We start from the raw sequence: 230686 nt of genomic DNA, 5'->3' as shown, positions 1-230686 counted from the left end.
AAGATGCCGCCGAGAATCAATTAGTAAATGTTATTACAAATCCGGAAAGTGGTAATGTTCATTTTCCGGCAGCAATTCATCGTGGTTTACTTAATATAGCAGTTTCTACTGGGGGAGCGAGCCCTAAGCTCGCAAAAAAAATTCGAGATGAGATTGCAAATAAATATGATGAGACATATGAATCGTATTTAGATTTTTTATATGAAGTAAGGGTGAAGTTAAAAGATTTACAGTTAGAAAAGAGAGAGCGAAATATATTGCTCCAAGAAGTGTTGAAATCAGTATATGTGCAAAACGAGGGGAAAAGAGAAAGTTTTTTACGAGAATTAGAGGAAAAGGTTTTAAAATAATAAAAGATAAAGTGAGCTTTACAAATATAAAAATATAATTTATAATCACAAGTAACTTCAATAGATAAAATCGATGAGCAAGAAGAGTACGTATATTTGATGCGTTCAGAGAGCTGGGGTTAGGTGGGAGCCCGGTACGATAAAATATACAGAATGGGCTTGCGAGAGGTATGTTGAACATTGTAGTAGGCAACCCGGGTTCCGCCGTTAAAAGGATAGAGTATCGGAATTATTCCTGTACTTGAACAAGTGGGATTTATCAATCCAATTGAGGTGGTACCACGGTATTTATATTACATATATCGTCCTCTACATGCATATTTGCGTGTAGGGGACTTTTTTATTTTCTAAAGGAGGTGTGCGAGTATGAAATGAAAGTGTATAATTAACAAAAGTTTAAATATTCAGAAAAGGAGAATTTATGATGAAAGAAACACAGCAATGGACGTCGAAAATAGGCTTTGTACTCGCAGCAGCCGGAGCCGCAGTAGGTCTTGGTGCGATATGGAAATTTCCATATGTTGCAGGTAATGGCGGGGGAGGCGCATTCTTCCTTGTATTTTTACTATTAACTTTATTTATAGGTATGCCTCTTTTAATAGCGGAGTTTGTTATTGGACGTAGCACGCAAAAAGAGGCCGTTACAGCTTATAAAGTACTAGTGCCAAATAGCAAAGTATATCCTTGGATTGGTCGTATGGGAGTTGTTACTTGTTTTAGTGTACTATCTTTTTATAGTGTTGTAGGTGGATGGATTTTACTTTATTTATATTATAGTGTGACAGGAAGTTTCTGGAATAGAGCAGTTGATTATGGACAATTGTTCGGTGAAACGATTTCAAATCCGTTAAGTGCGATTGGAGCACAATTTATCTTTATGCTTTGTACAATTTTTGTCGTAAGTAAAGGTGTAGAGAAAGGTATAGAAAAGGCAAGTAAGTACATGATGCCGCTATTATTTATTTTATTTATTGCGATTATTGTTCGTGCGTTAACACTCGATGGTGCTTTTGCTGGAGTAGAGTTCTTCTTAAAGCCAGATTTTTCAAAGCTTACAGCAGATACGATTTTATACGCGATGGGACAATCTTTCTTCTCACTAACAGTAGGTGCCTCAGTAATGGTCACGTATAGTTCGTATTTAAAGAAAGAGGAACATTTAGCGAAATCAGCAACATCTATTGTAAGTTTAACTGTTTTTGTTACAGTACTTGCAGGATTAGCAATTTTCCCAGCGATTTTCGCATTAGGAGTAAAACCAACTGAAGGACCAGGATTACTGTTTATCGTCCTTCCAGCAGTATTTGCAAAAATACCATTTGGTCAATTTTTCTTTATTATGTTTTTAATTTTATTCTTCTTTGCGACTTTAACATCAGCAATTTCAATGCTTGAAATTGTAGTAGCATCTGTTGCGAAAGGTAATGAGAAGAAGCGTCCGTCAGCATCATTATTAATCGGTATTCTTATTTTTACAGTCGGTATTCCATCAGCTTTATCATTTGGGATTATGAGTGACGTGAAAATATTCGGGAAAACATTCTTTGATTTAGTTGACTTTTCGGTAAGTAACGTATTGCTGCCGTTAGGAGTACTAGCTATTTCATTATTTGTACCAAATAAAATGAGTAAAGAGTTATTGATGAAAGAATTAGAAGTGACGGAAACGAAGGGGAAAACGTTATTTAACATTTGGTTCTTCTTACTTCGTTATGTTATTCCGGTAACTGTAATAATTGTATTTTTAAATGCGATAGGTGTATTTAAAATGTTTGAATAAAAAAAGGCGGGGATCTCCCGTCTTTTTTTATGTGGATGTTGATGAGTGTAATAAACGATTATATGCTTTATAGGCTGTAGTGACTGCAAGGAATGAACCGATTAAAAATAATACTGAGCCGCCAAATGTAAATATCCGGCCAATATACGTCTCTCTAGCTTCTTCTATTTTTTGTTGTAATTGCGTATTCATATTGATCACCCCGTAAACTATAGGCATTTAGTTATAGTCTATGTAGAATGCCTATATTGTGTGAAGTGTAAATAAAAAACCTCGGTAGGTACCGAGGTTTTTTATAATCCGATATAAGGAGATGGGTCAACTGCGTTTGTCTTGCCGACATTCCATTCTCCAAGATGAAGTTCAAAGTGTAAATGTTGTCCGTATGATTGGCCCGTATTCCCCATAAATCCAAGCTGATCGCCTTGTTTTACAGTTTGTCCATTCGATACAGAACGGCTATTCATATGAGCATATACTGTCGTATATGTTTTTCCGTTTATACGGTGAGATAAATACACTACGTTTCCGTAACTAGATGATAATTCTGAGCGAATAACAACGCCATCTGCAGCAGCGATAATTGGAACCGTTCCCGAAGCGGCGATGTCAATTCCTTTATGATTATCTAAAGAACGTACACCAAATCCGGAAGTTTTTGATCCAGCTGCTGGTTTGATAAAGCCACCGATATTTGTATCATGTGGTGTTGGGGCCGCTTGAGTTGCTTGAGCAGATTTAGTAGCTTGTTGTTTGCGAGCCTCTTCTGCCTGGCGAGCTTCTTCCGCTTTACGAGCTTCTTCGGCACGTTTTTCTTCTTCAATTGCTTTTTGAACAGCTTGACGTTGATTTTCTAAAATGCCTTTGGATTCTTCTAATCCTTCAATCTCTGAATCTACTTTTGCTACTTTCGTATGTAGATCGTTAATAAGAGTTTGCTGCTGCTGTTGGTTATTTTGTAATTCTTGCTGTTTTTGTTCTAGTTTTTGTTCAGATTCTTTCAGTTGTTGTTCTTTTTTCTCAACAGCCTCTTTTTCTGACGTTACAGCATTTTGATCAGATGTTTGTTTTTTTACAATATCTGTATCGTTGTTTAATATTAAACTTACGGAGTACATATTATCAACAAGATCAGCAATGTTTGTAGAGTTTGTTAATACTTCTGTAATGATATTGGTACGCGGTTTTTCTTGCATAGATTGTAACCGTTGTTTAATAACTTCCTGACGTGTATCTATGTTTGTTTGTAATTGTTCTATATGTTTCTTTTTGTCAGTAATTACTTGTTGTGTTTTGCTAATTTCTTTTTTTGTATCATTTAATTCAGTCTCGTTTTTATTAATAGAAGTAGTTAATTCATCAATTTTCTTCTGTAATTCTTGAATTTCTTTTTCTATTTGTTCTTTCTCGACTGATTTATTTTGTAAGTCACTTTGTTTGCCTTCTAATTCAGATTGAATGTTAGATAATTTATCTTGATTCGTTTCAGCGTATGCAGGTGAAAGTAACGGGGAAGCAAAAATCGTTCCTGCTGCTAAAACACTAAACGCTGCAAATTTCTTTTTCATTGTTGTCTGACTCCTTTCCCTATGAATGTTATATATCATAAGAAGAGGGGTGTCTATCGTTGTAATCATAATGTAAAGAAAATTTTATAAAATTGCTAAGTTTTGTCGGAATTTATCATTTTTCAACTGTAATTGTCATAGTACATACATTTTATTCATATGTGTAACAAAGGTATATTTTGGAATTAATCTGTAAAATGAAGAAGGAAAGTAATCGTTTTTATGAGGTGAAATATTACTTGGAAAGCTAATAAAACACTAGTGAGGAATCGTTCTCATGTTAGGTTTTCTGACATGGGTCTGCTTTTTGTCAAGAAAATTATTTGTGTTCGGGCAAAGTTATTTTGTTGTCAGATTTAAATTTTTGATTTATGATTTTTAACAGGGACAAAATGTAGTGAATTGTCGAATAATATGTAATACTCTTAATTTCTTAGTTTTATAGAGATAGAATGAGAGATAGAGTGACACATCGAAGAGGGGGTTACAACAAATATGAAAAGAATAGGACTTGCATGGCAAATATTAATAGGGCTTGCGCTTGGTATTGCGGTTGGGGCGATTTTCTTTGATAATCCAGCTGTTGTGAAGTACTTACAACCAATTGGTGATATTTTCATCCGATTAATTAAAATGATCGTTGTACCGATTGTTGTAGCAAGTATTGTTGTTGGGGTTGCTGGTGTTGGCGATGTTAAAAAACTAGGTCGACTAGGCGGAAAAACAATTCTTTACTTTGAAATTATTACAACAATTGCAATTATTGTTGGTCTATTAATAGCGAATATTTTCCAACCAGGAAAAGGCGTAAATATGGAGCAGTTAACAAAGACAGATATTTCGAAATATACACATACGACAGAACAAGTACAAAGTCATTCATTTGCAGATACATTTGTAAATATTGTTCCAACGAACATTATGAAGTCGTTAGCTGACGGAGATATGCTTGCTATTATCTTCTTCTCTGTATTATTTGGTTTAGGTGTAGCAGCAATTGGTGAAAGAGGAAGACCAGTTCTTCAATTTTTCCAAGGTGTAGCTGACGCAATGTTTTACGTAACAAACCAAGTTATGAAATTTGCACCATTTGGTGTGTTTGCACTAATTGGTGTTACAGTTTCTACATTTGGTCTTGCTTCATTAATTCCATTAGGGAAATTACTAATTGTCGTATATGGAGCAATGATCTTCTTCGTCGTAGTTGTCTTAGGACTTACAGCGAAAATATTTGGAATCAACATTTTCCAATTCTTTAAGATTTTAAAAGACGAGCTGATCTTAGCGTATTCTACAGCAAGCTCAGAAACAGTTTTACCAAAAATCATGGAGAAAATGGAGAAATTCGGTTGTCCGAAAGCAATTACATCTTTCGTTATTCCGACAGGTTATTCATTTAACTTAGATGGATCAACTTTATATCAAGCAATTGCGGCTCTTTTCTTAGCACAAATGTACGGTATTGATTTATCTATTACACAACAAATTACATTATTGCTTGTATTAATGGTTACATCAAAAGGTATCGCAGGTGTACCGGGCGTATCATTCGTTGTATTATTAGCGACACTTGGTACAGTAGGTATTCCACCTGAAGGCTTAGCGTTCATTGCTGGTATTGACCGTATTTTAGATATGGCTCGTACAGCAGTTAACGTTGTAGGAAACTCTTTAGCAGCTGTAGTTATGTCTAAGTGGGAAGGTCAATATGACGCTGAAAAAGGACAAGCTTATTTAAAAGAGATTTCTGAAAAGGGTCAAGCGGCTTAATTATAATATGAACAAGCTCTCACATAATATGTGGGAGCTTTTCTGTATATAGAAGAGGAGCAGACATAATGAAACGTAAATATGGTGACGGTTCTTCGTGGAAGAGGCTAATAGAAAAGAGTTATACGGTTAAGCAAGTGGAAGAGGGAATGCTCGGAATACTGGATATAAAAAAGGTGAGAGAGCCTAGTTGTAAAGAATATGATGGTGAAGAACTTTGTATTGCAGCGGATCAGTATACGTGGATTCAATATTTCATAGACGGGAAAAACTTTGCGATTACCGCTATGTTAGATGATCAGAAAAAATTAGTGCAATATTATATCGATGTGGCGAAAGAATATAAAATAGACGATCGTGGTTTACCGTATTTTGATGATTTATATTTAGATGTAGTATTATTACCTAGCGGTAAGGTGTATGTATTAGATGAAGAGGAGCTAGAGGATGCTTATAAAAGTGGTGATGTCACGAAGGAAGAGTATGAGTTAGCTTGGTACACTACGAAATGGATATTAGCAACAATAAAAAATAATGAATTTTATTGGATTTCAATGTTGAAAGAAGAAATAGAAAAGTTAAAATGATTGTTGTATTCGAATTTTTGTATAATTACCAAAAAAATCTATACAAAAAATAATTGACTTTTGTTTTGTAAGCGAGTAAAGTTAGGAAAGAAATTATTATTAAAAAATAAATATGAAACCTTCTTATAAAGAGAGGCGGAGGGACTGGCCCTACGATGCCTCGGCAGCGGACTCGATTTCAGAGTGCTGTGCCAAATCCAGCAAGCGTGTGCTTGAAAGATGAGAAGAGTGTTTCTTATAGATGTATAAGACCTCTTCTCATCGGAAGAGGTCTTTTGTTATTCATTAGAAAAAGGTTGAAACTAGGGAGAGATGATACTTTGAAAGAAACGAGAGGAAATGGTTTAGCTTTATTACCACTTGGGATATTTTTGGCGCTATTTATTGGTTCTGGAATTATTACAGGTGATTTCTATAAATTGCCGATACTTGTAGCGATCTCAATTGCTGTAGGAGTCGCTTTAATGATGAATCGTAAAGAAAGTTTTAATGTGAAAGTAGAGCGGTTCGCTAAAGGTGCAGGAAATCCGGATATTATGATTATGGTATTAATTTTTGTGCTTGCAGGTGCATTTTCTGAAACTGCTAAAGGAATGGGCGGAGTAGACTCAACTGTTAATTTAGCATTAACTATTTTACCGCCAGGATTTATCGTAGCTGGAATCTTTGTTATTGGGGCATTTATTTCATTAGCGATGGGAACTTCAATGGGAACAATTGCAGCATTAGCGCCGATTGCTGTAGGTATTAGTGGTCAAACTGATATCTCAATTGCGCTTGCAATGGCTACTGTTGTTGGCGGAGCGATGTTTGGTGATAATTTATCATTTATTTCAGATACAACAATCGCAGCTGTTCGTTCACAAGGAACAGAAATGAAAGATAAGTTTAAAACGAACTTTTTAATTGTGTTACCAGCGGCTATTATTACAATTGTGCTATTAGTAATAGTTACTTCAGGAAGTGACACGCAAATTAAAGCACATAGCTTTGATTGGATAAAGATTTTACCGTACGCAGGAGTACTGATTACAGCGCTACTTGGCTGGAATGTACTTATTGTATTAACTGGTGGAACTGTACTATCTGGTGTTATCGGTCTTATAGATGGAAGTTACACGTTAGAAAGTTTCTTTAAAAGTGTAACGACTGGAATGGGCGGTATGATGGAGTTAGTATTACTTGCTATATTAATTGGCGGTATGGTTGAATTAATCCAATATAATGGTGGTATTCAATATTTAATGAATGTATTAACACGTAATATTCGTTCGAAAAAAGGAGCGGAATTTGGTATTGCTGGTTTAGTGAGTATGACGAATATGTGTACAGCGAATAATACGATTTCAATTATTTTTACAGGCCCGCTTGCAAAAAATATTGCAGATCAATATGAAATAGACCCTCGTAAATCAGCGAGTGTATTAGATCTTTTCTCATGTTGTGTGCAAGGATTAATTCCGTACGGTGCCCAAATGTTAACGGCAGCAGGATTTGCAGCGTTATCTCCAGTTGAATTGTTACCGTATGCATTTTATCCAATTTTAGTTGGAGTATGTGGGATTGTTTCTATTTTAATTGGGTTTCCAAGGTTTTCGAAAGTAGCTAAGAAAAAAGAGTATCATAAAACTGCTTAATTTAATATGAATGTTAGTAATTAAAAAACGTGCAGAGAATAGACTCTGCACGTTTTTTGCGTAAAGGGCTGAATATGACTCGGTCTTAAGTCTGAGTAGAAAACGGTTCTTAAGCTCGTTATGGAAAGATGAAAAAATAGTTAAGATAAGAGTATCAAATCGAAGGGAGGCAAGCACAAGATGAAACAATTTCTAGCGTTTATCGCAGCCGGTATTTTGGCTTTAATTGCTCTTGGTAGTCTTGCTGGTATTGTAGGATTCGCAATCGGAGCAGGAGTTGTATATTGGAGCTATAAATCATGTGTGCGAGCTAAATCATTTTTTGGAAAGTTAGCTTGGGGTATTGTTGGTTTAATCGGTTTATCCATTGCACTTTCTCATTCGCCAGCATTAATCGGTATCGCTGCTTTAGTGGTTTTATACTACGGATACCGTGAGTGGAAAAAAGAAAAAGATGTAGTTGTTGAATCTGCTCCAGAAAGTTCTAAATCATATAGCAACTTTGAAGATGAGTGGAACAAATTAATGAAAAACTAAAACAATAAATCAAATTATAATTAAAGTAGAAGAGAGGAAGATTTATAATGAAACAATCTTTATTCGGACGTGTACGCGATGCAATTTTAGCTGATTTTCATAACGTGTTAGATGAGAAGGAAAGAAAAAATCCAATTGCGATGTTAAACCAATATTTACGTGATAGTGAGCGTGAAATAACAAAAATTGAGAAGTTAATTGAGCGTCATAAAACATTAAAATCTAACTTTGCTCGTGAGCTTGAGCAAGCACGTTATTTCGTTAATAAAAGATCAAAGCAAGCTATCATTGCTCAAGAAGCAGGTGAATTACAATTGCACGAACGTGCGTTAGAAGAGGTAGCTTATTATGAAGGGCAAGTAACTCGATTAGAAGAAATGTATGCAGGTGTTGTAGAGCAAATTGATGAGTTAGAGCGTCGTCTTTCTGAAATGAAAAATAAATTAAAAGAAATGCACGCAAAGCGTATGGAACTAATGGCACGTGAAAATATGGCACATGCAAATCGTCGTATGAATACTGCGATGCATAAAATGGATGAAAATAATCCATTCTTACGATTTGAAGAGATTGAAGATCATATTCGTGACTTAGAAACTCGTATGAATGAAGAGCATGAGCGTGACACATTTGATATGAAAATTGCAAAACTTGAGCGTGAAATGAAAGAAAAGAATGATGTATCGTTAACGAAAGAGTTAACAAAATAATAGTAGTATATTATAAAACAGGCTTATGATATAGTGATAGGAGAAAAGGTGTTGGAAAGCAATGCCTTTTCTTCTATGTATATGTGACAAGAAGGGGGGAGCTGAAATGAAGAAACATTTTTCAAAGACACAATTAATGGGGATGCTCCTCATCATATTTGGGTTCGGTCTTTTTCTTGATATGATACTTGGACATTTTGAACCAGGTGGTCTCATTTTTGCATTTATTATGCTTATGTTTGGAAGGCATTATCGTAAAAAGAATCGTTATGTACGGGGAAATGTATTTTTATTTGTTGGTGGTATCGTATTTTTATTCTTCTTATTTTCATCAGCAGCATTTGTTCTTGTCGTATTTGCTTGTTTAGCTTTAATTGGTTATCAATTGATTCAACAAGGGCATCAGCAAAAAGCAATGAAGGTTGAAATTAAAGAAAAAGGGATGATAGACGAAGAGAAGCAAATATATCGTACAGAACCATATTTGAAAAATATGTTTGTAGGCAATGTGCGAATGATGGATCATATTTATGAACTTGAGGATATTAATGTTCAATATGGTGCTTGTGATGTGGAAATAGATTTAACAACTGCTATGATTCCAGAAGGGGAAACGGTAATTGTTATTCGAGGTGTCGTTGGTAATATTCGTTTATATGTGCCATATGATATTGAACTTTCTTTAAATCATTCTGTTATTGTCGGGCGTGTGCTCTTGCCAGGTCATGAAGAGACAGGGTTTAACCGCAATGTTACATTTAGAACAGAGCAGTATAAAGAGGCTCCTCGACGTATTAAAATTATTTCTTCGCTTGTCGTAGGCGACACGGAAGTGAGGAAAGTATAATGAAGAAACAAAAAAATATTTCGTGGATGTATATTCGTTATTCTATGTTGTCCTCTGTTAGTATCGCACTCATTTGTACAATTGTATATGTATGGAAAAGCGAGCAACAAGTGTATGATTTATTATGGAAGGAATCCATCGCTTCTGTTCCAATTGGCTTGTTTATTATGACTACAAGTTTACTTATCGGGGGAATTGTAGGATATGCAATCGGTTACTATATAGAGCAGCGTATACAAGGATTAAATACGTTTCTATTTGAAGTAGAGCGAGGGAATTTTCCGAGCGATGTTTCGTTTACTGCAGATGATGAATTTCATGAAGTGGAACGAAAAGTAATCGTTCTGGCTCGTCGATTAGAGGAGCAAGCTGGACTCTTTCAAAAAGTAACGAATGAACGAGCTCATTGGAATGAAGAGATGAGACAAGAAGCGATTTCTCAAGAAAGGCATCGTTTAGCAAGGGAGTTGCATGATTCAGTAAGTCAGCAGCTTTTCGCAATGTCGATGATGATGTCAGCGATTAATGAACAAATAACTGAATTTCCAGATGTGACAAAAAAACAATTGCAACTTGTTGAAAATATGGTTGTAAATGCTCAATCAGAAATGAGAGCATTGCTCCTTCATTTACGTCCTGTACAATTGGAAGGTAAGAAACTGACAGAAGGTATAGAGGAATTATTAACGGAATTATCGCGAAAACAACATATGAAAATTGAATGGCTTATTGAGCCAATAGAATTAAAAAAAGGTGTAGAAGATCATTTATTCCGTATTGTGCAAGAAGCGCTATCAAACACGTTGCGACACGCGAAGGCAAAGAAAACAGAAGTGCGCCTTCGAAAAATTGATCAATATGCGATTTTAAAAATCATTGATGACGGCGTTGGGTTTGAAGTAGGGGTTAATAAGGCTGGTTCATATGGCCTAAGATCGATGCAAGAGCGTGTTCATGAAATTGGTGGGACACTCAAGGTACTTAGTTTCCCGGCCAAAGGTACACAAATAGAAGTAAAAGTACCGATTATGATTGAGAGAGGAGGAGAAGTATGATAAAAGTATTGCTTGTCGATGATCATGAAATGGTTCGTATGGGTGTATCGGCATATTTATCTACACAGCCAGATATTGAAGTAGTAGGGGAAGCTGAGAATGGAAGAAAAGGATCAGAATTAGCATTGCAATTAAGGCCGGATATTATTTTAATGGACCTTGTTATGGATGAGATGGACGGTGTCGAAGCAACACGTGCTATTATTCAAGAATGGCCAGAAGCAAAAATTGTAGTTGTAACAAGCTTTTTAGATGACGAAAAATTGTATCCTGTTATTGAGGCTGGGGCGACCAGTTACTTATTAAAAACATCAAGAGCAAGTGATATTGCTGATGCTGTACGAGCTACTTATGATGGAGAAACAGTATTAGAGCCGAAAGTTACCGGGAAAATGATGTCCCGTATGCGTCAAAAGAAAGAGCAACCTTTGCATGATGATTTAACGGAAAGAGAGTTTGAGGTTTTGTTATTAATCGCAGAGGGAAAAAGTAATCAAGAGATTGCGGACGAGTTATTTATTGCACTGAAAACGGTAAAGACACATGTGAGTAATATATTAAATAAATTGAATGTAAGTGACCGTACTCAGGCGGTTATTTATGCATTTAGGCATCAATTAACGAAGTGATAAAGTGAAACTTTAATCAGTGGGGAGGTTGTTCCTCCCCCACTGATTATCAGCCCTCACCAATCGGGCTTTTACGGGCAGTTAATGCGGGATAAAGTGAAACTTTAATTGGCGGGGAATTCCTCGCTGATTATTGGCTCGATACAATATAGATTTGGCGTTAAAACTATTGAATGTTTTTATTGACGATAAATAATGTAAGCGTTATCATTGAGGTGTTAACAGTACATATAAAGGGGAGAATGTATATGTTAGTTCAAACTATATTCGGAATGGATAAGTCTAAAAAATTAGGGGATTATGTGAACGCATTACAAGCGCTTTGTGAACAATATAATGTTGAAACAGATAAAATTGCGATTATTGAGGCTACAGAGGAATACTATTTATTTTTAGTAAAGCAAGAAGAGCACTATGATGTTGTCAAGGTAGAAACAGTTGATACGAATATTGAATATTATACGAAGGCTTATAAAATAAGCAGTTTTAATCATACTGCGTATCAAATGTAAAAAAACTCCCTTTTGGGAGTTTTTTTAGGAGGCTTTTACTTCGTGAGATTCGGTTACTAATGGAACTTTTTTCGTACCGCTTAACTTAGCCATTGCAAGACCAATAAGAGCTCCTGCTAATGCTGGTATTAGCCAGCCGATTCCTTCATTATATAAAGGGATAAATTCAAAATATGGTGTGATAAATGAAACTGAAATACCACCTTGTTTTAATCCATCAAATACGCTCACTACAGCTGCTCCAATTAAAGCACCTACATAAACAGAGCGATATCCACCGAAGTATTTATGAAGTAATGATAGTAGTACGAGTACAATCGCAATTGGATACACAACAAGTAGAATTGGAACAGAGATTGCGATAATTTTCGTTAAACCTAAGTTGGCAACTAGTAATCCTAATGCGCAAATGATACTCGCGAACGTTTTGTATGAAAATGTAGTCAATAATGTTGAAAAATATTGGCTGCACGCAGATACGAGTCCAACGCATGTCGTTAAACAAGCGAGTGTAACGATAAGAGATAATAGGAGCAAACCGTATGGACCGAATAATTGTTGTACGATAACAGTAAGTAGCTGTCCGCCATTTTTTGCATATCCGAGCGAGACGCTAGTTGCCCCAAGCCAGCCGAGTGCACCGTATACAAGTACGAGCCCTGTAGCGGCAATAAGCCCTGCTTTTGCTGTGGCGATGGCAATGGACTTACGATCATTCACACCTTTAGAGCGAATTGCATTTACAACGATAATTCCGAATGCAAGTGCTGAAATAGTGTCCATTGTTAAGTAGCCTTCCATAAAGCCTTTGAAGATTGGAGAAGTTTGATACTCTTGCATTGCTGGTCCTGATTGCCCAAGTGGTGTAAATACACTTTTAACAAACAATAAGAAAATAGAGAGTAATAAAATAGGTGTTAATACATTTCCAATACGATCAACAAGTTTAGATGGATTCAAACTCAGCCAAAATACGATAGTAAAGAAGATGATTGTATATACAAATAGCACTAGGCTGCTAGAGCGGATTGTTTCTGGTAAGAAAGAACTAACACCCATTTCATAAGCGACATTTGCAACACGTGGGATGCCCATAGATGGACCGATAGCAATGTATACAATTACTGTAAAGAAAATTCCGAATAATGGATGAACATGACTTGCAAGTTGCTGCATTCCATTTCCAGATAGAGAAATTGCGATAACAGTTAGTAGTGGTAAGCCAACTCCTGTTAGTAAAAATCCAATCATTGCTGGCCAAAAGTTTTCACCTGCATTTTGGCCAAGCATGGGAGGGAAAATTAAATTACCTGCCCCAAAAAATAAAGAAAATAGCATAAGACCCGTGAAAAAAATATGTTTTTTTGATACAGTGTTCATTGTTTTTCCTCCTTTTTTAAATTCATTTGTAAGAACACAAAAAACTCGTCCCTAAAGAAAGGGACGAGTTATATTTACCCGCGATACCACCCTAATTTACACATGTAGAAATAAATCTATATGTATACGGCTTTGCAACGTACAACATGATACGTGTTCCTTGTAACGGGGGACGGCCGGTAAGAACTTACTGTAACATTCGGTTCTACTTCTCGGAGATGATTTTCGGTTACGCGCTGAACGTTGGCTTTCAGCAAATCGCCAACTCTCTGGGGAACAGTTCTATAACGTACTCGTTCTCGTCAATGAATTTTTATTCAAGTATTCTGACAGTATTGTTGCATGTTTTTTTTAGAAAGTCAATATGTTTTTTGAAAGATATATTTATATACGGAAATATCGAAAGTGATATTCGTTGTTGTAAAGGAAATGATGAATTGTAAAATGGGAGTGAAAATTTGCGGAGAATTGTAAATTTTATAGAGAAAATTGATATTTATAGGAGTGAAGAAGGGATTGTTTGAATTTATAGAGAATAATACAACAATCCACTTGCTGGAAAGAACAAACCAAAAGAGGTGACTGAAATGCTTGCGATGGGAGTATTATTTGGCATTATTGCTATAATTGGTTTTATGTGGTTATATTATTCGCGTTCGTTTAAACAAGCAGAAGTTTTACTCTTTCAAAAAGGTAGTTTGTTGACAAATCAGTCTAGATATTTAGTATGTCCGAAGTGTGGAAGTGCACAGGCCAGAAGTGGAGGATATCAAGAGTGTTGCAAAATTAGATTATGAAAGAAAGGAAGCCTCACATTATTTTGTGAGGCTTCCTTCCTTACAACTTCATGGCGCTCCAAATTGTCCATCGATCTCTTTCAATAATAGGAGAGACGTTTTGTAATGCGGTCTGTATATGTTGTAGAAGTTGAGAAAGTTCATCATCTGTTAACTCATATAGAATGGATCGACCTGTTCGAGGAGATAAATCTTGCAATAATGTTTCTACAGAATCATGTATTTTTCGTATTTCCCATTGTGTTTGTGTGGGAAGTACATGAAGAGAATGTTTTTGTAATTCTGTCTGTATAGTGTTGGTTTTTGGACGTCTTTTTGACTCTATTTCAATAAGTTTTGGAAATAGAGAGAAAAAATATCCGCGAATGTGTTCGGGACTTCCTGGAATTGTACAATCTTCAATTGTTCGATCTTGTAAAATAAGTACACCGTTTTTATTTAATATACGAGAAGCTTCACGTAAAAATGTAGGAATGTCTTGTAAATGATGAATAACTGCACGCGAAATAACTATGTCGAATGTTTCATTAGGGTATGGGATATTATGTGCATCACCGTGGATGAATGAAATGTTTGAAAAGTTGTTACAATTTTCTTTTGCAGCTTGTAATATTTCTTTTGAAAAATCAAGTCCCACAACATTATTGGCTCCCATAAGAGCGAGTTCTTTCGTATAAATCCCACCACCACAGCCGATATCAATTATTTGCTTGTTTTGTATTTCTGTAATGTTTTTTACCATTTCAGCCCAAGAAATATGAGCGTTTCTTGTTGCATATGTGTACTTATTATTTTCATCATGAAAATTAATGGACATGATAAAGACCTCCTTTCAATGATTAGTATAGCGTATTTAATAGGATGTCACGTTTTTGTTTTATGTATGAAGATTATAAGGATTTCTTATCGTAAGAGGAGGATTAATTTGAAAGGGAAATATGTATTGGTGTTGTTGTTTGTTATGTTACTAGCAGCTTGTGGTCAAGTTGAACCGAAAAAAGAAACAAAAAAAGTAGAAGAGACGGTGAATGAAGTGAAAGAAACAATAGGGATAACCGTTATACAAAAAAAACATAAAGAGAAAAAGTTGCAGGAATCAGAAGCGAAGTTAGTAATAGACATTTTGAATAAAGCTGAGAAACAAGAAATAACAGGAAGCTTCGGTGAACCTGAATATGAAATACAAATTAGTAGAGATGGGAAAAAAGAAACTTATTATGCATGGTTAAGGGGAGAAGATAGACGAGGATGGGTGCAATATAAGAAAGCTATGTATATGTTGAATGAAAAAGATACGGAAAAGCTTTTGGATATATTTCCAAATGTCTCAGAACAAAAAGAAGATGAGATGCAGGTAAGCCCTTTAACGGAAGTAACAAAAAAAGATTTGCAGATTACCGCGTTTCATATTAAAACAGGCGATCAAAACGTGAATTATACGGTACGGTATACGATTTCACAATCACTATACAATAAGTTAGTGAAGGAGCAAGAATATTATTTGCAACTCAATTTTCCAGAAAAAGTTCAAAAATTAATTGGAGCAAAAGAGAGTGAAATGATTTTAGGTGAAAAAGTAAAGGAAGGGTATAAGCAATATGAATTACATGCTACTGTTCCGATAAAAAGCGCTTCAGAATCACAATTAAAATCATTAGAAACATATTACGAAAGTTATGATTTGAAAATATTAAACAGTAAAAAAGAAAAAATAGGTGTGTTTCAAAATATAATTCAGATTGTTAAAGATTATGGTGAAAAAATGAATTTTCAAAGATAAAGTGAGACTTTAATTAGCCCTTACGGATTGGAATGAATATAAACTCGTCAAATCTATATGACCTTTCCTAGGAAATGATAATAGAGAGGGGAAAGCACCCCTCTCTATTACTTTGCTTTTGCAGATGGCTCATTCATTGATTTTCGTGTAATAAGAAAAGAAATCATAAGAGCGGAAAGGATGACAAGGGCAATAAATACGTGATTGGGCAACAAATCTAATAATAATACGTAACTAACGGTATAAAAAATAAGAGTTGAAGCTAAAAACGATAGAGCACCTATTATAAGAGATTGTAAATTCATTTTTTTACACCTCCTTTTATTTATATTTTTGGCTGAAAATGGATTATATAAACATTATTTCTAACAATAGAAAAAAATATGTCATAATAGAGAAAAGAACAAGCTTTAATGAATGAATATGATTCATTAATGAGAGATAAAGGAGAGGAATATGAAAAATAATAAAAAAGGATTATGGGGAATTATTGTTGCGATAGGTCTATTTTTACTGTCTAAGTTAAAGTGGGTATTTGCAATTTTTAAATTAGCAAAGTTTTCAACGGTATTTAGTATGTTTCTATCGCTTGGCGCATACGCAGTTCTATATGGTTGGAAATTTGGAGTGGCGCTCATTTATTTGTTGTTTGTTCATGAAATGGGCCATTTATGGGCTGCGAAAAGAAAGGGGATCCCAACATCGCCAGCAATCTTTATTCCATTTATGGGGGCCCTTATTGGAATGAAAGAGATGCCGAAAAATGCGAAAGATGAAGCTTACATTGCCTATATGGGTCCGCTTTTCGGACTTCTGTCATTTTTACCCGCGATACCGCTTTATATAATGACGAAAGAGCCATTTTGGGCGCTTGTTATTTTGCTTGGAAGTATGATTAATTTCTTTAATTTAATTCCCGTTTCGCCGCTAGATGGTGGGCGAATTATTTCAGTTGTCAGTACTAAAATTTGGGGAGCAGGCCTTATTTTATTACTTGGCTATTCAATTTACTTTAAAAGTATTTTGGGAGGATTTATTGTTATTATCGGTTGTATGGAGTTATATAGAGTAATAAAGAGAGATGAGCCGATTAAGGAATTAGGGCATAAAATTGATGGGATGAAAGAATATGTTACTAGGCTTGAAGAGGAATTAAAAGAAACGGGTGCTGTACATCGGACTATATACGTGATGCATCATGAGATGAATGCATTAAGACAAAGAGAACGGGAAAAAGAGTTACAAATAGGTGAACTTCAAAAAATGGAAGTGTTAGAGTATCTTTTACCGAAGTTCGAACCGTTAGATTATGTTCCATATGAAGATGAAAAAGATGAGTATACAATTCACATAAGGGAAGCATTTGAAGCGTCAGAAAGAAAATTAAATGAATGGAAAACAGAAAAGGAACAACAAGAAAACTATTATAAAGTGGATGCGAAAACGAAATGGACAGTATTTGCTTGTTATATTGGATTAATGGCTATACTCGGTTACACAGCTTATGAAGGATATATTGTTTTACAAGAACATTTGTCAACGAGAAATGTATAGAAAAATATTGTCGAAATGATAGGAAGAATTTATACAGGAATTATATTTCTACGAGAGAAAGTTACAAGTATAGTCATACATTGTAATATTTTTAGTAGAGAAGGAGTTCTGTATATGAAGAAATTGTTAAGTGTATTCGGGATTATTATCGTGATGATCATTGCAAGCTATAGTCTTATGAAAGTGCTGTTACATTATGCGAATAAGCCTGCTGAGGTAAATACAATAGCTCAAATAGAAGATGTGCAAGAAGAGACAAAAGTGCTAAATTTTATTCGAATGACACATGAAAGCTATAATAATTTCTTAAATTACGGTAAAGCAGAGAATTATACAGACGGGGATTGGAATCAATTTAAGCAATGGTTTCAACAACAAGAATCATCGTTAAAAAATATACATACAGAAATAAAGAATGAAAAAATAAAACGTGATGTAAATAGAAGCTATGAAATTGTAAAAAAAGGTGTGGAACTTCAAAATATTGAGTATGTAGTGTATGCCCACCGTGTATATCATGACTTGGATATTATCGTAAATAAATATAGAGGTGAAACGAATATCTGGGGATATACGGAGTTTGGCGATGGGAAAGATATAAAAGTAATTGAACAAGCTATACAAACAAAATAATAAGCTAGCTAGAATTCTAGTTAGCTTATTTTCTTTTGTAAATACAATGTTCATATATTATTCACAAAAACACCGTGTTAATAGTGATTAAAATCACAATCTGCATTATAAGATTCAGTTAAACTAAAAACAGTTAAGGAAATAGAGGAGTGGGATACAATGTTAAGTGCAAAAACAATTGAAATCGTAAAGTCAACAGTACCATTATTACAAGAAAAAGGCGTTGAAATTACAACGAGATTTTATGAAATTTTATTTTCGGAACATCCGGAGTTATTGAATATTTTCAACCATACAAATCAGAAAAAGGGAAGACAACAACAAGCGTTAGCGAATGCTGTTTATGCAGCTGCAACGTACATTGATAATTTAGAAGCTATTATTCCAGTTGTAAAACAAATTGGTCATAAGCATAGAAGTTTAGGTATTAAAGCAGAGCATTACCCGATTGTAGGTACATGTTTACTACGTGCCATTAAAGAGATCGCAGGTGCACCTGATGAAGTTTTAAATGCATGGGGAGAAGCATATGGTGTCATTGCTGATGCATTCATTAGCATTGAAGCAGAGATGTATGAAGAAGCTGCACATAAAGAAGGTGGATGGAAAGACTTCCGCAACTTTGTGATTGTTAAAAAAGTGAAGGAAAGCGATGTTATTACGTCATTTTATTTGAAACCTGAAGATGGAGGGAAAGTTTCTTCATTCATCCCAGGTCAATATGTAACGATTCAAATCAATATTGAAGGTGAGACATATACACATAATCGTCAATATAGTTTATCCGATGCTCCTGGGAAAGAATATTATCGTATTAGTGTAAAAAAAGAAAAAGGTGTAGATACACCAGACGGTAAAGTGTCTAATTACTTACATGAACATGTAAAAGAAGGAGATGTTTTACCAGTAAGTGCACCAGCGGGAGATTTCGTGTTAAATATGGATTCAACATTACCAGTTGTACTAATTAGTGGTGGAGTAGGGATTACACCGATGATGAGTATGTTAAATACGTTAATTGAACAAGATTCAAAACGTAATGTATATTTTGTTCATGCAGCAATAAATAGTAATACACATGCAATGAAAGAACACGTTAAGACAGTAGAAAATGAATATGAACAAGTTAAAGCATATACTTGTTATTCTGCACCGACTGAAAAAGATTTAGAAATGAAGAACTTTGATAAAGAAGGTTTCATTGAAAGTGAATGGTTAAAAACTATTATTCCGACAACTGAAGCAGAGTTTTATTTCTGTGGTCCAGTAGCATTTATGAAGCATATAAATGCTGCACTAACTGATTTAAGTGTGAAACAAGAGCATATTCATTATGAATTTTTCGGCCCAGCAACAAGCTTACAATAAGCAAAAAAACGAGGTATTTATTTTACCTCGTTTTTTATTTGTTCTCGTAATAAACGGTTTACTGTTTCACGACGTATACCTATCAGTTGACCAATTTCGGTTTGTGTTAATATTTCATATATAGGAATGTCACCTAAATATAGGGCGAACCATTCTTGTAAACGATGAAGACGTTCTTTCGGAGAGACGGTTGTCAATTGATCAATTCGTTGTTGCATCATTCTTAATTTAGATTGCAATTGCATAGCGATGTTAGCATACGATTCGGGATTTGCTTGAAGTCTCTCGTACCATTCACTATTAGTGATCGGTTCCACTTCTGTTTTTATTAAAGCGATAGCTGTACCGTGATATTCTTTAGGTGAAATTAAAGAATGATGAGGTATCGTTTCACCTGGAACGATAATGTTGAATAAAAATGGTGTTCCGTCTTCTTCTAGCCGAACTACTTTTAATAAGCCTGTTTTTATAAAGTATAAAGGACCGTCCTCGCCTTGACGGAATAGTACATCTCCTTTGTGTAGAATCAATGTTAGCCCCCCATTAATATGTTTCTATTTCTTCTATTTTAGCGTATATGTATATAGACAATATGCTATTTCAACAGCAATTTCATTGACGAAATGTATGCTATTACAGTAGTATACTATTTAGTGTGTAATAGTACTAGCAATGAATACGCTGTAGGGGGTTTAGTATATTGTTAGATGCGATGAGAATGACGGATATGAGAATTCCGGCGAATGCTATCATTCATGTAGAAGAGATGAAAGGTGGAGTCGTTTTATCCGTTGAAGTAGACGGCCAAATTATTTATACGATGGCTTATGATGAAGAAACAGATAGCTATGCTGAATTATATGATCGAAACGATAAGAGGGCGTGCCAAGTACATGAAGACTTCATGGGGTGGTCACTTCTTCATTAAAAAAGATGTCAATATGACATCTTTTTTTATTAAATCGATAGAATATACAAAGAAATGAAATATAAGGATAAAATTTGTAATAATTGATTTTGCATTGTTAGCACTCTGTAACTGCAAGTGAACTATTTTTTCGCTATCATAAAGATAACAGTCGCAGTTATAGGAGTGGTCAACTTGAAGAAAGTACATATTTCAAATTATATGTTATTATGTGTTTGTTTAATTTTATTTGTTCTCCTCGGAGGATTTTTATATTCATGTGTATAAGAAAAACGCATTCTAAAAAGAATACGTTATAAAAGGGAAATAATGATTAATCTAGTTCCAAGAATAATCAACGTAATACGTAATAAATTAATTACGGCGTTACCACTTAGTTTTGTATTAATGTAAGCCCCGATTTTTCCGCCAATCCATGCACCCGGAATCAGGATTAATGCATAAATCCAGCTGACATTTCCAAGTGAGATGTGAGTTGCAGAACTTACAATTGCTGATAGAAATACGATGAACATTGAAGTTGCTACTGCAATATGTGCTGGGAATGCAAAAAGAAGCATCATTGCTGGAACAAGTAAGGCACCGCCACCAATTCCAAATAATCCAGATATAAACCCAACTATAAAGGCGATAAAGATAGCAAGAAACGGTGGGAATTGGTAGTGTACAGTATTTCCATCATTATCTGTAAAAGAACGCTTAATTACAGACGTATTTGAGAGGGAAAGAGGTTTTAATTTGTCTCGAAGCATAAGTAGAATTGAGACGAATATAAGGAAAATCCCAAAGTATAAAGAAAATGTGTCTTGGTTTAAAAATTTATTTGCCCATGATCCGATAATACCACCAGGGCCGCTTCCGATAAATAAAATAAGTCCACTTTTATAATCTACTCGCTTATGCTTCATGTAAGTAAGGGTGGAAGATAGTCCTGTGAAAACGACTGTTACCATAGAAGTCCCTACTGCAAGTTGTGGTGATAAACTGTGTAATCCAATTAATAACGGAACAATAATAATTCCGCCTCCAAGCCCAACTAGGCTGCCGACTGTTCCGGCGATTAGTCCGATGAAAAGTAACATGATGTATTCCAAAATTGCCAACTCCTCTAAATAACTTATCCACCAATTATTATACACGCTTTTTAATGAGAAATAGGCTTGTTCACAAAAAAGTCGTCTTCCTAGAAAAATAAGGAAGACGACTTTTGATTAGAAAACAAAATGTAATAGGTAGTAAAACAGAGCAGCTAAAGAAGCTGAAATAGGAAGTGTAATAACCCATGTAATTAACATGCGTTTTGCAGTTCCCCATTTTACCCCTTTCACACGGTGAGAAGCACCAACCCCTAAAATAGAAGAAGAGATAACGTGCGTCGTACTAACCGGTAAGTGAATGAATGTTGCACCGAAAATAACAAGTGATGATGATAAATCGGCAGCTACACCATTTACAGGACGAATTTTCATAATTTGTCCACCGACAGTTTTAATAATTTTCCATCCGCCGACAGAAGTACCAAGCCCCATTGCGATAGCACAAGATAATTGTACCCAGAACGGGATATCGCTAGAAGTATGATAGTTATTAGCCATAAGAGCCATCGTAATGATTCCCATTGCTTTTTGTGCATCATTCGTACCGTGTGTGTAGGCTTGTAATGCTGCAGTGAAAATCTGGAATATACGGAAGTTCTTATTCGTTTTCGTTAAGTTAAAGTTTTTAAATACTACTTTAAAAATACTGTATACGGTATAACCAATAACGAAAGCGATAATCGGTGAAATGATTAAAGCTTCAATAATTTTAATAAATCCTTTAAGATTTAGCGAGCTAATCCCAGCGGCCGCAATTGCTGCACCTGCGATTGAGCCGATAATTGCATGCGAAGAACTACTTGGAATACCGTAGTACCAAGTAATTAAGTTCCAAGCTATCGCCGCAAGCAAAGCAGCTAAAATTACAAGAGAACCATTTTGTAAGGCGAATGGATCAACGATATCTTTTGTAATCGTTTTTGCTACACCTGTAAATGTCATTGCGCCCAAAAAGTTCATAATAGCCGCCATAATAATGGCATGTCTAGGCTTTAGAGCTTTCGTTGAAACAGCCGTTGCAATAGCGTTTGCTGTATCGTGAAATCCATTGATAAAGTCAAAAGCTAAAGCGCAAATGACTACTAAAACGGTCAGTATCAAGAGTGTATCCATGATCAAACTCCTTACGCGTTCTTCATAATAATTGTTTCTAATACGTTTGCAACGCTTTGACAGCTATCAGCTACTTCTTCAAGCTCTTCGTAAATCTCTTTAAATTGAATAATCTTAATCGGATCTTTTTCACGAGAGAATAAGTTCTTAATCGCATGACGGCGAATATCATCACACTGTGATTCATAATCCTTAATCTTAATCGCATTTGTACGAATGTCGACTAATTTTTTGTTAGACATTAATTCAACAGAGTTTGCAATCTCAATCGCACATTGATTAATTGCTTCTACGAATTTAATCATGTATTCATCTGCTTCTGTAATAGAATACATTTCGAACAGACCAGCACTGTGATCTAATCCGTCTAATACATCATCCATACTCATTGCAAGTTGTAGGATGTCCTCACGTTCAATCGGAGTGATAAACGCTTTGTTTAACTCCATAATGATTTCGTGAATAAATGAGTCACCTTTTGACTCATACTCTTTCATGCGCATAGAAAACTCTTTTAAATCGCTAGCATTTTTAATTTTATACTCCACGAAAAACTGCGCGCCTTCTTTTAAATTTTCGGAAACATTCATTAACATTTCAGAAAATTTATCTTTTTTTGATTTAAAGACCATTATTGTTACCCCCACAAAAGTAATATATGTAAAATATATTGGCTAATCAATTCTAACAAAAAACTGTCGTTTTTTAAAACATTTTATCGAAAAGTTTACAAAAACTTAACATAACTCTCGTTGTTCTATTAATAATATTAATATCCAATAGTGAATATCTTACTTGTAGAATGTCCTTTTCTTGCAAAAAGTATGAATGTAAAAGAAAAGCTTTACACTATAGGAATGACTACGTTATTATAATAAATTTAAAAGGCGGTATATTCTTCCTTTTAAAAAGAAGAGTGTAAATAAATGAAGGAAGTGAACGAATGAAATTGAAGAACACTCATTTTAAAAAAATGCTTGAGTGGTTCAATAAGAGGAAGAAACTTCGTAATTCATTAATTGTATTGGGAAGTGTATTCGTTACTCTATTTATTGCTGTAAATATAATAATTTCCATTCAAGACATATCTGAACTAAAACAAGCTGTTCCACAACCGACTTTAATTTATGATGCAAATAATGAGGTCGCAACTAAATTAGCTTCTTCGAAAACAGAAGGCGTTAAAAGAAAAGATATTCCTGATATTATGGTTCAGGCAATTGTTGCAGTAGAAGATAAGGAATTTTTTAACCATCATGGTATTTATTATAGTGGAATTATAAGTGCGGTTTTTAAAAATATTACAGCAGGAGAAGTTGTAGCTGGGGGAAGTACAATTACACAGCAGCTTGCGAAGAATGTATTTCTGACACAAGATCGTACATTTTCTCGTAAAATAAAGGAATACTTTTTAACAAAAAAAATAGAACGTACTTATACAAAAGATGAAATTATTGAAATGTATATGAATCAAATTTATTTTGGGGAAGGTGCTTGGGGTATAAAAAGGGCAGCAAAATCTTATTTTGATAAAGATGTAAAAGATTTAACAATTTCAGAAGCTGCAACGATTGCAGGCTTGATTAAAGCACCATCTGCATATTCACCTTATAAAAACTTTAACAAGTCAATTGAAAGACGTAATGTCGTATTAAGCTTAATGAAAGAGCAAGGGTATATTTCTGACGAACAGTATAATAAAGAAAAAGAGAGTGGTCTTGTATTAAAACGTGGTGTGGATGATAAATACAAGGGAAAATATTCTCAATATGTAGACTATATTGTTAGAGAAGCGATGGACAAATACGAATTGACACAAAATGAAATTTTAGCAGGTGGTTATCGTATTTATACTGAGCTTGATCCGAAAAAACAACAAGCTGTAGAAGATGTTGTGAATAATGATAGCTATTTCAAAGATAGTGGCTCAGATCAACTTATGCAAACAGGTGTAGTCCTTATAAATCCCAAAACAGGCGGTGTTCCAGCTTTAGTTGGGGGTAGAGGACCATATCAGTTTTTACAATTTAATCATGCTACGCAATTAAAAAGACAGCCAGGTTCAACATTAAAGCCTCTAGCTGTATATGTACCCGCTTTAGAACAAGGGTATGAAGTATACGATATATTAAAGGATGAACCATTTCATATTAAAGAATATGAACCGAAAAATAGTGATCAGGCTTTTCATGGTAATGTGACAATGTATGAAGCGGTAGCAAAGTCGTATAATGTTTCCGCTGTGTGGCTATTAGAACAAATAGGATTAGATAAAGGATTGAAATCTTTAGAGCGATTTGGTATTCCATTAGTACCAGAAGACCGTACGTATCCAATTGCTTTAGGTGGGATGCATGTAGGGACATCACCATTTGTAATGGCTCAAGCATATAGTACATTTGCTAATGATGGGGTTCAAGTAGAGGCTCATGCGATTAGAGAAGTTCAAAATGCTGAAGGGGAAATAATAGGGAAATGGTATAAGAAAGAGACACGAGTGACGAGTGAGAAAATTGCTCAAAAGATGACGTATTTATTAAAAGGTGTTGTAGAAAAGGGAACAGGTGGAAAAGCGAAAGTTACTAATGTTGATACAGCAGGAAAGACAGGGACTACTCAACTTGTAAATGGCCCGAGCGTAGGGGCAAAGGACTCGTGGTTTGTAGGATACACACCAGATTTAGTAGGTGCGATTTGGGTAGGATATGACAAAACAGATAGCGAGCATTATGTTCCAGGTGGTAGTCAAATTACAACGACGATGTTCCGGGATATCATGAAAAAAGCAAATGCAAACCCAGCCCAAAAAGCGTTCCAATTATCGTTAATATCTGAGGCGGACTATAAAAAACAATTGCAAACAATTGAAGAAGAAAAGCGAAGAAAAGAAGAAGAAAAGAAAAGGCAAGAAGAAGAACAACAAAGGAAAAAAGAACAGCAAGAGTGGTTTAATAAAGTGAAAGAGTGGATTCCATCATTATGGTAAAAAAAGAGGCGAATTTCGTTATTCGCCTCTTTTTCATGTGAAAAATAAAGTGTGCTCATAATTTGTGAGGTAAATGCTACTATTCATTAAGAGTAATGTTCGTACTGCCAAAGGAGTGGGAATCGTATGTGATGATTATTGTTCCTTTACTAATCGGTTCGTATGGTAATTCTTCTTCATAACTACCATTATTTTCATTATGGATAGACAGCGTGATTTCATCAATTCCTTTATTTGTATATTGATCTTTAATCGTTTCAGCAATTTGAAGTAGAGTTTCGTAACTAGGAGCTTCCGTAATAAGCATTCCTTTTATAACTTTTTTTTCATTATTTGTGGAATTGGAATAAAGGATGTTGTTTTGTTTCGTATACAAAATTTTGTATGGAACAGTTTTTCTATCTGCTTTTGAAATAGTGGAATATTTTAGAGTTAAAAAAAATCCTACACATAAAATAATGCATACCATAAGAGCAATCCAAATGCGTATCGGTGACATAACTCTCATTTTTCATCCCTCTTTCATATCTTTGACTTCATTATTTATCATACAAAATGAGGATTAAGATAGAGTAAATTTGAGGTAAAGAAACGTAAAGAAGGAGCACTTATCCTCCCAAACAAGTGCTCCTTTTTATTAAAAGAGAGATTTAATAGACAATCAAAATCACATCTATTACTTATAAATGTGCTTAGTCCTCCCAAAATATTTTCGGAAATTGTGGTTAGTAAATTCGGAAGACAGATAGTGTCGCAGTTGTATCGCCCGCAGGTCCTTGAGCGCCTTGAGGTCCTTGAGCGCCTTGAGGCCCTTGAGCACCAGTAGTCCCCGTAGTTCCTCCGCCTAGGCAACCAAATCCATATTGAACTAGAATAGCTTGACCAAGAGCTTGAAGAAGTCTAACAAATTCTGTAAGTTCTGACTTAGGGATGTTAATATGGTTACATGCTCTTACTTCGCAACAATTATTACCATAAAATACTTTTCCTTTATTTTTATTGTTCATCTTTTCATTCTTTTCTTTCATAGAATCATCAGTCATTACTATATATTAAAATGAAATTTATACTAAATTCGTGATGGACAAACTACCATTTCTAAAAAAAATAAGAAATTGGCCCACCTACGAAAGAAATAAGTAAGATATAGAGAAAGGTTTATATAATGTAAAGAAGAAAAGTGCAACATAAAAAACTACATGCTAATTGTTGGGAGTGTTTAACAATTGGCATGTAGTTCGTGGATTAGTCCTTTATTTACATTGATTTAATTTTTCAATGGTTGTTTTAGGTAAGATTGGAATTGAAATAGTGAAAGTTGTACCATCTTCATTACTAGTCATTTTTAATGTGCCGTTATGATTTTGGATGATTTTTTTTGTTACTGACAAGCCTAGTCCTGTTCCCGAATCCTTCGTTGAGAAGAATGGATCAAAGATATATTCTTGAATAGCTGGAGGAATACCAATTCCATTATCTGTGAAAGTAATCCGAATGAAGTTATTAAGGCGATAACTAGTAATTTGAATAGAAAGAGGTTTGTCGCCTTGAGCATCGACGGCATTTTGAAATAGATTTAAAAACACTTGAACAAGTTCATGTCGATCAATATTGACTAAAATATCATCTAATTCATTAGAGAAGTTATAATCAATTGAAATATTATGCAAGGAAACTTCACTAGCTAGTAACTGTTGAATATAGTCACGTAAAAATGTATTGATGGGAAACGGTTCTCTTGTAAATTCCCGTGTTTTTGAAATGGCTAAAAATTTTGTAATAATATTATTTGCACGATCTAATTCAGGGATAAGCAAGTTTTTAAATAACTCTTTATTTGATGGAGAAATGCTTTCTTGTAAAAATTGTAAGTATCCTCGTACTGTTGTAAGAGGATTTCGTACTTCGTGTGCAATTCCAGCTGCGATTCGCCCTGCTAACGAAAACTTCTCTGCATCACGTTCTGTATTTAAATAATGAAAGACACTAATAACTCTAAAAATCTCCCCGTTATAATCGCGAATAATTCGGTTATTTATAATGCCATAGTTTTTGTCTAAAACTTCTTCATTATATATTTCTGTTCCCGTTTTTAATGTTTCAATTGCTTTAATTTTTTCTTCCGGCAAGTTTAGTAATTGTTGAATCGGTTTTCCGATAATATCATTTCGTATTATACCGAAATCATCTGCAGCAACTTGATTACATAAAGTAATATTCCCGTTACTATCGATAAAGGTTACATGATGTGAAAAGGCATCAAAAATATGTACAAAGTGTTTTTCAAGTTGTTCAAATAAAAATAATGAATCACAAGTAAGTTGAAAATGAGCCTCTTTATTCTCTTTTGGTATTTCTTGAATGGAATGAGTCGTTCTAGTTTTCTTTATTCGTAAACCAATATGTGGATTTTTGTATGTGAAATGATGTGGTAATTGATTCACAAGTTCTTCATAAAAACGTACTTTATTTTCTAGTTCTTCAATTCGTTTTTCATGAGATACAGTAGCATCGTTTGGAAGCATAAATAAATAACCCCTCATTTTAAAAATTCTTCCATATAGTATATCATATTTTTATAAGGATACTCTTAAAGAAAAGGCTACATGATGCAAAGTGTTTGGAAAGTGAATTGAAGATGAAGTTAAAAGGGAGGGGTATATGTGCTGTTTATTGGAGTGACAGGATGGGGAGATCATGATTCTTTATACATAAATCCCTATGAAAATAGAAATAAATTACGAACATATAGCGAGTATTTTCCTATTGTGGAAGTGGATAGTTCATTTTACGCGATGCAACCTGCACGAAATTATATAAAATGGGCAATGGAAACGCCGAAAGATTTTTCTTTTGTCGTAAAAGCGTATCAAGGAATGACAGGACATATGAAAGGTGAAATTCCTTTTTCTACGTTCGATGAGATGTTTGATGTGTATAAACAGTCTATTCTTCCTTTAATAGAAGCTGATAAATTAAAAACAATTTTATTTCAATATCCACCATGGTTTGATTGCAAAAAGAAAAATGTAGATTTTCTTCGATATACGAAAGAAAAAATGGAAGGTTTACCATGTGCAATAGAATTTCGAAATCAAACATGGTTTTATCCAGAAATGAGAGATAAGACGTTACAGTTTCTAGAACAGGAGAAATGGATTCATACAATTTGTGATGAACCACAGGCTGGGATAGGTTCTGTGCCACTCGTGTTAGAGGTTACGAATTCAGACATGGCATTAATACGTTTTCACGGTCGAAATGTTCATGGTTGGCTTGATAAAGGGGAAAATTGGAGAGCGGTTCGCTGTTTATATCGCTACAACAATAAAGAACTGGAAGAATGGGTTGAACGACTAGAGCAATTAAAAAAGAAAACAAAGGATATATACGTACTGTTTAACAACAATTCAGGTGGGGATGCAGCAGATAATGCGAAACAGCTTATGAAAATGATGAACATTACATATGGTGAGCCGAAGCCGGAGCAATTAAATTTTTTTGAATGATAATAAACAAGAAAGGCACTGTACAAACAGGGGGAATGTACAGTGCCTTTCTATATGAAAAAGAGGGGTAACAATGTTACTGAGCGTTTGGTTGATTCATCAATTGTTGGCTTCATAATAAATGATAATGGTTATCATTATCATTGTCAATGGTTTTTCTAAAAATATATAAAAAACTTTATATATTTTAAATAGAGATAAAAAAAGAACAGCGATTAATGCTGTTCTTTTCCATTGACGAATTGTTGTAAATCAAAAGGAGTTATCGCTTGGATAAATTCTTTTGAGATAAGTGTTTGAACGAGAGTGCTCTCAGAGATAGAAGCACCTGTCTTCTTTTCATAAGCTTGTTTTAATAAATCAAGTTTTTCAGCCGTTTCTTTTGGTAATTCAATTGTAAGTGTGTTCATAATTTCTCCCCCTTATTATTAGAGTACCACTACAGTATAGGAGAGACAAGAAAAGAGAATATGAAATATAAAAAAGGTTACCAAATTTTAAAATGGTAACCTTTTTTATGTATAAGAGTTATTAAGCAATACCGATATACTTTAAAGTTTTTGATGGAGTACTGTGATCAAAGAAGTGTTGTAAAAACGCAATATCAACACCTGATTTGTATGCACAATAACCCCAAGTTTTTCGAAGTGTATGTGAGCTAATCCCTTCTAATCCAACTTCTTTTGCAGCTTTGTTTAAAATGTACCATGCATGTTGTCTCGTAATAGATTTTGTTCCTTTTTGAGATTTTAACAATGGTTCATTACGTTTCCAAGTTTTACGTTCTTTCATGTAGTCTTCGATTGCGTGCTGTAAGTCTTCATTTACAGCAAACCATTTATGTTTCTTCACTTTTTCATTGTAAAATAAAATGGAATGGCGAACATTTTCATTTTCATCGATTACATCACTAACTTTTAATTGTAAGATTTCACTTACTTTTAAGCCAGAATTTACAGCTAATACGAATAATAAGCCATCGCGTTTCGAAGATTGTAAAAGTATATTTTTGATAGTTTCTAATTGTTTTTCATTTTGAATAGGTTGTCCTGCTTGTTTCATTTCACGCACTCTCCTCTTTTATATGTGTAAAGGAAAGGATTAACTTGTTTCTTACTATAAAGGGAGAGTGTGAATTTCATGTGAACTCCTAGTGAAATTAAGACAAATTATTTGACTTCTTTTACTTTTTGTAAATTGAAATAGAATACAACACTGTTAGTCGTATTATACACACCATACTCGGCATGATGGAGGTCTAAAATGTTTTTTACAATAGATAATCCGAGACCGGTACCTCCGGTGTGACGGCTACGTGATGCATCTAGACGATAGAAGCGATCCCAAATTTTTTCAAGGCTTTCTTCAGGGATAGGGTTTCCTGTATTCTCGATTTCGACTTTTACGGTATCTTCTGCTTCTATAATGGAGACTTGTATTTTTTCTCCCTCTGGCGTATAACGGATTGCATTACTTAGTAAGTTCACAACTACTTGTTCAATGCGACTGCGATTTGCTTTAACAAGTATAGAAGGGTCTGCATCGATGTTCACTTGTAAATGTTTTTCTTCCATGCTAAATAATAATTTTGTGTAGACTTGTTGCGTTAATTCACCGATTGAGAACGTCGTCATATCTAGTTTGTAAGTACCAGATTCCAACTTTGCTAATTCTAACATTTCAACAATCAGCCTGTTCATATTTTCTGTTTCTTCTAAAATAACATCAGTATAATACGAAGTATCCTTACTAACACCATCTTTAATTCCTTCTGCAAAACTTCTAATTACACTTAGCGGTGTTTTTAATTCGTGTGATACGCCAGAAATGAATTCTTTTCTTGTTTTTTCTAATTGACGTTCACGTTCAATATCTTGTTGTAACTTTGTATTAGCAACATTTAATCGATCGATTCGATCTTTTAAATTTACAGATAATGTATTGATACTGCCAGAAAGCCCGCCAATTTCATCGTCAGCTGTAACAGGTAATTTCTCGCTGAAATCAAAATTAGCCATTTTTTTTGTAACACGATTTATTTTAATTAATGGCTTTACAATAATTTTTGAGTAGTAGAAGGATAACAAAATAATTACGAGAAACACGATGATTAAGGCATAGACATAATAATCTTTTAAAACGAGCATCGCTTCATTAACAGGCTGCAAAGATGCTATCGCAAAAGCATATTCTGTAATCCTTCCATTTTCTATAATCGGTTTTACAAAGATACTATTTTTTATATTTTCTCCGCCATCTAATATGAAAGTACTTAATTGGTTCGAGTTAGAAGTGCCCTCTCTAATCATATCAGCAAAATATTGAACGGCTTGTAATGTTTCAATATCATTTGCAAGGCGAACCTCAGCTTTGGATGGGAGCTGTAACTTAGTTATAACACCTGTAAAGACGATTCGAGTTGTAGATTTGTATCGGCTCGCAAGTCTATTCTTGGAAGGATTTCCATTAATTGATTGAAAATCCGAATAGAAATGTTCGTTTTGCCATTGATTATAATTCGTTCCTAATTTTTGTGGTGTGATTATATTATTCTCTTGCACGACTCCATCAACATTGATTATTACATCTTTTTTTAAACCTAAATTTTCGAATTTATTATATTCTTCTGGTGTTAAAAGATTATTGAGTGGAATGGAATACTGTTTATTATTGTTGGGATTAAATACATCGATATAGTAATTGTTATCACTTTTAATAATACCGTTAGAATCTAAAAACTGCATATCGGCATTTGTTTTATCATGAAATTCTTGTTTTAGTTTTCTAACCTTCTCATAACTTTTATCACTTTTATCATAATTATCTACGAATTTTTCAAAAGCAGTTTGGACTGTTTTTACTTTCTTATTAATATAAAATTTCTCTAAAAATAGAGATTGTCCTAGGAAAAAAAGTAGGAATATGATTGTAAATAAAGTGGATGTTAATAAAAATAGTTTAAAGACGATACTTCTGTTTTTCACTGCGTCACCTCTTATGAGAAATACTGTAAATGATTTCTTTATCCCGCTTTAACGGGCAATAAGACTCCCACTTCAAAATTCGGCGAATACAAGGGAGTTAAGTGGGAGATCAATTGCCCGTTAAATCCGATTGGTTCAACTAATAATCAGTGGGGGATGGAAAAAACCCCCACTGATTAAAGTTTCACTTTATTATAACAAACGTTACAAGAAAGTAGAGGGGAGAAATCTGTCTCTTTATAAAGTAGTTATTTATAAAAAGTCACATAAAAAGAACTCGCCAGACGTATGACAAGTTCTTTAGTGTACTATTGTTGAATTGCTGCATCTAAAGCGATTTCAATCATTTCGTTAAATGTAGTTTGACGCTCTTCAGATGTTGTTTCTTCGCCAGTGAAGATGTGATCGCTAACTGTTAATACTGATAATGCATTTACACCGTATTTCGCTGCTAATGTGTAAAGAGCAGTTGTTTCCATTTCTACTGCTAATACACCGTAATCTCCAAGTTTTTTAACCATGTCCATGCTTTCACGATAAAACACATCTGCTGTTAAAACGTTACCGACACGAACGTGTAATCCTTTTTCAGTTCCAGCATCATAAGCTTTCTTTAAAAGGTCAAAGTTTGCAGCTGGTGCAAAATCAAATCCTGGGAATGTTAAACGGTTCATATTAGAATCAGTACAAGCCGTCATTGCGATAATAACATCACGAACTTTTACATCTTTTTGAATTGCACCGCAAGTTCCAACGCGAATTAAATTTTTAACTCCGTAGCTTTGGATTAATTCGTTTACATAAATAGAAATAGAAGGAACACCCATACCTGTACCTTGAACAGATACACGTTTTCCTTTATAAGTTCCAGTGAAACCTAACATACCACGCACATTATTATAGCAAGTAACGTCCTCTAGAAATGTTTCAGCGATATATTTTGCACGTAATGGATCACCAGGTAATAGAATAGATTCAGCGATTTCACCTTGTTTTGCTTCGATATGTACACTCATAAAAAAGTCCTCCTTATAATGTATTGATAGAAATCAATATCATTTGCATTATACACTACGAATCCTTTCAATTAAAATCTTTTTATTATTTGTAATATGTGCAAAATAGGAGGATTTCATAAATCATAATCTAGAATATATATCTTAAGAAGTTTTGTATGAATAGAGACAATAAAAATGGTAGGTGATGTTTTGAAAAATCTTGTCATCGGGCTTATTGCGTTAGTACTTATTGTGGCAGGAGGATTTTACATAAAAAAATATCAAGAAAACGAAGAGACTGTAGGAGATGTTCAGGAAGTAAAGTGGGATGTTTCGAATGGAAAGGGAAATGAGAAAGTAGATATTGTATTTCAGTTGTTAAACAACAAGAATAATGAAATTCGTGGTGTAAATGATCAAATGCGGGCAGTGATTGTAGATGGACAGTTAAAAAACATACAACAAATTAAACCCACATTTGCAGGGAACGGGTCATATAAGTTATCTTCCAAAATAGCGAAAGACGAAGAATATACAATATTTTTATACGAAGACAAAAATAAGTCCGTAGAGTCATTCGCTAGGAAGAATTTTGGTAGAACGAAAGAGGAGAACAATAAGAAAAAAGTGAAATTTCCAATCGACAGTGTACTTACAAAAAAAATAGGAGAGTATGAAGTTTCTCTTTTATTTGGTGCATTACATCCGAATGAACCAGTTACGTTAACATTTCAGTTTCAAGCGAAAAAGGGTGAAAAATTGAAATTACATTCAGAGAGAGGAGAAGTAGAGTCACTCTATATAGTGGATGAAACGAAGGAGAATTTTTTATACGCTATGCCTGTAGATACGGATGAACAATTACAATACCGAATTACATTTCCTGCCGAGGGCACGTATAAAATGTGGGGGAATTTCTATATAAATGGTAAGAAGTATGAAAAAGAATTTATTGTACAAGTTCAAAAAAGAAAAAACAGCTAAGAATTTAGCTGTTTTTTCTTTTTCCTATTAATTTTGTTACAGAGAGCATTGTAATTGGTAAAGAATGATTCTTCCTAAATGCTAAATATTTACCGCTCCATGCTGGTTTATATTTTTCTTTAAAATGTCGTAATCCGCTGAAACTATACGTATAACGAACGTTATTAAAGATTGCAGCAGCCACTCGTTCAGACCAGAAAGACTGTGTGGATAAACCAACATTTGAAAGTGGTGCCATACCGATATTAAAGGAGTGGTATTCATTTTCTTTTGCCCACTGGAATAAGTGGATGAAAATTGCGTCCATAATGCCGCTAGGCGCATCTGGATAATATCGCATTAAATCGACAGATAATGATCCGTTTTGATATACAGGCATGAATGTTGTGAATGCAATAATTTTTCCATCCGCATCAGATAATGTTGCGATAGGAGCGCGACTAATATATTCACGATCGAAGTATCCGAGTGAAAAACCTTTCTCTTTTTTTCCACCAAGCCATGCATCTGAAACTTTTCTTAACTCTTCATATAATTCGTCGGAGAAAGGTGGCTCATGAATAGAGAATGTATAGCCTTCTCTTTCAAAACGGTTGAAAGTAGCTCGCATGCCAGCGCGTTTCTTTCCTGTTATTGTAAAGGTATTTAAATCAACAACAGCTTCTTCACCAAGCTTAAAGAAGTTATAACCAAAATCGTGGTATAAACTCATCCATTTACTTTCAATTTGATAGAATACACAAATGTATCCAAATCGATCAGCCTCAGCTAAAAACTCTTGCAATACAGTACGATAGGAGGAAGGGTCCCCAATTGGATCACCTAGTACAATAAGTCGTTTTCCAGTTATTGAGAAGAGAATGAGTGCTTTTCCATCACTACTGAAAAAGAACTGTTTATCTCCTAAAAAACCTAAATGACTAAGTACATTTCCACCATGTTCATCTAAGAAGTTTTGTAATCGTTTATCATTAGCTGGTTGCCCGGGAAATTCATTTCGATAACGATTTGCAATGAGTGAACCAATTAGTAAAAAAGTAGGAACAAAAAAGGCAGCTGCTAATGCACTTCGTTTCACTTGTGTAATATTACGAACGACAAAATCAGGTTTGAAAGCTTCTTTTGCACCTGCAAATAAAATACCTAAGTTTTTATATAAATATAACGTTACAAGTAGGAATATAAAAACTTTTACGATATCGGAAAGTGAGACTTCCATTTTCTCACGTACAAACCTTTTACGAAGCATATACAATACAGCGAGTACGATTAATAAAATAAAAGTTTCTTCAACATCAATTCCTTTTAGTGTGTTAAAAATAGCCGCTCCAATTAAAGAAACAATCGTCATATAATAAGAACGTTTTGTTCCGTAATATATCCCCCGCGAAAGAATGAGGAGGAGAATACCGAATGTTAGCGATAAGCTAAAAGAAAATTGAATAAGATGTTTTGGAGCTAGAATATGTAAGGCGTGTGCCCGATTTATACTTGTCGGTAGAATGGTTGATAAAATAACCATTAAGCCAGCAAATACTGTTAAAGCAGCAGATGCCCAAGAACCTAACTTTCCTAGAAAGTCACGCTGCAAAGTCCATATAACACCAGTTGTCTCTAATGCAGGCGCAATAAAAGGTTTATCTTCAAACTTTTTAATGGCTACTCCTGTCATTTCAAAAGCTGCAAAAATGAGACCAAGGCAGAAGGGCAAGATGTAATAGACGAGACGATATAATAACATAGCAGGGAGTAAAACACCTGTATCGATGCCGTATTGCCCAAGCCCAGTTAAGAAGACAAGATCAAATGATCCAAGGCCACCAGGAACAAGACTAACGACACCAGCTAAAGCAGCAATAACATATACGCCTAAAAACTTTTGGAATTCGATTTCAATGCCAAATAATAGTAATATGACGTACATAACAATACCAGCAGATACCCATTCGACTAATGAAACTAATGAGTATAAAACAGTTGGTTTTTTCTCCTCTTCTTCTTGTTCCTCTGTTTGCGTCGCTTTTCTATTTTTTAATTTAGAAAATCCGATATATATAGGGACGAAAAGAGCGAAGAAGATAAGAACAGGCCATAGCCATGGTTTTTCATGCAAAATAAATCTCGTGTCTAATATTCCGATGAGACCAAGAAATGAAAGAATGGCTAATCCATTAATAAAGGCAGTTGTCATCCAAGCGATACTTTTAATAAGTTTTCCATTTTCTTTTATATATGGACGATAAAGCATTGTGCGTACGCCGGCTCCAACAAGACCACCAAACCCGATAAATCCATTTAAAGTATTAGCAATCCACGAGATACGGAAAATCTTTTGGACAGGGATATCAGCTTTTAAGTAACGAAGCATAACATAGTCATAAAAGAACATTGTTGATACAGCGAATGCACCAAGTGTAATTGCTAAAAAGACTCCTCCAGTTGGAATGTTTTTAATTGTATCAATCGCTTCTAAAAAAGAAATGCCCGCTAATTCTTTTTTTGCTTGAAAGAATACAATTGTTAATACAACAAATGGGAAGACAATTTTCCCGATTTGTAAGAAACGTTTCCATGAAAACGACATAAATACAACTCTCCTTGTATAAGAAAACTGAGACAATAATATTATTATGACAAACTTCAAGAAAAATAAAAAGGTAAATTCCTGTATAGGCGAGCTATTTTTTATATAGGTATATTTAAAAGAATATTTTGTTTATCAGAAAATTAAGTTAGAATAAGATGAAAGAGGGGGAGGGGAGTATATGATTATAAAAGGTTACGTAGGATATGAGTTAGAAAAAGCGAAACCTAATACATCAGAAGATTTTTTTAACAGATCTGAAGTGACATATATATTAAATGGTAAAGAGAAAACTTTTTCGGTTTTATACGTTCGATATTTTGAAGAAGTTTTACAAGAAATTACTCCTTTTGAAGGAAATCCAGTGTATAAAGTAGAAGAACAAAACATATATTTGCGTGATATTGTAGCGATATGTTGTTTAGTGAAAGATAAGGAGCTTCGTGCGCAAAAACGTTTGTATTTAAATAATATGGAAGAATTTCAACAATATTTTGATGAGGGAACGGTGTCGAAAGTACAAGAAATATTGGCTGAATTACATAAAAATAAAAGAGTAGAAATAGCGTGAAATGGCAAAGGAGAGAGAAAAATGTCTAATTTGATGGTTGAAAATCAAACAGAACAAGTTTCTATATTTTTAGAAGATGCTATTAATTTGATAACTAATTATGTAAATTATCATACGTTACCTTCTTTATTAGAGGAAACACCAGCAGGGAATGAGCAATATTATAAAGGGGTATTAGCATCAATGAGACGACTTCTCGTTTTTTGCGAAGAAGGACAGGATGCATGTTTTGTTTTGTTGAATAGCCAGCCATTTCGAAAAACAGCAGCTGAAAAAATTTTATATAAGATTTACCATCAAGTAATTGCAGAGTTTTTTTCACCGAAGAGTGATCATTGGTATGAAAATAGTCGGTCTGCATATACAGGGAAAAATTCTATCGTTTTTCAACAAACACCACCTGCATCTTTGGAGCAAGTGATGAAGAGTTTAGAAGGTAAATTTCAATTGATGCGTGAAGAACTAGAATATTATGAGACGGATTATCAGACAAAGATGTTACACAAATATTGATTGAGGAAAAGAAGCTAAGGTTACTTAGCTTCTTTTCCTTTTGTACAGTTATATAAGGGATTTTCATTGAATATAGTTAAGTGGATAGCATTAGGGAGGTGCAACATGAATCAGCAAGGTGTATTTACAGATTACTTTCATGAAGTAGAAAATTGGTGTGAAAGTGTTCTTCACGTATTAGATAGCCGCGCAATGGAAGTGTATGATGTCCATATGCTTGCTTATAAAATTCAGACGTTATTAGAGCGTATGAAAGAGCATGAGTATGAAACAGATGCAGAGTTTATGTATGAAATAAGCGATGATGTAGAACATATTCAGCATCACTTGCAGGAAGTATTTATGCAAGAAGAAGAGGAATATGAATTATATGAAAGAGGGGATAGTGAACGAGCTGTCCCAATTGGAGGACATACACTCCCGCCATTACCTTATCCGTATAATGCATTAGAACCGTATATTTCTAAAGAAATTATGATGTTACATCATGATAAACATCATCGGAGTTACGTGGAAGGGTTAAATAAAGCAGAGAAGATGATGGAAGAAGCGAGAAAAACAAATAAATTTGATTTAATTAAGCATTGGGAAAGGGAAGCGGCTTTTCATGGGTCAGGTCATTACTTACACACGATATTTTGGAATAACATGAAAAAAGACGGTGGTGGAAGTCCAAGAGGAGCTTTTTCACAACAAATTGAACAAGATTTTGGGAGCTTTTTACGTTTCCAAAAACATTTTACAGAAGCGGCCTCTAAAGTAGAAGGTTCAGGCTGGGCAATTCTCGTTTGGGTACCCCGGTCTGGAAGGTTAGAAATTTTGCAAAGTACACTTCATCAATTATTTACACAATGGGATACGATACCGCTCCTTGTACTAGATGTCTGGGAACATGCGTATTATTTACAATACCAAAATCGAAAAGATGAATATATTAAAAACTGGTGGAATGTTGTAAATTGGCCTGATGTAGAAAAAAGGTTTGAAACTGCGAAACAAATTGAATGGACACCATATTAGACGCAAATTCTCTGCGTCTTTTTTAATGGAAGTAGAAGGAAGATTTCGTTCATATTTTAAAAGGCCAAGCATACACTTGTACAAAAAGTGCCAAAAGGACGTGGGGGGAAATATGAGACGAATTTGTGTAATCATTACGCTTCTTATGATGTATGCAAGCGTTATGCCGATTCCTACATATGCAAAGATGAACAGCAATGTCAGTGCTCGAAATGCTGTATTAATGGAGCAACAGTCTGGTCGTGTATTATACGGAAAAGCAGAACATGAGCCTCAAAAAATTGCTAGTATAACAAAAATTATGACCGCCTTATTAGCTGCTGAATCAGGGAAGATGAAAGAAATGGTATCAGTTAGTAATGAAGCGGTGAGGGTGGAAGGATCGGCAATCTATTTAAAGCCTGGACAAAAAGTGAAGTTAGAAGATTTAGTATACGGACTCATGCTTAGATCTGGTAATGACGCAGCGCAAGTAATTGCTGAAAGTGTGGGTGGGAGTATAGATGGATTCGTATATTTAATGAATCAAAAAGCGAAAGAAATTGGAATGAAAGATACGCACTTCTCAAACCCTCATGGCTTAGATGGAGATGGATCACATTATTCGTCGGCTTACGATATGGCATTATTAACGAAATATGCAATGGGAAACGAGACATTTAAGAAAATCTTTGGAACCAAAACATATAAATCAGATTCTTGGGATTACCCGTGGAAAAATAAACATAAGCTGGTAACGTCTTATTATGAATTTGCAACAGGAGGAAAAACAGGCTTTACGAAGAAAGCTGGGCGAACGCTTGTGACAACGGCATCAAAAGATGGACTAGATTTAATTGTCGTAACTTTGAGTGCCTCTAGTGATTGGGATGATCATATGAATTTGTTTGATAAAGGTTTTGAACGTTTCAAACAAACGAAAGTTTTAGGACAAGGAGCAATTGCTGAAATAAATGAAAAGAAGTATGCCAACCATGTTTATACGAAAAATAGTTTTTCGGTACCGTTAACTGAAGAAGAAAAAAAGAACGTAGTATTAAAAGTTGAACTCCATAAAAGTATAAAACTTACGGATGGAGTAAAGGTTGGGAAGACAGACATTTATGTTGGTAATGAGAAAGTTGGAGAACGGAATTTATTTTATAGTAAACGGAAGTTAGTAGCTACAACGGGACTTTACTGGAATAATGTGAAAGAAATTTTTTCTTACATGATAGGTGTTGGGAACGATGGTTAATCTCGTATGGGTAGCGATGGCTGTCATTGGGATTGTATACGCCATGATAAATGGAACGATGGAAGAAGTGAATAAAGCTGTATTTGACGGAGCAAAAGATGCGGTAACGATTTGTATAGGACTTATTAGTGTTTTAGTATTTTGGCTCGGTTTAATGAAAATTGCAGAGGAAGCCGGATTGTTAAAAAAATTAGTTACACTTTTTATGCCGATAGTAAAAAGGTTGTTTCCAGAAATACCAAAGGATCATCCGTCTATGGGATTTATTCTATCAAATATGATGGCAAACTTTTTTGGTCTAGGTAATGCAGCAACCCCTCTTGGTATTAAAGCGATGGAACAACTGAAAGAGTTAAATGGAGGAAAGGATTCGGCGAGCCGTTCTATGGTGACGTTTCTAGCATTAAATACATCAGCCATTACATTAATTCCTACGACAGTCATTTCCATTCGAATGACGTATGAATCAGCGAATCCTACTGAAATTGTTGGGGTAACATTTATTGCACAAGTACTTTCTATGATTGGAGCAATTTGGATTGACCGCTATTTTTACCGAAGAAGGAGTAGAAAGGGGCGGAAAAAATGAGTATTGTAAATACAATTTCCTTATGGGTAATTCCTTGTGTAATTGGTTTTATCCTTTTATATGGCACAATAAAGAAAGTACCGACGTATGAATCGTTCGTTGAGGGAGGAAAAGAAGGGATTCAAATTGCAATTTCCATCTTACCGTTTATGGTTGGAATGCTTGTGTCTATTTCTATATTCCGGTCTTCAGGTGCGTTAGACGCAATGATATCGGTAATGAAGCCAATGTTAGATTTGATCCATGTTCCAGCAGAAATTGTTCCACTAGCACTTATACGCCCTATTTCAGGCTCTGCTGGTTTAAGTATTACGACCGATTTAATTGCCACATATGGGCCAGATTCGTTTATTGGGAGATTGGCTTCTACGATGCAAGGGAGTACAGATACGACTTTCTATATTTTAACTGTATATTTTGGAGCGGTTGGGATCAGAAAAATGGGGGATGCACTAAAAGTAGGACTTTTTGCAGATTTAATCGGGATTATATGCTCAATTGTGTTCGTTTCTTTATTGTTTCAGTAATACTATTCATTTTTTACGCTATTTCGCTTATAATACGTATACGACCACTATTAAGGTGTAGCTTAATAGTGGTTTTTTTATGTGGTATTTTTGACAAAATGATGAACTTTTATTGTGAGAAATATGAAAAATATGGACAATAATAAAGGGTAAAAACATGATTTGACCTTTATATGTTTATTATCATCGCTATGTTGTTTAAGTAAGATGAAGCGAATAGCCGTAAAGCGTATGCGGTTGCCAAGTCTTTCTAATGTAAGGTAAGATAAATTCGAGGTGAAAAAAAGAAATGGAACGATTACAAAAAGTGATTGCGCAAGCAGGTATTGCATCGAGAAGAAAGGCTGAGGAATTAATTCAGCAAGGAAAAGTGAAAGTTAATGGAAAAATAGTGAAGGAGTTAGGGACAAAAGTAACTCCTCAAGATAAAGTAGAAGTAAATAACATCCCTCTTGAAAAAGAAGAACCTGTTTATTTTTTACTATATAAACCAACTGGCGTAATTTCAAGTGTATCAGACGATAAAGGAAGAAGTGTTGTAACGGACTTTTTCCCGGAAATTACACAACGTTTATTCCCAATCGGACGCTTAGATTATGATACGTCTGGCGTATTATTAATGACAAACGATGGGGACTTCGCAAACGTATTAATGCATCCTAGATATAAAGTTGAAAAAACATATGTTGCAAAAATAAAAGGGCCATTAACAGGTGAGAAAATTCGCATGTTAGAACGCGGTGTTACGTTAGAAGACGGTAAAACAGCACCAGCACGTGTGAAAATTATTTCTTGGGACAAGCGTAAAGAAATGGCTATTGTACAATTAACAATTCATGAAGGACGTAATCGTCAAGTACGTCGTATGTTTGAAGCGTTAGACTGTAAAGTAGTGAAATTAAAACGTGAACGTTATGCTTTCTTAGAAGTAGGAAGCCTGCGACCTGGTGATGCGAGAGAATTGACACCACATGAGGTGAAACAATTACGCGCGCTTGCTTCTACAAAGCCAAGATAAGCTATAGAGTTAAAAATTCACCAGTGGAGTGCTCTGCTGGTGATTTATTCAATACAACATTTACAGAAGATAATACATAACATTTATCGAGGAGAGGAGAAGTAATATGAAGAAAAATCGCTTATTATTTCGCGTTATTATTCTACTCATTTTATGTGGTGCTGTAGGATTTACCCTTTATCAAGGATTCTTTGCTAATAAAGAGAAAATGCAAATCGGAAAAGAAGCACCTAACTTTGTTGTGACGGATTTAGAAGGGAAGAAAATTGAACTAAAAGATTTAAAGGGAAAAGGTGTATTTTTAAACTTTTGGGGCACGTGGTGTAAACCTTGTGAAAAAGAAATGCCTTATATGAATGAATTATATCCAAAGTATAAAGAAAAAGGTGTTGAAATCATAGCGTTAGATGCAGATGAAACGGATATTGCAGTAAAGAACTTTGTGAACCAGTATGGTTTGAAATTCCCAGTTGCCATTGATAAAGGACAAAAGATTATAGGAACATATGGAGTAGGTCCATTACCGACAAGCTTTTTGATTGATAAAGATGGAAAAGTAGTGGAGCAAATTATAGGTGAACAAACGAAAGAACAGTTAGAAGGGTATTTAAAGAAAATTACTCCGTAATAAAGAAAGCCTTTACATAAGGGGTGCGTGTCTATAGTGCCTCTGGTTTAAAAATTCTGAGTATTGCGGTAACTTGAGGTTAGAATATACAATAGTACATATAGATACAGGGGCGGTGAGAGTGTTGAAAGAAATTAAATGTGAATGTGGACATGTTAATCCGATAGGAACCGTTTTTTGTGAAGCTTGCGGGAAACCATTTGAAAGCAATGAAAATACAAAACTATTGGATATGCGCTATGAGGGGAGTGCACGGAGATCTCTCACGCAGACAAAAACGATAATCGATAAAATTTGGAGCTTTTTCTCTTCTGTAAAAGTGGGTGTATGGCTAATCGTAATAACTTTAGCTGCATCAGCGATAGGAACTATTTTTCCGCAAGAAATGTACATAACTCCAGGGATTGCACCAGCTGAATATTATAAACAAGAATACGGATTTTTAGGACAATTATACTATCAATTAGGGTTTAATAATTTATACGGTTCATGGTGGTATATGATTTTGATTGCTTCTATCGGTATTTCACTTGTGATATGTAGTTTAGACCGTGTTATTCCACTTTATAAAGCTTTAAAAAAGCAAGGCGTAAAAAGACATCCTAGCTTTTTAAAGAGACAGAGATTATATGGGACTGGTACACCGCAAGAAGGTGACCTGGAAAGAGTGCAAAAGAATTTAAAGAAAAGAAACTATAACGTGAAAGTGGAAGACGGAAACGTTTTAGCAGAAAAGGGACGCTTCTCGCGTTGGGGTCCATATGTAAATCATATCGGTCTTATTATCTTTTTATTCGGTGCGATGCTTCGTTTTTTACCGAGTATGTACGTAGACGAAGCACTTTGGTTACGTGACGGTGAAACGAAAGAGATACCAGGGACGGATGGACAATACTACTTAAAAAACGAGAAATTTATAAAAGAAGTTTATGATAAAAGTAAGGACAAGGAAGTTTTTGATGAAGCGATTGATCGTGTAGGCGATAAAATGATTGCGAAAAACTTCCAAACGAATGCCGTATTATATAAAGCAGTAGGAGAAAATATAGCAGGACAAAAACCGAAATTAGAAAAAGTAAAAGAAGCGGAAATTCGAGTGAATGAACCACTGAAATTTGATCAATTTGCAGTGTATCAAGTGGATTATAAAGAAAGTGAATTTAAAAGTATGTCCTTTAACTTACAAAATAAAGAAAATAATCAAAAGTGGGGACCGATTAAAGTAGATTTAACGAATCCTAAGGAAAAATATGATTTAGGAACTGGTTATTCTCTAGAACTATTAAGCTATTTTCCTGATTTTTATTTTGATGAGAATGGAAAACCAAATACGAAAACGAAATTACCAAACAATCCTGCATTTGTATTTAAAATGTTTACACCTGAAACACCAGATGGTGAAGTGAGTTTTGTTGGTATTCAGCAAAATATAGAACCAGATGGAAACAACAAATATAAAATGTCGTTTGCAGGTGTTGAAATGCAAAATGCAACAGCACTTACTGTAAGAAAAGATTTAACGCTTTGGATTCTCGGCATTGGAGGATTTATATTTATGGTTGGTGTCATTCAAGGTATGTATTGGAATCATCGCCGTATTTGGATACAACGTGTTAATGATGAATGGTGGATTGCAGGGCATACAAATAAAAATTGGTTCGGTTTAAAGAAAGATATTGAAAGAGTAATAGAAGGTACAGCAATTCCACAGCCAAATGATAAAGTAATTGATAAAAAAATTAGTTAAGGTGGGGAAACGATATGGTGCAAATAAGTAGTAACTTTCTCTTTACCGCATTTATTTTATATTTAATTGCGACTCTATTTTTTGGGGGAGCCATTAAAGAAAAGGGTCATAAATGGGCAAATGTAGGAATAACGATTACAATTTTAGGGTTTATAGCACAAACAGTATATTTTGTTACAAGGTGGATTGCATCAGGGCATGCGCCAGTTAGTAACTTTTTTGAATTCGGTACATTTTTCGGCATGATGCTTGTAGGAGCATTTATTGTCATGTATTTTATGTACCGTGTAAGCATAATCGGACTATTTGCATTACCAGTTGCGCTTTTATTAATTGCCTATGCAAGTATGTTTCCGAGGGAAATATCTCCGCTTATTCCATCTTTAAAAAGTAATTGGTTACATATTCACGTGACGACTGCAGCAGCAGGACAAGCCATTTTAGCGATTAGTTTTATTACAGGCGTTATGTATTTATTGAAAAATGTAGATCAATCGACGAGAAGTAAACGTACATTTTGGCTAGAGACGGTAGTATTTACACTTGTTTGTACAGTTGGATTTATTGGAGTAACAACGGTATTTTCTAGTATGAAATATGAAGCGAAGTTTCAATGGATTGATAAAAATGAACAACAACTGGAAATGAAGTACAATCTTCCGGCTTTAGTTGGACCGCATGAAGGGAAGTTACTGACAGAAAATAAATTAGAACCGGCAGTTGAAGTTCCAGCAATTGTAAATGCAAAAAAATTAAATACTGTTATTTGGTCAGTGTTAGTTGGAACATTACTGTATATTGTATTAAGACTCGTTTTACGGAAGCGAGTATCGGCGGCACTTCAGCCGTTAGTAAAGAATACGAATAGTGATCTACTAGATGAAATCGGATATCGATCTATTGCAATTGGATTCCCAGTTTTCACATTAGGTGCATTAATTTTTGCGATGATTTGGGCTCAAATAGCGTGGACGCGCTTTTGGGGCTGGGATCCGAAAGAGGTTTGGGCACTTATAACGTGGCTCTTTTATGCTGCAGTACTACATTTACGATTATCTAAAGGGTGGCATGGGGAGAAATCAGCTTGGCTTGCAGTAATTGGTTTTGCAATCATTATGTTTAACTTTATTGTAGTAAACTTAATTATTGCCGGTTTACATTCATATGCATAGAGAAATAAAATAGGAGAGTGCATGTCACTTTCCTATTTTATTTTTGTCAACTTTTCTTCTTTTTTGAGAAAAACATGACAAAGTAGCGGTTGATTTTGTAAAATGATGTCGAGGACATTATATACAGTTCAAAAAAAATACATAGTTTTGGAAAAAAATTGAACAAAATTTATTATTCTTGTGAAGCATAATATGGGAAGTGAAACATTTAGAAGATTGCTTAAATAAACGAGAATAGCGCAACATAATAGTTAAAGAAGGGTAGGTGTGAACCGCTGAGGTGAGAGTACGCAGCGGGTAGAGATGGAAAATGAATCAAGAATTTTAATTGTAGATGATGAGGATCGTATTCGTCGTTTATTGAAAATGTACTTAGAAAGAGAACAATATACGATTGAAGAAGCAGATAATGGTGATACAGCTTTAGAAATGGCGTTGCAAAATGATTACGATTTAATCTTATTAGATCTTATGATGCCTGGTAAAGATGGCATTGAAGTATGTAAAGGGGTTCGTGAGAAGAAAGCGACACCAATTATTATGCTGACAGCAAAAGGTGAAGAAGTAAATAGAGTACAAGGATTTGAAGTTGGAACAGATGATTATATTGTAAAGCCGTTTAGTCCACGTGAGGTCGTGCTACGTGTGAAAGCGGTATTACGTCGTGCTGTACCAACAACATTCTTTACACAAGATACAACGACAAAAGATGTTACTGTATTCCCTCACTTAACAATTGATAACGATGCACACCGTGTTACTGCAGATGGCAATGAAGTAAACTTAACGCCGAAAGAATATGAGTTACTATTATTTTTAGCGAAAGCTCCTGATAAAGTATTCGATCGTGAGCAGCTGTTAAAAGAAGTATGGCAATATGAATTCTTCGGAGATTTACGTACAGTTGATACACATGTAAAGCGTTTACGTGAGAAGTTAAGCAAAAAATCACCAGATGCAGCGAAAATGATTGTTACTGTTTGGGGTGTAGGTTACAAATTTGAGGTTGTGAACGACTGATGCTTTGGAGAAGTGTAGTAGGGAAGTTATGGATGACCATATTACTTCTCGTTTCGTTTGTTCTTGGATTTGTTGCGATTTTACTTTCACAATTTTTTAGAACGTATTATGTTGATATGAGTGAAAATAGACTTCAAAAAGTCGCAACAAGTGTTACGGAATTAATTGAAGAAGGTGCCGATGTAAAAACGATTGAGAACATCGCGTACAAATTCTCTGATCCACTTTCAAGGATTATTATTGTAGAAGATGGCAAGGAAATCTCTTCTTCACCGAAACAAGAAGGGTTAGTCACCCTTACAATGGATAATTTAAAAGAAGATAAAGAATTAGCCGCTGTTTTTACGGACAAAAAAGAAATTAAGAACAACATTAGAAAAGCTTCTGATAGTAGAAAGAATAAAAGCACTGAAAATGATATTGTGATCGTTGGGAAACCAGTGCAATCAAAAAATCAAAGCGCAGTGTTCGTATATGAATCTTTACAAGTGCCAATAAAAGATATGGAGAGAACGACTGATTTCATTTTCTTAGCCGCTGGGATTGCGATTATATTAACAACTTTCTTTGCGTTCTTCTTATCTACTCGGATTACAGCACCGCTTCGTAAAATGCGTGAGGTTGCTTTTGAAGTGTCACGTGGGAAATTTGATGCAAAGGCTCCTATGGTATCTCAGGACGAAATTGGTGAGCTGGCAACGGCCTTAAATCAAATGGGTAAACAGTTGAAGTTTAATATGAATGCTTTGCAGCAAGAAAAAGAACAGTTAGCTAGTATTTTGAGTAGTATGGCAGATGGAGTTATTACGTTAAATCAAGAAGGTGAAGTCGTAGTTATTAATCCACCGGCTGAACATTTCTTACAAGTTTGGCAAGAAGAAAAAGAGATAGAGTTAAGTAAAAAATTACCTTCTGAACTTGTGGAACTATTCCATCTCGTTGTAGAAAGCGAGCAACAACAAGTTGTTGAAATTAATTTACAAAAAGGGAACTATGTAGTTCTTATGACACCACTTTACAATCAAACGAAAATTCGTGGGGCTGTAGCGGTACTGCGAGATATGACGGAAGAACGTCGTCTTGAGAAAATGCGTCAAGACTTTATTGCGAATGTATCACATGAACTTCGTACACCGATGGTCATGCTGCAAGGGTATAGTGAAGCGATTTTAGATGATATTGTGCAAACGAAAGAGGAAATAGATGAGTTTGTTCAAATCATTTATGATGAATCCGTTCGTTTAGGTAAACTTGTAAATGAATTGTTAGATTTAGCTCGTATGGAAAGCGGTCACGTAGAGTTACATATTGGTGAAGTGGACATACATCCGTTTGTGGAAAAAATTGGTCGTAAATTCCAAGGGATTGCAAAGGATAAAGAAGTTGAACTAACAGTTGATTTCCGGAATCAGATTGAAGAATATGCGTTTGATGCAGATCGGATGGAACAAGTGTTGACGAACTTGATTGATAACGCAATTCGTCATACGAATGCGGGTGGACATGTAACGCTTGTAATTGATACGAAAAATAATGGCCTCATTTTTGAAGTACAAGATTCGGGTGTAGGCATTCCAGAAGAGGATATTCCATTTTTATTTGATCGTTTCTATAAAGCTGATAAAGCAAGAACACGTGGGAAAAAGGGTGGAACAGGACTCGGGCTTGCAATTGCGAAAAATATTGTTCAAGGCCATGACGGTAAAATTTCTGTATCAAGTGTTGTTGGAGAAGGAACTACATTCTCTGTATATTTACCGAATCGTATAATTTAGATATGCTTTTTTAAAGTTGATAATGAATAAAGTTCTGCTGTTTTTTATTTTTTTGTAAACTCAATTAAATAAAGAATGGTAGAACTTTTTTCTATCTTGGTCGAATTAAAAATAATAAGAGAGGTGCTGTGAAGAAATGAAATTATATACAAAAACAGGAGATAAAGGAACGACAAGTGTAATAGGTGGCAGGGTTGATAAAGATGATATCCGTGTGGAAGCGTATGGAACAATAGACGAGGCAAATTCTCATATTGGATATGCAATGACTAAGGTTCAAGGCAAGGCTTTTAGAGATATTTACAATGAGCTCGAAAATATTCAACATGAACTATTTGATTGCGGAGGAGACTTGGCAATAGTGGAACAAAAAATTCCTTATAAAGTGACAATTGAGATGGTTGAAAGTTTAGAAAGAAAGATTGATTTATATATAGAAGAAGCCCCGCCATTAGAACGCTTTATTTTGCCAGGTGGTAGCGAGGCGGCGGCTACTATTCATATTGCACGTACTGTTGTAAGGAGAGCAGAACGCTCTATAGTATCATTGCAAAAAGAAGTGAAAATAAATGAAGTTGTCTTAAAGTATGTAAATAGATTATCTGATTATTTGTTTGCGATAGCTCGAGTAATAAATGCCCGATTACAAGTGAAAGATGTGGAGTATAACCGTAGTGCATTAGTTTTTCGTGATAAGAAAGAGAAGGAAGTGGAGTAATTCACTTTCTTTTTTTGTATACTTTTTTCTGTAATATACCAAAATAGAGAAGGTATGGTGGTAATTAGAAAACGGAGGATGTATATGAAAGTTTTAAAATGCGGCGTCATGTTATTGAGTATACTGTTTGTATCTCAATTACATGTTTATGCAGAGGAAAATCGATGGACATGGCCTGTTGAAGGTCAGATAAGTGATTATTTTGGGACAAGGCATGGAAAACACTATGGTATTGATGTAGCTGCGCCGATTGGAACGCCTGTGGCAGCTATTCAAGATGGTAGGGTAACGAAGTCTTATTATTCAAGTAGTTATGGAAATGTTGTATTTATTAAACACGGAGAATATGAGGCTGTATATGCACATTTAAATAAGAGATATGTGGGGCAGGGAGATTATATTTCCAAAGGAGAAAAAATTGGAGAAGTAGGGAACACGGGAGAATCGCGAGGTGCACACTTACATCTAGAACTTCATCAAGGAAGATGGACGATGGCGAAAAAGAATGCGATGAACCCATTGCTTGTTTTAAATGAACAAAGAAATGAAGTTGTTTCTTCATCATTATATGTCGTACAAAAAGGGGATACTTTAGTTAGTATTGCACGGAAATTTAGTATGACACTTAAGGAAATTAAAGAAAAAAATGGATTGCAGCAAGAGCTAATTTATCCTAATCAACAATTATATGTTAAGTGAAGGAAACATCTCAAAAATTAAACTTTGAACAAATTTATGTTCTTCTTAAATAAGGTTCAATGTAAATGAAATTATATGGGCGCTTTTGCTAGAACTATTGAGTGAATTAGAGCATCTATATCTAAAAGAAAACCGTCCCAAAATTTATTTTGGGACGGCTTCTTTTACCAAAAAATAAAGACACATATAAATCCAGAAATAGCTAAATAGCTATATAAGTAAAAAACTTTTGTTCTTGTTTTCTCTTTTGTTCGAAACAGTACGATAGTCGGTTCAATTAAACCGATTGTCAAACAAAGTAGGCCAAGAAGCATACAACCAATCGAGATAGAATACAGGGCGATTTGTGGTGCTTGAAATGGAATCATCCATTTTAATAAAAATGCAATAAGTGCAGTGTAACAAATACTACCGATGTATTTATTCAGTGGTGTATTAGAACGAAAACCAGGAAGTTTTTTTAAGAAAGAGCGGGAAACAACTTCTGTTTGTAAAGATGTATGCTCTTCAATAATTTTTTGAGCTTCTTTTCCTTTTTGAAAAAGAGATAAGATCCAATTTCGCTCACCCTGAAAAATAAATTGAGAAGTTGTCAAATAGTGATCAATCTTCACTTTATTCCAACTCTTCCACGGATGACGCTCACACAATTTTAATTTACTTTCTGTTTTTTTATCATACTGATAAATACTGATGCCATCTTCATCGAAAGTAGCATAGTATGTCTCGTTTGAGAATGTGCCTAAATCAATTGGGCAGTAGAAAAGTAATTCTTTTTTTAAGTAAAAGTATTCTTTTCTTAAGTTTTTTTTCATTGCTTCTCGAATAGAATGTCTCTTGTCTTTTTTCATGACATTTCCTCCATAACTCAGAAAATGTTCTTATCTTAACAATTCAATATCTTATCACTTTTAATTATATATGACTAGGTAATTCAAAAGAGAAATGCCGAATAATAAAAAATATGGATTGTATTGTAAAATATCTCGCAATTTATTTTTTTGTTACGAAAAATAAATAACTAATTTTAAATAAGTTACAATTTTTTAGTTCACAATGTTATGAGGTTGTTGTATAATGAAGGGGAAAATAGAATATCGGTCTATCTTCGGGGCAGGGTGAAAATCCCGACCGGCGGTGATGAACTATTTATGATTTTGTTCTAAGCCCGCGAGCCGTTAAGGCAGGATTTGGTGTGATTCCAAAGCCGACAGTATAGTCTGGATGGGAGAAGATGGAGGTTCAAGCGTTCAAAAAAGATATGGATTTGAACGTCTGTTTGATGTGCCTTAAATTCTCCCTTTGTGTAAAACACAAAGGGTTTTTTCGTTCTATGAAAAAATAGGCATAGCAGAACCTTTCCACTTTCCATGAGATGATCGATGGAAAAGGAGAGAGAAAGATGAAACAAAAAAACAGTGTAGTGCAGATGGTGAGTGTAGCGATGCTAAGTAGTATTGCATATTTACTAATGATGTTAGATTTTCCGTTCCCAGGGCTTCCGCCATTTTTGAAAATTGATTTTAGTGATGTACCAGCTCTAATTGCAGCAATTATCTTTGGACCAGTAGCAGGAGTGATTGTAGAGGCGATAAAGAACATTTTACATTACGGGATTCAAGGAAGTTTAACGGGAGTACCAGTTGGAGAGATTGCAAACTTTATTGCAGGATGCTTATTTATTGGACCAGCAGCTTTCTTATTTAGAAAGTATCGTACTGTGAAGAGTTTAACTACAGGATTAATGCTAGGGACAATTACAATGGCACTTATTATGAGTGTATTAAACTACATCATCATATTCCCGGCTTACACTTGGTTTTTAAATTCACCGGCTATGTCTAGCGAAGCTATAAGAACAACGGTTGTAACGGCAATCTTACCATTTAATTTAATTAAAGGGATTGTTGTAACAATTGTATTTGTAGCATTATTCTCACGCCTGAAAGTATGGGTGTTTGCAAAAATGAAAAATGCATAATATATATTAAAACCATTAGTAGTGTGAAACTACTAATGGTTTTTTATTAAGGAAAATAAAATTTAGATACAAAAAATGCCCCTCATCAATATGAGGGGCATTTTTTGAAGTTAATAAAAGACTATTCGAATTTTAAAGCGTCTCCGTCGAATGATTCGTCAGCAACTTTAATTGAGTCAGTTGGACAGCCTTCGAATGCATCCATCATATCTTCAATTAATACATCTGGAATTTCAACGATACCTTGGTTATCATCTAATGTTACAAATGCAATACCTTCATCATCATAGTCATAAATGTCTGGTGCAGCAGCGCCACAAGCACCACATGCAATACAAGTATCTTTATCAACGATTGTATATTTTGCCATCTTTTTTCCCTCCTGATAATATGTATGTGAAAAGCTCGCCATAAAAATTATAACCTTATTGTAAAACGGTTTGTAAAACTTTTCAACATAAAATTATAATGATAATGCTTATCAATTAGAGTGTCAACTTATTTTTGAATTATGTCATAAGATTTTCAAAATACGTAAATATGATTTCGTTTGATACAATAGAATATATACAAGTATATAGTTCTCATATGATAAGTTTAATGAGCGAAAGTAGATAGTGTAATTGTACTGAAAAGAATGAAGTTAAGATTGGAAGGTGGAAGCGGTCATGCAAATACAATATACTTTGTTGCATTGTTTAAAACAATTGAATGGTGAAAGAACCGTTTCTTCTATTTATTATTTACTAAAGGGCAAACGTTCTTCGCAAACTTTACAAGATGGAAATATGTTCCGAATTTCTTTTTTGTTCGGAATATACAAATCATTGAATAGAAATGACTATGATGGTGAAGTTGCAAAGTTGTTGCAAGCGAATTTTATTCAAGAAATACATGAAAATACATATGTGTTAACACCTACGGGTAAAATGCAGTTACATAAATGGGAGGAAGTTTATGCTTTTCCGGCGCATTTGCATGGTTTACATTATGGTGAATTAGGTGAAACATTTTGGAAAAGATTATCATTAATTATTCAAACTATATCAAATTTACAACAGAATAATACGAAGTTTATCCCAATTCAGCAAGATACAGAAATAATGATGTGGGTGAAACGTTTTCTAACAGGAATACCATATAAGAGAAGTGAGTTGGCGAGAAAACTATGGACGGAAGTATATAATCTTTTAGAAAAGAGCAATACGATAGAAGCGACGATTGTAACATATCGACTAACGGGTTATGAACGTATTGGTTGTACATTGCAACAATTAGCAGAAATTACGAAACAAGATATATTCAGGGTGTATTTTTTATTTTGGGGTACAATGCATTTCTTTATACAAGAAGTTCGTGATAAAGAAAATGAATTTCCACTATTAGCTGAAATTATATCTTATCCAAATGAAAGAGCTGAATTATTTAGTTTATCGACGAAAAAAACATATAATTTTTGGAGACAAGGACGTTCTTTAGAAGAAATAGCGACGATTCGGAATTTAAAGGTTGCAACGATAGAAGATCATTTTGTTGAAATTGCTTTGCGAGAAAAAGATTTTTCTATTGAAATGTTTATGGAAAAAGAAAAGATAGACAAAGTAATAAAAGTAATTGAAGCATTGCAAACGCGGAAGTTACGTGTTTTGAAACAAGCGGTTGGAGAAGATATCTCTTATTTTGAAGTTCGTCTTGTATTAGCGCGGATGGAGGGTGTAAATGAAACTTGAAGAATATTTATATAAGTGGTTTGGATATTCTGAATTTCGTCCAGGTCAAAAAGGAGTTATTACAGATTTATTAGAAGGAAAAGATGTGATAGCAATGCTTCCGACTGGAAGAGGGAAATCTATGTGCTATCAGTTTCCGGGGCTTATGCGAGAAGGAACAGTGCTTGTTGTATCACCGTTATTATCTTTAATGGAAGATCAAGTAACACAATTAAAGTATGTTGTGAAAAACCGAGTAATAGCATTTAATAGTTTTCGGACATTAAATGAAAAAAGAGAAGCGATGAAAAAATTATCTTCATATAAATTTATTTTTGTTTCACCAGAGATGTTACAGTCGGAGTTATTAATTAGGGAATTGAAGAAAATTCATATTTCATTATTTGTTGTTGATGAGGCTCATTGTATTTCTCAATGGGGTTATGATTTTAGACCGGACTATAAAAAACTAAATGTAGTTATTGAAAATATTGGTTCTCCTACAGTATTAGCATTGACAGCCACAGCGACAAAAGGGGTACTGCAGGATATCGCAAATAGTTTAAATTTAAAGGGTGCCGCGGAACATGTATACTCTATTGACCGTCCTAATATTGCAATGGATGTGCAATTTGTAGAGACGATAGAAGAAAAGAAAGAGGCGCTTTTAGAGCAGGTGATGTATTTACAAGGGCCGGGGATTGTATATTGCTCAAGTAGAGCGTGGACAGAAAGGTTAACGGAATACTTGAGAGGGAAAGGTGTTACTGGTGTAGCTTTTTATCATGGTGGTATGGAACATGAAGAGCGTATGTTAATTCAACAGCAGTTTATGAACGATCAATTGCAACTTGTAATATGCACAAGTGCATTTGGTATGGGGGTAAATAAGGCGAATACGCGATATATTATTCATTTTCATTATCCAACTAATATAGCTTCTTACTTACAAGAAATCGGAAGAGCTGGAAGAGATGGCGAACCGAGTATAGCTATTTTATTATGTAGTCCGTTGGATCATGATTTACCAATTTCGATCATTGAGGATGAATTGCCAAGTAAGTCACAAATACAATTTTTATTTTCTTTACTACAAGAAAGAATGTTTCAAACGAAAGAATTACCAATAGAAGATGTAGAAGAAATTTGTTATAATGCAGCAAGATTTAATGAGCAATATTGGCGTTTCGTTCGTTATCATCTCGAACAGGTTGGAATTATACAACAACGAAGATTATTATTAGAAGGTTTGTCAGATGAAATCATGAACCGATTAATAGCTGAAGTAGAAATAAGGTTGCGTAATAAATATAGTGAGCTAGAAAATATGAAGTCATGGATACAAGTTAAAGGATGTAGACGTGAATATGTGCTGCAACAGTTCGGTTATAGGAAAGAGCAAGAGTTAATTAATTGCTGCGATTATTGCGGTATTATAAAAGAAGATTATAAAAAAAGACGAGCGCAACAATCGGATTTCGACTATAATTGGGAAACAGAGTTACAAAAGCTTTTCGGCCTAGAAAAGATGGAGGAATGATGAACATTCAAAGGCATAATGTTGAAGATATGAGTCCGCAGGAAATAAGGCTGAATCTATATATAACACAGTTAATTATTATCGGTATTGGCTGTTTACTGGCATATATATTATTTCAAGATGTAAAAGAAGTCTTTAATTTATGGAAATGGGAACCAGTATCTATACTTATTATAGGTGGTTTGTTAGCGATTGGTATTGTGTTATTAGATTATGTTGCAATGCGAGTGTTTCCGGAGTCTTGGTTTGATGATGGTGGTATTAACGATAAGATGTTTCGAGGAATGTCCGTTCTACACTTACTCGTTATTACGTTCTTAATTGGTTTTGCAGAAGAATTTTTATTTAGAGGTGTAGTACAGACTCATTTTGGAATTGTAATTGCGAGCTTCGTATTTGCAGTGTTACATATTCGTTATATAACAAAGCCATTTTTGTTTTGTTTCGTCTGTTTCATTAGTTTTGTCTTTGGTTATGTATTTGAATGGACAGGAAATTTGTTTATAACAATCTTTGCACACTTTCTTGTTGATTTTATAATGGGACTCCAATTAAGAAAATAAATGGAAGGTGGTGGTGAACAACATGAGGAAACGAATTCCTGATTTTGAAGAGGAATTAGAAGTTGAGCGAGTGGAAGAAAAAGAAAGTTTACCGCCGCGTAGTGAAATTCATAGAAATAAAGAAAAAAAACAAAAGTTTAAAATAAATCACATTTTCGTCCGGGTTTTAACATTTCTATTCATTCTGCTGCCGATTAGTATTTTGTGGTACACGGATAAATATATTCAGGTGAAGGGTGATAGTAATAATGCCGGAAAAAGTGCGTTTGAAGTAATCTTCTTTGATTCAGCTAAATCTGAGTCGCAGAAACATTCTGAAAAAGTAATAACGCATACTGTGAAAGAGGGAGAAACTTTAGAAAGTATAGCGAAGCAATATTTTTCAGATGGAAATGGAATTGAAGTAATTAAAAAGTATAATAACTTGCAAGAAGATGAAGTGAGTGCAGGTCAAGAATTAAAAATTCCGATAAAAGATAAGTCCACAAAGCAAGAAAGCTAGTGAGTTAAGCGATCACCGTTTGTTATAAAAGCCTAGGATTATCTTTATGAGGAGGGGAGTCAAAAATATGATATGGATTATATTATTCAGTACTCTCATAGGCATGGGGATTTTATTGCTTCTTGTGATGTATAAAGAAGCGATGCGTAATACGGTGTTGGAACATACTTTAGTATTTAAAGAATTTCCGAAAAGTTTTCAAAAAGTAAATGTGTTTTTTATTTCTGATATTCATAGAAGAGTCATTTCGAATTTGTTAATTGAACAAGTAAAAGGAAAAGTAGATCTCGTAATTATCGGAGGAGATTTAGCAGAGAAAGGTGTCTCTTTATCAAAAATCTCTGCGAATATTCAAAAGTTAAGAGAGATAGCTCCTGTATATTTTGTGTGGGGAAACAATGATTATGAGATAGAATATCATGAATTAGATGCGTTATTATTAGAAAATAACGTAAAAGTTTTAGATAATACAAGAGTGGTATTTGAGTCTGAATTAGGCGAGAAAATTTGTTTGCTCGGTATAGATGATGTTGGATTGCACCGTGATCGTCTAGATTTGGCATTGGCGGATTGTAAAGAAGATGGTTTTCGTATCCTAGTTAGTCATAACCCTGATATAATAAAAAAAATGTCTGGAAATGAACAGATTTCACTTGTGTTAAGTGGCCATACGCATGGAGGGCAAATCCGATTATTCCCATCTAAAAAATATTTAAAAGGTGGCGTATATAACCATTTAAATACGATTCTCTTTGTTAGTAATGGGTATGGAACAACATTGATACCACTTCGTTTCCGAGCACCTGCTCAAACACACATCATTACATTGTGCGGAGGGAAATGATGCCAACTCTTAATGGGAAATACAATATAAAAGCCGTTTCGAATATAATTGGAGTTCAGCCGAGTACGCTTCGTGCATGGGAAAGACGATATCAAATTATTGCCCCAAAGCGGAATCAAGCTGGGCATCGTTTATATACAGAAGAGCATATTCAAATTTTAAAATGGTTAATGGAAAAAGTTTCTTCCGGTATGATGATTGGACAAGCAGTTCGATTATTAGAAGAGAATCGTTTGCAGAGTACAGTTCAAAAAGAGATACATTTCGATAAAGAAGTTGTTTTAGTGGACGATTTGCTACAAGCTTTGTTAAAATTTGATGAAATTACAATTGCTGCATTATTAAACGAAGCTTTTAGTATATATTCAACAGAGAAGGTTGTTGCCAGTATTGTTCTTCGAGTGACAGACAAATTATTAACGTCAAAAAATAATAATGAGATTTCAATGGTGCAATTTCAATATGCACTATCATTTTTACAAACGCGTCTAGGGATGGTGTATCACAATGCCTCAATGTTTTCCTCTTTACACAAAGTTATTGTGTTAGAAAAGGATGCATTGAAAGGATTTATTTTTTCAACTTATTTACGCTTAAAAGGATATGAGGCGATATATATTAGGACAAGCTTAGCTGAAGATGGTATGTTATCAGCGGTAGAGGAAATACAGCCGAAATATGTATTTGTATCTTTTGCTGACGAACAAGAAATGAAAAAGACGATGAACTTTATAAATTTATTACAAGAAAAAAGGGAATCTCTTTTAGTTGGATTTATCGGAAAGCTAGGCGTTCTAAACCAGTTGGACATTGAAACAATCCTAATTGGTGATACGAAAGAAGAATGGGATGGATGGTTAAAAATGTCGGAATAGTTGTTCGAAAAGAACCATCTATTTTCTATTTCATATAATAAAAATTAGATGCATTGGTTACGTAGGGAGGGTATGAGATGAGGCTGGAACGATTAAATTACAATAAGATAAAAATTTTTCTAACATTTGATGATTTATCTGAACGAGGATTAACGAAAGAAGATTTATGGAGAAATGCACCGAAAGTACAGCAATTATTTCGTGATATGATGCAAGAAGCAAATAAGGAATTAGGGTTTGAAGCAGATGGTCCGATTGCAGTTGAAGTGTTTTCTCTACAAGCACAAGGGATGGTTGTAATTGTAACGAAAGAAAATCAAGAAATGGATACAGATGATGAGTTCCGTGACGAGTTTATTGAAATGCAAGTGACTCTAGATGAAAGTGAGCATATATTATATGAGTTTGCTACGCTAGATGACGTAATTAACCTGTCGAATCGCTTATATAACCTTGGTGTAACTGGCGGAAAGCTATATACGTGGGATGAGCGCTTCTATCTTTGGGTGGAAGAAGAGGAACAAATTCAATTGTTAAAGGCGGATTTTATAGCTATTTTAGCGGAATACGGTAATCCGTCTACAGCAACCATTTATCGCATCATGGAGTACGGTAAAGAATTAATGGATGTTAACGCGATAGAGCAAATACACAATTACTTTGTGAAAAAACAAAACCTCAGCTAATACAACATAGCTGAGGTTTTGTTTTTATTTGGAGAAGGGAAGGGATGATTGTAAATACTCGAACATACTTTTTGAAAATAAAATATGCAGTTTTATGGGAGTGTGGTTGATGGAAATAAAAAATATTTAAATATTTAAGTATTTTACTTTTCTAAAAGTAATAAAAGGACTATAATAATAGTGAAAACGCTTGCAACAGAAAATAGTTTGTATATATTTGTTAGCGTTTTCTATTGCATTCCAAATTTAAGGGTGTATACTAGGCAATGAAGGTTTACTAAACAAGTGAAATTACAGGGGGTTTACTTACTATGGTAGCCGAAAAGGGAACTCAAACAAAAACACAACAACAAAGGGAACAACATTTTGAACTATTGAATTCAACACAAATTGTTATTAGTGAAGCGTTAGAAAAATTGGGTTATCCAAACGAAGTATATGAATTATTAAAAGAACCAATTCGTATGATGACAGTGAAAATACCAGTTCGTATGGATGACGGGACTGTTAAAATATTTACAGGATATCGTGCGCAACATAATGATGCTGTTGGTCCAACGAAAGGTGGAATTCGCTTCCATCCGAATGTAACAGAAAATGAAGTGAAAGCACTTTCAATCTGGATGAGTTTAAAATGTGGTATTGTTGATTTACCATATGGTGGAGGTAAGGGTGGAATTATTTGTGATCCACGTGAAATGTCATTCCGTGAGTTAGAAAGATTAAGCCGCGGTTATGTACGAGCAATTAGCCAAATCGTAGGACCGACGAAAGATATTCCAGCTCCAGATGTATTCACAAACTCTCAAATTATGGCATGGATGATGGATGAGTATAGCCGTATTGATGAATTTAATTCACCAGGATTTATTACAGGTAAACCGCTTGTACTAGGTGGATCACATGGACGTGAAACAGCAACAGCGAAAGGTGTAACAATTTGTATTCGCGAAGCTGCGAAAAAACGTGGCATTGATATTAAGGGTGCACGCGTTGTTGTTCAAGGATTCGGTAATGCTGGTAGCTTCTTAGCTAAATTTATGCATGATGCAGGTGCGAAAGTTATTGCAATCTCAGATGCTTACGGCGCGTTACATGATCCAAACGGATTAGATATTGATTATTTATTAGACCGTCGTGATAGCTTCGGTACAGTAACAAAGCTATTTAACAATACAATTTCAAACAAAGAATTGTTAGAACTTGATTGCGATATTTTAGTTCCAGCTGCAATTGAGAACCAAATTACAGAAGAAAATGCTAATGATATTAAAGCGAAAATCGTTGTTGAAGCAGCAAATGGTCCAACAACATTAGAAGCGACTAAAATTTTAACAGATCGCGGAATTTTACTTGTTCCAGACGTGTTAGCAAGTGCTGGTGGTGTAACAGTATCTTACTTTGAGTGGGTACAAAATAACCAAGGTTACTACTGGACTGAAGAAGAAGTAGAACAACGTTTAGAAAAAGTAATGGTAAGATCATTTGATTCTATTTATGAAACAGCACAAGTTCGTAAAGTGAACATGCGCTTAGCGGCGTACATGGTTGGTGTTCGTAAAATGGCTGAAGCAAGCCGCTTCAGAGGTTGGGTATAAAATATTATATCTTGAGAAAACGTGATTTCCTTTCGAGGGAATCACGTTTTTTTGTTGAAGTATTAAATGAGGTGTTGTATATGGAGAATGAAATGTTGGAACGAGTAGAACAATTAGAAGAAAAGGTTAATAGGTTAGAGGGAGAACTCGCAAGAACGATGAAAGCTCGCAAAATAAGTACCGTTCGGATGTTCGGGGAAGGGCTACTGTTTCTGATATTTGGTGTGGTTGTAGTAGGGCCGATTATTGCCGTTGTAATCTCAATTTTTACTTGGCCTGCTGAAAAATAAAATAAAATAAAAATAAAAAAGAACGCTTGTTCTACACGAACAAACGTGCTATACTCTCCTTAGATAAACAAAACGGAAATGATTTTAAGGAGAGATAAATGATGAAAATGACAGTAGACCAAAGATTTATGATGCCAGCAGATGTTGTAGAGCGAGTGGAAGTATTACGAAACAAACAAAGCAAGCGTGGCACATTATTACAATCGGTAAATAAATTTTTCGGTTTAGATACGAAAGAAGATTGTGTTTGGTTTTACGGTTTTTATGGAGTGGCTGTAAGTATCTTGTTGTTTATGGTGTTCACTTCAAATATTTTCGATTTTCTCTTCGCGTAAGAAATATGCGATAAGGACATTGCTACCGAATACATATATAAGGAAGTAAGGTAATCTTCTAGAGCGGGAGTTGGTAGCAATGGCGATGTTTCCTATAGAGCGCAATTATATTGGATATGGAAGTTCACGACCGGGGATTCCTCTGACTAAAGTGAGATTTATCGTAAGCCATGATACGGGGAATCCTGGAAGCAATGCGATAGGCAATCGAGATTACTTTAATGAATTACAACCGAAAGCTTCGGCACATACATTTATAGATGATAAAACAATATTGGAGATTATTCCTATAAATGAAGTTGCGTATCATGTTCGATATGGTGTGCCGACGGATAATGACTTATATGGCTATGACGCGAATAAGGCGGCCATTGGAGTGGAACTTTGTTATGGTGGTGATGTTAACTTTTGGGAAGCGTATAATCGTTTTACATGGTATCATGCGTATTTATGCCAAAACTTTGGCTTAAATCCGAAAAAAGATATCGTGTCACATAAAACGCTTGATCCAGCTAGAAAGATTGATCCTGAGAATGTATTAGGGAAACAAGGTATTAAATTTCAGCAGTTTTTAGCAGATGTCTATCGGATGTACGTTTCGTTTAGATGACAAATATATGAAAAATGAATACAATAAAGATAGGTGCCTACTGCTGTAAGTAGGTTTTTTCTTGTTTTTATAAATAGTGCATTGGTAGAAGACTAGGAGTGGACGAGTATGCAGAAAGAAACAGTTATTATAATCGGAGGCGGTCCGTGCGGATTAGCGGCTGCAATTTCGTTGCAAAAGGTAGGGATAAATCCGTTAGTAATTGAAAAAGGAAACATTGTAAATGCCATTTATAATTATCCAACTCATCAAACATTTTTCTCTTCTAGTGAAAAATTAGAAATTGGTGATGTAGCTTTTATTACAGAAAATCGTAAGCCATTTCGAAATCAAGCGCTTGCGTATTATCGTGAAGTAGTAAAACGTAAATCTGTACGTGTAAATGCTTTTGAGCGAGTGGAGAAAGTTCAAAAAGATGGAGAAGTTTTTCAGGTTGAGACGACAAAGCGTGATGGAAGTAAGGAAATGTATATAGGGAAATATATTGTTGTAGCAACTGGATATTATGATAATCCAAATTATATGAATGTTCCAGGTGAGGAATTGAAGAAAGTAGCTCACTATTTTAAAGAGGGGCATCCTTATTTTGATCGAGATGTAGTAGTTATAGGTGGGAAAAACTCGAGTGTAGATGCCGCGTTAGAACTTGTTAAATCTGGTGCACGTGTAACGGTACTGTATCGTGGAAGTGAGTATTCACCAAGCATAAAGCCTTGGATTTTGCCGGAATTTGAGGCGTTAGTACGAAACGGTACAATTCAAATGCATTTTGGAGCTCATGTGAAAGAGATTACTGAGCATACATTAACGTTTACAGTTGATGGTGAAGCTTTTACAATCAAAAACGATTTTGTATTTGCGATGACTGGTTATCATCCTGATCATAGCTTCTTAACGAAGATGGGTGTTCAGATTGATGAAGAAACAGGACGTCCAATTTATACAGAGGATAGAATGGAAACGAATGCTGAAAATATTTTCATTGCAGGTGTCATTGCTGCTGGAAATAATGCAAATGAAATATTTATCGAGAACGGTAGATTTCATGGAGATGCGATTGCGCAAACCATTGCATCAAGAGAAAAATAAAAAGGAGCTGTCGGGAAAATCTCGACAGCTCCTTTTTATTCGTGCATAAACATATTTTGAATGGATTCATGAGAATTTGTATTCTCTAATGCAACAAGTAATTTAATGCGTGCTTTTTGTGCATTTAAGCCGTATGTGAATACAATGCCCATATCTTTTAAGTGTTTACCGCCACCTTCATACGAATATACGTCTTGAACGATACCGTTGAAACAGCGAGAAACTAATACGACAGGAATACCTTTATTTAATAATCTTTCTAGGCTAGGTAGTGTTCTTGGAGGGAGATTACCTTGTCCAAGAGCTTCGATAACAATGCCGTCTACAGGAAGATTTTCGATTGCTGCTAATAATGTATCATCCATGCCAGCATATGCTTTTAGAACAACTACATTTTTAGACACTTTATTTATCGTATATGATTCGCGATGTACTAAAGCGTGATGGAAGACAACGCCGCGTTTTGTTACCATTCCAATTGGTCCGTATTGTGGACTTTGGAATGTTGCGACATTACTTGTATGTGTTTTCGTTACATTTGTAGCGCAATGAATTTCGTCGTTTAATACGACTAAAACACCTTTTTCTGCAGCTTCATCACAACTAGCAACTTTTACAGCTGATAAGAAGTTATATAGACCATCAGCACCTAACTCATTGCTAGAGCGCATTGCACCTGTCACTACGATCGGAATAGTTGCTTGTACTGTTAAATCTAAGAAATAAGCTGTTTCTTCTAATGTATCCGTACCATGCGTAATAACTACGCCATGAATGTTGTCTTGTTTTACTCTTTCATCAATGATGACTTGTAATTGTAACATTTCGCTCGGTGTCATATGAGGAGATGGTAGATGGAACACATCTTCAACGATTAAATCAACATCGCCTTCTAAATCAGGAATGAATTTTAAAAGAGGATTTTTTTTACCTGGTTGTACGACCCCAGTTTCTTTATCTTCCTCCATTGCAATTGTTCCACCTGTGTGTAAAACTAGGATTCTTTTCAATGCTTATACCCCTTTCAAGTAAAAAAATACATTTAGAACATAACATGTTTTGAGTAAATTCGACAATGGAAATGTATAAAAGTATGCCTCGAAAATGACAATAAAATTAACTGCTATATGTACGATGTATAAAATTACGAAACGAAATGTGCAAATATAGTATAGGAGGGAGAAATTACGGTGAAAAAGATGGAGAGAATTTTTATTCGTATATTAATAATACAATTCATTTGTCTTTCTGTTGTACAATTGTTATTTATACATAAGTCATCAGTGAAATATTTATCTAAAATTGTTTATTATGAGGGTGTTATGGTAAAAAACAAAGTGGAAATCTTGCAGGTGAATCGGTAGTTTTCATTTTCTTCTATGAAGGATTATGCTACAATAATTGAGGATTTAATGACGCGAAGCAAATGAGAAGAAGCAGGGTGAACACCTGCTTTTCGTTTTGTTTTATAAGTGAAAAAATGAGGTGTTACAATGGATAAACGAATTTCAATTGCTATAGATGGTCCAGCAGCTGCAGGGAAAAGTACAGTGGCAAAAGTTGTTGCGAAGGAACTTTCTTATGTTTATATTGATACAGGCGCAATGTACCGTACGCTTACATATGCAGCCCTTCAACAAAAAGTAGACATTGAAAATGAAGAGCAGTTAATGGAAGTTGTAAAGAATGTAAATATTGAGTTTCAGCAAGGAGAAAATACACAGCTTGTATTTTTAAATGGACAAGATGTTTCTGAAGTAATTCGTACACCTGATGTGACGAATCGAGTATCTATTGTAGCGAAACATCGCCTTGTTCGTGAAGAAATGGTACGTCGTCAGCAAGAGTTAGCGAAAAAAGGCGGCGTTGTAATGGACGGCCGTGATATTGGTACACATGTATTACCGGATGCTGAAGTGAAAATCTTTATGCTTGCTTCTGTTGAAGAAAGAGCGGAAAGAAGGCATTTAGAAAATTTAAATAAAGGTTTCGATTCTAATTTAGAGCAGCTAAAAGAAGAAATTGCTCAGCGTGATAAATTAGATTCAGAACGCGAAGTTTCTCCACTAAAAAAGGCTGATGATGCATTGGAATTAGATACGACTTCTTTATCAATTGAAGAAGTTGTCCAAAAAATTATGAGCATTGTTTCTGGAGTGTTTGCGAAATAAAGAAAGGGGATAATCCTCTTTCTTTTTTTGTTTAAATAGAAATGTAAAGGATACGTGAATTGTGAGTCTCTTTCCTTGACAAATGAGCTGATTTGTAAGAAGTTAGTTAAAGAGGAATAAAACTGTCAGAATATATTCGCTATTATATTTCAAAACATACTTTTTTCAAGCTGGTTTTGCTGTATACTATTTATATAGGTTTAATATATTTTCTTGTGAATGTTATTGAAAAAGAGTATGTGATGAGAAATTCTTAAACATGCAAATGAAAACTTTGTTTTCATTTCGTATATACATAAAAAATGCTTTGTCAATTCTGTAGGGAGGTATTTCCATGGTAGAGAAAATGAATGAAGAAGTTATGGATTCAAAAGAATTACAAGTTGGTGACGTTGTTACAGGTTCTGTAACGAAGGTTGAAGAGAAACAAGTGCTTGTAAATGTTGGATACAAAACAGATGGCGTAATTCCAATTAGTGAATTAGCTAACGTTCATATTGAAAAAGCAAGCGATGTTGTAGAATTAGATCAAACACTAGAGTTGAAAATTATTAAATTAGAAGAAGATGATCTTGTCTTATCTAAACGTGCTGTTGATGCAGAAAAAGCATGGGTAGAACTACAAGAGAAATTTACTTCTGGTCATGTATTTGATGTTACTGTAAAAGATATTGTGAATGGCGGATTAGTTGTGGACCTTGGTGTTCGCGGTTTTATTCCAGCTTCACTTGTAGAAGTACATTATGTAGAAGACTTTACTGACTATAAAGGTAAAACATTAGCGGTGAAAATTGTTGAATTAGACCGTGAAAAAAATCGTGTAATCCTTTCGCATAAAGCGGTAGTAGAATTAGAACTAGATTCTAAGAAAAAAGAAGCAATTTCTTCATTAAAAGAAGGGGACGTTGTTGAAGGAACAGTACAGCGATTAACTGACTTTGGAGCATTCGTTAATGTTGGTGGAGTGGACGGTTTAGTTCACATTTCACAAATTTCACACGAACGTGTAGAGCAACCTTCTGAAGTGTTAGAGCAAGGTCAAAAGGTTAAGGTAAAGGTGTTATCTGTTGATGCTGATACACAACGTATTTCTTTATCAATTAAAGCAGCTCAACCAGGACCTTGGGAAAACGTTGCTGGCGAAATAAAAGCTGGAGATATTCGTGAGGGAGTAGTAAAACGCCTTGTTACATTTGGTGCATTCGTTGAGATTTTACCGGGCGTTGAAGGACTTGTACACGTATCTCAAATTGCAAATCGTCACGTGAAAAATCCGAATGAAGTATTGGAAATGGGACAAGAAGTAAAAGTGAAAGTACTTGAAGTTCACGTAGCAGAGAAACGTATTTCTTTAAGTATAAAAGAAGCGCTTGAGGAAAATAATGTAACTGAAGATTATAGTCAGTATGAGCCAAATGCTGATTCTGCTACTTTCCAATTAAGTGATATTATTGGTGAACAACTGAAAAAATTAAAGAAATAATGAGGGGTACAAGTGGTAAGGGCAAAACGTAAATTAGATCATATTGAATACGCTCTTTCTACTGGTCAGTCTCGTACGCATGGCTTTCATGATATTGATTTTGTGCATCAAAGCTTGCCAAATTCAAATTATGACACAATAACATGTGAAACAAAAATCGGCGAACTTTCACTAAGTTCGCCGATTTTTATCAATGCGATGACTGGTGGTGGAGGAGAGAAAACGTTACATATTAATGAGCAATTAGCATATGTAGCGAAACATCATAACCTTGCTATGGCTGTAGGTTCGCAAATGGCGGCGTTAAAAGATGAAAGTGAAGCTGCTTCTTATAAGGTGATCAGAAAGGTAAATCCAAATGGTATTTTCTTTGCTAATTTAGGTAGTGAGGCAACTATCGAACAGGCAGAGCGTGCCGTTGATATGATTGAAGCGAATGCATTGCAAATTCATTTAAATGTCATACAAGAGTTAACGATGCCAGAAGGAGACCGTGATTTTACTGGAGTACTTCAGCGCATTGAGAAAATTGTTTTAAATAGTAAAGTTCCTATCATTGTAAAAGAAGTTGGATTTGGGATGAGTAAGGAAACAGTGCAGCAGTTAGCGAACGTAGGTGTAACAGCAATTGATATTGGTGGGCAAGGTGGTACGAATTTTGCTGCTGTTGAAAATGAAAGAAGACAGCGAATGCTTTCTTATTTTAATAACTGGGGCATACAAACAGCAACCTCGATTATTGAAGCAACCTCTACAAATAATAACCTCTCTTTTATTGCATCTGGGGGCATACAAACAGCGCTTGACGTAGCGAAAGCGATCGCATTAGGGGCGAATACAACTGCGTTTGCTGGTTACTTTTTACGTATTTTAATGCAAGATGGTATCGAGAAGTTAGTGGATGAAATTGAGCTTCTACATACAGATTTGAAATTTATAATGACAGCTCTTGGTGCGAAGACGATAGAAGAGTTGCAATCTGTACCTCTTGTTGTAAAGGGTGAAACATATCATTGGTTAATGCAGCGTGGTATTGATACTGCGCATTATAGTAGGAGATAAAAAATCAACCGTTCGGTTGATTTTTTTTGTTCTATTCTTTTTCGTAATATAAAGTGGAGAAAGGAATTAGTATTATATAAAAATATCATTTCGTAAAAATTGCAATTGAAAAAGGGTTGAAAAATGTAGATGGTGTGTTGCCGAATTACTGGAGAGAACTTAATTTTTAATAGGAATAGGTGAAGATAAAAAGAAGTAATGGGAGGATATAGTGTGCGAAATATTATTTCAATATAAATAGAAAACATTAAACTGATTATGTAAAAGACGGTTTCGTACAATATTGAAACCGTCTTTTTGCATTAATTAGTGCTGGTTTTGTTTTCGAGCCTGTTCTGGTGTATCAAGTCCAGTTGCACCTGGATATTGTAGTGATTGATCACGATCGGATTCAACGCGGCGTGATTCTCGTAGTTTTCGTTCTTGGCGATCTTTACCCATAATGAATAACACCTCCTTGTTAAAAGTGTTGCTGTTATAAGAAAAAACTATGCGTAAATAAAGTGGATTAACTTTCATAAAAAGTTCCCATAATGGAAAACATAGGAGGTGAAGTTGATGGATGGAAGTACTTTTTATTTTGTAGCTTGGATAGGGTGGATCATTGTAACCTTTTTTATGAAAAAGGACCTTATTCGGTGGAAGTTAGGCGCTTGTATACTGATTTTTATAATTTGCTCTCCGTTACATGTAACGATCGCCTCATTCGTGGTATCAGTAAATGCTCTTTTACTTTGTATTATTTCTTTTATAGGGATCACGCTATATTCTGTCTGGAAAAAATTATATAGCTTACTTTCGGCGCTTATTATTGCAATGTTATATACAAGTTTTCATCTGTTAGAAATATATGATCCGATTTGGATTGTGGTGGATAGAGTGTTTCTGCTAAGTAGTGGTCTTGTGTATGCATCGGTGTTATTGCATGGAGATCGCATATTACGATTATGTTCTCTATATGTAGGGATGTTACAAGGAGAGCTGCTAGTGACATTTATTTTTAGGAAATTGAATTTTCCATATGATTACGGTAGTTTAGCATTTTTTGATATCGTCGCCATTTCTACATTATTCATGGCAATATTGTTTTGGATTGCAAAAGCATCAGTATACATGGAACGGTTTAAGAGAAAAACACGTAAAAGAAAGGCGAGGGTAATACATGACTGAATATACACCAGCCATTTTATGCGGCGTAATAGCGGGGACAGTTACAAGGGTGCTAATGCTTCGGACGGATACACGGCAATATCCGACGAGGCTACATGGGAAAATTATTCATATTGCAATGGGGTTAATTGCAGCTGCTTTAGGAGCGATTGCAATCCCGTCTATTTTGAAAAAAGATTTTTCTGCCATTACATTTCTTACATTAGCAGCGACACAATTTCGTGATGTACGTAATATGGAAAGAAATACGCTTCAACAATTAGATGGGTATGAGCTCGTACCGCGTGGAAATACATACATTGAAGGAATTGCATTGGTTTTTGAAAGTCGCAACTATTTGGCAATGTTAACGTCGTTTGCAACGACGTTTGCGTATATAGGATTCCGTTCATGGATTGCAGGAGTAATTATGGCTATAATCGCATTTTTTATTGCGAAAAAATTAATGTCTGGTAAAAGGCTACATGATCTTGTTGAAATTGAGCACGTTCCGCTTCGTTTTGAAGGAGCAGGGCTTTATATTGACAATATTTACATTATGAATATTGGATTGCCAGCAAGACAAGAAGAAATTATGAAATATGGTATGGGTTTTATTTTAAAGCCGAAATCAATTGATGCGATGGTTACAATCTCAAATTTAGGGCAACGACAAGCTATTTTACACGATGTTTCAGTAGCGTTAGGGATTTATAGAGATTCTGGTACACCAGCGCTTGTACCGTTAGCAAAGCGTGATTTAGAGGATGGCAGGGTTGGGATTTTTGTCCTGCCGCAAGATCAAGATGCAGAGAAAGCGATAGGTGTCATAGGAAATGTACCAACGTTAGAAAGTGCTGTCCATATGTCATCGGAAGCCCCGAAAGGAAGGGGAGATAAGAGATGATGTTAGAAAGCGTTATTCTGGCAGTTATAACAACGACTCCAGAAAAATTTGCAGGTGGTGCTCCTTTATTCGTTTGCGAATCGACAGAGGAACTAGAATTTGTTGCAAATAATTTAGAGGCAATTTTAGATGGTATTGCACATCGCTTACAAGAGAATGTATATATTATTGTGAAACATTAGCAACGTGTGTTATAATGTGAGGTGTTTTGATACGTTGAGAAATATTCTGGAATGCAAATCCCTTCTTGCACAAAGAAGGGTTTTTTACATAATAAACAGAAGCAAGTTGAAAGGATGAAAGTATATGCCGAAACCAGTAATAGCGATAGTAGGTCGCCCGAACGTAGGGAAATCTACTATTTTCAATAGAATTGTTGGAGAAAGAGTTTCAATCGTAGAAGATATTCCAGGTGTAACGCGCGATCGTATTTATAGCGCTGGAGAATGGTTAAATCATGAATTTAACATTATTGATACGGGCGGAATTGATATTGGAGACGAGCCGTTTTTGACACAAATTCGTCAACAAGCTGAAGTAGCAATTGATGAAGCGGATGTTATCATTTTTATGACAAACGGTCGTGACGGTGTAACAGCAGCTGATGAAGAAGTTGCAAAAATTTTATATCGTTCAAATAAACCGGTTGTACTTGCAGTAAATAAAGTGGACAATCCGGAAATGCGCAGTGACATTTATGACTTTTATGCATTAGGATTTGGCGAACCATTCCCAATTTCAGGTACACACGGATTAGGATTAGGTGACTTACTAGACGAAGCTGCACAACATTTTCCAAAGATTGAAGAAGACGGATATGATGAAGACACAATTCGTTTCTCTTTAATTGGACGTCCAAACGTAGGGAAATCATCACTTGTAAATGCTCTTCTTGGTCAAGAGCGTGTAATTGTTAGTAATGTAGCAGGAACAACTCGTGATGCTGTCGATACACCATATAGTAAAGATGGAAAAGATTATGTAATTATTGATACAGCTGGTATGCGTAAAAAAGGAAAAGTGTATGAAAGTACAGAAAAATATAGTGTACTTCGTGCGCTAAGAGCGATTGAACGTTCTGACGTTGTTTTAGTCGTTTTAGATGGTGAAGAAGGAATTATTGAGCAAGATAAAAAAATCGCTGGATATGCTCATGATTCAGGGCGAGCTGTTGTTATCGTTGTAAATAAATGGGATGCAGTGAAAAAAGACGAAAAAACAATGAAAGCATTTGAAGAAAATATCCGTGCTCATTTCCAATTCTTAGAATACGCACCAATTGTTTTCTTATCTGCAAAAACAAGAAAACGTACACAAACATTAATACCGGTTATCGATGAGGTAAATGAAAGTCATAGTATCCGTATTCAAACGAACGTATTAAACGATGTAATTATGGATGCGGTAGCGATGAATCCGACGCCAACTCATAATGGTAGCCGTCTGAAAATTTTCTATGCAACACAAGTTGCGGTAAAACCACCGACATTTGTTGTGTTTGTAAACGATCCAGAATTATTGCACTTCTCATATGAGCGTTTCTTGAAGAATCGCTTACGTGAATCATTTGGCTTCGTAGGAACGCCGATTCACATTATCGCTAGAGCAAGAGACTAATGGAGAGGATGTGATTTTATGACAAAAATCACAGTAGTAGGAGCAGGTAGCTGGGGAACAGCGTTAGCGATGGTATTAGCTGACAATGGACATGATGTACGTATTTGGGGAAATCGCCCAGAACTTATGGATGAAATTAATACGAAACATGAGAATAGTCGATATCTCCCAGGCATTACATTGCCAAGCACAATCGTAGCCTACTCTTCTTTAGAAGAAGCATTAGTAGATGTAAATACAGTACTGTTAGTAGTACCAACGAAAGCGTACAGAGATGTATTACAAGAGATGAAAGAAATTGTTACTGAACCAATTACTTGGATTCATGCGAGCAAAGGAATTGAACCTGGTACGTCAAAACGTATTTCGGAAGTGATTGAGGAAGAAATTCCAGAGCACTTAATTAAAGATGTTGTTGTACTGTCTGGACCGAGTCATGCTGAAGAAGTCGGTTTACGACAAGCGACAACAGTTACGTCTGCAGCAAAGCGTATGGAAGCGGCTGAGGAAGTACAAGATTTATTTATGAATAGTTATTTCCGTGTATACACAAATCCAGATATCGTTGGAGTTGAACTTGGTGGTGCGTTAAAAAATATTATCGCATTAGCTGCTGGTATAACTGATGGTCTTGGATTAGGTGATAATGCAAAGGCGGCATTGATGACACGTGGTTTAACAGAGATTGCTCGTTTAGGAAGAAAAATGGGCGGGAATCCGTTAACGTTTGCTGGTCTAACTGGTATGGGAGACTTAATTGTAACGTGTACAAGTGTTCATAGCCGAAATTGGCGCGCTGGAAATATGCTTGGAAAAGGACACTCTTTAGAAGAAGTGTTAGAAAGCATGGGTATGGTTGTGGAAGGTGTAAGAACAACGAAAGCTGCTCATGAATTGGCAGAGAAAATGGAAGTTGAAATGCCGATTACAGCTGCTTTATATGACGTACTGTTCAATGGGAATAACGTAAAAGATGCGGTAGGCTCATTGATGGGGCGTGTTCGAAAACATGAAGTGGAAGCTATACCTGATTTACTGTAAAGAAAAGCGACAGAAGTACATTTGTACTTCTGTCGCTTTTTTATTTTTTGGGTCTTTTCACCATTTTTTCATTTTTGCATAGGATGAAGAGTAACTTGAGGAGAGGGTGAAAAGAATGGATAATAATATTTTTAATAATATTGAGAAGGAAGCGAAAGTAAATAAAGAGGATATTTTTAAATTAGCATCATCCGTGCAAAATGCGAATTTACGTGATGAAACTGTACTTCGTCAATTAATTCATCAAGTGGCTCTTATGGCGGGACGTGAAGTGCCGAAAGAGCAAGAGGATCAAATTGTAAAAGCGATTATTAATAATAATATGCCAACAGATTTTGGCTCGTTAAGCAAAATGTTTAAAAAATAAATTATGAGAAACAAAGAGTTTGTAGATTGCATATGATAGCCATGAAAGAATGGGAATAGAGCTGTTTTTGGGCATATTTGGTCAACCGAAGCGAGAGGTACAATCGCTTCGGTTTTATTTTTGCTTAGATTGGTGAAAAATGCTGGAAAACCTATTGATTAAAGTTATATATTCGCAATTTGTAGTAAAATGTTCTTTTTGTATTTGTTTAAAGATTTTAATTTGTTAAAATAGTATAAAAATAGATTGATAAAAAGGGGTGTGTATATGTCAGAAGGGCTTATGAAAATGTGGTTAGCTTTAGGGGCAATTGGATTTATGTTTTTTGCAGTAAGTTTTATTTTATTAAGTAGACATAAAATAAAGAATAAATTTTTGAAAGGGATTACAGCATTAGTAGCGTACACCCTTATGATTGTGTCAGGAATTGTTATTTTTCTTGTTGTATTTAGTGGACCTGTACAGCAGTAAATGGAATGGTCTCGAAAATACTACATACAGAGCAAATTAGATTAGTATGAAAAGGTGATGCTAGTGAAAAAATTACATATTATTTTAATATTTTGTTGTATGAGCCTTTTAACGGGGTGTCTGTATCCGAAAGAAAATATGAAGCAAAATGCGGTTCCTTATGAAGATCAGCTACAGGTTGTTCAAAAAGCTGTTGTGACATTTAAGGAGCAAAATGATGGGATATTGCCAATTAAGACGAGGGATATGAGTACACCTATTTATCAAAAGTATCCGATCGATTTTCAACAGATTGCCCCGCGTTACATACAAGAAGCGCCAGGGAATGCGTATGAAAGTGGAGGAGTATATCAATACGTATTAATAGACGTTGAAACAAATCCAACAGTAAAGTTAATTGATGTTAGGATGGCTGAACAAATTCAGGAACTATCTTTAAAGCTTAGGATGTATCGTGATGAACATCAATATCCACCTTTTAAAAAAGTAATTTCAGATGGTGTATATGAATTGGATTTCAAAAAACTAGGATATAAAGATGTGCCACAAGTGACAAGTCCATATTCTGGTAAAGGACTTCCTTTTGTAATTAATGAAAAAGGAGAAGTTTTTGTTGATTATAGAATCGACTTATATGACGCTTTGAAAAAAAATGAAGGGCAGTTTACGGAGGGAGAAGATATTCGAAATATACTTTCGAAAGGTTCCCCGTTTGTACCAGCTTATTCTTTACCGTACACAGTAAAGGATGGAGAACCAATTTTTTTAAAATGATAAGTCATGAACCTTTCTTTTAGTGAATAAGTTCTAGAAGAAAGGTTTTTTATGTTATACAACTTACGATGCAAACAAAAGATATTTTTTAATAGTCATATGAAATTGGACAAAATTATATGATATATTGTCCGAACTTCTAGAATACCATTATATTATATCAGATATTATAGGCAACGTTAGAGAAGGTATTAGTTGACTATAAACGCGGAATTATTCCCAAAAATTTTGAGGGAGGGAATCACTTGGAAAAGGTAGATATTTTTAAAGATATTGCAGAACGAACAGGCGGTGATATTTATTTTGGAGTTGTAGGAGCTGTTCGAACAGGGAAATCAACATTCATTAAAAAATTTATGGAACTTGTAGTTATTCCAAACATTGAGAATGAGTCTGACCGTCAAAGAGCGCAGGATGAATTGCCTCAAAGTGCTGCTGGTCGTACAATTATGACGACGGAACCGAAGTTTGTTCCAAACCAAGCGGTTTCTATCGAAGTAGATGAAGGACTTGAAGTGAATATTCGATTAGTAGATTGTGTTGGATATACGGTTCCTGGAGCGAAGGGCTATGAAGATGAGAATGGCCCACGCATGATTAATACCCCTTGGTATGAAGAACCTATTCCATTCCATGAAGCTGCAGAAATCGGCACGCGTAAAGTAATTCAAGAACATTCAACAATTGGTGTTGTAATTACAACAGATGGAACAATTGGTGAAATTCCAAGAAGAGATTATATAGAGGCAGAAGAACGCGTTGTAAATGAGTTGAAAGAAGTAGGAAAACCTTTCATTATGATAATTAATACGGTACAGCCGTATCATCCAGATACAGAGCAATTACGCCAAAGTTTATCAGAAGAATATGATATCCCGGTTATTGCAATGAGTGTGGAGAGTTTAAGAGAAACAGATGTATATAATGTACTTCGTGAAGCGCTATTTGAATTCCCTGTATTAGAAGTGAATGTGAACCTTCCGAGCTGGGTAATGGTGCTAAATGAAGGGCATTGGTTGCGTCAAAGTTATCAAGAAGCAGTTCAAGAAACTGTGAAGGATATAAAACGTCTTCGTGATGTGGATCGCGTTGTTTGGCAGTTTAGTCAATATGAATTTATTGATCGAGCGAGCCTAGCTGGCATTGATATGGGGCAAGGTGTGGCGGAGATTGATTTATATGCGCCAGATGAATTATATGATCAGATTTTAAAAGAAGTAGTAGGAGTAGAAATTCGAGGGAAAGATCATTTATTAAAGCTTATGCTCGATTTATCTCATGCGAAAATAGAGTACGATCAAGTGGCGGATGCACTGCGTATGGTTAAGCAAACAGGATATGGTGTAGCAGCGCCTGCATTAGCGGATATGAGCTTAGATGAGCCAGAAATTATTCGTCACGGTTCAAGGTTTGGTGTGAAGTTAAAAGCGGTAGCGCCATCTATTCATATGATTAAAGTAGATGTAGAGTCAACGTTTGAGCCGATTATTGGTACTGAAAAGCAAAGTGAAGAATTAGTTCGTTATTTAATGCAAGATTTTGAAGATGACCCGTTATCAATTTGGAATTCTGATATATTTGGACGTTCACTTAGCTCGATTGTTCGAGAAGGAATTCAAGCGAAATTATCTTTAATGCCAGAAAATGCTAGATATAAATTAAAAGAAACGCTAGAAAGAATTATTAATGAAGGATCTGGCGGATTAATTGCGATTATACTATAAGAAAAAATCCCTCTCACTGTAGAGGGATTTTTTGTTTTTTTGATTATAAAATAGAAAAATAAACAGTCATTATCTAATACATTGTTGTAAATTGTCAAGTTTCATCAGATTTTCACATTTTCAGAGTAACAATTTCCTTAAAAATATTGAATTATAAAGGAGAATCGTATAATATAGGCGTTGATAATGATTTATCTACATCTTTGTAGTATAGAATTTGCAAAAATTGCCTACAAATGAAAGTAAGACTCATTTTATGATCATTATACAGTCTTATCTTTGGGAGGAGGTGAATGGCATGAACAAGACAGATTTAATCAATGCTGTTGCAGAAGCAAGTTCCCTTTCTAAAAAGGACGCAACAAAAGCAGTAGACGCTGTTTTTGATTCTATCTTAGAAGCTTTAAAACAAGGTGATAAAGTACAACTGATCGGATTCGGTAACTTCGAAGTTCGTGAGCGTGCGGCTCGTAAAGGTCGTAACCCACAAACAGGTGAGGAGATTGAAATCGCTGCAAGTAAAGTACCTGCATTCAAACCTGGTAAAGCGTTAAAAGATGCGGTTAAATAATCCTTACATATTAACAGGGAAGAAGAGTTTCCTTTTTGGGAACTCTTCTTTTTGCTTTTAAAAACATAAATATGCTAGAATGTGTTCGTATCACTTTTAGGTTTTCGGGAGGGCTAGCGGATGGCAAAAGTTAATTTAGAACAAATTGAACATGCAGTACGCCTTATTTTAGAGGCGATTGGGGATGACCCAAATCGTGAGGGAGTACTTGATACACCAAAGCGTGTTGCAAAAATGTACGCAGAAGTGTTCTCAGGTATGCATGAAGATCCGAAAGAGCATTTGCATAAAGTATTCGGAGAAGATCACGAAGAGCTTGTACTAGTAAAAGATATACCATTTTATTCGATGTGTGAGCATCATTTAGTTCCATTCTATGGAGTTGCTCACGTTGCATATATTCCGCAAGGTGGAAAGGTGACAGGGTTAAGTAAATTAGCTCGTACCGTAGATACAATTGCACGTCGCCCACAACTGCAAGAACGTATTACATCAACAGTAGCGAACTCTATTATGGAAGTACTAGAGCCTCATGGTGTAATGGTAGTAGTAGAAGCAGAACATATGTGTATGACGATGCGTGGTGTAAAAAAACCAGGTGCGAAAACAGTAACGACAGCAGTGCGTGGTGTGCTTGAAAATGATGCTGCAGCGCGCAGTGAAATTTTATCGTTTATTAAAACGAAGTAAAGAAAAGCGGGAAACTGCTTTTCTTTTTTTTTTTTAGTAAATAAATGATATAGTTTTAACTAGACAGAGTGAGATTAGAAAGATTGCTTACATGAATGGTAGGTGTAGCCAAGTTTTGGTTATAGAAAATAGAGTGTATGTGTTATAATAAGTTTTATGAATTAGAAAACAAGGGTGATTTTTTGTGTGTGACATCTACGGAGGGTATGCGGGTATAAAAGAAAAATTGATGGAGAAATTACGCCATCCTTACTTTATAAACTATATTGAAGAACCATTTATTGATGAAGAAAAGATAGCATTGTTATATGGTGCTTTAAAGAGTGCAAACTTACATATAGAACAAATTGAGCATTACGTAGTAACAATTATGCTTGTACAAATTGCGCTTGATACGCATGAAAGGGTATCAAATAAAGCAGGCGAGGAAGAGATTGAATTCCATAAATGTCGTCAATTAACAGTACTTGCAGGCGATTACTATAGTGGACTATATTATTATTTATTGTCTATGAATCGTGATATTGTTTTAATTCGTGCACTTGCTGAAGGAATTAAAGAGATAAATGAACACAAAATTATGTTATACCAAAAAGCGCATGAAACGACGGATGACATAATGAAAAGCATAGTAATGATTGAGTCTGCGCTCCTTCAAAAAACATGTGACCATTTTCAGTTATCACATTGGAAGCCATTTATCACATACGTATTAGGTGGAAATCGCCTTCAAAAAGAAATTCAATTGTATGCTGATAAGCAACATTCGCCTGTTTTTCAAGCTATGCAAGATGCTTTAGGGGATAAAGCAGAAGTAGTGATTAATGGTTGGATGAAGGAATTGAGAAAGAAAGAAAAAAATTTTTTAGAAAATCACACAGACATAAATGAAATAAATTCTGTGTTAAGGAATAAATAGAAGACATAAGCAATTTTACATTGGAAGAAGGTACGAGCATGCAACAATCAAAAGAAGAAAGAGTACATGACGTATTTGAAAAGATTTCTGATAAATACGATGTGATGAATTCTGTAATTAGTTTTCAAAGACATAAAGCGTGGCGTAAAGAAACGATGCGAATTATGGATGTACAACCAGGCAGTCAAGCGCTTGATGTATGCTGTGGAACCGCAGATTGGACAATTGCGCTAGCTGGAGCCGTAGGTGAACAAGGAAAGGTTGTTGGCTTAGACTTCAGTGAAAATATGTTATCTGTCGGTAAGCAAAAGGTAGAGGCGTTACAATTAAAACAAGTAGAACTTCTACATGGGAATGCAATGGAACTTCCGTTTGAAGATAATACGTTTGATTATGTGACGATTGGGTTTGGTTTACGTAACGTACCGGATTATATGCACGTATTAAAAGAAATGACGCGTGTAGTAAAACCAGGTGGAAAAGTAATCTGTTTAGAAACATCTCAACCAACAATGATTGGTTTTCGCCAAGGGTATATTTTATACTTTAAATATATCATGCCGTTATTTGGAAAGATGTTTGCGAAAAGTTATAAAGAGTATTCATGGCTTCAAGAATCTGCTAGTACGTTCCCAGGGATGAAAGAATTGGCTCAAATGTTTGAGCAAGCTGGACTTGAACGTGTGCAAGTGAAACCATTTACTTTTGGGGTAGCAGCGATGCATTTAGGTATTAAACCAGAATCAAAATAGAAAAAAGAAGTTTTAGGTTAAGGTGAACAATATGAAGTTACAACTTATGTACTCTTTTTTACGATCGGATATTAATGTGATAGAAAAAGAATTAAAAAAGACAGTCGCTTCTGAACAGCCATTAGTAGAAGAGGCAGCATTACAGCTTATTGAAGCTGGTGGGAAACGAATTCGTCCTGTATTTGTGTTGCTTGCAGGGAAATTTGGAGATTATAAGTTAGATGCGATTAAGCATGTTGCTGTTGCGTTAGAACTTATTCATATGGCTTCTCTTGTTCACGATGATGTTATTGATGCTGCATTTTTACGACGCGGCAGTGCGACTGTGAATGCGAAATGGGGAGATCGTATTGCGATGTATACAGGGGACTATCTGTTCGCTAAGTCTCTTGAATGTATAACAAATATCGAAATTCCAGAGGCGCATCAAGCGTTATCACATACTATTTTAGAAGTCTGTAAAGGTGAAATTGAACAAATTAAAGATAAATACAATTATGACCAAAATTTAAGAACGTATTTAAGAAGAATAAAGCGAAAAACAGCATTATTAATTGCCGCGAGTTGTCAATTGGGAGCGATTGCTGCTGGTGCTAATCGTGATACGGTAAATCGTCTATTTTGGTATGGGTATTTTGTAGGAATGTCTTATCAAATTATTGATGACATTTTAGACTTCGTTTCTACAGAAGAGAAACTTGGAAAACCTGCTGGCGGAGATTTACTACAAGGGAATATTACACTTCCTGCTTTATATGCGATGGAAGATCCAGTACTTCGTCAGAAAATCACATCTGTACATGAAAATTCAACAGCAAGTGAAATACAAGAAATTATTGATGCTGTAAAAAATAGTACAGCAATTGATCAAGCATTTGCATTTAGTGAACGTTATTTACATAAAGCTTTAGAAATAATAAAACCACTCCCACGTGGAAAAGCAAAGTACGCATTACAAAATGTTGCAAAGTATATTGGAAAACGAAAATTTTAATGTTTATTCTAAAAAATAAAATAATCTCTCTATTTCAAAACTATTGCACAATTGTGATAAGGGTGATAATATGTGTGTGGGGATATACAATTACATACATAATTCAGAAGTGGAGAGATTTTTTATGGAAAAAACATTTCTAATGGTAAAACCAGACGGTGTACAACGTGCCTTCATTGGGGAAATTGTAGCTCGTTTTGAGAAAAAAGGCTTTCAATTAGTTGGTGCAAAATTAATGCAAGTCACTCCGGAAATTGCTGGACAACACTACGCTGAGCATAAGGAAAAACCTTTCTTTGGTGAGTTAGTAGACTTTATTACATCTGGACCTGTGTTCGCAATGGTATGGCAAGGTGAAGGTGTAGTAGATACAGCGCGTAACATGATGGGGAAAACAAGACCACATGAAGCAGCTCCTGGAACAATTCGTGGAGATTTCGGTGTAACTGTTGCGAAAAACATTATCCATGGTTCTGATTCTTTAGAAAGCGCAGAGCGCGAGATTGCTATTTTCTTTAAAGAAGAAGAATTAGTTGACTACTCAAAATTAATGAATGAATGGATTTACTAATTATTTTGAAATAATTTGTAAACGCTTTAATCACTGTGATAATAGTAAAAAGTGCAAGGAGAATAGGGGTATTCTTCTTGCACTTTTTTTATTTTCAGTTAGTTACGAAGTTTGAGCTGTTATGATATGTTGATATTTAAATTAGGCCTATCGGAAATATAGAATAAGAAAATGGTCGATTTATGATATAATTTCTTTAATATTTTTAGAATGATAAAAGTTAATATAGTGAGATAAATACATATACGAAAAGAGGAATAACGTATGCGATATATTACAGCTGGTGAATCTCATGGTCCACAACTTACAACGATTATAGAAGGTGTTCCGGCAGGATTGTCTTTAGTAGCAGATGATATAAACGAAGAGTTAGCTAGAAGGCAAAAGGGATATGGGCGCGGTAGACGCATGCAAATTGAAACGGATCAAGTGCAAATTTTAAGTGGTGTTAGACATGGAGAAACATTAGGTTCCCCTATTGCACTTGTTGTTGAAAATCGTGATTTTGCACACTGGACAAAAATTATGGGGGCGGAGCCTTTAACTGAGCAAGAAGAAAAAGAGATGAAAAGGAAAGTGACAAAACCAAGGCCTGGGCATGCTGATTTAAATGGTGCGATTAAATATGGTCATAGAGATATGAGGAATGTACTGGAACGTTCGTCAGCGCGCGAAACGACGGTGCGTGTTGCTGCTGGTGCGGTTGCTAAAAAGGTGTTAGCAGAACTTGGTATTAAAGTGGCGGGCCATGTAATTGAAATTGGCGGTGTACAAGCTAAGGAGATTACGTATAGTTCAATTGAAGAATTAAAGAGTATTACAGAAGCATCTCCTGTACGTTGCTTAGATGAAGAAGCTGGTAACCAAATGATGAAAGCGATTGATGATGCGAAAGCAAATGGTGATTCAATTGGTGGAATCGTTGAAGTAATTGTGGAAGGGATGCCAATTGGAGTAGGTAGCTACGTGCATTATGATCGAAAACTGGATGCGAAATTAGCAGCTGCAATTATGAGTATTAATGCTTTTAAAGGTGTCGAGATTGGAATTGGTTTTGAAGCAGCGCATAGACCAGGAAGTGAAGTTCATGATGAAATTCTGTGGGATGAGGAGCATGGATATACACGAAGAACAAATAATGCAGGTGGACTAGAAGGCGGTATGACGACTGGAATGCCAATTGTTGTGCGCGGTGTGATGAAACCGATACCTACACTTTATAAACCTCTTCAAAGTGTAGATATTGATACGAAAGAGCCTTTTACAGCGAGTATTGAACGTTCAGATAGTTGTGCAGTGCCAGCAGCTAGTGTCGTTGCAGAAGCGGTTGTGGCTTGGGAATTAGCGACAGCTTTAATAGAACAATTCGGATTAGATCGTATGGAACTAATTCGTGAAAATATTGAGAAACATAATGAATATGCGAGGGGATTTTAATGGGAAACATACATATTCAAACGAAATCAAAAGAATATGATGTACATGTTGGTAAAGAAGCGTTGTCAAACTTAACAACGATCGTTCAAAATATGCAGCCAGCGGTATCTAACGTAATGATCATTTCAGATGAAGCTGTTGCATCACTACATTTACAGACAGTTATCGATGCATTACAAGTAGAGCAGCACGTGTTTTCGTTTGTTGTACCAAGTGGCGAAAAAGAGAAGTCTTTCGAAAATTTCTATGCGGCTCATACGTCAGCTCTTGAAAATAAATTAGATAGAAATTCTTTAATTCTTGCACTTGGAGGCGGAATGATTGGAGATTTAGCTGGTTTTGTTGCTGCATCGTTTATGCGTGGTATTCGCTTTGTGCAGGTTCCGACAACTTTATTAGCGCACGATAGCGCAGTGGGTGGGAAAGTAGCGATTAACCATCCGTTAGGTAAAAATATGATTGGTGCATTCCATCAGCCAGAAGCAGTTGTATATCATACACCGTTTTTACAGTCTCTTCCTGAAAAAGAGTGGCGTTCAGGTTATGCAGAGGTGATAAAGCATGCTCTTATTGGTGATGTGGAGCTATACCATTGGTTAAAAGAAGAAGTGCAAACATTAGCGGATCTTCATGATGAGAAGTTAATCCATATATTAACGAAGGCGATTCCTGTAAAGGCAAATGTTGTGTCACAAGATGAAACAGAGAAGGGTGTACGTGCTCATTTGAACTTTGGACATACGTTAGGACATGCTCTTGAAAAAGAGCTAGGGTATGGAAATATTACTCACGGTGACGGTGTAGCGGTTGGAATGTTATTCGCCATATTTTTAAGTGAGCAAGTGTACAAGGTTGATCTTGCTTATGAAGATATGAAGCAGTGGTTCTTGAAATACGGCTATCCAAAAATGCCAAGGGATTTGAATGTAGAGCGCCTCGTTCAATTGATGAAACAAGATAAGAAAGCAAATGCAGGAGCAATTCATATGGTGCTTATGCAGGAATATGGGGTAGTGAATGTCGTATCTATTTCAGATGAGACTGTTCATATTGCGTTAGAGGCATTTCAAAAAGATATGGTTTAAAATGATAGCGAAGTGCTGTGAAGTGCTCATTTAGAGGTATTCTCGTAATAGTGACGGTTATGACAAAAGATTACAGTAAGGGGCTATAACCGTATTGTAATCAAATTGAATGAAATGACTGGGGGAAGAAAAATGAGAGTGAAAGAGCAATTGTTAACTTTGAGAGCGTATGTGCCTGGGAAAAACATTGAAGAAGTAAAAAGAGAATATGGTTTATCAAAAATTGTGAAATTAGCATCCAACGAAAATCCATTCGGTTGTTCAGCACGTGTGACAGAAGCATTAACTTCTTTAGCGAGCCAATATGCCCTTTATCCAGATGGATATGCCTTTGAACTTCGGACAAAAGTAGCGGAACATTTAGGTGTAAAAGCAGAACAACTACTATTTGGTAGTGGATTAGATGAAGTCATTCAAATGATTAGCCGAGCGTTACTACATGAAGGAACAAACGTTGTAATGGCGAATCCTACGTTTTCACAATATCATCACCATGCTGTTATTGAAGGAGCAGAAGTTCGTGAAGTATCACTTAAAGATGGTATTCACGATTTAGATGCAATGCTAGAGCAAGTAGATGAGAAAACGAAAATTGTATGGATTTGTAATCCGAATAATCCAACAGGTACATATGTTGAGAAACAAAAATTACTTTCATTTTTAGAATCAGTTCCTAAGTCGGCTCTCGTTATTATGGACGAAGCATATTATGAATACGCGGAAGCAGAAGACTATCCGCAAACATTACCACTTCTTGAAAAGTATGAAAATCTTATGGTTTTACGCACGTTTTCAAAAGCATATGGTTTAGCTGCTTTTCGTATCGGATATGCGATTGGGGATGCGAAGTTAATCGGACAGCTAGAAGTAGCTAGGTTACCATTCAATACATCAACTGTAGCCCAATCTGTAGCACTCGCTGCATTAGAAGATCAAGCCTTTTTACAAGATTGTGTGCAAAAGAATGCTGAAGGTTTAAATCAGTATTATGCATTTTGTAAAGAATATAACGTATTCTATTATCCATCCCAAACAAATTTCATTTTCTTAAAACTTGGTATACCGGGTAATGAAGCTTTCGAACGATTAATGAAAAAAGGATATATCGTTCGTTCTGGTGCTGCATTTGGTATCGATGATGGTATTCGTATTACTGTCGGTTTGAAGGAAGAAAATGATGAAATTATAGAGTTGCTGAAAGAGCTTGTAAATGAGCAAGTACAGAAAGAAGAAACATATTCTTAAGAGATTGTGAAGGCTCCTAGTATAGGAGCCTTTTTTATCGCATTCAAAATAAAGGTTGAAGACTGCTAATTAAGTTATTCTGTAAACCACGGTTTGTATGGCTCGATAATTAGTGAGAGAAGTTATTTGCACGGTCATAAAAGAAAGCGGTACAATAGAAGATGATGGTAAGGTATCGGTGTCATATCCGAACCTTTTGAACAATTAACTACTCTGTAAGAAGAAGTATAAGAAGAAGTATGCTCATTCTAAAGGTTGCGTTCTAACAGTGAGTTGCTTATGATAAATGAACAGAAGAGAATATTTTTTAGAATTAAAGGAGACGTTTATGCAAAAGTTTGAACAAGCTGTTTCATATATTGAAAATGGTGAAGCGGAAAAAGGATTACAATTATTAAAAGAACAATTAAAAATTGCGAATGATGAAGAGAAGTATGATATCGCTCGTTACTATCATACGCTTGGATTTACAGATGAGGCATTAGCAATTACTGAAGACTTACGTTTACTGTATCCAGAAGAAAGTGAATTCACTGTATTTTTAGCAGAATTATATATTGATCTAGATAAAGAAGATGAAGCGATTGAAGTGCTTCATGATATTCCAGAAAATGACGATTTATATGTTCAATCGTTATTACTTGTTGCAGATTTATTCCAAATGCAAGGTTTTGATGATGTAGCAGAGCAAAAACTATTAAAGGCGAAAGAAATGATGCCTGATGAACCTGTTATTACGTTTGGGTTAGCAGAATTATATAGTAGTAAAGGTGAAGAACAAAAGGCAATTACTTATTATGAATCGCTATTAGCGGAACATAAAGTAATGGGTGGTGTTGTGATCGCACTTCGCCTCGCAGAAACGTTAAGCGCGATCGGAAACTGGGAAGAAGCGATTTCTTATTATGAAGCAGGCCTAGAGGAACAAAAAGATATTCACTCATTATTTGGATATGCCTTTACATTATACCAAGGTGAAGAATATCAGAGAGCAATTGGTGCTTGGCAAGAACTAAAAGAATTAGACCCTGAGTACGCATCACTGTACATGTATTTAGCGAAAAGCTATGAAAAAGAAGGAATGCTTCAAGAAAGCTATGAAACGCTTCATGAAGGAATTAAAGTAGATGAGCTTTCAGTTCCATTTTATGTAGAGTTAGCGAACATTGCGGCGAAATTAGGGAAAATAGTAGAAGCAGAGGAAGTTCTTCAAAAAGCGCTTGAGTTAGATCCAGGGCATTTAGGTGCAACATTAAAATATGCATATATCTTAAAAGAACAAGAAAAGTACGAAGAGTTAATTGCAATTGTAGAGCGTGCTATTGATAGTGGAGAACCAGATACACAACTACTTTGGGATCTTGCGTATGCAAAAAAACAATTAGAAATGTATTCGGATGCATTAAAACACTATGAAAGTGCATATACTTCTTTTAAGAATCATCCAGACTTCTTAGAAGAGTACGGTTATTTCTTATTGGAAGAAGGAAAACGAAAAGAGGCGAAAGAAGTATTTACCCAGTTATTACAACTAGACCCGACACAAATTCATATTGAAGAATTGTTATATAATTTAGAGGATTTTTCATAAGTTGGAAGGAAACTGAATGCCGCTTCTTGAATCTAAAAAGAAAAGAGAAAGACAGAGGAGGGACTTAATTGCTATGAATACCCCTGTTTCTGTAAACGAGAAGAAGGATTTTGTAAAATGGTTTTTGAATAATTACCAACTGAAACAGCGTGAATGTGTATGGATTCTGAATTATTTAATGAGTCACGACCAATTGATGCATAAAGTCCACTTCGTAGAGCATGCAAAATATTGTCCGCGTGGTTTAGTGATGTCAGCGAATTGTGTGAAAGACACACCGTTTCACTTTTTTAAACAAAATGTTATGACAACAGATGCTGAAAAATCGTTTCATGATATTCGTTTAAATCGAGATGAGGATATTTATATTCAACTCAACTTTAAATCATCGTTTCAAAATGCGAATTATGTAGCTGTATTAGAAGAAAACCCATATCTACCAAAGCATATTGAAGTAAATGAAAAAGATCGTTTACTTGCAGAAAGGTTTTTGGAAGAAAGTGTATTTTCGTTTAGGAGAGAACGCCTTTTGAAACAAATTGATGAAGCGTTAGATAAGCAAGATAAGGAAGCGTTTCATAGATTAACGGCAGAGTTAAAGACTTTATAGAATTTATTTGGATTAATTAATTTTTACAAATTTCAGACTTTTATAAAGAAAAACTACCTATATTGGGTAGTTTTTCTTTTTTTACCTCTTTTAGTGTGGTTTAATATATATAAAGTGAAAGTTCTGTCATTTGTAAGTGAAGGAGGGAAGGGATTTGAAGTGGATTGTAAAAGATGTAGAACAGTTTGAGCAAGCAAGAGAGTATGTTGATACAGGAGTAATACCGCTGTTATCAATTTCGGCAGCAAAAGAAATGAAAATGGTTGTAGAACAAGGTGAATTTATCGAATTGTTGAGCACGGAATTGGAAAGAGAGTATAAAGGAAGAGTGCTTTTACTGCCTGCGTTTACGTATTTGGTAGAAAGTCAAAAGAATGAAAAAGGTCGTTTGCAAGAATGGACAAATCATTTACGAAGTGAAGGTTTTAAGCATATTGCTTATGTTACAAGTGATTTTTCATGGAAAGAGGATATGCAAGAGTTACAGGGAGATTTATTTTGGTTTCCTTCATTAGCGTTAGAACAATTTAGTGATCAAGCAAAAAGAGAAGTTATTCATGCGCATATAAAAAATATAATGGTGATGTTGGAAGAGAAATGGGGAAACTCGCAATAAACAGAAAGTTCTTATTATTATGAGTAGTATGATATTGACCTGTGCATGAGCGTATTATATCATGATAGTGTCCTAGTTTTTATTTTTTATATAATTTATCACGAGGGGACAATTTCTGATAGAGGGGGGAAATTTTCGTGAGCGACAAAGAACATCGCGTGTCAAGAAGACAATTTTTAAATTACACACTCACAGGGGTAGGAGGCTTTATGGCTGCCGGTATTTTAATGCCGATGACGCGATTTGCGCTTGATCCGGTGTTAAGAAAAGAAGCGGGAACAGATATGGTTGCTGTTGCGCAAGTAAAGGATATTACAACAGAGCCGAAGCGTTTCGATTTTAAAGTGAAGCAGGTTGATGGTTGGTACAAGTCTGAAGAACCAAAATCGGCTTGGGTTCATAAAGATGAAAGCGGAGACATTGTTGCGTTCTCTCCAGTATGTAAACATTTAGGATGTACAGTTAACTGGAATTCGGACAAAGCACATCCGAATCAATTCTTTTGCCCATGTCACGGGGGGCGTTATACAAAAGATGGGATTAACATTAAAGGTACGCCACCCCTTGCTCCGCTTGATGTGTACGAGTCTAAAGTGAAAGATGGAACGCTGTATCTAGGAAAAGCGAAGCCAAGAGGGGGTGCAAAGTAGATGTTAAATAAAATTTATGATTGGGTGGATGAAAGATTGGATATTACACCAATATGGCGTGATATCGCTGATCATGAAGTACCTGAACATGTAAACCCGGCACATCACTTTTCTGCATTCGTCTATTGCTTTGGAGGACTTACCTTTTTCGTTACTGTAATTCAAATTTTATCTGGAATGTTTTTGACGATGTATTATGTGCCTGATATTAAAAATGCTTGGGAATCAGTTTACTATTTACAAAATGAAGTTGCTTATGGGCAAATTGTTCGTGGTATGCACCACTGGGGTGCTAGTCTCGTAATTGTAATGATGTTTTTACATACACTCAGAGTTTTCTTCCAAGGTGCGTATAAAAAGCCCCGTGAGTTAAACTGGATTGTTGGTGTTCTTATTTTCTTTGTTATGTTAGGTCTTGGTTTTACCGGATATTTATTGCCGTGGGATATGAAAGCTTTATTTGCTACAAAAGTAGGGATTCAAATTGCAGAGCAAACACCGCTCATTGGTCCTTATATTAAAACATTACTCGCTGGTCATTCCGAAATTGTTGGCGCTCAAACATTAACTCGCTTCTTTGCTATTCACGTCTTCTTCTTACCAGCAGCACTTCTAGGTTTAATGGCCTTCCACTTCATCATGATTCGCAAACAAGGTATTTCCGGTCCACTATAAGAGATTGCTAAATTAAAGGGGAAAGAACTAAAGGAGGGAGATTATGCATCGCGGCAAAGGGATGAAGTTTGTAGGAGATTCTCGGGTACCAGTAGCTCGGAAACCAAATATTCCAAAAGACTATTCTGAATACCCAGGGAAAACAGAAGCATTTTGGCCGAACTTCTTGTTAAAAGAATGGATGGTTGGTGCAGTTTTTTTAATCGGTTATTTATGTTTAACAGTGGCGCATCCGTCGCCGCTTGAGAGAATGGCGGACCCAACAGATGCTGGATATATACCACTTCCAGATTGGTATTTCTTATTCTTGTATCAGTTATTAAAGTATTCGTATGCTTCCGGTTCATTTACTGTAATTGGAGCATTTATTATGCCAGGGATTGCGTTTGGAGCATTACTGTTAGCTCCATTTCTTGATCGAGGTCCAGAAAGACGTCCATTGAAGCGTCCTGTGGCAACTGGATTTATGCTTTTAGCAATTGCATCGATTATCTTTTTAACTTGGGAATCTGTAGCACACCACGACTGGGAAGCTGCAAAAAAACAAGGAGCAATTGTAAAAACAGCGCCAGTTGATAAAAATGATGATGGCTATAAATTAATGCAAAAAAATACTTGTTTAACATGTCATGGTGACAATTTACAAGGCGGGGCAGCAGCACCGGCACTGCAAAACTTAACTTTAAAGCCAGAAGAAATTGCTAAAATTGCGAAAGAGGGAAAAGGTTCAATGCCTAAAGGTGTATTTAAAGGTACGGATGAGGAACTGAAGAAGCTTTCGGAATTCGTTGCAAAGTATAATAAAAAATAATAAAAAGCTGACTACAAAATTTGTAGTCAGCTTTTCTATTTAGTTGGATGAAGTTTGTTATAATAGAGTAGGATTTAATGAATGAATTACTTTGCCTGAAAGGTGTTGGACATACGGATTGGTGTACTTGTATGCAATGTTAAGACAACGCTCGGTATTATTATTTTTATTAATTGTTAACATATTAGGTACAATTTACGGATTTATATGGTACGGAAATCAATTGAAAGAAACGTCACCTATATTTTGGCCGTTTGTACCAGATAGTCCTATGGCGAGTCTCTTTTTTGTCTTTGTTTTAATTGCTTTTTTGGCAAAGAGAAACTGGGGATTAATAGAAGCGTTAGCGATTGTAACTTTAATAAAATATGGTATTTGGGCTGTTGTTGTAAACGGGATTATGATTTACGTAAAAGGGCCTATTGGCCTTATGGGCTACATGTTAATGCTTTCGCACTTTGCGATGGCAGTACAAGGATTTTTATATGCTCCATTCTATCGTATAAAAAAATGGCATTTTATAGTAGCAGCTGTGTGGACGTTGCATAACGATGCAATTGATTATTTATTTTGGCAAATGCCGCGATATGGAATTATGCATTTGTTTGTAGAGGAAATTGGTTATTTTACGTTTTGGTTAAGTATTGCTGTACTATGTATTACATATTATTGTTGCTTACGTGAGCAAAGGAAACAATTTTCTTTATGATGGTTAGAACATTTAGGGGGAGAACATGGAGAAAAATAAGAGTGGTACAAAAATACTGGATCGATTGATTACTTTAGTTGTTTCATATAGCATAGCATTTTCTATTTTTGCACTCGCAACAACGGCAGTTGTCTATGGAAAATGGCTGTATTATTTTGAAATTGATTTTTTAAATATTCCTGATTTAGCGGATATGACGAAGGATGAAATTAAAAGAAATTACGATGTGCTTATTACATATTTATCCCCGTTTTATGACGGAGCATTACATTTGCCAACATTAGATATGTCCACAAATGGCCGTATTCATTTTGTAGATGTTAAAAATATTTTAGTAAAGATTCAATATGTGATGTATGCGACAATTATGATTGCAGTGATAGGCGGAATTTATTTATTAAAAAAGAAAAATGAAAAGTTTTTACTGCATGGATCGATTTTAACAATCATTTTTCCGATAGCGCTTATGTTACCAATTGCTATTAATTTTGAAAAGAGTTTTGTATTATTCCATAAACTTTTATTTAGTAATGATTATTGGGTTTTTGATCCTGAAAAAGATCCAATTATATTAATGTTACCAGAAGAGTTCTTTATGCATGCTGCGTGTGCTATTTTATTATTCATTTTAGGTGGTAGTATACTTTGTTACAGTTTATATCGATATTTCGTAAAAAAGAAAAGGATGTCACAGAAAAAATTCTCTGCTTAAAGAGAATTTTTTTCTTTGTAAAATGATAATATATTTTTCGGTCTAGTTCTGTTCTATTCTTGTCCAAATTAACATATTTTGTACTAGTAGTTATAGGGGGGACCGGGATGAAGAGAACATTAATTGGATTGATAGCATTTCTAATTATAATGTTTCCGTTACGTATATATGCTGAAGAGTGGAATGAGCTAACAGGGTTGTTAGACGACTCGTTACAGTTAGTGAAGCGTAATGAAGATGAAAAAGCGGTACAAGTATTACAACATTTCTCGGAGCAATTTTTAATAAAGGGGAATGAAAAGAAGCAGGAAGTAACACCAGATCAAGTTAGAGTTATTTCTTTAGCTTACGATAAGGCGCAACAATCGCTCTCTGAAGAAGGTTTAGGTAAGCAAGCTAAAATTGATAATGTGCTGGCATTACAACTTGCTGTTGATGCACAAGTATCGAAATATCAACCACTTTGGATGGAAAGAGAAAGGAAAGTAATGGATGCCTTTTCTCAAATGGAAAAAGCGATGGAAAAAGAAGATGCTGGGCAGTTTCAACAAACGTTAAATACGTTTTTAAATGAATTCAATATTATTTATCCAAGCCTAATGATTGCTTTGCCAGAAAACGAGGTTCAGCGTGTAAATGTTCATTTATCTTATTTAGATGAATTTCGTAACGTTATGTTAAAAACGAAAGGCGGCCAAATGCAATTAGGGATTATTAAAGGGGATTTGCAAAAGATATTTCACACAGTAAAAAAAGATGAAATTGCACCCTCTCTCATTTGGTTTATGACAATTACTGGGGGACTTATTTTCTTCACATTAACTTATGTTGGATGGAGAAAGTATAAAGGAGAGAGAGAAAAAAGAAAAAGTAATGTACATTCTAAAAATAGATAATGCAATAAATAAAGATATGGATTGTAAGGTTTATTCATTGACAATAGTGGCAGAAGAAAATAGAATGAGAAGTACTATAATTAAAACTTCAATGGAGGTTCATGATGTTTTATTTAATTTACTTCGCGATCATAATGATCATACCGTTGTATGCACAGTCAAGAGTACGTAGTGCCTATAGCAAGTATTCACAAGTTTATTCAACATCAGGTATGACAGGAGCGGAAGTGGCTCGAAAAATTTTAGATGAAAATGGATTATACAACGTAGCTGTAGAAGAAACACCAGGTCATTTATCAGACCATTATGATCCAACCGCTAAGACGGTTCGATTATCAACAGATAACTATTATGGACATTCAGTTGCTGGTACAGCAGTTGCAGCACACGAAGTAGGACACGCAATTCAAGATGCAAAAGATTATAAATTTATGCGCGTTCGTCATTCGTTAGTGCCAGTTGCAAACTTTGGTTCGAATATGTCTTGGATTTTCGTCCTAATCGGTATATTTGCACAAATGTCTGGTTTGTTGTTATTAGGTATCATTTTAATGGCAGCAGGTGTTGTGTTCCAGCTCGTTACATTGCCAGTTGAGTTTGATGCGTCAAAGCGCGCAATGCAACAAATTGAAGCGTTAGGTATTGTATCAACAGATGAATATGGGCAAGCTCGTAAAGTATTAAATGCGGCAGCATTAACATATGTAGCAGCTGCAGCTGTAGCGGTATTTGAATTATTACGTCTCGTATTAATGTATACTGGTATGCAGCGTAGCGACGACTAAAGACTATCAATTTTGATAGTCTTTTTTTGTTGTATGGATTGAATTATATAATGTATTGCAAATAGAAATAATAGAAGTAATGCGGAAAGGCGGTGGGGGGAAATGAAATATCCAGACCATTTAGTAAAACAAGTGCAAGAGCGCAGTGCTCCTTATCAACTAGAAGGTTTTTTAAGTGGACAAGGTCCTGAAAATCCAAAATTTATGTTGTTAGGAGAAGCGCCTGGTGAAACAGAAATTCATAATGGGATTCCGTTTAGCGGGAGGGCGGGAAAACAATTAATGGATTTTTTAGAGCGTATTGATGTTACAAGGGAAGAAGTATATATTACGAGCGCTGTTCGAAGTAGACCTTATAAATGGCGAGAGAAAAAAGAAAGAAATGGTGAAATCATACAAAAAAAGTATAATAGAACGCCAAATCAGGGAGAAATAGTTGCCCATGCGCCTTTGTTAGATTATGAATTAGAGAAAATACATCCGAAGCTTATCGTCACGCTTGGAAATATCGGTCTTCAACGTTTAACAGGAAAAAATAAAAAAATCACAGATGTACACGGGCAATTATTAAAACAGCCCATTCAAAAATTAAAGGATATGCAAAGTGCAGAGTTTACATGGTCAGAGAAAGAATATCATGTTTTTCCGACTTTTCATCCAGCTTCCATTTTTTATAATCGGAGTTTATTGGAGCTTATTCATGAGGATTTTGAGAAGCTTAAAAGACTTGTAATAAAAAACTAGAAAAGCTAAGGCGCTTTTCTAGTTACATTTAATTATGTAAAGGGTTTTTATTTTCATCTAACGTAAATCCTTCACCAACTACATCATGTACATCACTTACAGCGACAAAAGCATGAGGATCTACAGAAGTAATGATATTCTTTAATTTCACGATTTCATTTTTAGCAACAACGCAATACAATACGTTACGTTCCACTTTTGTATACGATCCAACAGCTTTTAAAAAGGTTGCTCCGCGCTCCATTTCAGATAAAATTTTGGCAGCAATTTCATCGTTTTTCTCTGAGATAATAGTCGCTCCTTTGGCAGCATAAGCTCCTTCTTGCATAAAATCAATGACTTTAGCACCGATAAAAACAGCAACTAGCGTATACATGCCCTCGCGGTATGATAAATAGGTAAGAATAGAGACTACGATAACGACAGCATCAAACATAAACATTGTTTTCCCCATACTCCAGCCAACATATTTGTGAGCTAGTCGTGCGATAATATCTACACCGCCAGTAGTCCCGCCATATTTAAATATTATTCCAAGGCCGATACCGATAAATGCCCCGGCGAATAAAGCTGCGAGTGTCATATCATTTTGCAAGTTTAAATGTAAGTTGAGTACTTCGTAACGCTGGAAAATCCATAGAAATAAAGATACGCTAAAGGTGCCAATTAATGTATATAAAAATGTCGTTCTGCCAAGTAACCTCCAACCAATAAAAAATATAGGGATATTTAAAATTAAGTTTGAGTAGGAAGGATCAAACTTAAATAAAAAATACAATAATAGTGTAATACCAGTAAACCCACCCTCTGCAAGGTGGTTTTCAATATTGATATTGACAATACCGAAAGAAAATATAGCGGAACCGATTAAAATAAAAATAATATTTCGCATCTTCAATTTTGATGTCATATAGAAATCCCCCTAATTATGTAATGATTGCATTGCTCCGCTGAAACAGTAAAACATAATAATAAGTAATTTCTAGTTGCTAGTGAAAATAGTAAGAACTTGATTGATGTGGGCTGATCTTTTGTGAAAAGCACAAAAGAAGGTTTCACTTTATCCCGCTCTAACGGCTGATAGGAGATGAAGCAAAGAAGAGGGGCAAACCAGCCGTAGGAACTCGATTAGTTCAACTAATCTTTTGCAAAAAGCGCAAAAGAAGTTTCACTTTACCCCGTACCAACGGCTGGTAGGAGATAAAGCTCTGAAGAAAGGCGAACCAGCCGTAGGAACCCGATTAGTTCAACTAATCTTTTGCAAAAAAACGCAAAAGAAGTTTCACTTTACCCCGTACCAACGGCTGGTAGGAGATAAAGCTCTGAAGAAAGGCGAACCAGCCGTAGGAACCCGATTAGTTCAACTAATCTTTTGCAAAAAAACGCAAAAGAAGTTTCACTTTATTATAGTCTATCCAAAAATGGGTCGCAAATAGGTGTTTGGCGGGGAATAATATTTGTCAAATCGCGATGAATTGGCTAACATGAAAGAGGAAGGATTAGAGGTGAATAGTATGGAAGCAAAAACGATGAAAGATATGCAGAAAGAAGTAGATGCATATATTGGTCAGTTTAAAGAAGGTTATTTCAGTCCGCTTGCAATGATGGCTCGTTTAACGGAAGAAATGGGAGAGCTTGCAAGAGAGGTAAATCATTATTATGGTGAGAAACCGAAGAAAACAACTGAAAAAGAAAGAAGTATTGAAGAAGAGCTTGGAGATGTATTATTTGTTATGATTTGTATGGCAAATAGTTTAAATATTGATTTAGAGACAGCACATAACATTGTAATGAATAAATTTAATACACGTGATAAAGATCGCTGGACACGTATTGATGAGGGAGAGAAAGAATAATGAAAGAAATTAAAGTAATTATCGCCGGACCAAGAGGACGTATGGGACATGAAGCAGTTCTTCTTATGGAAAGAACGGAACATTTTAATTTAGTAGCAGCAGTGGATTATAAGCATGGTGGTGAGAAGATTTCTGATTTACCTGGCATGCCAGCATTACATGCACCGATTTACGCTGATTTACATACTTGTTTAGATGAAGTAGAAGCAGATGTGTTGTTAGATTTAACAACACCAGAAGTGGGGAAACAACACGTTACACTTGCAGTTGAGCGTGGACTTCGTTCGGTTATTGGTACAACTGGATTTACAGAAGAAGAATTGGCACGTTTAACAGAGAATGCAAAAGAAAAAGCAGTAGGAACAATTATTGCTCCAAACTTTGCAATTGGTGCAGTTCTTATGATGAAATTCTCACAAATGGCAGCGAAATATTTCCAAGATGTTGAGGTAATTGAATTACATCATGATCAAAAATTAGACGCACCATCTGGTACAGCTGTAAAAACGGTAGAGTTAATTCGTCAAAATCGTGAATCAAAGCAGCAAGGTCATCCAAAAGAAGTAGAGCAACTAGCAGGTGCACGTGGTGCAAATGTAGACGGTATTCACATTCATAGTGTACGTTTGCCAGGGCTTATTGCACACCAAGAAGTAATGTTCGGTGGAGATGGACAAATGTTAACAGTTCGTCATGATTCATTCAATCGTGCATCATTTATGTCAGGTGTAAAACTATCAATTGAGACAGTAATGAACCTTGATCATCTTGTGTACGGTTTAGAAAATATTATCGACTAAAGGGGAGACAACGGATGAAAATTGCCTTAATCGCACATGACAAAAAGAAAAATGATATGGTTTCGTTTGCATACGCATATAAACCAATTTTTGAACAACATGAATTATTTGCAACAGGAACGACAGGGCTTCGTATTATGGAAGCGACTGGATTAGTTGTAACAAGATATCAATCTGGCCCTCTTGGTGGAGATCAAGAAATTGGTGCAATGATTGCAAAGAACGATTTAGATATGGTGATTTTCTTCCGCGATCCATTAACAGCACAGCCGCATGAACCGGATGTGAATGCATTGCTTCGTTTATGTGATGTATATGCGATTCCACTTGCAACGAATATGGCAAGTGCTGAAATGTTAATGCACGCATTAGAGCGAGGAGATTTAGATTATCGTAAGTTAAGAAAATGAGGGGAACAATTATGAGTGGATTACATATATTAGCGTTTGGTGCTCATGCCGATGATGTTGAAATCGGCATGGCTGGTACCATCGCTAAATATACAAAGCAAGGGTATGAAGTAGGTATTTGTGATTTAACAGAAGCTAATCTTTCTTCAAATGGAACGATAGAGTTGAGAAAAGAAGAAGCGAAGGTTGCAGCTCGTATAATGGGAGTAAAAACGAGGCTGAATTTAGCGATGCCAGACCGTGGTTTGTATATGAAAGAAGAGTATATACGTGAAATTGTCAAGGTGATCCGTACATATAAACCAAAACTAGTTTTTGCACCGTACTATGAAGATCGCCATCCAGATCATGCAAATTGTGCAAAGCTTGTGGAAGAGGCTATTTTTTCAGCAGGAATCCGTAAATATATGCCGGAACTTTCACCACATCGTGTGGAGTCTTTTTATAATTATATGATTAATGGTTTTCATAAACCGAATTTTTGTATAGATATAAGTGAGTACCTCTCTATAAAGGTGGAAGCATTAGAAGCGTATGAAAGTCAGTTTTCAACAGGGAGCGATGGTGTTAAGACACCGTTAACAGAAGGTTACGTTGAAACTGTAATCGCTCGTGAGAAGATGTTTGGAAAAGAAGTTGGAGTCTTGTATGCCGAGGGATTTATGAGTAAGAAACCGGTTTTATTACATGCTGATTTATTAGGGGGATGTAAATGAAATTAAAAATAGGTATTACATGTTATCCTTCTGTAGGTGGTTCTGGAGTTGTTGGAACAGAATTAGGAAAGCAATTGGCGGAACGTGGGCATGAAATTCACTTTATTACATCGGGTTTACCATTCCGGTTAAATAAAGTATATCCAAACATTTATTTTCATGAAGTGACGGTAAATCAATACTCTGTATTTCAATATCCACCATACGATTTAGCGTTAGCAAGTAAAATGGCCGAGGTTGCACAAAGAGAAAACTTAGACATTTTACATGTGCATTACGCAATACCACATGCAATTTGTGCATATTTAGCAAAACAAATGATCGGAGAGCGTATTAAAATTGTTACAACCTTACATGGAACAGATATTACTGTGTTAGGTTCCGACCCTTCGTTAAATAATTTAATTCGTTTTGGTATTGAGCAATCGGATGTTGTCACTGCTGTCTCGCATTCATTAATTAACGAAACACATGAGCTTGTAAAACCAAGTAAAGAAATTCAAACGGTATATAACTTTATAGACGAACGTGTATATTTCAAGCGTAATATGTCTCAATTAAAGAAAGAATACGGTATAAGTGAGAGTGAAAAAGTACTTATTCATATTTCGAATTTCCGTAAAGTGAAACGTGTGCAGGATGTTGTTCAGGCATTTGCTAAAATTGTTAAAGAAGTAGATGCGAAGTTGCTTCTTGTTGGAGACGGACCAGAATTCTGTACGATTTTACAGATAGTGAAGAATTTACATATTGAAGATCGCGTTTTATTCCTAGGGAAGCAAGATAATGTTGCAGAACTACTTGCGATGAGTGATTTAATGTTGCTTCTATCAGAGAAGGAAAGTTTTGGTCTTGTTTTATTAGAAGCAATGGCGTGTGGTGTACCTTGTATCGGAACGCGGGTTGGAGGTATTCCAGAGGTTATTCAACACGGGGAAACAGGATATTTATGTGAAGTTGGCGATACAACAGGAGTGGCAAATCAAGCTATTCAGCTATTAAAGGACGAGGAACTTCACCGTAATATGGGAGAACGAGCAAGAGAAAGTGTTTATGAGCAATTTCGCTCAGAAAAAATTGTTTCACAATATGAAACGATTTACTATGACGTACTAAGGGATGACAAAAATGGAAAGATTTAAAAAAGCTAGTTCTATTATTGAGACATTAAAGCAACAAGGACATGAGGCTTACTTTGTTGGTGGGAGCGTACGAGATCTTATTATCGATAGGCCGATTGGAGATATTGATATTGCGACATCTGCTCTACCAGAAGAAGTGATGGCTATATTCCCAAGAAATGTTCCTGTTGGTCTTGAGCATGGAACTGTAATTGTTGTAGAAAATGGTGAGCCTTATGAGGTAACTACTTTTCGAACAGAAAGCGAATATGAAGATTTTCGAAGACCTAGTAGTGTTCAATTTGTTCGTTCATTAGAAGAGGATTTAAAACGTCGTGATTTCACGATGAATGCAATTGCTATGACAGAAGAAGGCAAAATGGTTGATTTATTTGCTGGACAGGAAGCCATTCAACAGAGAGAAATTGTGACAGTTGGAAATGCTGCGGATCGTTTTCAAGAAGATGCCCTGCGAATGATGCGTGGTATTCGGTTTGTAAGCACGTTAGGTTTTTCATTAGAAATGAAAACGAAGCAAGCGATTGAAACGCATGGGCATTTGCTAGAACATATAGCAATTGAGCGTATTACAGTAGAGTTTGAGAAACTGTTAACTGGTACATATTGTGTGAAAGGTCTCAAAGAATTAGTAGAGACGAAGCTATTTTCTCATTTGCCATATTTACAAATGTCAGAAGAGAGACTGTTAAAAGCTACGCAGTATAAATGGGATTCTTTCGAAACGGATATTGAGGCGTGGGCATTTTTCTTATATTGTATCGGAGAAGAACATCCATCTGTCTTTTTACGTCAATGGAAGTTTTCGAATAAAAAAATAAAAGATATTGTTGCAGTTTTATTGGCAATTCGTACTAGAAAGGAGAAGGATTGGGATACAGTCCTTCTTTATAAAACGGGAATTCATATCGCTGAAATGGCAGAGAGAGTATATGAAGCGATGATTGAAAGCTATGACCCTACATCTGTTGAACGAGTACAATTAATGTTTCATGCATTGCCAATCCAGGAACGTCAAGAAATGAATGTGACTGGTAATGATTTATTAAACTGGGCAAACAAAAAGCCTGGTCCGTGGGTTGCTGAAATGCTTCAGAAAATCGAAGAAGCAATCGTACAAGGAAACGTAGTTAATGAGAAAGAGCGTATAAGGGAGTGGCTGCAAGGATGCAATCTACTATAAGAAAGCAGTTATTGCAAGTTTTTTCTGAAGCGGATGGCGAGTTTGTATCCGGCCAAACAATTAGTGATAAACTTGGTTGTTCAAGAACTGCTGTGTGGAAACATATGGAGGATCTGCGGAGTGAGGGATATGAACTTGAAGCTGTGCGCCGATTAGGTTACCGAATTGCAAGTAAGCCAGACAAAGTGACTGCTAATGAAATTCAGTTAGGGCTACAAACGAAGCGGATTGGTAGAACAGTGTATTTTGAAGAAACTGTTGAATCAACGCAGCACATTGCAGCAAAACTTGCTTATGAAGGTGCAGAAGAAGGAACTGTCGTTGTAGCAGAAGAACAAACAGCGGGAAGAGGTCGTTTAAGCAGAAAATGGCATTCACCAAAAGGAACAGGGATTTGGATGAGTATTATTTTACGCCCGTCAATCCCAGTTCATCATGCACCGCAACTTACTTTGTTAGCGGCTGTTAGTGTTGCACAGGCAATTGAAAAATGTACAGGTGTAAACGTAGGAATAAAATGGCCAAATGATATTTTAATTCAAGGTAAAAAGGCTGTAGGTATATTAACAGAAATGCAAGCGGATCCTGATAAAATTAATGCTGTCATTATGGGCATCGGTATTAATGCGAATCAAAAGCAAGAACATTTTGATGAAGAAATTCAGCACATCGCTACTTCATTAGCGATTGAATCAGGTAAGCCGATTGTTCGTGCAGAACTTATGCAACAAATCTATTTACAACTAGAAAAATTATATGAAGAATATTTACAAAATGGTTTCTCTGTCATTAAAATTCTTTGGGAAAGTTACGCTGTGAGCATCGGGAAAGAAATTACCGCTCGAACGATGAGAGAGACAATTACGGGGTTAGCAAAAGGAATCACAGAGGATGGTGTATTACTTCTGGAGGATCATGAGGGGAAAGTACATCATATTCATTCTGCAGATATCGAAATTAAGTAAAAGAAGTTCCTCTTTTGGAACTTCTTTTTATTTCAATAGTTTTGAGTTGAATTTGTAACATGATAATAAATTCTTTTCATATTTAAAGTTCATTTCAAAATAGCTTCCGTCGAGTTGACCTGGCATGTTATTTGACGATTACTTTGCCTGTCATTCCTTTAAGAAGATGGTATCGACATATTAATTCATATGTACCAGTATTTTTAGGTTTCACGGTAATATTCTTTTCTTTTCCTGACTGGACTACGACGTCAATACCGAGTTTTTTCACTGTAAAGGTGTGCTCGTTTTTACCTTTATTTTTCAATAGTAATGTTGTTGATCCTTCAAGCGGAATCGTGATGACATTTGGATTAAAGTAATCATCATTTAGTTCAACCTCAATCACTTTCGTTAAATCGGTGGGTTGTGTTACGACATGAACTGAGGCAAATACTTGGGAGGATCCTAAAGACATCCACCATACAATCATTACAAGCAAACTGCTGAATCGAAATAACCACCTGTTCATAGACATCTGCAATTCTCCTTTGTTAAGTACTTTCCTCAATTAACCTGCATCATTAGTTTAAGAGTTATACTATATAGTTAAATTGATTACAGAAAAAATTAACTTGGACTTTTTTAACATGCGTTGAAAAAACATGTATCTTTTCAGGATTGAATTATCCATAAAAACTGTATAGCATATATACTCTCGTGTTAAATTTCATATACCGTAATAAGAATAAAAAATTATTTTTTCGAAAAAATGTAGTAATTCCTTTTTGTAGTTTGCTATAATTAGTTCGAATGTGGGCAGTATCAGAGCGAACTGCACCATGATTCGAAGTCATACGAAAAATAATAACTTGGATTCTGCCTTGATCCAATAACGGACTGGGACAGAGGGATGAATAATGCCGACTAACACACAACCCTTCTGCCCTTTTATGGCCAGAGGGGTTTTTTTATATGATTTCGGCCATCTCCTCTCTCCTGCATAAAGGAGGAGTAGTTTTTGAAAACAAAAACAGATTTTTTGAAGATGAAAGAGCAAGGTGAGCCGATTACAATGCTAACGGCGTATGATTATCCATCTGCTAAATTAGCAGAAGAAGCTGAAGTTGATATGATTCTAGTTGGAGATTCTCTTGGAATGGTTGTACTCGGATACGATTCAACAGTACCTGTAACAGTAGAGGATATGATTCATCATACGAAAGCTGTACGCCGCGGAGCGAAAGAGACGTTTATTGTAACTGATATGCCATTTATGTCGTATCACGTATCATTACAAGAAACGATGGTGAATGCACGCCGCATCGTTCAAGAGAGCGGGGCACACGCACTGAAGGTAGAAGGTGCTGGAGAAGTTATATCGACGATTCAATATTTGACGAACGCAGGAATTCCTGTTGTAGCGCATTTAGGTTTAACCCCTCAATCTGTAGGAGTGTTGGGTGGATATAAAGTGCAAGGAAAAGATGCGGAGAGTGCAAAAAAATTAATAGAAGATGCAAAGAAATGTGAAGAAGCTGGTGCAATAGCGCTTGTGTTAGAATGTGTACCAATGCAGTTAGCAGAACTTATTTCAGAGCAACTAACAATACCGACAATTGGGATTGGTGCAGGACAAAAAGTAGATGGGCAAGTGCTTGTTTATCATGATCTTATCTCATACGGCGTAAATCGTGTTCCGAAATTTGTGAAGCAATATACGTCTGTTCAAGAGGAGATTGTGCGTGGGATTTCACAATATGTTACTGAAGTAAAGACAAGGCAATTTCCTGAAGAAAAACATTCGTTCACAATGAAAGAGGAAGAATGCTTAGCGTTATACGGAGGAAAACAATAATGAAAATCGTAACTACAGTGCAAGAGATGCAGCAAATTACGAGCGAACTTCGTGCAAGTGGAAAGAGTATTGGTTTTGTTCCAACAATGGGTTATTTACATGAAGGCCATGCTACTTTATTACGTAAGGCAAGAGAAGAAAATGAAATTGTAGTTTTAAGTGTATTTGTAAACCCACTACAATTTGGCCCAAATGAAGATTTAGATCGATATCCTCGTGATATTGATAGAGATGAAAATGTAGCAAAAGAAAACGGTGTAGATTATTTATTTTATCCGAGTGTAGAAGAAATGTATCCAGCAGAACAAACAACAACGGTAGAAGTTGTGAAGCGCACGGACGTATTATGCGGTCAACAAAGACCTGGTCATTTTGCTGGTGTTGCAACTGTACTAATGAAACTATTTAATATTACGCTGCCAAAGCGTGCTTATTTCGGTATGAAAGATGCTCAACAAGTTGCAGTAATTGAAGGGTTTGTAACTGATTTCAATATTCCAGTTACAATCGTACCAGTTGATATTGTAAGGGAAGAAGATGGTTTAGCGAAAAGTTCTCGTAACGTGTACCTATCACAAGATGAACGTGAAGAAGCTCTTCATTTATACCGCAGCCTATGTATAGCGAAAGAAAGAATTGAGGCAGGTGAACGTAATCCCGAAATCATTACAAATCTTGTGAAAGAGTATATTGAGACGCATACGAAAGGCACTGTAGATTATGCAGATTTATATGCATATCCGTCATTAACAATGGTAGAGAAAGTCAAAGGAAGAATCATTTTAGCTATTGCAGTTAAGTTTGAAAATGTAAGATTAATTGACAATATAACATTAACAGTTAAATAAGGGGGAGCATCTATGTTTCGCACAATGATGAGAGCAAAGTTACATCGTGCAACTGTAACGGAGGCAAATTTAAATTATGTAGGTAGTATTACAATTGATGAAGACTTAATGGATGCAGTAAATATTGTAGAAAACGAAAAAGTCCAAATTGTAAATAATAATAATGGTGCTCGCTTAGAGACATACGTTATTAAAGGGGAACGCGGTAGTGGTGTTGTTTGTTTAAACGGTGCTGCGGCAAGGCTTGTACAACCAGGGGACAAAGTAATTATTATTTGTTATGGGCTAGTTACGGAAGAAGAGATTCATAAACAAGAACCAAAAATTGCAGTATTAGACGATGATAATCAAATTATTGAAATGTTAGGTGCTGAAAAAGCGGGTACGATATTATAAGTAGAAAGGCTATCTCCATTGCGGAGATAGCTTTTTTGTGCATCTTTTCATTAAGATGAGATAAAACGTGGTATAGTAACATTATATAAATTATTGTTGTTTGAAAGGTAAGAAATTGAGGTGTTACATATATGAGTAAGCGTTATGTCGTTGTTGATTTAGAGACGACAGGGAACTCCTGGAAAGATGGGAAGGATAAAATTACCCAAATTGCAGCTGTTGTAGTAGAAGATGGAGAGATATTGGAGATTTTTTCGTCTTTTGTTAACCCAAAGAGAGAGATCCCACCATTTATTACAGAATTAACAGGGATTGATGAAAGTCTTGTAAAACAAGCCCCGTTATTTCAAGATGTAGCCCCGATGATTGTTGAGCTATTACAAGGTGCGGCTTTCGTTGCGCATAATGTTCACTTTGATTGGAATTTTTTAAATGAAGAATTAAGGCAAGCTGGATATACAGAAATACATTGTCCGAAAATCGACACGGTTGAATTGGCTCAAATTCTTTTGCCGACAGCCGATAGTTATAAATTACGTGATTTAGCTAAGAAGCATGAACTAGAGCACGATCAACCACATCGTGCGGATAGTGATGCTCTTGCAACAGCGGAATTATTTTTACAATTTTTAAATGAAATTGAAAAGTTACCACTTGTCACGTTGCAATCGCTTTATGAATTAAGTGATGTGTTCCAAAGCGATATAGCTGATGTGCTTTCTGAAAATATTTTAAAGAAAGTAATGCACGGTAAAGAAGATATAGCGGAGTATGAAATACATCGAAATATTGCGCTGAAAAAGCGGAACTATTCCTTAAACCTTGGAGAAACGTGTTCATCAAAGTTTGATGCTTTCTTGAATAAAACGATGGATAAATTGGAATCACATATGCCAAAGTTTGAAAGAAGAGAAAGTCAACAACTGATGATGAAAGAGATATATACGGCGTTAAGAGATTCTCGTTTTTCACTAATTGAAGCGGGTACAGGAACAGGAAAGACTCTTGCTTATTTGCTTCCTAGTCTTTATTTTGCAAAGAGAAAAGAAGAACCTGTCATTATAAGTACACAAACGGTACAACTCCAACAACAAATATTAGAAAAAGAAATTCCGTTATTACAAAAAATAATGCCATTTTCATTTGAGGCAGCTCTTCTAAAAGGAAGAAAGCATTATTTATGCTTACATAAATTTGAGTATGCTTTGCAAGAGGAAGAAAAAAATTATGATATGGCACTTACGAAGGCGAAGATTTTAGTTTGGCTATTGCAAACTGAAACAGGTGATCGAGACGAATTAAATATTCCTGAGGGCGGAAAGTTACTTTGGAATCGTATTTGTAGCGATGCCTATAGCCCAGGTGGTATGCAAAGTAATTGGTTTAGTCGTTGTTTTTATCAGCGAGCGAAGAATAAAGCTTTATTTGCAGATATCGTTATTACAAATCATGCGTTATTATTTCAAGATTTTTCAAGTGAAGAACCGTTGTTTGCTTCATGCGAACATATTATTTTTGATGAAGCTCACCATATTGAAGAAGCTGCGAGTAGAACATTGGGTGAACAGTTCTCTTGTATGTATTTTCAATTGGTTATATCTCGTCTTGGGACGCTAGAAACAGAAGATGTACTCTCCAAAGTATATAAAATGATGAAAAAATCAGAGCAAACATCTCGTTCAACTTTCCGGATGATAAGTTATAGTTTGAAGGAACTTAAGTTTGATGCGGATGAACTCTTCCAAATGTTACGTACTTTTATATTTAAACAAACAAAGCAAGAGCAAGGAACGAATAATATGCCGCTCATCTATAGGTATAACGCAGAACTAGAAAAAGGTAAGTTGTGGGATAGTATCGTCGAATTAACAAATCGTTTTATATATGAATTAAGAAGGGTAGTAACTGCTCTTGAGAAGCAAGTGGATATATTGCAAAGTAAGTTAGAATGGGAGATGCATGTTGTAACAGGTGAATTTATGCATTTAATTGAGTTGCTGAGAAAGATGGCAGAATCATTACAGTTACTCGTATTAGAAAAGAATTCGTATGTAACTTGGATGGAGACTGAAACGAAAGGGACGATTCATTCAACAGTTCTATATGCACAGCCTGTTCATATTGGTGAAAGATTTGCTGATGAGTTTTTAACAGAAAAAAAGAGTGTTATTTTTACATCCGCAACACTAACAGTTAACGATACGTTTGATTATATAAAAGAGGAACTTGGTTTACATGATTTCGCTCCAAATACTTTAAAGGTTCCGTCGCCATTTCGTTATGATGAACAAATGAAATTAATGGTTTCAACGGATGTACCTTTTATTAAGCAAGTAAGTAATGAGCGATATATTGAATCTGTATCGGAACATATTGCAAAGATAGCGAAAGCCACAAAAGGCAGAATGCTCGTTTTATTCACTTCGTATGAAATGTTAAAAGAAGCGTATGCGAATTTAAAAAATAATGATGAATTAGAGGGTTATTTATTACTCACCCAAAGTGTGAATAATAGAAGTCGAAGCCGCTTAATTCGAAAGTTTCAAGAGTTCGACAAATCAATTTTATTAGGGACGAGCAGTTTCTGGGAAGGAATAGATATTCCAGGAGATGCCTTAAGTTGTCTTGTTATAGTCCGTCTACCATTTACACCTCCTCATCAGCCGATGATGGAAGCGAAAGGTGAGTGGCTAAAAAATCAAGGTGAAGATGTATTCGCTAAATTAGCGCTCCCACAAGCAATATTACGTTTCAAACAAGGATTCGGCCGCTTAATTCGAACAAATACAGATACAGGAACGGTAGTAGTGTTAGATCGTCGTTTGACGAGTTCTTCCTATGGAAAACGATTTCTACAATCGATTCCTAACGTACCTCTTTATGAAGGACCATTAGAAGAATTGTTAGTACAATTAGAAGAACCATCAAATGAATAAAAATGGAAGAAAAATACGCCTGAAGTACTTATAAACTTCAGGCGTAAAAAATGTGGGTAGGAGGAATTTTATTTTTCTTACTTCTTGTATACAAAATGTGTTGGTTTTCGACTTGAAACCTTTTTTTGCTGTACATGTCCTGCTATAATAGATGGGTGATGAAGCAGGGGTTGTAAAGAATGTACTCTTATTGTAACCGCATTGCGTTCTTCTATAATTAGAAATTTTTGTGTAACGGAGGAGTTTTTTCATGGAGAAGAAAATCGAAGTACTATCAACGACGCGTATTAAATATTCGTCGGATTTGTATAAAATTGTTGATAGTTTAAATCGTACGTTAAAAGAGCAGGACCTCATGTTCGGACTAGCATTAGACGAAAAAGATAAAGAAACAGCTGTATTTACGATTTACAGAACGTAGTGATACAATGAAAAAGTGGATTTTTGCAATCATTATTGTTATCGTTGCTAGCGGAATATATGGGGCGTATGTTTATAATAAAGCGATGGGAAAGAAAATTCCAAAAGAGTCGAAATTTGTAGAAATTGCTAAAGAAAAAGCAAAGCTTACAAAGGTGAAATCTGTTGATTATTACAACGGAAAATCTGCATATATAGTCGTGCAAGGTACAGATGAAAAGGGAGAACAACTTATCGTTTGGGTGCCTGAGAAAAAAGGGGATACTGTAGTAAGGAAAAAGAGCGAAGGTATTTCTGAAAAAGAGGCTATACAAAGAACAATAGAGCAAGTCGGCAATGAAAGTAAGGAATCAAAAAGTAAGCCGAAAAAGATTATGAAAGTGAAATTAGGCTTTGAAAATGATGTACCACTATGGGAAGTTACATATATTGATGATGACAATCGTTATAGTTATTACTATCTTGAATTTAAAGATGGAAAATTTTTAAGACGATATAGCATTGAAAAATAGATGTAGGGGGAACTACAAATGAAATTAGCAAAGCGAGTAGCTGCTTTAACACCGTCTTCAACTTTAGAAATTACAGCAAAGGCACAAGCATTAAAAGCAGAGGGTCATGATGTAATTGCATTAGGGGCAGGGGAACCTGACTTTAATACACCAGAGCATATTATGGATGCTGCACATAAAGCGATGTTAGAAGGGCATACGAAGTATACACCAACAGGTGGATTACAATCGTTAAAACAAGAAATTGTGAAGAAATTTACTCGCGATCAAGGTATTGCGTATGATCCATCTGAAATTATTGTATGTAATGGTGCAAAGCATGCATTATATACATTATTCCAAGTATTACTTGATGAGGGAGATGAAGTTATCATCCCAACTCCTTACTGGGTAAGCTATCCAGAGCAAGTAAAGCTTGCTGGCGGTAAGCCGGTTTATGTAGAAGGTTTAGAAGACAATGAGTACAAAATTACAGCAAAGCAGCTGCGTGAGGCAATTACAGAGAAAACGAAAGCAGTTATTATTAATTCACCGAGCAATCCAACAGGAATGATTTATAGCAAAGAAGAATTACAACAGCTTGGAGAAGTATGTTTAGAACATGATATTTTAATCGTTTCTGATGAAATTTATGAAAAATTAATTTATGGTGGCGTAGAATATACTTCAATTGCCCAGCTTTCTAATGCATTAAAAGAACAAACACTTATTATTAATGGTGTATCTAAATCTCATTCTATGACAGGATGGCGTATTGGATATGCTGCAGGAAATAAGCAGCTTATTAAAGCAATGACGAATTTAGCGAGTCATAGTACGTCAAACCCTACTTCAATCGCTCAATACGGCGCAATTGCGGCATACGCAGGCTCACAAGAACCTGTGGAAACAATGCGCCAAGCCTTTGAAGAGAGATTAAACATCATTTATGATAAATTAATTCAAATTCCTGGCTTTACTTGTATTAAACCGCAAGGTGCATTTTACTTATTCCCTAACGTAAAAGAAGCTGTAGCTTTATCAGGATATGCAACAGTTGATGATTGGGCAAAAGCTCTATTAGAAGAGGAAAAAGTGGCTCTTGTACCAGGTACAGGATTTGGTGCTCCAAATAATGTTCGTTTATCATATGCGACATCTCTTGAACAAGTAGAGAAAGCATTAGAGCGCATCCATACATTTATGAAAAGTAAAGTGCAAGCTTAATTTTATATTTCATTCATGTAATATAAAAAACCTCCCTATTAATGGGGAGGTTTTTTTGACGGATTGTGGCAAAAAGAAATAGCTAAAGGTGTGTTATACTAGAGAGCGAGGTGTTTGGTGATGAAAAAGAAAATGATGTTACAGTGGTTTGAGCAGGGAAGCATTGCAATTCCAAAATTGCTTATGATGCATTATAAAAAATTAGGTTTAAATGAGACGGAATTTATGGTTGTACTTCATGTACACACATTTTTAGAATCAGGTAATTCGTTTCCGACTCCTTCAGAGATTTCTGAACGGATGACGATAACGGAAATGAAATGTATGGAAGTAATTCAGACGTTGATTCAAAAAGGTTTTTTATCACTAGAAGGTGGACAAAGATCAGAAGCGATGATGTGCGAAAGTTATTCTTTACAACCGTTATGGGAAAAAATATTACATTTCTTAATGGATGAATCAATAGAGGAAGAGCAAAAAGAAAAAAAACAGCTACAAGTAAATTTATATACAGTATTTGAAAAAGAATTTGGAAGACCACTTTCGCCGTTCGAATGTGAAACGTTAGGGATGTGGGAGGACCAAGATCAACATCATCCAAATTTAATTCAAGCGGCTCTTAGAGAAGCTGTAATGAGTGGAAAACTAAATTTCCGATATATTGATCGTATTTTATTTGAGTGGAAAAAGAATGGAATTAAAACGGTAGATCAGGCTCAAAATCAAGGTCAAAAATTTAGAGCGAATCAACAAAGGGCACAACAAATGACAAAACAAGAGACGAAATTTACTGGAAAAGTGCCTTTTTATAATTGGTTGGAGCAGTAATATAGGAGGAAAAATATGCTTAACAAAACGCAAATCCGTTATTGTTTAGACACAATGGCGGATATGTATCCAGAAGCACATTGTGAATTGGTTCATGATAATCCATTTGAACTTGTAATCGCGGTGGCGTTATCTGCACAATGTACGGATGTACTTGTAAATAAAGTGACAAGAAATTTATTTCAAAAATATAAAACACCAGAAGATTATTTAAGTGTTTCTCTAGAAGAATTACAACAAGATATACGCTCTATCGGATTGTATAGAAATAAAGCAAAAAACATTCAAAAATTATGCCGAATGTTATTAGATGACTATAATGGAGAAGTACCGAACGATCGAGATGAACTTACGAAATTACCAGGTGTAGGAAGGAAAACAGCGAATGTTGTAGTTTCCGTAGCGTTTGGAATTCCGGCAATTGCTGTTGATACACATGTGGAGCGAGTGAGTAAACGATTAGCTATGTGTAGATGGAAAGACTCTGTGTTAGAAGTAGAAAAAACATTAATGAAGAAAGTACCAATGGATGAGTGGGGAGTTACACATCATCGTATGATTTTCTTTGGACGTTATCATTGTAAAGCACAACGACCGCAATGTGAGGAATGCAGACTGTTAGAAGTATGTCGTGAAGGAAAGAAGCGAATGAAGGTGAAATAAAGGATGGAACGAGTTATAGAAATACCGAAAGAATTTCACTGTTTACCATTTTTTAAAGAAAGTGTAAATTTAATTAAGTATCATATAGACAATTCTTTTGAAGAGATAATACAAAATACTTACTTTATATTTGATATTGAAAGACAGTATGAGCCATGGAAGGAAATTGAAAACAGCATTCCAGTGATGTTGAATGTATGGAAAAATAAGCATGAAGACATTGCTATACTGTTTCGAAATAGAAATAAGCAAGAGGCTGAGGGACCAATGATTCTTTTTGCAGCTCACTTGTTATCGGTTGTCTATTGGCTAAATGAACAACCTGTTCATAGTTTGAATGAAATGCAAATAAATACGAATAAATTAAAAGTGCAACCTGTTAATTTTATGGAAAGATATTCATTCATTATAAAGAAACCGAGTAATTATCATTCTTATATTCAATTAGCGCAGTTGTATATCGAAATAGAAAAGCTGTATGTAAAGAAAATGATAACAAAAAAGAAGTCCGCTTCTCGTTAAGAGAAACGGACTTCTTTTTTTGTATATTAGGACTCTGTTGTAACAACAGCACCGTCTGCGTGAGGTGTATCTCCTCCGGGATTTTGGTGTTGCTGTTCTTGTTGTTTCTTAGCCTCTTCTTCAGCTTTTTTCTTGGCCTCTTCTTCAGCTTTCTTCTTAGCTTCTTCTTCAGCTTTTTTCTTAGCTTCTTCTTCAGCTTTCCTTCTAGCTTCCTCATCAGCTTTCTTTTGAGCTTCTTCTTGCTGTTTACGTTGTTGTTCTTGCTGTTGCTGTTCTTGTTGTTTCTTAGCCTCTTCTTCAGCCTTTTTCTTAGCTTCGTCTTGTTTTACTTTATCTTCATTAGCCTTTTTCTGGGCTTCCTCATCAGCTTTTTTCTTAGCTTCTTCATCGGCCTTTTTCTTAGCCTCTTCTTCAGCTTTTTTTGCATCTGGAGTTCCGCCAGGCGCAGTGAAGGATGCACCAACTGCTGGGCTTGTGCCAGTACCTTTTTTCGCTACTACAGAGAAGCTGTAAGTAACACCTGGTTTAATACCACCAAGAGTAGCTGTCGTACCACTTATTGATAGGCTACCACTTGAACCGTCAGTTGCTTTATAGCTGGCTGCATATGCATCAACTTCTGCTGGTCCAGACCAGTTTAGTGTAACTGTGCTAGCGCCATCAAAAGTGACATTCAGACCACTAGGGGCATCTACTTTAATTTGTTTAATTGCATCTTTTTTCGCACCTTTTACGTATAACTCTCCGTTTATTTCTTGTACAGAAGAAGGACGTTCAAAGCGTGATTTATCTGTAGCGAATTTGCTCATCATTACTTGGAACATTTGCTGTGCAATTCTAGTGGAGCGATCGCTAACATAATTTTTTGGACCATCTTTTTCGTAACCGGTCCAAACAGCCATTGTGTATTGTGGCGTATATCCAGCAAACCAGCTATCTCTGTTTGCATCAGCTGGGATGTCATATTTTTGAAGAACTGATTCATCAAAGTTTTGTGTTCCTGTTTTACCTGCTACGTCAACACCTGAAACGTATGCTGTTGGACCTGTACCACCAGAACCAGGTTTTACTACGTCACGAAGAACGTCAGTAACCATATAAGCTGTATAGTCTTGCATTGCGCGATGTTCTTTCGGTTTAAAGCTTTTCTTTTTCCCGTCCGGGAAGGTTACTTCTTTTACGAAGTGTGGTTTATTATAGTTACCACTATTACCAAAGGTTGCATATGCACCTGCTACTTCTAATGGAGAACTATCGTTACTACCGATTGCTGTTGATTCGTAGACTTTTCCTTCTTTAAAGGTCATGCCTAAACCTTCAGCAAATTCTTTTGACTTATTAAGACCAACTGTTTGTGCTGTCTTTAAAGCTGGAATGTTTAATGACTTTTTCAAAGCTTCACGTAGTGAAACGTCACCTTTGTAACTCTTTGTTGCATTTTGTATTTTCTTACCATTGGAATACGTATACTCTGAGTCGTTTAATTGATGGTATGTAGACCATTGTAAATTTTCAATTGCCGGACCGTAGTCGAAAATTGGTTTCATTGTTGAACCAACTTGGCGTTTTAAATCAGTTGCCATATTATGACCTTTGAAAGTAGACTTACTTTCTTTACGTCCAGCACCAATTGCTCGAACTTCTCCAGACTGTGTATCCATAAATACGAATGACCCTTGGAATTGATCGTCCGGATACTTAATAAGATTGCCATCCATAATTTTGTCGGCGTAATCTTGAGCATCTTGATCAAGTGTTGTATGAATCGTTAAACCATCTGAACCGATATTTACATCAGGATATTCTTTTTCAACTTCTTTTACAACCGCATCTAAAAATGCTTGATACTTCATCTCAGTTACTTCTGAAGACGGTTGAAGGCCCTCAGTTACTGGAATCTTAACGGCGTTATTCATTTCTTCTTTTGTTATATAACCATGTCGATTCATTAATGATAATACGACATTACGACGATTTGTTGCTCGTTCAACATTTTCCTTTTTTGTTGGATCATAAATGTTTGGACCTTGGGGTAAACCAGCGAGCATAGCAGCTTCATGTAATTGCAAGTCTTTTAAATCTTTACCATAATATTTTTGCGCTGCTGTCGCAATACCGTATGAACGGTTACCTAAATTAATCTTATTTAAGTACATTTCTAAAATCTCATGTTTAGAGTATTGTTGCTCTAATTTGTAAGATAAGTACCATTCTTGCACTTTTCTTTTAGCAGTTTTGTCCATCGTTAGAAAGTAGTTTTTAACGACTTGCTGTGTAATCGTACTACCACCTTGGGAACCGAAACCACCAGTGACATTTTCCATAACTGCTTTTGTAGTTCGTTTAAAATCAATTCCATTATGATCATAGAAACGCGAATCCTCAGTTGCAAGAAATGCATTTTCAACTACTTTTGGAATTTGATCATAAGTAACATGTGTTCGTTTTTCAGCACCGTATTCATAAAAGAAATTTCCGTTTTTATCGAGAAACTTTGTTGATAAAGGATTAACAAGTTTGGATTTGTCTAATTTTGGAGCGTCCTTTACCATAACAAAGAAAGCGGAAACGCCGGCTACAAGACCAACGATACCAAGAAGTAGACAACCTATAAGGAATTTCTTGAAAAAGGAGCCTTTTTTCTTTGGTTTTTCTTCTTTATGTGTTTTTTTCTCTTGATTTTTCACATGATTTCGTTCTGTACGAGAACGATAATTATCTGACATTATACTTTCTCCTACCTTTCATTCTCTCCCCCAAAAGTCGAAAAAAGAGCCTTAGTGATGACTCTATCACGAAAAATAAACCATGTCTAGTACACGGATATAGTCAATCCGAGGGTGATAACCGCATGATAATAAGGATCCATGCTCTTCTATTTCTTCTTTCGTAATCGACTTGCGTCCACCAGTATTTTGACGATTCCAAAATGCAATAATATGTTTTGCATCTAGTAAATAAAATTCATCAAAAAGTGTAAATTTAATAATAACAAATGCAATTCCATTATGAGCAACCACTTGCTTCATATGTTCAATTTGATGAAGGTGGAAGTTTTGAAGTGGGAAACTAGTTTTATTTTTGGTTTCCTTTGCTTCAAAATCGATGTATTTCCCTTTGTATACACCGTTGTAATCTGTTGTAGAAGGTTGTTTAAAATACGCTTCTTTTACCACTGCAGCACTTCGAGCGGGGTAATCTACTTTTACAATTTGAAGAGGTGTAGGCTTTTTATGTACACATGCAATATTATGGGTTAAGTAATATTGATTTGTTTCATTCAATTCCTCTTCAAGGGACATACCTCTATTACTATAAGTATGTGTTTTTATAGGTGTTTTTTGAGGTTGTGAAGCTTGATTATACCTTTTTCCATTTGGGTAACGAATGGTCATAGTGTGTCCACCCCCAACTTGCTAAGAATTACTTACAAAGGTGATTATATCAAAAAATGAAAAAAGATGTGACCTTTTTGATGAAAGGTATGATGACTTATTTATGTTTACATGGAATGATTATATGAAAATTAAACAAAATCGAGAAAAAAATTTTTGTATAGAGGAAGAAAAAGCAATCATTCACAATATTAAAAAGAAAACAGAAATAGCTAATGTGGACAATATTTCTCGGACACAATCTTATCAAGAATATTATTTAAGAAATAGTGAAATCAGGTGGGCCTTTTTAGCGAGTATGGTTTCGAGAAATGCGGGCTGGAATATGACTGATTTAGAAGGGAGATATTATGCTACTGTTTTACCTAGAACGGTAAAAAAACATTTATTTCTTCTGTACGAACAGGCTAATTGGATTATTTTTTTAGATGCATTTCCTCAGCTATTATTGTATGAGGAAAGTAAGAAGAGACATGCACCTCTCTTTCATTTGTTGCAATACTTCAATGTATCAATTTTTATGGAAAAAGAATGGTTACTTTTCTGGGAAAGAAGAGATATGAATAGACTTATGACAGCGCTTATTATAAATGAACAAAATAAAATTCAAAAACCAGTCATTGAGAACACATATTTTAAAAAACATGTATTCCATACTGCACTTTTTAAAGTACAAGAAAGACTTCATATTAGTGCAGTTATCTTCCCAACAATTGAAGGGAGAATGTATGGGTTTTCGGTTTATCAATTTGAAACGTTACAAAAGCGTATAGAACTAGGAAAAAAATTAGCATGGTTATTGTTTCATCCAATTTATAATGGTTCGTTTTATAAGTTTGCACTGCAAACTACACATACTGGGTCTAGAGAAGATTATGAAGTTTACGCAAAGGAAACTCGAAAGTCTTATACGCCAACACTTAGAGATATTTATCCTGTTATTTTACATGAAGAAATAAAAATGAGAGATTGGTTTTGTGCAAATATGAAAATGAATGTGCTATTTGTACTTGAAGAACCTAAAGGGGAAGTTAATATAACAGAATGGTATAGAAGAAAGAGAGAACAAATCTATAGGCTATCTATCGTAAACCGTTTTGCTAAAAGGATCGATGAGTTCATGATATAATAAAAAAGAAGTCCCGTCTTCCATTTTGAAGACGGGACTTCTTAATTTGAAAAAATCCTGCTATGCGTGCTACAACTTTAATTTCAAAACGTAATGCTAGTAGGAGATTAAGGATGATTTGAAATTTAAATGTTCGTAATAAAGTCTCGCTTTATGTAGCAGGGAAGTTTGGACCATCTAGCTTTGGATTGCCAGTCTCGGGTTTATTTTGTTGTTTGTTTTGGTTTTTCTTTTTTTCATTTTTGTTCTTTGCCATTGTAATACACCTCCTTTTTGTATTGTTACCATTTCTATAAATGACATACGAAATGATTTCTTTGACGAATAACAACTAGTTTTGTCATGTGGGCAGGAGTGGTGAATCATTCGGCGAAATTACATGACAAAGGAAAAGCAAAGAAGGAGGCGTTTTGTATATGGCGATGGTTCAGAAGGAAGATGTAATGAAAAAAATGGATCAAATGTTAAGTTCTCTCGATTTGCTGGAAATGAATATAGGGATTAGAATGAATCATGCATTAAAGGATGCGAGTGAAAAAATATGTAATAAGATAGAAATAACAGAAATGCATATTGAACATATGGAAAATAAATTAGTGCATCACGAAGAAAAAGGGAATTGGGTGAAGACATTTCAAACCGTCGTAGTGAGTGCATAATAAGGTGGGAAAGAAATGAAGAATGAAGCATTAATACAGTCTTCAGAAAAACTCATGCAGTATAATAATGAAGCGAATGTAAAAAAAAGAGAACTAACTGAATACGACTTTTATAAGGATATGAAACCGTTTGTAGATATGGTAGATGAGGAATTAAAGAAGTGGAAAGAACTAGCTTATACGTGGATTAAAGAAGAAAAGCCAAAGTATATACATGTACAGCAAATTGATCAAGTATACGATAATTTACAAACGAATGTGTTGCAATGCTTTGTAAATAAAGGTAAAGGTAAACGATTCTTTGAAACACACCAAGCCATTTCGTATACTTTGCAAAATATAGTTGAGCAATGTAAATAACAAGAGGGAGAGCCCTCTTGTTATTTTTATGCTTAAGTCATTGTTGTAGGTTTTGTTGCGCCGTTTATTTCTAATTCTTTTATTAATGTTCGATAATCTGATATGCATATTTTTCCTTCGAGATACCAATGTCTCGCAAAGTCTAATAATTCATTTGCATTCTCTGTGCAATACCCCTTTTTTTGAGAAAACGCTTGTTTTAAATCCCCTAATACCATGTTGATTCCTCCCCCATGAGAATCTTCTTCTTAATTATCATAGCATGGAAGGGTTTTCTTTTTTAATTTTTTAAAAATTTAAACTTCCGACAAAAATAGACATATATTCCATCACACATATTATTTTATAGGTACATATTATATATGTAGAAACTTATGTGAAGGAGGAGAGAATGCATGTTTCAACAACCTAACGTATATCAGCAAACGAATCCATATGCACAGCAAAATATGTACCAATATAATACGGATACATATTTACGGTATAATATGTATCCTTTCGAGCCTTATTATGGAAATCAAAATTATTATCAACCGTTTGAAGTGTCCTTTATGAATCAAGCTCAACAACCACAACAGCAGCAACCTTATGTGAATCAAGCTCAACAATCACAAGCTCAGCAACCATACATGAATCAACCACAGCAGCAGCCTTATATGAATTCGCAATATTATATGCCACCACCATCGCCGTATGCTAATCAACAAGCGATGTTTTATCCACCAAAACAACCGTACCCGACGCAGGGTAAGCAAAAGCAACAACAGCCAAGCCAGTTTTCTAGTTTTGTTTCTCAATTTAAAACATCAGATGGTAACTATGATGTAAATAAAATGATGAATACAGCTGGACAAATGATGAATGCGATGAATCAAGTGACAGGTATTGTAAAGCAAGTTGGAGGCTTTTTTGGTAAGTGATGTTGAAGGATTGTCTATAAAAACAATGTAAATGAAATAAAGGACTAGACAAATTTCCTTGTAATAAATGGGTATATATAACAAACGGCTTTCTCTCTTTTCTCATACTGTAAAGTGTAATCAGATTTTTTAACGAGAGAGGAGAGAAAAAACTATGCATCATTGTCATCCTTGCTTTGGAGGGCATAAGCCTACAGGACCTATTTGTACGACTGCTCCTGTCATTCATCCGACGAAACAATGCGTAACACACTCTTTTTCAACAACGGTGGTGCCACACATTTTTCCAACACATACAACACATGTACATCATCAACAAATTAAAAACCAAAACTTCTTCCCACAAACAAATTCAAATGTAAATGTTGTGGACCCAATCGACCCAGGATTCGGTGGCGGATGTGGACCGTGTGGTCATGGACATCATGGACATCATGGACATCATGGACATCACGTATCACCATTTGGTCCAGGACCAAATGTATCTCCGTTTGGACCAAACGTATCACCATTCGGACCGAATATTGGACCAAACGTATCACCATTTGGTCCAAATATCGGACCAAACGTTGGTGGAATGTTTAAAAAGTAAATGATATGTTAGAACTAGCGAAATGCTAGTTCTTTTTTTGTAATTGGAGTGTTGATATGAAAGTTATTGCAGTAACAGGATATAAGCCATTTGAACTTGGAATATTTAAAAATGATCATCCAGGGGTGGAGTGTATAAAGAAAGCGTTACACCGTAAATTAACCAATTTTGTAGAAGATGGTTTAGAGTGGGTTATAATAAGTGGCCAATTAGGTGTAGAATTATGGGCTGCTGAAGTTGTTTTTGAAATTCAAGTAGAATATCCAGATTTAAAATTAGCGGTATTCACTCCGTTTTTAGAACAAGAAGAAAATTGGAAAGAAGATAATCGTGAATATTACGAATTTATCCTTTCTCAAGCAGACCATGTTGATAGTATCACGAAACGGAAGTATGAAAGTCCAGAGCAATTTAAATTAAAAAATCACTTTTTTATTGAAAAAAGTGATGCGCTTTTAGCGGTATACGATGAAGAAAAAACAGGAAGTCCCAAATATATTGTAGAAGCAGCAAAGAAAAAAGGAGAAATAGAAAATTATCACAGTTATTTCATTCTTTTTTCTGATTTACAAGATATAATAGAAGAGGAACAGTGGAATAATGCAGAGTAAATATGTAATATAGTACTCGTATATATGATTGACAAAAAGCATTGTTTCTGAAAAAATTTAGTTAATGAAAGTTTTGGTAAAAATTTGAGGTGAAGAAAATGATTTCGGATAAAATTAAATTAACAGCGAAAGATATTTTAGAAAAAGAATTTAAAACAGGTATGAGAGGTTATCAGCAAGAAGAAGTAGACAAGTTTCTTGATATGATCATTAAAGACTATGAAGCTTTCCACAAAGAGTTTGAGCAATTAAAGCAACAAAATGCTCGTTTAAAGCGTGAATTAGAGGAACAAAAACTAGCAGTAACGCAAGTTCCACAACAACCTGTACAAACACCAGTTGCACAACCAGTTTATAACAACACGAATACGGATATTTTAAAACGCTTATCTAACTTAGAAAAAGCTGTATTTGGAAGTAAGTTATACGAATGATGTAAGGTGGGAAAAGGTTTAAGCATTTTACATAGAAAAAAACGTTGCAAAATCTTTTTGTTTCCACTATACTAATGGATGTCATAACGTTTGGGTAATCGCTGCAACGCCAACGTTGTAGAGGAAAGTCCATGCTCGCACGGCCTGAGATGGCTGTAGTGTTCGTGCCTAGCCAATTCATAAGCTAGGGTATTCTGGCTGTAAGGCTGGTTTAACGGCAGGGAAAAAACCTAAGTCCTTTCGGATATGGTTTGACTACCTTTAAAGTGCCACAGTGACGAAGTCCTTGAAGAAATGATAGGAGTGGAACGAGGTAAACCCCACGAGCGAGAAACCCAAATAATGGTAGGGGAATCTTTTCCAAGGAAATGAACGACGGGAAAGGACAGGTTTTATAACCTGTAGATAGATGATTGCCACCGGAGTACGAGGCGTGGGCCGTTTGTAGTACAAAGGAACAGAACATGGCTTACAGAACGTTATGAACCAACTATGAAATAACTCAGCTCTCCTTTGTTAGAGGAGGGCTTTTTATTTGTATGAAGTTATAAAGTATGAGTTAAAATGGTTAATGAGAAAATTTTTCGTAAAATGTAATGATTAATAGGACCAATTGCTATTAATTATTGTTTGAATATACATAAGAGGTGAATGCAAATGGGAAAAGTTACTTTAATTGCAACAGCGGCAATGGGTATTGAAGCGTTAGTTGCCCGAGAAGTTCGCGATCTTGGTTATGAATGTCAAGTAGAAAACAGCAAAGTAACATTTGAAGCAGATGAAAAGGCGATTTGTCGTACGAATTTATGGTTACGTACTGCGGACCGTGTAAAAATTAAAGTTGGCGAATTTAAAGCAACAACATTTGATGAGCTATTTGAAAAAACGAAAGCATTAAACTGGGGAGATTATATTCCAGAGAATGGTGAATTCCCTGTTATCGGAAAATCTTTAAAATCTGAATTATTCAGTGTTTCGGATTGCCAACGTATCGTTAAAAAAGCTGTCGTTGAAAAATTAAAAACAACATATAAACGTACAACTTGGTTTGAAGAAGATGGCCCGTTATTCCGTATCGAGATTGCAATGCTAAAGGATATTGCGACATTAACAATTGATGCGAGCGGTGTTGGACTTCATAAACGTGGATACCGTATGGATCAAGGGGAAGCTCCGTTAAAAGAAACATTAGCTGCGTCTTTAATTAAATTAACAAACTGGAAGCCGGATCGTCCATTTGTTGATCCATTCTGTGGATCAGGTACAATTCCGATTGAAGCAGCATTAATTGGACAAAACATTGCACCAGGATTTAACCGTGGTTTCGCATCTGACGAGTGGGGCTGGGTAGGTAAACAAAACTGGCGTGAAGCTCGTCAAGAAGCTGAAGATTTAGCGAACTATGATCAACGATTACAAATCATTGGATCCGATATTGATCATCGTATGATTCGAGTTGCTCAAGATAATGCAGAAGAAGTAGGCTTGGGCGATTTAATTACATTTAAACAAATGCAAGTAAAAGATTTCACAACAAAAGAGGATTATGGCTACGTTGTAACGAATCCTCCATACGGAGAACGTTTAAGTGAAAAAGCACTTGTTGAACAATTGTACAAAGAAATGGGACAAGTATTCCGCCCATTAGATACATGGTCAGCGTATGTATTAACAAGTTACGAAGCATTTGAGAAGTGCTATGGAAAAGATGCATCGAAGAAACGTAAACTGTTTAACGGATTTATCCGTACAGATTACTACCAATACTTCGGAAAACGTCCACCGCGTAATTCATAGTATAAAACTCCTCCAGCGCGCATATACTGGCTATTATGTAATGCGTAAAGGAGGAAGTGATATGGATAATTTCCAATTATCAATGATTCAAAAAGCTATTCACCGTACGTATGATGAGCTCGGAAAAGAAGTGGATAGTCAAGATGCGATTGTAGATGAAATACAAAAAGCACAAGAAGAATATTTGTCAGCTCTTTCACATGAAACAGCGATTGATAAAAGGTATTTAAAGTCATTAATATAGAAGAAAATTTTCCTTTTTCGAAAGGAAAATTTTTTTCGTGTATTTATATGTATGGCAACAGGGGAAAGTAGCTGCACACATATGAGTAGCGGTTACTATATCTTTTTATAGAAAAACTTTTTGGTTGGAGGCTAAGGATGTTTACTGAGAAGAGATTACCATTTGAAGTAGGAAAACAAGACAATTTTTATGATAAGTTGAATGAGTGGATTGGAGATGTGTTTTACGACATCCTTCCGGAAAAAGGTTTTGAAGAGCGTGATGAACAAATTTTTATGGCGTTTCAATTAGAGCGTGCTTTCCAAGAAAAGAAAGTTATGTTCGCAGAAGCGGGTGTAGGAACAGGGAAAACTATTGTATATCTTCTATATGCAATTTGCTATGCGCGTTATACTGGGAAACCAGCTATTATTGCTTGTGCAGATGAAACGTTAATTGAGCAGCTTGTGAAAGAAGAAGGGGACATTGCTAAGTTATCTGAAGCATTAGGGCTATCTGTTGATGTAAGGCTTGCAAAATCAATGGATAATTATTTATGCTTACGTAAACTTGAAGATGTTATGAGTGGACGAGCTCCAGAAGTAATTGAAGACGTATATTATGAATTACCACAATTCGTATTTGATCATGGTACAATGCAAAACTTTACTCACTATGGTGACAGAAAAGAATTTCCACTTTTAAATGACGAAGAATGGTCAAAAGTAAATTGGGATTACTTCCAAGATTGCTTTACTTGTGATTCTCGTCATCGTTGTGGACAAACTCTTTCTCGTGAACATTATCGTAAAGCAGCAGATTTAATTATTTGTTCTCAAGATTTCTATATGGATCATATTTGGACGTACGATGCTCGTAAGCGTGAAGGGCAAATTCCGTTATTACCAGAAAGTAGCTGTGTTGTATTCGATGAAGGACATCTTGTAGAATATGCAGCTCAAAAAGCTTTAACATATCGTTTAAAGCAAACGATGATGGAGCAACTTTTAACGAGATTATTACAAAACGATATTCGTGAAGAGTTTGCACATTTAGTAGAAGAAACAATTTGGCAAACAGAGCGATTCTTTGATGTGTTACAAGAAAACAAAAAAGAAATTGCTGGTTCTGATCGTTTAGAAATTACTGTGACAGAAAAAGTAACAGCTGAAGCAAAACGACTTTATGCGAAAATTGGTGAAGTCGGTGATGCGTTAGTATTTGAAAGTGAAATGCATACAGTAAATACGTATGATTTAAATATCGTTGATGAACATTTAGATGTATTAGAACATTCACTTCGTCTATTCATGCATGAGAAAAATGTAATTACATGGGGTGAAGAAGGTGATGGGGCCTTCACGTTAGTAATTATGCCACGTGCAGTTGAAGAAGTATTACAAGAGAAAGTATTCTCGAAGAAAATCCCGTATATCTTCTCATCTGCTACATTATCTAATAACGATTCATTCGCATTTACAGCAAATAGCCTAGGGGTAAAAGATTACTTATCATTCTCAGTTGCCTCACCATTTGATTATGAAGAGCAAATGGCAGTAAACTTACTATCGCATACGAAAGAAAATGAGTGGGAAAGAAAGTGTCAATATACACTTGAAAATATACAGAAAACAAACGGACGTACACTTGTATTATTCCGTACAACGCAAGAACTTGCAGCGTTTAAAGAATATGTAAGTAAAGAACAAATGTCAGTTCCGTTCTTATATGAAGGGGATCAAGAAATTAGTCAGCTCGTTTCTCGTTTCCAAAATGAAGAAGAGACTGTACTTTGTGCCGTTCATTTATGGGAAGGTTTAGATATTCCTGGTTCATCATTATCACATGTTATCATTTGGTCATTACCATTCCCTCCAAACGATCCTGTGTTTGAGGCGAAGCGTAAACATGTAAATGATCCATTCTGGGATGTAGATGTACCGTATATGATTTTACGTCTTCGTCAAGGGATTGGCCGTTTAATTCGTACGAGCGACGATAAAGGTGCTATATCAATCTTCTTATCTGATACAGAAGATGAGAAAGTGATAGAAGCGGTGAAAAACGTACTACCAGTAGAAGGTAAAGAATTATAAGGAGAAAGCTTGGCGCTTGCCAAGCTTTTTTTCTATTATAAAAGGAAATTAGATTTTCATGTCGAATTAAGTTTGAGGTAGAAAAAGGAGGTTTTTATACAATGACAGTAGCTACATATGAAGTAGAAAAACAATTTTTAACATACGTGAAGAAGATACAAAATTACGGAGAAGCATTAAGCTTAATGTTTTGGGACTTAAGAACAGGTGCACCTAAAAAAGGTGTGGACCAGCGCTCAGAAGTAATTGGTATGCTTTCATCGGAAGTGTTTGCTATGTCGACTTCAGATGAGATGGGAAATTATTTAGCAGAGCTTGGAGCTTTAATAAGTGAAGACAAACTTTCTGAAACGACGAAGAAAATGGTTGAAGAGTGTCGGAAAGAATATGATAGAAATAAAAAAATTCCACAAGCGGAATATGAAGCGTATGTGAAATTAGAAGCGAAAGCGGAAAGTGTGTGGGAAGAAGCTCGTGAAAAATCTGATTTCGAAATGTTCCGCCCGTACTTAGAAAAAATTGTTGAATTTAAAAAGAAATTTATTACATATTGGGGTTACGAAACATATAAATACAATACATTATTAGACATGTATGAGCCAGGTATTACAGTAGAAGTTTTAGATCACGTATTTGGTCAACTTCGTGAGCGCATCGTGCCGCTTGTAAAAGAAATCTCTGAGTCTAAAAAAGGATTAAAAACAAGTGCTTTATCGGAAAAATTTTCAAAAGAAAAACAAAAGAACTTTACATTAGAACTATTAAAGCAATTGAATTATGACTTTGAAGCAGGCCGTCTTGATGAAACAGTACATCCATTCGAAATTACATTAAATAGAGGGGATGTTCGTATTACGACACGCTATGACGAAAAGGATTTCCGCATGGCTGTGTTTGGAACAATTCATGAATGTGGTCATGCTGTATATGAACAAAATATTGCAGAGAAATTTGAAGGTACACCGTTATGTAGTGGAACATCTATGGGTATTCATGAGTCACAATCGTTATTCTTTGAGAACTTTATCGGCCGTAATAAATCATTCTGGAAGAAAAATTATGATTTATTAAAAGAGTATAGCAATGGTCAATTTGATGATATGTCAGTCGATGAATTTTATGATGCAATTAACGAATCGAAGCCGTCATTCATTCGTATAGAAGCAGATGAGCTTACATACCCGCTTCATGTTATGGTGCGTTATGAATTAGAGAAAGAATTATTTGATGGTACATTACAAGTGAAGGACTTACCAGCAGCTTGGAATGATAAGATGGAAGCATATTTAGGAATTCGTCCGGAAAATGATGCGCAAGGTGTATTGCAAGATGTTCACTGGGCTGGTGGCTCATTTGGATACTTCCCATCTTATGCGCTTGGTTACATGTATGCAGCGCAATTTAAGCAAAGAATGTTAAAAGACATTCCGAACTTTGATGCATTATTAGAAGAAGGAAACGTAACACCAATTCGTGAATGGTTAACAGAACATATTCACCAATATGGTAAAACGAAAAAGCCACTTGAAATTTTAGAAGATGTAACAGGCGAAGGCTTAAATGCAAACTACTTAGCCGATTATTTAGAAACGAAATATAAAGAGATTTATGAGTTGTAAAAAAAGAGCTGCTTAATTGCAGCTCTTTTTATTAAAGGGGATGAGAGAATGGGGTATACATATACAGTAATGAAGCAAGAAGAAGCGGAGGAAATCGCGTATAACTGGCATTATGAAGGGGAATATTCTTTTTACGATATAGAGGCAGATGAAGAAGATTTAGATGAGTTTTTACATGATGAGAGTAGAGGGAATCATACATTTTCTGTGAAGGAAAATGGCATTCTCATTGGTTTTTTTACTGTTTGTAAAATGAATGATAGAACGGTTGAGATAGGACTTGGAATGAGGCCTGATATAACTGGAAATGGATTTGGTTTACAGTTCGTGAATGCTGGACTAGCTTTTAGTGAAGAAAAATACGGGTGCAATTATATAACACTATCAGTAGCGACATTTAATGAGAGAGCGATAAAAGTGTATAAAAGAGCAGGGTTTGAAGCGATTGGAACGTTTATACAGAAAACAAATGGTAGTTATTTTGAGTTTTTGAAAATGAACTATATATGTAAACGTGATTAAGAAACAAAGGATCTTCTGTTTTTTTATTTTGATTTAGAAATATATGATACATATTTTTTTACTTGTTGTAATTGAGGGTTTTGAAATTTTGGTAGAGGGTGTGTATGATAGAAGTTTAGTAGCAAATAGTAGGTTTAGCAAGGAAAGGTAGAGGTAGTATGATTACAATTAAAACGAAAAATGAAATAGATTTGATGCATGAATCTGGAAAATTACTTGCTTCATGTCATAAAGAAATTGCGAAAATGATAAAGCCAGGTATAACGACACAAGAGATTGATACGTTTGTTGAAATGTATTTAAAAAAGCATGGTGCCACATCTGAACAGAAAGGTTACAACGGGTATCCATATGCGATATGTGCATCTGTAAACGATGAAATGTGTCATGCGTTTCCGGCCGATGTTCCTTTAACTGAGGGTAATATTGTAACAATTGACACGGTAGTAAACTTAAATGGGGGGCTTTCAGATTCTGCTTGGACGTATAGAGTTGGAAAAGTTTCTGATGAAGCAGAAAAGTTGTTGTTAGTAGCTGAGAATGCTTTGTGTAAAGGGATTGATCAGGCGGTAATTGGTAATCATGTAGGAGACATTGGCTATGCAATTGAAAGTTATGTAACAAATGAAGGTTTTTCTGTCGCAAGAGACTTTACGGGACATGGGATTGGTAAAGAGATTCATGAAGAACCAGCAATTTTTCATTTTGGGAAACAAGGACAAGGACCTCAGTTACAAGAAGGAATGGTAATTACAATTGAACCGATTGTAAATATAGGTATGCGATATTCTAAAGTAGATTTAAATGGGTGGACTGCACGAACGATGGACGGGAAATTATCAGCTCAATATGAGCATACAATTGCGATTACAAAAGATGGGCCAATCATTTTAACGAAGGTGTAATTGGGAATGAAAGAGTTTGCAAAACTCGAACAAAGATAGTGGTTTTTAAAAATTTGTACGTGTTTTTTTGATAAATGCTTTTCAAAGCATAAAAAGTACGTTATAATCCTTCTATAAAATAAATAGTTAGCTACACTCATATAATCGCGGGGATATGGCCTGCAAGTTTCTACCGAAGTACCGTAAATACTTTGACTATGAGTGAGGACGAATATAATTGCTTGTTTAGCATTCTTTTTTTGCGAAACTCCAAAAGCGCGTCTCTCACTTGTAACGAGTGGTGGCGGCTTTTGGAGTTTTTTTATTGCATAAGAGGGGGAACAAACATGAAAGTATTACAAGAAAAGATTTTGAACGAAGGAAAGGTTTTATCTGGTGACGTATTAAAGGTAGATGCTTTTTTAAATCATCAAATTGATCCAGTACTTATGCAAGAAATCGGAAAAGAATTTGCTAAACGTTTTAAAGAAGAGAACATTACAAAAATCGTGACGATTGAATCTTCAGGCATTGCACCAGCAGTTATGGCTGCATTAGAGCTTGGTGTAAAAGTAATTTTTGCACGAAAACGTAAATCGTTAACGTTACAAGATAATATGTACGTTGCAAACGTATATTCATTTACAAAACAAGAAACAAATGAAATTTCATTATCTCGAAATCATATCGATGAAAATGATCGTGTATTAATCATCGATGACTTTTTAGCAAATGGTCAGGCTGCTTTAGGTTTAATGAGTTTAGTAGAGCAAGCCGGAGCGAGTATTGCAGGAATTGGAATTGTTATTGAAAAAGCATTTCAAGATGGAGGAAAGAAGCTTCGTGAACAAGGCGTTCGTGTTGAATCACTAGCAGAAATTGCATCACTTGATAACGGCACAGTTACATTTGTACAGCAAGAAACTGCGGAGGTGAAATAAACGATGAAGCAGCATCCATTTAAAATTGCATCGCTTGGTATGCAGCATATGCTTGCAATGTATGCTGGAGCAATTATCGTTCCGCTTATTGTGGGCGGTGGACTTGGTTTAAATCAAAAAGAGTTAACATATTTAGTCTCAATTGATTTATTAATGTGCGGCGTTGCGACAATTTTACAAGCATTATCAAATCGCTTTTTCGGTATAGGACTTCCCGTTGTACTTGGTTGTACATTTACAGCCGTTGGACCGATGATTGCGATTGGAAAACAATACGGTGTGTCTTCAATTTATGGAGCAATTATTGCAGCTGGGTTATTCGTTGTTATTTTTGCGAAATTATTTGGAAAACTTGTAAAACTATTTCCACCTGTTGTAACAGGATCTGTCGTTACAGTAATTGGAGTTACACTTGTTCCAGCTGCTATTAATGATATGGCTGGCGGAGTAGGAAGCAAAGATTTCGGAAGTCTTGAAAACTTAGCGTTAGCATTTGGAGTGTTATTATTTATCATCATTATGTATCGTTTCTTTGATGGATTTATCCGTTCCATTTCTATTCTATTAGGTTTGTTGTTCGGTACTATCGTTGCAGCGTTTATGGGGAAAGTAAGCTTGCAAGCAGTTGGAGAAGCAGATTGGTTCCATGGTATTCAGCCATTTTACTTCGGTACACCAACATTTGAATTGACGCCAATTATTACGATGATTTTAGTTGCTTGCGTAGGGATTGTAGAAGCAACGGGTGTATACTTTGCATTATCTGATATTTGCAATAAAAAAATCGGTGAAAAAGAATTAACAAAAGGCTATCGCGCAGAAGGATTAGCGATGGTGTTAGGTGGCATTTTCAACGCGTTCCCATATACAACATACTCTCAAAACGTAGGACTTGTTCAATTAACTGGAGTAAGAAATCGCGTTATTATTTATACTTGCGGTGGTATGTTAATCGTACTTGGTTTCATTCCTAAAATCGCAGCTATTACCACAATTATCCCAAAATCAGTACTGGGCGGTGCGATGTTAGCGATGTTCGGTATGGTTATGGCATATGGTATTAAAATGTTAAGTAGCGTTGATTTTGGTAAACAAGAAAACTTATTAATCGTTGCATGTTCTGTCGGAATTGGGCTTGGCGTAACAGTCGTTCCTACATTATTTTCACAACTTCCAGAAAGCATTCGTATTTTAACAGATAACGGAATTGTACTTGGAAGTGCGTCAGCAGTACTTTTAAATATCGTATTTAATATGGTGCCGCAGCGCAAAGTGAAAGTAGAAGAAGAGCCAGTATCTATGCAAAGTGCAGTAAGAGAAGCGTGAAAAAGCAAGGTCTCGTTATGAGACCTTGCTTTTCTTTTTAAGTGGCATTATTTTCCCGTACGTACCAAGACGCCAAATGTACTCAAGTGGCCCGTATTGGTAATGTGAAAGCCACCAGCGGCTAATAAAGATTTGTAACGTGTAGAAACTAATGCAGAATATTGGTCCAACCCATAATGGAGCAGGATAATAATTTTTAAGGAATAGACCAAATACAAGTAATGTAACAATTGTATGCGAGATGTAATTTGTTAATGCCATTCGTCCAACGTATTGGAATGGACGTAATAACGTTTGCCATTTTTCTTTTTGTAATAAACGCATGAGCGTGAAAATGTAGAATATGAATAACGTTTTTCCGCTAAACATTGTAAAGACCTGCATATAAATTGGTTCATAAAATGGTTTTGATAAGAAGTAACGGACCATGAAGAACCACATTGGTAATGTTAAAAGGAACATAATAATTTGCCATTTTTTAAGTTTTGGATCTAACTCTTTCGTGCGGCGGAAAATATCCTTTTTGCCGGCGTATAAACCAAGCAAAAATAGCCCAACTGTTTCTGGAAGCATAAGTAAATTTAATCCAATTCCATCAGCGTAAAATGCATGGAAACGATTTTGTATTTGTGACAGCCAGTCTTCTAATGGCATGATAGGTAAGGAAAAACCTAGCTCTTCCTTTGGTACCAATGCAACCGTAATACCAGCCATTAGCATAATGAATTGAAAAATACTCAATAAAACGATAGCCCATATTAAAATAGTACGAGGTTCTCTCTTATAAAATAAAAATAAGAAAAATCCAGCAATCGCATAAGTATGTAAAATGTCACCGTCCCATAAAAGAACGTAATGTAAGAAACCGAATAATAATAAAATAAGTAAGCGGCGAACAAACAAAGTTTTTGGGCGGTCGGTTTTCGCCTCAGCACGACTCATAAAAATATAAAAACCTAATCCGAATAAAAACGAAAAAATTGTATAAAATTTCGTTTGAATAAATATATCGTAAAATAGGCGAATATAGCTGTCTATCCCTTCGTAAATTCCTGAAAGATCACGTGAGTCAACCCCGGCGATAACAGGCCAATTCACAAGAAAAATACCTAGTACAGCTATGCCTCTAATAATATCGATGGAGTGTATCCTCTCGCCATGTGTGAGATTTTGCGTCATTTTTTTCCTCCTTGTTAAGTAATTCCCTTTTATTATACAAAATGTAAGATGGAGGGGATAGGCGATATTTCCATTTTTTTAAACTGTTAAGTTATGTAGGATAAGATATAATAAGAGTGCACAATAAGTTTTACCCTTTTTCAAAACAGGCAGTAAAGCTCCTTCTTATAAGGAGCTTTCTTTATGAAAAGTGTTGATAATGATTCTCTTTAATGATAAAATATATTTAAAATTGATAATCATTATCAAAAAAGGTTGGTGCGTAAGTATGGTATATGCATTAGTAGCAGGTACAGTCGCTGTATATGCAGTTATTGCGAAGTATGTTTTAAATGGAGTAGGAACAGCAAAATGAGTGATATGACATAAAATCCCTTTCATTTGTAAAAAGAATGAAAGGGATTTTTTATTTTTAATGAGAATATGCTGAAAATTTAGTATGATAGTAAAGTGAAACTGTAATCAATGGGTAGGTGTAACTCTCACTGGTTATGAGCTCGCAATTAGCGGGAAAAAGTATATACATCTTGGATAAAGGGGAACAAGGGGATGACAAACATAGTACAGACAAACGGTATGAAAAAACTTGTTTGTTTTTATGAAGAGTGGCAAAAACACGGCGATGCAGAGAATAGTTTAAAGTTGTTTGAGGTGATTCAAAAATATAAACAAGAACAGCTTATGATAGCGTTCTGTGGTCACTTCTCTGCGGGGAAATCAACGATGATGAATCATCTATATAAAGCGCAGCTGTTACCAACAAGTCCAATTCCGACAAGCGCTAACGTTGTCAAAATTGAAAAAGGAATGGATCGTGTTGTTGTAACGGTTAAATCTGGAGAACAGTACGAGTATGACGGTGCATATTCAGCTGAAGAATTAAAACAAATTTGTAAAGATGGTGATGAGGTAATTGGTGTTCACATTTATCGGAATGATGCGCCAATTCCTGAAGGTGTTATGTTAGTAGATACACCAGGGATTGACTCAACAGATGATGCCCATCAATTAGCGACAGAATCAACGCTACATCTAGCAGACGTAATTTTTTATATGATGGATTATAATCACGTCCAATCGGAAGTGAATTTGCAATTTGTTAAAGAATTGAAACAACGTAATAAAACGGTTTATCTCGTTGTCAATCAAATAGATAAACATAAAGAAAATGAATTGTCGTTTGAGAATTATAAAGATAGTGTAAAGCAATCGTTCTCTAACTGGGATATTGAAGTAGATGGAGTATATTATACGTCATTACGAATGATGAACCATCCACATAATGAAATTGGAAGCTTAGAAACGTTAATTACTTCTATTATGAAAGAAAAAGAGCAGTATGTAAGGACTGGAATGGAGCGAGAAACAGAATATTTAATGGGGGAACATTTCTCGTTTATTGTTTCTGAAAATGAAAAAGCTCTTTTGAAATATGAGGAAGAGTTAGCATCACCACTTTCTATTTCAGAGGTAGTTGAAAAGAAGGAAGAGTTAACGGAAGCGAAAAATCGTGAGGCAAGTAAAGAGTCTCATGTGAGAAATGAATTTATAAAAGGCCTACAAGCTATATTAGATAACGCGTATTTAATGCCATTTGAAATGAGAGAATTGGCAAATGCGTACTTAGAAACGAAATTAACAAAGTTTAAAGTCGGTTTGCTATTTGCGAAAGGAAAGACGGAGCAAGAAAAACAAAGGCGTGTAGAGGCGTTTTATTCTGCCCTTCAAAAGACTGTTGAAACGCAGCTTGATTTTCATGTGAAGGAATTTATTGTAGCCTTCTTAAAAGAAGAAGGATTGTTCACGGAGGAAATTGGGAAAGACATATATGGGTTAGAAATTGCTTTCGGACCAGAAATGTTGGCTGAGGTAATTAAACAAGGCGCAGGTTTCACAGGTGATTACTTACTTCTTTATACAGCGGATGTAGCGAATGAACTAAAGAAGCGTTATTTTATAAAAGCACAGCAAATTTTTGATAAAAGTGCGGTCGTTTTAAAGCAAAAGGTGAGGGAAGCAGTTGCTCGTATTGAAGAAGAGATTGAAACATATACGATGTTGCAAACGGCGAAAGAAACACAATTACAATACAATAACAATTTGGCGGCATATGAAGACTATTTACGAAATGTTTGGCACGATCATGTTGCTACGCCTGAAGGTTTGCAAATAGATGAGATATTGCAAAGGGAAAAGCAAATTGTTAGTGAGAAATTTACACTACAAGAGCAGGAAATCGTAAACGATAACGTAGCGATTCATGAAGAAGAGCTGAAAGGAACGGCGGCTTTAAATATTCAGCGGATATTAGAGAAAGTGAAAAAAGCTGAAACGATATTAGAGCCATTGCCAGCGCTGAAACATGTACAGCAAGAGGTAATAGAGAAAAGAAGACGTGTAGAAACAAAACAATTTACAGTAGCGTTATTCGGGGCATTTAGTGCTGGAAAATCATCATTTGCCAATGCCTTACTCGGTGAGAAAGTACTTCCTGTATCACCAAACCCGACGACGGCAACGATTAATCAAATTTTGCCGGTTACAGAGGAAAAACCACATGGAACAGTAATTGTTCAGTTTAAATCAAAGCAAGCGTTATTAGAAGATATGAAAGCTGTTTATAAGCTGTTTCATTATGAGATTGCTACGTTAGATGAAGCGTTAGCACAAATTGATAAAGTTATGAAATATCCTTCACCAACTGGGAAGCAAAAAACAACATTTAGCTTTTTACGAGCGGTACAAAAAGGGTATGATGCAGTTTCTACTTATTTAGGAGAACAAGTACAAGTTACATTAGAAGAGTTCTCTGATTATGTAGCGAATGAAGAGAAATCATGCTTCGTTGAGTATATGGAACTTTATTATGATTGTGCTTTAACAAGGCAGGGAGTAGCGCTTGTAGACACACCTGGAGCGGATTCTATCAATGCTCGCCATACGGATGTTGCATTTCAGTATATTAAAAACGCAGATGCTATTTTATTTGTAACATATTATAACCATGTATTCTCTCGTGCTGACCGTGAATTTTTAATTCAGCTTGGTCGTGTAAAGGATACTTTTGCCCTTGATAAAATGTTCTTCTTAATTAATGCTGCGGATTTAGCAGAGTCTGAAGAAGAACTTGAAATGGTAAAAGGTTATATCGCAGATCAGCTACTGCAATACGGTATTAGAAATCCGCGTTTATTTGCAATTTCAAGTTTATGTGCGCTTGAAGAGAAACAAGGAAAGAATGTTGAAAAAGAGAAGTATGGTATTTTACAAAACTCTGGGATTACTAAGTTTGAGGAATCATTTACGTCCTTTATGATGAGAGATTTAATGCTTGTTTCTGTGCATGCTCTATATGGTGCGTTGCAAGGGGCAGATCAGCTTTTAGTAAACATGATAAAGGGTGCAAAGCAGGGGAATGAAGAGAAAGAGAAGCAAACGAAAAAATATGAAGCAGAGCGTGATCAACTACTTCATATCATTTCTTCATATAGTGTACTTGCTGAAGAACAGGCGATGCAAAATGAAGTGAAAGAGTTGCTTTATTACGTGCAACAGCGTCTATTCCTCCGCTATAATGATGTGTTTACTGAATTTATTAATCCGGCATCACTTCGAACGGATGGAAATGTGAAAACACAATTGCAACAGTGTGTTATGGAATTAGTAGCATTTATTCAGCATGATTTATTACAAGAAATGCGTGCGACATCATTACGCCTTGAAAAATGGATAGACGAAGCGATGAAGCGTGCAAAGGATGAAATTGTAGTGAACTGTAAAGTAGAAAATGAATCAATTTCTATGAATGGAACAGTGGAGTATGAATACAAAGATATTACACATAAAGAACCGTTCCCTTCAGTTGAAATAAAAGATTTCAAAAAAGCACTGGCACATTTTAAAAATGAGAAAAGCTTTTTTGAAAAGAATGACAAAGCTTTTATGCAAGAAGACGCTAAATCTGTATTAGAACCGCTCGTATCAAACTATGTAGCTGATGAAAAACATTTATTTGTTCATCATTATAAGCAAGAGTGGGATATGAAGTGGAATTTATTCCAAAAAGTGATGCAGCAAGATGTGATGAACTATTATGAAAGTATATTGTTTGCATTGGCTGAAACGATCGATGTATCTCTATATGAACAAAGTAAAGAACAATTGCAAAAGCAGTTAGTAGAGATTGAAAAAGAAATTTATGTTATATAGTCGTTATGAGAAAAAGATTCGTTCAATTTTCTTTTGAAGTACAGTATCTAAAGATTTTACAAATCCAGCAAATTCATCGGTAGAAATCATATGAGTAAGAACGAGTCGTCTGCCATCTGGTGTTTCACCGCATAAGACGAATGAAGAAAATTCATATGTTTTGTTTTCAACTACTAATTTTGGATAGGAATACGTGTCGCTTTTCTTCTTCTTTCCATCAATAGAGATGACGTTGCATTTTTTCTCATTGTTGTCCATGGTGAATCCCTCCTTTCTATTATTTATGGTAGACAAGGAGTGTTTAGAACAATAGAGAAGGGGGAATTTTTTATGTCTGTTGTAATAGAACGTATTCCAAAAGAGGCTATACCGAAGGCTTTATTGTTACTTGCGGATCCAAGTGAACGGCAAATAGCTACGTATGTACAAAGAGGATTAACATACGTAGCTAAGCAGGGGGGGAGCGTTATCGGTGTATATGTTCTTTTGGAAACAAGGCCAAAGACGATGGAAATCATGAATATTGCGGTTGCAGAGCATTTGCAAGGAAAAGGGATTGGGAAGAAGCTATTAAGGCATGCTGTAGAAACTGCTAAAGGATATGGTATGTCAAAACTTGAAGTTGGTACAGGCAATTCTAGTGTTTCACAACTTGCTTTATATCAAAAATGTGGATTTCGTATTTTTTCTATTGATTTTGATTACTTTTCGAAGCATTATGAAGAAGAGATTATTGAAAATGGGATTGTATGTCGTGATATGATCCGGCTTGCAATGGAATTGAATAAAAACGTATAACTATTTAGGGGGAAGAGAAGATGGAAGTACATAAAGCAATTACAGCACATTCTCGTAAACAAAATGAAAGTGTAAAAGCATGTTTACAATTAGATGCACAGCGTGAAGCAGCTATTGAAGCTGCCGTATCTCTTGCGTCAAATGGGAAAGAATTTTCGGTTGATGTCATTAATGTTGTAACGAAGCAGATTAATGATCTTGCAAAAAATGGTGTTACCTTGCAGCGTAAATATGTTACAGAAGAAATGGTTATGGAGTATGTAAGTCGTTTGAAAGAGAAAGAAGGTCGTTAAAGATGATAGTTACAGTCGAATGGTTACGTGAGCATATAGAAGATGAGAATGTCCGTATAATCGATTGTCGTTTTGATTTAGCGAATCCTAATTGGGGTAGAGAAAAGTATGAAGAAGGACATATTCCTCATGCGTTATATTTTGATTTGAATTTAGATTTATCAAGTCCTATAGCAGAACATGGTGGCCGCCATCCTTTACCAAATATTGAGGAGTTTGCAGACAAGCTTTCGAAGGCTGGTATTGATGAACATACGACAGTAATTGCGTATGACAGTCAAGCCTGTGCAAATGCTGCTCGTTTATGGTGGTTATGTAACTATGTAGGACATGAGAAAGTATATATATTAGATGGTGGTTTCCAGGCTTGGAAAGAGAATGGACTACCGACAACAGCGGAAATTCCTATTGCTATACGAAAAACATTCAAAGCTAATATACAAGATCATATGCTTGTAACGATGGAAACGGTCAGAGAGAATATCCGTGCAGGTGCGGATGTTACATTAATTGATTCAAGAGAGCCCAAACGTTATGCTGGTGTAGAGGAACTTGTCGATCATAAAGCAGGACATATTCCAACAGCGGTAAACCATTTTTGGAAGGATGGAATGTTGCAATCAGGACAATTTAAGAATAAAGCTGGGCAACAAGAACGATTCCAAAATCTGTCGAAAGATAAGGAAACCATTGTATATTGTGGTTCTGGTGTTACGGCATGTCCAAATATCGTCGCATTAAAATTGGCTGGATTCCAAAATGTTAAATTGTATGCAGGTAGCTGGAGTGATTGGATCTCTTATCCAGAAAATCAAATTGCAAAAGAAGAAGATTAATCACTTGCATGCAAAAATAATTTGTATTAAAATAAGGTCACAAGCAAGAGATTGCTCGAAAAACTTTGTATTTTACACATTGGAAACAATGTGATAATATAACGACAAGTAAATAATACATCCTGCGGTGTGCGTAACTTATTTATGTCTAAAACCGATGTTAGTTATACGGAAGCTCAATATTTAGCGACCATCATCAAGCCTTCCTTGTGGAGGAAGATGTACGGTAACTGTGAGGGCATCCACCTGCGAGTAGCGGGTTTTTGGACATTTACGAGGAGCGGCACGTGCGGGGGTCTTATTTCAACTAACCTTATATAAAATTCCTACGGTGTACGTAGCTTATGCATGTCTTAAACCAATAAGTTTAATATGGAAGTTCAATATTTAAATGTAGCTAACATGCCATCTTTTTAAGAAGGAAGTTACAAACATTTGTGAGGGCATCCACCTGTGAGAGCAGGTTTATGGACATCTAGAGAGAACGGCATATGTGGGGCTATATAAAAACCTTACGTTTTATACGTAAGGTTTTTTTGTTGCATAGATATATTAATATTATCTTGATTCACCTGTGAAGTTTCCGTAATAAATGTAGCACTTTCTGTCTTCATCAATCTCTCTTGAATCCAAGGAGAATTCCATAGAAATGCCGTCTCGCTGAATATATATAATATCTGAATGAAGAGATGGTAAAATTTCTTCGTAGTTCCATACATCTTGACTATCTACTAAGCTTGAACTCGTTTCACTTAGTTCTCTAATTTCAAAACCGATGTGGGAGTATGTAGGGTCTGAAGGGTCATTGGCGAAAACTTCTTTTTGAATATAAATAACTGCTGTTCCGTCTGGATCAACCGAAGTTGCAGTAACAACATAAGTATTTTTCTCTTTAATAAAATATTCACAAGTCATGCGTGCGATAATTTCAGAATTAGAAATATTGGCGTAGTTCCATAAAGCAGGATACCCTTTCGTTTCATCATTAAGTCGATATTCTAAGCGCATTTTATACCTCTTCTTCCTTTTTCTTCTACTTTATCATGCCATCCTATATAATAGGAATAGAATTTAAAAAGGGGAGTGCGAAGGTGACAAAAACGAAATGGCTAGTAGGTGGTGTCGTAACGTCTTTAATGACTGGCACTTTATTTGGTTGCGCACAAGATCTTCCCCCAAAACCGAATGATAATAGTTGTTCTGATTGGGATTGGGATGATGAACTTGGGGTATGGCAGTGTGATGATAGTAGTTCAGGTTATCGTGGGCATTATTTCTATGGTGGGCGATACTATCAAAATAAATCCACTTTTAAAAATTCATCGGCGTTTAAATCGTATCAATCGTCTGCTGAATTTAAAGGTGGAATTGGAAGCGGTTCAAAGGGAGGATTTGGGGGCTAAAATATGTCGCAATACATAAGGGATCGAAAAGAATTTTATTTAAAATATCCGAATTTTTGGTCGGATTTATATGAATGTGAGTATAGTTTGTTTCATGTTTTTTCTATAACAAATCAGACTTTGGACCAATTACACTTAGCGACTGAACGAATGGGCAAAATATTTTTTAAGACTGCTAGACTGCTGCGTAATCTAAGTGACGAACAGCTTCTAGATCTTGGCTTTCCATCCCCGAGTTTATCATTCATTAGAATGAAAGGGCTTTATCCTGAATCTGTAATTTCGCGATTTGATTTTGCTGTAACAGAGGATAACAAAATCAAAATGCTTGAGTTTAATAGTGATACACCAACTTTTATTGTGGAATGTTTTCAAATGAATGGGAAAGTATGTGAAAATCTAGGCTATGATGATCCAAACTCGGATCAAGAACGATTGCTATCTTCTGGTGTAACGAAAGCAGTAATGGAAGCGACAAAGGGATTAGATAATCCAAATGTTGTTTTTACAGCACATCATGAACATATCGAGGATTGGAATACCACTATGTATTTAAGTCAGCTATGCCATGTTGAAAATAAAGTAGTGCCAATGTCAGAACTTAGAATTACAAAAGATGCTCTAGTTGATAAAGATGGGGCGAAGATTGATGTTTTATATCGCCAAACATATCCGATAGAAGATTTAATTGAGGATCAAGATCCTGAAACAGGAGATTTGGTAGGTGTGGAACTGCTGCAACTTGTAAAAGCCGGAAAGCTTTTTATAATAAATCCTTTGTCAGCATTTTTACTTCAGCCAAAATCAATTCAGTGTCTTATTTGGGGGTTAGCAGAAGAAGAGGTCTTTTATACAAACGAGGAACAACAGTGGATTAAAGAATATATGTTACCTACATATTTAGAACCAGATTTATTTTTAGGAAAAGGTTCTTTCGTTCAAAAACCTTCATTTGGTAGAGAAGGAGATACAATTACGATTCGCGATAAGGATGAAAATATTATGCTTCAAAATGCACATCAAACGTATAAAACTGCACTGCCGATATTTCAAAAGTATACAGAACTGCCAGTCGTATCCTTGGAAACAGAAAAAGGGATGGAGAAACTGTCCTATGTGTTTGGGTCTTTTTTAATTGCTGGAAAAGCGAGTAGTATCGGTATTCGCGCGGGAGAAAAGATTACAGGAAATGAATCGTACTATTTACCGGTAGGTATAAAAAGGAGGGGGAAAAATGATTAATTTTTTATTATATTTAGCAGTAACACTTGGACTTTTATGTATTGGTCTGTTCTTGATGGAAGTGACAACGAAAGTTAAGGAATTTAAGTTAATGGCTCAAGGTAATAAGGCGGTAAGCTATGTGCTTGGAGGGCGATTACTTGGGTTAGCTATCGTTTTATATTCGACAGCAGCTAATTCAATTTCACTTCTTGATATGATTTCGTGGGGAGCAGTTGGGATTTTGGCTCAAATTATCGTCTTTTATTTAGCTGAGTGGCTTACACCACGCTTTAATATAAACAAAAGTCTCGAAGAAGATAATCAAGCAGTCGGTCTTTTTCTTATGTTTTTATCGCTTTCAATTGGGATTGTAATCGCTGGTTGTATAACTTATTAAAAACTTTACGTTTAAACGTAAAGTTTTTTATTTTATCCCGCTATTTGCCGGGCAGCCCGATTGGTGAGGGCTAATAATCAGTGGCGGATGAACAAAACCCCCACTGATTAAAGTTTCACTTTATATACGTTAGTTTGCCATACCATTTGAAAAAATTGTAGGCTACGGTTGACATCTATTTTAAATAAGAGTAACATTTTCAATGTAATGAAAATAAGTCTCTGTTAGGTGAGGCTCCTGTATAGAGAAATGCTACTGCCCAAAAATGTCGAGAGACGCCAATGGGTCAACAGGAATGATCGAATTAAGGTTTTTCTTAACGTAGCTGGTAATGTACCTATGCTATACAGTGCTAAAACTCGGTGAGGGAGAGGTCCGTAGATTTCTAATTATATTAGAAATCGTTTATTTGTGTATGTAATGGCCGCTACTCTCTTAAGGGTAGGGGTCTTTTTTGTTACCAAGCTATGAGTAATTTCATATTATAAACTATAAAATTAAACGAGGAGGTGAGGAGCATGTCAAATTCTGACTCGGTTCCGTTACCCATATACTTCAAATCAAAAATATATGATGTAGGCAGGAAACGATTTGTTCCTCCCTCTATATTTATCACAATATAGCGTTTATAAAGCGCGAGACACTTTCACAGTAAAGTGGATAAATTGAGAAACAAAGCGTTTCTTCCTATGTTGTAAAGGAGGAGACGATAATATGTTATATGTAAACAAAACTGTGGGTAACACGTCATATAAACTAAGTAAAAAATCAATAAAAGAACAAACAATGCTCCAAAAAAATAAAGATTTATTAATTGAAATTGCAACAAGAGATGTAAAATCTGTATTTGCATATTTTAAAACAACAAGAGACGGACTATCAATGAAAGAGGCACAAAAACGTATTCAAGTATATGGCCGAAATGAACTAACTTCAAAAAGAGCACTTCTTGCAGAAGTAATGATGAAGCTAGGTGGCATGATTCCAGGTTTTTCAAAACAACGTGTGTGTGATGAATTACAACGTGAAACGATTACTGTATCTAGAGTAGAATGTTCTAGTAGTACAGGGTTAAATAGTGAACTGAAAATGATGGAGATACCTGTGCAAGAACTTGTACCTGGAGATATGATTTTTCTTTCGGCTGGAGATGCTGTGCCAGCTGATGTACGTATTATTTATGCAGATGATTTATTAGTGAATGAGTCTGTGTTAACGGGAAACGAAGCGAATATAGAGAAGTTTGAGAGCTGCTATCACCTTGAACGTAAACGGTTTATTCCATTAAAACGGATGAAAGATTATAATCCACTTGAGCTTGAAAATGTATGTTTTAAAGGTTCGCATATCGTTAGTGGAAATGCAAAAGCTATCGTTGTTTCTACTGGAAAAAATACGTATTCAGGCATCTTGCATACTTGTTGTAGTAGAACGTCTTAATGTGTTAATGATGCTAAATATACAAAAACAATGTATAATAGACAAAGTTGAGCAAAAACGTAGAATGGTAATCTATTTATATAACCTTACGTGATAACGTAAGGTTATTATTTTTTTAATAGGAGAGGAATTATGAAAAAAGTATTATTAGTTGATGGTATGGCACTATTATTTCGTGCTTTTTACGCAACAAGTGTCTACGGACAATTTATGAAACGACAAGATGGAACCCCTACGAACGGGATTCATGGTTATATGAAACACTTATTAACAGCTACGCAAGCGATCGAACCAACACATATCGTTACATGCTGGGATATGGGAAGTACGACATTTAGAACAGAATCGTTCTCGAATTATAAAGCAAATCGTGCAGCGCCACCAGAAGAATTAATTCCTCAATTTGATTTAGTGCAAGAAATGACTGCAAAATTATCCATTCCAGTTATCGGTATGAAAGGCTACGAAGCCGATGATTGTATCGGTACGCTTGCAAAACAATATTGCAATGAAGCTGAAGTTTATATTTTAACAGGTGATACGGATTTACTTCAACTTGTTGATAAGAGCGTTACAGTCATGCTTCTGCGTAAAGGAATTGGAAATTACGAATATTACACACCGGAGAAAATCATGGAAGAAAAAGGTGTAGAGCCGTGGCAAATCGTCCATGCAAAAGCTTTCATGGGAGATACAAGTGATAATTATCCAGGGGTAAAAGGTATCGGTGAAAAAACAGCGTATAAGCTTATTCAAGAGCACGGAACAGTATCCGCTGTACTAGAAAATGTAGAATCATTAACAAAAGCGCAGCGTACGAAGATTGAAAGTGATTTAGAGAACTTAAATATTTCGTTACAATTAGCCCAAATTCACTGTGAAGTTCCAATTTCATGTTCACTAGAAGAAGGATTACACACAATGGATGAAGAAAAACTTAGATTTGTTTGTGAAGAAATGAATTGGGGAAGACCTGAAATATTAATAAATATGCTATAAATAGTTTGGGAAGAGGGATGTTGCATAAGTCGAACTTTGACTTAGTGACACCTTCTTTTTGTTTTTGTAAACAGTATTATAATAAATAAAATTATGTCGAACTCAATTTTAAATATATAAATATTTCGACAAGATATAATGATAAAAGTTGATGAAAATAATAACTTTTATCATGAAGTGAATTAATTTCAACATAGTTTTAGATAATCATTTTTTCGTGTTCACAAAGTTGTCAGAAAATAAACGAGATTTTCATATGAAGTTCAAATAGAATTCACAACAATCAATTATTATAAGAACACACAGATAATTCTTTATCTTTTATATAAACCATCCCCCAAGGAGGACAATGAAAATGAGAAAAAAAGTGAGAAAATCTTTTAAACAATTATTAATTGAAAATAAACAATCACTATTAAATAATAAAGAAAATATGAAAGAAATTGAAGAGAGAATTGAGAAACGACATGTAGCATATAGTGGTGCCAGTAATTAAATAAAATAAAAAAGATAGCCTATGTAGGCTATCTTTTTTATTTTATATTGAAAAAACGCTATTCAGCTCTTTAATTTTGTAAATATGCAAGATATTTTTATAGCGTTTTTCTATCAATATTACTCATTTTTCGAGGTTGAAATTGGTATATACCAATTTTTGAGATTTTCTATTCAAAATATTACAAAAAATGTTACAATACACTCAAATTTATACTATAAAATCATTTTAATATGAAAAATTGGAATGAAAAGAAAGGAGAGGAATATGAATAAAGATGTCGCTTTGAAATGATTATTATCATTTCATTAGGAGTTGATGTAAAAAGATGAAAAGATACGAAGAATTGGACTCTATAAGAGGGATTTCTTCATTAGTAGTAATGATTGGTCATCATTTAATGATTTTTTCAGCATTTCAAAATTACAGTTATGAAGATAATAAACCATTTGTTGTGTATCTATTAAAAGAAACGCCTGCTCGTCTAATTTTTAGTAGTGGTAACGAATCAGTTATTATCTTTTTTGTTTTGAGCGGATTTGTTTTGTATGAATCTATTCAAAAAAACTATAGTAGCTATGGGTCATACCTTTTAAAACGTATATGCAGAATATATATTCCTTATATTGTGGCAATAATTATAGCTATTGTATGCCAGATTACAATTAGTGAATATGGTATTTCTTATTTAAGTGAATGGTTTAATCGCTCATGGACGATTGAAAGTTCTTCAAGCTTAATCGCACAACATATTTTATTGGTTGGGAAATATAATACAGATGCATATAACGGTGTGATTTGGTCACTTGTCCATGAAATGCGAATATCAATAATTTTCCCGTTAATTTTGATGATTTGCTTACGAAAAACGTTAAGGTGTTCATTACTATTATTGTTTAGTTTTAGTATATGTTCTGTCGTAATATTATTTTTGTTTCGCTCGGGCTTAACATTAACAAGCTATGCATTAACATTGCATTACACAGTACTGTTTTTACTAGGAGCACTAGTTGCGAAGTATAAAAATAATTTAATAGTTTTTTATAGTAATTGTACTAAAAACACGAAAATTGCATGGTTTTTATTTGCGATTTTACTTTTTATGTATGAAGGGCTTATAGGAGAAATTAAAGTGCTCAATAATTTTATATTTCGAGACTACGTAGTGGCGATAAGTGCATGTTTATTTGTCATATTAAGTTTGTCAATATCAACTTTGTCGTCCTTGCTACATAATAAATATTTGTTATATTTGGGGAAGATTTCTTACAGTCTTTATTTATACCATATTATATCGTTGTTTTCCCTTATATACATGCTCCATGAAATATTACCGTTGCCTATTATTTTAATTTTTTCACTTGTTTTTTCGTTTATACTTGCAATGCTTTCGTATGTATATGTAGAAAAATTTGCATTCGGAGTCGGAAAGTATGTAACAAAACAAGTGGATAGAAGAGAGAAAGGGTTATCTGTAAAGAGTGAATTGCAGGATGTTATTCAGAAAAGGGCGGTGAAATAATTGAAGCAAGAAATGAGTATAAAAGATTTTCAACAATTACTGAAAAGAAGATTCGTAACGATTATTTTAACGATGTGTTGTTTAACCGCTTCTTTAGTTCTTATCTCTATGTATGTTTTAAAGCCGTCATATCAATATTCAACGCAAATTCTTGTTGGGAATTTAGATGAGTTTAATAAGGAAAATTCAACAAATAAAACACAAGAAAATAAGCAACTAGTAACATCGTATGTTGATATTTTAAAAAGCCCATTAATTATTTCAACAGTCAAAAAAACTTTGAAATTAGAGCAATCAAGTTATGAATTAGCACAAAAAATCTCGGTTGTGAATACGGACAACTCACAAATTGTAACTGTTACAGTAAAAGATTCCAATCCGAAAATCGTGAAAGACATTGTAAAGACATTGGCAGAGCAATCACAAAAAAGCTTTCAACAGTACACAAATGTACAAGGGGTGAAAGTATTAACTGATCCTGAGTTACAGGAACAGGCTGAAAAATTGTTTCCGAAATTTCAACTGATCATTCCTATTTCTTTAATTGTTAGTTTTTTTGTTGGGATAGGTTTAGCTGTATTTCGAGATTATTTTGATGAACGTATATACACGGAACAGGATTTAGAGAAAATAACAACAGTCTCTGTTATTGGTCACATAAATATGGAACCAAATAGAAAAAAGAAACCTACAGAGGTTGATAAAAAATCATCTATATATCGAGGTGAACATGTCGATGTTTAGAACAAAGAAGCAGCTGCCATTCAATTTGCATGATGATCTGATGAAAGAGCAGTTTTATACGGTGTATCACGAGCTGAAAAAATCCGGAAAACAACTGTTCACAGTTAGTTCAACGAAGGACAGAGGTGTTGTTGCCTCGCTTATAGTAAATATGGGTCTAGTGTTTGCGGAAATGAAAAAAAAGGTGTTACTTATTGATGTGAATTTTTCTGACCCTAAACTACATGTATTATTACAAAGTGATCACATGATAACAGTAAACGATATAATAAGCTCTTCCTCCTGCAATTATGAATCTTTTTCTAGTAATTTGTCTAATTACTTATATTGTATTCCTGCAAAAAAAACAGTACATACAGGGACGCCTTTAGTTGCTATGGATGAATTTGATAATGCGATTGCTAAGTGGAAAGAAGATTTTGATTACATTTTCGTTTATTCTTCTGAAGTATTTGAACTTCCTGCTACGCACATTATTGCAGGGAAATGCGATGGAGTGGTTTTAGCAGTTAAAAAGCAAAAAGATTCATTACGTACAGTGCAAAAAGTAATAGCGGATATAAATAGGAAAGAATGTGAATTAATAGGTATAATTTTATATTCTTGAATGTGGGGGTAACGATCCATGATTCGTGAAACAAATCAAGCCAAGTTGTATACGATTCCGGCTCAAGAAAAGCCTAGCATATTGAATCGAAGTGTAAAACGCTTGTTTGATATTATATTTTCAATCATATTGTTACTATTAACAATACCAATTATGTTGTTCTTTTGTATTATGATTACCTTAGAAACATCAGGGGCTCCAATATACTTTCAAGAACGTTTAGGTATAAACGGGAAGAAGTTTAATGTATTTAAATTAAGGTCGATGGTAAAGGATGCTGAAATGAACGGACCACAATGGGCAAAAGAAAATGATCAAAGAATTACAAAAGTTGGATTGTTTATAAGAAAAACGAGAATTGATGAATTACCGCAACTTTTAAACATTTTAAGAGGAGATATGTCTTTTGTAGGCCCTAGACCAGAGAGAGAGTTTTTTTATAATGAGTTTGATGCGTATATTCCAGAATTTAAGGAACGTTTAATAGTAAAACCAGGCTTAACAGGATGGGCACAAATAAATGGAGGGTATAATCTTGATCCAAAGGAAAAGTTGAGGCTGGACATGGAGTATATTGAAATGAAAACATTTCGGATGGACATCCGTATTTTATGTAAAACCGTTTTAATTGTATTGAACGGTAATGGTGCAAGATAAATATATATGTAAACAAACAACATATGTAAGTAGGTTACTTGCAAAGGAGAACTTGTATGGGTAGATCTATTCTAAGCAATATTATCCATCTATTTTATAGTACGATTTTAGCTAACCTTCTTCAGGCCGTCAGTTTAATTGTTTTAGCAAACTTTTTTAACGCACAACATTATGGGATGTTTAGTGTTGCCATAGCAGTGACGTTTGTTATGTTATTTTTTACAGACTTAGGACTTAGTAATACGTTTCTTCGAGAAGGGGCAAAGGATGGAGCAGATTTAGAGCAGATTTTATCATCGTATATAAAAATAAGGATGATTCTACTTATTTTTGTTTCTATCATCGGTTATATTGCTATTCATTATATGTATGCGGATAAAAATTTAATTTATATGATGATAAACGTAATGTTTTTCATGTTAATAGGATTAACTTGGCAAAACATAGGGATTGCCTATTTTCAACTGACGGAACGTATGAAGTATATAGCGCTCATAAAAGTTGTATCAGCATCAGTTGTCATTATAATTACATGTTTTTGTATTTTCGGAGAGTTACCGGTGTATGTAACAGCTCGCTTATATGCTTTTGGGTATATGATTGGTGGTTTATTCAGTATATATATCATGAGAAGAAAGACGAAAATGAATATGAAAGTCGTAATTCATAAAGCGTTATTTTGGCAATTAACTCCCTTTATTATTAGCGGTTTTTTAATAATGAGTACGCCACAATTAGCGCCTATCTTGCTTAACTATACATTGCCATTAAGTATGGTAGGTGTTTTTGCAGTGGCGTACCGGATGCCGGCAGCTTTATATCAAGTACCAGGGGTAATTGCAGGTGCATTTTTTCCGGTGCTCTTTAAGCATTATAACCAGAATAATATAGAAGAGCATACGAAATTAAATTTACTTCAAATTAAATCAATGGCGATTGTAGGAATATGTATGACGATCGGTTTATATCATTTAGCACCATACTTTATTTCTATATTTTTTCATGAAGAATGGAGGAATGCAGTAGAACCACTCCAAATATTATCATTTCTTATTGTGCTACAAAGTCTAAATATTGCCATTGCTGACGGTTTAACGACGAGTGGTTGTCAAAATAAGAGGACTGTTGTGCAGTGTGTAGCATTGGTGATAGGTGGGGTTATGCTTTATAGCTTTAGTAGTCTTGGTGGAGTGATAGGAGCGGCATACGCTATGGTTTTATTTGAAATAGTCGCTTTAGTGGGATATATAGCGGTAAGTGTAGTGAAGAAAAAAATTGTATTCCAAATTGTAATACCGTATACAATTTATTTTGGTGTAACCTTTATTGGAGTGCAATATATATTGCATACATATCATTTAATTGCGCTTGTTCTTAATATACTAATTGTAGTAGCTGCCATATTCCTATATGATTATGAGCTAAAAAAACTTCTTCTTTCTTTTATAAGAAAAATACGCAAAAAGGATTATATTACGAAACAGGGGATATAGCCTATGGAAAATAATATGAAAGTATCAATGGGATGGATTATTCTTCTAATATTATTTGTCATGTTAAGTAAATACAATTTATATATTGGATTTTCATTGAAGATATATATGATTTTTTTAGTCATATATTTTTGTTTAACAATTAAAGACTTTCATATTCAAAAGTTATATTTTCATGAAGTTATATTTTTACTGTTTTATTTCATTTATTGTTTAAGCGGAATTCTTTCTATGTATTTAAATGCTAGTATTCGTATGATTTTTGGCGTGCTACTCGTTTTAGGATGCTATTTTATAATGAGAAATTTATTGGGGAATACTGAAATAGTGGTACTTGAATCATCTATTGCTTATGTAGGAATAGTATTTAATGTTGTAAGTCTACTACTCTATATAATCGGTTTACAATACTTTAGTTTATACGGTGGAGAAGAGAGAGAAATTTTTGCTGGATTATTAGTTGATAGAGGATATCCACGGTTAATTGGATTGCTAGATGATCCTAACATTTTTATTTTCTATAATACAATATTTTTTATGTACTATATGACGAATTTGCAAAATATCACTAACATCTTAGGGTTAATTTTATGTGTTACGACGAGTCTATTAACCTTTTCAAGAGGGGGAATATTAGCGCTTGTGCTTGTCATTTTTGTATATATATGTATGTCTAGTTTCGCTAAAAAAATAAAAATAATTATGAGTTTAGTATTGTTTAGTGTAGTTATTTTTAGTTTATCGAATAGTGTAATGGGGGGCCAATTAGATGACATATTAAATAAACGAATTTCTGATTTTTCCCATGATAATGGAAGTGGTAGATTTACATTATGGGAAGCTGCTTTTAAATATTATTTATCCAATCCATATATCGGAATTGGTGCGTTTAACTTCTCGAATTATTATGAGTATCAATTTAATGAAAAATTATATGTACACAATACATTTTTAGAAATTTTGTCTGAGTCGGGTACAATTGGTTTTCTTCTATATAGTGCGTTTTTATTCATATTAATGTTTAAGTTAGCGCAGCATACTTTGTTTCGTGAAAAACCATACCTTCTATTGACTATGATTGCATTTTTATTTCAGATGATGTCATTGTCACTCATTATTAACGAAGCGTTCTTTTTATTTTTAGCAGTTGTTGTGAAGTATATTTCAATATATGAAGGAAGGGGAAAGATAGATGGTAAAATGTCTATCAGCACATAATAAGGCGCCTCATGTTTCTGTAATAACACCTTCTTATAATAGTAGACGATTTATAGGTGAGACAATTTTATCTGTACAGAATCAATCGTATGAAAACTGGGAAATGATTATCGTTGATGACTGTTCAACCGACCAATCTGCGGCAAAAATTAAAGAGATAATAGAAGGAGACTCACGTATTAGGTTATTATCATTAAAAGAAAATGTTGGTGCTGCTAAAGCTCGGAATTTAGCGATTCGAGAGGCGAGAGGAAGGTACATTGCCTTTTTAGATAGTGATGATATATGGTTGCCACATAAATTGAAGACACAATTGTTATTTATGGAAGAAATGAATATTGCTTTTTCATATGCGTCGTATAGTTTAATTGATGAAAATGGTAATGAATTAAATCGCGAAGTGAGTGTACCAAAATCTGTTGACTATCATTATTTAGTAGGAAATACAATTATCGGGTGTTTAACGGTGATGATTGATCGTGAAAAAATTCCGTATGTCGAAATGCCTAGTGTACAGCCGGAAGATACAGCGTTATGGCTGAACTTATTACATGAAGGGCATGAAGCAAAAGGGATACAGCAAGTATTAGCGAAGTATCGAATTGTAGCAAATTCTGTTTCGAGAAATAAAGTTAGAGCAGCTTTTCGGTATTGGAAATTATTAAGGGACCAAAAAAGTCTTAATGCAGTGCAAAGCTTTTACTATTTTAGTAAGTATGCTTATCATGCTTATAAAAAAAATAAAATCAATGTAGTTGGGAAGACGCAATTATGAATATACTGTTGATGACTGATAAATTGATAACTGGCGGAGCCGAAAATTATTTCTGTAAATTAGAAAATAATTTGCATTATGAGGATTTTAAGATTTATACAGCTGCAGGTGATGGAGAACTATATGAATCCCTTACTAGAAAAGAAAATTTTATCTTACTTAGTCGATGGAATCATTTGAGAAATATTTATTATTTACGAAACGAAATTTGTAAACGAAAGATAGAACTTATTCATGCAAATAGTTTGCGAATGGTATTATATGCTTTTCTACTTCAAAAGTTTATTAAAAAAAAGATGAAAATTGTTTATACGAAACACAATGTAACGATATTAGAAAAGAAAATGCCAACGCTTTTTCGGTATTTCATGAATAAATATGTGAACAATATTATTACAGTAAGTGAGTTTGAAAAGAACAATTTAATTTCAATTCATGTAGCAGAAGAAAAAATAAATACAATTTATAACGGTGTTGATATTGAAAAGTTTTTATTCCAGCAGAAAAAGAAAGAATCTACATATAAAATAGGGATATTAGCTAGATTATCCAAAGAGAAAAACCATCAACTATTTGTCAAAATTGCAAATGTATTGAAAAAGAGAAATGATTTTATGTTTTATATTGCTGGTGATGGACCAGAGAAAGAATCGATTATGAAAGAAATAGAAAAATATGGATTGCAGCAAAGGGTGAAGATGCTAGGGAATATTTCAGAGCCGCATGAGTTTATAGGGAATATGGACGCCTTACTTTTATTATCTTTTCGTGAAGTGTTTCCAATGGTAGTAATTGAAGCGATGGCTACAGGGACACCAATTGTTTCAATAGATGTTGGTGGAATACATGAAGCGGTAATAGATGGAGAGTCAGGTGTTTTGATATCTGAATATTGCGAATCAGAATTCGCAAGTGCGCTTGAGGAACTACAAGGGAATGAAGAAAAGGTAACTGCTATTAGATTGAAAGCACGAGAGAAAGCAATGAGATATTTCTCGTTAACTAAAATGATAGAGGAAACGAAAAATATATATGAATTAAACAAATGACCGAGTAGGTCGTTTGTTTTTTTTATTATAGAAACTTTTAAGAGACAACTCACATATTATATGAAAAAGGTAATATGAGGAGTGAATTTATTTTGTCAGAATATATTTCATCCCAAGAAGATTGTGCGCCAGAAAGTAGCGTTCATATTGATTGTTTTGGCGCAGTTCCAAACTCGGGAAATGATAGCTCATTAGCAATTCAGCAAGCTATTGATTATTGTGTAGCGAATCGAATTTCGACGGTTAGAATTACAGGGATAAATACGTACAAAATTGTAAAGCCGATTGTTATTAAATCAAACGTAAGATTAGAGTTGGATCCTACCGTAACACTGCAAATTGATGGGGATTTTAATGCATTTGAGCTACAAAGTAACGCTTCGATAGTTGGTGGTACTCTTCAAGTTATAAATCCATTGTTTCAATCTGCTGTTATTTATGTTTCTGGTTCACAACAAATCGAAGTACCTAATCAATCTGTTATATCAAATATAAATATAATAAATACAACTCCATCGTATAAAGGAAAAGCTATACATTTTTATTGTCAAAAGGCATGGGATTTTATTAGTTTCTTTCAAGTTAAATTTATTCAAATTAAAAACTTTCAAACTGCAATACATTTGAAGACAGAATATATAAATGATATCAATACACCTTGCTGGATTAACGCCAATGTATTTCAATCTATATTTATTGATGGATGTGTGTATGGGATTGAAGTAGATGGAAATAGTGATTTGCCAAATGAAAGTTCAGGAAATACGTTTCATGATATTCAAGTGCAATGTAGACAACAAACGGAAAAAGTAATTCGTTGTTCAGGTGCGTATAATACATTTGATTGTATGATCTGGGATACGTACCGGATGAGTAGTGAACAAATTGTTATTGAATTTTCTTCCAATTCTCATCGTAACTACCTTTTTTCAAATCTGCTTTCGACAACTATTGTAGATAAAGGACAATACAATGTTTGTAAGTCTACTTATGAAGAATCCCTACGAATTCAGTTACCTTTGACGTTAAATAGACCTCATTTAATAGGAAATCAAGATGATATTTTAGTAAATGCTCAGCAGAAATATAACGTTAAGCAAGTAAGTGGAAAAGTGCCGTACGGGGGAAATCTCACAAATTGCTTTAATTTAATAGATGAACAAAGTGTAAACTATATTGACGTTCCAGATAGTAATCCAGTTGTAATTGAAATGGATTTTACGAAAAAACCAATACAAATGTTAAATTGTTTTGGAATGTATTTTGGATGGGGAGAGAGCCCAAAGAAAATTAAAATTGAATATGCATTAAGTGCAACTGGAAGTTGGGTTATCGCGTTGGATGTTCCATTAAATGTTGGCGATACAATTATATCGAATATGAAGGCCAGTCAGTTATATAAAGTTAGAATTACATTAAGTGGTTATTCTCAAGATCATAAACGTTTTCGAATTAATCGTATCTTTGCAAGATCTTCTATGGAAAATGGGAGTGCTTGGTTAGCGACGACTGGCGGAAGAATGTTTGGAGATATTGAAATAGAGGCAAGTAAAGGTATAATCATGAAGACTGCTAGTGGAGTGAAATGGAAAGTTACTATTAATGAAGCTGGCCAACTTATTACGACTAAAATAACTTGAGATGGTGTTTAATCGTATATCCTTGGACGAGTTACAACGTAGTGGGATATAGGTAATGAAAAAGAGATTGTAATTTGGTTTGAACCAAACTACAATCTCTTTTTTGTTTCAATTACTTCCACCAAATCCAAGTCCAAAGGTAATTTCGTACATTTCGAGGAGTAATGCGAATGAAGCGTTCACCGTCAAAGAAGCAATTTAAATTTGGAAGTGCTTCATCTGGATTTTCTGGAACAAAGGTGACGATGTTTTCGTTACTTGTAACGGTTACTGTAATTGGTGGGTCGGTAGGCGAGACTTGAAGTTGTAACGAAATATTGGCCGTATTTTTAAAGGGATTATTAACAGGGGGGCTTATCACTTGTACTGTGAATAACACGATAATTGTTTCGTTTGGTTCCAAATTAGTAGCGACTAGGAAACCGATATTCGGATTCGCTAGTGGAGAGCGTTCACCGTTAATAAAGACAGTGCCATTTATAAATTGTAAACCTGCTGGAATAGTATCTTGTAACGAAATATTTGAGAGTGAAATTTCAGAAGTATTTGTAATGCGTACCGTGTAATCAAAATATTGATTTAAATAAACTGAGCTGACGGAAGCATTTTTCGTGACTGTTGCAGTTATAAATTGAACTGGTATACGAACGATATTTGAATTAACAATGAAAGTAATAATTGGATCCTGTGGTGTCAACTGAAAAGCAGCGGTAACTGTTGCAGAATTTATAATTGTACTGTTTGAAGGAATAGAAGTTGCGAGAACTTGAAATGTTATAGTTGCTACTGTACCTGCAGATAAAGAACCAATATTAATACCAGTGTCTGGACGAACATTTGGAACGGGAGTGCCGTTAATGGTTACGCTGTTTTCTATAAATGTTGTACCAGCTGGAATTGTGTCTATAACAGAAGTACTGATTGTAGGAATTGGGGAATGATTGAATACCGCTAATGTGAATGTAATGATATCTCCTATAACGACAATAGATTTGTCAGCTGTTTTTTCAATGCGAACCATCGGATCAATAACTGTCGTTGTAACGGTATTTGTTTGTTTTGTAATTGTAATAGGTGGTTTTGTTGGATCAATGATAACGGTATAGGAAACAGAAGCATCATTATTAATTGTAGATTGAAGAGTAGAAGAAGATATTGTCACTTGGAACGTAATAATAACAAATTCATTAGGAGCAAGATTTCCTAACGTAATACCATTTTCAGGATTCTCATTAGGCTGATTGATTCCGTTAATCGTAACACTACCAGCAACAAAAGTCGTATCTATTGGTACGGCGTCTATGGCAAGAAGGTCTTCAATCGTTACATTACCGCTATTCGTAATCGTAATTGTATACGTTAAAGTTTGACCAGGTAAGGCGTTTGTTACATCAGCAGACTTAAAAGCAATGACATTATCATTTTGGACATTAGTTTTGACAGTATTTGTTGTAGTCGTATTTGTAACAGGTACGTTATTTGGGTTGACTATATAGTTAAAAGTAGTAATTGCGTTGTTGTTTAGTTCATTTGGTGTTGGAATAGAAGTCACAGTTACTTGGAATGAAACGATAGCATCTCCACCAATAGTTATAGTACCAATTGGTATGCCGCTTACTGGATTCACTCCTGGAAGAGTTTCTCCGTTTACAATGACGCTATTTTCTATAAACGTAGTACCTTGAGGAATAATATCTTGAATGATTACATCATTTACTGCAACATTACCGGTTTGATTTAGTGTAATCGTATACGTTAACGTATCACCAACCGTTGCAAATGCAAGGTCAACAGCTTTATTACTATTCAAATTCGCATGATTAATTTCTGTTAAAGCAGCTGATGAAATAATAGTTTCGGTAATAGGTGGTCGATTTGGTACCGTGTATTCATATTCAATTGTACTCGTGTTAGAGATTGGATTTGTTTGTGGAATCGAAGTAACCCGTACTTGGAATAGAATGGTTGCTGTCGTATTAGGGGGAATGTTATCAATTTGTATACCGTTAAGTGGATTGTCATTTGGCCGAGCGTTGCCATTCACGATAACACTATTCTCTATAAAGCTCGTATTTGCTGGGATGATATCTGTAACAATAATGTTTTCTACTTGTATATTCCCATTGTTTGTAATGGAAATAGTGTAAGGGATAATAGTTTGTAGGTCAGCATATTGGATAGGTGTTGTTTTTGTCGCAATTACATTAGCAGAAATAACTTCAGTGAAGGTAATATTGCTAGTGGATATTTGTTCTTCCACGTTTATTGTATAACGAGAAGTTGATTGATTTTGAACATGGCCGCTAGCAGGAAGAGCTACGACGGTAACAGAAAATGTGACTGGGATAGAAATATTAGGAGCAATCGTTCCTACAAGTATACCTGCACTTGGGTTGGCATTAAGCTGAGGAATGTTATTTACTAAAACGCTACCGTCAATAAAGGTTGTTCCATTAGGAATATTGTCTGTAAATACAACAGCAGTGGCATCCGTATTCCCTGTATTCGTTAAAGTTGTTGTATAAGTTAAAATGTCACCAATCGTTACAGAGGTTAAATCAACAGTTTTAAGTGAAACGATGTCAGCATCATTAATTTGAACAAAAGTAGTATTGGAAGTAGTAGATTTTTGAATTGGTGCAAAGTCAGGATTGAAAATAAAGTCGTAGACGACGTTTGCAGTATTAGGTGTTGGATTTACAGCAGGTAAATTCGTAACGGAAACTTGGAATGTTATTGTAGCCATTTGACCTGCTGCGACATTAGGAATGGAAAAGCCGATATTCGGATTTGCTGCAGGAAGTACAGTATTATTAACTACTACACTTCCTGGAATAAATACTGTTCCATCCGCTATAGTATCTGTAAAAAAGATGGAGTTAGTTGTAGCCGATCCATTATTTTGAATGAATACTGTATATTCAATGGTTTCATCAATGTTAGCTAATACAGTATTAGTGGACTTTGTAGCAATAAGAATAGCATCAATAAATTGTATGTTTGTAGCATTGGAAGAGGTCGTTTCTGAAATTGGTGGTGTGCTTGGGTCTGGTCGATACTCATAGTGAATGACGGCGATATTATTAATGTTATTTTGTGGCGGTATAGAGACTACGCTTACTTGGAACGTAACAATAATCGTATTATTTGGAAGAATTATATCAAGATTGATACCTGTAATTGGATTTTCGTTAAGTCTTGGTACGCCATCTACAAGAATGCTATTTGGAACGAATGTGGTGCCAGAAGCAATTGCGTCAAGTAGGAGAGTATTTGTAATAGGTATTGTACCAGCATTTGTAACTGCGAGTGTATATGTGATGATTTGACCGATACGTGTAATGGATCTGTTAGCGGATTTAATTGCACTAACATTTGCCGTCCGCACTTCAGTATTTACTGCATTTGATAACGATCTACGCTGAATAATTTGAGAACTAGGGTCAATTTGGTATTCGTACGAGGTGTCTGAAATATTAATGACTACATTGCCAACTGGTATATTTGTAAGTTGTACTTGGAATGAAATAGTGACTGTTTCATTTGGTTGTATCGTGCCGAGAGTTACTCCGTTTTCAGGATTAGCGCCAGGCTGAATTACATTATTTATTGCTAAGCTATCTTCAATAAATATAGTACCTTCTGGAATGTTATCAATGAACACGGTATTGTTAGCTGGAACGGTTCCTATATTTTGTAGTGTATTTGTGTAGGTAATAATTTGCCCGATTGATGCGAAAGTTACATCCGCGCTTTTAACAGAAATAATATTTGCGTTTTGAAGTGATGTTGTAACAATGTTAGAATTTGCAGAGCGATTCACTGGTGGGGCTGTAGGGATACTTACATATTGGTAAGTTGCTGAAGATTGATTTACAATTTCGGTTTCAGTAGGTGGATTATTTGTTTGCACTTGAAATAGTATCGTTTTGGAACTGTTAGCTGGAATTGTTCCAATCGGTATTCCGTTTTCAGGATTTACACCTGGCTGAAGGACACCGTTAATTGTGACACTATCGGGAACGAATGTAGTCCCAGCTGGGATAGAATCTGTGAAAACAATATTTATTGCGTCAACATTACCGATATTTTTCACTTCAGAAATATAAAGTATAGTTCCGCCAATATCTACAGTTGTTGGATTGGATGTTTTTGTAATTGTCAATTGTGCTTGCACGAAATTTGTAATGACGATATTACTAGTAGATGTTTCAGTAATAGGCGATTGCCCTGGGTCTGGTTGGATTGTATATGTTGTATTGGATTGATTTGTAATCGATTCTCGCGAGAATGAATCTTTAATAAGAATTTGGAACGAAATAAGGTGAGTAGCGTTTGCTGCTAAGGTAGGTAAAGTAACACCTACATTTGGATTGGCACCAAGTATAGTTGTTCCATTAAGTGTAAAACTATTTTCTACGAATGTAGTATCTTGGGGGATCGTATCTGAAAATATGAGATTCGTAGCTGGAATATTTCCGGTATTTTCTAGTGTTATTGTGTAAGTCAAAATATCACCTGTTGTTGTTTGAGGTGCATTGACTGCTTTTAAAGAAAGGATAGTTGCATCCGAAATTTGTGTGAAAGCAGGATTAGACGTAATTGTTCGAGAGATGATAGGAGCAGTTGGATCGGCGATAAAAGTATAGTCAATACGGGCTGTATTAGAAATTGGGTTCACGCTTGGTATAGATTGAACGATAACCTGGAATGTTACAGTGACGATTTCTGACGGTGTGATGGAGTTTAATGGTATTTCTACGTTAGGATCGGCACCTGGAACAGAAACACCACTAATGGTAACGCTATTCGGAATAAATGCAGTTCCTTCTGGGACCAAATCTGTTAAAGTAACTGTATTTGCAGTAGTATTTCCGTTATTTTGAACGACTACTGTGTAAGTGATTGTACCGTCAGTAGATTGTACGAGAGAATCTGTACTTTTAATTACGGATAACGATGCATCAACAACAGCTGTATTAACCGTATTAGACGAGGATGTTGCTGTAACAGGAGGTTGACTTGGATCGACAATATACGTGTAACTTGTAAGTGCTTGATTTATAATCGCTCCTTGCGGTGGAATAGAACTTGCAAGAAATTGGAACGTAATAGTAGCGGAATCACCTGGTGAGATAATACCAACTGGAATACCGAGAGTTGGACTTGCATCTGGAAGTGAAATCCCGTTGAGCGTAACACTATTTGGAACAAATAATGCTCCTTCAGGAACTCCGTTAATGAGTAATACAGAGTTTGCAGGGAAGTTTCCAGTATTCGTTAATGTTGCTGTATACGTAATTACATCCCCGATAGATACAATTGAACGATTTGCTTGTAAAACAGTTGTAACAGTCGCGTTATTAATTTGTGTTGAAGCGCTATTAGAATTTATCGTGCCTGTAACAGGAGGAGAGGCCGGATCAACGATGAATGCGTATTGAATAGATGCTACGTTTGTAATCGGATTTGAAGGTGGAGTAGATGTAACTATGACTTGGAAAGTAACGGTTAAGGAACTACCTGCGCTAACTGTTCCGATATTCACTCCGTTATTTGGATTTGCGCCTGGAATGGTACTTCCATTTACAGCAAAACTATTTTCAACAAAGGTCGTTCCAGTTGGAACTGGGTCTGAGAAATTTACATTCGTAGCGTTTGTATTGCCGTTATTTTGAATCGAAACTGTATAAGTGATCGTATCTCCAATATTTGCAAAGGCTGTATTAGCAGTTTTTACAGCTGAAAGTATGGCTGTATTAATAGAAGTAACGAAGACATTCGTTTCCACATTGCCAGGCTGAGCCAGTAATGCATTGCCTACGTTATATTGGAAGTTAACAAATCCTAAGTTTTGGAGTTCAGGTGTGAACGTTGTTGGATTACTTACGATTTGTACTTGGAATATGATTGTAACAGTTTGATTTGGACTGATTGTATTTATGCCAACACCGTTAATAATCGAAGCGGATGGTAATGGAGTGCCATCAACAATAACTGATCCTGCAACAAATTGTGTCCACGATGGTAAAGGGTCTGAGAATATAGCGTTGTTAGCAGGAATATTGCCTGTGTTCGTAATAGTCGTTGTATACGTAATCGTATCACCAATCGTTGCAAAAGTTTTATCTCCTATTTTAATAGTATTTAAAATAGCACTTTCAATTTTTGTTGTAACGTTGTTAGAAATAATATTTTTTGAAACTGGAGGATTAGCTGGATTAACGATATGTTGAAAGCTAACGCTAGCTTGATTAGTAATTGGATTTATAGGCGGAATTTCATTGGCGATAATGTGAAATGCTACGATGACAGATTCGTTTGGCGCGATATCACCGATTGGAACGCCTGTAATGATATCTGCATTTGGGATGCTAGTTCCGTTCAGTGTAAAGCTATTCGGTTCAAAGGAAGTTCCGTCTGGAATAAGGTCGGTAAAAATAACATTCGTTGCACTCACATTTCCGCTATTTGTAATTGTAACGGTGTAGGTAATATCCTGCCCGATATCTACCGTAGATACATTTGAATTTTTTTGTGCAGTAAGGATAGCGCTATTAATTTGTGTTGTCGTTGTATTAGATTGATTGGAAGTTGTAATAGGTGGCTGGCTAGGATCAACGACATAATGATATGTGGTAGAAGCAGAGTTAGAAATGGGATTAAGTGTTGGAAGTGTAATAACAGTTGCTTGGAATGTAACGATTGCCGTATTACCACCATTAATGGAACCAATATTTACACCAGTTGATAAATCGGCGTTTGGAATGGTTTGCCCATTAGCTGTGAAACTATTTGGAACGAAACTTAAATTGCTATCAAGAATATCGATAATAGTTACATCAGTTGCGGTCACATTCCCGGTATTAGGAAGGTTAAGTGTAAATGTTATTGTATTACCAACATCCGCAAAAGTAAGATTTGCTGTTTTGGTGCTAATAATAGTTGCGTTGTTTATTTGAAGGAGTGTAGTGTTGGAAGTAGCTGCACTTGAAACGGGAGGATTAACAGGATCAACAGTAAATTCATACGTCGTTGATGCTTTATTTGGTGCTGGGTTACTAGGGGGAATATTGTTTACTGTAACTTGAAAGACGATGCTATATATTTCATTTGGTGGAAGTGTTGCAAGTAATACACCTGTATTTGGATCCGCGTTAGGTTGTAAAACGCCATCGACAGTTAATGTGTTAGGAACAAATGTGAGTCCACTTGGTAATGCATCTGTGAATACAATATTAGTTGCATCGGTATTGCCTACATTGGTAATAGAAGTAGTATAAAAAGCAGTTTGCCCGATATCTGCAAAGGATACACTTTCATTTTTGGTCATAGATAATATGGCTTCTTTAATTTGGGTTGAAACAGGATTGCTAATTGAAGTTTCTGCTTCAGGTGGTGAGACTAATTGATACGATGTTGATGAGAAATTTACAATTGGGTTTGCGGTTGGTAATGATGTTACAGTAACTTGGAACGAAACTGTTACTGTAGTCCCGGCTGTTATTGTCCCAATATTCACACCGTTCGATGGATCCGCCCCGCTTTGAGGAACTCCATTAATAGAAAATGTGTTTGCAATAAATGTAGTGACGCTTGGTACGGTATCTGTAAATATAACATTTTGTGCGGATGAGTTTCCATTGTTTGTTAAAACGACAGTATAAGTGAGTGTGTCTCCAATACGACTAAAGGATTTATCGACTTGTTTTAATGAAAGAATGTTAGCTGTATTAATCGTAGTAAACACTGTGTTTGAAGTAACGTTTCTTGAAACAATAGGTGCATTGGGATCAGCGATAAATGTGTAAGAAGCAGTAGCGGAATTGGCAATAGGATTTTGAACAGGGGTAGAAGTAGCGGTCACTTGAAATGCTATAGATATTGAGCTGTTAGGGGCAATTGATCCAATCGTTATGCCTGTATTAGGATTCAATCCAATTTGTGTGAGTCCATTTATTGTAACGCTATCAGTAATAAATGTTGTACCATTTGGTATAAGATCCGTGAAAGTAATATTAGTTGCATTTGTATTACCGTTATTCGTTAAAATTGTCGTATAGGTTATGGTATCGCCTAGTGTTACAAGGGTTTGATCGACCGATTTTACCATCGTTATCATAGCATCTAATACAGGATTTGTAGCAATATTCGTTGAAGTAGAGGTAGTAGCAGGAGCGCTGTTTGGATCAACAGTATAAGAATATAAAATTGTGTCATTACCCATAATTGAACTGGAAGGGGAAACGGAAATAACATTTACTTGGAAAGTAACAGTTACCGTTTCACCAGGAGCGATATTTGGTATATTTACTCCAAGTGCTGGTTGCGCACCAGACTGCTGAACGCTATTTATTGTGACTGAATTTGGTATAAAGGTAGTGTTAGCTGGAATAGCGCTTGTGAAAGTAATATTCGTTGCGGCTGTATTTCCGGTATTTCTAATAGTAGTTGTATACGTAATCGTATCTCCAACTGAAACTATAGATTTATCAGCACTCTTTTTTGTTGTTAAAATTGCACTATTAATAGTTGTCGAAACCGTATTAGATACATTCGTTTGCGATACGGCAGGTTGGCTAGGATCGACCACATGTGCAAATTGTACAGAGCTAGAATTAGAAATTGGATTTATACTTGGAATGTTTGTAACAAGTACGTTAAGAGTAATCACGGCCGTTCCATTTGGGTTTATATTTCCAATCTGAATTCCGTTAGCTGGATTTCCGATTTGCTGTGTACCAGAATCGTTTGTAAGAGTGCCAGATATGAATGTCGTTCCATCAGGTAAAGTATCCGTAAAAATTATATTTTGTGAAGTGACATTTTCAGGGTTACTTAATGTAATTGTATAAGAAATTGTATCGCCAATTGTTGCGAAAGTTTTATTTACAGATTTGATTGCCACAATTTCCCCAGAATTTATTTGTGTCGAAACCGGATTGGACGTCGTACTTCTTGAAACGAGTGGTAAGTTTGGACCTGTCATAAATTGATAATTAATGGAAGCGCTGTTTACAACCGGTGAGTTTGGTCCGCCTGGTCCAATTGTGAAAATTGGATTTGGAATGCTAACTACTTGCACACGGAAGGTAACGTTTATAAAATCTCCAGCAATAATATCCCCAATCGGTATCCCATTCGCTGGATTTACTCCAGGCAATAAAACTCCGCCTACTCGAACGCTATCTTCTATAAATACTGTGTTATTTGGAATCGGATCTGTAAAAATGATATTCGTAGCAGTTGCGTTTCCTATATTATCCAATAAAACAGTATACGTTAAAAATGAATTTCCAGGTGCTACGTCAGAAAATAGTCGATCTACACTTTTCGTTGCTTGAATAATCGCTTCGTTAATTTGAACTAAAGTTGGATTACTTGTAGCTGTTTCTATCACCGGCGGCTGGGTAGGATCAATAATGATCGAGTATGTTGTGCTAGATTGGTTCAAAGTTGGGTTTGTAGCTGGTATTGAGCCAACGATAGCTTGAAAGCTAATTGTTGTCGTTCCTCCAACTGGAATTGAGTCTAAAGAGATTCCGCTATCTGGTCTAAATCCAAGTTGTGGGATTGTATTAATTTGTACGCTATCAGGAACGAATGAAAGTTCAGGTGGTAATATATCGATAAAAACAGGTGTGTTTGCTGAAGTATTTCCGCTATTGGTGAGGATAGTTGTATACGTAATTGTATCTCCAACAGCAGCAAAAGCACTGCTTGCAGTTTTTGTTGCGATAACAGAAGCAGTATTTACTTGTGTAAAAGTTTTATTAGATTGAACTGTTCGTGAAACTGGCGATTCGTTTATATCTACAATAAAGCTATATTGAAGCGATGATTTGTTCGGGATTGGATTAAGGTTTGGAAGTGTTGTAATGTTTACTTGAAAACTGAGTGTAGCAGATGCATTTGAATTCAAGTTACCAATATTGATCCCGTTTTGTGGATTTGCATTCGGAACGGTTACACCATTTATCTTAAAGCTATTTGGGATAAAGGTAGTACCGTTTGGAATTGTATCAGTAAAAATAATGTTGTTCGCAGTAGTATTTCCGGTGTTTGTAACAGCTGAAGTGAATGTAATTGTATCACCAATTGTAGCGAAAGTTGTACTAGCGCTTTTATTTATTACTAAAGTAGCGTCAATAATTGGTGTAACTGTTGTATTTGTTACGGTGCTACCAACAGCAGGAGATTGGTTTGGATTCACGGTATATTCATAATTTACAAGAGCATTATTTGTTAATGTGCCACTAGGTGGTATCGCTAAAATTTGTGCTTGAAAAGTAATAAATACAGTATCCCCTGGCGAAATATCTGCCAAGTGAATACCAAGTGATGGATCTAATCCTGGTTGTGGAACATTATTGATCGTTACGGAGTTTTGGATAAATGAAGCTCCTGCGCCAAGCCCATCCGTTAAAACAGTCGCACTAGCAGGGGTATTACCTGTATTTGTTACTGCAATCGTATAGGTAACGATATCACCAACTGCAGCTGTCGGTGTATTCACAGACTTAGTAGCGACAATAGTAGCGTTATTAATTTGAGTTGTTATTAAGTTACTTAACGTATTGGCGGATGCTGGAGGTAAGTTAGGATCTATGACGTACTGGTACGTTGTATTGCTTTGGTTCGGGATTGGATTTGGATTCGGGATAGAATTTACTTGTACTTGGAACGAGATGATCGTATTTGCATTCGGATTTATTGGATCAATGGCAATTCCACTTGCTGGATTTACATTAGGCAGTGTATTCCCGTTTACAGTAACACTATTAGCAATAAATGATGTCCCGTTTGGAATTACATCTGTAAATATTACATTTGATGCAAGTGTGTTCCCGTTATTCGTTAAAGTAGTCGTGTACGTAATAATATCATTTACGTTAGCAAACTGTTTATCTGCAGATTTAGTAGCGGCAATTGAGGCGTTATTAATAGTTGTCTGTACAGTGTTAGAAGCAACCATCTGCATCACAGCAGGTTTGGATGGATCATACGTATATTGGAATGTTGTGCCTGATTGATTTGTAATTGGATTTACAGCAGGGATAGTTGGTACAAAAACTTGGAATGCAACGGTGCGTGATGAATTCGCTCCTATCGTACCAATTGAAATGCCGGTAGCAGGATTTGCGTTAGCTACAGGGACATTATTAATCGTTACAGTATTAGGAATGAAGAGGGTACCCGCTGGAATGATATCTGTAAACGTTACATTAGCAGCAGGGATATTCCCGTTATTTGTTAAAATAGTCGCATATAGTATGACATCACCAACATCAGCGAAGTTTGTACTCGTTAGTTTTGTAGCAACGATATTAGCAGTATTAATTTGTGTAGTTACTATATTGCTAGCAGCGTTTCTAACAAGAGCAGGTAAATTTGGATCAGCGATAAAGCTATATTGAAGTGAAGCGCTGTTTTGAATTGGGTTTGGTGAAGGTAGCCCATTTGCACTTATTTGAAAAACAATCGTTGTAAAACCACCTGAAGGAATGGAGCCGACTTGAAGACCGGTACTAGGGTCTGCACCTAGTTGTAAAGCACCACCTATAAAAATACTATTTGGTACGATTGTGGTGCCATTAGGGATTATATCGGTAACAATAACATTATTTGCTATAGTATTTCCAAGATTAGCTAAATAAATTGTATATGTGATTGGTTGCCCGACATCGGCGATAGTTAAATCTACTTCTTTGACAATCACTACATTTGCTAAATTAATTTGTGTACTTACAGTGTTACTTACAGATGTTTCTACAGTTGGTGGATCGCCCGGATTTAGAATAAAACTATACTGTGTACTAGATGAATTTAATGTTGGGTTTTGTGTTGGTAAAGAGGTGACGGTTACTTGATAAGAGACAGTAAGTGAGCCATTAGCAGCAATGGAAGGTAGTGGAACACCTATATTTGGATCTGCGTTATTTTGGAGTACACCATTAATAAGAAAAGTGTTTGGAATAAAGGTAGTACCGTCTGGATTCGTATCTACGAAAGTAGGACTATCAGCAGAAACACTTCCTGCATTCGTCAAAGTAACAGTATAAGTTAATATATCCCCTACGGTAGCGAACGCTCGATCCACTGTTTTGGCTGAAATGACATTTGCATCGTTTACTTGAGTAAATGTAGTGGTTGAAGTAGTGTTCTTACTTACAGGTGAAGCGTTTGGATCAACAATAAAGTTATAGGAGATGGAAGCGCTATTTGAAATAGGGTTTGGATTTGGAATGCTAGTTATTACTACTTGGAATGAAGCTGTAATTGTAGTATTAGCATTGATGCTACCAATATTGATGCTAGCTGGTGTAACGCCTGGTTGAGTAACACCGTTAACTATAACGCTATTTGGTACAAAGGCGGTTCCATTCGCAATTGAATCGGATAGTAATACATTGTTCGCTGCAACATTCCCATCGTTAGTAAAAGCAAAGGTGTAAGTTAATACATCGCCAACTTCCGCAAACGTTTTATCTACAGATTTATTAGCATGGAGATTTGCTAGTCTAATTGTTGATGTAACAGAATTAGAATTTGCTGTCTTTGAAGTCGGTGGCAAATTTGGATTTACAGTATATAGATAAGAAGCGAAGGCATTATTAATGATAGGATTTTGGGTCGTAATATTGATGACTGTTACTTGGAAAGAAAGGGTAAAAGTAGCCCCGCCAGGAATTGTACCGATAGGTAAAGCGACGAGAGAATCTACATTTTGCAAAACTCCGTTTAGTGTTATAGTACCAGGAGTTAATATCGTTCCATTTGGAAGTGGGTCTGTTAGTTGAACGCTATTAGCGGCCGCATTTCCACTGTTTGTAATAAGAATTGTATAACTTATCGTTTCGCCAATTGTGGCAAATTGTTTGTTAGTTGATTTTGTTAATGTTACATTCGCATTGTTAATTTGAGTGGAAACGAGATTAGAAGAAATGTTTTTTGTAACGGGTGATTGGCTAGGGTTGACGGTATATTGATAAGAAGCACTTGATCCGTTAGATACGACATTTGACGCGGGTATTGTATTTACTACTACTTGAAATGCAACATTTTTTGTTGTGCCGCTTGGGATGGATCCAATATTCACGCCGTTAGCGGGATTTGCGCCCACTTGTGTCGTGCCATCTATTGTTAAACTGTTTAGAACGAAAGTTGTTCCAGTAGGGATGACATCTGTAAAAATAACATTGTTCGCATTTGTATTACCTGTAGCTGTAAAGGAAACGGTGTACGTTAGTGTATCACCAATATCTGCAAAATTTTTATCTACTGCTTTCGTCATTGTTACAGTAGCATTATTCACTTGAGTGGAGACAATATTTGTCTTATCAGTCCCACTTACTGCTGGTTGATTTGGTACAGGAATGTATTGATATGTTGTTGTTCCACTATTTAATATTGGGTTTGTTTGAGGGATAGAAGGAACGAGTACTTGGAATGAAATAGTAGTAGTGGAATTTGCGGCAATTGACCCAATTGATATACCATTAGCGGGATTTGCGCCAGCTTGAGTAACTCCGTTCACAGTTACACTCCCTGGAATGAAAGTAGTCCCACTAGGAATCGGATCCGTATATATCACATTCGTTGCAGCGATATTTCCTATATTAGCTAAGGCAATACTGTAAGTTAATGTTTCACCAATATCGGTAAAAAGTTTGTTAACTGATTTTGTTCCATTAATATCTGCGAGGTTAATTTGTGTTCCAGCAGAGTTGCTTGTTGCAAGACCATTAAAAGTTGTTCCTCCGGCGATTGGTGTATATTGAAATGTAATATTAGCAGTGTTAGAGATAGGATTTTGACTTGGAAGAGAAACGACAGTAGCTTGGAAAGTTACTGTACGAGAAGCACCATTATTAATTGTTCCAAGAGATATACCAGCCGCAGGATTTGCATTTGTTTGTGGTACGTTATCTACTGTTACAGTGCCGGGTATAAAAGAAGTACCGCTAGGGAGACTATCTATAAAAATAGCGTTATTGGCAGGAAGAAGCCCGGTGTTAGGGATAGTAACTGTATAAGTGAGAATATCTCCAATTGCAGCAACACTTTTATTCACGCTTTTCGTCGCTTGTATATTTGGTGAGTTTATATTAATTTGTAAGCCTACTGTATTTAACATATATGCGTCTCCGTTAGTAGTTAAACGGATTGCGGCGGATACTTGTGAGTTTGTTAAATAAGGAGAAATATCAATGGAAGTAATGTCCCAGCCCTGTCTTCCTGCGGAGATGTTTGTACTTGTAGAAGCACTTTGATTTCGCGTTCCAAATGTCCCTGTTGTATCTAAGTTTCCTGCAGCATTATTAACTTGAGAACCGAAGAAATTATTTATAGCATTGTTTGGTCCAGATAAAGCATTTAATGAACTGAAATTTGGTCCAAATAAAGCTTGATCCCCGGTTAAATCTGCATCTCCTTCGGTAGAACTTAAAAATAATCTCCCGCTTACTGGTCCTCCTGAAGGTGTTAAAAATCCAGAAACAGATACATCGGCACTACCAGTTTCTGCAGAAACACGGTTACCAGCTACATAAATGGTTAAGTTTCTTGCAGGTAAGGAACCATTTTGATAAGCGACAATGAGCGTCCATCCAGAAGAATTGATAGCCCCATTAGAAGCATCTAAAGGATCAACAAGTCCAGGGACAGAGCCGGTTGTATAAGAGCCAGATCCAGCAGCTTGAACGAGGGATGTTACATCTGCAGATCGTGTATAGAATCCAAATGTGACAGATCCAGAAACGAAAGTTTGATTTGAAGCTGTAATAGCCGAAGGGGTAATTGAGTATGTTGACACAGGTGTTGTGAAAGAAACAGGATTCCCTAAAATACTCGTAATGTTTTGATCACGAGATAAATAGTTTCCACCCCAAACGAGTTCTGCGTAAAGAATAGTACTACCAGCAGGGATATTTAAAATAGCGGTAGAACTATTTTGTGTATAGTTTAACGTTGTACCTGCAGGAAAAGTAGGTACTTGTAAAGCAGTATTCGTAGTTACGAATGCACCAATTGCACCGATTGTACCAGCACGGTTTTGATTGCTAATTTTACTTAAGCCTAAAGTATTACCTGTAATAGCGAGTGCGCCGTTAGTGGTGGTAGAAAATCGATTCGTAATGGGCATGTTGTCACCTCATTTACAATATAGTCTTGGTCAAAATAACATATGTGTGTGACAAATAAAGCGAAACATGTACAAGTTGATTTCGTAATAATGATTTAAATGTCTAGATAAGGGGATGGAGTATGATTGAATTAGAAATTAGGTTGGAGCGTCTTAGGGAAGAACAAATAGGCGATATTGTAGCATTATCTTCTTATATTGGCTGGGATTATAACAGAGAAGAAGTTGAAACAATTTTTAACTCAGGTATTGTATACGGCGTATGGAATGAGAGAAAGGAACTTATTGCTAGCGCGGCAATAATATTATATGGGGAGAAATTAGCGTCTATCGGAATGGTGATTGTACATCCAGATTATAAGGGGAGAGGGATTGGAAAGATAATAACGGAAGCGTGCGTTAAAAGCGTATCAGCTCATACTCCAATTATGCTGATTGCTACGGATGAAGGGAAACCTTTATATGAAAAGTTAGGACTTAGGGCAGTAAGTTATGTTTCTAAATACATATGTAACTCATACAATGCGAAAGATTATTGTGTAAGAAATGAAGATTATGTGATGAATTATGAAGAGGGTGATTTAGAAAAAATAATAAAAATAGATGAATATGCGTTTGGAACAAATAGAAAAGAGTTTTTAAAGAAAAGAATTATGCAAAGTGAACAGTGTATCGTTGTAAGGGACAAGGAACAAAATGTATTAGGTTACGGTTTAAGCATACAAACACCAGAAAATAAGATAATAGGGCCGGTTGTTGCTAAAAATGATGAGATGGCAATGAGAATAGTACATGATTTAGCAAGAGGGCATAATGGTAAATTAAGAATTGATGTACTAGAAGGAAAGAACGATTTCATGAAAGAATTAGAGATTGCTGGTTTTAAAAAGGTGAATATACCGCCAATTATGATGAAAAATAGTAATCGGTTAATAAAAAGAAATAGTGAACTATATAGTATTGCAGCGCAAATTTTTGGATAAAAAAGAACCCTTTTAAATGAAGGATTCTTTTTTGAGCCAATTTAATCACGATATTGGTCATGAGTTGGCTGAAAGAGGTCTTCCTCGATATCTCGCACCATAGAAAAATGATCAACGTTATAATGACCGTGTAAAGTTTTATTGTGATGACCAATAATTTGTTCTGCAGACAATACGTTAGAATCAGTTGTTGAATGACCGTTTTTAATTAATGTAACGTCAAATCCTTGTACAGTTGCTGTCCTAACGGCAGTGTCAATGCAATGTTCTGTTTTACATCCGCCTATAACAATATGATTAATGTTTTCTTCTTTTAAAAGTTCAAGTAAAGAAGTACCGTAGAATGAATTGGTTGCTGCTTTATTAATAAAGATTGCAGACTGGGGTACTTGAATTTGATTATGTACTTCAAATCCTTCGCCACTACCAGAAGCAACATCGATATCTCTTACGAAAACAATAAGAGCATTTGAATCTATTGCTTTCTGGAGGGCTATATTTAGTGTAGATAATAGCTCGGTTTTACGAAAAACTTCATTCTCTTGCTCATTTCCATCAATTAATTCTTGCTGAGCGTCGATAATTAATAGTGCTTGTTTCATCGTGTCTCCCCTTTAATATGAAATAAGTTCCACTGTACATATTCCTTCAGATTGTTAGAAAATCCTCCATTGTAAGAGAAGTAGAAGATTGATTTACAAAGTTGTCAAAGAAATTTCATTCTCATAGCGTGTAAAAACATGTATGATAGGAGATGGAGAATTTTTGAGTAGGTGGGAATAACATGCAAACAGTAGAAGATTATCTTTCATTCTTACATACGAAAGGATTTAAATTATCAGAGGAAGCACAAGGGTTTATTATGTTTGGACAAGGATATACTGGTGCGTCTGATGGGATTGTGAACGCAGCAATAGAAGCGACAATTAAACATCAATTGCAGTTTGATGGTAGTTATTTCGTTGCGTTATTAGAACGATTGAAAGAGGAAGAAATTACAGATAAAAAAAGCGCTAAGGCTTTTATGCGGAAGTTACAAGCGTAACTTCACGCAGCCTGCGCTTCTTTTTTTGTTTTGGAAGGTAATTCAACAAAAATCATGCCTAGAAAAATACATAGACATCCGATAATAGCAGAAATAGAAAGTTGTTCATTTGCAACGAGAACGCCTGTTAATGCAGCAAAAACGGGCTCCATTGCGAAAATAATTGCTACCCTCGTTGGAGAAGTGTGTTTTTGTGCCGATGTTTGAATGAAAAAAGCAATAGATGTTGCAAACAGGGCAGTTAGAAAGAGTGCGAATAAAAAGGATTGATTCGTCCATAGTGATACTGAAAATAACTTTTCCCAATCTTCAAACAAAAAAGCGCAAATAGAAGAAAATATACCAACAGCTAATACTTGAGATGTGCTTAATAATAAAGGTGATATTTTCTTAGAAAAGAAGCCGTTAATAAGAATATGGGCAGCGAAAGCGACTGCACAACCGAGAACAAGTATATCTCCTATATTTAATTGGAAAGAATCAGCAGCTGTTAATAAGTATAAACCTGTTGTAGCTACAACAATACCAAGTACGATGAAAATGGTAGCTTTTTGTTTTAAAAAGATAAAGGATAAGATTGGGACCATAACAATGCTTAGCCCAGTTAAGAAACCTGCTTTTGAAGATGTTGTATAGAGTAAGCCAAATGTTTGCAATAAATAGCCGACAAATAAGAAGAACCCAACTATTAATCCGGCTAAACTACTATGTTTTAATTCTTGTTTTGAAGTTTTCTGTGAGAAAATAATTTGAACGAATAATAAAATAATTCCAGCGAATAAAAAGCGAATACCATTAAACGTAAATGGACCAACGAAAGACATAGCGTTTTGAACGACAACAAACGTAGCTCCCCAAATAAAAGAGACAAATAATAAAGCAAGAGGAGCAATCCACTCTCTTTTCACACTCATACCCCCGTTAATTTTGTAAGATAGCTTTTCTAGCTAATTCATCAGCTACTTTATTTTGACTACTTGGAATCCACTTAATAAAAAAGAGATCGAAGTTTTTTATGTACTGCAGTGCTTCATCTAAAAGAGGTGCAAATATTTTATTTTTTGCGTATTCTTTTTCAACAGCCCGTTCGACAAGCTGCGAATCTGTACGAAAAGAGACAGTGCTATAATTATGCTCGATGCAATATTTTAATGCTAGAAGTAAAGCGCGGTATTCTGCTTCATGATTGGACATTGTTCCAAGTGGTACTGATAATTGTACAGGCGGCTGAACGCCTTTAATAAACACTCCTGCACCAGAAGGACCAGGATTTCCTTTTGATGCACCATCAATATATACTTCAATCAAAATGAGAAACCTCCAAATTATAAGATTATCCCCTACTTAAATATTTTTTTGAAGTAGGGGATAGGGTAGTTATCCGATTGTGATGCTGTAACGACATGTAAATGTTTCATTCGCTTGTAAAGATTGAATTCCCTTTTTGTCCTTGAAATCTTTTGCTGGATTTACTTCATCAGCGATTCCATACCAAGGTTCAATACATAAGAAAGGTGCGTTATCCCCTGGTGTCCATACGCCGACAAATGGAAATCCATCAAATTCTACTTTTACAAATTTATTATGTTTATGAGAACGAATCGAAATTTCATTCGTATTCATATGTTCAAAAATAAGTGCATCATTTTTGAATAAATCGTATGTAAGTGGCAATTCAGTCGTATTTTCAGCGATTAATTGCTTTTTGTTTGAAAGATAAGGTCCTTCTAATACGCTTGTTTCTAAGCGTTCCGAACCATTAAACGATAAGTGATAATCTGTAAATGATTCACCGTCCAATAAAGGGAAATTGAATCCAGGATGTGCTCCGATTGAGAAGAACATTTCTTTAGAAGTAGGATTGTTTACTTCATATGTTACATGAACACTTTGTCCATCTAGCTCATAAGAAACGAGTAATTCGAATTCGTATGGGTATTTTTTTAATGTTTCTTCATTACTAGTAACGATATAAGTGATCTTTGTTTCGCTTTGTTCTTTCACAGAGAAAGTAAGATCACGAGCGAAACCGTGTTGTGTTAATGAATATGGTTTACCGTCTACGTAGTATGTATTATCTACTAATCGACCGACAATTGGGAACAAAATTGGTGCACGGCGTCCCCAATAAGTAGAATCACCTTGCCATAAATATTCTATGTTGTCTTCTTTTAAGCGAACGCTCTGTAATTCTGCACCTTTGTCAGAAATGGAAACGATCACTTTTTCATTTTGAATTGTTGCTGTCATGAAGTGAAACCTCCTAAATCTTTCATATGTTTCATTATACGTTGTCTAAAAGGAAAAAGGTAGTTTATGATAGGAAATCTATTGACGAAAGAGGGGCTACCACGTAAAATATAATCTTGTTGCTAAAAAAAAGAATAACGTGGTTCGAAACCATCCCACGTAAAAAAACTAAGGAGATTTTGTCATGAATATTAGAACATTAGTCGGTAATGGTATTTTAGCGGCATTATATATTGCTGTTTCTATGCTTATTCAGCCATTTGGCTTTACAAATGTACAGTTTCGTATTTCAGAGATGTTTAATCATCTCGTTGTATTTAACAAGAAAGCAATTTACGGAATTGTATTAGGTGTATTTTTAACGAATCTCTTTTTCTCACCTATGATCGCTTATGATTTAGTATTTGGAGTAGGCCAATCTATTCTTGCATTAGTTGCAACGATTATTTCTATGCGGTTTATTAAAGGTGTTTGGGCTCGTATGATTTTTAATACAGTTATCTTTACGGTTACAATGTTTATGATTGCAATTGAACTTCATCTTGCATTTGACCTACCATTTATGTGGACTTGGTTAACATGTGCAGCAGGTGAATTCGTAGTAATGGCGATCGGTATGCCTGTAATGTACTGGATTAATAAGCGAGTACAATTTGAAAGATTTATGTAATAGATGAAAGAGCTATTCCTTATATAGGATGGCTCTTTTTGTATGTGATTATATTGAATATAATACTGTGACTCTTGATAAAATATAATAAAATAAAGTGAGGCTTCAATTAGCCGGATAAATAAGAAGTCTTACATAAGGGGAATGTAGTATGAAATATAAAATTCATTGGTTGTATAAAACGAAGCGCGGATTGCAGACGGAATTAACAACAGAGTATATGAACATAGAAGAAGTACTTCAATTTGCAGAGGATTTTGAGAAAACAGGAAGAGTAAAAGAAATTTCATTTTATGATGAAATGGACGCAGAATGGTCATTAAAAGAGATGAAAAAGTTAAGTAAGCAAGTAGAGGAAGATCCCCAAGAAATACTCGTTTATTTTGATGGGGGGTATGATGTGCAAACGAAAGAAGCTGGCGTTGGTATATGTGTGTATTATAAAAAAGGAAATACAAACTACCGGATTCGCCGCAATGCATATATAGAAGGTATATATGATAATAATGAAGCGGAATATGCATCGTTACTATACGGTATGAATATACTCGAGGAATTAGGGATTAAGTATGAAGCAGTCACACTTCGCGGTGATTCTCAAGTTGTACTGCAGCAATTAGCCGGAGAATGGCCTTGTTATGATGAGCATTTAAACCATTATTTAGATCAAATTGAACAAAAGGCGAAGCAAATGAAATTAAAACTTATATGTGAACCAATATCTAGAAAACAAAATAAAGAAGCACATCAATTAGCTACGCAAGCATTGGAAGGAACAGTTATTGATAGTCATAAAGAAATAACTGAATAGAGAGGTGCAAAGGTGGATAAAAAGCAACTCATTACAGAGGTAAATGACTTATTAGAAACGTATTGTGAAGGATGTTTCTTGCGAGAACATAATCGAAAGACAAATAGTAAATATTATGCCCATTCATTTTGTATACGGCAATGTACAGTTGGAGAAACATTGAAAAAGTATGGAGAACAGTTGTCATGAAAAAACATCCAGAGAAAATTCTCTGGATGTTTTTTAGTGTCTTGCTTCGTTTAGTTGATGCTCACATTTATTTAATTTCTTTTCCTCATTCATTAAAAATGGCTCATCTAAATCAGTTGCAACAGATTTCATAATTTCAAGCTGAGAGCGAGCTGCTTCTACAGCAGTAGTAGCATGCTCTAATGTATCTGGATCCATTGAAATTGTTGCTGATCCTACCATTTTTTGTGCTGTTTCTACACGGAATTTCACTTCTTCAAAATCATTTACTTCTGATCCCATTAATAATTCCTCCTTTGTATAGTGCGCATTTCACATAGTTTTTGCTCTGTAAAACGGAAATATACAAAGGAATAACAAAGGAGGTTACCAAGTAAGGCAACCTCCTGTTATATGTTGGATTAAAGTTTTACTACGTTAGCAGCTTGAGGTCCGCGGTTACCTTCAGTAATGTCGAAAGATACTTCTTGACCTTCTTCTAAAGCTTTGTAGCCGTCTCCTTGAATAGCAGAGAAATGTACGAATACATCGTCAGCGCCTTCCATTTCGATAAATCCAAAACCTTTTTCGTTGTTAAACCATTTTACTTTTCCTTGCATGTTACAATTCCTCCTAAAAGCGTTTACTATTTTCATTTAGTGAAATTCATTAAAAAAATAATATAAACTAAAAATGCTATATTCTTGAATATTCTGCTAAATGATTAATTTAAATATACACGAATTGGGAGAATTTAGTCAAGTAAGCGATTTTATTTTTTTTGTATTTTTAAATAATTTTCCAGTCAAATTTTTAAATAGGTATAGGACAGGCCGAGTATGTAATATTCTTAATTGAATGCTATACATAATGAGGTGAAAGAATGAATAAGTCTTACTTATTAGATAATGAAGGAATGAGAACGAGAACCGACATACCGGATTGGGTTGCAAAAGAATTTGAGATTTTTTCAAATGTTGTGTTAGAACCAACTTTTCCATGTTATTTCGGTTTAACAGCTTTGAAAAAGAATGAACTTCGTTATTCATTTCTTTCTCATAATGATTGGAGTCATTTGCCGCATACAATGTTATCTTTTTTAGAGTTAATGAAAGAGAGACCGATTGTAAGAAGGGGCTTTTTCCTTTTTGTAGAACCGGAATGTGAAGAACAATCACTCGAATATTACCGTGATTCTTTTTGGAAAGTGTTACAGTATTTACATGAAAACGATAATCAAGCATGGCCAAAGCAAATTCCTGAAGACCCAGACCATTATTTATGGGAATTTTCATTTGGTGGTGAGCCAATATTCGCATTTGGAAATGCGCCAGCTTATAAACAACGAAAAACTAGACATTTAGGGAATTCTCTCGTTATTGGGTTTCAGCCACGCACTATTTTTGATGGATTAGAGGGAGATCGTCCTAAAGGAGCATATTCAAGACAAATGGTCCGTGAGCGAGTTGAAAAGTGGGATCAATTGCCGAAACATCCTAACATTAGTCATTATGGTGACCCAGAGCATCGTGAATGGAAACAATATTTCATAGGAGACGATGTAGAGCCAATAAAAGGGAAATGTCCTTTTCTTCATAGGATAGAAAAGTAAGAGCCATCATCTAGATGGCTCTTTTGTATATTTTGGATAAAAAAGGGTATTTTATTATGAAAGCTAGTCTATTTTTTAAAATTACATCATTAACTAGTAGTAAAGAGAGTAGAAAGGATAGAGCGATGATTGGAGCAATTATACAGCAAATCGTATTAGGTATATCATTAGCTGCGCCAGTAGGGCCGATTAATATTGAAATGTTAAAACGAGGAATTGAACGTGGTTTTTGGCACGCTTGGGTTGTTGGAATTGGTGGAATGACTGCAGATGTTTTATTTATGCTTCTCATTTATTTCGGTTTATCTTCTGTGTTTATGTATACATATGTACAAGCCTTCATGTATTGCACGGGTTTTTTCTTGTTATTTTATTTAGGATTTCAAAGTGTAAAACAAGGAATTTTCGAATCGAATATGGAATATAAAAAAGAAGAGGTAGGTGGCCTTAAGCAATCGTTTATGGCAGGATTTTTAATTGCGATATCCAATCCATTAAATCTTGTTTTTTGGTTTGGTATATACGGAAGTACACTTAGCTCATTACTTACGAAGGTAACGAAACAAGAAGCTTTTTTGTACAGTCTTTGCATTATTGTTGGTATTATTTTATGGAATTTAAATATTGCTTTTTCTGTACATTTTGGAAGAACTTTATTAAAACCAAAAGCGCTTGGCTACATAACAGCCGGAGCAGGTATTATTTTAGTAGGTTACTCTATACATTTTGCATACAAAGCTTTACAGTTGTTCACATAAGATTGAAGGGGAGATTTTTATGTATCGAACCACTATTGACGGAAAAGAAATTATAATTACGTTAGCGCCAAAAATCCGAAAAGAAATTACTGATAGAAATCCACTATATGAAGCGGTATTTCATAATGCTGCAAGATTGTTACAAACAAAGCAACCGACGTTTGCAGTAAATCATGAAATATTTGGGCTCATTATTGGAGAAGTGCAAAGAGGAGAAGTAACAGTGTTTGCAGTGGAACATATTATTCCGAAGCAAAATATATTTGGATCAAACAATTTTTTCTCGGCAATAGAACAGCAGGCAAATTTGTAAAGTGAATAGAATAAGAATAGAAAAGAAATAGTCGTAACGATATGTTGCGGCTGTTTTTTTGGAAAAGGGGGAAACAAGATGAAGAAAGTGGGGAAAGAGTTCTTTTTACAACATGATATTGTTATTATGTATAGCATTCTATTTATTTTCATTATTATTTTAAAAATGCAATTTTTTACGTGGTTTGGCATGTTAGCATGTATGTTTGGGATTGTTTTCTATACACTTAATGAATATATGACACATCGTTTTTTATTCCATATAAAGCCACCTAAAAACACATTTCTATTAAAAATGTTAAGAAGATTGCATTATGATCACCACGTATATCCAGATGATTTAAAACTTTTGTTTTTACCTGTATGGTTTAGTATACCCAGTTTTACTATATATTTACTTATAGCGTATGGTATTATAAAAAGTGTTACTATTGCACTTTCATTTGGAATCGGAATGATTATTATGCTGCTCGTTTACGAATGGAAACATTATATTGCTCATAGACCGATTCGTCCCGTCACTAAGTTTGGAAGATGGCTAAAAAAACAACATATATTACATCATTATAAAAACGAAAAGTTTTGGTTTGGTGTTTCAAATCCAGTATTCGATTTTATATTTGGAACACTTAAAGACGGAAAAGATGTTGAGTTAAGCGAAACGGCTCGTAATTTAGAAAAGGAAAAAAAGACAAAAGTAGTGCGTTAAGCACTGCTTTTGTCTTAATGAGGATAAATAAGTAAGGTGTCACTTTATTTTGAAAAAGTATATTAAAAATTTAGGGGAAATTGCCGAAAAATGTCTATCAAAAAATCTTTGCATGAATGCATGGATTGTCTAAAATGAATATAAGTTTCTGAATATTTATAAAATTTAGTCTTTAGGTATGCAAGGGGTAAGTGTATTTTAAGTAAGAGAGGGGATCGGTTAATGAAACGAGACGATACGTCAGCACGTAAGTTGCAAAATGAGGTGAATTATACAGAGGTCGTTCAGTCGGAAGAATTTCAATTGTTATTAAATACGAAAAAGAAGTTTATCATTCCAATGAGTATTTTCTTTTTTAGTTTTTTTATCGCATTACCTATTCTAACATCGTATTCAAAGGTGCTTAATACACCTGCATTTGGAGACGTTACATGGGCGTGGGTATTTGCTTTTTCCCAATTTATTATGACATGGGCACTATGTATGATTTATAGCAAAAAAGCAGAATCATTTGATGAAATCTCCCGAAAAATTTTGCAAGATATGCAAAAAGGGAGGGGCTGAACTTGAATACTACTGCATTTGCACTATTTTTAATTATTGTTCTTGGTACGCTCGTCATAACCTATTTTGCATCGAAAAAAACGAAAAATGCGAGTGAATTTTATACGGCTGGAGGGGGATTAACTGGTTGGCAAAATGGTCTGGCCATTGCTGGAGATTACATGTCTGCTGCTTCATTTCTCGGTATAGCTGGAGCAATCGCATTAACTGGGTTTGATGGATTCTTTTATAGTATCGGTTTTTTAGTTGCTTATTTAGTTGTACTATATCTTGTTGCAGAACCGCTTAGAAATTTAGGAAAGTACACTTTGGCGGATATGATTGCAGCACGCTTTGACGCGAAAAAAGTTCGCGGAGTTGCAGCTCTTAATACGATGACGATTTCTATCTTTTATATGATTGCACAATTAGTTGGCGCGGGTGCACTTATTAAATTATTATTAGGGATTGAATATACGACATCTGTATTAATCGTTGGAACACTTATGACGGTGTATGTTATTTTTGGTGGTATGACAGCAACGAGCTGGGTACAAATTGTAAAGGCTGTATTACTTATGGCCGGTACGTTTATTATTTCTGTTATCGTTTTCGCAAAATTCAACTTCAGCGTGACTGAAATGTTTGCCCAAATGAAAACAGCTACACCATTAAAAGATTCATTTTTAAATCCAGGTGTAAAGTATAAGGATGGCCTTGATACACTTTCTTTAAATTTAGGACTAGTACTTGGTACAGCTGGATTACCACATATACTTGTCCGCTTTTTTACAGTACGTGATGCAAAAACTGCACGTCAATCTGTCGTATATGCGACATGGTTAATTGGTGCATTTTATATTATGACGATTTTCTTAGGATTTGGTGCGGCAGCGTTTGTAGGAAATGAAGCGATTATTAAAGCGAACCCAGCGGGTAATATGGCAGCACCTTTATTAGCCAAAGCGTTAGGTGGAGACTTCTTATTTGCTTTCGTATCAGCAATTGCTTTTGCAACAATTTTGGCTGTAGTGGCAGGTCTCGTATTAACGGCAGCATCAGCATTCGCTCATGATTTTTATAATGAGATCATTCGCAAAGGGAAATCATCGGAAAAAGAGCAAGTATCTATGGCTCGGTATGCATCTATTGGAGTAGCGATATTATCTATCATACTTGCATTATTTGCCCAAACATTAAACGTAGCATTTTTAGTATCATTAGCATTTGCAGTTGCAGCGAGTGCAAATCTACCAGTGATTTTATTTACAATATATTGGAAGCGTTTTAATACAACGGGTGCTATTTCCGGTATGATTGTAGGGCTCGTATCAGCAATTGTTCTCGTAGCGTTGAGTCCGAATGTTTGGAACCCTGTAGCTGGAAAAGCTATTTTTGTTGGGGAAGCGATATTCCCATATACGACACCAGGAATTATTTCAATTCCGCTCGGATTTCTTGCAGCATATTTAGGAACTGTTTTATCTAGTAAGAAAGAAGATGCAGCGAAATTTGATGAAATTCTTGTGAAATCTAATACTGGTCACGGTATTAGTGATGCGTCTTCACATTAAATAAAAGAGGAGCTTTTCGATAGATAAGAAAAGCTCTTTTTTCTTTTGTCATTTTCTTGTAAATATTACTGATTTGTAAGTAGGATTTGTCTTAATTTTGTGGAATGAAAATAGCAGGGAGAAATTTAAGTCATCATGGCACCAGCGCAGCTTTTGTGAAAAATAAGTTGTTATGGAAGGTGGAAGTAATGATGAAAACGAAGCAAACTGATGAATTATTAGCAAAAGATGAGCAATATGTTTGGCACGGAATGCGTCCCTTTAGTCCAAATAGTACAATGGTAGGGGCAAAAGCTGAAGGGTGCTGGGTTGAAGATATACAAGGAAAAAGATATTTAGATGGTATGAGTGGTCTTTGGTGTGTGAATAGTGGATATGGAAGAAAGGAGCTCGCAGAAGCGGCTTATAAGCAATTACAAACATTATCATACTTTCCAATGTCACAATCTCATGAACCAGCTATAAAGCTCGCTGAAAAATTAAATGAGTGGCTTGGGGGAGAGTATGTTATTTTCTTCTCAAATAGTGGTTCAGAAGCGAACGAAACAGCTTTTAAAATAGCAAGGCAATATTATGCGCAAAAAGGTGAACCACATCGTTATAAATTTATGTCACGTTATCGTGGGTATCACGGGAATACAATGGCGACAATGGCAGCGACGGGACAAGCGCAGCGTAGATATCAATATGAACCGTTTGCTTCAGGCTTTTTACACGTAACACCACCGGATTGTTACCGTATGCCTGAAATTGAAGGGCAGCATATTTATGATGTAGAATGTGTGAAAGAAGTCGATCGTGTTATGACGTGGGAATTAAGTGAAACAATTGCCGCTTTTATTATGGAACCAATTATTACAGGCGGGGGCATATTAATGCCACCACAAGACTATATGAAAGCTGTTCATGAAACGTGTCAAAAACACGGTGCCTTGCTTATTAGTGATGAAGTAATTTGCGGTTTCGGACGTACAGGAAAAGCATTTGGATTTATGAATTATGATGTGAAGCCAGATATTATTACGATGGCAAAAGGGATTACGAGCGCATATTTACCATTATCTGCAACAGCTGTGAAAAAAGAAATATATGAAGCATTTAAAGGGAAGGGAGAGTATGAATTCTTCCGACATATTAATACATTTGGTGGAAATCCAGCAGCTTGTGCATTAGCCCTTAAAAACTTAGAGATTATGGAAAATGAAAATTTAATTGAGCGATCTGCGCAAATGGGTTCCCTTTTATTAGAGCAACTAAAAGATGAAATTGGGGAACATCCGCTTGTTGGGGATATTAGAGGAAAAGGTCTATTAGTTGGAATTGAATTAGTAAATGATAAAGAGACGAAAGAGCCAATTGATAACGACAAAATCGCAAGTGTCGTAAATGCTTGTAAAGAAAAAGGGCTTATTATAGGACGAAACGGTATGACGACAGCAGGATATAATAACGTTTTAACATTAGCGCCGCCGCTTATTATTTCAAGTGAAGAAATTGCCTTTGTTGTTGGAACTTTGAAGACGGCGATGGAACGTATTTAATAAATAGAGAGAGGAGCGAGCTGTAATATAAGGCTCGCTTTTGTTTTTTAGTAGGAGGGGACTTTTAATGGAGAAATATGATCCTAACAAACATTATCACATCGGATATTATGAAGACGGATATGATTTAGAAGTGACGGCGTACAAAAGAATAAATGAACCAGTTTGGGATGCTTATCTTCCGCACTATGAGGTAGACGATTTTTACAAAAAAGTGGAGAAAATGAAGCTAGGTGAATATATAGATGACTATGGTATTAAAGTATATTCATTTAGTAATGACATCGATGATGAAGAAGCACGAACTATTTTTGAAAACTGGTTAAAAACGAATGGAATTGTTTAAAGATAAAATGAAAAAGGAGATTACTATCTTGTAAGATAGTAATCTCCTTTTCTTATTCTTATAGTAAATTTACTTACTTGCTTTCATTGCTTTATCTTTTGCACCAAAAGTGTATTTTAACATTGGTGGTGTAATCATTGTAGTTAAAATAACGACAATAACGATTGCTGTAAAGTAATCTTGTGCCAATAGACCTGAAGAAAGTCCTGTTCCTGCAATGATAAGTGCAACTTCACCACGAGAAACCATACCAGAACCGATAATTGCAGAAGACTTAGCATCAAATCCAGTCATGCGTGCACCAACACCACAACCAATTAGTTTCGTTAATACAGCGATTACTGTTAATGCTAAGATGAACCAAATTTGATTGCCAATACCGTCAAATGTAATATTCATACCGATACTAACGAAGAATACTGGAACGAACATAGCGTAAGCAATTGGTTCTACTTTCTTTTCTACTTCATGTTTGTAGTTTGTTTGAGAAATTGCAATACCAGCAGCGAAAGCACCGATAATACCAGCAATTCCTAATAGTTCGCCGAAATATGCGAATGAGAAACAGATGATAAGAGCTGCGCTCACGATAGACTCAGATACGCGCAGTGGTGACAACCAACGCATAATTGCTGGAACACCTTTCCATCCAATTAAAATAATAGAAGCGAAGAATACTACTTTCTTCAAGATAATCATTGTTAAGTTAACATCATCAGTGCCTAAGAAGCTCATTGCGAATGCTAATAAAATAACAACAAGAATATCATCAAATACAGCGGCTCCAAGCATCGTCGTACTTTCACGTGTTTTCATTTTACCTAAATCACGAAGTGTTTGTACGGAAATACTAACACTTGTCGCACATAGAAGTAATCCTAAGAATACAGCGTTTCCTTGTTCCATTCCCATAACAAGGCCGGAAACGTAACCACCTACGAATGGAAGAATAATACCTCCGAGTGCAACTGCTAAAGAAGAATTACGATTGGCGTTTAATTCTTCTAAGTCTGTTTCAAGTCCAGCCATAAACATTAGAAGAATAACCCCGACATTACTTAATTGAGTTAGAAGCTCTGAATTTTCAATCCAACCTAATACAGCTGGACCGATAACGATACCGACAATTAATTTACCTAGTACAGAAGGTTGACCTAATCTAACACTAAGATCACCAGCAAGCTTTGTACTTAATAAAATAAGTGCGATTTGAAAGAAAAATTCGAATTCCATCTGATCCTCTCCTCATCATTTTTAGTTTTATCATACGATTTCTCGGAATTTGCCTAATGAAAATATGTAAAACCCATTAAACAAAAGGGTCTGATTACGAGTTCTTTTGAACTTGTAATTTGAACCTGTAATTAATATATAATATATTTTGCAAAAAATCAATGAAAAAATGGGAGCTTTTTTAGAGAGAGACGGTGTTATTAGAGATATACATATAAGAATAGTGTGTGAATTTTTATATGTATGAAATAGTATGAAGTCCTTTTTCATTACAAATAATAAAGCCTAAATGCTATTTCACGAATTATAAATGTGAAAAGGAGGTTTTATCATTTGAATTCATTAAAAAATAACTTGTCTATTGTTGCTTTAGGTGGAGTAAATGAAATAGGAAAAAATATGTATGCTATCCAATATGAAAATGATATTGTCGTCATTGATTGTGGATTTAAATTTCCAGATGAAAGTTTATTAGGGATTGATTTAATAATTCCAGACGTCACATATTTGCAAGAAAATAAAGAAAAAATTCGCGGTTTAGTAGTAACGCACGGGCATGAGGACCATATTGGCGGAATACCATATTTTTTAAAACAACTAAATGTACCAATCTATGCAACAAAGTTAACGTTAGGTTTAATTGAAATTAAATTAAAGGAACACAATCTTCAAAATGATACGGAATTAATCGTTATTCATTCAGAATCAGAAATTGATTGTGGTTCTATTAAGGCAACCTTTTTTAAAACGAACCACAGTATTCCGGATTGTCTCGGTATTGTTTTTCATACACCAGAAGGTACTGTAGTACATACAGGTGATTTTAAATTTGATTTAACACCAGTAAATAATCAACATCCTGATATTCATAAAATGGCTAAAATAGGAAGTGAAGGTGTACTAGCTTTATTATCTGAAAGCACAAATGCAGAACGCCCAGGTTTTACTCCATCAGAAAGGTCAGTAGGAGAACGGGTAGAGGAAATATTTATGAAAGCAAATAGAAAAGTAATTATTTCTACATTTGCTTCTAATGTGAATCGTGTTCAGCAAATAGTTGAAGCTTGCATAAAAACAAATCGAAAATTGGCTTTGCTCGGGAGAAGTATGGTAAATGTAGTAGAAGTTGCTCTAGAGAAAGGTTATTTACATATTCCAGAAGGTATGTTAATTGAAGCAAATGAGGTAAATCGTTTAGATCCAAAGCAGGTTGCAATACTTTGTACAGGAAGTCAAGGAGAACCGATGGCAGCTTTAGCGCGTTTAGCGAGTGGAAACTATAGACAAGTTGATGTTTTACCAGAAGATACGGTTATTATAGCCGCGACTCCGATTCCGGGAAATGAACGTAACGTTTCAAGAATTGTAGATAATCTATTTGCTTTAGGAGCAAAAGTAATTTATGGATCAGGTAGTTCTACTGGAGTCCATGTATCTGGTCATGCGTATCAAGAAGAATTGAAATTAATGCTCACTTTAATGAAACCTAAATATTTTATCCCAATTCATGGAGAGTTTAGAATGCTACATCACCATAGTTTGTTAGCAGAATCAATTGGTATTGAAAAGGAAAATATCTTTATCGTACGTAATGGAGATGTTGTAGATATAAGTAATGAAGTGGCAATTCAATCTAGAAGAATACAGGCAGGAAATATATATGTAGATGGATTAGGAATTGGAGATGTTGGAAATGCATTATTACGTGATCGTAAACAACTTTCAGAAGATGGAATGCTCGTTATAGTTATTACTTTTAATAAAGTGGATGGAGAAATAATTTCAGGTCCTGATATTATTTCTCGTGGATTTGTCTATGTTCGTGATTCAGAAGAATTTTTAAGAGAATTAAATAAATTAGCTGTTATTACAATTAATAATTTAAAGAAAGAGAATGTGAATAGCTGGGGTATTTTGAAAAGGGAGGTAAGAGAAGCGTTAGGGAAGTATATATATACAAATACAAAACGAAAGCCGATGATTCTTCCTATAATAATAGAGGTTTAATAGTAAAAAAAGAATTCTCGTATGGGAATTCTTTTTTGTTTTGAAGACAAAATGAACATATAATGAAATAAATAGAAATGGAAGGAAATAAAAGATGTTATTAAATAAACGTTTTACAATTGGAGAAATGGCAAAAATGCATAATATCGCAGAATCTACATTAAGGTATTATGATGAAAAAGGAATTTTTCATCCGTCCATTGTTGATCCTCAAACGAATTATCGTTATTATACAATCGATCAATTTTCACTATTAGATACGATTAAGTTTTTACGCCAATTAAACATTCCATTAAAGGAAATTAAAAAATATATTGATGAAAGAAATCCAGCATACGCACTCAATTTACTGGAAAAACAACAAGAGATGATGCTGAAGAAACAAAGAGAAATTGAGTATGCTTTGGCGAAAATGGAGCATAGAATTCATTTAATTAAGGAAGCAACAAAAGCAAAAGCTGAACAAATGGTAATAAAAGAGATCCCGCAGCGAAAAATAACAGCTATTGCGGTTGCCCCGAATACGACGGATGATATGTTTGAGTACTACATTCATTCGTTGCAAAAAAATATGAGGCAAATGGATGATAGCTTATTTTCTGGAGATATTGGTGTAACTGTTGCGAAAAAAGGGTTAATGCAAAATGAGTTTCAAGCATATAGCAGTGTATTTATTCTTTTGGATTATATGCCTTTTGAAGTACAGAGTTCAGATGAAATTAAAGAAGGTATGTTTGCCTGTGTATATCATCATGGGCCATATGAAGAAACTGATGAAACATATAAGAAGCTAATGAAATATATTGATCAAGAAGGATACGAAATAAGTGGAGATGCAATTGAGATTGCATTAATTGATTGGTCTGTAACAGAAGATCCTGAGGAGCAAGTAACAGAAATTCAAATTCCTATAATGAAAAAACAAAGCAATAAGTTATAGGACTCGTATAATTACAAATGAGCATCAAACGCGATAATTAAGTCACCTATTTTTTAATTCTCTATTGACCTTAAAGTTACTTGAAGGTTTAAACTAAGAAAAGAGAGTTGAAAAAAAGGAGCATATTAGAGTATGGAAGCAACAGAAAAATTAAGAGAAAAACCAATTAAAAGCTTATTTATTTCTTATTTAATACCAGCAGTTCTTGGAATGGTATTAATGTCAGTGAATATTGTAATTGACGCGGTTATGATTAGTAGAGGAGTTGGGGCGAACGGTTTAGCAGGAGTGAACGTGGCTATTCCAGCCTTTTCGATTTTCTTCTCTATTTCATTATGGATCGGAATGGGCGGGGCAACGTTATACTCCATTGCATTAGGTGAAAATAAACGAGAAAGAGCAAGGTCTATTTTTACTCAATCAATGACGGTAGCAGTTGTTATCGTAGGGATTTTAGCAGCGATTTGCTTATGGAGAATAGAAGATTTAGCATACTTATTTGGTGCAAACGAAGTGATTCTACCATATGCGTTAGACTATTTACACGTATTATTAACATTTGGAATGATATACGTTTTAGAAAATATTTTAAGTACATTTATACGAAATGATGGAAATCCTAATTTAGCAATGGCTGGTCTTGTTGTAACGGCTGTATTAAATATAGTGTTTGACTATATCTTTATTTTTATCTTTGGATGGGGCGTAACAGGTGCTGCCTCAGCGACTATTCTTTCGGCAGCGATTGGTTTCCTTGTATTATTAACCCATTTCTTTAGAAAAAGTAGTATTTTAAAGTGGACGAAATTTCATTTTGAATGGGATACTGTCAAACAAATTATGGTGATTGGTTTCCCAAGTTTTACAGCAGAAAGTACGGTTGCAATCGTAACGATTGGTTTTAATATCGCATTTGTCCAATATGCAGGAGAAGTAGGAGTAGCTTCCTATGCGATGGTGAATAGTATTCATGCAATGACATTACTATTATTCTTTGGTGTTGGAGCAGCATTACAGCCAATTGCTAGTTTCCATTACGGGGCAAATTTATCAGAGAGACTTCGTGAAGGATTGAAGTTTGCTGTGAAAATTGCAGTTGTCCTTGGAGGCGTTGCGATAATTGTCGGATTATTCTTCGGGAAATATATCATTGGTTTATTTGATGTTCAATCTCCAGAATTATTGGAGTTAACCTTAACAGGTATTAGTTTATTCTTTATCCAATACGTATTTTTAGGTTATAACATTGTGTATGGAGAGTACTTCCAATCAGTGCGACAAACGAAGAAATCAGTACTTATTATAATGAGCCGAGGATTACTATTTATTATTCCATTGTTATGGATTATGCCGAAACTATTTGGTATAAATGGAATTTGGCTCGTTATGCCAGTTGCAGAAGTAATGACAGCGATTATCGTATTTACGATGAATCGTATGAAACATCCTGTTCCATTAAATATGGCAGGAGAGAAAGAAGCGATATGATAAAAAATCCCCTTAAGCAATTAAGGGGATTTTCTTATTCCTTTAAACTAATAGCAAAAGATCCATCCGTTTCTTGAACAGAAGCAAAGGCAACGTTTTTAATATTTGTAATTCCTTTTTCTTTTAATTCTTTATATAACCATTTTTCATCTTTATGTATTAACTTTAAGTTATCATATTGAATTTGTGAATCGACGATAAGTGCAATTGGTAATCCAGCATACTTAACATCTATGTTTAAATCTTTTGGAGTTAATGGTACAAGTTCTCTTTTTGGTAAAATACTAATAGCGCCGTTCGCTTCTAAAATAGCGTATTCAATTTCATGAACACTTGGATATCCTGCAACGCGAAGATTAGAAAGCAGTTCTGCAATGGGGTATCTACTTTTTTGTAAGTTCTCAAAAATAATATCACCATGTTTAATTAAAATGATAGGGTGTCCGAGAATAAAACGATTTAGTTTGTTGAATAGGCTTAATTTTGTAAGGAGTAAATGTAAACATGTGATAACAACCATACCGAGAAATGCTTGTAAAGCACCAGAGACGGGTATGGCCTGGAAAGCTAAATAAGATAAAAAAATTATAGCCCCAAAATCATGAGGAGTTAGTTGCGCTAACGCGGATTTACCGAGTAACTTAAGCGATAGCAAAAATAAGATGAAAAAGAACGACACGTTACATAAAAAGAGAAGCAATAGAGACACTCCTTCGTGTAAAGTTGTACTTACTATTCCCGAAAGTAATATAAATATTACCTTTCAGAGGATAAAATAGGGTTTATTGGAATTTGTCTGTATACAAACAAATAAATGGATATTATCATGAAGGAAGTAAAAGAAAATAGGAGTATATGAATATGAGAAAGAAGAAAATAATGAAGGGCATTTTAGTTGTTATAATAATTTGCGCCGTGTATGCGGGGTTTTTACAATATCACATTTATAAGCATGGGCATATGAATGCAACATACGATGCTGATTACATAATTGTACTAGGATCGAAAGTAAATGGGACGAAACCATCTTATTCATTGCAATATCGTATTGATAAAGCAGCTGAATATTTAAAATCACATGAGAAAACAATCGCTATCGTATCTGGAGGACAAGGAAAAGGCGAAGACATTTCAGAAGCATTAGCAATGAAACAAGGACTAATAAAACAAAATATCGCAGAAGACCGCATTATAATGGAGGACAAATCTACGAGTACAGATGAGAATATTACATTCTCAAAACCGTTAATTCCAGCCGATATGAAAAAAGGTATGATCGTAACAAACGATTTTCACATGTTTAGAGCGAAAAAAATAGCGGCCAAACAAGGTTTACAATTAGAAGGTCTTCCGGCAAAAACACCGAAACCAATCATCATTCCATCGAATGTACGAGAATATTTAGCAATTACACAGTATTGGTTTATGAATCGAATATAGTGAAAGTGATCCCGTCTGAAACTCAGGCGGGATTTAGTTTGAGGAAAATCTTACAAATATGTCACGTTCGTGAAAGGTAAAGCGATAGTTTCTAGAATGATTTCCTGACATAATGAAGGTAACAAAAACTATTTAGAGGTGAATCGGATGAAAGGAAATAATATTTTATCTTCGTTATGTTACTTTAGTATCTTTTTTGCACCATTTTTACTACCAATTATCGTGTACTTTGTTGCAGAAGATGAAGTGAAGTATCACGCGAAAAAAGCATTTTGGTCACATGTTTTCCCATACGCAATCTTATTTGGAGGACTAGCAGTATCAGGCATGTACGGTTTAGGTTTCAATCAATCTGACGGTGCTGGAATTGGAATGGCTATCACATATGCAGTGTTCATTCTTGTAGGAATTTACTACTTCATTTGGAATATCGTAAAAGGTATTAAAGTTTTGAAAACGGCGTAAAAAGATAATTATAATTTCATTTACCGTATCGATAAACGTTTTAAAAAAGGGCAATTCAAAAAGAATTGCTCTTTTTGTGCTTATAAGTTGTGAAAATTGAAAAAGATATGTTAATTTTTCATTATGAAGAGAAAAAAGGAGTGATTTTCATGAATGAGATCATACATAAGATGGAGCAACATGTTTCAGTTCGTAAATATAAAGAAGAATCAATTCCGAAAGATGTAGTAGAAAAGATGGTGCATGCTGCGCAACATGCAGCTTCATCACATTTTGTACAGGCGTATTCTGTTATATATGTAACAGATCAGGAATTAAAGGCTAAACTAGCAGAGCTATCCGGAAATCGCCATGTGAAGGACTGTGCAGCATTTTTTGTTTGTTGTGCAGATTTAAAACGACTTGAAATTGCATGTGAAAAACATAGTACAGAGATAAAGCATGAGGGAGTAGAAGACTTTATCGTTGCGACGGTAGATGCTTCACTTTTTGCGCAAAACTTAGCACTAGCAGCAGAATCGTTAGGATACGGTATTTGTTATATTGGTGGTATTCGTAATAATCCGAGAGAAGTGAGTGAACTGCTTCATTTACCGGATAAAGTATATCCTGTATTCGGAATGACAGTCGGTGTACCAGATGAAGAACATGGAGTTAAACCACGTTTACCAGTAGCAGCAGTTCTTCATGAAAATGGATATGATGAACAAAAATATGATGAATTACTAAACGAATATGATGAAACGATGAACGCGTATTATAAAGAAAGATCATCAAACAAGAAAAACGTAACATGGACGGAATCAATGAGTTCGTTTATGTCTAAAGAAAAAAGAATGCATATGAAAGAGTTTTTAAGTGAAAAAGGATTAAATAAGAAGTGAGTAAAGAGGCAAACCTGTGATGCAGGTTTGCCTTTTTGAGAAGGAAAAATACCTAAGGCCAGAAAGTTGTTTATTCTTTCTGAACTTAGGTATTTTGTTTGTTATCATGTACATAGAAATAAAAATTAATAATTTTTTACAAAAGTGATAGAAAATGAGAATGAAATGCCAATAGTAAGTAAAAGCGGCATAATAGCCGCTTTTTATCGTTTTATTTAGTATTTGATTTGAAATATTTTCCTTATGAAAGAAAGATTATTGCTAATTGTAAACTGTCAATAAAGTTATTTAAGTTTTGATATGGAATACCCCGCCGGAAAATACAGCAATAATTTCGTTTGAACATATCTGTTATTGCACGATCTAAAGCATCTTCTATAACAAGTTCAAACTTTCAATAAGAAGATAACCCCCTGTACAACTTAAAAGAATGTACGTAAATATTTTAAAAATCCGTTGATTAAGCCATTTAAAAATAATTTGACCTATAAACAAACCTAAAAATACAATTGGAATGGCATAAAAACTTGATTCCCAAATGGTTTTGTTTGTGCCAGTAAAGAGTATTTGAGTTACTAGACTAATGAAATATATAAACAGATAAAAAGCTAATGTAGTTGCTCTTAACTTCTCTTTTTCAGTATTAGTTCCTGTAAAATAAAGTAACAGGGGTGGACCTGGCATACCGATACTTGTCGTTAAAAGACCAGATAATCCGCCAGCTATGAAATCTCTAGATTGTGTTGATCTAACCTTAACGTTGCATATTAGCAACAATGTTAATAGTAAGAGTAGGATGCTAACTGCTAATTTAAAAGTGTTTATGTTAACGGAAATGAAAATTAAAATGCCAAAAGGAACACCAACTATACTTCCAAAAATAAACCTTTTCAGTAGAACAAAATCAACGTCCATTCTTATTTTCCAAATGAGTGAAATGGAGATAATTAAAGATAAAATAATGTTTATTTGTATAGCTTCTTGTGGTAGAAATAACATAAGTAAGAAAGGGGTTGCCATTATGGAAAAGCCAAAACCTGTACTTGCTTGCAGAATAGAAGCCACTAATATAATACATATGAAAAAGAATGTGATACCCAAAACAGCCCTCCTATTTAATCAAGTTTAACTAGTTAAAGTCTATTATTTAAGTGCAATGTTTCACAAACTTATTTGTATTTTAACATAAATATCTAGTTTTTTCTCAAATAGTGTTGCCATATAAGGCTCTTTAACTAAAAAATCTGACTTGTATTTTTAAACAATTTTATTATGGGGAAACAAATAATGAATGGGATCAAAATGTATTGATTATCATTAAATTATTCACTGAGATCCCCGCGATAAAACAAGAACAGCCATATAAAACTTACAAAAATACAGCATGTAGCTAATAAACAGCCAATCATTTGAGGAGAAAGAATTTCTAACAGCCCTCCTGTAAAAAACATCGATAACTGAATAAGAGATCCGTAAATGGAATAATGGAATGAAAAAACTTTACCTATCATATTTTCGTGTGTGTAAGTTTGAAGTAATGTCGTATCAAGTGGAACGATGATTCCTCCTGCTATGCGCATACAGAATAAAGTAATGATACCGATAATAAGTTGATCGGATAGAATGAATCCGAGAAAGAAAATTCCTTGTAATAAGTAGGCCCAACCGAATACTTTTTTCATTTTTTCTTTATTATGGGATATATAAAGATTAACGAGAAGGCTTCCTATCATAAGCCCAGCCCCTTGAACCGTATATAAAATCCCAATGTTCGTATGGAAAATTTTTTCGGCATAGATCGTTAGAAGTAGTTGATAAGCACCTCCAATAATCCCCCATGAAATGCCGACAAGAATTAATGTTAAAATGATTTTTGTTTGTAATATGTATGTATAACCACCTTTTATATCAGTGAAAAATGCTTTCTTCTTGTTACAAGTATCATGAGCAGGAATACTCATGTTATAAATAAAATAGGCTGAAATAAAGTATGATAGGCTATTTACTAAAAAAGCGAACTCAATATGTAAAGATTGTGCAATTACTCCGCCCAAAGAAGCCCCCATAATAGACATAAAACCATTAATTGTACTAGAAAGAGAGTTAGCAGTTACGAAATGATTTTGGTGTACGATATTTTTTAGGGTTGCTTGTTTAGCCGGTTCAAATAAACAAGAAAGTACAGATAAACATATATTAGCAATGAAAATAATCTCAATTTTATAGCCTGCGAGTAAGTATGTAAGGACTAGAATTCCCCGTGTAATATCGGTAAAAATCATAATATTCTTTTTAGAGAAACGATCTACAATTCCGCCTATGAATGGACTAAGAAGAAGCTGTGGTAAACTTTTACTTATAAAAGTAAGTGCGATCATAAACGGCGATTCCGTTATGCTGTAGACAAATGTTAATAAAGCAACCGTATGGAACCAATCCCCAAGTACACTTAATGTTTGCCCATAAAATAGTTTATTGAAGTTTTTATTTGTTTTAAGAAGTGTGGAATAAGAAACTGACATAAATAGATTAATCCTTATGTAATGACGATGTTTGAATTTGTTCTTTCCACTCACTTAAATACACTTTTTCCGCTGTGGGAAGTCCAACAGGTAATTGTGCAATCAATTCTAAACTATTTCCATCAGGGTCGTTAAAGTATACGGCTGCATGTGCTAATTCCGGAAAAACAATCGGCTCAATTGGTTCCATTCCAAAGTCTTTTCGTGCTGAAATTCCTTTTTGATTTAGCCAATGAATCGCATTTTCTAAATCATGTAAACTTACTTGAAAGGCGATATGTCGTAAAGAGGGGTGATAATTCACTTTGTATTCTGTGCCTTCCCAAAGGCCGAGCCAACTCTCATTTTCTTTAATCCAAAAGAAAGCAATATTATCTCCTCTTTTATATAATTTTAGCCCTAGTGATTCATAAAAAGGTATTGATACTTTTAAGTTGCGGACAGGTAAATGTGCTTCGTAAAGACCTCTAATCATTGTAATCCCCCTTAGTAAAAATGTTTCTTATTCCATAGTAAACAATATGTTGCTAGTTGAAATCGCAAATAAGAGGGATATAAATTCATACGAAAGTATGAAAAAAAACAGCTCATATTTGAGCTGTTTTTCTATAGTTTTTAGTTCATTTTTCAAGGATAGGATATATTAATATCCGTATCCGCCGCCACCCCAACAGCTACATCCGATGATGATTAGAAGGATGAATAGTACGATAAGCAAAGCAAATCCACCGCCGAAACCAGCGCAACTTCCACCATAACTCATATGTTTTCCTCCTTTTTAGTAAGTTAATCTATATGGTTCATGGACTACTATATACAGTATGTTTTTTGTATAGAAAACGAGCCAGTCTCATTTATAATTAGACAAATGCCTGTAGATTCATTAGGATTGCATGTTAGTGATTTGTAAATAAACCTTTACGTAATTCATAATTTAGGCATAAAAAATAAAAAATTGTAAAAAAAACCATTTTCTTATTTTTTTATGAGAGAATATGTACTATAATTTTACAAGTAATATTATGGGAAAAGGGAGTTTTAGTATAGAGATGGAGATGGGACAATTAAAAAATAAAATAGAAAACAAAAAGAAAGAGTTAATTCAACTTGTTGCGAGACACGGATTGGATCATGATAAAGTTTTGTTATTTAGTCGTGATTTAGATATACTTATTAATAAGTTTATGAACATAAAAGACAAAGTGCATAAATAAAAAATTTATAGTTTTTTATATTAAGATGTTTCACAGAAAGGAGAGGACAGTAATTGGAACATTTACAGGAAGAATTGTATAAACAAATAAAAGAAGAAAAAGGTACAGTTACAATTTTCTTAAAGAGTGGCGTTAGAATAATAGGAGAAGTTGTTGGAGTGGATAAATTTACAGTTTTAATCTTAGTGGATGGAAAACAACAGCTTATTTATAAGCAGGCTATATCAACAATAATGAAATAAGACACTCTTGTTGAGTGTCTTATTTCATTATTGCTTGCATGCCTCAACATCAATGCCGGCAGCAATTAACTTCTTTTCTCCATCTTGTTCAATAATTTTTTGTAATTTAGATAAGAAAGAATCAAAGTTTGTATGCTTTGCTACTTGGAACGCCATTTTATGTTCAATTGGTAGCCACGTATCAATATCAGCTTCGTTATGCTGGATTTTTACCTCAAGTTTATCGAGTGCATTAGCAACTTTTGCTTCGTACGTTTCTTTCGCTTCAAACTCCATCCATAAGTCATATAATTCCTCGCCGAGAGAACCTGTTAACGTTTGTTTAATATTTAAAATAGCCTCCAGTTCATTTTTTTGTTTTTGTAGCTGTAATTCGTGACTATTCATTGTATCAAAAGCAGGAATATCACCAGCTTCGGCTTCGACTAGGTCGTGAATAATAACCATTTTAAGTAATTTCTCAATACTTACTTTTTGATCCAAATAAGGTTCAACTAAAATGGCCATTAGAGACATCCGCCATGTATGTTCGGCAACACTTTCTTGACGTCCGTTGGAAAGCCAGCTATGTCGCATTTCATATTTTAGTTTTTCTGCTAATGCAATGACTTGTAAAATGTTGTGTTCCATCGTGATCCTCCTCATTTATTCATACCATAATTCTAATATAGAAATGAAATGTGTCAATTTTATGAGTATATTGCGATAAACAGATGATAAGCGTATAATACATGTTATATGTGAAAACGTATTATTAAAATAAAAAAATGTTATATAAAAATGGAAAGGAAAGGGCAGAAATATGGGAGAGAAAAATCAAGTATTAGCTAGACCACAAAGAAGAAAAAGGAAGTTTGATATTTCTAGCCCAGTGGGCATTATAGTAGGTTTCATTATAGTGATAGCGGCAATTATGCTTGGTGGCGGTGGAATAAAAGCTTTCAAAAACTTTTTAGATATTTCATCTATTTTAATTGTCATAGGGGGAACAACAGCGACAATTGTTGTGGCATATCGATTTGGAGAAATAAAAAAATATACGAAAAGCATTTTTACTGTTTTACATAGAAGAGAAGAAGATTTAGAACAGTTAACGGATTTGTTTGTCGATTTTTCGAAAAAGTCTAAAAAGAACGGCTTGCTTTCTTTAGAGGTAGATGGTGAGCAAGTAGACAATCCTTTTATTCAAAAAGGAATTCGATTAATGTTAAGCGGTTACGATGAAGATGAATTAAAAGAAGTGTTATTGAAAGATATTGAAACGGAAGTGTATGAGTTAAGAAAAGGAGCAGCATTATTAGATAAAATTGGTGATTTTGCTCCAGCTTGGGGAATGATTGGTACGTTAATCGGTCTTATCATTATGCTCCAAAACTTACAAGATACATCGCAAATTGGTACAGGAATGGCAGTTGCGATGTTAACGACATTATATGGGTCTGTACTTGCGAATATGATTGCAATCCCTCTTGCGGAAAAAGTATATCGTGGTATTGAAGATTTATATACAGAGAAGAAGTTTGTAATAGAAGCAATTTCAGAATTGTATCGTGGACAAATCCCTTCTAAATTAAAGTTGAAACTGGATACATACGTATACGAAACAAAGGTAAAAAAGGTAAAAGGAGCAGCCTAATATTTCAAGGAGTGGTATGATGAGTAAAGGACCGCAAAAGGGGTCGCCTCGTTGGATGACGACTTTTACAGATTTAACGATGTTATTATTAACTTTCTTTGTATTACTAGTTGCTACATCAAAGCAAGATGCAGTAAAATTGTCAAAGATGCTTGAAAAGTTTAGTGATACGGGGCAAGTAGATGCAAAAGTAATGGAAAATACAATACCGGATATTTCACATGAAAAAAATGATGAAAAAATGATTTCAAAAAAGAGAATGGATGAATTATATAAGAAGTTAAAAGCATATGTAGATAATAATGGTATTAGTCAAGTGAATGTATATCGAGAGGATACAGGGGTAAGCGTCGTTATAGTAGATAATTTAATATTTGATACAGGCGATGCGAACGTTAAGCCCGAAGCGAAAGGGATAATAAGTCAATTAGTTGGATTTTTTCAATCCGTACCTAACCCAATTGTTGTAGAGGGACATACAGATAGTAGACCTATTCATAACGAGAAATTCCCTTCTAATTGGGAGTTATCTTCAGCACGAGCGGCAAATATGATTCACCATTTAATTGAAGTGTATAATGTGGACGATAAAAGGCTAGCTGCGGTAGGATATGCAGACACAAAGCCAATTGTACCAAATGATTCACCGCAAAACTGGGAAAAAAACCGTCGCGTTGTTATTTATATAAAAGAGTAGTATATTATTATTTTAATAATAAAATAATAAAAACACGAAAATTCTTTTAAAAAAATATTAAATTTTATCATTTTATTTTGTATAATGAGTGAGAATGATAAGGTGAAATATTAAGATATATTTATACATAGAAGGAGAGAATTAAAAAGAATGGCACATAAAATTTTAGTAGTAGACGATGCGATGTTTATGCGAACGATGATTAAAAACTTATTAAAAAGTAATGCTGAATTTGAAGTTATTGGCGAAGCAGAGAATGGGGTAGAAGCAATTCAAAAGTATAAAGAACTTCAACCTGATATTGTAACATTAGATATTACTATGCCAGAAATGGACGGGCTTGAAGCATTAAAAGAAATTATTAAAATTGATTCAAGTGCAAAGGTTGTTATTTGTTCTGCAATGGGACAACAAGGTATGGTATTAGATGCAATTAAGGGCGGGGCAAAAGACTTTATTGTAAAGCCATTCCAAGCGGATCGTGTAATTGAAGCTTTAACAAAAGTAGCAAATAGTTAATATAGAAGGGGTGCCACAAGGAATCAAAACAGTGATAGCGGATCGACGTGTGGCCCCCTTTTTTCTCATTGTAAAACACTAAATTGTTATACATAAATGAAATGTTTGTTAGACAGGTAGGGGATAAAAATGCAAACAGATCTATTAAATATATTTTTCGAAGAGTCAGAAGAACATTTACAGTCGCTAAATGAAAATGTGCTAGTGTTAGAACAAAATCCTGCTGATATGGATGTTGTAGGAGAAATATTCCGATCCGCTCATACATTCAAAGGTATGTCTGCGAGCATGGAATTTACGGAAATGGCTGATTTAACGCATAAGATGGAAAATGTGTTAGATGAAATTCGTCATGGAAATATAGTTGTAAATGCGGAAATTATTGATGTGATTTTTGAGTGCATTGATAATTTGGAGAAGATGGTTGCAGATGTGCAACAAGGTGGAATGGGCAATATTGATGTAGCCTCAACTAAACAGAAATTAGAAGCATTATTGAACGGCAATGTAGAAACTCCTACGGAACATATAGAGCAAAATCATATAGACACCGATGATGCAGTTTCGCATGAAGTGCATATAACAGTTGAACAGCAAGCAATTTTAAAAGCGGTACGTGCTATTATGTGTATTGAAGCATTGCAAAATGTAGGGAATATACAAAAAACAGCTCCGAGTATTGAAGAAATTGAAGCAGATGCTTTCGGATTTGAATTTACAGTATTTATGGATACTGATTGTAGTATAGAAGAATTGAAACAAGTAGTACTTCATGTTTCTGAAATTGAGAAAGTGGAAGTAAAGCAAGGAGAACCTATATCGAAGGAAGTAGCTTCTAAAAAAGTCGTTACACAAGAAGTTGTGCAAGTAGAAGGAAAGCTACAACCAGCTGTGGCTACGCAGGTAGAATCACCAATAGAGGCAACGAATCAACCTTCAAGTGCTATGCCAGCTAAAAGTACTACAAAAACGAAAAATGCTAAAGTGGAGAATCGTTCAATTCGTGTTCAATTAGAGAAAATCGAAAGATTAATGAATATGTTTGAAGAAAGTGTAATTGAACGTGGGCGCATTGATGAATTGGCTCAAACGATTCAAAACAAGGAGCTAATTGAACATTTAAATCGATTAGGCGATATTTCAAAAGATATTCAAAATGTACTATTAAATATGCGTATGGTGCCGATTGAAACTGTGTTCAATCGTTTCCCGCGTATGGTACGTATGTTAGCGAAAGATTTAGGGAAAAAAATCGATTTACAAATTACAGGTGAAGATACTGAAGTAGATAAAATTGTTATTGATGAAATCGGTGATCCGCTCGTTCATTTAATTCGAAATGCAATCGATCACGGTGTTGAAACTGTTGAAAAACGACGTGATGCAGGTAAAAATGAGACAGGTACGATTAAATTAGAAGCCTTTCATAGTGGAAATCATGTCGTTATTCAAATTACGGATGATGGAAACGGTATTAATAAAGGGAAAGTATTAGAAAAAGCGATTAAAAATGGCGTTGTAACTGAAGCGGATGCGAATAGATTAACAGATCGTGAAGTGTTTGATCTTATTTTCCAACCAGGATTTAGTACAGCTGAAGTTGTATCAGATCTTTCTGGACGCGGTGTCGGATTAGATGTTGTAAAACATACGATTCATAGTTTAGGTGGACATTTAATTATTGATTCTGAGGAAGGAAAGGGAAGTACATTTAGAATTGAACTTCCATTAACGTTGTCTATTATTCAATCTATGCTTGTTCAAACGAATGATAAGCGTTATGCTTTACCTCTTGGAAATATCGTTGAAGCAATTCGAATTAAGAGAGAAGACATCCAATCCTTACAAGGAAAAGATGTGTTAAATTATCGTAATCAAATTATTGAAGTGAAACATTTAAGTACTGTATTTGGTGAAAAAACAGTAGATGAGGCGTTTGCGTCATATGATGGTCAAATGGTTCCTGTGTTAATTGTTCGTAACACACATCGCAGCTATGGACTTATTGTAAACACAATTATCGGTCAAAGAGAAATAGTCTTAAAGTCATTAGGTGACTTCTTTGCAGAGAGTTCTAACTATTTCTCTGGTGCGACGATTCTCGGTGATGGACGAGTGGTCCTCATTTTAAACCCAGAAGGTTTATAATAGGAATGAAGGAAAGCTCCCCACTTGTATACAATTGGGGAGCTTTTTGGCTAATCGTTACGAATCTAATAATGGATACATAGTAACGTTTTATACTAATGAGTTTGCTAAAATAAGAGTTTATATTATTTGATAGAAAAACAGAAATGAGGAGGCAGGGAAAATGCCTGAGCAACACACAAAAGGGGATACGAGCACGATTGTGCTAGAAAAAGAAAATGAGCATTTAACGCCTCAAGAATGCGATATTCTTGGCGAAATTGCAAATATATCATTTGGTTCAGCTTCGACTGTATTATCAACAATTTTAAATAGGCAAGTAAGCATTACTGCTCCTCGTATAGAGTTGGTAGATTTATATGATTCAAGAGATGTCGAAGTTCCGCATGTTGTATTAAACATTCATTTTACAAAAGGATTAGATATGGAAAACCTCCTTGTCCTTAAGCAAGATGTTGCATTGTCCATTGCTGATTTAATGATGATGGGAACAGGTGAAGTGGAGGACGGAAAAGAACTTGGTGAATTAGAGCTAAGTGCTGTACAAGAAGCGATGAATCAAATGATGGGATTCGCAGCTACATCTATGTCGGAATTCTTCCAAGATACAGTAGATATGTCTCCGCCGACGATTAAAGTTGTAAAGTTATCAGAAGAAATGGAGAAAATCTCTGAAATCGATGGGAATCATACGATTGTTAAAGTATCGTTTGATTTAAAGATAGATAATCTTGTAAACTCTAAACTTGTACAAATTGTTTCAGTTGAGCATGCGAAACAAATGGTAAATAAATTAATGCAATTATCTGGTGGAGTAGAAGAAACAGACGAACCAGCAGAAGTAGTGGAAACTGAGATTGTAGAAGAACAAGTTGAAAAAGAGCATTTAACACAAGAAGAGAAAGATGTTCTTGGTGAAATTGCAAATATTTCAATTGGTTCCGCTTCAACAGTATTATCAACGCTTTTAAATCAGCCAGTTACAATTAGTACACCAAATGTGGAAGCAATCAATGTTCGTCATTATGATGGAGTACCAGTACCATTTGTTATTTTAAATGTCGACTTTGTTGAAGGACTAAAGAATGAGAATGTATTCGTATTTACGAAAGATGTTGCCTTAACAATGGTAGATTTAATGATGATGGGAACAGGGGAAGTTGACCCAGAAAAAGAGCTTACTGAATTAGAACTGAGCGGTATTAAAGAAATTATGAACCAAATGATGGGTCATGCTGCTACGGCGATGTCAGAAATGTTTCAAGAAAAAATGGACATGACGCCGCCAAATGTTAAATTTGTAACGTTAAAAGAAGAAATGGAATATTTGGGAGAGTCAATGGAAGTGGACGAACTCGTTCAAATTACGTTCAATCTTGAAATTGGCGATTTGCTTCAATCGAAGATGTATCAAATTTTGCCAATTTCCGAAGCGAAAGAAATGGTAAGGCGACTTCTGTATCCGATGGTGGAAGAAGAGATTGCCACAGAAGAAATTGAAGAAGAAAAAATTGTAGAACCAGTTGTGCAACCTATTGAATTTAAAGAAGTAAAACAAATGGAACCAGTATATATGGACACGTCCATTCTACAAAATGTAGAAATGAACGTGAAATTTGTATTTGGAAGTACAGTGAAAACGATTCAAGATATATTAAGTTTACAAGAAAATGAAGCAGTTGTACTAGATGAGGATATTGATGAACCGATTCGTATTTATGTAAATGATGTATTAGTGGCGTATGGTGAACTTGTAAATGTAGATGGATTTTTTGGAGTAAAAGTGACGAAATCACTATAAGGCATTGAAATAGGAGTTTGAACTAGTAGATGAAAAACGTAAAGTTTTTTCTAATGAGTTGGCTATGCATACATGTGTGCTTGTTCTTCCCCTTGCAAAGTCAGGCTGAGGAACAAATTGAGTCAGATCAAAAAATAAATGAAGTGAATGTACAAGAAGAAAATAAGGAATCTCAAGAATCTTCAGAGCAAGTGGAAACGAAACAAGATGAAGAGAAACAAAAAGAAGCAGAACAAGAAGTAGAACAACAAGAAGTAGTAAATAAACAATTGAATGAAAGAAAGATAGAAACAGAACAGGGAATTATTACAGTAAATAAGCAGGAGCTTAAAGTTGGCGAAGAAGTGCGAATTGCTGTAGAACCAAATGGGAAAAACATTCAAAGCATGAAAGGTATATTGCAGTTACAAAAAAATGGCGAGCAATATGCACAAGAAAGAATACTATCTTTTGAGTATGATGAAGAAACGAAGAGCTGGGTTGCTAACTATAAAGCAGGGGATTTTGATTTGCAAGGTGATTGGAATCTTCAGCTCGTTCAAAGTTACAAAGAGAATGAGAAAGAAGAGATCGTAAAAAATGAAGTGAAAGTCCCGCTCATTCGTATTAAAAATGAAACGCCAACTATAGATAAAGAATTGCCAAAGTTACAGAAAGTTACTATTGATGAAGTAAAAGAGAACTTAGTTGAACGAAAACAGGGAGATTCTATACATATACGAGTAAAAGCGTCAGATATAGAATCGGTTGTAAAAGAAGTGCGCGTTACATTAAAAGGGAAAGAAAATAAAGAGCTTTCGTTTTTATTAGACTACAACAAGCATGATATGGATTGGCAAAAAGTATTTGAAATAACAGAAGCATTGCCGGCTGGGCCATACGAATTACTTGTAGAGATAATAGATGCAGCAGGTAATAAACTTGTTGAAGAAAGTGAATATACCATTTCTGTTTTGGCGCCAAAAAACGAAGATGATAAAAAGATAGAAGAGAAAGAGAAAGAAGATAAATTAGATAATAAACTAGAAAATGAATTAGAAGATAAGAAAGAAAATGAGAAGCAAAAAGATTTGAAAATCAAAAACCCGCTTCCAGAAGAAAAATTGCCAGTTGTTCAAATTCCGAAGCAAGATGAGAAAGTAAATAAGTTTATAAAAGAACCGTTGAAAGAGAAAGAGGAATTTACTTACGTTATAAAAGAGCCGTTCGAAGACAACAAGGAAGTACATAAGGCGAAGGACCAAAAAGAGAAAAATAACAAACAGGTTGTCTCTAAAAAGAAAGAACAAAAAGAAGAAACGAAAGACAAGGAAGAAGAAAAAGGTGAACAGGGGGTACAAGCTTCGGATGTATTTACTATCATGTCAGGTTTGTTCGTACTGTTTTTAGTTTTAAAGAGTAATAAAGAATGGGGCTAATTATTTCATAGTAGTGGAGGCGCTTAAATGGAGATTAAACGTACGACAATTGAAGATAAGACGCTACAACCATTAAAACAGCCTGCAGCTATTTCGGAACATGAAATCCAGAAAGAACGAAAGCGTAGCAATTTAGTGTTTACTGGACAGTCTAAAATTATTTCGAAAAATAATGAGATAGGTATTTTACTTGCAAGTTTAAGTGATGGAAAGATTATGAAGGAAATGCTTTCTAAAGAGATGGATACAGTGTTACAACTTTTTAAAAAGTTACATACGTTATCTGAAGAAGGAAAGCAATCAGAAAAAGTGTTTGCACAAGTAATTAGAAGCCTGCAAGGACTTATTAAGCAGGCGCATATAAAAGAACTTCCTTTGTTAGATGGAACATATGATTTCGCTGAAGTACAACTATCATTTGGTAGAAAAGTACATATTCCTTTACTAGATGTAAGTGCACTTATCTCTAGAGTGGAAAGTGATTCTTCAGAAGGAAATATAAATTTGATGGTAACGGTTATTACTGCTTATATAACGAAATTGTCTAACGAAACGATTTTAATTAGCGTTACAGACCGCATTGCTAAAGATCGGGATGTAAGTGTATGGAGAGCGCTTGCGGAAATGAACATGACACAATTATCACAGGCATTGAAACAAACGATGCAAGAACATAAATGGTCTATGACGTTTCTTTTTCTCTTCATATGGATTGTCGGTATTATTTTAATTCGAGTTATGTAAAAAGGTCGTCACTCCATTGTGACGACCTCTTTTATATTTTTTCGTAGAAGAATGTATCAAATCGCTGAAGATTGTAACGTTCGGGTGTTAAAATTTGTTCCGTACTACCAACAAATAGTACACCGCCTTTTCGTAAAGAACGACTAAATTTTTCGTAAAGTTTTACTCTTGCTTCTTCTGTGAAATATATCATTACATTACGACAAATAATCAAATCATAATTTGTATCGAATGACTGCATTAAAAGGTCGTGTTGTTTAAACGAGACGTTTTGTTTAATGTTTTGGTGCAATGAATATAGATCATTCTCTTTTGTGAAATGACGTTCTTTCAAATCAGTAGGTAATTCCTTTAACGAACGTTCTGTATATTGAGCGCGTTTTGCGGTTTCTAAAATATGAAAATCAAGATCTGTTGCTTGAATTTCAAAACGAAATGGAGCTAGATGCTTTGATAAAATTAAAGAGAGTGTATATGGTTCTTCACCAGCAGCGCAAGCGGCACTCCATACCTTTAATTTTCCGCTATTTTGTTCGAGTAATTTTGGTAGTGCTTTCGACTCTAAAGTTTGCCATCGTTCTTTATTTCTAAAAAACTCTGAAACGTTAATTGTAATATAGTCAATAAAATTTAAAAATAAATTTTGATCAGCACGTAATTTGTTTAAAAAATTAGTGTAGTTTTCAAAGCCTTTTCTCGAAATGAAAGCATCGATTCTACGGCGCATTCTATCTTGCTTATACGAAGCGATATCCATATTGAATTGTTGTTTAAAACTCGCGATAAAATGATCATAATCTTGTTCAATTATCATATTTACAATAGGCACAATAATGATATTGTGCCTCCCCCTTTACATCATACGAATTTTTTGTTCAAAGCTTTTTTTCATTTGCTTTTCATGTAATCCTGGTAAATCATAAATGACAGCATCAATACCTGCTTCTTTTGCGACATCGACAGGGATGACAGATGTATGTTTGTCCCCGTTATAAAAACAGAGAACTAAATCAGTGTCTTCAATAATTTGTTTAACAAAAAACATATAATCTGATCGGTAAATGGAGTCGGAAGGATGATCAAAAGCAACATATTCGGCTCCGTGTTTTTTTAAGTAATCAACGACTTCTTGAAATTCATCTGTTATTGCTTGTAATGGTTGCAGCGTGTAAAGGCATAAATTTTGAGCGAGTCTTTCATTCTCAACGAAAAAACGAAGAACCTCATTTTCGATAGATTTATAACATAATATGTAAATTTTATGTTTGTGAGCATAGTCAGTTAAAAATTTTTTAATTTCTTCTTGATCTAATGCTGTTAATTGATTTGAACCACAAAGGAAAATATTCATAGAATTGTGCCACCTCATGCTAAATTGTAACATATCTTTTATAAAAAATAACTGCAAAATATTACTGTTCAGAGTATAATTATAAATAACTGGATTTTACGATTAAGTTTAGGAAGAAATAAAAAAATAAATAGGTGATATATATGCTACGTTCTATCTCGCATAATCCAATTTTATCGCATATACCGCCTGCTACTCAAATGCCGAAAGAAGCAAATGTCAGAACAGGACTTGCATTTTCGGATAATTTGCATGCAGATCCGAAAAAAGATAAATTACTAGAACAAATGGAAGCGTTTGTCGATAATATTGGAGAAATTAAAGAGAAAATTGAAATGGAATTAACGCTTGATAATGTAATGGAATACAAAAATACAGTAAAATCATTTTTGAATTTTTACGTGGATAATGTATTGCAGTATAAAGATGTCATGTCTCGTCACCCGCGTTACGGATATTCACAGAAAATGACGATTGTGAAACAGGCAGAAATGGGATTGAATGAATTAGAAGATGTTATGAATTTAATTAATACGAAAACAGGACATTTAGAAATGTTAAATCAAATTGGAGAAATCCATGGTTTAATTGTGAATTTAGTCTTGTAAAAGGAAGGAAGCTATATGTACATACAATTATATGAAAAACTCGTTATTATTCAAAAAGCGTATGAAAATATTCAAGCGCTTGGAGAGCAAATATATGAGAATTTAAAAAATAAAAATGTAAATGCAGTTCAAAAATTGCAAGTAGAGCAATTGCAGTACATTGATGGTTTAAAAGGGTTATCAAGCTCATTAGAAGAAATGGTTGTTCAGTTCTGTAAAGAACAAGGGGTTGAATCGTTTCGTGTAAGTGCGTTATTTTCGTATTTTTCTCAAGAAGAAATTGAAAAAATGGAAGAATTACAAAAAAACGTAACTGAATTAGAAGAGAATGTAAAAATGCTTCTTTTGAAAAATCAATATTACTTAAACGTACTATTAAAAACTACAGAAAGTATTGTGGATTCTGTTTCTGAATATAACTTAGAGCGAAACAATAATTCGCAAATCTTTATGAACGAACTATTGTAAAGGAGAAGTGAAGCTTTATGAGATTATCTGATTATAATACACCGCTATCGGGCATGTTAGCGGCTCAAATGGGGTTACAAACAACGAAACAAAACTTGTCTAACATTCATACACCGGGTTATGTTCGTCAAATGGTGAATTACGGATCTGTTGGAGCAAGCAATGGTCATACGCCAGAACAGAGAATTGGTTACGGTGTACAAACGCTAGGTGTTGACCGTATTACTGATGAGGTAAAAACGAAGCAGTTTAATGATCAATTATCTCAGCTCTCTTACTATAACTACATGAATTCAACTTTATCACGTGTAGAGTCTATGGTTGGAACGACAGGGAAGAATTCATTATCTAGTTTAATGGACGGTTTCTTTAATGCCTTTCGTGAAGTAGCAAAAAATCCAGAGCAACCAAACTACTATGATACATTAATTTCTGAAACTGGGAAGTTCACAAGTCAAGTGAATCGTCTTGCGAAAAACTTAGATACAGTGGAAGCACAGACAGCAGAAGATATTGAAGCGCATGTTAATGAATTTAATCGTCTTGCTGCTAGTTTAGCAGAAGCGAATCATAAAATTGGACAAGCGGGTACACAAGTGCCGAATCAACTTTTAGACGAACGAGATCGCATCGTTACAGAGATGTCTAAGTATGCAAACATCGAAGTATCTTATGAATCTATGAATCCTAATATCGCGAGTGTTAGAATGAATGGTATTTTAACAGTAAATGGACAAGATACATATCCACTTCAATTAAATAAAGAAAAAGACCCAATGTCAGTTGAGATTTACGGTTCAGAAATCTCTGTAACTAGCGGAGCGATAAAGTCAGCGATTGATACGAAAGCAAAGATTGTTGATTATAAAAAAAATCTCGAAGACTTAATGAGTTCAGTGAAAAATCAAGTGAATACAGTGATGGGAAAAGATTTCTTCGTTGGAGATTATGCGAAGGATATGAAGTTAAATCCAGAATTCCAAAAAGATGTTTCGAAAATGAAAATATCTGCTGAAACAGCAAATAAACTAGCAGCAATTACAGATGGAGATTATAAAGAAGGTCTTTCTTATAAACAAGCATTAGACCAATTTATAGTTCGTGTAGCCTCTGATAAAAGTGCAGTGAATGCTTATCAAAAAATTCATGGAGACTTACTAGAAGGTATTCAGCAAGAAAAAATGAGCGTCGAAGGGGTAAATATGGAAGAGGAAATGGTAAATTTAATGGCCTTCCAAAAATACTTCGTCGCAAATTCTAAAGCTATTACTACGATGAATGAAGTGTTTGATAGTCTATTTTCGATTATTCGATAAGTGATAGTAATTGATTGGAAATATATAAGGAGGAGATAGAAATGAGAGTATCTACATTTCAAAATGCAAACTGGGCAAAGAATCAGTTAATGGATTTGAATGTGCAACAACAATACCATAGAAACCAAGTAACTTCAGGGAAGAAAAATCTTCTTATGAGTGAAGACCCACTTGCAGCGAGTAAATCATTTGCGATTCAACATTCATTGGCAAATATGGAGCAAATGCAAAAAGATATAGCGGATTCGAAAAATGTATTAACACAAACTGAAAATACTTTACAAGGTGTTTTGAAATCTTTAACGAGAGCAGATCAATTAACAGTACAAGCATTAAGTGAGCAAAATGGTGAAAAAGAATTGAAAGCAATCGGTGCAGAGATTGATCAAATTTTAAAACAAGTTGTATATTTAGCGAATACGAAAGAGCAAGGCCGTTATATTTTCGGTGGTGATAGTGCAGAGAAGCCACCATTTACAGAAGATGGTACATACCAGGGCGGAAAAAATGATGTGAACTGGCAACTAAATGACGGTTATGAATTCAAAGCGTTCCGTAACGGAGAAGCATTATTATCCCCGGTTATAAAAACGTTAAAACAGATGAGCGAAGCGATGCAAAAAGGTGACCAAAAAGCGTTACAACCGTTATTAGGAGAAAATAAGAAAAACTTAGATGGCATCATTAACCGTACAACTGAAGTTGGTTCAACAATGAACACAATGGAGACGTTTAAAACAATTTTAAGTGAACAAAATTTAGCGCTTCAAGAAAATCGTAAAGAAATTGAGGATGTCGATTTAGCGGTCGCAATTTCTGACTTAGCATATATAAATGCAACGTATGAAGCGACGCTTAAAGCAGTTAGTACGATGAGTAAAACGAGCATTTTAGATTATATGTAAACGAATAAGGAGTGATACAACATGGCAGGAACATTAACAGGTATTGGCGGTAGACAACAAATTTGGAACCTCGGAAATAATATGATCGATACTTCTAATCTTGTAGAATTAGAACTACAAGCATTAAATATGAAAAAAACACCCTATACAACGGAAAAACAACAACTTACACAAGATAAACAATTATACACAAGTTTAAAAACAGAATTTAGTTCTTTTACACAAACATTTAAAAACTTAGCATCATTTAAAGGAAATGAAAAAAAAGTTACAACAACACAGGATGGCTATATTAATGTAATAGCTGATGGCGGAGCAATCTCGGGAACATTCAATATGACAATTAAGCAACTTGCGCAACGCCATCAAATTGCTTCAAATGATATTAAAATTGATGAAAAATTACCTGCAGAAGAAACATTAGAAATTAAAGGGAAACCACTTAAAGTAACAACGGATATGACTTATAAGGACTTAATTAATAAAATTAATGATGGTGACTATGGTGTTTCTGCATATACGCTTGGTGGCAAAGTATTTATGTCTGCTAAAAATGAGGGAATGGGAGGCGAAATTAAGTTTACAAGTGAAAAATCTGATTTGTTCCAAAAAATGGGTTTATCTACAGTGGATGGTAAAGCAGTGAACGTCATTAATGAAGCACAGGATGCAATATACAGTATTAATGGCATTGAAGGGAAAAGTGCTAGTAATACAATTGAAACACTCCCTGGTGTAAAAGTGGAGTTATTAAAAGTAACTGAATCGAAGGTAACGGACGGTGGAACTGGTACAGACACAAAAGGAATAGATTTAAAATTTACAGTAAGTGATTCAAATGTAACCGACGCATCCAACCTTATTAAAAAAATGGTGGCAGATTATAATAAAGCGGTTTCTACAGTAGATCTTTTTGCTGGAAAAGGTGGAGCCTTCCAGGGACAAGTAATTATGCAAAGCATACGTCAAGTAATGAATAGCGTTGTAACATTTTCTCAAGATGATAATTATTTATTTAATTTTGGTATCCAAATAAAGCAGGATGGGACATTAGAAGTCGATGATGAAGCTCTAACAAAGGCATTAAAAGAAAAGCCAGATACAGCTAAACAGTTTTTCTTTAGCTCAAATGGTTTAGGGAAAATGATGGAGGCCCCGCTTGAAAAGCTTTTCGGTGATAAAGGTGTCGTTGGGGAACGAGTAAAGAGTATAGATTCGCGTGTAAGTGATTTAGATAGAAAAATTAGCGATATTGATATGCAAAATAAACAAAAGCAAGATGAAATTGTGAAGAAGTATCAAAAGCTAGAAAGTACATTGGCGGCGCTTGATAGCCAACTAAAAACAATTAAAGCAATGACAAAACAAAAAAGTGATGATTAATGAAAGTTGAGGAAGTGATCGTATGCAAGCATGGCAACGTTATATGCAAAATGATATTATGACGAGTAACCCAATTAAAAATACAATTTTTATTTATGAAAGATGTATTGTAGAGTTTCGTAATTTAGAAGAACTTTTACATACTTTTAAACTACAAGAAGGGGACGCACTTCTTGAAAAATTAGAACGTATTTTTGAAGAACTAAAGCTTCAATTAAATCCTGAGATTACGAAAGATTTATATGACAGTCTCTATGGTTTATATGATTGGATTAGCATTCAAATTCAAACGATGAAAGTAACGCGTGAAGCGAAAGATATTGATGCAATTGTGAAAGTGTTACAAGATTTAATAGACGGCTACCGCGGAGCACTTGAAAATGAACAATGATATTTATCGGACGTTTGTCGACTGTTTTAATGAAATCGGTGAATTGCAAGTGTCAGATAGAGAGTTTGCTGAGAAGAGTGAGATGTTAAATCGCTGGATGATGACATTGGATGAAGAAACGCGTGCGCAAGTTGCAATAGAAGTAAGCCCGCTAATTATTAAGGCAGCTCAGCATATTCGGGATAAGCAAAGGATTTTAGAAGAAATGATTATGGAAAACAATGGGCGAATGAAGGCTAATTCATTTTACGGTAAATATTAATAATAACGTCTGGAAACAGATTCCCCTTTTAAAAGGGGGTCTATTCCTTCGTTTACATAAAGAACTCCACTGATTGAGGTTTCATTTTATGACTGTGATGAAAAAATAATAGTAATCTAAATAATAGAAAAATGGACTTTAGTTTGTAGTTTATATATTGAAATGTTCTATAGATTACTATGTGTATACAGTTTTTTGCATTCTTTTTTATATTTTTGTATTTTTCTAAAGACAACAATGAAAAAATGGAATAAAATATGTAAGGGTACATAATAGTAAATATTTTAATAAACGCATATAAGAAAATAAATAATGAAGTGAAACTTCTATCAGTGGATCATTACGTTAGAAAAGAAAGGGTGTGGAATATGCCAGATTTAGTGAGTGATGTAAGCCATTATATGAATTATTTAGTGACGAAACGAAATACTGTTTCTAGTAATATTGCAAATGCAAATACACCTGGCTATAAAGCACAGGATGTAACATTTGCTGAGCAGATGAATAAAAGTAGTGCGTTATATAAAAATAATGCGGCTGATTTAAAGATCAATCCAGATTTATATCAAACGAATGAAATGCACTTACCGACAGTAAATACGAAAAATACATATGCAAAGATTCAAACAAAATCAATGCAAACGAATAAAGACGGAAATAGTGTGGATGTAACGACAGAAATGCTAGATTTAATGAAAGCAAATCAGTTATACGGTATTTCAATTAACGCAATTAATACACAATATGCAATTAACCAAGCGGCACGCGGACGTTAAAAGTAGAAGGAGAGACAACGGATGTTTCAGGCAATTAATGCAAGTGGCTCAGGACTAACGACAGCGAGAAAGTGGATGGAAGTTACTTCTAACAATATTGTAAATGCAAATACGACGGCGGCTCCGGGGGCAGATCTATATGAGCGTCGTAGTGTGGTGTTAGAATCAAACAATAGTTTTGCAAGTATGTTAGATGGGGCTCCTACTAATGGAGTAAAAATAAAAAGTATTGAAGCAGACAAAACGGAAAATTTAGTGTATGATCCGACGCATCCGCACGCAAATGAAGAAGGATATGTACGTTATCCCAATATTGATGTAACTGCTGAAATGACGAATGTAATGGTTGCTCAAAAAATGTATGAAGCGAATACGAGTGTATTAAATGCGAATAAAAAAATGCTTGATAAAGATTTAGAAATTGGCCGAGGATAAGGAGGAAGATAGTAATATGAAAATTCAACCAATGTTACATACACAACCATTTGGAGCAATTCAGTCAATTGGTGCACCGAAAACTTCTCAAACATCTGTAGTTGAGGGGAAAAAGTTTATTGATTTATTGGAAGATATGAATCAAACACAAAACAATGCACAAACAGCAGTATATGATTTACTAACTAAAGGGGTAGGAGAAACACATGACGTTTTAATTCAGCAAAAGAAAGCTGAGTCTCAAATGAAAACGGCTGCTCTCGTACGTGATAATCTTATTGAAAATTATAAGTCACTAATTAATATGCAAATTTAGGAAAGTGGACGGGTGTGTTTAAATGGAAAAGATGAAAAATGTTATCCAATCGTTAAAAACGTGGCATAAGTTAGTAATCGGTGCTGCGCTTTTAGCGATTGTAACAGGAGCACTTTTATACTTCACCTTGCCAGATAAATATGTTGTTGTATATCAAAATTTAAATGATGCAGATAAACAAGAGATTACAGCAGAATTATCGAAGTTAGGTGTCGATTACCAATTAGCGGCCGATGGTTCAATTCGTGTGCAAAAGAATGATGCTCCATGGGTTCGAAAAGAAATGAATGGGATGGGCTTACCGTTTAATTCGAAAAGCGGTGAGGAAATTTTATTAGAAAGCTCGCTCGGTTCAAGTGAGCAAGATAAAAAAATGAAGCAAATTGTCGGTACGAAGAAGCAATTGGAGCAAGATATTGTAAGAAACTTTGCGACAGTTGAAACGGCAAATGTTCAAATTACATTGCCTGAAAAAGAGACAATTTTTGATGAAGAAAAAGCAAAAGGAACAGCGGCGATTACGGTTGGAGTGAAGCGTGGACAATTGTTAACAGCTGATCAAGTTGCGGGTATACAGCAAATGATAAGTGCAGCGGTTCCTGGTGTGAAAGCAGAAGAAGTAAGTGTTATTGATAGTAAAAAAGGTGTTATCTCAAAAGGGACAGATGAAGCACATTCTAGTAGTTCCTCTTCTTACGAGAAAGAAGTAGAGATGCAGCATCAACTTGAAGGTAAATTAAAGCAAGACATTGATGCAACGTTAATGACGATGTTTAAACCGAATGAATATAAAGTGAATACGAAAGTATCTGTAAACTACGATGAAGTTACACGTCAGTCAGAGAAGTATGGTGACAAAGGTGTACTTCGTAGTAAACAAGAGCAAGAGGAAAGCTCTACTGCGCAAGAAGGGGCAGATACGAAGCAAGGTGCTGGTATTACAGCTAACGGTGAAGTGCCAAACTACGGTACGAACAATAATCAAAATGGTAAAGTTGTCTACGATAATAAAAATGGCAACAAAATTGAAAATTATGAAATAGATAAAACAGTTGAAACAATTAAGAAACACCCAGAATTAACGAAAACGAATGTTGTTGTATGGGTAGATAATGATACGTTAGTAAAACGTAGAATTGATATGACAACTTTTAAAGAAGCAATCGGAACAGCGGCAGGACTTCAAGCTGATCCGAACGGTAACTTTATAAATGGTCAAGTTAACGTTGTAACTGTTCAGTTCGATCAGCCGAAAGCCGAAAAAGAGAAAGAGCCAGAAAAAAGTGGTATGAACTGGTGGTTATTCGGTGGAATTACAGCTGGCTTATTAGCAATCGGTGGTCTAGTATGGTTCTTATTAGCAAGACGTAAGAGAAAGAAAGAAGAAGAGGAATATGAAGAATACTTAGCAGAAGAGGAAATTGCTGCAAGTAATGAAAGTATCTTGGAAATTCCTGAAGAAAAAATAGTGCCAGAGCCAAAACCTGAACCAGAAGAACCGAAAGAACCAACGTTAGATGAACAAGTGCAGGATGCTACGAAAGAACATGTAGAAGGTACTGCAAAAGTAATTAAAAAATGGTTAAACGGACAGTAAGGGAGGAACAATGATGTTAGATGAAATCTCCTCCAAAGAAAAAGCTGCCATCCTTATTCGTACATTAGAAGAAGGGGTGGCAGCAAAAGTCATTGAATATATGACAGCTGAGGAAAAAGAAGTATTACTTCGTGAAATCGCAAAGTTTCGTGTATACAAACCAGAAACGTTAGAAAATGTACTAGGAGAGTTCTTATATGAACTAAATGTAAAAGAATTGAACTTAGTCACTCCAGATAAAGAATACATTCGTCGCATATTTAAAAACATGCCAGAAGACGAACTGGAAAAATTATTGGAAGATCTTTGGTATAACAAAGATAATCCGTTTGAGTTCTTAAATTCACTTACAGATTTAGAGCCACTTCTTACAGTGCTTAATGATGAGTCACCACAAACAATTGCAATTATCGCTTCTTATATTAAACCGCAACTTGCGTCTCAATTAATTGAGAGATTGCCAGATCATAAGCGCGTTGAAACGGTAATGGGTATAGCGAAACTAGAACAAGTTGATGGTGAATTAATTAATCAAATTGGTGAGTTGTTAAAATCGAAATTAAATAATATGGCATTTAGTGCAATTAATAAAACTGATGGCTTGAAAACAATCGTAAATATTTTAAATAATGTTTCACGAGGTGTTGAAAAAACAGTCTTTCAAAAGCTGGATGAAGTCGATTATGAGTTATCTGAGAAAATTAAAGAAAATATGTTTGTCTTTGAAGACTTACTTGGTCTTGAAGATCTTGCGCTTCGCCGTGTATTAGAAGAAATTACAGATAACGGTGTTCTTGCGAAAGCACTTAAAATTGCAAAAGAAGAAATTAAAGAGAAATTATTTACATGTATGTCTTCAAACCGTAAAGAGATGATTCTAGAAGAATTAGATGGCTTAGGACCGCTTAAGATGACGGATGCTGAAAAAGCGCAGCAAACGATCACTGGTACAGTGAAAAAGCTAGAGAAAGAAGGAAGAATTATCGTTCAAAGAGGTGAAGAGGATGTCCTTATTTAAAAACAGAATTCCGAAGAATTCTGTTTCTTTTTCTGAAGAAACGTATGAATTACAATTTCCAAGACCAGCTTCAGTTCAAATAGAAGAGGAAGAATTACAAGCTGATCATGCAGAACTTCGCGCCCAGCAAGAATCGTTACATATGGAAATGAATCAGCTAAGGCAAGAGAAGCAAATGCTAGAACGAGAGCGGCAGCAGTTATTACAAGATAAAGAACAATTTCAAATGCATATTCATGAGCAAATGGAACAGATGGAAGCAGCGCGTGTGCAATTTCAAAAAGAACAACAAGAAACAGCGTATGAATGGACAGAGTTGTTATGGGATCAATCTTTTCATCTAGCAGAAAAAATCGTGAATCAAGCGGTAGATTCACGATTGCTTGATGTGTTACCTATTTTAACTGGCATCGTGCAAACATTGCCAACTTCGTTTGAAAAATTAATCATTACAGTACATCCAGAAACGTTTGAACGTATTCAAGAAGAGAAGGAGAATTCGAAAGAATATTGGTTACTACAATTAGTAGAATGGAAATATGATTTCTCCCTGCAGTTTGGTGAATTTGTTCTGGAAGAAGAGAAAGAGTTCTTTGAATTTAAATTTGCACCTATATTTGCGAAACTTCGTCAGAAATGGGAAGAAGAGAAGTTATTTGAGGAGCAAAATGTATGAGCCGCCTGTTAATGAATGAGAACGAAAAATGGAATAAGTTCATTGAAACACCGCTGTATACGAAAGTAGGCAAAGTTCATAGTGTACAAGAACAGTTTTTCGTAGCAAAAGGGCCGAAAGCGAAGATCGGAGATGTTTGCTTCGTTGGAGAACATAACGTCTTATGTGAAGTGATTGCCATTGAAAAAGAAAATAATATGCTACTTCCATTTGAACAGACAGAAAAAGTATGTTATGGAGATTCAGTGACATTAGTTTCAGAAGATGTTGTTGTACCACGTGGTAATCACTTGCTCGGAAAAGTGTTAAGTGCAAATGGTGAAGTGTTAAATGAGGAAGCTGAAAACATTCCATTACAGAAAATAAAACTAGATGCACCACCTATACATGCATTTGAACGTGAAGAGATTACCGATGTATTTGAAACAGGAATAAAATCAATTGATTCTATGCTAACAATTGGTATCGGTCAAAAGATTGGTATTTTTGCTGGGTCAGGTGTTGGTAAATCAACTTTACTTGGAATGATAGCAAAAAATGCAAAAGCTGATATAAATGTTATTAGTTTAGTAGGAGAACGTGGCCGGGAAGTAAAAGACTTTATTCGAAAAGAGTTAGGCGAGGAAGGTATGCGAAAAAGCGTCGTTGTTGTAGCGACGTCAGATGAAAGTCATCTTATGCAACTTCGTGCAGCGAAACTTGCAACGTCTATTGCTGAATACTTCCGTGATCAAGGCAATAACGTATTACTTATGATGGACTCTGTTACTCGTTTTGCCGATGCACGAAGAAGTGTTGATATTGCTGTTAAAGAGTTACCGATTGGTGGTAAAACACTGTTAATGGAAAGTTATATGAAGAAGTTGTTAGAGCGTTCCGGAAAAACACAAAAGGGATCTATAACAGGTATTTATACGGTGCTTGTTGATGGGGACGATTTAAATGGTCCTGTACCAGATTTAGCACGTGGTATTTTAGATGGACATATCGTATTAAAGCGTGAGCTTGCAACGCTTAGTCATTATCCTGCAATTTCAGTATTAGATTCAGTAAGTAGGATTATGGAAGAAATTGTTTCGCCACATCATTGGCAACTTGCAAATGAAATGAGAAAGATTTTATCAATTTATAAAGAAAATGAATTGTATTTTAAGCTAGGAACGATTCAAGAAAATGAAGAAAATGCTTATATTTTTGAATGTAAAAATAAAGTAGAAGGCATAAATACATTTTTAAAGCAAGGTCGATCGGATAGTTTCCAATTTGATGATATCGTTGAAGCGATACAGCATATAGTATAAGGCCTCTGCATAAGAGGTCTTATTTTTTTGTTTTTTAATATTTCACAGATTTTTTTGGAAAAAAACTATATAATAGAAAAAGAGAACGTTATAATAGAAAGGGGTTATGAAAACAGGTGGATAAACAGCAGTACGACACAATAAAATTGCAAATAAATCAAGAAAAAGAACATATTTTAAAAGAAGTGTATGAATTAACAGCTGAAAAAAGAAAAATAGAACAAAAAAAAGAATATGATTTATATGTTGTGAAATCGCGTAGTAAAGTCGTACAAACTGGGCAACGTATTATGGCTGGTATGCTTTCTTCACATACGTTTTCACCTGAAAGAATAGAAGAATGGAATCGGAAAATTAAAAAAACGGAAGGTTTTATTCAAAAAAATGAAAGTCTTTTAGAGCAAGTAAAAGAAAAAGAACGTGTCATTGATGAGATGTATCAAGAAGATTGCAAAAAGCTTGCGAAAGCACAAGAAAAGCTGGAAGAAAAAATGCTTCTGGATTTGAAAATGTGTATGAATGGATGAGGTGAATGTAGTGATACAGTCTGTATTACCGGTGCAACAAAGTTTACCTCCGCAAAAAGAAAAAGGGCTAGAAGTACAATCAAAAAATGAAGATTCTTCATTCGATCGTACGATGAGAATGGAAAATAAAAAACAGCCGCAAACGGAGAAAACGAAACGAGAAGAAGCACCAAAAGAAGAGAGAAAAGATTATATTCTTTCTAAAAAATCGGTAACGGAAGAAGAACCTATTGTAAAGAAAGAAGAAAAAAAAGAGACAGAACAGTTGTTATTAGCTGTATCTGAGCAAATGGTTGCAATTGAGCAATTACATGTGCAGCCGGAATTGTTATATCAATACATACAAAAAATACAAGAGCTATATAAAGAATATGGCAATATTAAACTTAATGAATTACCTGCAGCTGAATTACAACAATTACAAGAACTTCTTTCAAATATGAATATCAAAAATGCTATATGTTTAGAAGATACAATGCAAATGGTATTAGAAAAAATGAAGATGCCAGAGCAAGCGATGCAAGCATTGAAGGCTGTAGAAACAGAAACTTGTAATATTGCAAAGGAACAAGAAGAGTTTAAAGAGGTAGATCTTCCGAAACTTGAGAGCGATGATGCAAAGGTAGAGTTGCCAGAAGTTGATGCATTAAACGATTCGAGCTCTGCAGGTGCAGAATTATTAAATAAAACGACGAGTACCGAACAAATAGGGAAATCAAATAGTGGTGCTGAGAAAGTTTCGTTACCTGACTTAGGAAAGAAAATGGAAGCGCAAGTAGAAGCGCTGCAAAAATTTGTAGTGAAACAAGAACGTGTTTTATTCCAGTTAAATCCAGAAAAACTTGGTACATTAACAGTGTTTATGAAAAAACACGGAGATCAAATTGACGTTCACGTAGAAATGGAAAAACACGATGCGAAAAAACGTGTTGAAATCATTTTTGATGAATTGAGATTAAAGTTAAAAGAAAAAGAAATCAATATTCAAATTAGCTATTCAGATAAAGATGAAAATCGTAAAGAACAGCGAGAACAAGAGCAAAGGCAAAAACAGAAATTAGCAAATACAAATCATGAAAAACAACAATCAACAGAATTTGCGGGATTATTGGAGGAATAAAGCGTGCCAACAGTTGGATTAAATACAACGAGTACAAATCATATTCCGTTACAAGCAGGAGCGCAAAAAAGTAATGTACCTGTTAATGGTGTACAATCGCCAGTGCAACAAAGTAATGGAGTTTCAGCAGGAGCGCAAAAGACTCCTGGGGTAATGGGGAAAGATGATTTCTTAAAATTGTTTTTATCAAGTTTCCAACATCAAGATCCATTTAATGCGATGGATATGAATCAAATGATGAATCAGACAGCGCAGTTATCTCTTATGGAACAAGTACAGAATATGACGAAAGCAGTAGATAAGCTGCAATCAACGATGTATTCAACAGCACTTGATGGTGGAATGAAGTTTTTAGGGAAATACGTAAGAGGTGTTGACGGTGACGGAAACAAAGTAACCGGTCAAGTAGAAACAGTTCGTCTTGCGGAAAATAACGATGTACAGCTCGTTATTAATAATAAAGTTGTCTCTCTTCGTTTCGTTGAGAGAGTGTCTGATAAACCGATTGGGGAAACGAACCCAGAAGACGCAAAGAAAGACGATCAAAAAGTAACTGAAGAAGTAAAAAATACAAATTCATAAGGAGTGTCCATACGTTATGATTAAAGCGTTATATACAAGTATTACAGGGATGAATGCAACACAAAATGCATTAAGTGTAACTTCAAATAATATTGCCAATGCACAAACAGTAGGTTATAAAAAACAAAAAGCAATGTTTGATGATTTACTATATAACAATTCGATTGGTGCAAAAGGTGACGGTAAATACGCAGGAACGAATCCGAAAAGTATTGGTAACGGTGTGAAAATGAGTGGTACGGTTACGGATTATAGTGATGGTACAATTACGTTAACAGGTGGCAAAACACAAGCAGCAATGGAAGGTAATGGTTTCTTCGTTGTAGGTGATTCAAAAGGCGGAAATATGGAATTTACTCGTAAAGGTACGTTTGGGATATCTTCAGATTACTATATTACGAATACTGAAGGTCAATACGTGTTTGCATACCCTGCAAATGAGGCAACTGGTGAAGTTGATTTATCTGGAATTCCAGGACCGTTGCAAATTCCAATGGGAACAGCAATTGGTGGTATTCGAACATCGAAAGGGACAATTAAAGGAAATATTCCAACTGGTGAAAAACAAATTACACAAGATTTACCTGTATATGATAATGCGGGGAATACATGGACAATGCGTGTAGAGTTTAAACAAACGAGTGAACATAACTATACATATAAAGTACAAATGCGCAATGACTCGAAAAAAGAAACAGAGTTTAAAGATGTTCCAGGTGCAGGTGGTAATATGACATTTGATGCTGTTGGAAATCCAAATCCGAAAGAGCAAGGAGCTAATATTCCATTTGATGGCGGCTCTATAAAATTAGACTTAAGCCATTTAACAAATCATCCAACAGATAAAACATTATCAGTAACAGACGTAGATGGTAGAGCAGCAGCGACGGTTAAAGATTGCTTCATTGCTGACGGTGGATATGTGATGGTAAAATATTCTGATGGAAGCATGAAATCTGCAGGCCAATTAGCTGTTGCGATGTTCCCGAACGAAGGCGGACTAATGAAAACAGGTAATGGTAACTATACAGCAACGAATACAACAGGTATTTTAGCTCTTGGTACATCTGGTCAAAACGGTGCGGGTAAAGTACGTGGTGGTGCACAAGAAGGTGCAAACGTAGATTTATCTGTAGAATTCGTTGACTTAATGTTATATCAACGCGGATTCCAAGGAAATGCGAAAGTTATTAAAGTTTCAGATGAAGTATTAAATGAAGTTGTAAACTTAATTCGATAATATATATCGCATGGAAAAAATGTAATGGAGTAGAAAGGGTTTTTTATTCGTATGACAAGACAAGAGCGAATTTTACAATTGCCTTTTTTCGAAAATAAACGTGAACTTGCCGAGCAAGTATTAAAAATAGAACGAGAAGAGCATGTATATTTACCAGATCAATTTGAAATTAAGCAAGTGCCACCGTATTCATTTGGCGAAAAACAAGCAATCATTGGCCGTATCCATGAGTTTTATTTCATAAGTGTTGGTAGCGATACTGTTTGGAAGTATCAACTGTTTAAGGATGAGATGAAGTGTCGTGAGTTTTTTGTTATGTTGCCAAATATTACGGATCAGCAGATAGCGTTTTGGTTTAATAACATAGAGTTATTGAAAAGTTCTTAAAAAGATCTAAAAAGCTCTTTTTAGGGTTGACGAGAGGACCCAGCGTTGTTTTTGAGCGGTTAGTGCCTAATAGGGCCTCGACTGGTGTGTAAGGACAAAGGTATGGAGAGTTACTAGGGTAGTATAAAAAGAGGTAAGCAAAGTTTAGTGTGGATAAACAGTTATGGTCCAGAAGAGCTCCTAGTTGTAAGAATAGAGCTATGGAGGCGTACTGAGATAGTTGGGGATGAGATAATCATTTCATAGTAGGACAGTGCCTTCTGGATAGTATGTGACAATAGATTTTTATAAAAGGAGAGGTGAGGAGGATGGCGCAAAATAAGTATCGCGTTACATTCATTTCGCCGAGTGAGGTTGAGCAGCGGACTGTAATGGCGGCGAATAGTTTGCCAGATTTAATTCGTAAAGTAGAAAGTATTATCGCAGATCCAAACGGTTATTTTGTGAATGATAAAAAAAATAATTGTTATTTTAAAGTGATTAAAGAAAATGTTACGTTTATTCAATATGAGTTACTATTTTCGGATAAGGAAATTCATATTGAAAAATTAAAACATATAGCACCGGCAGTATTAAAGCGATTATTCGAAAAAATAAATGACCCGGAATTATATGCACTCGCGCTACTTGATGTTGATATAGCAACGAAAGAATATGTGCTAGCAGAAATGAATTCTGAACTGAGAATAAGAGTAGAGACAGAGCTTTCGAAAAAATGGGAAGCAATGCCGACGGAAATTGTAGGTGCACAAGAAGTTTTATTAGAGGCACTTGCTTCGTTTATACAAGATTAATTGTTTTTTTTATAAAATGAATCGTTCGACTATCTATATTTTTTATATAGGTAGTTGACTTTTTCTCTTTTATAAAGCTTAATAATTAGATATACGGAATTAATGGAAGGGGAGCGACACCTTTATGTCACAAGCACAAAGTATTTTATTAGAAAGCGGAACAAATGAATTAGAGATTGTTACGTACACTGTTGGTGAAAACCTATTTAGTATTAATGTAATGAAAGTACGTGAAATCATTAATCCATTTCCTGTTACAACTGTGCCAGAATCTCATCATGCAGTTGAAGGTGTTGTTCAAGTACGTGGTGAAATTTTACCTGTTATTAACTTGGCAATGGCTCTTAATTTAAAGTCAACAAAGCCACTTGATCAAACGAAATTTATCATCTCAGAATTAAACCAAATGAAAGTTATTTTCCGCGTGGATGAAGTGCATCGTATTCAACGTATTTCGTGGGAACAAATTGATGAACCAGCTTCATTATCTATGGGACTAGAAGAAACGACATCTGGTATTGTAAAACTAGATGGAAAAATCATCTTATTATTAGATTATGAAAAAATTGTATGTGAAATTAGCGGCACTGGTTATGACAATAAATCAATTGCAGGGTTAGAACAAAAAACAGATCGAGCTGAAAAAGTAATTTATATTGCAGAAGATTCAGCGATGCTTCGTCAAATATTAGAAGAAACATTATCATCAGCTGGATATACGAAAATGAACTTCTTCAGCAATGGTGCAGAAGCGTTAGCGCAAATTGAAAAATTAGCGAAAGAGCAAGGAGAGAAAATGTTTGAACATATTCACTTGCTAATTACCGATATTGAAATGCCAAAAATGGATGGACATCATTTAACGAAAGTGGTTAAGGATAGTGAAGTAATGAATCGTCTACCAGTCATTATTTTCTCTTCATTAATTACAAATGAATTATTCCATAAAGGTGAAGCTGTAGGAGCAAATGCTCAAGTAAGTAAGCCAGATATTCAAGAGCTAATTGGTTTAGTTGATAAGTTAGTGTTGTAAGAAAAGTACTTTTTTAGCTGGAATAGAGGAACTAGCTATGTGTGGCAGCGGTCAGTGCCTAATAGAGACCCATGCGATGTAAGACCAGAGATATGGAGTGTTTTTTGGGTAAATGGGACGAGAGAGCCGCCGAGATAGCTTTAGAAGAAGCGAAACTTCGATTGAGGATTTGAAGACTGGGTTTATAACTCTATTTTGTTAGAGAGGAGAAGGAATTAGCCATGTGTAGTATTGGCTAGTTCCTTTTTAGTATTATATACTTTAAATTGGTAGAAAAATGAAAGGTTCCTTGGGTGTTTGTCGCTGTATGTGTGAATAATCTTTATTTAGAGATTTTTGATTTAAAAATATAAGCAAACGTATTTTCGATTGTTATTTTAGTAATATTTCGTGGTAACGCAAATTTTTTCGGTGAAAAAATATTCAAAATACCATATAATATAATTAAATGTAATTAATATGCAATTTTGCATATTAATAAAAAACATTTTCCAAATTTTTATACTTTCTATACATTTTTGTATGTTTATTATTTGACAGATAATTTCGAACTGTTATAATATGGATATGTAAAAATTGCTATTTTCTTAAAAGACATGGGAGTCAGATGAGAATTGTGAAAGGATGAGGGGGAGTGGCACAGATTATGTATCACCACACAGCAATTAATGTATTAGGTCTTTTACAAAACATGTCAAATAATAAAATGAACGATATGCAACTAGAAGCGGAATTTAAAAAAATAGAAAAAGAATTCCAAGTAAAGTATGAAGAGTTAGTTGATTTACATAATAGAATGGTATTATTTCAAATAGATATAGAAAAAAATGGCGGGATGCGAGCATATGAAAAATCAGCAATTACATGGCTGAAGTCTGAACTAGAGCTACTGTATGAAGTGTATCAATTTTGTCAACGTCACGGTTTAAACATTTTAAATATTTCAAAATACGTAAGTAAAAATGAACTAAATCTTTTTCCAAAAACAGAAAGTCAATTGCAAAATACGTATTATAAATTAAAAAAACGTGAAATACCGTTTGAAAATATTGAAAAACAAAAACCAGGACGAAAGCGAAAATATATACCAGTAAAAGAGACAATCGTTGCAAGAAAACAAGAAAACGAGTACGAATTAAAAGAAGAAATCCAGCATAAAGAGGATGAAAAAAATCTTGTAACAGTTATATCTGGTATCGTTGATAACTTTGAAACAATTAATCAATGTAGTGAAAGGAAAGAAGACGAACTACATCAGTTTATGGAAGGTATTTATAAGCTTTCTAGCATGGCAGCAGGGCGTTCTAGAGAAGCAAAGAACACACGTAGTCTAGAAGATGAATTGCAGTCGTTACAACTAGAAAATGAAAGGCTAAAACGAGAGAAAGAAGAGCTTGTACAAGATATTAAAGGTATGACGCAGCTTTTAATTCATTTCATTACAAGTTCTGATATCGATCAAATTCGTAAATTACCAACTTTCGTACAAGATTGTAAAATGGAATTACATAAACTTGGGCTATATAATGCACAAGACGGAAAAATGAAAATAATGGTTGACCGTAGCGGACAAGTTATGACGGTAACACAGTAATAAAATTTGGGTACAAAATAAAAGGGAGATACATAGTTTATATGTATTTCCCTTTTGTTTTGTATGGAATCGTTCCAAAGAAGGAAGATTAATTTTCATGATTGTAGTAGTTTAGAGACCATTTGCGGAATTTGGTTCGCTTGTGAAACCATACTAAGTGCAACTTCAGTCAATAATTTGAACTTTAAAAAATCACTCATCTCCTGCGCCATGTCTGCATCTTCAATTAGAGATGCAGCATCTGTTAACGCCATACTTTGATTATTTAAATTTTCAATATTAAACTGTAAACGATTTATCATTGCACCAAGGTCGGCACGATGAAGTGACACACTTTGCAAAGCCTCTTCGATTTTACGAATTGCCGTTCTTGCTTCTTGTTCCGTTGAAATCTTGATGTCATGTTGTGTAGGGGAAGGGGGAATATGTTTCGTCATATTTATTGTATGACCGATATCGTCTAATGTAATAGGGCGGTTTTGACCGTCAAATACGGATAAATCATTAAACTCAGTCGTCTCGCCAATATAGCCAATTTGTTCTGTTAAAGATTGAAACTCTTTATTCAGCGAATGACAGTTTTTATTTGAATTTGTACCGTTTGAGGATTGAACGGCCAAATCACGCATACGCTGTAAAATATTCGTCACAGTTTGAAGGGCAGCTTCGGCCGTGCGAAGCATCGATATCGCATCCTCATTATTACGAATCGCCACGCGCATACCACTTGCTCTCGCATGCATACGAGTCACAATTGCAACATTAGCGGGATTATCAGAAGCATGGTTTAACTTCTTACCAGTCGCCAAATGCTCCATTGACACATTCATACGCTTCTCATTCTCATACAACGACTGCCTAGCATTCCTACTTAAAACATTCGTACCAATACGCATAATAGACACTCCTTATAGATTGATATAGTCAGTGTTCTAAAGCTAATAAACGGTTATGAAGAGAAAAAGAGACTTATGCTCACTTTATCTTTTTGTTTTCATACACGGAACGAGAATAAAATAGGCCCTGACCGCTACTAAATATGGCTAGAGCTTCTCTTTAAGCTAAAAAAATCTTTCAATCTATCTATATAGAAAAAATAAACCTCTCTGCAAGCAGAGAGGTTTATTCAGGAAACTAACTCAAATGGCTTATTGTAATAATTTAGAAACCATTTGTGGAGTTTGGTTTGCTTGAGAAAGCATGCTGATACCAGCTTCGTTCAAGATTTTGAACTTAGTCATTTCAGACATTTCTTTCGCCATGTCAGCGTCTTCGATTTGAGAAGCAGAAGCTGCCATAGAGTTTTCTTGGCTCTTAAGGTTTGTTACGTTAAAGTCAAGGCGGTTTAATGTAGCACCTAAAGTAGCACGGCTAGAAGCAATTTTTTCAATTGCTTGATCAATCTTTTCAACAGCTGAAGATGGATCGAATGCTGCTCCTGTAGGTTTCGTTAGTTTTGCAAATTCTTTATTAATGTTTTCTGCAGCAGCTGTAAGAGCAGGTTCATCAACTTTTGGATCACCAGTTGGATTAGCTAATGTTTTATCATAAGTTTTGAAAAGATCATTCATTTTCTCTACTTCTGCTGCTGAGTAACCTGATTTGACTTTATCAAAAGCATTTTTTGCATCTTTAACGTCTTGAGCTTGTACTGCTCCATCTGTAGCAGGTTTTTCTAGTCGTTTCATAGAATTATCAAGAGTTTCAAGATCATTTTTGTTAACTGTGTTTGAACCAATTGCTAAATCTTTAATATCTAAGTTTTTAAGTGATGCAGAATCAAGTGAAATTGTAATTTGTTTAGTTTTATCATGTGAGTCAAGAGTTTGGATATTAATTGTATTATTAGATCCATCTAATAATTTTTTGTCGTTAAATTCAGTGTTGTCCGCAATGTATTGAATTTGTTCTTTTAATTGATCAAATTCTTTTTGCATTGCAGCTTGGTTTTTATCAGTATTAGTACCACTTGCAGATTGGTTTGCAAGGTCACGCATACGAAGTAAGATGTTTGACACAGAGTTTAAAGCTGAGTCAGCTGTACGAATTAAAGACATACCGTCTTCTGTATTACGGGCTGCAACGTTTAAGCCACCTTCACGTGAACGCATACGAGTTGCGATTGCAAGACCTGCTGCATCGTCAGAAGCGTTGTTGATACGTTTACCGCTTGATAAACGGTCCATAGAATTGCTCATTTTTGCTTGGTTTTGGCGCATGTACTCTTGAGTACGCATGCTGTTAATGTTTGTATTAATTCTCATGTTAAGAAACCCCCATTTTTTTATATTGACTTTTCTGCAAATTGAAAAACGGTAATATGCGAAAAAATCAATTTCGAGATTTATTGTAATCCCTGTCATAGCGGGTGTCAACTAAAAATTCGAATTAATAAATATAAAAAAATAACAGTTTAACAATATATTCATTTTTTTATTACATAATTATTAAAAGGATTATTGCAAACTTTAAAAAAAAACTCTAATATTAGATTATCTTTGTTTACCGAAAAGGTGATATTATGATAGTTGGAAATATAGTAAAAGAAGTGCTTGCATATAAGAAAGGGCAAATTCAGCAAAAGCTAAGTAGTCCACAAGCATTTGTTAGTAGTCGTTTTCAAGAGAAGTTGCAGAGTGAACCTGCGAAGGAGACGAAGGCTACTACGCAGCCGGCAAAAGTAGAAGATATGAGTCAGCCGGTACAATCTACGAAAATAGAAGCGGTTGTTAATAAACCGGCAGAAACTATTAATAAAGTAGAGGAAGCGAGTAAGCTTGAAGAAAAGGCTGAAACGAAGAAAGCAGATGAAGTGCAAGTTGCGCAAAAAGAGTTTGAACGACGTTTCCCAGAAACGAAAAATGAGGCCGCTGATACGTGGGAATTAACGAAGAAGTATAATATTCAAAAAATACGTTCTTCCAATGAAGGCAAGTATGAGGATATTATTGATCGAGTAAGTCGTACATATGGAATTCCAAAAACGTTAATTCAAAAAATGATTGAAGTAGAGTCTAATTTTAATCCGAAAACGGTGTCACATGCAGGTGCGATGGGTCTTATGCAGCTTATGCCAGCGAATGTGAAGGAGATGGGTGTGAAGAATCCCTTTTCACCAGCTGAAAGTATTGAAGGTGGCGTGAAAGAGTTAAGCGGTTATTTAAAGAAAAATAACGGCGACTTAGTATTGGCACTTGCTTCTTATAATGCTGGTCCTGGGAATGTGAGAGAGTACGGAGGCGTACCGCCATTTAAAGAAACGCAAGGATATATTAAAAAAATATTAAATATCGACGTTTCAAAATAAGAAGTTTCATATATAGAGAGAACATGAAATTTTCGTGAACATGATATGGGAGTTGGCTAGATTTGAAATTACAAGATGATATTCCGTTAACAATTTATTTTGAAATCGGAAATACGAAAAAGAAAATTGAAGATCTGCTTCATATTACGAAAGGTACATTGTATCGTCTTGAAAATTCAACGAAAAATACGGTGCGTCTTATGCTTGAGAATGAAGAGATTGGAACCGGAAAGATTTTGACGAAGAATGGAAAGATGTACGTTGAAATCGTTGAATTGAAAAGGTAGGGAAGGGGATTGTCATGAGTGGCGAAAAATTAAGCCAAGAGCAAATTGATGCCCTGCTGAAGGCGGTAAATGAAGGCGAGGAAATGCCAGCTTTCGCACAAGAAGCAGGAAAGCAAGAGAAATTTCAAGAGTATGATTTTAATAGACCAGAGAAGTTCGGTGTTGAGCATTTACGTAGTTTGCAAGCGATTGCTTCTACGTTTGGAAAACAGACGTCACAGACGTTATCAGCGCGTATGCGTATTCCAATTGAACTAGAACCTTCAACAGTTGAGCAAGTTCCATTTACGAGTGAGTATGTGGAGAAAATGCCGAAAGATTATTATTTATATTGCGTAATTGATCTCGGTTTACCAGAGCTTGGAGAAATTGTTATTGAGATTGATTTAGCATTCGTTATTTATATTCATGAATGTTGGCTTGGCGGAGATAGTAAGCGTAACTTTACGATGCGCAGACCGTTAACAGCGTTTGAGTTTTTAACGCTGGATAATATATTCTTACTTCTTTGTAAAAATTTAGAGCAATCATTTGAAAGTGTTGTTGCGATTGAACCGAAATTTGTAACGACAGAAACAGATCCGAATGCATTAAAGATTACGACAGCGAGTGATATCATTTCATTACTTAACGTAAATATGAAAACAGAGTTTTGGAATACGACGGTGCGTATCGGAATTCCATTCTTATCTGTTGAAGAAATTATGGATAAGTTAACGTCTGAAAATATTGTCGAACATTCTTCAGACAAGCGTAAAAAGTATACGTCTGAAGTGGAAATGAAAGTAAATCAAGTGTACAAACCTGTTCACGTTGCAATTGGTGAGCAGAAAATGACAATGAGTGAGATTGAACAAATTGAAGAAGGCGATATTATTCCGCTTCATACGAAAGTTTCGGATGAATTACTTGGTTATGTAGATGGAAAGCATAAATTTAATTGTTTTATTGGAAAAGATGGAACGCGTAAGGCGCTCCTATTTAAAAGTTTTGTAGAGTAGGAGGATCCATATGAAGCATGAAGTATCTCCCGTGTCATTAATGGGATTAGAAGATTTTGCAGGAAAGCGAAATGAAGCAGGTAAAGCACATATTGATACTGTTTCAGATATTTCGATTGAACTTGGTGTAAAGCTTGGAAAGTCATCTATTACACTTGGTGATGTAAAGCAGTTAAAAGTTGGCGATGTTCTGGAAGTAGAGAAAAACTTAGGACATAAAGTAGATGTGTATTTAAGTAATATGAAAGTCGGCATCGGTGAAGCAATCGTAATGGACGAGAAATTCGGTATTATCATTTCTGAAATTGAAGCTGATAAGAAACAAGCGGCGCTTATGAAAGCGCAAAGTCAAATGCAAGATAAAGAGTAGAGGAGGAGTCATATGTCGTATATGACGACCTTATTTCAAGTCGTTTTACTGTTTGGTGCGCTCGGCTACGGTGCATATTATATGACGAAAAAGACGCGCAAACAGCAGTTTTTTAAGCAGGGTGAAAATGGCCATATTCAAGTAAAAGACGGTGTGTATTTAAATCATCAAACGAGTGCCTTTTTATTTGAAGTGGACGGAAAGCAAGTGTTCACTGTTATTAGTAATAACGGTGTGCAGTCTGTGCAATTAACCGGAACAGGAAATCAGTTTCAACAAGCACTAGAAGACGCGGTGAAGAGTGAAACGAAAAAAGTAGAGGATCCATCATGAGAATAAAGAAACAGTTATCATTATTAGCCGTTATTTTCGTATTTTCTATCGTTTTTTCAATTATTTTTGTAAATCCAGCGTATGCAGCCCCGAACGGTTTTATTAATTTCGAAAATGGAAAAGAGTTTACGAGTAATTCAAGTGTACAACTATTTGCGCTCGTTACCCTTTTATCATTATCTTCTTCTATCGTTCTATTATTTACACATTTTACTTATTTTATGATCGTTCTAGGGATTACACGTCAAGGACTTGGGGTAATGAATTTACCACCAAACCAAGTGCTTGTTGGACTTGCATTATTTTTATCACTCTTTACGATGCAGCCTGTACTCGGGCAACTGAAGAGTGATGTGTGGGATCCGATGACGAAAGAGAAAATAACAGTAAGTCAAGCTGCGGAAACGACAGCTCCTATTATGAAAGAATATATGTCAAAGCATACGTATAAGCATGATTTAAAAATGATGCTGAAAGTACGCGGAGAAGAGTTGCCGAAAGATTTAAAGGATCTTTCCTTATTTACACTCGTACCATCCTTTACGTTAACGCAAATTCAAAAAGGGTTACTTACAGGGATGTTCATTTATTTAGCGTTTGTATTTATAGATTTGATTATTAGTACACTTTTAATGTACCTCGGGATGATGATGGTACCGCCGATGATTTTAAGTTTACCGTTTAAAATACTCGTTTTCGTATATTTAGGTGGATATACAAAAATCGTCGATATTATGTTTAAGACGGTCGCCTGAAGCGCTGGATGCTATGTGATAGGAGTCATATAAATGAATACGTCACCAATTATAGATATTTTCCAAACCTTTTTTTATAAAGGGGTTATGATTTTAATGCCGATTGCCGTTGTAAGTCTGATTGTCGTTATTATTATCGCGGTTATTATGGCAATGATGCAAATTCAAGAGCAAACGCTGACGTTTTTACCGAAAATGGCGAGTATTGTCCTCGTTATTATCATTTTAGGTCCGTGGATGTTCCAAGAGTTAACGACACTTATTTTAGATTTATTTGATAAAATCCCATCGCTATTGCGTTCGTACTAAGATAGGTGAACTGAAATGAATATGGAATTATGGGCGGCAACGTTTTTTGCGTTTTGCCGCATTACTTCATTTTTATATTTTTTACCGTTTTTCTCAGGACGATCCATTCCAGCAATGGCGAAGGTTACAGTTGGACTTGCTCTTTCAATTACAGTGGCTGATCAAGTGGATGTCTCTCACATCAAGACAGTTTGGGACGTTGCAGCTTATGCAGGAACGCAAATTGTAATTGGATTATCACTTTCAAAAATTGTAGAAATGCTGTGGAACATTCCGAAAATGGCTGGACATATTTTAGACTTTGATATCGGTTTATCACAAGCAAGTTTGTTTGATGTAAATGCGGGCTCACAGTCTACTTTACTATCAACCATTTTTGATATATTTTTTCTCATTATTTTTATTTCACTTGGCGGCATTAATTATTTCGTTGCCACGATTTTAAAGTCGTTTCAATATACAGAGGCGATTTCAAAATTGTTGACGACTAGTTTCTTAGATAGTCTACTCGCAACGCTATTATTTGCGATCACATCAGCGGTTGAAATTGCTCTTCCGCTTATGGGAAGTTTATTCATCATTAACTTTGTTCTAATTTTAATTGCAAAAAACGCTCCGCAATTAAACGTTTTTATGAATGCATACGTAATTAAAATTACGTGCGGTATTTTGTTTATTGCGATGAGTGTACCGATGCTCGGTTATGTGTTTAAAAATATGACGGATGTATTACTTGAAGAGTATACGAAACTATTTAACTTTTTCTTAACGAAGTAGGGGGACGCGCATGGCAAAGGATAATAAAACAGAAAAGGCCACCCCGCAGAAGCGTAAAAAATCGCGTGAAGAAGGGAATATTGCCCGGAGTAAAGATTTAAATAATTTATTTTCCATTCTCGTATTAGCAGTTGTCGTTTATTTCTTCGGAGATTGGCTAGGGTATGAGATTGCAAATTCCGTAGCGGTGCTGTTTGATCAAATTGGAAAAAATACAGATTCAACCGAGTATTTTTATTTAATGGGGATTTTATTACTGAAAGTATCGGCTCCGATATTAATACTCGTATACGCTTTTCATTTATTCAATTATATGATTCAAGTCGGCTTCCTATTTTCTTCTAAAGTCATTAAACCGAAAGCGTCACGTATTAATCCGAAAAACTATTTTACGAGACTGTTTAGTCGTAAAAGTTTAGTAGATATTTTGAAATCACTATTTTATATGGGATTAATCGGTTACGTCGCTTACGTTCTCTTTAAAAAGAATTTAGAGAAAATTGTCAGTATGATTGGATTTAACTGGACTGCGTCACTTACTGAAATTATTAGGCAAATTAAATTTATTTTCTTAGCAATTTTAATTATTTTAATCGTTCTTTCTATTATTGATTTCATTTATCAAAAATGGGAGTACGAGCAAGATATTAAGATGAAAAAAGAAGAAGTGAAACAAGAGCATAAAGATAATGAAGGGGACCCGCAAGTTAAAGGGAAACGAAAAAACTTTATGCATGCAATCTTGCAAGGAACAATTGCGAAGAAGATGGATGGCGCAACGTTTATTGTAAACAACCCGACTCATATTTCGGTCGTACTTCGTTACAATAAACACGTTGATGCAGCACCAATTGTCGTTGCAAAAGGGGAAGATGAGCTCGCATTATATATACGAACGCTTGCCCGTGAACAAGAAATACCAATGGTGGAAAACCGTCCGCTTGCTCGTTCTTTATATTATCAAGTCGAGGAAGATGAGACGATTCCAGAAGATTTATACGTAGCTGTAATTGAAGTTATGCGCTATTTAATTCAGACGAACGAACTTGAAGTATAATAGCGCGTTTGGAGGAGATCTCTTTGTTTAAGATAGAGTCTGCAAGAACCTATTTTTCTATCTTTTTAGCAGCGTCATTCGTAGTGGCGCTCTTAATTCCACTTCCACCATTTATACTTGATATCATTATCGTTTTTCTACTAAGTATGTCAGTGCTTATTTATATGCGAGCGACAAGTATTAACGAGTGGGATGAATTAAAGTCATTTCCAACGATGTTGTTATTAATCGGGATTTTCCGCGTATCGATTAACGTTTCGACGACGCGAGCGATTTTGACAGATGGAAATGCAGGTCATGTTATTGAAGAGTTCGGCCAGTTCGTAATTGGCGGAAACTTATTAATTGGTATCGTTATTTTTACAGTATTAATCATATTCCAGTTTATCGTTGCAAACGGTGCGTCTCGTACAGCTGAAGTAGCAGCTCGTTTTACACTTGATTCTTTACCAGGGAAACAAATGTCTATCGATGCTGATTTAAACCAGCGTATTATTTCAGAAAAAGATGCACAAGCAAAACGAAAAAAATTAAATATGGAAACAGAGTTTTATGGGGCGATGGATGGTGCCGGAAAGTTCATTAAAGGGGACGTTATTTTCGGGATTGTCATTTTATTCGTAAACATTATTTTCGGTTTAATTGTCGGCATGATGCAGCAAGGGATGAGCTTTGCAGATGCGGCTCTTCATTACACGCAGCTAACTGTCGGTGACGGAATCGTAAACCAAATTGGATCGCTAATGCTTGCAATTTCAACAGGTATTATCGTAACTCGTGTATTTGACGGCTCACCAGATACAGTAACAGAAGGTATCTTTAAAGAGTTATTAGCGCATGAAGTCGTTGTATATGCGCTCGGTGGTTTATTTATCGCAATGGGTATTTTTACTCCGCTACCGTTTCTACCATTCGCACTCGTTGGCGGAACAATTATCTTCTTAGGAATTCGTAATAAAAATCGAATAAAGAAAGAAAAAGAAGACGAGCTTCAAAAAGAAATAGAAATGATCCAAGGCGAAGATGAGCAACTGCAACAAGTGGAAGATTCATTCGGAGTATTTACGGACAAATATCCAATTATAGTAGAACTCGGTTTAGATTTAGCGGCACTTGTAAAGCAAAAAATTAACGGGGAAACAGCGCGTGATAAAGTTGTTCTTATGAGGAAGTCGATTATTACTGACCTTGGTATTAATGTTCCTGGAATTAACTTTAAAGATAATACGAGTTTTAGACCACGCGGACGTTACATTATTCGGATTAAAGGTGCGAAGGCGGCTGAAGGTGTTTTAAAATCAGGTTATTTATTAGCACTGAAAACACCAAACGTAATGGCTGATTTAGATGCAGAGCCAGCGAAAGATCCAATTTTCGGTGAAGATGGATATTGGATTTTAGAGCATATGGTGCAAGATGCACAAATGAAAGGCTATCAAGTGTTAGAGCCACTTAGCATATTAATTACACATTTAGATGTTGTCGTTAGACGTAATCTTCATGAATTAATTCAGCGCCAACATGTAAAAGACTTAATTAACTCGCTTGAAAATGATAATGGCGTTCTATTAGAAGAGATTAAGAAAAAAGAAATTGATTTATCACTCGTTCAAAATGTTATTAAACAACTTCTAAAAGAAGGTATTTCTATTCGTGATTTACCAACAATTATTGAAGGTATTATTGACGGCAAAGAAATTTATCAAAACCACGTGGATGGTGTAACATCATTTGTTCGTGAATGTATTTCAAAAGTTATTTGTGAAAACGCGAAAAATCCGGACGGAAAAATATATGCAGCGCTCTTCTCTGATTCAATCGAGTTAGATGCGGATGTTGTGAATAATTCATATCAAGGTTACTTATTAAACTGGGATTTAGATTTAGAAACACGTGTCGTTGAGCAAGTGCAGCGCGTCTTTAAGCAAGCACGTTTAATGGGAAGAGAGCCAGTGTTATTAACACGTAGAAAAGATTTTAGATTTGCGATTGTAAGACTGCTAGAACGTTATCAAGTGGAAGCACAAGTACTTTGTATTAGTGAATTAGCACCAGAAATTGTTGTGGATCAAATTGCCTATATTGAATAGTAGGGGGTGAAGTAATGGAAAGTACAGAAAAGAAAGAAGCGTTAATGCGAATAAAAGCAGCTTCGAAAAATGAATTGTATCGAAAGTTATTTGACCAATATGGTACAGATTATTATTACGTTGTCGATGAAAGTGTAAAACGAAATATACCGTTTTTTTGGAAAAAGGATTATGAAATGTTAGTTGCATTTCCAGAAGAAAAACAGGAAGAAGTGAATGAAGGTACAGCTCAATTTCATGAACAATTAATGGATGTTGTGAATGATCCTTCAGAACAAATTGTGAAGGCGAATGGAATTCAATCAGTACTGCACAATTTAGAAAACGTAACGACTTCTATGTCATACGCGGCGATGCAAACAGGAAATA

241 protein-coding genes, 3 other RNA genes, 5 riboswitches and 2 other annotated features (2 of these 251 only partly in view) are annotated in these 230686 nt (G+C 35.1%); of the genes, 196 read left to right on the top strand and 48 right to left on the bottom strand.

Features of this window, described 5'->3' with window-relative positions:
* Positions 1-350, top strand: partial view of an NAD(P)-binding protein gene (locus tag AB6801_RS05075; protein ID WP_000283363.1) — the 3' portion only. The gene continues 265 nt to the left of window position 1, outside the view; 350 of the gene's 615 nt are visible here — the last part of the coding sequence; its start codon lies off the left edge, out of view; the stop codon is at positions 348-350.
* 64 nt (positions 351-414) lie between these two features.
* Positions 415-663: a binding site (T-box leader), on the top strand.
* Between the two features lie 111 nt (positions 664-774).
* Entirely contained in the window at positions 775-2130 is a 1356-nt protein-coding gene (locus AB6801_RS05070; RefSeq protein ID WP_141530614.1) for a sodium-dependent transporter, read from the top strand.
* Positions 2131-2157: 27 nt separating this feature from the next.
* On the opposite strand, the gene AB6801_RS05065 is transcribed toward AB6801_RS05070, so the two are convergent.
* On the bottom strand, positions 2158-2322 hold the full coding sequence (locus AB6801_RS05065) for a hypothetical protein (RefSeq protein WP_001096002.1): 165 nt from the start codon (positions 2320-2322) through the stop codon (positions 2158-2160).
* Positions 2323-2423: 101 nt separating this feature from the next.
* Positions 2424-3698, bottom strand: coding sequence for a murein hydrolase activator EnvC family protein (locus AB6801_RS05060; protein WP_000726071.1), 1275 nt, complete (start codon positions 3696-3698; stop codon positions 2424-2426).
* 495 nt (positions 3699-4193) lie between these two features.
* Here AB6801_RS05060 and gltP point away from each other — a divergent pair, with 495 nt between their 5' ends.
* From gltP to AB6801_RS05015, 9 genes are all read left to right on the top strand, one after another.
* Positions 4194-5468: a glutamate/aspartate:proton symporter GltP gene (gltP, locus tag AB6801_RS05055; RefSeq protein ID WP_000821131.1), complete on the top strand. Its 1275-nt coding sequence runs from the start codon at positions 4194-4196 to the stop codon at positions 5466-5468.
* A gap of 68 nt (positions 5469-5536) precedes the next feature.
* Positions 5537-6055, top strand: a complete 519-nt coding sequence (locus AB6801_RS05050) for a ribonuclease FAU-1 family protein (RefSeq protein WP_000824661.1) — start codon at positions 5537-5539, stop codon at positions 6053-6055.
* A gap of 120 nt (positions 6056-6175) precedes the next feature.
* Positions 6176-6281, top strand: a riboswitch (SAM riboswitch).
* Positions 6282-6375: 94 nt separating this feature from the next.
* Complete coding sequence (locus AB6801_RS05045; RefSeq protein WP_000665486.1) at positions 6376-7692, top strand: Na+/H+ antiporter NhaC family protein; 1317 nt, start codon at positions 6376-6378, stop codon at positions 7690-7692.
* A 180-nt stretch (positions 7693-7872) separates the two neighbouring features.
* Positions 7873-8229 carry a lmo0954 family membrane protein gene (locus AB6801_RS05040; RefSeq protein ID WP_097998913.1) on the top strand — a complete coding sequence of 119 codons (357 nt, stop codon included), beginning with the start codon at positions 7873-7875 and terminating at the stop codon, positions 8227-8229.
* A gap of 47 nt (positions 8230-8276) precedes the next feature.
* Positions 8277-8939 carry a PspA/IM30 family protein gene (locus tag AB6801_RS05035; RefSeq protein WP_000814127.1) on the top strand — a complete coding sequence of 221 codons (663 nt, stop codon included), beginning with the start codon at positions 8277-8279 and terminating at the stop codon, positions 8937-8939.
* Positions 8940-9045: 106 nt separating this feature from the next.
* The gene (gene liaF, locus AB6801_RS05030) at positions 9046-9786 is read left to right on the top strand and encodes a cell wall-active antibiotics response protein LiaF (protein ID WP_000716096.1); all 741 of its coding nucleotides are present in this window, start codon (positions 9046-9048) and stop codon (positions 9784-9786) included.
* A complete protein-coding gene (locus AB6801_RS05025; RefSeq protein ID WP_000744326.1) occupies positions 9786-10841 on the top strand; it encodes a sensor histidine kinase in 1056 nt (351 codons plus the stop codon). Before liaF ends, AB6801_RS05025 begins: the two co-directional genes overlap by 1 nt.
* Positions 10838-11470, top strand: coding sequence for a response regulator (locus AB6801_RS05020; protein ID WP_097998914.1), 633 nt, complete (start codon positions 10838-10840; stop codon positions 11468-11470). Before AB6801_RS05025 ends, AB6801_RS05020 begins: the two co-directional genes overlap by 4 nt.
* A gap of 173 nt (positions 11471-11643) precedes the next feature.
* On the top strand, positions 11644-11982 hold the full coding sequence (locus AB6801_RS05015; RefSeq protein ID WP_002061028.1) for a DUF3922 domain-containing protein: 339 nt from the start codon (positions 11644-11646) through the stop codon (positions 11980-11982).
* A 24-nt stretch (positions 11983-12006) separates the two neighbouring features.
* Here AB6801_RS05015 and brnQ3 read toward each other — a convergent pair whose 3' ends face one another.
* Positions 12007-13362: a branched-chain amino acid transport system II carrier protein BrnQ3 gene (gene brnQ3 / locus AB6801_RS05010; RefSeq protein WP_001099140.1), complete on the bottom strand. Its 1356-nt coding sequence runs from the start codon at positions 13360-13362 to the stop codon at positions 12007-12009.
* A 56-nt stretch (positions 13363-13418) separates the two neighbouring features.
* Positions 13419-13677: a binding site (T-box leader), on the bottom strand.
* Between the two features lie 272 nt (positions 13678-13949).
* Here brnQ3 and AB6801_RS05005 point away from each other — a divergent pair.
* Positions 13950-14159 (top strand): hypothetical protein, encoded by a 210-nt coding sequence (locus AB6801_RS05005; RefSeq protein WP_000880630.1) that lies wholly within the window; start codon positions 13950-13952, stop codon positions 14157-14159.
* 40 nt (positions 14160-14199) lie between these two features.
* On the opposite strand, the gene AB6801_RS05000 is transcribed toward AB6801_RS05005, so the two are convergent.
* Positions 14200-14976, bottom strand: a complete 777-nt coding sequence (locus tag AB6801_RS05000; protein ID WP_000026286.1) for a class I SAM-dependent methyltransferase — start codon at positions 14974-14976, stop codon at positions 14200-14202.
* 108 nt (positions 14977-15084) lie between these two features.
* Here AB6801_RS05000 and AB6801_RS04995 point away from each other — a divergent pair, with 108 nt between their 5' ends.
* Complete coding sequence (locus AB6801_RS04995; protein WP_053512842.1) at positions 15085-15939, top strand: YhfM domain-containing protein; 855 nt, start codon at positions 15085-15087, stop codon at positions 15937-15939.
* A gap of 107 nt (positions 15940-16046) precedes the next feature.
* On the opposite strand, the gene AB6801_RS04990 is transcribed toward AB6801_RS04995, so the two are convergent.
* Positions 16047-16244 (bottom strand): hypothetical protein, encoded by a 198-nt coding sequence (locus AB6801_RS04990; RefSeq protein ID WP_001053356.1) that lies wholly within the window; start codon positions 16242-16244, stop codon positions 16047-16049.
* A gap of 151 nt (positions 16245-16395) precedes the next feature.
* Here AB6801_RS04990 and AB6801_RS04985 point away from each other — a divergent pair, with 151 nt between their 5' ends.
* The 3 genes from AB6801_RS04985 (at position 16396) to hmpA (ending at position 19494) form a co-directional block, all read left to right on the top strand.
* On the top strand, positions 16396-17493 hold the full coding sequence (locus AB6801_RS04985; RefSeq protein WP_097998915.1) for a site-2 protease family protein: 1098 nt from the start codon (positions 16396-16398) through the stop codon (positions 17491-17493).
* A gap of 114 nt (positions 17494-17607) precedes the next feature.
* Positions 17608-18126 (top strand): hypothetical protein, encoded by a 519-nt coding sequence (locus tag AB6801_RS04980; RefSeq protein WP_000735526.1) that lies wholly within the window; start codon positions 17608-17610, stop codon positions 18124-18126.
* Between the two features lie 159 nt (positions 18127-18285).
* Entirely contained in the window at positions 18286-19494 is a 1209-nt protein-coding gene (hmpA, locus tag AB6801_RS04975; protein WP_000947317.1) for an NO-inducible flavohemoprotein, read from the top strand.
* 17 nt (positions 19495-19511) lie between these two features.
* Here hmpA and AB6801_RS04970 read toward each other — a convergent pair whose 3' ends face one another.
* Complete coding sequence (locus AB6801_RS04970) at positions 19512-20024, bottom strand: Crp/Fnr family transcriptional regulator (RefSeq protein ID WP_000600581.1); 513 nt, start codon at positions 20022-20024, stop codon at positions 19512-19514.
* 170 nt (positions 20025-20194) lie between these two features.
* Here AB6801_RS04970 and AB6801_RS04965 point away from each other — a divergent pair, with 170 nt between their 5' ends.
* Positions 20195-20422 carry a hypothetical protein gene (locus AB6801_RS04965; RefSeq protein ID WP_000883009.1) on the top strand — a complete coding sequence of 76 codons (228 nt, stop codon included), beginning with the start codon at positions 20195-20197 and terminating at the stop codon, positions 20420-20422.
* Between the two features lie 293 nt (positions 20423-20715).
* Here AB6801_RS04965 and AB6801_RS04960 read toward each other — a convergent pair whose 3' ends face one another.
* The 3 genes from AB6801_RS04960 to AB6801_RS04950 form a co-directional block, all read right to left on the bottom strand.
* Positions 20716-21516, bottom strand: a complete 801-nt coding sequence (locus AB6801_RS04960) for a sulfite exporter TauE/SafE family protein (RefSeq protein ID WP_000455762.1) — start codon at positions 21514-21516, stop codon at positions 20716-20718.
* A 117-nt stretch (positions 21517-21633) separates the two neighbouring features.
* Positions 21634-22632 carry an inorganic phosphate transporter gene (locus AB6801_RS04955; RefSeq protein ID WP_000380273.1) on the bottom strand — a complete coding sequence of 333 codons (999 nt, stop codon included), beginning with the start codon at positions 22630-22632 and terminating at the stop codon, positions 21634-21636.
* A gap of 11 nt (positions 22633-22643) precedes the next feature.
* Positions 22644-23264: a DUF47 domain-containing protein gene (locus AB6801_RS04950; protein WP_000231449.1), complete on the bottom strand. Its 621-nt coding sequence runs from the start codon at positions 23262-23264 to the stop codon at positions 22644-22646.
* Between the two features lie 311 nt (positions 23265-23575).
* On the opposite strand from AB6801_RS04950, the gene AB6801_RS04945 reads away from it, so the two are divergent.
* Positions 23576-25618 carry a transglycosylase domain-containing protein gene (locus tag AB6801_RS04945; RefSeq protein ID WP_000769234.1) on the top strand — a complete coding sequence of 681 codons (2043 nt, stop codon included), beginning with the start codon at positions 23576-23578 and terminating at the stop codon, positions 25616-25618.
* Between the two features lie 79 nt (positions 25619-25697).
* Here the strand turns inward: AB6801_RS04945 and AB6801_RS04940 are convergent, their stop codons facing one another.
* The 3 genes from AB6801_RS04940 to AB6801_RS04930 all read right to left on the bottom strand — a co-directional run bounded on the left by AB6801_RS04940 (position 25698) and on the right by AB6801_RS04930 (position 28143).
* Positions 25698-26126 carry a hypothetical protein gene (locus AB6801_RS04940; protein WP_001265588.1) on the bottom strand — a complete coding sequence of 143 codons (429 nt, stop codon included), beginning with the start codon at positions 26124-26126 and terminating at the stop codon, positions 25698-25700.
* Between the two features lie 217 nt (positions 26127-26343).
* Entirely contained in the window at positions 26344-26646 is a 303-nt protein-coding gene (locus tag AB6801_RS04935) for a hypothetical protein (RefSeq protein WP_114159488.1), read from the bottom strand.
* A 225-nt stretch (positions 26647-26871) separates the two neighbouring features.
* A complete protein-coding gene (locus tag AB6801_RS04930; protein ID WP_097998917.1) occupies positions 26872-28143 on the bottom strand; it encodes an ATP-binding protein in 1272 nt (423 codons plus the stop codon).
* A 138-nt stretch (positions 28144-28281) separates the two neighbouring features.
* On the opposite strand from AB6801_RS04930, the gene AB6801_RS04925 reads away from it, so the two are divergent.
* Positions 28282-29127, top strand: coding sequence for a DUF72 domain-containing protein (locus tag AB6801_RS04925; protein ID WP_000897354.1), 846 nt, complete (start codon positions 28282-28284; stop codon positions 29125-29127).
* Between the two features lie 215 nt (positions 29128-29342).
* Here AB6801_RS04925 and AB6801_RS04920 read toward each other — a convergent pair whose 3' ends face one another.
* From AB6801_RS04920 to deoD, 4 genes are all read right to left on the bottom strand, one after another.
* Positions 29343-29537 (bottom strand): DUF3924 domain-containing protein, encoded by a 195-nt coding sequence (locus AB6801_RS04920; protein WP_001094860.1) that lies wholly within the window; start codon positions 29535-29537, stop codon positions 29343-29345.
* A gap of 121 nt (positions 29538-29658) precedes the next feature.
* Positions 29659-30189, bottom strand: a complete 531-nt coding sequence (locus AB6801_RS04915) for a tyrosine-type recombinase/integrase (RefSeq protein WP_000806236.1) — start codon at positions 30187-30189, stop codon at positions 29659-29661.
* A gap of 107 nt (positions 30190-30296) precedes the next feature.
* Positions 30297-32111, bottom strand: coding sequence for a sensor histidine kinase (locus AB6801_RS04910; protein WP_000797507.1), 1815 nt, complete (start codon positions 32109-32111; stop codon positions 30297-30299).
* Between the two features lie 308 nt (positions 32112-32419).
* Positions 32420-33127, bottom strand: coding sequence for a purine-nucleoside phosphorylase (deoD, locus tag AB6801_RS04905; RefSeq protein ID WP_000110707.1), 708 nt, complete (start codon positions 33125-33127; stop codon positions 32420-32422).
* 177 nt (positions 33128-33304) lie between these two features.
* Here deoD and AB6801_RS04900 point away from each other — a divergent pair, with 177 nt between their 5' ends.
* Complete coding sequence (locus tag AB6801_RS04900; protein WP_000232610.1) at positions 33305-34093, top strand: hypothetical protein; 789 nt, start codon at positions 33305-33307, stop codon at positions 34091-34093.
* Between the two features lie 4 nt (positions 34094-34097).
* Here AB6801_RS04900 and mprF read toward each other — a convergent pair whose 3' ends face one another.
* Positions 34098-36677 (bottom strand): bifunctional lysylphosphatidylglycerol flippase/synthetase MprF, encoded by a 2580-nt coding sequence (gene mprF / locus AB6801_RS04895; RefSeq protein ID WP_097998918.1) that lies wholly within the window; start codon positions 36675-36677, stop codon positions 34098-34100.
* Positions 36678-36858: 181 nt separating this feature from the next.
* Here mprF and AB6801_RS04890 point away from each other — a divergent pair, with 181 nt between their 5' ends.
* From AB6801_RS04890 to AB6801_RS04825, 14 genes are all read left to right on the top strand, one after another.
* Positions 36859-37248: a hypothetical protein gene (locus tag AB6801_RS04890; RefSeq protein ID WP_000584363.1), complete on the top strand. Its 390-nt coding sequence runs from the start codon at positions 36859-36861 to the stop codon at positions 37246-37248.
* A 21-nt stretch (positions 37249-37269) separates the two neighbouring features.
* Positions 37270-37761: a YpuI family protein gene (locus AB6801_RS04885; RefSeq protein ID WP_000067556.1), complete on the top strand. Its 492-nt coding sequence runs from the start codon at positions 37270-37272 to the stop codon at positions 37759-37761.
* A 105-nt stretch (positions 37762-37866) separates the two neighbouring features.
* A complete protein-coding gene (locus AB6801_RS04880) occupies positions 37867-38781 on the top strand; it encodes a superoxide dismutase (protein WP_001075739.1) in 915 nt (304 codons plus the stop codon).
* Positions 38782-38893: 112 nt separating this feature from the next.
* A complete protein-coding gene (locus AB6801_RS04875; protein ID WP_001252636.1) occupies positions 38894-40018 on the top strand; it encodes a D-alanyl-D-alanine carboxypeptidase family protein in 1125 nt (374 codons plus the stop codon).
* Positions 40011-40607 (top strand): spore maturation protein SpmA, encoded by a 597-nt coding sequence (spmA, locus tag AB6801_RS04870; RefSeq protein ID WP_000247811.1) that lies wholly within the window; start codon positions 40011-40013, stop codon positions 40605-40607. The genes AB6801_RS04875 and spmA overlap by 8 nt, the downstream gene beginning before the upstream one ends.
* Entirely contained in the window at positions 40604-41134 is a 531-nt protein-coding gene (spmB, locus tag AB6801_RS04865; protein ID WP_000029514.1) for a spore maturation protein SpmB, read from the top strand. Before spmA ends, spmB begins: the two co-directional genes overlap by 4 nt.
* Before the next feature lie 289 nt (positions 41135-41423).
* Positions 41424-42152 (top strand): 23S rRNA pseudouridine(2605) synthase RluB, encoded by a 729-nt coding sequence (gene rluB, locus AB6801_RS04860; RefSeq protein WP_000440556.1) that lies wholly within the window; start codon positions 41424-41426, stop codon positions 42150-42152.
* 106 nt (positions 42153-42258) lie between these two features.
* Positions 42259-42780, top strand: a complete 522-nt coding sequence (gene resA, locus AB6801_RS04855) for a thiol-disulfide oxidoreductase ResA (protein WP_000742194.1) — start codon at positions 42259-42261, stop codon at positions 42778-42780.
* Between the two features lie 121 nt (positions 42781-42901).
* On the top strand, positions 42902-44527 hold the full coding sequence (resB, locus tag AB6801_RS04850) for a cytochrome c biogenesis protein ResB (RefSeq protein WP_000910547.1): 1626 nt from the start codon (positions 42902-42904) through the stop codon (positions 44525-44527).
* Between the two features lie 14 nt (positions 44528-44541).
* On the top strand, positions 44542-45699 hold the full coding sequence (gene resC / locus AB6801_RS04845) for a cytochrome c biogenesis protein ResC (RefSeq protein ID WP_000250081.1): 1158 nt from the start codon (positions 44542-44544) through the stop codon (positions 45697-45699).
* 303 nt (positions 45700-46002) lie between these two features.
* Positions 46003-46719, top strand: coding sequence for a DNA-binding response regulator ResD (gene resD / locus AB6801_RS04840; RefSeq protein WP_000426861.1), 717 nt, complete (start codon positions 46003-46005; stop codon positions 46717-46719).
* Positions 46719-48494 (top strand): sensor histidine kinase ResE, encoded by a 1776-nt coding sequence (gene resE / locus AB6801_RS04835; RefSeq protein ID WP_000964697.1) that lies wholly within the window; start codon positions 46719-46721, stop codon positions 48492-48494. The genes resD and resE overlap by 1 nt, the downstream gene beginning before the upstream one ends.
* Positions 48495-48630: 136 nt before the next feature.
* Complete coding sequence (locus tag AB6801_RS04830) at positions 48631-49212, top strand: cob(I)yrinic acid a,c-diamide adenosyltransferase (RefSeq protein WP_000781278.1); 582 nt, start codon at positions 48631-48633, stop codon at positions 49210-49212.
* 84 nt (positions 49213-49296) lie between these two features.
* Positions 49297-49911, top strand: coding sequence for a peptidoglycan DD-metalloendopeptidase family protein (locus AB6801_RS04825; RefSeq protein WP_000866120.1), 615 nt, complete (start codon positions 49297-49299; stop codon positions 49909-49911).
* A gap of 164 nt (positions 49912-50075) precedes the next feature.
* Here the strand turns inward: AB6801_RS04825 and AB6801_RS04820 are convergent, their stop codons facing one another.
* Positions 50076-50762: a hypothetical protein gene (locus tag AB6801_RS04820; protein WP_000710837.1), complete on the bottom strand. Its 687-nt coding sequence runs from the start codon at positions 50760-50762 to the stop codon at positions 50076-50078.
* A 249-nt stretch (positions 50763-51011) separates the two neighbouring features.
* Positions 51012-51151: riboswitch (FMN riboswitch) on the top strand.
* A gap of 162 nt (positions 51152-51313) precedes the next feature.
* Here AB6801_RS04820 and AB6801_RS04815 point away from each other — a divergent pair.
* Positions 51314-51892: an ECF transporter S component gene (locus AB6801_RS04815; protein WP_000810856.1), complete on the top strand. Its 579-nt coding sequence runs from the start codon at positions 51314-51316 to the stop codon at positions 51890-51892.
* Between the two features lie 121 nt (positions 51893-52013).
* Here AB6801_RS04815 and AB6801_RS04810 read toward each other — a convergent pair whose 3' ends face one another.
* Positions 52014-52262 carry a ferredoxin gene (locus AB6801_RS04810; protein WP_001151993.1) on the bottom strand — a complete coding sequence of 83 codons (249 nt, stop codon included), beginning with the start codon at positions 52260-52262 and terminating at the stop codon, positions 52014-52016.
* Positions 52263-52560: 298 nt separating this feature from the next.
* On the opposite strand from AB6801_RS04810, the gene AB6801_RS04805 reads away from it, so the two are divergent.
* From AB6801_RS04805 to AB6801_RS04750, 12 genes are all read left to right on the top strand, one after another.
* Positions 52561-53622: a YpbB family protein gene (locus AB6801_RS04805; protein ID WP_001167011.1), complete on the top strand. Its 1062-nt coding sequence runs from the start codon at positions 52561-52563 to the stop codon at positions 53620-53622.
* Positions 53612-55141, top strand: coding sequence for an ATP-dependent DNA helicase RecQ (gene recQ, locus AB6801_RS04800; protein WP_000762979.1), 1530 nt, complete (start codon positions 53612-53614; stop codon positions 55139-55141). The genes AB6801_RS04805 and recQ overlap by 11 nt, the downstream gene beginning before the upstream one ends.
* Positions 55141-55704, top strand: coding sequence for a CPBP family intramembrane glutamic endopeptidase (locus AB6801_RS04795; RefSeq protein WP_001025780.1), 564 nt, complete (start codon positions 55141-55143; stop codon positions 55702-55704). The genes recQ and AB6801_RS04795 overlap by 1 nt, the downstream gene beginning before the upstream one ends.
* A gap of 22 nt (positions 55705-55726) precedes the next feature.
* Positions 55727-56206 carry a LysM peptidoglycan-binding domain-containing protein gene (locus AB6801_RS04790; protein ID WP_001231553.1) on the top strand — a complete coding sequence of 160 codons (480 nt, stop codon included), beginning with the start codon at positions 55727-55729 and terminating at the stop codon, positions 56204-56206.
* Positions 56207-56273: 67 nt separating this feature from the next.
* On the top strand, positions 56274-57050 hold the full coding sequence (locus AB6801_RS04785; protein WP_000637796.1) for a metallophosphoesterase: 777 nt from the start codon (positions 56274-56276) through the stop codon (positions 57048-57050).
* Positions 57050-57925 (top strand): MerR family transcriptional regulator, encoded by an 876-nt coding sequence (locus AB6801_RS04780; RefSeq protein ID WP_001142653.1) that lies wholly within the window; start codon positions 57050-57052, stop codon positions 57923-57925. The genes AB6801_RS04785 and AB6801_RS04780 overlap by 1 nt, the downstream gene beginning before the upstream one ends.
* 77 nt (positions 57926-58002) lie before the next feature.
* Positions 58003-58611 carry a genetic competence negative regulator gene (locus tag AB6801_RS04775; RefSeq protein ID WP_001235402.1) on the top strand — a complete coding sequence of 203 codons (609 nt, stop codon included), beginning with the start codon at positions 58003-58005 and terminating at the stop codon, positions 58609-58611.
* A 311-nt stretch (positions 58612-58922) separates the two neighbouring features.
* The gene (gudB, locus tag AB6801_RS04770; protein ID WP_000225173.1) at positions 58923-60209 is read left to right on the top strand and encodes an NAD-specific glutamate dehydrogenase; all 1287 of its coding nucleotides are present in this window, start codon (positions 58923-58925) and stop codon (positions 60207-60209) included.
* 80 nt (positions 60210-60289) lie between these two features.
* Positions 60290-60499, top strand: a complete 210-nt coding sequence (locus AB6801_RS04765; protein ID WP_097998919.1) for a hypothetical protein — start codon at positions 60290-60292, stop codon at positions 60497-60499.
* Positions 60500-60597: 98 nt separating this feature from the next.
* Positions 60598-60834, top strand: a complete 237-nt coding sequence (locus tag AB6801_RS04760) for a DUF3961 domain-containing protein (protein ID WP_001983018.1) — start codon at positions 60598-60600, stop codon at positions 60832-60834.
* 79 nt (positions 60835-60913) lie between these two features.
* A complete protein-coding gene (locus AB6801_RS04755) occupies positions 60914-61444 on the top strand; it encodes a peptidoglycan recognition protein family protein (RefSeq protein WP_001240655.1) in 531 nt (176 codons plus the stop codon).
* Between the two features lie 108 nt (positions 61445-61552).
* Positions 61553-62533: a YpdA family putative bacillithiol disulfide reductase gene (locus tag AB6801_RS04750; RefSeq protein WP_001168510.1), complete on the top strand. Its 981-nt coding sequence runs from the start codon at positions 61553-61555 to the stop codon at positions 62531-62533.
* Between the two features lie 35 nt (positions 62534-62568).
* Here the strand turns inward: AB6801_RS04750 and ansA are convergent, their stop codons facing one another.
* Positions 62569-63543, bottom strand: coding sequence for an asparaginase (gene ansA, locus AB6801_RS04745; RefSeq protein WP_000822026.1), 975 nt, complete (start codon positions 63541-63543; stop codon positions 62569-62571).
* A gap of 180 nt (positions 63544-63723) precedes the next feature.
* On the opposite strand from ansA, the gene AB6801_RS04740 reads away from it, so the two are divergent.
* The 4 genes from AB6801_RS04740 (at position 63724) to AB6801_RS04725 (ending at position 67249) form a co-directional block, all read left to right on the top strand.
* A complete protein-coding gene (locus tag AB6801_RS04740) occupies positions 63724-63897 on the top strand; it encodes a YpfB family protein (protein ID WP_000738057.1) in 174 nt (57 codons plus the stop codon).
* 129 nt (positions 63898-64026) lie between these two features.
* Positions 64027-64704 carry a (d)CMP kinase gene (gene cmk / locus AB6801_RS04735; protein ID WP_000361257.1) on the top strand — a complete coding sequence of 226 codons (678 nt, stop codon included), beginning with the start codon at positions 64027-64029 and terminating at the stop codon, positions 64702-64704.
* Positions 64705-65038: 334 nt separating this feature from the next.
* The gene (gene rpsA / locus AB6801_RS04730; RefSeq protein ID WP_000229559.1) at positions 65039-66187 is read left to right on the top strand and encodes a 30S ribosomal protein S1; all 1149 of its coding nucleotides are present in this window, start codon (positions 65039-65041) and stop codon (positions 66185-66187) included.
* 12 nt (positions 66188-66199) lie between these two features.
* The gene (locus AB6801_RS04725) at positions 66200-67249 is read left to right on the top strand and encodes a type 2 isopentenyl-diphosphate Delta-isomerase (protein ID WP_000251037.1); all 1050 of its coding nucleotides are present in this window, start codon (positions 66200-66202) and stop codon (positions 67247-67249) included.
* A gap of 306 nt (positions 67250-67555) precedes the next feature.
* Here AB6801_RS04725 and AB6801_RS04720 read toward each other — a convergent pair whose 3' ends face one another.
* On the bottom strand, positions 67556-67690 hold the full coding sequence (locus AB6801_RS04720) for a YpzI family protein (RefSeq protein ID WP_000513900.1): 135 nt from the start codon (positions 67688-67690) through the stop codon (positions 67556-67558).
* A gap of 117 nt (positions 67691-67807) precedes the next feature.
* Between AB6801_RS04720 and AB6801_RS04715 the strand changes: the two genes are divergently transcribed.
* From AB6801_RS04715 to AB6801_RS04575, 29 genes are all read left to right on the top strand, one after another.
* Positions 67808-68419: a YphA family membrane protein gene (locus AB6801_RS04715; RefSeq protein ID WP_000349098.1), complete on the top strand. Its 612-nt coding sequence runs from the start codon at positions 67808-67810 to the stop codon at positions 68417-68419.
* The gene (locus tag AB6801_RS04710; RefSeq protein WP_000141596.1) at positions 68412-69305 is read left to right on the top strand and encodes a YIEGIA family protein; all 894 of its coding nucleotides are present in this window, start codon (positions 68412-68414) and stop codon (positions 69303-69305) included. Before AB6801_RS04715 ends, AB6801_RS04710 begins: the two co-directional genes overlap by 8 nt.
* A complete protein-coding gene (locus AB6801_RS04705; protein WP_000979059.1) occupies positions 69302-69487 on the top strand; it encodes a capping complex subunit for YIEGIA in 186 nt (61 codons plus the stop codon). Before AB6801_RS04710 ends, AB6801_RS04705 begins: the two co-directional genes overlap by 4 nt.
* Before the next feature lie 124 nt (positions 69488-69611).
* Positions 69612-70922, top strand: coding sequence for a ribosome biogenesis GTPase Der (gene der, locus AB6801_RS04700; protein WP_001125893.1), 1311 nt, complete (start codon positions 69612-69614; stop codon positions 70920-70922).
* Positions 70923-70940: 18 nt separating this feature from the next.
* Positions 70941-71963 carry an NAD(P)H-dependent glycerol-3-phosphate dehydrogenase gene (locus AB6801_RS04695; protein ID WP_000161763.1) on the top strand — a complete coding sequence of 341 codons (1023 nt, stop codon included), beginning with the start codon at positions 70941-70943 and terminating at the stop codon, positions 71961-71963.
* A 115-nt stretch (positions 71964-72078) separates the two neighbouring features.
* Positions 72079-72330 carry a stage VI sporulation protein F gene (locus tag AB6801_RS04690; protein ID WP_000369754.1) on the top strand — a complete coding sequence of 84 codons (252 nt, stop codon included), beginning with the start codon at positions 72079-72081 and terminating at the stop codon, positions 72328-72330.
* 267 nt (positions 72331-72597) lie between these two features.
* Complete coding sequence (locus AB6801_RS04685; protein WP_001289004.1) at positions 72598-72801, top strand: DUF2768 domain-containing protein; 204 nt, start codon at positions 72598-72600, stop codon at positions 72799-72801.
* A gap of 63 nt (positions 72802-72864) precedes the next feature.
* Positions 72865-73575 (top strand): hypothetical protein, encoded by a 711-nt coding sequence (locus AB6801_RS04680; protein ID WP_000733112.1) that lies wholly within the window; start codon positions 72865-72867, stop codon positions 73573-73575.
* A gap of 245 nt (positions 73576-73820) precedes the next feature.
* Positions 73821-75299: a stage IV sporulation protein A gene (spoIVA, locus tag AB6801_RS04675; protein ID WP_000416519.1), complete on the top strand. Its 1479-nt coding sequence runs from the start codon at positions 73821-73823 to the stop codon at positions 75297-75299.
* Between the two features lie 298 nt (positions 75300-75597).
* Positions 75598-75870: an HU family DNA-binding protein gene (locus tag AB6801_RS04670; RefSeq protein WP_001043860.1), complete on the top strand. Its 273-nt coding sequence runs from the start codon at positions 75598-75600 to the stop codon at positions 75868-75870.
* Between the two features lie 120 nt (positions 75871-75990).
* Entirely contained in the window at positions 75991-76560 is a 570-nt protein-coding gene (gene folE / locus AB6801_RS04665; RefSeq protein WP_001151482.1) for a GTP cyclohydrolase I FolE, read from the top strand.
* A gap of 184 nt (positions 76561-76744) precedes the next feature.
* Positions 76745-77479, top strand: coding sequence for a heptaprenyl diphosphate synthase component 1 (locus tag AB6801_RS04660; protein ID WP_000332845.1), 735 nt, complete (start codon positions 76745-76747; stop codon positions 77477-77479).
* 38 nt (positions 77480-77517) lie between these two features.
* On the top strand, positions 77518-78231 hold the full coding sequence (gene menG, locus AB6801_RS04655; RefSeq protein ID WP_001187674.1) for a 2-heptaprenyl-1,4-naphthoquinone methyltransferase: 714 nt from the start codon (positions 77518-77520) through the stop codon (positions 78229-78231).
* Between the two features lie 31 nt (positions 78232-78262).
* On the top strand, positions 78263-79225 hold the full coding sequence (hepT, locus tag AB6801_RS04650; protein WP_000776076.1) for a heptaprenyl diphosphate synthase component II: 963 nt from the start codon (positions 78263-78265) through the stop codon (positions 79223-79225).
* Between the two features lie 124 nt (positions 79226-79349).
* Entirely contained in the window at positions 79350-79796 is a 447-nt protein-coding gene (gene ndk, locus AB6801_RS04645; RefSeq protein ID WP_000415883.1) for a nucleoside-diphosphate kinase, read from the top strand.
* A 264-nt stretch (positions 79797-80060) separates the two neighbouring features.
* A complete protein-coding gene (gene aroC, locus AB6801_RS04640; protein ID WP_001269386.1) occupies positions 80061-81233 on the top strand; it encodes a chorismate synthase in 1173 nt (390 codons plus the stop codon).
* Positions 81233-82318: a 3-dehydroquinate synthase gene (aroB, locus tag AB6801_RS04635; RefSeq protein ID WP_000526812.1), complete on the top strand. Its 1086-nt coding sequence runs from the start codon at positions 81233-81235 to the stop codon at positions 82316-82318. The genes aroC and aroB overlap by 1 nt, the downstream gene beginning before the upstream one ends.
* A 132-nt stretch (positions 82319-82450) precedes the next feature.
* Positions 82451-83563 (top strand): histidinol-phosphate transaminase, encoded by a 1113-nt coding sequence (gene hisC, locus AB6801_RS04630; RefSeq protein WP_001264023.1) that lies wholly within the window; start codon positions 82451-82453, stop codon positions 83561-83563.
* A gap of 328 nt (positions 83564-83891) precedes the next feature.
* A complete protein-coding gene (locus tag AB6801_RS04625) occupies positions 83892-85154 on the top strand; it encodes a tetratricopeptide repeat protein (protein ID WP_001168671.1) in 1263 nt (420 codons plus the stop codon).
* Between the two features lie 73 nt (positions 85155-85227).
* Complete coding sequence (locus AB6801_RS04620; protein ID WP_001095925.1) at positions 85228-85764, top strand: ReoY family proteolytic degradation factor; 537 nt, start codon at positions 85228-85230, stop codon at positions 85762-85764.
* A gap of 154 nt (positions 85765-85918) precedes the next feature.
* Positions 85919-86380 carry a YpiF family protein gene (locus AB6801_RS04615; RefSeq protein ID WP_000871314.1) on the top strand — a complete coding sequence of 154 codons (462 nt, stop codon included), beginning with the start codon at positions 85919-85921 and terminating at the stop codon, positions 86378-86380.
* Positions 86381-86517: 137 nt separating this feature from the next.
* Positions 86518-87030, top strand: a complete 513-nt coding sequence (gene qcrA / locus AB6801_RS04610; protein WP_001280593.1) for a menaquinol-cytochrome c reductase iron-sulfur subunit — start codon at positions 86518-86520, stop codon at positions 87028-87030.
* Positions 87031-87705 (top strand): menaquinol-cytochrome c reductase cytochrome b subunit, encoded by a 675-nt coding sequence (qcrB, locus tag AB6801_RS04605; protein ID WP_000932700.1) that lies wholly within the window; start codon positions 87031-87033, stop codon positions 87703-87705.
* A 43-nt stretch (positions 87706-87748) separates the two neighbouring features.
* Positions 87749-88516, top strand: coding sequence for a menaquinol-cytochrome c reductase cytochrome b/c subunit (gene qcrC / locus AB6801_RS04600; protein ID WP_000554603.1), 768 nt, complete (start codon positions 87749-87751; stop codon positions 88514-88516).
* Between the two features lie 118 nt (positions 88517-88634).
* Complete coding sequence (gene lhaT / locus AB6801_RS04595) at positions 88635-89225, top strand: lipoprotein heptaprenylglyceryl N-acetyltransferase LhaT (RefSeq protein ID WP_025967075.1); 591 nt, start codon at positions 88635-88637, stop codon at positions 89223-89225.
* 25 nt (positions 89226-89250) lie between these two features.
* On the top strand, positions 89251-89937 hold the full coding sequence (lit, locus tag AB6801_RS04590) for a lipoprotein intramolecular transacylase Lit (protein WP_000414377.1): 687 nt from the start codon (positions 89251-89253) through the stop codon (positions 89935-89937).
* 107 nt (positions 89938-90044) lie between these two features.
* A complete protein-coding gene (gene ypjB, locus AB6801_RS04585) occupies positions 90045-90833 on the top strand; it encodes a sporulation protein YpjB (protein ID WP_000831583.1) in 789 nt (262 codons plus the stop codon).
* 101 nt (positions 90834-90934) lie between these two features.
* Positions 90935-91618 (top strand): zinc metallopeptidase, encoded by a 684-nt coding sequence (locus tag AB6801_RS04580; RefSeq protein WP_058839490.1) that lies wholly within the window; start codon positions 90935-90937, stop codon positions 91616-91618.
* 102 nt (positions 91619-91720) lie between these two features.
* On the top strand, positions 91721-92362 hold the full coding sequence (locus tag AB6801_RS04575) for a uracil-DNA glycosylase (RefSeq protein ID WP_000876871.1): 642 nt from the start codon (positions 91721-91723) through the stop codon (positions 92360-92362).
* A 28-nt stretch (positions 92363-92390) separates the two neighbouring features.
* On the opposite strand, the gene AB6801_RS04570 is transcribed toward AB6801_RS04575, so the two are convergent.
* Positions 92391-93272 carry a YitT family protein gene (locus tag AB6801_RS04570; RefSeq protein ID WP_000202121.1) on the bottom strand — a complete coding sequence of 294 codons (882 nt, stop codon included), beginning with the start codon at positions 93270-93272 and terminating at the stop codon, positions 92391-92393.
* 604 nt (positions 93273-93876) lie between these two features.
* On the opposite strand from AB6801_RS04570, the gene AB6801_RS04565 reads away from it, so the two are divergent.
* From AB6801_RS04565 to AB6801_RS04535, 7 genes are read left to right on the top strand one after another with little or no spacing between them, the layout of a single operon-like run.
* A complete protein-coding gene (locus tag AB6801_RS04565; protein WP_002108639.1) occupies positions 93877-94218 on the top strand; it encodes a nucleotide pyrophosphohydrolase in 342 nt (113 codons plus the stop codon).
* Positions 94218-95018, top strand: a complete 801-nt coding sequence (dapB, locus tag AB6801_RS04560; protein WP_000658809.1) for a dihydrodipicolinate reductase — start codon at positions 94218-94220, stop codon at positions 95016-95018. The genes AB6801_RS04565 and dapB overlap by 1 nt, the downstream gene beginning before the upstream one ends.
* 14 nt (positions 95019-95032) lie before the next feature.
* Complete coding sequence (gene mgsA, locus AB6801_RS04555; protein ID WP_000684765.1) at positions 95033-95428, top strand: methylglyoxal synthase; 396 nt, start codon at positions 95033-95035, stop codon at positions 95426-95428.
* An 11-nt stretch (positions 95429-95439) separates the two neighbouring features.
* A complete protein-coding gene (gene bshB1, locus AB6801_RS04550) occupies positions 95440-96144 on the top strand; it encodes a bacillithiol biosynthesis deacetylase BshB1 (protein ID WP_097998920.1) in 705 nt (234 codons plus the stop codon).
* Positions 96141-97286: an N-acetyl-alpha-D-glucosaminyl L-malate synthase BshA gene (gene bshA / locus AB6801_RS04545; protein ID WP_000768305.1), complete on the top strand. Its 1146-nt coding sequence runs from the start codon at positions 96141-96143 to the stop codon at positions 97284-97286. The genes bshB1 and bshA overlap by 4 nt, the downstream gene beginning before the upstream one ends.
* A complete protein-coding gene (locus tag AB6801_RS04540) occupies positions 97273-98466 on the top strand; it encodes a CCA tRNA nucleotidyltransferase (RefSeq protein WP_000439316.1) in 1194 nt (397 codons plus the stop codon). The genes bshA and AB6801_RS04540 overlap by 14 nt, the downstream gene beginning before the upstream one ends.
* The gene (locus AB6801_RS04535; RefSeq protein WP_001192063.1) at positions 98451-99431 is read left to right on the top strand and encodes a biotin--[acetyl-CoA-carboxylase] ligase; all 981 of its coding nucleotides are present in this window, start codon (positions 98451-98453) and stop codon (positions 99429-99431) included. Before AB6801_RS04540 ends, AB6801_RS04535 begins: the two co-directional genes overlap by 16 nt.
* 127 nt (positions 99432-99558) lie before the next feature.
* Here the strand turns inward: AB6801_RS04535 and AB6801_RS04530 are convergent, their stop codons facing one another.
* Positions 99559-99948: a cupredoxin domain-containing protein gene (locus AB6801_RS04530; RefSeq protein WP_000062393.1), complete on the bottom strand. Its 390-nt coding sequence runs from the start codon at positions 99946-99948 to the stop codon at positions 99559-99561.
* Between the two features lie 483 nt (positions 99949-100431).
* Here AB6801_RS04530 and panB point away from each other — a divergent pair, with 483 nt between their 5' ends.
* The 10 genes from panB to AB6801_RS04480 all read left to right on the top strand — a co-directional run bounded on the left by panB (position 100432) and on the right by AB6801_RS04480 (position 109599).
* Positions 100432-101268, top strand: coding sequence for a 3-methyl-2-oxobutanoate hydroxymethyltransferase (panB, locus tag AB6801_RS04525; RefSeq protein WP_000851108.1), 837 nt, complete (start codon positions 100432-100434; stop codon positions 101266-101268).
* A complete protein-coding gene (panC, locus tag AB6801_RS04520) occupies positions 101268-102116 on the top strand; it encodes a pantoate--beta-alanine ligase (RefSeq protein WP_025967077.1) in 849 nt (282 codons plus the stop codon). The genes panB and panC overlap by 1 nt, the downstream gene beginning before the upstream one ends.
* 12 nt (positions 102117-102128) lie before the next feature.
* The gene (gene panD, locus AB6801_RS04515) at positions 102129-102512 is read left to right on the top strand and encodes an aspartate 1-decarboxylase (protein ID WP_000490181.1); all 384 of its coding nucleotides are present in this window, start codon (positions 102129-102131) and stop codon (positions 102510-102512) included.
* A 131-nt stretch (positions 102513-102643) separates the two neighbouring features.
* On the top strand, positions 102644-105448 hold the full coding sequence (gene dinG, locus AB6801_RS04510; RefSeq protein ID WP_000044958.1) for an ATP-dependent DNA helicase DinG: 2805 nt from the start codon (positions 102644-102646) through the stop codon (positions 105446-105448).
* Between the two features lie 250 nt (positions 105449-105698).
* Positions 105699-105869: a YpmA family protein gene (locus AB6801_RS04505; RefSeq protein ID WP_000412179.1), complete on the top strand. Its 171-nt coding sequence runs from the start codon at positions 105699-105701 to the stop codon at positions 105867-105869.
* A gap of 7 nt (positions 105870-105876) precedes the next feature.
* The gene (locus AB6801_RS04500; RefSeq protein WP_097998921.1) at positions 105877-106380 is read left to right on the top strand and encodes a cell wall elongation regulator TseB-like domain-containing protein; all 504 of its coding nucleotides are present in this window, start codon (positions 105877-105879) and stop codon (positions 106378-106380) included.
* Between the two features lie 18 nt (positions 106381-106398).
* Entirely contained in the window at positions 106399-107586 is a 1188-nt protein-coding gene (gene aspB / locus AB6801_RS04495) for an aspartate transaminase AspB (RefSeq protein ID WP_000761560.1), read from the top strand.
* Between the two features lie 120 nt (positions 107587-107706).
* Positions 107707-108414, top strand: a complete 708-nt coding sequence (gene dnaD, locus AB6801_RS04490; protein WP_000728552.1) for a DNA replication protein DnaD — start codon at positions 107707-107709, stop codon at positions 108412-108414.
* A 15-nt stretch (positions 108415-108429) separates the two neighbouring features.
* Positions 108430-109077, top strand: a complete 648-nt coding sequence (nth, locus tag AB6801_RS04485) for an endonuclease III (protein WP_000933034.1) — start codon at positions 108430-108432, stop codon at positions 109075-109077.
* 3 nt (positions 109078-109080) lie between these two features.
* Entirely contained in the window at positions 109081-109599 is a 519-nt protein-coding gene (locus AB6801_RS04480; protein ID WP_097998922.1) for a YpoC family protein, read from the top strand.
* 26 nt (positions 109600-109625) lie between these two features.
* On the opposite strand, the gene AB6801_RS04475 is transcribed toward AB6801_RS04480, so the two are convergent.
* Positions 109626-112325: a PBP1A family penicillin-binding protein gene (locus AB6801_RS04475; protein ID WP_001283099.1), complete on the bottom strand. Its 2700-nt coding sequence runs from the start codon at positions 112323-112325 to the stop codon at positions 109626-109628.
* A gap of 66 nt (positions 112326-112391) precedes the next feature.
* Positions 112392-112994: a Holliday junction resolvase RecU gene (recU, locus tag AB6801_RS04470; RefSeq protein WP_000155598.1), complete on the bottom strand. Its 603-nt coding sequence runs from the start codon at positions 112992-112994 to the stop codon at positions 112392-112394.
* A gap of 103 nt (positions 112995-113097) precedes the next feature.
* On the opposite strand from recU, the gene AB6801_RS04465 reads away from it, so the two are divergent.
* Entirely contained in the window at positions 113098-114123 is a 1026-nt protein-coding gene (locus tag AB6801_RS04465) for a DUF2515 domain-containing protein (protein ID WP_000495650.1), read from the top strand.
* 151 nt (positions 114124-114274) lie between these two features.
* Here AB6801_RS04465 and AB6801_RS04460 read toward each other — a convergent pair whose 3' ends face one another.
* Positions 114275-114454, bottom strand: coding sequence for a hypothetical protein (locus tag AB6801_RS04460; protein ID WP_001987054.1), 180 nt, complete (start codon positions 114452-114454; stop codon positions 114275-114277).
* Between the two features lie 85 nt (positions 114455-114539).
* Here AB6801_RS04460 and AB6801_RS04455 point away from each other — a divergent pair, with 85 nt between their 5' ends.
* The gene (locus AB6801_RS04455; protein WP_070757132.1) at positions 114540-114782 is read left to right on the top strand and encodes a hypothetical protein; all 243 of its coding nucleotides are present in this window, start codon (positions 114540-114542) and stop codon (positions 114780-114782) included.
* Positions 114783-114797: 15 nt separating this feature from the next.
* A complete protein-coding gene (locus AB6801_RS04450) occupies positions 114798-115142 on the top strand; it encodes a YppE family protein (protein WP_000786940.1) in 345 nt (114 codons plus the stop codon).
* 32 nt (positions 115143-115174) lie between these two features.
* On the opposite strand, the gene AB6801_RS04445 is transcribed toward AB6801_RS04450, so the two are convergent.
* On the bottom strand, positions 115175-115360 hold the full coding sequence (locus tag AB6801_RS04445; protein WP_097813792.1) for a YppF family protein: 186 nt from the start codon (positions 115358-115360) through the stop codon (positions 115175-115177).
* A 177-nt stretch (positions 115361-115537) separates the two neighbouring features.
* Between AB6801_RS04445 and AB6801_RS04440 the strand changes: the two genes are divergently transcribed.
* The 13 genes from AB6801_RS04440 to pbuX all read left to right on the top strand — a co-directional run bounded on the left by AB6801_RS04440 (position 115538) and on the right by pbuX (position 127107).
* The gene (locus tag AB6801_RS04440; protein WP_000487626.1) at positions 115538-116062 is read left to right on the top strand and encodes a YppG family protein; all 525 of its coding nucleotides are present in this window, start codon (positions 115538-115540) and stop codon (positions 116060-116062) included.
* A gap of 154 nt (positions 116063-116216) precedes the next feature.
* A complete protein-coding gene (locus tag AB6801_RS04435; protein WP_000546267.1) occupies positions 116217-116654 on the top strand; it encodes a CotD family spore coat protein in 438 nt (145 codons plus the stop codon).
* A gap of 56 nt (positions 116655-116710) precedes the next feature.
* Complete coding sequence (locus tag AB6801_RS04430) at positions 116711-117265, top strand: SLOG family protein (RefSeq protein WP_097998923.1); 555 nt, start codon at positions 116711-116713, stop codon at positions 117263-117265.
* Between the two features lie 98 nt (positions 117266-117363).
* A complete protein-coding gene (gpsB, locus tag AB6801_RS04425) occupies positions 117364-117699 on the top strand; it encodes a cell division regulator GpsB (protein ID WP_000622431.1) in 336 nt (111 codons plus the stop codon).
* A gap of 86 nt (positions 117700-117785) precedes the next feature.
* Positions 117786-118176: RNase P RNA component class B (rnpB, locus tag AB6801_RS04420), an RNA gene on the top strand.
* 180 nt (positions 118177-118356) lie between these two features.
* On the top strand, positions 118357-119496 hold the full coding sequence (locus AB6801_RS04415; protein ID WP_000521224.1) for a THUMP domain-containing class I SAM-dependent RNA methyltransferase: 1140 nt from the start codon (positions 118357-118359) through the stop codon (positions 119494-119496).
* Positions 119497-119557: 61 nt separating this feature from the next.
* Positions 119558-119740 (top strand): DUF3921 family protein, encoded by a 183-nt coding sequence (locus tag AB6801_RS04410; RefSeq protein WP_000368569.1) that lies wholly within the window; start codon positions 119558-119560, stop codon positions 119738-119740.
* Positions 119741-119877: 137 nt separating this feature from the next.
* Positions 119878-121815, top strand: coding sequence for an ATP-dependent DNA helicase (locus AB6801_RS04405; RefSeq protein WP_000493698.1), 1938 nt, complete (start codon positions 119878-119880; stop codon positions 121813-121815).
* A gap of 101 nt (positions 121816-121916) precedes the next feature.
* Positions 121917-123434, top strand: a complete 1518-nt coding sequence (ypwA, locus tag AB6801_RS04400; RefSeq protein WP_097998924.1) for a carboxypeptidase — start codon at positions 121917-121919, stop codon at positions 123432-123434.
* A gap of 48 nt (positions 123435-123482) precedes the next feature.
* Entirely contained in the window at positions 123483-123956 is a 474-nt protein-coding gene (locus AB6801_RS04395; protein ID WP_087948100.1) for a GNAT family N-acetyltransferase, read from the top strand.
* Positions 123957-124114: 158 nt separating this feature from the next.
* Positions 124115-124861 carry a type I methionyl aminopeptidase gene (locus tag AB6801_RS04390; protein ID WP_087948101.1) on the top strand — a complete coding sequence of 249 codons (747 nt, stop codon included), beginning with the start codon at positions 124115-124117 and terminating at the stop codon, positions 124859-124861.
* A gap of 116 nt (positions 124862-124977) precedes the next feature.
* Positions 124978-125079, top strand: a riboswitch (purine riboswitch).
* Between the two features lie 108 nt (positions 125080-125187).
* The gene (locus AB6801_RS04385) at positions 125188-125781 is read left to right on the top strand and encodes a xanthine phosphoribosyltransferase (RefSeq protein ID WP_000866483.1); all 594 of its coding nucleotides are present in this window, start codon (positions 125188-125190) and stop codon (positions 125779-125781) included.
* A 3-nt stretch (positions 125782-125784) separates the two neighbouring features.
* Positions 125785-127107 carry a xanthine permease PbuX gene (pbuX, locus tag AB6801_RS04380; protein WP_000809223.1) on the top strand — a complete coding sequence of 441 codons (1323 nt, stop codon included), beginning with the start codon at positions 125785-125787 and terminating at the stop codon, positions 127105-127107.
* A 15-nt stretch (positions 127108-127122) separates the two neighbouring features.
* Here the strand turns inward: pbuX and AB6801_RS04375 are convergent, their stop codons facing one another.
* Positions 127123-128286, bottom strand: a complete 1164-nt coding sequence (locus AB6801_RS04375; protein WP_097998925.1) for a DUF418 domain-containing protein — start codon at positions 128284-128286, stop codon at positions 127123-127125.
* A 190-nt stretch (positions 128287-128476) separates the two neighbouring features.
* On the opposite strand from AB6801_RS04375, the gene AB6801_RS04370 reads away from it, so the two are divergent.
* Both AB6801_RS04370 and AB6801_RS04365 read left to right on the top strand, forming a co-directional pair.
* Positions 128477-128641, top strand: coding sequence for a hypothetical protein (locus AB6801_RS04370; RefSeq protein ID WP_176521030.1), 165 nt, complete (start codon positions 128477-128479; stop codon positions 128639-128641).
* A 194-nt stretch (positions 128642-128835) separates the two neighbouring features.
* Positions 128836-132495, top strand: a complete 3660-nt coding sequence (locus tag AB6801_RS04365; RefSeq protein WP_053514226.1) for a dynamin family protein — start codon at positions 128836-128838, stop codon at positions 132493-132495.
* 3 nt (positions 132496-132498) lie between these two features.
* On the opposite strand, the gene AB6801_RS04360 is transcribed toward AB6801_RS04365, so the two are convergent.
* The gene (locus AB6801_RS04360) at positions 132499-132753 is read right to left on the bottom strand and encodes a DUF3931 domain-containing protein (RefSeq protein WP_000369740.1); all 255 of its coding nucleotides are present in this window, start codon (positions 132751-132753) and stop codon (positions 132499-132501) included.
* A gap of 72 nt (positions 132754-132825) precedes the next feature.
* On the opposite strand from AB6801_RS04360, the gene AB6801_RS04355 reads away from it, so the two are divergent.
* The 5 genes from AB6801_RS04355 to ssrS (AB6801_RS04335) all read left to right on the top strand — a co-directional run bounded on the left by AB6801_RS04355 (position 132826) and on the right by ssrS (AB6801_RS04335) (position 134926).
* A complete protein-coding gene (locus AB6801_RS04355) occupies positions 132826-133293 on the top strand; it encodes a GNAT family N-acetyltransferase (protein WP_000117686.1) in 468 nt (155 codons plus the stop codon).
* 20 nt (positions 133294-133313) lie between these two features.
* Positions 133314-133586: a YpbS family protein gene (locus AB6801_RS04350; protein ID WP_000451818.1), complete on the top strand. Its 273-nt coding sequence runs from the start codon at positions 133314-133316 to the stop codon at positions 133584-133586.
* A 2-nt stretch (positions 133587-133588) separates the two neighbouring features.
* Positions 133589-134422, top strand: coding sequence for a sulfurtransferase (locus AB6801_RS04345; RefSeq protein WP_061654666.1), 834 nt, complete (start codon positions 133589-133591; stop codon positions 134420-134422).
* 116 nt (positions 134423-134538) lie between these two features.
* A non-coding RNA gene (gene ssrS, locus AB6801_RS04340) (6S RNA) lies at positions 134539-134721 on the top strand.
* A 21-nt stretch (positions 134722-134742) separates the two neighbouring features.
* A non-coding RNA gene (gene ssrS, locus AB6801_RS04335) (6S RNA) lies at positions 134743-134926 on the top strand.
* Between the two features lie 54 nt (positions 134927-134980).
* Here the strand turns inward: ssrS (AB6801_RS04335) and AB6801_RS04330 are convergent.
* Positions 134981-135430 carry a hypothetical protein gene (locus AB6801_RS04330; RefSeq protein ID WP_001235520.1) on the bottom strand — a complete coding sequence of 150 codons (450 nt, stop codon included), beginning with the start codon at positions 135428-135430 and terminating at the stop codon, positions 134981-134983.
* Positions 135431-135513: 83 nt separating this feature from the next.
* Here AB6801_RS04330 and AB6801_RS04325 point away from each other — a divergent pair, with 83 nt between their 5' ends.
* From AB6801_RS04325 to AB6801_RS04255, 15 genes are all read left to right on the top strand, one after another.
* Positions 135514-135825: a hypothetical protein gene (locus AB6801_RS04325; protein WP_000169030.1), complete on the top strand. Its 312-nt coding sequence runs from the start codon at positions 135514-135516 to the stop codon at positions 135823-135825.
* 3 nt (positions 135826-135828) lie between these two features.
* A complete protein-coding gene (locus tag AB6801_RS04320) occupies positions 135829-137067 on the top strand; it encodes a glutathionylspermidine synthase family protein (RefSeq protein WP_000084940.1) in 1239 nt (412 codons plus the stop codon).
* Positions 137060-137446 (top strand): DUF350 domain-containing protein, encoded by a 387-nt coding sequence (locus tag AB6801_RS04315; RefSeq protein ID WP_000606857.1) that lies wholly within the window; start codon positions 137060-137062, stop codon positions 137444-137446. The genes AB6801_RS04320 and AB6801_RS04315 overlap by 8 nt, the downstream gene beginning before the upstream one ends.
* 213 nt (positions 137447-137659) lie before the next feature.
* Positions 137660-137825, top strand: a riboswitch (M-box (ykoK) riboswitch).
* Positions 137826-138160: 335 nt separating this feature from the next.
* Positions 138161-138886 carry a P-type ATPase actuator domain-containing protein gene (locus AB6801_RS04310; RefSeq protein ID WP_097998927.1) on the top strand — a complete coding sequence of 242 codons (726 nt, stop codon included), beginning with the start codon at positions 138161-138163 and terminating at the stop codon, positions 138884-138886.
* 132 nt (positions 138887-139018) lie between these two features.
* Positions 139019-139885 (top strand): 5'-3' exonuclease, encoded by an 867-nt coding sequence (locus tag AB6801_RS04305; protein ID WP_000757075.1) that lies wholly within the window; start codon positions 139019-139021, stop codon positions 139883-139885.
* 355 nt (positions 139886-140240) lie between these two features.
* Positions 140241-140381, top strand: a complete 141-nt coding sequence (locus AB6801_RS04300; protein WP_001228048.1) for an FbpB family small basic protein — start codon at positions 140241-140243, stop codon at positions 140379-140381.
* Between the two features lie 328 nt (positions 140382-140709).
* On the top strand, positions 140710-141903 hold the full coding sequence (locus AB6801_RS04295) for an acyltransferase family protein (protein WP_000833054.1): 1194 nt from the start codon (positions 140710-140712) through the stop codon (positions 141901-141903).
* Positions 141904-142647 carry a YveK family protein gene (locus AB6801_RS04290; RefSeq protein WP_000807055.1) on the top strand — a complete coding sequence of 248 codons (744 nt, stop codon included), beginning with the start codon at positions 141904-141906 and terminating at the stop codon, positions 142645-142647.
* Positions 142634-143254, top strand: coding sequence for a CpsD/CapB family tyrosine-protein kinase (locus tag AB6801_RS04285; RefSeq protein WP_002100874.1), 621 nt, complete (start codon positions 142634-142636; stop codon positions 143252-143254). Before AB6801_RS04290 ends, AB6801_RS04285 begins: the two co-directional genes overlap by 14 nt.
* Positions 143255-143272: 18 nt before the next feature.
* Entirely contained in the window at positions 143273-143911 is a 639-nt protein-coding gene (locus AB6801_RS04280) for a sugar transferase (protein WP_000617650.1), read from the top strand.
* A 56-nt stretch (positions 143912-143967) separates the two neighbouring features.
* A complete protein-coding gene (locus AB6801_RS04275; protein ID WP_048568859.1) occupies positions 143968-145404 on the top strand; it encodes an oligosaccharide flippase family protein in 1437 nt (478 codons plus the stop codon).
* Positions 145405-145407: 3 nt separating this feature from the next.
* A complete protein-coding gene (locus tag AB6801_RS04270) occupies positions 145408-146622 on the top strand; it encodes an O-antigen ligase family protein (protein WP_000429870.1) in 1215 nt (404 codons plus the stop codon).
* Positions 146597-147397, top strand: a complete 801-nt coding sequence (locus AB6801_RS04265) for a glycosyltransferase family 2 protein (protein ID WP_000237694.1) — start codon at positions 146597-146599, stop codon at positions 147395-147397. Before AB6801_RS04270 ends, AB6801_RS04265 begins: the two co-directional genes overlap by 26 nt.
* Positions 147394-148446, top strand: coding sequence for a glycosyltransferase family 4 protein (locus AB6801_RS04260; RefSeq protein WP_001023684.1), 1053 nt, complete (start codon positions 147394-147396; stop codon positions 148444-148446). The genes AB6801_RS04265 and AB6801_RS04260 overlap by 4 nt, the downstream gene beginning before the upstream one ends.
* A gap of 92 nt (positions 148447-148538) precedes the next feature.
* Complete coding sequence (locus AB6801_RS04255; protein WP_000006054.1) at positions 148539-150086, top strand: glycoside hydrolase family protein; 1548 nt, start codon at positions 148539-148541, stop codon at positions 150084-150086.
* Between the two features lie 112 nt (positions 150087-150198).
* Here AB6801_RS04255 and AB6801_RS04250 read toward each other — a convergent pair whose 3' ends face one another.
* Positions 150199-165231, bottom strand: coding sequence for a DUF11 domain-containing protein (locus tag AB6801_RS04250; RefSeq protein WP_097998929.1), 15033 nt, complete (start codon positions 165229-165231; stop codon positions 150199-150201).
* Positions 165232-165353: 122 nt separating this feature from the next.
* On the opposite strand from AB6801_RS04250, the gene AB6801_RS04245 reads away from it, so the two are divergent.
* Positions 165354-166214 (top strand): GNAT family N-acetyltransferase, encoded by an 861-nt coding sequence (locus AB6801_RS04245; RefSeq protein ID WP_097998930.1) that lies wholly within the window; start codon positions 165354-165356, stop codon positions 166212-166214.
* 41 nt (positions 166215-166255) lie between these two features.
* Here the strand turns inward: AB6801_RS04245 and AB6801_RS04240 are convergent, their stop codons facing one another.
* On the bottom strand, positions 166256-166816 hold the full coding sequence (locus AB6801_RS04240; protein WP_000806320.1) for a cysteine hydrolase family protein: 561 nt from the start codon (positions 166814-166816) through the stop codon (positions 166256-166258).
* A gap of 182 nt (positions 166817-166998) precedes the next feature.
* Between AB6801_RS04240 and AB6801_RS04235 the strand changes: the two genes are divergently transcribed.
* Complete coding sequence (locus tag AB6801_RS04235) at positions 166999-167259, top strand: DUF6123 family protein (protein WP_001195212.1); 261 nt, start codon at positions 166999-167001, stop codon at positions 167257-167259.
* Positions 167260-167261: 2 nt separating this feature from the next.
* On the opposite strand, the gene AB6801_RS04230 is transcribed toward AB6801_RS04235, so the two are convergent.
* The 3 genes from AB6801_RS04230 to AB6801_RS04220 all read right to left on the bottom strand — a co-directional run bounded on the left by AB6801_RS04230 (position 167262) and on the right by AB6801_RS04220 (position 169509).
* Positions 167262-168167, bottom strand: a complete 906-nt coding sequence (locus AB6801_RS04230) for a DMT family transporter (RefSeq protein WP_000818085.1) — start codon at positions 168165-168167, stop codon at positions 167262-167264.
* A 13-nt stretch (positions 168168-168180) separates the two neighbouring features.
* The gene (locus AB6801_RS04225) at positions 168181-168567 is read right to left on the bottom strand and encodes a reverse transcriptase-like protein (protein WP_000573880.1); all 387 of its coding nucleotides are present in this window, start codon (positions 168565-168567) and stop codon (positions 168181-168183) included.
* A gap of 69 nt (positions 168568-168636) precedes the next feature.
* Positions 168637-169509, bottom strand: coding sequence for an aldose 1-epimerase family protein (locus AB6801_RS04220; RefSeq protein WP_000127397.1), 873 nt, complete (start codon positions 169507-169509; stop codon positions 168637-168639).
* Positions 169510-169642: 133 nt separating this feature from the next.
* Positions 169643-169687: riboswitch (PreQ1 riboswitch) on the top strand.
* Positions 169688-169693: 6 nt separating this feature from the next.
* Here AB6801_RS04220 and AB6801_RS04215 point away from each other — a divergent pair.
* The 3 genes from AB6801_RS04215 (at position 169694) to AB6801_RS04205 (ending at position 171179) form a co-directional block, all read left to right on the top strand.
* The gene (locus AB6801_RS04215; protein WP_001026477.1) at positions 169694-170179 is read left to right on the top strand and encodes a QueT transporter family protein; all 486 of its coding nucleotides are present in this window, start codon (positions 169694-169696) and stop codon (positions 170177-170179) included.
* A 151-nt stretch (positions 170180-170330) separates the two neighbouring features.
* A complete protein-coding gene (locus tag AB6801_RS04210) occupies positions 170331-170990 on the top strand; it encodes a ribonuclease H family protein (RefSeq protein WP_000875554.1) in 660 nt (219 codons plus the stop codon).
* Between the two features lie 12 nt (positions 170991-171002).
* The gene (locus AB6801_RS04205) at positions 171003-171179 is read left to right on the top strand and encodes a zinc-finger domain-containing protein (protein ID WP_000358801.1); all 177 of its coding nucleotides are present in this window, start codon (positions 171003-171005) and stop codon (positions 171177-171179) included.
* Positions 171180-171212: 33 nt separating this feature from the next.
* On the opposite strand, the gene AB6801_RS04200 is transcribed toward AB6801_RS04205, so the two are convergent.
* Together AB6801_RS04200 and cspB are read right to left on the bottom strand one after the other, a co-directional pair.
* Positions 171213-171461 carry a DUF2564 family protein gene (locus tag AB6801_RS04200; protein ID WP_000534392.1) on the bottom strand — a complete coding sequence of 83 codons (249 nt, stop codon included), beginning with the start codon at positions 171459-171461 and terminating at the stop codon, positions 171213-171215.
* A gap of 119 nt (positions 171462-171580) precedes the next feature.
* Positions 171581-171778, bottom strand: a complete 198-nt coding sequence (gene cspB, locus AB6801_RS04195; protein ID WP_001161731.1) for a cold shock-like protein CspB — start codon at positions 171776-171778, stop codon at positions 171581-171583.
* A 263-nt stretch (positions 171779-172041) separates the two neighbouring features.
* On the opposite strand from cspB, the gene AB6801_RS04190 reads away from it, so the two are divergent.
* From AB6801_RS04190 to AB6801_RS04155, 8 genes are all read left to right on the top strand, one after another.
* Entirely contained in the window at positions 172042-172770 is a 729-nt protein-coding gene (locus AB6801_RS04190; protein ID WP_001043769.1) for a YqcI/YcgG family protein, read from the top strand.
* A gap of 14 nt (positions 172771-172784) precedes the next feature.
* The gene (locus AB6801_RS04185) at positions 172785-173528 is read left to right on the top strand and encodes a LysE family transporter (RefSeq protein ID WP_001196839.1); all 744 of its coding nucleotides are present in this window, start codon (positions 172785-172787) and stop codon (positions 173526-173528) included.
* A 19-nt stretch (positions 173529-173547) separates the two neighbouring features.
* Positions 173548-173841: a hypothetical protein gene (locus AB6801_RS04180; protein WP_000286362.1), complete on the top strand. Its 294-nt coding sequence runs from the start codon at positions 173548-173550 to the stop codon at positions 173839-173841.
* 78 nt (positions 173842-173919) lie between these two features.
* Positions 173920-174549 (top strand): sterol desaturase family protein, encoded by a 630-nt coding sequence (locus AB6801_RS04175; RefSeq protein ID WP_097998931.1) that lies wholly within the window; start codon positions 173920-173922, stop codon positions 174547-174549.
* A gap of 222 nt (positions 174550-174771) precedes the next feature.
* The gene (locus AB6801_RS04170) at positions 174772-175113 is read left to right on the top strand and encodes a DUF485 domain-containing protein (RefSeq protein WP_000817366.1); all 342 of its coding nucleotides are present in this window, start codon (positions 174772-174774) and stop codon (positions 175111-175113) included.
* Positions 175114-175115: 2 nt separating this feature from the next.
* Entirely contained in the window at positions 175116-176666 is a 1551-nt protein-coding gene (locus tag AB6801_RS04165; RefSeq protein WP_001098233.1) for a solute symporter family protein, read from the top strand.
* A 191-nt stretch (positions 176667-176857) separates the two neighbouring features.
* Positions 176858-178207, top strand: coding sequence for an aspartate aminotransferase family protein (locus tag AB6801_RS04160; protein WP_000850959.1), 1350 nt, complete (start codon positions 176858-176860; stop codon positions 178205-178207).
* A 67-nt stretch (positions 178208-178274) separates the two neighbouring features.
* Positions 178275-178553 carry a DUF3986 family protein gene (locus AB6801_RS04155; protein ID WP_000417070.1) on the top strand — a complete coding sequence of 93 codons (279 nt, stop codon included), beginning with the start codon at positions 178275-178277 and terminating at the stop codon, positions 178551-178553.
* 69 nt (positions 178554-178622) lie between these two features.
* Here the strand turns inward: AB6801_RS04155 and AB6801_RS04150 are convergent, their stop codons facing one another.
* The gene (locus AB6801_RS04150; RefSeq protein WP_000393892.1) at positions 178623-179786 is read right to left on the bottom strand and encodes a cation:proton antiporter; all 1164 of its coding nucleotides are present in this window, start codon (positions 179784-179786) and stop codon (positions 178623-178625) included.
* A gap of 333 nt (positions 179787-180119) precedes the next feature.
* Between AB6801_RS04150 and AB6801_RS04145 the strand changes: the two genes are divergently transcribed.
* From AB6801_RS04145 to AB6801_RS04135, 3 genes are all read left to right on the top strand, one after another.
* Complete coding sequence (locus tag AB6801_RS04145; protein WP_370941035.1) at positions 180120-181793, top strand: ribonuclease J; 1674 nt, start codon at positions 180120-180122, stop codon at positions 181791-181793.
* A 94-nt stretch (positions 181794-181887) separates the two neighbouring features.
* Positions 181888-182733 carry a MerR family transcriptional regulator gene (locus AB6801_RS04140; protein WP_000925910.1) on the top strand — a complete coding sequence of 282 codons (846 nt, stop codon included), beginning with the start codon at positions 181888-181890 and terminating at the stop codon, positions 182731-182733.
* 132 nt (positions 182734-182865) lie between these two features.
* Positions 182866-184221 carry an MATE family efflux transporter gene (locus tag AB6801_RS04135; RefSeq protein WP_000388390.1) on the top strand — a complete coding sequence of 452 codons (1356 nt, stop codon included), beginning with the start codon at positions 182866-182868 and terminating at the stop codon, positions 184219-184221.
* A 34-nt stretch (positions 184222-184255) separates the two neighbouring features.
* On the opposite strand, the gene AB6801_RS04130 is transcribed toward AB6801_RS04135, so the two are convergent.
* On the bottom strand, positions 184256-184921 hold the full coding sequence (locus AB6801_RS04130; protein WP_000923922.1) for a DUF421 domain-containing protein: 666 nt from the start codon (positions 184919-184921) through the stop codon (positions 184256-184258).
* A gap of 161 nt (positions 184922-185082) precedes the next feature.
* Between AB6801_RS04130 and AB6801_RS04125 the strand changes: the two genes are divergently transcribed.
* From AB6801_RS04125 to nfsA, 3 genes are all read left to right on the top strand, one after another.
* A complete protein-coding gene (locus AB6801_RS04125) occupies positions 185083-185661 on the top strand; it encodes a YdcF family protein (RefSeq protein WP_001227673.1) in 579 nt (192 codons plus the stop codon).
* Positions 185662-185808: 147 nt separating this feature from the next.
* The gene (locus AB6801_RS04120) at positions 185809-186126 is read left to right on the top strand and encodes a magnetosome magnetite crystal formation protein family (protein ID WP_000678055.1); all 318 of its coding nucleotides are present in this window, start codon (positions 185809-185811) and stop codon (positions 186124-186126) included.
* 149 nt (positions 186127-186275) lie between these two features.
* The gene (gene nfsA, locus AB6801_RS04115) at positions 186276-187010 is read left to right on the top strand and encodes an oxygen-insensitive NADPH nitroreductase (protein ID WP_001002392.1); all 735 of its coding nucleotides are present in this window, start codon (positions 186276-186278) and stop codon (positions 187008-187010) included.
* A 375-nt stretch (positions 187011-187385) separates the two neighbouring features.
* Here nfsA and AB6801_RS04110 read toward each other — a convergent pair whose 3' ends face one another.
* The 4 genes from AB6801_RS04110 to AB6801_RS04095 form a co-directional block, all read right to left on the bottom strand.
* On the bottom strand, positions 187386-188111 hold the full coding sequence (locus tag AB6801_RS04110) for a sulfite exporter TauE/SafE family protein (protein WP_000513080.1): 726 nt from the start codon (positions 188109-188111) through the stop codon (positions 187386-187388).
* A 221-nt stretch (positions 188112-188332) separates the two neighbouring features.
* Positions 188333-189532, bottom strand: a complete 1200-nt coding sequence (locus AB6801_RS04105; protein ID WP_000117062.1) for an MFS transporter — start codon at positions 189530-189532, stop codon at positions 188333-188335.
* A gap of 7 nt (positions 189533-189539) precedes the next feature.
* Positions 189540-190007 carry a VOC family protein gene (locus tag AB6801_RS04100; RefSeq protein WP_000617953.1) on the bottom strand — a complete coding sequence of 156 codons (468 nt, stop codon included), beginning with the start codon at positions 190005-190007 and terminating at the stop codon, positions 189540-189542.
* Positions 190008-190175: 168 nt separating this feature from the next.
* Positions 190176-190295, bottom strand: coding sequence for a YjcZ family sporulation protein (locus AB6801_RS04095; protein WP_000120179.1), 120 nt, complete (start codon positions 190293-190295; stop codon positions 190176-190178).
* A 232-nt stretch (positions 190296-190527) separates the two neighbouring features.
* Between AB6801_RS04095 and AB6801_RS04090 the strand changes: the two genes are divergently transcribed.
* Together AB6801_RS04090 and hfq are read left to right on the top strand one after the other, a co-directional pair.
* Entirely contained in the window at positions 190528-190746 is a 219-nt protein-coding gene (locus tag AB6801_RS04090; protein ID WP_000291688.1) for an aspartyl-phosphate phosphatase Spo0E family protein, read from the top strand.
* Positions 190747-190799: 53 nt separating this feature from the next.
* Positions 190800-190988, top strand: coding sequence for an RNA chaperone Hfq (hfq, locus tag AB6801_RS04085; RefSeq protein WP_000400664.1), 189 nt, complete (start codon positions 190800-190802; stop codon positions 190986-190988).
* A 27-nt stretch (positions 190989-191015) separates the two neighbouring features.
* On the opposite strand, the gene AB6801_RS04080 is transcribed toward hfq, so the two are convergent.
* Entirely contained in the window at positions 191016-191618 is a 603-nt protein-coding gene (locus AB6801_RS04080) for an HD domain-containing protein (RefSeq protein WP_097998933.1), read from the bottom strand.
* A gap of 172 nt (positions 191619-191790) precedes the next feature.
* Here AB6801_RS04080 and AB6801_RS04075 point away from each other — a divergent pair, with 172 nt between their 5' ends.
* The 7 genes from AB6801_RS04075 (at position 191791) to AB6801_RS04045 (ending at position 199951) form a co-directional block, all read left to right on the top strand.
* Positions 191791-192624, top strand: coding sequence for a flagellar motor protein MotP (locus AB6801_RS04075; RefSeq protein WP_000504185.1), 834 nt, complete (start codon positions 191791-191793; stop codon positions 192622-192624).
* Between the two features lie 19 nt (positions 192625-192643).
* Positions 192644-193321 carry an OmpA family protein gene (locus AB6801_RS04070; RefSeq protein WP_000033627.1) on the top strand — a complete coding sequence of 226 codons (678 nt, stop codon included), beginning with the start codon at positions 192644-192646 and terminating at the stop codon, positions 193319-193321.
* Between the two features lie 150 nt (positions 193322-193471).
* Complete coding sequence (locus AB6801_RS04065) at positions 193472-193840, top strand: response regulator (protein ID WP_000940568.1); 369 nt, start codon at positions 193472-193474, stop codon at positions 193838-193840.
* A gap of 129 nt (positions 193841-193969) precedes the next feature.
* Positions 193970-195988: a chemotaxis protein CheA gene (locus AB6801_RS04060; protein WP_097999128.1), complete on the top strand. Its 2019-nt coding sequence runs from the start codon at positions 193970-193972 to the stop codon at positions 195986-195988.
* A gap of 163 nt (positions 195989-196151) precedes the next feature.
* Positions 196152-197789, top strand: coding sequence for a flagellar motor switch protein (locus AB6801_RS04055; protein ID WP_097999129.1), 1638 nt, complete (start codon positions 196152-196154; stop codon positions 197787-197789).
* Positions 197790-197818: 29 nt separating this feature from the next.
* Positions 197819-199207, top strand: a complete 1389-nt coding sequence (locus tag AB6801_RS04050) for a transglycosylase (protein ID WP_097999130.1) — start codon at positions 197819-197821, stop codon at positions 199205-199207.
* A 27-nt stretch (positions 199208-199234) separates the two neighbouring features.
* A complete protein-coding gene (locus AB6801_RS04045; protein WP_097999131.1) occupies positions 199235-199951 on the top strand; it encodes a hypothetical protein in 717 nt (238 codons plus the stop codon).
* Positions 199952-199982: 31 nt separating this feature from the next.
* Here the strand turns inward: AB6801_RS04045 and AB6801_RS04040 are convergent, their stop codons facing one another.
* Together AB6801_RS04040 and AB6801_RS04035 are read right to left on the bottom strand one after the other, a co-directional pair.
* Positions 199983-200765, bottom strand: coding sequence for a CheR family methyltransferase (locus tag AB6801_RS04040; protein ID WP_000582873.1), 783 nt, complete (start codon positions 200763-200765; stop codon positions 199983-199985).
* 39 nt (positions 200766-200804) lie between these two features.
* Positions 200805-201302 (bottom strand): flagellar motor switch protein FliG, encoded by a 498-nt coding sequence (locus tag AB6801_RS04035; RefSeq protein ID WP_001020110.1) that lies wholly within the window; start codon positions 201300-201302, stop codon positions 200805-200807.
* Positions 201303-201445: 143 nt separating this feature from the next.
* Between AB6801_RS04035 and AB6801_RS04030 the strand changes: the two genes are divergently transcribed.
* The 22 genes from AB6801_RS04030 (at position 201446) to AB6801_RS03925 (ending at position 220031) form a co-directional block, all read left to right on the top strand.
* Positions 201446-201910, top strand: a complete 465-nt coding sequence (locus AB6801_RS04030; protein WP_000946323.1) for a YaaR family protein — start codon at positions 201446-201448, stop codon at positions 201908-201910.
* Positions 201911-201925: 15 nt separating this feature from the next.
* Positions 201926-202378 (top strand): hypothetical protein, encoded by a 453-nt coding sequence (locus AB6801_RS04025; protein WP_000275885.1) that lies wholly within the window; start codon positions 201926-201928, stop codon positions 202376-202378.
* A gap of 17 nt (positions 202379-202395) precedes the next feature.
* Positions 202396-203694: a flagellar hook-associated protein FlgK gene (gene flgK, locus AB6801_RS04020; protein WP_001239713.1), complete on the top strand. Its 1299-nt coding sequence runs from the start codon at positions 202396-202398 to the stop codon at positions 203692-203694.
* Positions 203695-203735: 41 nt separating this feature from the next.
* Positions 203736-204599, top strand: coding sequence for a flagellar hook-associated protein 3 (locus AB6801_RS04015; RefSeq protein WP_001266413.1), 864 nt, complete (start codon positions 203736-203738; stop codon positions 204597-204599).
* A gap of 21 nt (positions 204600-204620) precedes the next feature.
* The gene (locus tag AB6801_RS04010) at positions 204621-205982 is read left to right on the top strand and encodes a flagellar hook-associated protein 2 (protein ID WP_097999132.1); all 1362 of its coding nucleotides are present in this window, start codon (positions 204621-204623) and stop codon (positions 205980-205982) included.
* A gap of 22 nt (positions 205983-206004) precedes the next feature.
* Positions 206005-206373: a flagellar export chaperone FliS gene (locus AB6801_RS04005; RefSeq protein WP_001149516.1), complete on the top strand. Its 369-nt coding sequence runs from the start codon at positions 206005-206007 to the stop codon at positions 206371-206373.
* Positions 206363-206635 carry a hypothetical protein gene (locus AB6801_RS04000; protein ID WP_006922667.1) on the top strand — a complete coding sequence of 91 codons (273 nt, stop codon included), beginning with the start codon at positions 206363-206365 and terminating at the stop codon, positions 206633-206635. The genes AB6801_RS04005 and AB6801_RS04000 overlap by 11 nt, the downstream gene beginning before the upstream one ends.
* A gap of 317 nt (positions 206636-206952) precedes the next feature.
* Positions 206953-207411 (top strand): flagellar basal body rod protein FlgB, encoded by a 459-nt coding sequence (gene flgB, locus AB6801_RS03995; protein WP_370941034.1) that lies wholly within the window; start codon positions 206953-206955, stop codon positions 207409-207411.
* Positions 207412-207432: 21 nt separating this feature from the next.
* Positions 207433-207846 carry a flagellar basal body rod protein FlgC gene (gene flgC / locus AB6801_RS03990; protein ID WP_000484680.1) on the top strand — a complete coding sequence of 138 codons (414 nt, stop codon included), beginning with the start codon at positions 207433-207435 and terminating at the stop codon, positions 207844-207846.
* A gap of 16 nt (positions 207847-207862) precedes the next feature.
* Entirely contained in the window at positions 207863-208162 is a 300-nt protein-coding gene (gene fliE, locus AB6801_RS03985; RefSeq protein ID WP_000701672.1) for a flagellar hook-basal body complex protein FliE, read from the top strand.
* A gap of 22 nt (positions 208163-208184) precedes the next feature.
* Positions 208185-209759 carry a flagellar M-ring protein FliF C-terminal domain-containing protein gene (locus AB6801_RS03980; RefSeq protein WP_000413945.1) on the top strand — a complete coding sequence of 525 codons (1575 nt, stop codon included), beginning with the start codon at positions 208185-208187 and terminating at the stop codon, positions 209757-209759.
* A gap of 13 nt (positions 209760-209772) precedes the next feature.
* Positions 209773-210777 (top strand): flagellar motor switch protein FliG, encoded by a 1005-nt coding sequence (fliG, locus tag AB6801_RS03975; RefSeq protein WP_000883364.1) that lies wholly within the window; start codon positions 209773-209775, stop codon positions 210775-210777.
* Positions 210764-211453: a FliH/SctL family protein gene (locus AB6801_RS03970; protein ID WP_006922670.1), complete on the top strand. Its 690-nt coding sequence runs from the start codon at positions 210764-210766 to the stop codon at positions 211451-211453. Before fliG ends, AB6801_RS03970 begins: the two co-directional genes overlap by 14 nt.
* The gene (gene fliI / locus AB6801_RS03965; protein WP_000088693.1) at positions 211450-212754 is read left to right on the top strand and encodes a flagellar protein export ATPase FliI; all 1305 of its coding nucleotides are present in this window, start codon (positions 211450-211452) and stop codon (positions 212752-212754) included. The genes AB6801_RS03970 and fliI overlap by 4 nt, the downstream gene beginning before the upstream one ends.
* 116 nt (positions 212755-212870) lie before the next feature.
* Positions 212871-213281 (top strand): hypothetical protein, encoded by a 411-nt coding sequence (locus tag AB6801_RS03960; protein ID WP_000360855.1) that lies wholly within the window; start codon positions 212871-212873, stop codon positions 213279-213281.
* Between the two features lie 10 nt (positions 213282-213291).
* The gene (locus AB6801_RS03955; RefSeq protein ID WP_044584277.1) at positions 213292-214401 is read left to right on the top strand and encodes a flagellar hook-length control protein FliK; all 1110 of its coding nucleotides are present in this window, start codon (positions 213292-213294) and stop codon (positions 214399-214401) included.
* 3 nt (positions 214402-214404) lie between these two features.
* Positions 214405-214983 (top strand): flagellar hook assembly protein FlgD, encoded by a 579-nt coding sequence (locus AB6801_RS03950; RefSeq protein WP_001143460.1) that lies wholly within the window; start codon positions 214405-214407, stop codon positions 214981-214983.
* Positions 214984-214999: 16 nt separating this feature from the next.
* Positions 215000-216223 (top strand): flagellar hook protein FlgE, encoded by a 1224-nt coding sequence (locus AB6801_RS03945; protein WP_000588321.1) that lies wholly within the window; start codon positions 215000-215002, stop codon positions 216221-216223.
* A 51-nt stretch (positions 216224-216274) separates the two neighbouring features.
* Positions 216275-216610 (top strand): DUF3964 family protein, encoded by a 336-nt coding sequence (locus tag AB6801_RS03940; RefSeq protein ID WP_000198170.1) that lies wholly within the window; start codon positions 216275-216277, stop codon positions 216608-216610.
* 308 nt (positions 216611-216918) lie between these two features.
* Positions 216919-217404 carry a hypothetical protein gene (locus AB6801_RS03935; RefSeq protein WP_053514211.1) on the top strand — a complete coding sequence of 162 codons (486 nt, stop codon included), beginning with the start codon at positions 216919-216921 and terminating at the stop codon, positions 217402-217404.
* 124 nt (positions 217405-217528) lie between these two features.
* A complete protein-coding gene (locus AB6801_RS03930; RefSeq protein ID WP_000075943.1) occupies positions 217529-218437 on the top strand; it encodes a chemotaxis protein in 909 nt (302 codons plus the stop codon).
* Positions 218438-219083: 646 nt separating this feature from the next.
* Positions 219084-220031: a DNA-binding domain-containing protein gene (locus tag AB6801_RS03925; protein WP_025967100.1), complete on the top strand. Its 948-nt coding sequence runs from the start codon at positions 219084-219086 to the stop codon at positions 220029-220031.
* 95 nt (positions 220032-220126) lie between these two features.
* Here AB6801_RS03925 and AB6801_RS03920 read toward each other — a convergent pair whose 3' ends face one another.
* Entirely contained in the window at positions 220127-220927 is an 801-nt protein-coding gene (locus AB6801_RS03920) for a flagellin N-terminal helical domain-containing protein (protein WP_097999134.1), read from the bottom strand.
* Positions 220928-221179: 252 nt separating this feature from the next.
* A complete protein-coding gene (locus tag AB6801_RS03915; protein WP_097999135.1) occupies positions 221180-222295 on the bottom strand; it encodes a flagellin N-terminal helical domain-containing protein in 1116 nt (371 codons plus the stop codon).
* Between the two features lie 257 nt (positions 222296-222552).
* On the opposite strand from AB6801_RS03915, the gene AB6801_RS03910 reads away from it, so the two are divergent.
* From AB6801_RS03910 to flhF, 11 genes are all read left to right on the top strand, one after another.
* Entirely contained in the window at positions 222553-223338 is a 786-nt protein-coding gene (locus AB6801_RS03910; protein ID WP_097999136.1) for a lytic transglycosylase domain-containing protein, read from the top strand.
* A 62-nt stretch (positions 223339-223400) separates the two neighbouring features.
* Positions 223401-223625 (top strand): flagellar motor switch protein FliN, encoded by a 225-nt coding sequence (locus tag AB6801_RS03905; protein WP_000775712.1) that lies wholly within the window; start codon positions 223401-223403, stop codon positions 223623-223625.
* A 14-nt stretch (positions 223626-223639) separates the two neighbouring features.
* Positions 223640-224626 (top strand): flagellar motor switch protein FliM, encoded by a 987-nt coding sequence (gene fliM, locus AB6801_RS03900; RefSeq protein ID WP_016117526.1) that lies wholly within the window; start codon positions 223640-223642, stop codon positions 224624-224626.
* A gap of 10 nt (positions 224627-224636) precedes the next feature.
* Positions 224637-224996, top strand: a complete 360-nt coding sequence (gene fliN / locus AB6801_RS03895) for a flagellar motor switch protein FliN (protein WP_000680010.1) — start codon at positions 224637-224639, stop codon at positions 224994-224996.
* A gap of 12 nt (positions 224997-225008) precedes the next feature.
* Complete coding sequence (locus AB6801_RS03890) at positions 225009-225329, top strand: hypothetical protein (RefSeq protein WP_000121176.1); 321 nt, start codon at positions 225009-225011, stop codon at positions 225327-225329.
* Positions 225326-226084 (top strand): flagellar type III secretion system pore protein FliP, encoded by a 759-nt coding sequence (locus AB6801_RS03885; protein ID WP_001220582.1) that lies wholly within the window; start codon positions 225326-225328, stop codon positions 226082-226084. Before AB6801_RS03890 ends, AB6801_RS03885 begins: the two co-directional genes overlap by 4 nt.
* Before the next feature lie 33 nt (positions 226085-226117).
* Entirely contained in the window at positions 226118-226393 is a 276-nt protein-coding gene (locus AB6801_RS03880) for a flagellar biosynthetic protein FliQ (RefSeq protein WP_001098081.1), read from the top strand.
* 15 nt (positions 226394-226408) lie between these two features.
* Positions 226409-227170 carry a flagellar biosynthetic protein FliR gene (locus AB6801_RS03875; protein ID WP_001055718.1) on the top strand — a complete coding sequence of 254 codons (762 nt, stop codon included), beginning with the start codon at positions 226409-226411 and terminating at the stop codon, positions 227168-227170.
* Positions 227171-227180: 10 nt separating this feature from the next.
* Positions 227181-228227 (top strand): flagellar type III secretion system protein FlhB, encoded by a 1047-nt coding sequence (gene flhB, locus AB6801_RS03870; RefSeq protein ID WP_001040114.1) that lies wholly within the window; start codon positions 227181-227183, stop codon positions 228225-228227.
* A gap of 23 nt (positions 228228-228250) precedes the next feature.
* Positions 228251-230317 (top strand): flagellar biosynthesis protein FlhA, encoded by a 2067-nt coding sequence (gene flhA / locus AB6801_RS03865; protein WP_000472585.1) that lies wholly within the window; start codon positions 228251-228253, stop codon positions 230315-230317.
* 14 nt (positions 230318-230331) lie between these two features.
* Positions 230332-230686, top strand: partial view of a flagellar biosynthesis GTPase FlhF gene (gene flhF, locus AB6801_RS03860; protein ID WP_000446169.1) — the start only. The gene runs 956 nt beyond the window's last position; 355 of the gene's 1311 nt are visible here — the first part of the coding sequence; its start codon is at positions 230332-230334; its stop codon lies off the right edge, out of view.

Source organism: Bacillus sp. RCC_6_1 (genome assembly GCF_041360755.1).
GTDB classification, from domain to species: domain Bacteria; phylum Bacillota; class Bacilli; order Bacillales; family Bacillaceae_G; genus Bacillus_A; species Bacillus_A cereus.
The sequence above is the reverse complement of the archived record's forward strand: the minus strand, read 5'-3'. Positions and strand labels throughout refer to the sequence as shown.

Bases quoted from the DNA above. Each gene is read 5' to 3' on its own strand.
- cspB (WP_001161731.1), bottom strand. From the start codon at position 171,778: ATGCAAGGAAAAGTAAAATGGTTTAACAACGAAAAAGGTTTTGGATTT.
- AB6801_RS04450 (WP_000786940.1), top strand. From the start codon at position 114,798: ATGAAGAATGAAGCATTAATACAGTCTTCAGAAAAACTCATGCAGTAT.
- fliE (WP_000701672.1), top strand. From the start codon at position 207,863: ATGAAAATTCAACCAATGTTACATACACAACCATTTGGAGCAATTCAG.
- lit (WP_000414377.1), top strand. From the start codon at position 89,251: ATGGAGAAAAATAAGAGTGGTACAAAAATACTGGATCGATTGATTACT.
- recU (WP_000155598.1), bottom strand. From the start codon at position 112,994: ATGACCATTCGTTACCCAAATGGAAAAAGGTATAATCAAGCTTCACAA.
- AB6801_RS04890 (WP_000584363.1), top strand. From the start codon at position 36,859: ATGATTATAAAAGGTTACGTAGGATATGAGTTAGAAAAAGCGAAACCT.
- flhB (WP_001040114.1), top strand. From the start codon at position 227,181: ATGGCAAAGGATAATAAAACAGAAAAGGCCACCCCGCAGAAGCGTAAA.
- AB6801_RS04455 (WP_070757132.1), top strand. From the start codon at position 114,540: ATGGCGATGGTTCAGAAGGAAGATGTAATGAAAAAAATGGATCAAATG.
- AB6801_RS04930 (WP_097998917.1), bottom strand. From the start codon at position 28,143: ATGCTTCCAAACGATGCTACTGTATCTCATGAAAAACGAATTGAAGAA.
- AB6801_RS04275 (WP_048568859.1), top strand. From the start codon at position 143,968: ATGGGTAGATCTATTCTAAGCAATATTATCCATCTATTTTATAGTACG.
- AB6801_RS04695 (WP_000161763.1), top strand. From the start codon at position 70,941: ATGACAAAAATCACAGTAGTAGGAGCAGGTAGCTGGGGAACAGCGTTA.
- AB6801_RS04095 (WP_000120179.1), bottom strand. From the start codon at position 190,295: ATGAGTTATGGTGGAAGTTGCGCTGGTTTCGGCGGTGGATTTGCTTTG.
- bshB1 (WP_097998920.1), top strand. From the start codon at position 95,440: ATGAGTGGATTACATATATTAGCGTTTGGTGCTCATGCCGATGATGTT.
- aspB (WP_000761560.1), top strand. From the start codon at position 106,399: ATGAAATTAGCAAAGCGAGTAGCTGCTTTAACACCGTCTTCAACTTTA.
- AB6801_RS03925 (WP_025967100.1), top strand. From the start codon at position 219,084: ATGTATCACCACACAGCAATTAATGTATTAGGTCTTTTACAAAACATG.
- AB6801_RS04430 (WP_097998923.1), top strand. From the start codon at position 116,711: ATGAAAGTTATTGCAGTAACAGGATATAAGCCATTTGAACTTGGAATA.
- resD (WP_000426861.1), top strand. From the start codon at position 46,003: ATGGAAAATGAATCAAGAATTTTAATTGTAGATGATGAGGATCGTATT.
- der (WP_001125893.1), top strand. From the start codon at position 69,612: ATGCCGAAACCAGTAATAGCGATAGTAGGTCGCCCGAACGTAGGGAAA.
- AB6801_RS05005 (WP_000880630.1), top strand. From the start codon at position 13,950: ATGCTTGCGATGGGAGTATTATTTGGCATTATTGCTATAATTGGTTTT.
- aroB (WP_000526812.1), top strand. From the start codon at position 81,233: ATGGGAAACATACATATTCAAACGAAATCAAAAGAATATGATGTACAT.
- AB6801_RS03875 (WP_001055718.1), top strand. From the start codon at position 226,409: ATGAATATGGAATTATGGGCGGCAACGTTTTTTGCGTTTTGCCGCATT.
- dapB (WP_000658809.1), top strand. From the start codon at position 94,218: ATGAAAGAAATTAAAGTAATTATCGCCGGACCAAGAGGACGTATGGGA.
- brnQ3 (WP_001099140.1), bottom strand. From the start codon at position 13,362: ATGAACACTGTATCAAAAAAACATATTTTTTTCACGGGTCTTATGCTA.
- AB6801_RS04355 (WP_000117686.1), top strand. From the start codon at position 132,826: ATGTCTGTTGTAATAGAACGTATTCCAAAAGAGGCTATACCGAAGGCT.
- AB6801_RS04805 (WP_001167011.1), top strand. From the start codon at position 52,561: ATGCAAATACAATATACTTTGTTGCATTGTTTAAAACAATTGAATGGT.
- AB6801_RS04210 (WP_000875554.1), top strand. From the start codon at position 170,331: ATGAAATATAAAATTCATTGGTTGTATAAAACGAAGCGCGGATTGCAG.
- panC (WP_025967077.1), top strand. From the start codon at position 101,268: ATGAAAATCGTAACTACAGTGCAAGAGATGCAGCAAATTACGAGCGAA.
- gpsB (WP_000622431.1), top strand. From the start codon at position 117,364: ATGATTTCGGATAAAATTAAATTAACAGCGAAAGATATTTTAGAAAAA.
- flgK (WP_001239713.1), top strand. From the start codon at position 202,396: ATGAGATTATCTGATTATAATACACCGCTATCGGGCATGTTAGCGGCT.
- AB6801_RS04465 (WP_000495650.1), top strand. From the start codon at position 113,098: ATGTTTACATGGAATGATTATATGAAAATTAAACAAAATCGAGAAAAA.
- AB6801_RS04710 (WP_000141596.1), top strand. From the start codon at position 68,412: ATGACTGAATATACACCAGCCATTTTATGCGGCGTAATAGCGGGGACA.
- nth (WP_000933034.1), top strand. From the start codon at position 108,430: ATGCTTAACAAAACGCAAATCCGTTATTGTTTAGACACAATGGCGGAT.
- resA (WP_000742194.1), top strand. From the start codon at position 42,259: ATGAAGAAAAATCGCTTATTATTTCGCGTTATTATTCTACTCATTTTA.
- AB6801_RS03980 (WP_000413945.1), top strand. From the start codon at position 208,185: ATGGAAAAGATGAAAAATGTTATCCAATCGTTAAAAACGTGGCATAAG.
- AB6801_RS05025 (WP_000744326.1), top strand. From the start codon at position 9,786: ATGAAGAAACAAAAAAATATTTCGTGGATGTATATTCGTTATTCTATG.
- AB6801_RS05000 (WP_000026286.1), bottom strand. From the start codon at position 14,976: ATGTCCATTAATTTTCATGATGAAAATAATAAGTACACATATGCAACA.
- AB6801_RS03935 (WP_053514211.1), top strand. From the start codon at position 216,919: ATGGCGCAAAATAAGTATCGCGTTACATTCATTTCGCCGAGTGAGGTT.
- AB6801_RS04000 (WP_006922667.1), top strand. From the start codon at position 206,363: ATGAACAATGATATTTATCGGACGTTTGTCGACTGTTTTAATGAAATC.
- AB6801_RS04030 (WP_000946323.1), top strand. From the start codon at position 201,446: ATGCTACGTTCTATCTCGCATAATCCAATTTTATCGCATATACCGCCT.
- bshA (WP_000768305.1), top strand. From the start codon at position 96,141: ATGAAATTAAAAATAGGTATTACATGTTATCCTTCTGTAGGTGGTTCT.
- AB6801_RS04505 (WP_000412179.1), top strand. From the start codon at position 105,699: ATGGAGAAGAAAATCGAAGTACTATCAACGACGCGTATTAAATATTCG.
- AB6801_RS05040 (WP_097998913.1), top strand. From the start codon at position 7,873: ATGAAACAATTTCTAGCGTTTATCGCAGCCGGTATTTTGGCTTTAATT.
- fliN (WP_000680010.1), top strand. From the start codon at position 224,637: ATGAAGCATGAAGTATCTCCCGTGTCATTAATGGGATTAGAAGATTTT.
- AB6801_RS03915 (WP_097999135.1), bottom strand. From the start codon at position 222,295: ATGAGAATTAATACAAACATTAACAGCATGCGTACTCAAGAGTACATG.
- AB6801_RS04395 (WP_087948100.1), top strand. From the start codon at position 123,483: ATGGGGTATACATATACAGTAATGAAGCAAGAAGAAGCGGAGGAAATC.
- AB6801_RS05060 (WP_000726071.1), bottom strand. From the start codon at position 3,698: ATGAAAAAGAAATTTGCAGCGTTTAGTGTTTTAGCAGCAGGAACGATT.
- AB6801_RS04120 (WP_000678055.1), top strand. From the start codon at position 185,809: ATGAAAGGAAATAATATTTTATCTTCGTTATGTTACTTTAGTATCTTT.
- AB6801_RS04955 (WP_000380273.1), bottom strand. From the start codon at position 22,632: ATGGATACACTCTTGATACTGACCGTTTTAGTAGTCATTTGCGCTTTA.
- AB6801_RS04070 (WP_000033627.1), top strand. From the start codon at position 192,644: ATGAGTAAAGGACCGCAAAAGGGGTCGCCTCGTTGGATGACGACTTTT.
- AB6801_RS03940 (WP_000198170.1), top strand. From the start codon at position 216,275: ATGACAAGACAAGAGCGAATTTTACAATTGCCTTTTTTCGAAAATAAA.
- AB6801_RS04050 (WP_097999130.1), top strand. From the start codon at position 197,819: ATGAAAAACGTAAAGTTTTTTCTAATGAGTTGGCTATGCATACATGTG.
- AB6801_RS03880 (WP_001098081.1), top strand. From the start codon at position 226,118: ATGAATACGTCACCAATTATAGATATTTTCCAAACCTTTTTTTATAAA.
- fliI (WP_000088693.1), top strand. From the start codon at position 211,450: ATGAGCCGCCTGTTAATGAATGAGAACGAAAAATGGAATAAGTTCATT.
- AB6801_RS04045 (WP_097999131.1), top strand. From the start codon at position 199,235: ATGGAGATTAAACGTACGACAATTGAAGATAAGACGCTACAACCATTA.
- AB6801_RS04150 (WP_000393892.1), bottom strand. From the start codon at position 179,786: ATGGAATTCGAATTTTTCTTTCAAATCGCACTTATTTTATTAAGTACA.
- recQ (WP_000762979.1), top strand. From the start codon at position 53,612: ATGAAACTTGAAGAATATTTATATAAGTGGTTTGGATATTCTGAATTT.
- AB6801_RS04690 (WP_000369754.1), top strand. From the start codon at position 72,079: ATGGATAATAATATTTTTAATAATATTGAGAAGGAAGCGAAAGTAAAT.
- AB6801_RS04140 (WP_000925910.1), top strand. From the start codon at position 181,888: ATGTTATTAAATAAACGTTTTACAATTGGAGAAATGGCAAAAATGCAT.
- cmk (WP_000361257.1), top strand. From the start codon at position 64,027: ATGGATAAACGAATTTCAATTGCTATAGATGGTCCAGCAGCTGCAGGG.
- AB6801_RS04285 (WP_002100874.1), top strand. From the start codon at position 142,634: ATGTCGATGTTTAGAACAAAGAAGCAGCTGCCATTCAATTTGCATGAT.
- AB6801_RS04720 (WP_000513900.1), bottom strand. From the start codon at position 67,690: ATGGGTAAAGATCGCCAAGAACGAAAACTACGAGAATCACGCCGCGTT.
- AB6801_RS04530 (WP_000062393.1), bottom strand. From the start codon at position 99,948: ATGTCTATGAACAGGTGGTTATTTCGATTCAGCAGTTTGCTTGTAATG.
- AB6801_RS04055 (WP_097999129.1), top strand. From the start codon at position 196,152: ATGCCTGAGCAACACACAAAAGGGGATACGAGCACGATTGTGCTAGAA.
- AB6801_RS05035 (WP_000814127.1), top strand. From the start codon at position 8,277: ATGAAACAATCTTTATTCGGACGTGTACGCGATGCAATTTTAGCTGAT.
- AB6801_RS04390 (WP_087948101.1), top strand. From the start codon at position 124,115: ATGATTACAATTAAAACGAAAAATGAAATAGATTTGATGCATGAATCT.
- AB6801_RS04885 (WP_000067556.1), top strand. From the start codon at position 37,270: ATGTCTAATTTGATGGTTGAAAATCAAACAGAACAAGTTTCTATATTT.
- AB6801_RS04535 (WP_001192063.1), top strand. From the start codon at position 98,451: ATGCAATCTACTATAAGAAAGCAGTTATTGCAAGTTTTTTCTGAAGCG.
- gudB (WP_000225173.1), top strand. From the start codon at position 58,923: ATGGTAGCCGAAAAGGGAACTCAAACAAAAACACAACAACAAAGGGAA.
- AB6801_RS04705 (WP_000979059.1), top strand. From the start codon at position 69,302: ATGATGTTAGAAAGCGTTATTCTGGCAGTTATAACAACGACTCCAGAA.
- pbuX (WP_000809223.1), top strand. From the start codon at position 125,785: ATGAAGCAGCATCCATTTAAAATTGCATCGCTTGGTATGCAGCATATG.
- AB6801_RS04795 (WP_001025780.1), top strand. From the start codon at position 55,141: ATGAACATTCAAAGGCATAATGTTGAAGATATGAGTCCGCAGGAAATA.
- AB6801_RS04245 (WP_097998930.1), top strand. From the start codon at position 165,354: ATGATTGAATTAGAAATTAGGTTGGAGCGTCTTAGGGAAGAACAAATA.
- AB6801_RS04940 (WP_001265588.1), bottom strand. From the start codon at position 26,126: ATGAGAGTTATGTCACCGATACGCATTTGGATTGCTCTTATGGTATGC.
- AB6801_RS04385 (WP_000866483.1), top strand. From the start codon at position 125,188: ATGAAAGTATTACAAGAAAAGATTTTGAACGAAGGAAAGGTTTTATCT.
- AB6801_RS04025 (WP_000275885.1), top strand. From the start codon at position 201,926: ATGTACATACAATTATATGAAAAACTCGTTATTATTCAAAAAGCGTAT.
- hepT (WP_000776076.1), top strand. From the start codon at position 78,263: ATGAAGTTACAACTTATGTACTCTTTTTTACGATCGGATATTAATGTG.
- AB6801_RS04270 (WP_000429870.1), top strand. From the start codon at position 145,408: ATGGAAAATAATATGAAAGTATCAATGGGATGGATTATTCTTCTAATA.
- nfsA (WP_001002392.1), top strand. From the start codon at position 186,276: ATGAATGAGATCATACATAAGATGGAGCAACATGTTTCAGTTCGTAAA.
- AB6801_RS04105 (WP_000117062.1), bottom strand. From the start codon at position 189,532: ATGTCAGTTTCTTATTCCACACTTCTTAAAACAAATAAAAACTTCAAT.
- AB6801_RS04160 (WP_000850959.1), top strand. From the start codon at position 176,858: ATGAAAACGAAGCAAACTGATGAATTATTAGCAAAAGATGAGCAATAT.
- AB6801_RS04685 (WP_001289004.1), top strand. From the start codon at position 72,598: ATGTCAGAAGGGCTTATGAAAATGTGGTTAGCTTTAGGGGCAATTGGA.
- AB6801_RS04300 (WP_001228048.1), top strand. From the start codon at position 140,241: ATGAGAAAAAAAGTGAGAAAATCTTTTAAACAATTATTAATTGAAAAT.
- AB6801_RS04750 (WP_001168510.1), top strand. From the start codon at position 61,553: ATGCAGAAAGAAACAGTTATTATAATCGGAGGCGGTCCGTGCGGATTA.
- AB6801_RS04755 (WP_001240655.1), top strand. From the start codon at position 60,914: ATGGCGATGTTTCCTATAGAGCGCAATTATATTGGATATGGAAGTTCA.
- AB6801_RS04090 (WP_000291688.1), top strand. From the start codon at position 190,528: ATGTACTATAATTTTACAAGTAATATTATGGGAAAAGGGAGTTTTAGT.
- AB6801_RS04815 (WP_000810856.1), top strand. From the start codon at position 51,314: ATGAAACAAAAAAACAGTGTAGTGCAGATGGTGAGTGTAGCGATGCTA.
- AB6801_RS04305 (WP_000757075.1), top strand. From the start codon at position 139,019: ATGAAAAAAGTATTATTAGTTGATGGTATGGCACTATTATTTCGTGCT.
- AB6801_RS04215 (WP_001026477.1), top strand. From the start codon at position 169,694: ATGAATATTAGAACATTAGTCGGTAATGGTATTTTAGCGGCATTATAT.
- AB6801_RS04220 (WP_000127397.1), bottom strand. From the start codon at position 169,509: ATGACAGCAACAATTCAAAATGAAAAAGTGATCGTTTCCATTTCTGAC.
- AB6801_RS04170 (WP_000817366.1), top strand. From the start codon at position 174,772: ATGAAACGAGACGATACGTCAGCACGTAAGTTGCAAAATGAGGTGAAT.
- AB6801_RS04250 (WP_097998929.1), bottom strand. From the start codon at position 165,231: ATGCCCATTACGAATCGATTTTCTACCACCACTAACGGCGCACTCGCT.
- AB6801_RS04980 (WP_000735526.1), top strand. From the start codon at position 17,608: ATGAAGAAATTGTTAAGTGTATTCGGGATTATTATCGTGATGATCATT.
- aroC (WP_001269386.1), top strand. From the start codon at position 80,061: ATGCGATATATTACAGCTGGTGAATCTCATGGTCCACAACTTACAACG.
- AB6801_RS04715 (WP_000349098.1), top strand. From the start codon at position 67,808: ATGGATGGAAGTACTTTTTATTTTGTAGCTTGGATAGGGTGGATCATT.
- AB6801_RS04345 (WP_061654666.1), top strand. From the start codon at position 133,589: ATGATAGTTACAGTCGAATGGTTACGTGAGCATATAGAAGATGAGAAT.
- liaF (WP_000716096.1), top strand. From the start codon at position 9,046: ATGAAGAAACATTTTTCAAAGACACAATTAATGGGGATGCTCCTCATC.
- folE (WP_001151482.1), top strand. From the start codon at position 75,991: ATGGCAAAAGTTAATTTAGAACAAATTGAACATGCAGTACGCCTTATT.
- fliM (WP_016117526.1), top strand. From the start codon at position 223,640: ATGAGTGGCGAAAAATTAAGCCAAGAGCAAATTGATGCCCTGCTGAAG.
- AB6801_RS04500 (WP_097998921.1), top strand. From the start codon at position 105,877: ATGAAAAAGTGGATTTTTGCAATCATTATTGTTATCGTTGCTAGCGGA.
- AB6801_RS04625 (WP_001168671.1), top strand. From the start codon at position 83,892: ATGCAAAAGTTTGAACAAGCTGTTTCATATATTGAAAATGGTGAAGCG.
- AB6801_RS04365 (WP_053514226.1), top strand. From the start codon at position 128,836: ATGACAAACATAGTACAGACAAACGGTATGAAAAAACTTGTTTGTTTT.
- AB6801_RS04295 (WP_000833054.1), top strand. From the start codon at position 140,710: ATGAAAAGATACGAAGAATTGGACTCTATAAGAGGGATTTCTTCATTA.
- AB6801_RS04260 (WP_001023684.1), top strand. From the start codon at position 147,394: ATGAATATACTGTTGATGACTGATAAATTGATAACTGGCGGAGCCGAA.
- AB6801_RS04235 (WP_001195212.1), top strand. From the start codon at position 166,999: ATGCAAACAGTAGAAGATTATCTTTCATTCTTACATACGAAAGGATTT.
- spmA (WP_000247811.1), top strand. From the start codon at position 40,011: ATGGTTAATCTCGTATGGGTAGCGATGGCTGTCATTGGGATTGTATAC.
- AB6801_RS04780 (WP_001142653.1), top strand. From the start codon at position 57,050: ATGCCAACTCTTAATGGGAAATACAATATAAAAGCCGTTTCGAATATA.
- AB6801_RS04135 (WP_000388390.1), top strand. From the start codon at position 182,866: ATGGAAGCAACAGAAAAATTAAGAGAAAAACCAATTAAAAGCTTATTT.
- AB6801_RS05070 (WP_141530614.1), top strand. From the start codon at position 775: ATGAAAGAAACACAGCAATGGACGTCGAAAATAGGCTTTGTACTCGCA.
- AB6801_RS04310 (WP_097998927.1), top strand. From the start codon at position 138,161: ATGTTATATGTAAACAAAACTGTGGGTAACACGTCATATAAACTAAGT.
- AB6801_RS04315 (WP_000606857.1), top strand. From the start codon at position 137,060: ATGATTAATTTTTTATTATATTTAGCAGTAACACTTGGACTTTTATGT.
- deoD (WP_000110707.1), bottom strand. From the start codon at position 33,127: ATGAGTGTACATATCGAAGCAAAACAAGGTGAAATCGCTGAATCTATT.
- menG (WP_001187674.1), top strand. From the start codon at position 77,518: ATGCAACAATCAAAAGAAGAAAGAGTACATGACGTATTTGAAAAGATT.
- AB6801_RS03885 (WP_001220582.1), top strand. From the start codon at position 225,326: ATGAGAATAAAGAAACAGTTATCATTATTAGCCGTTATTTTCGTATTT.
- AB6801_RS04620 (WP_001095925.1), top strand. From the start codon at position 85,228: ATGAATACCCCTGTTTCTGTAAACGAGAAGAAGGATTTTGTAAAATGG.
- AB6801_RS04480 (WP_097998922.1), top strand. From the start codon at position 109,081: ATGGAACGAGTTATAGAAATACCGAAAGAATTTCACTGTTTACCATTT.
- AB6801_RS04040 (WP_000582873.1), bottom strand. From the start codon at position 200,765: ATGATAATTGAACAAGATTATGATCATTTTATCGCGAGTTTTAAACAA.
- resC (WP_000250081.1), top strand. From the start codon at position 44,542: ATGGTGCAAATAAGTAGTAACTTTCTCTTTACCGCATTTATTTTATAT.
- mprF (WP_097998918.1), bottom strand. From the start codon at position 36,677: ATGTCGTTTTCATGGAAACGTTTCTTACAAATCGGGAAAATTGTCTTC.
- AB6801_RS04155 (WP_000417070.1), top strand. From the start codon at position 178,275: ATGGAGAAATATGATCCTAACAAACATTATCACATCGGATATTATGAA.
- AB6801_RS04785 (WP_000637796.1), top strand. From the start codon at position 56,274: ATGATATGGATTATATTATTCAGTACTCTCATAGGCATGGGGATTTTA.
- AB6801_RS04435 (WP_000546267.1), top strand. From the start codon at position 116,217: ATGCATCATTGTCATCCTTGCTTTGGAGGGCATAAGCCTACAGGACCT.
- AB6801_RS04810 (WP_001151993.1), bottom strand. From the start codon at position 52,262: ATGGCAAAATATACAATCGTTGATAAAGATACTTGTATTGCATGTGGT.
- ypwA (WP_097998924.1), top strand. From the start codon at position 121,917: ATGACAGTAGCTACATATGAAGTAGAAAAACAATTTTTAACATACGTG.
- gltP (WP_000821131.1), top strand. From the start codon at position 4,194: ATGAAAAGAATAGGACTTGCATGGCAAATATTAATAGGGCTTGCGCTT.
- AB6801_RS04990 (WP_001053356.1), bottom strand. From the start codon at position 16,244: ATGAATTTACAATCTCTTATAATAGGTGCTCTATCGTTTTTAGCTTCA.
- AB6801_RS04330 (WP_001235520.1), bottom strand. From the start codon at position 135,430: ATGCGCTTAGAATATCGACTTAATGATGAAACGAAAGGGTATCCTGCT.
- AB6801_RS04065 (WP_000940568.1), top strand. From the start codon at position 193,472: ATGGCACATAAAATTTTAGTAGTAGACGATGCGATGTTTATGCGAACG.
- AB6801_RS04915 (WP_000806236.1), bottom strand. From the start codon at position 30,189: ATGAAACAAGCAGGACAACCTATTCAAAATGAAAAACAATTAGAAACT.
- AB6801_RS04320 (WP_000084940.1), top strand. From the start codon at position 135,829: ATGTCGCAATACATAAGGGATCGAAAAGAATTTTATTTAAAATATCCG.
- AB6801_RS04565 (WP_002108639.1), top strand. From the start codon at position 93,877: ATGGAAGCAAAAACGATGAAAGATATGCAGAAAGAAGTAGATGCATAT.
- panD (WP_000490181.1), top strand. From the start codon at position 102,129: ATGTTTCGCACAATGATGAGAGCAAAGTTACATCGTGCAACTGTAACG.
- AB6801_RS04415 (WP_000521224.1), top strand. From the start codon at position 118,357: ATGGGAAAAGTTACTTTAATTGCAACAGCGGCAATGGGTATTGAAGCG.
- AB6801_RS04580 (WP_058839490.1), top strand. From the start codon at position 90,935: ATGATGTTTTATTTAATTTACTTCGCGATCATAATGATCATACCGTTG.
- AB6801_RS04185 (WP_001196839.1), top strand. From the start codon at position 172,785: ATGGCTCTTTTGTATATTTTGGATAAAAAAGGGTATTTTATTATGAAA.
- AB6801_RS04945 (WP_000769234.1), top strand. From the start codon at position 23,576: ATGAAATTGAAGAACACTCATTTTAAAAAAATGCTTGAGTGGTTCAAT.
- flgC (WP_000484680.1), top strand. From the start codon at position 207,433: ATGTTTCAGGCAATTAATGCAAGTGGCTCAGGACTAACGACAGCGAGA.
- ypjB (WP_000831583.1), top strand. From the start codon at position 90,045: ATGAAGAGAACATTAATTGGATTGATAGCATTTCTAATTATAATGTTT.
- AB6801_RS04010 (WP_097999132.1), top strand. From the start codon at position 204,621: ATGGCAGGAACATTAACAGGTATTGGCGGTAGACAACAAATTTGGAAC.
- AB6801_RS04265 (WP_000237694.1), top strand. From the start codon at position 146,597: ATGGTAAAATGTCTATCAGCACATAATAAGGCGCCTCATGTTTCTGTA.
- AB6801_RS04240 (WP_000806320.1), bottom strand. From the start codon at position 166,816: ATGAAACAAGCACTATTAATTATCGACGCTCAGCAAGAATTAATTGAT.
- AB6801_RS04075 (WP_000504185.1), top strand. From the start codon at position 191,791: ATGGGAGAGAAAAATCAAGTATTAGCTAGACCACAAAGAAGAAAAAGG.
- AB6801_RS04570 (WP_000202121.1), bottom strand. From the start codon at position 93,272: ATGACATCAAAATTGAAGATGCGAAATATTATTTTTATTTTAATCGGT.
- AB6801_RS04575 (WP_000876871.1), top strand. From the start codon at position 91,721: ATGAAATATCCAGACCATTTAGTAAAACAAGTGCAAGAGCGCAGTGCT.
- AB6801_RS04410 (WP_000368569.1), top strand. From the start codon at position 119,558: ATGGATAATTTCCAATTATCAATGATTCAAAAAGCTATTCACCGTACG.
- AB6801_RS04830 (WP_000781278.1), top strand. From the start codon at position 48,631: ATGAAATTATATACAAAAACAGGAGATAAAGGAACGACAAGTGTAATA.
- AB6801_RS04035 (WP_001020110.1), bottom strand. From the start codon at position 201,302: ATGAATATTTTCCTTTGTGGTTCAAATCAATTAACAGCATTAGATCAA.
- AB6801_RS04765 (WP_097998919.1), top strand. From the start codon at position 60,290: ATGGAGAATGAAATGTTGGAACGAGTAGAACAATTAGAAGAAAAGGTT.
- AB6801_RS04080 (WP_097998933.1), bottom strand. From the start codon at position 191,618: ATGGAACACAACATTTTACAAGTCATTGCATTAGCAGAAAAACTAAAA.
- AB6801_RS04200 (WP_000534392.1), bottom strand. From the start codon at position 171,461: ATGGGATCAGAAGTAAATGATTTTGAAGAAGTGAAATTCCGTGTAGAA.
- AB6801_RS03945 (WP_000588321.1), top strand. From the start codon at position 215,000: ATGATTAAAGCGTTATATACAAGTATTACAGGGATGAATGCAACACAA.
- AB6801_RS04920 (WP_001094860.1), bottom strand. From the start codon at position 29,537: ATGAACACACTTACAATTGAATTACCAAAAGAAACGGCTGAAAAACTT.
- rpsA (WP_000229559.1), top strand. From the start codon at position 65,039: ATGGTAGAGAAAATGAATGAAGAAGTTATGGATTCAAAAGAATTACAA.
- resE (WP_000964697.1), top strand. From the start codon at position 46,719: ATGCTTTGGAGAAGTGTAGTAGGGAAGTTATGGATGACCATATTACTT.
- dnaD (WP_000728552.1), top strand. From the start codon at position 107,707: ATGAAAAAGAAAATGATGTTACAGTGGTTTGAGCAGGGAAGCATTGCA.
- fliG (WP_000883364.1), top strand. From the start codon at position 209,773: ATGTTAGATGAAATCTCCTCCAAAGAAAAAGCTGCCATCCTTATTCGT.
- qcrB (WP_000932700.1), top strand. From the start codon at position 87,031: ATGTTAAATAAAATTTATGATTGGGTGGATGAAAGATTGGATATTACA.
- qcrC (WP_000554603.1), top strand. From the start codon at position 87,749: ATGCATCGCGGCAAAGGGATGAAGTTTGTAGGAGATTCTCGGGTACCA.
- rluB (WP_000440556.1), top strand. From the start codon at position 41,424: ATGGAACGATTACAAAAAGTGATTGCGCAAGCAGGTATTGCATCGAGA.
- AB6801_RS04180 (WP_000286362.1), top strand. From the start codon at position 173,548: ATGTATCGAACCACTATTGACGGAAAAGAAATTATAATTACGTTAGCG.
- AB6801_RS04445 (WP_097813792.1), bottom strand. From the start codon at position 115,360: ATGGTATTAGGGGATTTAAAACAAGCGTTTTCTCAAAAAAAGGGGTAT.
- AB6801_RS04015 (WP_001266413.1), top strand. From the start codon at position 203,736: ATGAGAGTATCTACATTTCAAAATGCAAACTGGGCAAAGAATCAGTTA.
- AB6801_RS05065 (WP_001096002.1), bottom strand. From the start codon at position 2,322: ATGAATACGCAATTACAACAAAAAATAGAAGAAGCTAGAGAGACGTAT.
- AB6801_RS04935 (WP_114159488.1), bottom strand. From the start codon at position 26,646: ATGAAAGAAAAGAATGAAAAGATGAACAATAAAAATAAAGGAAAAGTA.
- AB6801_RS04360 (WP_000369740.1), bottom strand. From the start codon at position 132,753: ATGGACAACAATGAGAAAAAATGCAACGTCATCTCTATTGATGGAAAG.
- AB6801_RS04670 (WP_001043860.1), top strand. From the start codon at position 75,598: ATGAACAAGACAGATTTAATCAATGCTGTTGCAGAAGCAAGTTCCCTT.
- AB6801_RS04100 (WP_000617953.1), bottom strand. From the start codon at position 190,007: ATGATTAGAGGTCTTTACGAAGCACATTTACCTGTCCGCAACTTAAAA.
- AB6801_RS04950 (WP_000231449.1), bottom strand. From the start codon at position 23,264: ATGGTCTTTAAATCAAAAAAAGATAAATTTTCTGAAATGTTAATGAAT.
- AB6801_RS04190 (WP_001043769.1), top strand. From the start codon at position 172,042: ATGAATAAGTCTTACTTATTAGATAATGAAGGAATGAGAACGAGAACC.
- AB6801_RS05050 (WP_000824661.1), top strand. From the start codon at position 5,537: ATGAAACGTAAATATGGTGACGGTTCTTCGTGGAAGAGGCTAATAGAA.
- AB6801_RS04825 (WP_000866120.1), top strand. From the start codon at position 49,297: ATGAAAGTTTTAAAATGCGGCGTCATGTTATTGAGTATACTGTTTGTA.
- AB6801_RS03920 (WP_097999134.1), bottom strand. From the start codon at position 220,927: ATGCGTATTGGTACGAATGTTTTAAGTAGGAATGCTAGGCAGTCGTTG.
- AB6801_RS04540 (WP_000439316.1), top strand. From the start codon at position 97,273: ATGGAAAGATTTAAAAAAGCTAGTTCTATTATTGAGACATTAAAGCAA.
- AB6801_RS04790 (WP_001231553.1), top strand. From the start codon at position 55,727: ATGAGGAAACGAATTCCTGATTTTGAAGAGGAATTAGAAGTTGAGCGA.
- AB6801_RS05015 (WP_002061028.1), top strand. From the start codon at position 11,644: ATGTTTTTATTGACGATAAATAATGTAAGCGTTATCATTGAGGTGTTA.
- AB6801_RS04900 (WP_000232610.1), top strand. From the start codon at position 33,305: ATGGTAGGTGATGTTTTGAAAAATCTTGTCATCGGGCTTATTGCGTTA.
- AB6801_RS04375 (WP_097998925.1), bottom strand. From the start codon at position 128,286: ATGACGCAAAATCTCACACATGGCGAGAGGATACACTCCATCGATATT.
- mgsA (WP_000684765.1), top strand. From the start codon at position 95,033: ATGAAAATTGCCTTAATCGCACATGACAAAAAGAAAAATGATATGGTT.
- dinG (WP_000044958.1), top strand. From the start codon at position 102,644: ATGAGTAAGCGTTATGTCGTTGTTGATTTAGAGACGACAGGGAACTCC.
- ndk (WP_000415883.1), top strand. From the start codon at position 79,350: ATGGAAAAAACATTTCTAATGGTAAAACCAGACGGTGTACAACGTGCC.
- spmB (WP_000029514.1), top strand. From the start codon at position 40,604: ATGAGTATTGTAAATACAATTTCCTTATGGGTAATTCCTTGTGTAATT.
- AB6801_RS04775 (WP_001235402.1), top strand. From the start codon at position 58,003: ATGAGGCTGGAACGATTAAATTACAATAAGATAAAAATTTTTCTAACA.
- AB6801_RS04440 (WP_000487626.1), top strand. From the start codon at position 115,538: ATGTTTCAACAACCTAACGTATATCAGCAAACGAATCCATATGCACAG.
- AB6801_RS04760 (WP_001983018.1), top strand. From the start codon at position 60,598: ATGATGAAAATGACAGTAGACCAAAGATTTATGATGCCAGCAGATGTT.
- AB6801_RS04405 (WP_000493698.1), top strand. From the start codon at position 119,878: ATGTTTACTGAGAAGAGATTACCATTTGAAGTAGGAAAACAAGACAAT.
- AB6801_RS04280 (WP_000617650.1), top strand. From the start codon at position 143,273: ATGATTCGTGAAACAAATCAAGCCAAGTTGTATACGATTCCGGCTCAA.
- AB6801_RS04875 (WP_001252636.1), top strand. From the start codon at position 38,894: ATGAGACGAATTTGTGTAATCATTACGCTTCTTATGATGTATGCAAGC.
- AB6801_RS04475 (WP_001283099.1), bottom strand. From the start codon at position 112,325: ATGTCAGATAATTATCGTTCTCGTACAGAACGAAATCATGTGAAAAAT.
- AB6801_RS04350 (WP_000451818.1), top strand. From the start codon at position 133,314: ATGGAAGTACATAAAGCAATTACAGCACATTCTCGTAAACAAAATGAA.
- hmpA (WP_000947317.1), top strand. From the start codon at position 18,286: ATGTTAAGTGCAAAAACAATTGAAATCGTAAAGTCAACAGTACCATTA.
- AB6801_RS04820 (WP_000710837.1), bottom strand. From the start codon at position 50,762: ATGAAAAAAGACAAGAGACATTCTATTCGAGAAGCAATGAAAAAAAAC.
- AB6801_RS05020 (WP_097998914.1), top strand. From the start codon at position 10,838: ATGATAAAAGTATTGCTTGTCGATGATCATGAAATGGTTCGTATGGGT.
- AB6801_RS04880 (WP_001075739.1), top strand. From the start codon at position 37,867: ATGAATCAGCAAGGTGTATTTACAGATTACTTTCATGAAGTAGAAAAT.
- AB6801_RS03930 (WP_000075943.1), top strand. From the start codon at position 217,529: ATGTCACAAGCACAAAGTATTTTATTAGAAAGCGGAACAAATGAATTA.
- AB6801_RS04175 (WP_097998931.1), top strand. From the start codon at position 173,920: ATGAAGAAAGTGGGGAAAGAGTTCTTTTTACAACATGATATTGTTATT.
- AB6801_RS03970 (WP_006922670.1), top strand. From the start codon at position 210,764: ATGTCCTTATTTAAAAACAGAATTCCGAAGAATTCTGTTTCTTTTTCT.
- AB6801_RS04060 (WP_097999128.1), top strand. From the start codon at position 193,970: ATGCAAACAGATCTATTAAATATATTTTTCGAAGAGTCAGAAGAACAT.
- AB6801_RS04125 (WP_001227673.1), top strand. From the start codon at position 185,083: ATGAGAAAGAAGAAAATAATGAAGGGCATTTTAGTTGTTATAATAATT.
- AB6801_RS03890 (WP_000121176.1), top strand. From the start codon at position 225,009: ATGTCGTATATGACGACCTTATTTCAAGTCGTTTTACTGTTTGGTGCG.
- AB6801_RS04985 (WP_097998915.1), top strand. From the start codon at position 16,396: ATGAAAAATAATAAAAAAGGATTATGGGGAATTATTGTTGCGATAGGT.
- AB6801_RS04005 (WP_001149516.1), top strand. From the start codon at position 206,005: ATGCAAGCATGGCAACGTTATATGCAAAATGATATTATGACGAGTAAC.
- hisC (WP_001264023.1), top strand. From the start codon at position 82,451: ATGAGAGTGAAAGAGCAATTGTTAACTTTGAGAGCGTATGTGCCTGGG.
- AB6801_RS03910 (WP_097999136.1), top strand. From the start codon at position 222,553: ATGATAGTTGGAAATATAGTAAAAGAAGTGCTTGCATATAAGAAAGGG.